At 74.1% G+C, this 226,141-nt stretch carries 226 protein-coding genes, 2 tRNA genes and 2 pseudogenes (2 of these 230 cut by a window edge); 93 read left to right on the top strand and 137 right to left on the bottom strand.

Going from position 1 to position 226,141, the window contains the following annotated elements; translation table 11 throughout:
* Window positions 1–453, bottom strand: partial view of a cysteine--tRNA ligase gene (cysS, locus tag AD017_RS15085; RefSeq protein ID WP_082399257.1) — the start only. Its footprint begins 939 nt before the window's first position; 453 of the gene's 1,392 nt are visible here — the first part of the coding sequence; it begins with the start codon at window positions 451–453; its stop codon lies beyond the left edge, outside the window.
* Between the two features lie 67 nt (window positions 454–520).
* Here cysS and AD017_RS15080 point away from each other — a divergent pair, with 67 nt between their 5' ends.
* Window positions 521–946: a glyoxalase/bleomycin resistance/extradiol dioxygenase family protein gene (locus AD017_RS15080; RefSeq protein ID WP_060574607.1), complete on the top strand. Its 426-nt coding sequence runs from the start codon at window positions 521–523 to the stop codon at window positions 944–946.
* Here the strand turns inward: AD017_RS15080 and ispF are convergent.
* Genes ispF through AD017_RS15065 form a run of 3 tightly spaced genes read right to left on the bottom strand, consistent with a single transcriptional unit; the run spans window position 937 to window position 2,652 of the window.
* Window positions 937–1,461, bottom strand: a complete 525-nt coding sequence (ispF, locus tag AD017_RS15075) for a 2-C-methyl-D-erythritol 2,4-cyclodiphosphate synthase (protein ID WP_060574606.1) — start codon at window positions 1,459–1,461, stop codon at window positions 937–939. The genes AD017_RS15080 and ispF overlap by 10 nt on opposite strands.
* Window positions 1,458–2,159: a 2-C-methyl-D-erythritol 4-phosphate cytidylyltransferase gene (gene ispD, locus AD017_RS15070; protein WP_060574605.1), complete on the bottom strand. Its 702-nt coding sequence runs from the start codon at window positions 2,157–2,159 to the stop codon at window positions 1,458–1,460. Before ispD ends, ispF begins: the two co-directional genes overlap by 4 nt.
* A gap of 1 nt (window position 2,160) precedes the next feature.
* Window positions 2,161–2,652, bottom strand: a complete 492-nt coding sequence (locus tag AD017_RS15065; RefSeq protein ID WP_010231423.1) for a CarD family transcriptional regulator — start codon at window positions 2,650–2,652, stop codon at window positions 2,161–2,163.
* Window positions 2,653–3,026: 374 nt separating this feature from the next.
* Here AD017_RS15065 and AD017_RS15060 point away from each other — a divergent pair, with 374 nt between their 5' ends.
* Window positions 3,027–3,764, top strand: coding sequence for a copper chaperone PCu(A)C (locus tag AD017_RS15060; RefSeq protein WP_060574604.1), 738 nt, complete (start codon window positions 3,027–3,029; stop codon window positions 3,762–3,764).
* A gap of 71 nt (window positions 3,765–3,835) precedes the next feature.
* Window positions 3,836–5,137 (top strand): DNA repair protein RadA, encoded by a 1,302-nt coding sequence (radA, locus tag AD017_RS15055; protein ID WP_083832157.1) that lies wholly within the window; start codon window positions 3,836–3,838, stop codon window positions 5,135–5,137.
* 9 nt (window positions 5,138–5,146) lie between these two features.
* On the opposite strand, the gene AD017_RS15050 is transcribed toward radA, so the two are convergent.
* Entirely contained in the window at window positions 5,147–5,941 is a 795-nt protein-coding gene (locus AD017_RS15050) for a hypothetical protein (RefSeq protein ID WP_010224964.1), read from the bottom strand.
* A 373-nt stretch (window positions 5,942–6,314) separates the two neighbouring features.
* Between AD017_RS15050 and AD017_RS15045 the strand changes: the two genes are divergently transcribed.
* Entirely contained in the window at window positions 6,315–7,178 is an 864-nt protein-coding gene (locus AD017_RS15045; protein WP_010224965.1) for an A/G-specific adenine glycosylase, read from the top strand.
* Window positions 7,178–7,675, top strand: a complete 498-nt coding sequence (locus AD017_RS15040) for a 2'-5' RNA ligase family protein (RefSeq protein ID WP_060574602.1) — start codon at window positions 7,178–7,180, stop codon at window positions 7,673–7,675. The genes AD017_RS15045 and AD017_RS15040 overlap by 1 nt, the downstream gene beginning before the upstream one ends.
* Window positions 7,676–7,682: 7 nt before the next feature.
* Here AD017_RS15040 and AD017_RS15035 read toward each other — a convergent pair whose 3' ends face one another.
* Window positions 7,683–8,504 (bottom strand): alpha/beta fold hydrolase, encoded by an 822-nt coding sequence (locus tag AD017_RS15035; RefSeq protein WP_227012753.1) that lies wholly within the window; start codon window positions 8,502–8,504, stop codon window positions 7,683–7,685.
* Between the two features lie 23 nt (window positions 8,505–8,527).
* Here AD017_RS15035 and AD017_RS15030 point away from each other — a divergent pair, with 23 nt between their 5' ends.
* The 3 genes from AD017_RS15030 (at window position 8,528) to AD017_RS15020 (ending at window position 10,066) form a co-directional block, all read left to right on the top strand.
* Window positions 8,528–8,881, top strand: a complete 354-nt coding sequence (locus AD017_RS15030) for a hypothetical protein (RefSeq protein WP_010225690.1) — start codon at window positions 8,528–8,530, stop codon at window positions 8,879–8,881.
* 10 nt (window positions 8,882–8,891) lie between these two features.
* Entirely contained in the window at window positions 8,892–9,209 is a 318-nt protein-coding gene (locus tag AD017_RS15025; RefSeq protein ID WP_168170535.1) for an antibiotic biosynthesis monooxygenase, read from the top strand.
* Window positions 9,210–9,310: 101 nt separating this feature from the next.
* Window positions 9,311–10,066, top strand: coding sequence for a Sir2 family NAD-dependent protein deacetylase (locus AD017_RS15020; protein ID WP_227012752.1), 756 nt, complete (start codon window positions 9,311–9,313; stop codon window positions 10,064–10,066).
* Between the two features lie 30 nt (window positions 10,067–10,096).
* Here the strand turns inward: AD017_RS15020 and AD017_RS15015 are convergent, their stop codons facing one another.
* The 3 genes from AD017_RS15015 to AD017_RS15005 form a co-directional block, all read right to left on the bottom strand.
* A complete protein-coding gene (locus AD017_RS15015) occupies window positions 10,097–10,687 on the bottom strand; it encodes a cysteine hydrolase family protein (RefSeq protein WP_010225687.1) in 591 nt (196 codons plus the stop codon).
* Window positions 10,688–10,760: 73 nt separating this feature from the next.
* Window positions 10,761–11,198, bottom strand: coding sequence for a DUF779 domain-containing protein (locus tag AD017_RS15010; RefSeq protein ID WP_010225686.1), 438 nt, complete (start codon window positions 11,196–11,198; stop codon window positions 10,761–10,763).
* On the bottom strand, window positions 11,198–12,721 hold the full coding sequence (locus AD017_RS15005; RefSeq protein WP_010225684.1) for an aldehyde dehydrogenase family protein: 1,524 nt from the start codon (window positions 12,719–12,721) through the stop codon (window positions 11,198–11,200). Before AD017_RS15005 ends, AD017_RS15010 begins: the two co-directional genes overlap by 1 nt.
* Window positions 12,722–12,914: 193 nt before the next feature.
* On the opposite strand from AD017_RS15005, the gene AD017_RS15000 reads away from it, so the two are divergent.
* Window positions 12,915–14,324, top strand: a complete 1,410-nt coding sequence (locus AD017_RS15000; protein ID WP_060574599.1) for a GAF domain-containing protein — start codon at window positions 12,915–12,917, stop codon at window positions 14,322–14,324.
* A 78-nt stretch (window positions 14,325–14,402) separates the two neighbouring features.
* Here the strand turns inward: AD017_RS15000 and AD017_RS14995 are convergent, their stop codons facing one another.
* From AD017_RS14995 to ftsH, 15 genes and pseudogenes are all read right to left on the bottom strand, one after another.
* Entirely contained in the window at window positions 14,403–16,949 is a 2,547-nt protein-coding gene (locus AD017_RS14995) for an ATP-dependent Clp protease ATP-binding subunit (RefSeq protein ID WP_010225679.1), read from the bottom strand.
* Between the two features lie 231 nt (window positions 16,950–17,180).
* Window positions 17,181–18,007 (bottom strand): annotated as a pseudogene (locus tag AD017_RS14990) (siderophore-interacting protein).
* A 79-nt stretch (window positions 18,008–18,086) separates the two neighbouring features.
* Window positions 18,087–18,431 carry an Lsr2 family protein gene (locus AD017_RS14985; RefSeq protein WP_010225674.1) on the bottom strand — a complete coding sequence of 115 codons (345 nt, stop codon included), beginning with the start codon at window positions 18,429–18,431 and terminating at the stop codon, window positions 18,087–18,089.
* A 275-nt stretch (window positions 18,432–18,706) separates the two neighbouring features.
* Window positions 18,707–20,164, bottom strand: coding sequence for a lysine--tRNA ligase (gene lysS / locus AD017_RS14980; RefSeq protein ID WP_060576408.1), 1,458 nt, complete (start codon window positions 20,162–20,164; stop codon window positions 18,707–18,709).
* Window positions 20,165–20,281: 117 nt separating this feature from the next.
* Entirely contained in the window at window positions 20,282–21,091 is an 810-nt protein-coding gene (locus AD017_RS14975) for a type III pantothenate kinase (RefSeq protein WP_060574598.1), read from the bottom strand.
* Window positions 21,091–21,501 (bottom strand): aspartate 1-decarboxylase, encoded by a 411-nt coding sequence (gene panD, locus AD017_RS14970; protein ID WP_060574597.1) that lies wholly within the window; start codon window positions 21,499–21,501, stop codon window positions 21,091–21,093. The genes AD017_RS14975 and panD overlap by 1 nt, the downstream gene beginning before the upstream one ends.
* Window positions 21,502–21,518: 17 nt before the next feature.
* Entirely contained in the window at window positions 21,519–22,412 is an 894-nt protein-coding gene (gene panC, locus AD017_RS14965) for a pantoate--beta-alanine ligase (RefSeq protein ID WP_369821676.1), read from the bottom strand.
* Window positions 22,409–23,332, bottom strand: coding sequence for a Rossmann-like and DUF2520 domain-containing protein (locus AD017_RS14960; RefSeq protein ID WP_060576406.1), 924 nt, complete (start codon window positions 23,330–23,332; stop codon window positions 22,409–22,411). Before AD017_RS14960 ends, panC begins: the two co-directional genes overlap by 4 nt.
* Before the next feature lie 379 nt (window positions 23,333–23,711).
* A complete protein-coding gene (locus AD017_RS36285) occupies window positions 23,712–25,592 on the bottom strand; it encodes a PrsW family intramembrane metalloprotease (protein ID WP_202968856.1) in 1,881 nt (626 codons plus the stop codon).
* 84 nt (window positions 25,593–25,676) lie between these two features.
* Window positions 25,677–26,207, bottom strand: coding sequence for a DUF3180 domain-containing protein (locus AD017_RS14950; RefSeq protein ID WP_029239594.1), 531 nt, complete (start codon window positions 26,205–26,207; stop codon window positions 25,677–25,679).
* The gene (gene folK / locus AD017_RS14945; RefSeq protein ID WP_060574596.1) at window positions 26,204–26,728 is read right to left on the bottom strand and encodes a 2-amino-4-hydroxy-6-hydroxymethyldihydropteridine diphosphokinase; all 525 of its coding nucleotides are present in this window, start codon (window positions 26,726–26,728) and stop codon (window positions 26,204–26,206) included. The genes AD017_RS14950 and folK overlap by 4 nt, the downstream gene beginning before the upstream one ends.
* Window positions 26,725–27,093 carry a dihydroneopterin aldolase gene (gene folB / locus AD017_RS14940; protein WP_010231321.1) on the bottom strand — a complete coding sequence of 123 codons (369 nt, stop codon included), beginning with the start codon at window positions 27,091–27,093 and terminating at the stop codon, window positions 26,725–26,727. Before folB ends, folK begins: the two co-directional genes overlap by 4 nt.
* On the bottom strand, window positions 27,090–27,920 hold the full coding sequence (folP, locus tag AD017_RS14935; protein WP_050802375.1) for a dihydropteroate synthase: 831 nt from the start codon (window positions 27,918–27,920) through the stop codon (window positions 27,090–27,092). Before folP ends, folB begins: the two co-directional genes overlap by 4 nt.
* Before the next feature lie 49 nt (window positions 27,921–27,969).
* Window positions 27,970–28,545 carry a GTP cyclohydrolase I FolE gene (folE, locus tag AD017_RS14930; RefSeq protein ID WP_029239597.1) on the bottom strand — a complete coding sequence of 192 codons (576 nt, stop codon included), beginning with the start codon at window positions 28,543–28,545 and terminating at the stop codon, window positions 27,970–27,972.
* A 71-nt stretch (window positions 28,546–28,616) separates the two neighbouring features.
* On the bottom strand, window positions 28,617–31,157 hold the full coding sequence (ftsH, locus tag AD017_RS14925) for an ATP-dependent zinc metalloprotease FtsH (RefSeq protein WP_060574595.1): 2,541 nt from the start codon (window positions 31,155–31,157) through the stop codon (window positions 28,617–28,619).
* A gap of 298 nt (window positions 31,158–31,455) precedes the next feature.
* On the opposite strand from ftsH, the gene AD017_RS14920 reads away from it, so the two are divergent.
* The gene (locus AD017_RS14920) at window positions 31,456–32,430 is read left to right on the top strand and encodes a hypothetical protein (protein WP_060574594.1); all 975 of its coding nucleotides are present in this window, start codon (window positions 31,456–31,458) and stop codon (window positions 32,428–32,430) included.
* Between the two features lie 9 nt (window positions 32,431–32,439).
* On the opposite strand, the gene hpt is transcribed toward AD017_RS14920, so the two are convergent.
* From hpt to dacB, 4 genes are read right to left on the bottom strand one after another with little or no spacing between them, the layout of a single operon-like run.
* The gene (gene hpt / locus AD017_RS14915; RefSeq protein WP_060574593.1) at window positions 32,440–33,000 is read right to left on the bottom strand and encodes a hypoxanthine phosphoribosyltransferase; all 561 of its coding nucleotides are present in this window, start codon (window positions 32,998–33,000) and stop codon (window positions 32,440–32,442) included.
* Between the two features lie 56 nt (window positions 33,001–33,056).
* On the bottom strand, window positions 33,057–34,172 hold the full coding sequence (tilS, locus tag AD017_RS14910; protein WP_060574592.1) for a tRNA lysidine(34) synthetase TilS: 1,116 nt from the start codon (window positions 34,170–34,172) through the stop codon (window positions 33,057–33,059).
* Window positions 34,169–35,242, bottom strand: coding sequence for a zinc-dependent metalloprotease (locus AD017_RS14905; protein WP_060576405.1), 1,074 nt, complete (start codon window positions 35,240–35,242; stop codon window positions 34,169–34,171). Before AD017_RS14905 ends, tilS begins: the two co-directional genes overlap by 4 nt.
* A gap of 27 nt (window positions 35,243–35,269) precedes the next feature.
* Window positions 35,270–36,679: a D-alanyl-D-alanine carboxypeptidase/D-alanyl-D-alanine-endopeptidase gene (gene dacB / locus AD017_RS14900; RefSeq protein WP_060574591.1), complete on the bottom strand. Its 1,410-nt coding sequence runs from the start codon at window positions 36,677–36,679 to the stop codon at window positions 35,270–35,272.
* 217 nt (window positions 36,680–36,896) lie between these two features.
* Here dacB and AD017_RS14895 point away from each other — a divergent pair, with 217 nt between their 5' ends.
* Entirely contained in the window at window positions 36,897–37,385 is a 489-nt protein-coding gene (locus tag AD017_RS14895; RefSeq protein ID WP_010242619.1) for an inorganic diphosphatase, read from the top strand.
* Between the two features lie 60 nt (window positions 37,386–37,445).
* Here AD017_RS14895 and AD017_RS14890 read toward each other — a convergent pair whose 3' ends face one another.
* Together AD017_RS14890 and AD017_RS14885 are read right to left on the bottom strand one after the other, a co-directional pair.
* Window positions 37,446–38,657 carry an acetyl-CoA C-acetyltransferase gene (locus AD017_RS14890; RefSeq protein WP_060574590.1) on the bottom strand — a complete coding sequence of 404 codons (1,212 nt, stop codon included), beginning with the start codon at window positions 38,655–38,657 and terminating at the stop codon, window positions 37,446–37,448.
* Between the two features lie 13 nt (window positions 38,658–38,670).
* Complete coding sequence (locus AD017_RS14885; RefSeq protein ID WP_060574589.1) at window positions 38,671–39,123, bottom strand: MaoC family dehydratase; 453 nt, start codon at window positions 39,121–39,123, stop codon at window positions 38,671–38,673.
* 256 nt (window positions 39,124–39,379) lie between these two features.
* Between AD017_RS14885 and AD017_RS14880 the strand changes: the two genes are divergently transcribed.
* Window positions 39,380–40,339, top strand: coding sequence for an ATP-binding protein (locus AD017_RS14880; RefSeq protein ID WP_010242614.1), 960 nt, complete (start codon window positions 39,380–39,382; stop codon window positions 40,337–40,339).
* Window positions 40,336–41,145: a SirB1 family protein gene (locus AD017_RS14875; RefSeq protein WP_010242612.1), complete on the top strand. Its 810-nt coding sequence runs from the start codon at window positions 40,336–40,338 to the stop codon at window positions 41,143–41,145. Before AD017_RS14880 ends, AD017_RS14875 begins: the two co-directional genes overlap by 4 nt.
* A 9-nt stretch (window positions 41,146–41,154) precedes the next feature.
* On the opposite strand, the gene AD017_RS14870 is transcribed toward AD017_RS14875, so the two are convergent.
* Entirely contained in the window at window positions 41,155–42,531 is a 1,377-nt protein-coding gene (locus AD017_RS14870; RefSeq protein WP_060574588.1) for an ATP-dependent 6-phosphofructokinase, read from the bottom strand.
* 134 nt (window positions 42,532–42,665) lie between these two features.
* On the opposite strand from AD017_RS14870, the gene surE reads away from it, so the two are divergent.
* Entirely contained in the window at window positions 42,666–43,454 is a 789-nt protein-coding gene (surE, locus tag AD017_RS14865) for a 5'/3'-nucleotidase SurE (RefSeq protein ID WP_060574587.1), read from the top strand.
* A 21-nt stretch (window positions 43,455–43,475) separates the two neighbouring features.
* On the opposite strand, the gene AD017_RS14860 is transcribed toward surE, so the two are convergent.
* The 7 genes from AD017_RS14860 to AD017_RS14830 form a co-directional block, all read right to left on the bottom strand.
* Complete coding sequence (locus AD017_RS14860; protein WP_060574586.1) at window positions 43,476–44,075, bottom strand: superoxide dismutase; 600 nt, start codon at window positions 44,073–44,075, stop codon at window positions 43,476–43,478.
* Between the two features lie 44 nt (window positions 44,076–44,119).
* Window positions 44,120–44,560, bottom strand: a complete 441-nt coding sequence (locus tag AD017_RS14855; RefSeq protein WP_060574585.1) for a hypothetical protein — start codon at window positions 44,558–44,560, stop codon at window positions 44,120–44,122.
* A gap of 81 nt (window positions 44,561–44,641) precedes the next feature.
* Window positions 44,642–46,105, bottom strand: coding sequence for a fused MFS/spermidine synthase (locus AD017_RS14850; RefSeq protein WP_060574584.1), 1,464 nt, complete (start codon window positions 46,103–46,105; stop codon window positions 44,642–44,644).
* A 45-nt stretch (window positions 46,106–46,150) separates the two neighbouring features.
* Entirely contained in the window at window positions 46,151–47,170 is a 1,020-nt protein-coding gene (locus tag AD017_RS14845; RefSeq protein ID WP_060574583.1) for an NADP-dependent oxidoreductase, read from the bottom strand.
* 161 nt (window positions 47,171–47,331) lie between these two features.
* Window positions 47,332–48,492, bottom strand: a complete 1,161-nt coding sequence (locus AD017_RS14840) for an acyl-CoA dehydrogenase family protein (RefSeq protein ID WP_060574582.1) — start codon at window positions 48,490–48,492, stop codon at window positions 47,332–47,334.
* A complete protein-coding gene (locus tag AD017_RS14835) occupies window positions 48,489–50,570 on the bottom strand; it encodes a biotin carboxylase N-terminal domain-containing protein (RefSeq protein ID WP_174521821.1) in 2,082 nt (693 codons plus the stop codon). The genes AD017_RS14840 and AD017_RS14835 overlap by 4 nt, the downstream gene beginning before the upstream one ends.
* 14 nt (window positions 50,571–50,584) lie before the next feature.
* Window positions 50,585–52,171, bottom strand: coding sequence for a carboxyl transferase domain-containing protein (locus AD017_RS14830; protein WP_060574580.1), 1,587 nt, complete (start codon window positions 52,169–52,171; stop codon window positions 50,585–50,587).
* Window positions 52,172–52,386: 215 nt separating this feature from the next.
* Between AD017_RS14830 and AD017_RS14825 the strand changes: the two genes are divergently transcribed.
* On the top strand, window positions 52,387–53,076 hold the full coding sequence (locus AD017_RS14825) for a response regulator transcription factor (protein ID WP_060574579.1): 690 nt from the start codon (window positions 52,387–52,389) through the stop codon (window positions 53,074–53,076).
* Window positions 53,077–53,094: 18 nt separating this feature from the next.
* On the opposite strand, the gene AD017_RS14820 is transcribed toward AD017_RS14825, so the two are convergent.
* Window positions 53,095–55,227, bottom strand: a complete 2,133-nt coding sequence (locus AD017_RS14820) for an ATP-binding protein (RefSeq protein WP_145982765.1) — start codon at window positions 55,225–55,227, stop codon at window positions 53,095–53,097.
* 95 nt (window positions 55,228–55,322) lie between these two features.
* Between AD017_RS14820 and AD017_RS14815 the strand changes: the two genes are divergently transcribed.
* Window positions 55,323–55,916 carry a TetR/AcrR family transcriptional regulator gene (locus AD017_RS14815; protein WP_060574577.1) on the top strand — a complete coding sequence of 198 codons (594 nt, stop codon included), beginning with the start codon at window positions 55,323–55,325 and terminating at the stop codon, window positions 55,914–55,916.
* Between the two features lie 7 nt (window positions 55,917–55,923).
* On the opposite strand, the gene AD017_RS14810 is transcribed toward AD017_RS14815, so the two are convergent.
* Window positions 55,924–57,852 (bottom strand): heavy metal translocating P-type ATPase, encoded by a 1,929-nt coding sequence (locus tag AD017_RS14810; RefSeq protein ID WP_082399253.1) that lies wholly within the window; start codon window positions 57,850–57,852, stop codon window positions 55,924–55,926.
* A gap of 100 nt (window positions 57,853–57,952) precedes the next feature.
* Between AD017_RS14810 and AD017_RS14805 the strand changes: the two genes are divergently transcribed.
* Both AD017_RS14805 and AD017_RS14800 read left to right on the top strand, forming a co-directional pair.
* Complete coding sequence (locus AD017_RS14805) at window positions 57,953–58,270, top strand: metalloregulator ArsR/SmtB family transcription factor (protein ID WP_010223576.1); 318 nt, start codon at window positions 57,953–57,955, stop codon at window positions 58,268–58,270.
* A 77-nt stretch (window positions 58,271–58,347) separates the two neighbouring features.
* A complete protein-coding gene (locus tag AD017_RS14800; protein ID WP_060574576.1) occupies window positions 58,348–59,193 on the top strand; it encodes an alpha/beta fold hydrolase in 846 nt (281 codons plus the stop codon).
* Between the two features lie 26 nt (window positions 59,194–59,219).
* Here AD017_RS14800 and AD017_RS14795 read toward each other — a convergent pair whose 3' ends face one another.
* Window positions 59,220–61,145 (bottom strand): DICT sensory domain-containing protein, encoded by a 1,926-nt coding sequence (locus AD017_RS14795; protein ID WP_060574575.1) that lies wholly within the window; start codon window positions 61,143–61,145, stop codon window positions 59,220–59,222.
* A 304-nt stretch (window positions 61,146–61,449) separates the two neighbouring features.
* On the bottom strand, window positions 61,450–63,105 hold the full coding sequence (locus AD017_RS14790; protein ID WP_060574574.1) for a putative PEP-binding protein: 1,656 nt from the start codon (window positions 63,103–63,105) through the stop codon (window positions 61,450–61,452).
* 97 nt (window positions 63,106–63,202) lie between these two features.
* Here AD017_RS14790 and AD017_RS14785 point away from each other — a divergent pair, with 97 nt between their 5' ends.
* The 5 genes from AD017_RS14785 to AD017_RS14765 are packed head-to-tail and all read left to right on the top strand — an operon-like array spanning window position 63,203 to window position 67,192.
* Window positions 63,203–63,964, top strand: coding sequence for a DeoR/GlpR family DNA-binding transcription regulator (locus tag AD017_RS14785; protein WP_010230841.1), 762 nt, complete (start codon window positions 63,203–63,205; stop codon window positions 63,962–63,964).
* Between the two features lie 14 nt (window positions 63,965–63,978).
* Window positions 63,979–64,926, top strand: a complete 948-nt coding sequence (gene pfkB / locus AD017_RS14780) for a 1-phosphofructokinase (RefSeq protein WP_010230845.1) — start codon at window positions 63,979–63,981, stop codon at window positions 64,924–64,926.
* Complete coding sequence (locus AD017_RS14775) at window positions 64,923–65,372, top strand: PTS sugar transporter subunit IIA (RefSeq protein WP_060574573.1); 450 nt, start codon at window positions 64,923–64,925, stop codon at window positions 65,370–65,372. The genes pfkB and AD017_RS14775 overlap by 4 nt, the downstream gene beginning before the upstream one ends.
* Complete coding sequence (locus AD017_RS14770; RefSeq protein ID WP_060574572.1) at window positions 65,369–66,880, top strand: PTS fructose transporter subunit IIC; 1,512 nt, start codon at window positions 65,369–65,371, stop codon at window positions 66,878–66,880. The genes AD017_RS14775 and AD017_RS14770 overlap by 4 nt, the downstream gene beginning before the upstream one ends.
* 27 nt (window positions 66,881–66,907) lie before the next feature.
* Window positions 66,908–67,192: an HPr family phosphocarrier protein gene (locus AD017_RS14765; protein WP_010230853.1), complete on the top strand. Its 285-nt coding sequence runs from the start codon at window positions 66,908–66,910 to the stop codon at window positions 67,190–67,192.
* A 112-nt stretch (window positions 67,193–67,304) separates the two neighbouring features.
* Here AD017_RS14765 and AD017_RS14760 read toward each other — a convergent pair whose 3' ends face one another.
* Window positions 67,305–69,326 carry a beta-galactosidase gene (locus AD017_RS14760; protein WP_060574571.1) on the bottom strand — a complete coding sequence of 674 codons (2,022 nt, stop codon included), beginning with the start codon at window positions 69,324–69,326 and terminating at the stop codon, window positions 67,305–67,307.
* A 215-nt stretch (window positions 69,327–69,541) separates the two neighbouring features.
* On the opposite strand from AD017_RS14760, the gene ppc reads away from it, so the two are divergent.
* Genes ppc through AD017_RS14745 form a run of 3 tightly spaced genes read left to right on the top strand, consistent with a single transcriptional unit; the run spans window position 69,542 to window position 73,366 of the window.
* Window positions 69,542–72,352, top strand: a complete 2,811-nt coding sequence (gene ppc / locus AD017_RS14755) for a phosphoenolpyruvate carboxylase (protein WP_227012751.1) — start codon at window positions 69,542–69,544, stop codon at window positions 72,350–72,352.
* 43 nt (window positions 72,353–72,395) lie between these two features.
* Window positions 72,396–72,614, top strand: coding sequence for a hypothetical protein (locus AD017_RS14750; protein ID WP_060574570.1), 219 nt, complete (start codon window positions 72,396–72,398; stop codon window positions 72,612–72,614).
* Between the two features lie 32 nt (window positions 72,615–72,646).
* Window positions 72,647–73,366 carry a hypothetical protein gene (locus tag AD017_RS14745; RefSeq protein WP_060574569.1) on the top strand — a complete coding sequence of 240 codons (720 nt, stop codon included), beginning with the start codon at window positions 72,647–72,649 and terminating at the stop codon, window positions 73,364–73,366.
* Window positions 73,367–73,381: 15 nt separating this feature from the next.
* Here AD017_RS14745 and AD017_RS14740 read toward each other — a convergent pair whose 3' ends face one another.
* Entirely contained in the window at window positions 73,382–74,107 is a 726-nt protein-coding gene (locus tag AD017_RS14740) for a GntR family transcriptional regulator (protein ID WP_060574568.1), read from the bottom strand.
* A gap of 105 nt (window positions 74,108–74,212) precedes the next feature.
* Here AD017_RS14740 and AD017_RS14735 point away from each other — a divergent pair, with 105 nt between their 5' ends.
* From AD017_RS14735 to AD017_RS14720, 4 genes are read left to right on the top strand one after another with little or no spacing between them, the layout of a single operon-like run.
* Complete coding sequence (locus AD017_RS14735; RefSeq protein WP_010230869.1) at window positions 74,213–75,433, top strand: NRAMP family divalent metal transporter; 1,221 nt, start codon at window positions 74,213–74,215, stop codon at window positions 75,431–75,433.
* A 29-nt stretch (window positions 75,434–75,462) separates the two neighbouring features.
* The gene (locus AD017_RS14730; protein ID WP_010230872.1) at window positions 75,463–76,221 is read left to right on the top strand and encodes a LamB/YcsF family protein; all 759 of its coding nucleotides are present in this window, start codon (window positions 75,463–75,465) and stop codon (window positions 76,219–76,221) included.
* 5 nt (window positions 76,222–76,226) lie between these two features.
* On the top strand, window positions 76,227–77,015 hold the full coding sequence (locus AD017_RS14725) for a putative hydro-lyase (protein ID WP_010230875.1): 789 nt from the start codon (window positions 76,227–76,229) through the stop codon (window positions 77,013–77,015).
* Window positions 77,016–77,029: 14 nt separating this feature from the next.
* Window positions 77,030–79,036 (top strand): prolyl oligopeptidase family protein, encoded by a 2,007-nt coding sequence (locus AD017_RS14720; RefSeq protein WP_145982763.1) that lies wholly within the window; start codon window positions 77,030–77,032, stop codon window positions 79,034–79,036.
* Between the two features lie 32 nt (window positions 79,037–79,068).
* Here the strand turns inward: AD017_RS14720 and AD017_RS14715 are convergent, their stop codons facing one another.
* Together AD017_RS14715 and AD017_RS14710 are read right to left on the bottom strand one after the other, a co-directional pair.
* A complete protein-coding gene (locus AD017_RS14715; protein WP_060574567.1) occupies window positions 79,069–79,881 on the bottom strand; it encodes an alpha/beta fold hydrolase in 813 nt (270 codons plus the stop codon).
* A gap of 43 nt (window positions 79,882–79,924) precedes the next feature.
* Window positions 79,925–81,433, bottom strand: coding sequence for an NAD(P)/FAD-dependent oxidoreductase (locus AD017_RS14710; RefSeq protein WP_060574566.1), 1,509 nt, complete (start codon window positions 81,431–81,433; stop codon window positions 79,925–79,927).
* A gap of 146 nt (window positions 81,434–81,579) precedes the next feature.
* On the opposite strand from AD017_RS14710, the gene AD017_RS14705 reads away from it, so the two are divergent.
* Window positions 81,580–83,334: a sigma-54-dependent Fis family transcriptional regulator gene (locus tag AD017_RS14705; RefSeq protein ID WP_060574565.1), complete on the top strand. Its 1,755-nt coding sequence runs from the start codon at window positions 81,580–81,582 to the stop codon at window positions 83,332–83,334.
* A gap of 39 nt (window positions 83,335–83,373) precedes the next feature.
* Here the strand turns inward: AD017_RS14705 and AD017_RS14700 are convergent, their stop codons facing one another.
* The 8 genes from AD017_RS14700 to AD017_RS14670 form a co-directional block, all read right to left on the bottom strand.
* Window positions 83,374–84,990, bottom strand: a complete 1,617-nt coding sequence (locus AD017_RS14700; protein ID WP_060574564.1) for an acyl-CoA synthetase — start codon at window positions 84,988–84,990, stop codon at window positions 83,374–83,376.
* A gap of 73 nt (window positions 84,991–85,063) precedes the next feature.
* Window positions 85,064–86,620 (bottom strand): adenylate/guanylate cyclase domain-containing protein, encoded by a 1,557-nt coding sequence (locus AD017_RS14695; protein ID WP_060574563.1) that lies wholly within the window; start codon window positions 86,618–86,620, stop codon window positions 85,064–85,066.
* Window positions 86,621–86,680: 60 nt separating this feature from the next.
* A complete protein-coding gene (locus AD017_RS14690; RefSeq protein WP_060574562.1) occupies window positions 86,681–87,097 on the bottom strand; it encodes an SRPBCC family protein in 417 nt (138 codons plus the stop codon).
* Window positions 87,094–88,263 carry a pyridoxal phosphate-dependent aminotransferase gene (locus tag AD017_RS14685; RefSeq protein ID WP_010243619.1) on the bottom strand — a complete coding sequence of 390 codons (1,170 nt, stop codon included), beginning with the start codon at window positions 88,261–88,263 and terminating at the stop codon, window positions 87,094–87,096. The genes AD017_RS14690 and AD017_RS14685 overlap by 4 nt, the downstream gene beginning before the upstream one ends.
* Window positions 88,264–88,413: 150 nt before the next feature.
* Window positions 88,414–88,578 (bottom strand): hypothetical protein, encoded by a 165-nt coding sequence (locus AD017_RS35335; protein WP_010243620.1) that lies wholly within the window; start codon window positions 88,576–88,578, stop codon window positions 88,414–88,416.
* 65 nt (window positions 88,579–88,643) lie between these two features.
* On the bottom strand, window positions 88,644–89,543 hold the full coding sequence (locus AD017_RS14680; protein WP_060574561.1) for a MaoC/PaaZ C-terminal domain-containing protein: 900 nt from the start codon (window positions 89,541–89,543) through the stop codon (window positions 88,644–88,646).
* A gap of 1 nt (window position 89,544) precedes the next feature.
* The gene (locus tag AD017_RS14675; RefSeq protein WP_060574560.1) at window positions 89,545–90,900 is read right to left on the bottom strand and encodes a 3-oxoacyl-ACP reductase; all 1,356 of its coding nucleotides are present in this window, start codon (window positions 90,898–90,900) and stop codon (window positions 89,545–89,547) included.
* Window positions 90,897–92,204, bottom strand: coding sequence for an acetyl-CoA C-acetyltransferase (locus AD017_RS14670; RefSeq protein WP_060574559.1), 1,308 nt, complete (start codon window positions 92,202–92,204; stop codon window positions 90,897–90,899). The genes AD017_RS14675 and AD017_RS14670 overlap by 4 nt, the downstream gene beginning before the upstream one ends.
* A gap of 89 nt (window positions 92,205–92,293) precedes the next feature.
* Between AD017_RS14670 and AD017_RS14665 the strand changes: the two genes are divergently transcribed.
* The 4 genes and pseudogenes from AD017_RS14665 to AD017_RS14650 all read left to right on the top strand — a co-directional run bounded on the left by AD017_RS14665 (window position 92,294) and on the right by AD017_RS14650 (window position 98,120).
* A complete protein-coding gene (locus AD017_RS14665; protein WP_227013379.1) occupies window positions 92,294–92,974 on the top strand; it encodes a TetR family transcriptional regulator in 681 nt (226 codons plus the stop codon).
* Entirely contained in the window at window positions 92,971–94,869 is a 1,899-nt protein-coding gene (locus tag AD017_RS14660) for an acyl-CoA dehydrogenase family protein (protein ID WP_168172280.1), read from the top strand. The genes AD017_RS14665 and AD017_RS14660 overlap by 4 nt, the downstream gene beginning before the upstream one ends.
* Before the next feature lie 110 nt (window positions 94,870–94,979).
* The gene (locus tag AD017_RS14655; RefSeq protein WP_010243629.1) at window positions 94,980–96,218 is read left to right on the top strand and encodes a multidrug effflux MFS transporter; all 1,239 of its coding nucleotides are present in this window, start codon (window positions 94,980–94,982) and stop codon (window positions 96,216–96,218) included.
* 58 nt (window positions 96,219–96,276) lie between these two features.
* Window positions 96,277–98,120: pseudogene (locus AD017_RS14650) on the top strand (ABC transporter ATP-binding protein).
* Between the two features lie 5 nt (window positions 98,121–98,125).
* On the opposite strand, the gene AD017_RS14645 reads toward AD017_RS14650, so the two are convergent.
* Window positions 98,126–98,665: a bifunctional nuclease family protein gene (locus tag AD017_RS14645; RefSeq protein WP_010243631.1), complete on the bottom strand. Its 540-nt coding sequence runs from the start codon at window positions 98,663–98,665 to the stop codon at window positions 98,126–98,128.
* Between the two features lie 52 nt (window positions 98,666–98,717).
* On the bottom strand, window positions 98,718–99,455 hold the full coding sequence (locus tag AD017_RS14640) for an SDR family oxidoreductase (RefSeq protein ID WP_060574557.1): 738 nt from the start codon (window positions 99,453–99,455) through the stop codon (window positions 98,718–98,720).
* A gap of 125 nt (window positions 99,456–99,580) precedes the next feature.
* Between AD017_RS14640 and AD017_RS14635 the strand changes: the two genes are divergently transcribed.
* Together AD017_RS14635 and sigJ are read left to right on the top strand one after the other, a co-directional pair.
* Window positions 99,581–100,627, top strand: coding sequence for an FAD-dependent oxidoreductase (locus AD017_RS14635; RefSeq protein WP_060574556.1), 1,047 nt, complete (start codon window positions 99,581–99,583; stop codon window positions 100,625–100,627).
* Complete coding sequence (sigJ, locus tag AD017_RS14630) at window positions 100,624–101,505, top strand: RNA polymerase sigma factor SigJ (protein WP_060574555.1); 882 nt, start codon at window positions 100,624–100,626, stop codon at window positions 101,503–101,505. Before AD017_RS14635 ends, sigJ begins: the two co-directional genes overlap by 4 nt.
* Before the next feature lie 322 nt (window positions 101,506–101,827).
* Here the strand turns inward: sigJ and AD017_RS14625 are convergent, their stop codons facing one another.
* A complete protein-coding gene (locus AD017_RS14625) occupies window positions 101,828–102,817 on the bottom strand; it encodes an AraC family transcriptional regulator (RefSeq protein ID WP_145982848.1) in 990 nt (329 codons plus the stop codon).
* Window positions 102,818–102,950: 133 nt separating this feature from the next.
* On the opposite strand from AD017_RS14625, the gene AD017_RS14620 reads away from it, so the two are divergent.
* The 3 genes from AD017_RS14620 (at window position 102,951) to AD017_RS14610 (ending at window position 104,612) form a co-directional block, all read left to right on the top strand.
* Window positions 102,951–103,790 carry an NmrA family NAD(P)-binding protein gene (locus tag AD017_RS14620; RefSeq protein ID WP_145982762.1) on the top strand — a complete coding sequence of 280 codons (840 nt, stop codon included), beginning with the start codon at window positions 102,951–102,953 and terminating at the stop codon, window positions 103,788–103,790.
* Window positions 103,787–104,203, top strand: a complete 417-nt coding sequence (locus AD017_RS14615) for an anthrone oxygenase family protein (protein ID WP_060574552.1) — start codon at window positions 103,787–103,789, stop codon at window positions 104,201–104,203. Before AD017_RS14620 ends, AD017_RS14615 begins: the two co-directional genes overlap by 4 nt.
* 130 nt (window positions 104,204–104,333) lie before the next feature.
* A complete protein-coding gene (locus AD017_RS14610; protein WP_060574551.1) occupies window positions 104,334–104,612 on the top strand; it encodes a hypothetical protein in 279 nt (92 codons plus the stop codon).
* 85 nt (window positions 104,613–104,697) lie between these two features.
* On the opposite strand, the gene AD017_RS14605 is transcribed toward AD017_RS14610, so the two are convergent.
* Together AD017_RS14605 and AD017_RS14600 are read right to left on the bottom strand one after the other, a co-directional pair.
* Entirely contained in the window at window positions 104,698–106,077 is a 1,380-nt protein-coding gene (locus tag AD017_RS14605; RefSeq protein WP_010243639.1) for an oligopeptide:H+ symporter, read from the bottom strand.
* Window positions 106,078–106,251: 174 nt separating this feature from the next.
* Window positions 106,252–107,274, bottom strand: a complete 1,023-nt coding sequence (locus AD017_RS14600; protein ID WP_060574550.1) for a Gfo/Idh/MocA family protein — start codon at window positions 107,272–107,274, stop codon at window positions 106,252–106,254.
* Window positions 107,275–107,401: 127 nt separating this feature from the next.
* Between AD017_RS14600 and AD017_RS14595 the strand changes: the two genes are divergently transcribed.
* On the top strand, window positions 107,402–107,809 hold the full coding sequence (locus AD017_RS14595) for a VOC family protein (protein ID WP_060574549.1): 408 nt from the start codon (window positions 107,402–107,404) through the stop codon (window positions 107,807–107,809).
* A gap of 75 nt (window positions 107,810–107,884) precedes the next feature.
* Here AD017_RS14595 and aroQ read toward each other — a convergent pair whose 3' ends face one another.
* Genes aroQ through AD017_RS14580 form a run of 3 tightly spaced genes read right to left on the bottom strand, consistent with a single transcriptional unit; the run spans window position 107,885 to window position 110,269 of the window.
* Window positions 107,885–108,358 (bottom strand): type II 3-dehydroquinate dehydratase, encoded by a 474-nt coding sequence (gene aroQ, locus AD017_RS14590; RefSeq protein WP_010243642.1) that lies wholly within the window; start codon window positions 108,356–108,358, stop codon window positions 107,885–107,887.
* A gap of 19 nt (window positions 108,359–108,377) precedes the next feature.
* Window positions 108,378–109,046, bottom strand: a complete 669-nt coding sequence (locus AD017_RS14585; RefSeq protein ID WP_060574548.1) for a response regulator transcription factor — start codon at window positions 109,044–109,046, stop codon at window positions 108,378–108,380.
* Window positions 109,043–110,269, bottom strand: coding sequence for a sensor histidine kinase (locus tag AD017_RS14580; RefSeq protein ID WP_145982761.1), 1,227 nt, complete (start codon window positions 110,267–110,269; stop codon window positions 109,043–109,045). The genes AD017_RS14585 and AD017_RS14580 overlap by 4 nt, the downstream gene beginning before the upstream one ends.
* Before the next feature lie 167 nt (window positions 110,270–110,436).
* On the opposite strand from AD017_RS14580, the gene AD017_RS14575 reads away from it, so the two are divergent.
* Genes AD017_RS14575 through AD017_RS14560 form a run of 4 tightly spaced genes read left to right on the top strand, consistent with a single transcriptional unit; the run spans window position 110,437 to window position 112,270 of the window.
* Window positions 110,437–110,937, top strand: coding sequence for a DUF1707 domain-containing protein (locus tag AD017_RS14575; protein WP_060574546.1), 501 nt, complete (start codon window positions 110,437–110,439; stop codon window positions 110,935–110,937).
* Complete coding sequence (locus tag AD017_RS14570; RefSeq protein WP_060574545.1) at window positions 110,934–111,434, top strand: hypothetical protein; 501 nt, start codon at window positions 110,934–110,936, stop codon at window positions 111,432–111,434. The genes AD017_RS14575 and AD017_RS14570 overlap by 4 nt, the downstream gene beginning before the upstream one ends.
* Before the next feature lie 31 nt (window positions 111,435–111,465).
* Window positions 111,466–111,798 (top strand): helix-turn-helix transcriptional regulator, encoded by a 333-nt coding sequence (locus tag AD017_RS14565; RefSeq protein WP_060574544.1) that lies wholly within the window; start codon window positions 111,466–111,468, stop codon window positions 111,796–111,798.
* Window positions 111,782–112,270, top strand: coding sequence for an SRPBCC family protein (locus AD017_RS14560; RefSeq protein WP_010235556.1), 489 nt, complete (start codon window positions 111,782–111,784; stop codon window positions 112,268–112,270). The genes AD017_RS14565 and AD017_RS14560 overlap by 17 nt, the downstream gene beginning before the upstream one ends.
* A gap of 19 nt (window positions 112,271–112,289) precedes the next feature.
* Here the strand turns inward: AD017_RS14560 and AD017_RS14555 are convergent, their stop codons facing one another.
* Window positions 112,290–112,784: a DUF1992 domain-containing protein gene (locus AD017_RS14555; RefSeq protein ID WP_227012750.1), complete on the bottom strand. Its 495-nt coding sequence runs from the start codon at window positions 112,782–112,784 to the stop codon at window positions 112,290–112,292.
* A gap of 81 nt (window positions 112,785–112,865) precedes the next feature.
* Here AD017_RS14555 and AD017_RS14550 point away from each other — a divergent pair, with 81 nt between their 5' ends.
* The 4 genes from AD017_RS14550 (at window position 112,866) to AD017_RS14535 (ending at window position 116,534) form a co-directional block, all read left to right on the top strand.
* A complete protein-coding gene (locus AD017_RS14550; RefSeq protein WP_010241465.1) occupies window positions 112,866–113,531 on the top strand; it encodes a nuclease-related domain-containing protein in 666 nt (221 codons plus the stop codon).
* 93 nt (window positions 113,532–113,624) lie between these two features.
* Window positions 113,625–114,569, top strand: coding sequence for an alpha/beta hydrolase (locus AD017_RS14545; RefSeq protein WP_060574543.1), 945 nt, complete (start codon window positions 113,625–113,627; stop codon window positions 114,567–114,569).
* A gap of 64 nt (window positions 114,570–114,633) precedes the next feature.
* Window positions 114,634–115,524, top strand: coding sequence for an alpha/beta fold hydrolase (locus AD017_RS14540; protein WP_060576401.1), 891 nt, complete (start codon window positions 114,634–114,636; stop codon window positions 115,522–115,524).
* The gene (locus tag AD017_RS14535) at window positions 115,524–116,534 is read left to right on the top strand and encodes a TIGR03617 family F420-dependent LLM class oxidoreductase (RefSeq protein WP_060574542.1); all 1,011 of its coding nucleotides are present in this window, start codon (window positions 115,524–115,526) and stop codon (window positions 116,532–116,534) included. Before AD017_RS14540 ends, AD017_RS14535 begins: the two co-directional genes overlap by 1 nt.
* Before the next feature lie 67 nt (window positions 116,535–116,601).
* Here AD017_RS14535 and AD017_RS14530 read toward each other — a convergent pair whose 3' ends face one another.
* From AD017_RS14530 to AD017_RS14505, 6 genes are all read right to left on the bottom strand, one after another.
* Complete coding sequence (locus tag AD017_RS14530) at window positions 116,602–117,006, bottom strand: transglycosylase family protein (RefSeq protein ID WP_369821675.1); 405 nt, start codon at window positions 117,004–117,006, stop codon at window positions 116,602–116,604.
* 404 nt (window positions 117,007–117,410) lie between these two features.
* Window positions 117,411–117,803, bottom strand: a complete 393-nt coding sequence (locus AD017_RS14525; protein ID WP_010241473.1) for a hypothetical protein — start codon at window positions 117,801–117,803, stop codon at window positions 117,411–117,413.
* Window positions 117,804–117,817: 14 nt separating this feature from the next.
* Complete coding sequence (locus tag AD017_RS14520; RefSeq protein WP_010241474.1) at window positions 117,818–118,450, bottom strand: class I SAM-dependent methyltransferase; 633 nt, start codon at window positions 118,448–118,450, stop codon at window positions 117,818–117,820.
* Between the two features lie 37 nt (window positions 118,451–118,487).
* The gene (locus tag AD017_RS14515) at window positions 118,488–118,877 is read right to left on the bottom strand and encodes a hypothetical protein (protein WP_010241475.1); all 390 of its coding nucleotides are present in this window, start codon (window positions 118,875–118,877) and stop codon (window positions 118,488–118,490) included.
* A gap of 9 nt (window positions 118,878–118,886) precedes the next feature.
* Window positions 118,887–119,297: a DUF1707 domain-containing protein gene (locus AD017_RS14510; protein ID WP_060574541.1), complete on the bottom strand. Its 411-nt coding sequence runs from the start codon at window positions 119,295–119,297 to the stop codon at window positions 118,887–118,889.
* A gap of 60 nt (window positions 119,298–119,357) precedes the next feature.
* Window positions 119,358–119,885, bottom strand: a complete 528-nt coding sequence (locus tag AD017_RS14505; RefSeq protein ID WP_010241477.1) for a PadR family transcriptional regulator — start codon at window positions 119,883–119,885, stop codon at window positions 119,358–119,360.
* A 196-nt stretch (window positions 119,886–120,081) separates the two neighbouring features.
* On the opposite strand from AD017_RS14505, the gene AD017_RS14500 reads away from it, so the two are divergent.
* The gene (locus tag AD017_RS14500) at window positions 120,082–121,107 is read left to right on the top strand and encodes an NAD(P)-dependent alcohol dehydrogenase (RefSeq protein ID WP_033200538.1); all 1,026 of its coding nucleotides are present in this window, start codon (window positions 120,082–120,084) and stop codon (window positions 121,105–121,107) included.
* Between the two features lie 96 nt (window positions 121,108–121,203).
* Window positions 121,204–121,530 (top strand): putative quinol monooxygenase, encoded by a 327-nt coding sequence (locus AD017_RS14495; RefSeq protein ID WP_010241481.1) that lies wholly within the window; start codon window positions 121,204–121,206, stop codon window positions 121,528–121,530.
* Window positions 121,531–121,599: 69 nt separating this feature from the next.
* Here the strand turns inward: AD017_RS14495 and AD017_RS14490 are convergent, their stop codons facing one another.
* On the bottom strand, window positions 121,600–122,106 hold the full coding sequence (locus AD017_RS14490) for a hypothetical protein (protein ID WP_145982760.1): 507 nt from the start codon (window positions 122,104–122,106) through the stop codon (window positions 121,600–121,602).
* A gap of 367 nt (window positions 122,107–122,473) precedes the next feature.
* Between AD017_RS14490 and AD017_RS14485 the strand changes: the two genes are divergently transcribed.
* From AD017_RS14485 to AD017_RS14465, 5 genes are all read left to right on the top strand, one after another.
* Entirely contained in the window at window positions 122,474–123,022 is a 549-nt protein-coding gene (locus tag AD017_RS14485) for a L,D-transpeptidase (protein ID WP_010223891.1), read from the top strand.
* Window positions 123,023–123,134: 112 nt separating this feature from the next.
* Entirely contained in the window at window positions 123,135–123,971 is an 837-nt protein-coding gene (locus AD017_RS14480) for a class I SAM-dependent methyltransferase (protein WP_060574539.1), read from the top strand.
* 109 nt (window positions 123,972–124,080) lie between these two features.
* Complete coding sequence (locus tag AD017_RS14475) at window positions 124,081–124,554, top strand: hypothetical protein (protein ID WP_060574538.1); 474 nt, start codon at window positions 124,081–124,083, stop codon at window positions 124,552–124,554.
* A 168-nt stretch (window positions 124,555–124,722) separates the two neighbouring features.
* On the top strand, window positions 124,723–125,202 hold the full coding sequence (locus AD017_RS14470) for an Asp23/Gls24 family envelope stress response protein (RefSeq protein WP_010223897.1): 480 nt from the start codon (window positions 124,723–124,725) through the stop codon (window positions 125,200–125,202).
* Window positions 125,199–125,423: a hypothetical protein gene (locus AD017_RS14465; RefSeq protein WP_227012749.1), complete on the top strand. Its 225-nt coding sequence runs from the start codon at window positions 125,199–125,201 to the stop codon at window positions 125,421–125,423. Before AD017_RS14470 ends, AD017_RS14465 begins: the two co-directional genes overlap by 4 nt.
* 75 nt (window positions 125,424–125,498) lie before the next feature.
* Here the strand turns inward: AD017_RS14465 and AD017_RS14460 are convergent, their stop codons facing one another.
* Both AD017_RS14460 and AD017_RS14455 read right to left on the bottom strand, forming a co-directional pair.
* Entirely contained in the window at window positions 125,499–126,344 is an 846-nt protein-coding gene (locus tag AD017_RS14460; protein WP_060574537.1) for a hypothetical protein, read from the bottom strand.
* 181 nt (window positions 126,345–126,525) lie between these two features.
* The gene (locus AD017_RS14455) at window positions 126,526–127,086 is read right to left on the bottom strand and encodes a hypothetical protein (RefSeq protein WP_060574536.1); all 561 of its coding nucleotides are present in this window, start codon (window positions 127,084–127,086) and stop codon (window positions 126,526–126,528) included.
* A 121-nt stretch (window positions 127,087–127,207) separates the two neighbouring features.
* On the opposite strand from AD017_RS14455, the gene AD017_RS14450 reads away from it, so the two are divergent.
* Window positions 127,208–128,230: a GlxA family transcriptional regulator gene (locus AD017_RS14450; RefSeq protein ID WP_060574535.1), complete on the top strand. Its 1,023-nt coding sequence runs from the start codon at window positions 127,208–127,210 to the stop codon at window positions 128,228–128,230.
* On the opposite strand, the gene AD017_RS14445 is transcribed toward AD017_RS14450, so the two are convergent.
* On the bottom strand, window positions 128,194–129,156 hold the full coding sequence (locus tag AD017_RS14445) for an aldo/keto reductase (protein ID WP_060574534.1): 963 nt from the start codon (window positions 129,154–129,156) through the stop codon (window positions 128,194–128,196). The genes AD017_RS14450 and AD017_RS14445 overlap by 37 nt on opposite strands.
* Before the next feature lie 102 nt (window positions 129,157–129,258).
* Between AD017_RS14445 and AD017_RS14440 the strand changes: the two genes are divergently transcribed.
* Window positions 129,259–129,813 (top strand): Chromate resistance protein ChrB, encoded by a 555-nt coding sequence (locus tag AD017_RS14440; protein WP_010223908.1) that lies wholly within the window; start codon window positions 129,259–129,261, stop codon window positions 129,811–129,813.
* Window positions 129,810–132,323, top strand: a complete 2,514-nt coding sequence (locus tag AD017_RS14435; protein WP_060574533.1) for a cation-transporting P-type ATPase — start codon at window positions 129,810–129,812, stop codon at window positions 132,321–132,323. The genes AD017_RS14440 and AD017_RS14435 overlap by 4 nt, the downstream gene beginning before the upstream one ends.
* 87 nt (window positions 132,324–132,410) lie before the next feature.
* Here AD017_RS14435 and AD017_RS14430 read toward each other — a convergent pair whose 3' ends face one another.
* The 3 genes from AD017_RS14430 to AD017_RS14420 form a co-directional block, all read right to left on the bottom strand.
* Window positions 132,411–132,800: a hypothetical protein gene (locus AD017_RS14430; protein WP_060574532.1), complete on the bottom strand. Its 390-nt coding sequence runs from the start codon at window positions 132,798–132,800 to the stop codon at window positions 132,411–132,413.
* Between the two features lie 317 nt (window positions 132,801–133,117).
* Complete coding sequence (locus AD017_RS14425; RefSeq protein ID WP_010225344.1) at window positions 133,118–133,462, bottom strand: hypothetical protein; 345 nt, start codon at window positions 133,460–133,462, stop codon at window positions 133,118–133,120.
* A 234-nt stretch (window positions 133,463–133,696) separates the two neighbouring features.
* On the bottom strand, window positions 133,697–134,368 hold the full coding sequence (locus tag AD017_RS14420) for a hypothetical protein (RefSeq protein WP_060574531.1): 672 nt from the start codon (window positions 134,366–134,368) through the stop codon (window positions 133,697–133,699).
* Window positions 134,369–134,576: 208 nt separating this feature from the next.
* Here AD017_RS14420 and AD017_RS14415 point away from each other — a divergent pair, with 208 nt between their 5' ends.
* Entirely contained in the window at window positions 134,577–134,951 is a 375-nt protein-coding gene (locus AD017_RS14415; protein WP_010225347.1) for an ATP-binding protein, read from the top strand.
* Window positions 134,952–134,973: 22 nt separating this feature from the next.
* Here the strand turns inward: AD017_RS14415 and AD017_RS14410 are convergent, their stop codons facing one another.
* The gene (locus tag AD017_RS14410; RefSeq protein ID WP_060574530.1) at window positions 134,974–135,363 is read right to left on the bottom strand and encodes an ATP-binding protein; all 390 of its coding nucleotides are present in this window, start codon (window positions 135,361–135,363) and stop codon (window positions 134,974–134,976) included.
* A 227-nt stretch (window positions 135,364–135,590) separates the two neighbouring features.
* Between AD017_RS14410 and AD017_RS14405 the strand changes: the two genes are divergently transcribed.
* Window positions 135,591–136,637 carry an alcohol dehydrogenase catalytic domain-containing protein gene (locus AD017_RS14405; protein ID WP_010225351.1) on the top strand — a complete coding sequence of 349 codons (1,047 nt, stop codon included), beginning with the start codon at window positions 135,591–135,593 and terminating at the stop codon, window positions 136,635–136,637.
* Window positions 136,638–136,683: 46 nt separating this feature from the next.
* Here the strand turns inward: AD017_RS14405 and AD017_RS14400 are convergent, their stop codons facing one another.
* Window positions 136,684–137,391: a thioredoxin domain-containing protein gene (locus AD017_RS14400; protein WP_082399250.1), complete on the bottom strand. Its 708-nt coding sequence runs from the start codon at window positions 137,389–137,391 to the stop codon at window positions 136,684–136,686.
* Between the two features lie 74 nt (window positions 137,392–137,465).
* The gene (locus AD017_RS14395; protein ID WP_139323993.1) at window positions 137,466–137,843 is read right to left on the bottom strand and encodes a hypothetical protein; all 378 of its coding nucleotides are present in this window, start codon (window positions 137,841–137,843) and stop codon (window positions 137,466–137,468) included.
* A gap of 112 nt (window positions 137,844–137,955) precedes the next feature.
* Between AD017_RS14395 and AD017_RS14390 the strand changes: the two genes are divergently transcribed.
* The 3 genes from AD017_RS14390 (at window position 137,956) to AD017_RS14380 (ending at window position 141,517) form a co-directional block, all read left to right on the top strand.
* A complete protein-coding gene (locus AD017_RS14390) occupies window positions 137,956–138,357 on the top strand; it encodes a metalloregulator ArsR/SmtB family transcription factor (RefSeq protein WP_082399249.1) in 402 nt (133 codons plus the stop codon).
* Window positions 138,350–140,380, top strand: a complete 2,031-nt coding sequence (locus tag AD017_RS14385; RefSeq protein WP_060576398.1) for a cation-translocating P-type ATPase — start codon at window positions 138,350–138,352, stop codon at window positions 140,378–140,380. The genes AD017_RS14390 and AD017_RS14385 overlap by 8 nt, the downstream gene beginning before the upstream one ends.
* Window positions 140,381–140,461: 81 nt before the next feature.
* Window positions 140,462–141,517 carry a substrate-binding domain-containing protein gene (locus AD017_RS14380; RefSeq protein ID WP_060574529.1) on the top strand — a complete coding sequence of 352 codons (1,056 nt, stop codon included), beginning with the start codon at window positions 140,462–140,464 and terminating at the stop codon, window positions 141,515–141,517.
* A gap of 61 nt (window positions 141,518–141,578) precedes the next feature.
* Here AD017_RS14380 and AD017_RS14375 read toward each other — a convergent pair.
* The 6 genes from AD017_RS14375 to AD017_RS14350 form a co-directional block, all read right to left on the bottom strand.
* A tRNA-Thr gene (locus AD017_RS14375) sits at window positions 141,579–141,655 on the bottom strand.
* A 68-nt stretch (window positions 141,656–141,723) separates the two neighbouring features.
* Window positions 141,724–142,239 (bottom strand): 2'-5' RNA ligase family protein, encoded by a 516-nt coding sequence (locus AD017_RS14370; RefSeq protein WP_010225394.1) that lies wholly within the window; start codon window positions 142,237–142,239, stop codon window positions 141,724–141,726.
* Window positions 142,232–143,383 carry a DNA polymerase III subunit delta' gene (locus AD017_RS14365; RefSeq protein ID WP_010225396.1) on the bottom strand — a complete coding sequence of 384 codons (1,152 nt, stop codon included), beginning with the start codon at window positions 143,381–143,383 and terminating at the stop codon, window positions 142,232–142,234. The genes AD017_RS14370 and AD017_RS14365 overlap by 8 nt, the downstream gene beginning before the upstream one ends.
* A complete protein-coding gene (locus tag AD017_RS14360; protein ID WP_060574528.1) occupies window positions 143,380–145,341 on the bottom strand; it encodes an MFS transporter in 1,962 nt (653 codons plus the stop codon). Before AD017_RS14360 ends, AD017_RS14365 begins: the two co-directional genes overlap by 4 nt.
* Before the next feature lie 152 nt (window positions 145,342–145,493).
* Entirely contained in the window at window positions 145,494–146,075 is a 582-nt protein-coding gene (locus AD017_RS14355) for a hypothetical protein (protein WP_139316931.1), read from the bottom strand.
* A gap of 103 nt (window positions 146,076–146,178) precedes the next feature.
* Window positions 146,179–148,593: a penicillin-binding protein gene (locus AD017_RS14350; protein WP_060574527.1), complete on the bottom strand. Its 2,415-nt coding sequence runs from the start codon at window positions 148,591–148,593 to the stop codon at window positions 146,179–146,181.
* Window positions 148,594–148,756: 163 nt separating this feature from the next.
* Here AD017_RS14350 and AD017_RS14345 point away from each other — a divergent pair, with 163 nt between their 5' ends.
* Both AD017_RS14345 and AD017_RS14340 read left to right on the top strand, forming a co-directional pair.
* Window positions 148,757–149,131, top strand: coding sequence for a WhiB family transcriptional regulator (locus AD017_RS14345; protein WP_010241696.1), 375 nt, complete (start codon window positions 148,757–148,759; stop codon window positions 149,129–149,131).
* A gap of 24 nt (window positions 149,132–149,155) precedes the next feature.
* Window positions 149,156–149,851, top strand: a complete 696-nt coding sequence (locus tag AD017_RS14340) for a class I SAM-dependent methyltransferase (protein WP_060574526.1) — start codon at window positions 149,156–149,158, stop codon at window positions 149,849–149,851.
* A 6-nt stretch (window positions 149,852–149,857) separates the two neighbouring features.
* Here AD017_RS14340 and AD017_RS14335 read toward each other — a convergent pair whose 3' ends face one another.
* Together AD017_RS14335 and AD017_RS14330 are read right to left on the bottom strand one after the other, a co-directional pair.
* Window positions 149,858–150,994 carry an ArsA family ATPase gene (locus tag AD017_RS14335; protein WP_010241693.1) on the bottom strand — a complete coding sequence of 379 codons (1,137 nt, stop codon included), beginning with the start codon at window positions 150,992–150,994 and terminating at the stop codon, window positions 149,858–149,860.
* Complete coding sequence (locus AD017_RS14330; protein ID WP_060574525.1) at window positions 150,991–152,043, bottom strand: ArsA-related P-loop ATPase; 1,053 nt, start codon at window positions 152,041–152,043, stop codon at window positions 150,991–150,993. The genes AD017_RS14335 and AD017_RS14330 overlap by 4 nt, the downstream gene beginning before the upstream one ends.
* Before the next feature lie 158 nt (window positions 152,044–152,201).
* Between AD017_RS14330 and AD017_RS34535 the strand changes: the two genes are divergently transcribed.
* Genes AD017_RS34535 through AD017_RS14315 form a run of 4 tightly spaced genes read left to right on the top strand, consistent with a single transcriptional unit; the run spans window position 152,202 to window position 156,037 of the window.
* A complete protein-coding gene (locus AD017_RS34535; protein WP_010241690.1) occupies window positions 152,202–152,372 on the top strand; it encodes a DUF4177 domain-containing protein in 171 nt (56 codons plus the stop codon).
* Complete coding sequence (locus AD017_RS14325; protein WP_060574524.1) at window positions 152,369–152,824, top strand: RidA family protein; 456 nt, start codon at window positions 152,369–152,371, stop codon at window positions 152,822–152,824. The genes AD017_RS34535 and AD017_RS14325 overlap by 4 nt, the downstream gene beginning before the upstream one ends.
* A gap of 4 nt (window positions 152,825–152,828) precedes the next feature.
* The gene (locus AD017_RS14320; protein WP_060574523.1) at window positions 152,829–153,395 is read left to right on the top strand and encodes a hypothetical protein; all 567 of its coding nucleotides are present in this window, start codon (window positions 152,829–152,831) and stop codon (window positions 153,393–153,395) included.
* Window positions 153,396–153,448: 53 nt separating this feature from the next.
* The gene (locus AD017_RS14315; RefSeq protein WP_060574522.1) at window positions 153,449–156,037 is read left to right on the top strand and encodes a hypothetical protein; all 2,589 of its coding nucleotides are present in this window, start codon (window positions 153,449–153,451) and stop codon (window positions 156,035–156,037) included.
* On the opposite strand, the gene AD017_RS14310 is transcribed toward AD017_RS14315, so the two are convergent.
* On the bottom strand, window positions 156,038–156,934 hold the full coding sequence (locus AD017_RS14310; RefSeq protein ID WP_060574521.1) for a Gfo/Idh/MocA family protein: 897 nt from the start codon (window positions 156,932–156,934) through the stop codon (window positions 156,038–156,040).
* A gap of 52 nt (window positions 156,935–156,986) precedes the next feature.
* Here AD017_RS14310 and AD017_RS14305 point away from each other — a divergent pair, with 52 nt between their 5' ends.
* Entirely contained in the window at window positions 156,987–157,796 is an 810-nt protein-coding gene (locus AD017_RS14305; protein ID WP_060574520.1) for an NUDIX domain-containing protein, read from the top strand.
* Complete coding sequence (locus tag AD017_RS14300; protein WP_060574519.1) at window positions 157,793–158,581, top strand: MBL fold metallo-hydrolase; 789 nt, start codon at window positions 157,793–157,795, stop codon at window positions 158,579–158,581. Before AD017_RS14305 ends, AD017_RS14300 begins: the two co-directional genes overlap by 4 nt.
* A 16-nt stretch (window positions 158,582–158,597) precedes the next feature.
* Here AD017_RS14300 and AD017_RS14295 read toward each other — a convergent pair whose 3' ends face one another.
* From AD017_RS14295 to AD017_RS14280, 4 genes are all read right to left on the bottom strand, one after another.
* Window positions 158,598–159,302: an HD domain-containing protein gene (locus AD017_RS14295; RefSeq protein WP_145984054.1), complete on the bottom strand. Its 705-nt coding sequence runs from the start codon at window positions 159,300–159,302 to the stop codon at window positions 158,598–158,600.
* Window positions 159,299–160,561: an MFS transporter gene (locus tag AD017_RS14290; RefSeq protein ID WP_060576397.1), complete on the bottom strand. Its 1,263-nt coding sequence runs from the start codon at window positions 160,559–160,561 to the stop codon at window positions 159,299–159,301. The genes AD017_RS14295 and AD017_RS14290 overlap by 4 nt, the downstream gene beginning before the upstream one ends.
* A 64-nt stretch (window positions 160,562–160,625) precedes the next feature.
* Window positions 160,626–161,300, bottom strand: a complete 675-nt coding sequence (locus AD017_RS14285) for a Crp/Fnr family transcriptional regulator (protein WP_010236840.1) — start codon at window positions 161,298–161,300, stop codon at window positions 160,626–160,628.
* A gap of 171 nt (window positions 161,301–161,471) precedes the next feature.
* The gene (locus AD017_RS14280) at window positions 161,472–161,720 is read right to left on the bottom strand and encodes a hypothetical protein (RefSeq protein WP_010236842.1); all 249 of its coding nucleotides are present in this window, start codon (window positions 161,718–161,720) and stop codon (window positions 161,472–161,474) included.
* 227 nt (window positions 161,721–161,947) lie between these two features.
* Between AD017_RS14280 and nth the strand changes: the two genes are divergently transcribed.
* From nth to AD017_RS14255, 5 genes are read left to right on the top strand one after another with little or no spacing between them, the layout of a single operon-like run.
* Window positions 161,948–162,748: an endonuclease III gene (gene nth, locus AD017_RS14275; protein ID WP_010236844.1), complete on the top strand. Its 801-nt coding sequence runs from the start codon at window positions 161,948–161,950 to the stop codon at window positions 162,746–162,748.
* The gene (locus tag AD017_RS14270) at window positions 162,745–163,401 is read left to right on the top strand and encodes a TlpA disulfide reductase family protein (RefSeq protein ID WP_060574517.1); all 657 of its coding nucleotides are present in this window, start codon (window positions 162,745–162,747) and stop codon (window positions 163,399–163,401) included. Before nth ends, AD017_RS14270 begins: the two co-directional genes overlap by 4 nt.
* Window positions 163,398–164,165 carry a CoA pyrophosphatase gene (locus AD017_RS14265; protein WP_060574516.1) on the top strand — a complete coding sequence of 256 codons (768 nt, stop codon included), beginning with the start codon at window positions 163,398–163,400 and terminating at the stop codon, window positions 164,163–164,165. The genes AD017_RS14270 and AD017_RS14265 overlap by 4 nt, the downstream gene beginning before the upstream one ends.
* 2 nt (window positions 164,166–164,167) lie before the next feature.
* Window positions 164,168–165,367, top strand: coding sequence for a MarP family serine protease (locus AD017_RS14260; protein WP_060576396.1), 1,200 nt, complete (start codon window positions 164,168–164,170; stop codon window positions 165,365–165,367).
* A 60-nt stretch (window positions 165,368–165,427) separates the two neighbouring features.
* Entirely contained in the window at window positions 165,428–166,624 is a 1,197-nt protein-coding gene (locus AD017_RS14255; protein WP_060574515.1) for an MFS transporter, read from the top strand.
* Window positions 166,625–166,634: 10 nt separating this feature from the next.
* Here AD017_RS14255 and AD017_RS14250 read toward each other — a convergent pair whose 3' ends face one another.
* Complete coding sequence (locus tag AD017_RS14250; RefSeq protein WP_029239235.1) at window positions 166,635–167,909, bottom strand: adenylosuccinate synthase; 1,275 nt, start codon at window positions 167,907–167,909, stop codon at window positions 166,635–166,637.
* Between the two features lie 219 nt (window positions 167,910–168,128).
* Between AD017_RS14250 and AD017_RS14245 the strand changes: the two genes are divergently transcribed.
* Entirely contained in the window at window positions 168,129–168,704 is a 576-nt protein-coding gene (locus AD017_RS14245) for a hypothetical protein (RefSeq protein WP_060574514.1), read from the top strand.
* 10 nt (window positions 168,705–168,714) lie between these two features.
* Here AD017_RS14245 and AD017_RS14240 read toward each other — a convergent pair whose 3' ends face one another.
* From AD017_RS14240 to fbaA, 4 genes are all read right to left on the bottom strand, one after another.
* Window positions 168,715–169,395 (bottom strand): 1-acyl-sn-glycerol-3-phosphate acyltransferase, encoded by a 681-nt coding sequence (locus AD017_RS14240; RefSeq protein ID WP_060576395.1) that lies wholly within the window; start codon window positions 169,393–169,395, stop codon window positions 168,715–168,717.
* A 131-nt stretch (window positions 169,396–169,526) separates the two neighbouring features.
* Window positions 169,527–170,699: an aromatic acid exporter family protein gene (locus tag AD017_RS14235; protein ID WP_010225290.1), complete on the bottom strand. Its 1,173-nt coding sequence runs from the start codon at window positions 170,697–170,699 to the stop codon at window positions 169,527–169,529.
* A gap of 4 nt (window positions 170,700–170,703) precedes the next feature.
* Complete coding sequence (locus tag AD017_RS14230; protein WP_060574513.1) at window positions 170,704–171,117, bottom strand: DUF3151 domain-containing protein; 414 nt, start codon at window positions 171,115–171,117, stop codon at window positions 170,704–170,706.
* 97 nt (window positions 171,118–171,214) lie between these two features.
* The gene (gene fbaA, locus AD017_RS14225) at window positions 171,215–172,243 is read right to left on the bottom strand and encodes a class II fructose-bisphosphate aldolase (RefSeq protein ID WP_060574512.1); all 1,029 of its coding nucleotides are present in this window, start codon (window positions 172,241–172,243) and stop codon (window positions 171,215–171,217) included.
* Between the two features lie 147 nt (window positions 172,244–172,390).
* Here fbaA and AD017_RS14220 point away from each other — a divergent pair, with 147 nt between their 5' ends.
* The 3 genes from AD017_RS14220 (at window position 172,391) to AD017_RS14210 (ending at window position 174,484) form a co-directional block, all read left to right on the top strand.
* A complete protein-coding gene (locus tag AD017_RS14220; protein ID WP_369821689.1) occupies window positions 172,391–173,089 on the top strand; it encodes an RNA polymerase sigma factor in 699 nt (232 codons plus the stop codon).
* The gene (locus AD017_RS35330; RefSeq protein WP_060574510.1) at window positions 173,086–173,439 is read left to right on the top strand and encodes a hypothetical protein; all 354 of its coding nucleotides are present in this window, start codon (window positions 173,086–173,088) and stop codon (window positions 173,437–173,439) included. Before AD017_RS14220 ends, AD017_RS35330 begins: the two co-directional genes overlap by 4 nt.
* A 79-nt stretch (window positions 173,440–173,518) precedes the next feature.
* A complete protein-coding gene (locus AD017_RS14210) occupies window positions 173,519–174,484 on the top strand; it encodes a DedA family protein (RefSeq protein WP_082399248.1) in 966 nt (321 codons plus the stop codon).
* Between the two features lie 18 nt (window positions 174,485–174,502).
* Here the strand turns inward: AD017_RS14210 and AD017_RS14205 are convergent, their stop codons facing one another.
* The 3 genes from AD017_RS14205 to AD017_RS14195 are packed head-to-tail and all read right to left on the bottom strand — an operon-like array spanning window position 174,503 to window position 176,501.
* Complete coding sequence (locus AD017_RS14205) at window positions 174,503–175,189, bottom strand: RNA methyltransferase (protein ID WP_060574509.1); 687 nt, start codon at window positions 175,187–175,189, stop codon at window positions 174,503–174,505.
* Window positions 175,186–175,743, bottom strand: a complete 558-nt coding sequence (pyrE, locus tag AD017_RS14200) for an orotate phosphoribosyltransferase (protein ID WP_010235184.1) — start codon at window positions 175,741–175,743, stop codon at window positions 175,186–175,188. Before pyrE ends, AD017_RS14205 begins: the two co-directional genes overlap by 4 nt.
* Complete coding sequence (locus tag AD017_RS14195; protein WP_060576394.1) at window positions 175,740–176,501, bottom strand: SDR family oxidoreductase; 762 nt, start codon at window positions 176,499–176,501, stop codon at window positions 175,740–175,742. The genes pyrE and AD017_RS14195 overlap by 4 nt, the downstream gene beginning before the upstream one ends.
* Before the next feature lie 161 nt (window positions 176,502–176,662).
* On the opposite strand from AD017_RS14195, the gene AD017_RS14190 reads away from it, so the two are divergent.
* Window positions 176,663–178,252 carry an NAD(P)/FAD-dependent oxidoreductase gene (locus AD017_RS14190; protein ID WP_060574508.1) on the top strand — a complete coding sequence of 530 codons (1,590 nt, stop codon included), beginning with the start codon at window positions 176,663–176,665 and terminating at the stop codon, window positions 178,250–178,252.
* Window positions 178,253–178,256: 4 nt separating this feature from the next.
* Here AD017_RS14190 and AD017_RS14185 read toward each other — a convergent pair whose 3' ends face one another.
* The 10 genes from AD017_RS14185 to AD017_RS14140 form a co-directional block, all read right to left on the bottom strand.
* On the bottom strand, window positions 178,257–178,628 hold the full coding sequence (locus AD017_RS14185; protein WP_082399247.1) for a DUF4345 domain-containing protein: 372 nt from the start codon (window positions 178,626–178,628) through the stop codon (window positions 178,257–178,259).
* A 33-nt stretch (window positions 178,629–178,661) separates the two neighbouring features.
* A complete protein-coding gene (locus AD017_RS14180; protein ID WP_145982757.1) occupies window positions 178,662–179,468 on the bottom strand; it encodes an AraC family transcriptional regulator in 807 nt (268 codons plus the stop codon).
* A 13-nt stretch (window positions 179,469–179,481) separates the two neighbouring features.
* Complete coding sequence (locus AD017_RS14175) at window positions 179,482–180,501, bottom strand: adenosine deaminase (protein ID WP_060574506.1); 1,020 nt, start codon at window positions 180,499–180,501, stop codon at window positions 179,482–179,484.
* Between the two features lie 54 nt (window positions 180,502–180,555).
* Complete coding sequence (locus AD017_RS14170) at window positions 180,556–181,599, bottom strand: SDR family oxidoreductase (RefSeq protein ID WP_082399246.1); 1,044 nt, start codon at window positions 181,597–181,599, stop codon at window positions 180,556–180,558.
* Between the two features lie 89 nt (window positions 181,600–181,688).
* Entirely contained in the window at window positions 181,689–182,336 is a 648-nt protein-coding gene (locus AD017_RS14165; RefSeq protein ID WP_010226297.1) for a hypothetical protein, read from the bottom strand.
* 82 nt (window positions 182,337–182,418) lie between these two features.
* A complete protein-coding gene (locus tag AD017_RS14160) occupies window positions 182,419–183,255 on the bottom strand; it encodes a hypothetical protein (RefSeq protein WP_060574504.1) in 837 nt (278 codons plus the stop codon).
* Entirely contained in the window at window positions 183,252–183,587 is a 336-nt protein-coding gene (locus tag AD017_RS14155; RefSeq protein ID WP_060574503.1) for a type VII secretion target, read from the bottom strand. Before AD017_RS14155 ends, AD017_RS14160 begins: the two co-directional genes overlap by 4 nt.
* A complete protein-coding gene (locus tag AD017_RS14150; RefSeq protein ID WP_060574502.1) occupies window positions 183,584–183,913 on the bottom strand; it encodes a YbaB/EbfC family nucleoid-associated protein in 330 nt (109 codons plus the stop codon). The genes AD017_RS14155 and AD017_RS14150 overlap by 4 nt, the downstream gene beginning before the upstream one ends.
* 50 nt (window positions 183,914–183,963) lie before the next feature.
* Window positions 183,964–186,585 carry an ATP-dependent chaperone ClpB gene (gene clpB / locus AD017_RS14145; RefSeq protein WP_010241393.1) on the bottom strand — a complete coding sequence of 874 codons (2,622 nt, stop codon included), beginning with the start codon at window positions 186,583–186,585 and terminating at the stop codon, window positions 183,964–183,966.
* Window positions 186,586–186,964: 379 nt separating this feature from the next.
* Window positions 186,965–187,738, bottom strand: coding sequence for a pyridoxamine 5'-phosphate oxidase family protein (locus AD017_RS14140; protein ID WP_369821674.1), 774 nt, complete (start codon window positions 187,736–187,738; stop codon window positions 186,965–186,967).
* 313 nt (window positions 187,739–188,051) lie between these two features.
* Between AD017_RS14140 and AD017_RS14135 the strand changes: the two genes are divergently transcribed.
* On the top strand, window positions 188,052–189,224 hold the full coding sequence (locus AD017_RS14135) for a globin domain-containing protein (protein ID WP_010241398.1): 1,173 nt from the start codon (window positions 188,052–188,054) through the stop codon (window positions 189,222–189,224).
* 60 nt (window positions 189,225–189,284) lie between these two features.
* Here the strand turns inward: AD017_RS14135 and AD017_RS14130 are convergent, their stop codons facing one another.
* The 4 genes from AD017_RS14130 to AD017_RS14115 are packed head-to-tail and all read right to left on the bottom strand — an operon-like array spanning window position 189,285 to window position 193,506.
* The gene (locus AD017_RS14130; protein ID WP_010241399.1) at window positions 189,285–190,094 is read right to left on the bottom strand and encodes a TauD/TfdA family dioxygenase; all 810 of its coding nucleotides are present in this window, start codon (window positions 190,092–190,094) and stop codon (window positions 189,285–189,287) included.
* Between the two features lie 57 nt (window positions 190,095–190,151).
* Window positions 190,152–191,012 carry an ABC transporter permease gene (locus tag AD017_RS14125; protein WP_010241400.1) on the bottom strand — a complete coding sequence of 287 codons (861 nt, stop codon included), beginning with the start codon at window positions 191,010–191,012 and terminating at the stop codon, window positions 190,152–190,154.
* The gene (locus AD017_RS14120; RefSeq protein ID WP_060574501.1) at window positions 191,009–191,950 is read right to left on the bottom strand and encodes an ABC transporter permease; all 942 of its coding nucleotides are present in this window, start codon (window positions 191,948–191,950) and stop codon (window positions 191,009–191,011) included. The genes AD017_RS14125 and AD017_RS14120 overlap by 4 nt, the downstream gene beginning before the upstream one ends.
* Entirely contained in the window at window positions 191,947–193,506 is a 1,560-nt protein-coding gene (locus AD017_RS14115) for an ABC transporter substrate-binding protein (RefSeq protein ID WP_060574500.1), read from the bottom strand. The genes AD017_RS14120 and AD017_RS14115 overlap by 4 nt, the downstream gene beginning before the upstream one ends.
* A gap of 158 nt (window positions 193,507–193,664) precedes the next feature.
* Here AD017_RS14115 and AD017_RS14110 point away from each other — a divergent pair, with 158 nt between their 5' ends.
* The gene (locus tag AD017_RS14110; RefSeq protein WP_227012748.1) at window positions 193,665–194,969 is read left to right on the top strand and encodes an MFS transporter; all 1,305 of its coding nucleotides are present in this window, start codon (window positions 193,665–193,667) and stop codon (window positions 194,967–194,969) included.
* A gap of 89 nt (window positions 194,970–195,058) precedes the next feature.
* Here the strand turns inward: AD017_RS14110 and AD017_RS14105 are convergent, their stop codons facing one another.
* From AD017_RS14105 to dnaK, 4 genes are all read right to left on the bottom strand, one after another.
* On the bottom strand, window positions 195,059–195,445 hold the full coding sequence (locus AD017_RS14105; protein ID WP_050802538.1) for a heat shock protein transcriptional repressor HspR: 387 nt from the start codon (window positions 195,443–195,445) through the stop codon (window positions 195,059–195,061).
* A 92-nt stretch (window positions 195,446–195,537) separates the two neighbouring features.
* Window positions 195,538–196,764 (bottom strand): molecular chaperone DnaJ, encoded by a 1,227-nt coding sequence (gene dnaJ, locus AD017_RS14100; RefSeq protein WP_010241406.1) that lies wholly within the window; start codon window positions 196,762–196,764, stop codon window positions 195,538–195,540.
* A gap of 97 nt (window positions 196,765–196,861) precedes the next feature.
* Window positions 196,862–197,584: a nucleotide exchange factor GrpE gene (grpE, locus tag AD017_RS14095; protein ID WP_010241408.1), complete on the bottom strand. Its 723-nt coding sequence runs from the start codon at window positions 197,582–197,584 to the stop codon at window positions 196,862–196,864.
* Between the two features lie 35 nt (window positions 197,585–197,619).
* Window positions 197,620–199,494 (bottom strand): molecular chaperone DnaK, encoded by a 1,875-nt coding sequence (gene dnaK, locus AD017_RS14090; RefSeq protein WP_010241410.1) that lies wholly within the window; start codon window positions 199,492–199,494, stop codon window positions 197,620–197,622.
* Window positions 199,495–200,442: 948 nt separating this feature from the next.
* Between dnaK and AD017_RS14085 the strand changes: the two genes are divergently transcribed.
* The 6 genes from AD017_RS14085 to AD017_RS14060 all read left to right on the top strand — a co-directional run bounded on the left by AD017_RS14085 (window position 200,443) and on the right by AD017_RS14060 (window position 204,825).
* Window positions 200,443–200,973 carry a DUF3558 domain-containing protein gene (locus AD017_RS14085; protein ID WP_060574498.1) on the top strand — a complete coding sequence of 177 codons (531 nt, stop codon included), beginning with the start codon at window positions 200,443–200,445 and terminating at the stop codon, window positions 200,971–200,973.
* 72 nt (window positions 200,974–201,045) lie between these two features.
* Window positions 201,046–201,429 (top strand): PE domain-containing protein, encoded by a 384-nt coding sequence (locus AD017_RS14080; RefSeq protein ID WP_227012747.1) that lies wholly within the window; start codon window positions 201,046–201,048, stop codon window positions 201,427–201,429.
* Window positions 201,430–201,560: 131 nt separating this feature from the next.
* A complete protein-coding gene (locus AD017_RS14075; protein WP_060574496.1) occupies window positions 201,561–202,115 on the top strand; it encodes a DUF3558 family protein in 555 nt (184 codons plus the stop codon).
* Between the two features lie 77 nt (window positions 202,116–202,192).
* Window positions 202,193–202,576, top strand: coding sequence for a PE domain-containing protein (locus AD017_RS14070; protein ID WP_060574495.1), 384 nt, complete (start codon window positions 202,193–202,195; stop codon window positions 202,574–202,576).
* A gap of 9 nt (window positions 202,577–202,585) precedes the next feature.
* Window positions 202,586–204,010, top strand: coding sequence for a hypothetical protein (locus AD017_RS14065; RefSeq protein WP_145984052.1), 1,425 nt, complete (start codon window positions 202,586–202,588; stop codon window positions 204,008–204,010).
* Window positions 204,007–204,825 carry an ESX secretion-associated protein EspG gene (locus tag AD017_RS14060; RefSeq protein ID WP_060574493.1) on the top strand — a complete coding sequence of 273 codons (819 nt, stop codon included), beginning with the start codon at window positions 204,007–204,009 and terminating at the stop codon, window positions 204,823–204,825. Before AD017_RS14065 ends, AD017_RS14060 begins: the two co-directional genes overlap by 4 nt.
* A gap of 6 nt (window positions 204,826–204,831) precedes the next feature.
* Here AD017_RS14060 and AD017_RS14055 read toward each other — a convergent pair whose 3' ends face one another.
* The 6 genes from AD017_RS14055 to AD017_RS14030 are packed head-to-tail and all read right to left on the bottom strand — an operon-like array spanning window position 204,832 to window position 212,406.
* The gene (locus tag AD017_RS14055; RefSeq protein ID WP_060574492.1) at window positions 204,832–205,860 is read right to left on the bottom strand and encodes a C40 family peptidase; all 1,029 of its coding nucleotides are present in this window, start codon (window positions 205,858–205,860) and stop codon (window positions 204,832–204,834) included.
* A complete protein-coding gene (locus tag AD017_RS14050) occupies window positions 205,857–206,459 on the bottom strand; it encodes a hypothetical protein (RefSeq protein ID WP_082399245.1) in 603 nt (200 codons plus the stop codon). The genes AD017_RS14055 and AD017_RS14050 overlap by 4 nt, the downstream gene beginning before the upstream one ends.
* The gene (locus AD017_RS14045) at window positions 206,443–208,356 is read right to left on the bottom strand and encodes a hypothetical protein (protein ID WP_060574491.1); all 1,914 of its coding nucleotides are present in this window, start codon (window positions 208,354–208,356) and stop codon (window positions 206,443–206,445) included. The genes AD017_RS14050 and AD017_RS14045 overlap by 17 nt, the downstream gene beginning before the upstream one ends.
* Window positions 208,353–211,367 (bottom strand): ATP-binding protein, encoded by a 3,015-nt coding sequence (locus AD017_RS14040; protein ID WP_227012746.1) that lies wholly within the window; start codon window positions 211,365–211,367, stop codon window positions 208,353–208,355. Before AD017_RS14040 ends, AD017_RS14045 begins: the two co-directional genes overlap by 4 nt.
* Entirely contained in the window at window positions 211,354–212,130 is a 777-nt protein-coding gene (locus AD017_RS35810) for a hypothetical protein (RefSeq protein WP_060574489.1), read from the bottom strand. Before AD017_RS35810 ends, AD017_RS14040 begins: the two co-directional genes overlap by 14 nt.
* A gap of 3 nt (window positions 212,131–212,133) precedes the next feature.
* Window positions 212,134–212,406: a hypothetical protein gene (locus AD017_RS14030; protein ID WP_010244125.1), complete on the bottom strand. Its 273-nt coding sequence runs from the start codon at window positions 212,404–212,406 to the stop codon at window positions 212,134–212,136.
* 618 nt (window positions 212,407–213,024) lie between these two features.
* On the opposite strand from AD017_RS14030, the gene AD017_RS14025 reads away from it, so the two are divergent.
* On the top strand, window positions 213,025–215,616 hold the full coding sequence (locus AD017_RS14025; protein ID WP_082538254.1) for a heterodisulfide reductase-related iron-sulfur binding cluster: 2,592 nt from the start codon (window positions 213,025–213,027) through the stop codon (window positions 215,614–215,616).
* A 72-nt stretch (window positions 215,617–215,688) separates the two neighbouring features.
* On the opposite strand, the gene AD017_RS14020 is transcribed toward AD017_RS14025, so the two are convergent.
* The 3 genes from AD017_RS14020 to AD017_RS14010 are packed head-to-tail and all read right to left on the bottom strand — an operon-like array spanning window position 215,689 to window position 218,693.
* Complete coding sequence (locus AD017_RS14020; RefSeq protein WP_060574488.1) at window positions 215,689–216,858, bottom strand: hypothetical protein; 1,170 nt, start codon at window positions 216,856–216,858, stop codon at window positions 215,689–215,691.
* Between the two features lie 52 nt (window positions 216,859–216,910).
* Window positions 216,911–217,495, bottom strand: coding sequence for a dCTP deaminase (gene dcd / locus AD017_RS14015; protein WP_010226059.1), 585 nt, complete (start codon window positions 217,493–217,495; stop codon window positions 216,911–216,913).
* Between the two features lie 25 nt (window positions 217,496–217,520).
* Window positions 217,521–218,693 (bottom strand): UDP-N-acetylglucosamine 2-epimerase, encoded by a 1,173-nt coding sequence (locus tag AD017_RS14010; protein ID WP_060574487.1) that lies wholly within the window; start codon window positions 218,691–218,693, stop codon window positions 217,521–217,523.
* A 163-nt stretch (window positions 218,694–218,856) separates the two neighbouring features.
* Between AD017_RS14010 and AD017_RS14005 the strand changes: the two genes are divergently transcribed.
* Window positions 218,857–218,927 (top strand) — tRNA-Gly (locus tag AD017_RS14005).
* A gap of 103 nt (window positions 218,928–219,030) precedes the next feature.
* Here the strand turns inward: AD017_RS14005 and AD017_RS14000 are convergent.
* The 10 genes from AD017_RS14000 to AD017_RS13960 all read right to left on the bottom strand — a co-directional run bounded on the left by AD017_RS14000 (window position 219,031) and on the right by AD017_RS13960 (window position 225,736).
* The gene (locus AD017_RS14000) at window positions 219,031–220,203 is read right to left on the bottom strand and encodes a tyrosine-type recombinase/integrase (RefSeq protein ID WP_082399241.1); all 1,173 of its coding nucleotides are present in this window, start codon (window positions 220,201–220,203) and stop codon (window positions 219,031–219,033) included.
* Window positions 220,203–220,430 (bottom strand): helix-turn-helix domain-containing protein, encoded by a 228-nt coding sequence (locus AD017_RS13995; protein ID WP_060574486.1) that lies wholly within the window; start codon window positions 220,428–220,430, stop codon window positions 220,203–220,205. Before AD017_RS13995 ends, AD017_RS14000 begins: the two co-directional genes overlap by 1 nt.
* A complete protein-coding gene (locus tag AD017_RS13990) occupies window positions 220,423–221,778 on the bottom strand; it encodes a replication initiator (protein ID WP_060574485.1) in 1,356 nt (451 codons plus the stop codon). The genes AD017_RS13995 and AD017_RS13990 overlap by 8 nt, the downstream gene beginning before the upstream one ends.
* Window positions 221,779–221,872: 94 nt before the next feature.
* Window positions 221,873–222,538 (bottom strand): hypothetical protein, encoded by a 666-nt coding sequence (locus AD017_RS13985; protein ID WP_227013374.1) that lies wholly within the window; start codon window positions 222,536–222,538, stop codon window positions 221,873–221,875.
* Complete coding sequence (locus AD017_RS13980) at window positions 222,535–222,750, bottom strand: hypothetical protein (RefSeq protein WP_060574483.1); 216 nt, start codon at window positions 222,748–222,750, stop codon at window positions 222,535–222,537. The genes AD017_RS13985 and AD017_RS13980 overlap by 4 nt, the downstream gene beginning before the upstream one ends.
* Window positions 222,750–224,126, bottom strand: a complete 1,377-nt coding sequence (locus AD017_RS13975; RefSeq protein ID WP_227012744.1) for an FtsK/SpoIIIE domain-containing protein — start codon at window positions 224,124–224,126, stop codon at window positions 222,750–222,752. The genes AD017_RS13980 and AD017_RS13975 overlap by 1 nt, the downstream gene beginning before the upstream one ends.
* Before the next feature lie 154 nt (window positions 224,127–224,280).
* On the bottom strand, window positions 224,281–224,487 hold the full coding sequence (locus AD017_RS13970) for a hypothetical protein (protein WP_227013373.1): 207 nt from the start codon (window positions 224,485–224,487) through the stop codon (window positions 224,281–224,283).
* Window positions 224,475–224,813, bottom strand: a complete 339-nt coding sequence (locus AD017_RS13965; protein ID WP_060574481.1) for a hypothetical protein — start codon at window positions 224,811–224,813, stop codon at window positions 224,475–224,477. Before AD017_RS13965 ends, AD017_RS13970 begins: the two co-directional genes overlap by 13 nt.
* Window positions 224,814–224,818: 5 nt before the next feature.
* Complete coding sequence (locus tag AD017_RS33430) at window positions 224,819–225,007, bottom strand: hypothetical protein (protein WP_082399240.1); 189 nt, start codon at window positions 225,005–225,007, stop codon at window positions 224,819–224,821.
* Window positions 225,008–225,334: 327 nt separating this feature from the next.
* Window positions 225,335–225,736: a hypothetical protein gene (locus AD017_RS13960; protein WP_060574480.1), complete on the bottom strand. Its 402-nt coding sequence runs from the start codon at window positions 225,734–225,736 to the stop codon at window positions 225,335–225,337.
* Between the two features lie 128 nt (window positions 225,737–225,864).
* Between AD017_RS13960 and AD017_RS13955 the strand changes: the two genes are divergently transcribed.
* A protein-coding gene (locus AD017_RS13955) for a winged helix-turn-helix domain-containing protein (RefSeq protein ID WP_060574479.1) crosses the window boundary here: on the top strand, window positions 225,865–226,141 show its start. It continues 593 nt past the right edge of the window; the window shows 277 of its 870 coding nt (coding positions 1–277); its start codon is at window positions 225,865–225,867; its stop codon lies beyond the right edge, outside the window.

The raw sequence follows: 226,141 nt of genomic DNA, 5'->3' as shown, positions 1-226,141 counted from the left end.
CTCGGGCATCGTCCGGACGGCGAAGTAGACGTCGCCGTTCGCCGCGTAGGCGTGACCGCGCTCGATCAGCCGCTCGATCAGCTCGACCATCTGCGTGATGTGCCCGGTCGCGCGCGGCTCGACCGACGGCGGGAGGCAGCCCAGGGCGTCGTAGGCGGCGGTGAAGGCCCGCTCGTGCGTGGCCGCCCACTCCCACCACGGACGCCCGGCGGCCTCCGACTTGCGGAGGATCTTGTCGTCGATGTCGGTGACGTTGCGGACCAGGGTGACGTCGTACCCGCTGCGGCCGAGCCAGCGGCGGAGCACGTCGTAGTTGAGACCGGAGCGGACGTGACCGATGTGCGGCAGCCCCTGCACGGTGGCACCACAGACGTACATCGACACGGCTCCGGCCCGCAGCGGCGTGAACGCACGCTGCTCCCTGGTCGCGCTGTCGAGAAGTCTGAGGCTCACATCACCAGGGTACGGCTCTCCGATTCGTCCACTACACGGGCGGTGCCTCCGCGGCAAGCTGTCCGTCATGAGTGTTCAGCAGCTGTACCCCAGGCTCGTCGTGTCCGACGCCGACGCGGCCATCGCCTTCTACACCGCCGCGTTCGGCGCGGAGCTGGTCGAGCGCTACACCGACGGCTCCGGCCACGTCGTGCACGCCCTGCTGCGGGCGGGCGACGCGGTCTGGGCGGTGAAGGACGGCGACGAGGTCGACCCGGCGCCCACCGGACCGGGCGCGGTGATCCTCGCGCTGTACGTGGACGACCCGGACGCGGTCGCCACCGCGATCCTCGACGGCGGCGGACAGGTGATCTTCGAGGTGTCGGACCACCCGTACGGCGAACGCGGCGGCCGGCTGGCCGACCCGTTCGGTCACGCGTGGATGGTCGCGTCCCGCACCGGTGACCTCACCGCGGAGGAGATCCAGCAGCGGACCGCGGAGGCCTACCCCTGACCGGGGCCCATCCCTGACCCGGGGGCCTGTCCCTGACGGAGGGCCTGTCCCTGGCCGGGGAGGAGCAGGGCCGTCGCGACGGCGGCACGGCCCTCGCCGCGCCCGGTGAGTCCGAGACCGTCGGTGGTGGTGCCCGAGACCGACACCGGGCCGCCGACCACGTCGGACAGCACCCGTTCGGCCTCGGCACGCCGCTTCCCGATCTTGGGATCGTTGCCGACCACCTGGACGGCCGCGTTGCCGACGGTCCAGCCGTCGCGGACGAGCAGCCTGCCGACCTCGGCGAGCAGCGCCACGCCGGACGCGCCGGACCACTCCGGGCGCCCGGTGCCGAACACGGCCCCGAGGTCGCCGAGCCCGGCGGCGGACAGCAGCGCGTCGCAGAGCGCGTGCGCCGCGACGTCGCCGTCGGAGTGCCCGGCGCAGCCGTCGGCGCCGTCCCACAGCAGGCCCGCGACCCAGCAGTCGCGGCCCGCCTCGACGGGGTGGACGTCGGTCCCGATCCCGACCCTCATCCGATCCTCTCCGCGGCCCCCGCGAGCAGCAGGCCGGCGATGCGCAGGTCCCACGCCGTGGTCACCTTGAACGCCAGCGGGTCGCCGGCGACGGTCGACACCGGGTCGCCGGCGGCCTCGACCAGCCCGGCGTCGTCGGTGCGCGGGTCGGGCGACCCCGCGTAGGCGCGGCGCAGGACGCCGGGCAGGAAACCCTGCGGGGTCTGCACCGCACGCAGCGCCGACCTGTCCACCGTGGACACGACGACGCCGTCGGCGTCCACCTGCTTGACGGTGTCGGAGACGGGAAGCACGGGGATCACCGCGGGGGCACCCGCGCGCACCGCGGTCACGACCCGTCGCACGACGTCCGGCGGCGTCAGCGGACGCGCGGCGTCGTGCACGAGCACGACCTCGGTGTCCGGCCCCGTCACGGCGAGCCCGGCCGCGACCGACGCGGTGCGGTCCGCACCACCCGGCACGACCGTCACCGGACGCCCCGGAAGCAGCGCGGCGGCGCCGCTCACCTGATCGACGGGCACGACGACCACGACGTGCCCGACCACGTCCGACGCGAGCAGGCCGTCGACGGCGCGCACCAGCATCGGCACGCCGCCGAGTTCGACGAACGCCTTGGGCACACCGGCACCCAGGCGCTCGCCGGAACCGGCGGCGGGCAGTACGGCGACGACGTCCGCCCCGGAGGACGGCTCGCCCACGTCAGGCGGTCGCGGTCGCGAGCACCTCGTCGAGCAGGACCTCGGCCCGCTCCTCGTCGGTGCCCTCGGCCAGTGCGAGCTCGCTGACCAGGATCTGCCGCGCCTTGCCGAGCATCCGCTTCTCGCCTGCGGACAGACCGCGGTCCTTCTCACGGCGCCACAGGTCGCGGACGACCTCCGCCACCTTGTTCACGTCACCGGAGGTCAACTTCTCCCAGTTGGCCTTGTACCGGCGGGACCAGTTGGTCGGCTCCTCGGTGTGCGGCGCACGCAACACCTCGAAGACCCGATCCAGGCCCTCCTGACCCACTACGTCCCGGACGCCGACGACCTCGACATTGTCGGCGGGGATTCGAACCGTCAGATCACCCTGCTGGACTTTGAGGACGAGGTACTGAACTTCCTCACCCTTGATCGTCCGAGTCTCGATCGCCTCGATGAGAGCGGCACCGTGGTGCGGGTAGACGACGGTCTCTCCGACCTTGAAAACCATGTGTCCTCTGGCCCCTTTCGCTGGGTCCAGATTAACACGCCGCCCGGGGTGGCCGGTGGCCGGTCGGCGCCGTCGTCGCAGGTCAGGGGGTTGACAATGCCGCAAAAACATGTTCCCCGCGGGTGCGTCGGCCGCACGGGGAGGCGGCGGGAGGACTGCACCGGCGCACCGCCGCGCGACGGACGACCCGGTGGGGCCGCCCGACCGCGCACCCGGTGGCCGTACGAGACTAGGCTCTACGCCGGATCGCACGGCTCCCGTGCCCGGACGGCTCCGGCCGGCCCGGAACACACCTCCGGGGCGCCGCGCCTCCACGAGATCCGTCGTCAGCGCGCCGGGAGCCGTTCCCGGCCGGCAGGAAGGACACGCCGACCGTGAGCCGCAACCGCCGCCCCCTCCGGACCCTGGCCGGGGTAGCCGGGGCCGTCGCCCTGTCCGGCCTCCTGCTGAGCGGTTGCGGGACGGGCCAGCTCTCGCAGACCGCGCAGCAGGTCGCCGCCACCAACGGTCTCAACGCCTCGGTCGGCGACGTCGACCTGCGCGACGTCCAGATCGGCTACCCGCAGGCCCCCGCGAGCGAGGCCGCGCTCTACGCCCGCGGCACCGCGGCGCCGGTGCGCGCCACCCTGATCAACACCGGAGCCACCGCCGACCGCCTGGTCTCGGTCAGCAGCCCGGCGGCCGGCTCGGTCGCCGTCGGCGGCGACCGGGTCCTGGCCCAGGACGTCGCGCTCGTCGCGGTGGGCACCAGCGAGCTGCAGCCGACCGCGAGCCGCCCCCTCCAGCTCACCCTCGAGGGGCTGCGGCAGCCGATCGCCGCCGGCGGCGACGTGCCGATGACGTTCGTCTTCGAGCGTGCCGGACCGATCACCGTCACGGTCCCGACCGGGATCCCGGGCGAGGGCAGGCCCGGCGCCGAGCCGGAGCGCGTCGAGGCCGAGGGCGGCCACGGCGGTGGCGCGAACGGCGCCGAGACCGGGGTCGGCGGCGAGACCGGCGGCGAGGCCGAGGCCCCGCCGGTCGACCAGGCGAACCCGGTCCCGAGCGGTGAGGGAGCCGAGTCCGCGCCCGGCAACGAGGGCAGCGGCTCGGGCGGCGCCGCCGGGAGCTGACGCCGCGGTCGCGCGCGGCCCGCTCGGGCGGCTACCGCTGCACGGAGTGCGACCAGCGCACCGCGCAGTGGGTGGGGCGGTGCCCCGGTTGTCAGGCGTGGGGCTCGCTCGAGCAGGTCGAGGCCCCGCGGGCGGGCGGTCAGCGCACCGTCGTCGCGGGCGCTCCGAGCACGCCGGCCCGGCGGATCGCCGACGTCGAGCTGGACTCGTCGCGGGCCCGGCCGACCGGGGTCGAGGAGCTAGACCGGGTGCTGGGCGGCGGGCTCGTCCCCGGCGCCGTGGTGCTGCTGGCCGGTGAGCCCGGCGTCGGCAAGTCCACGCTGCTGCTGGAGGTCGCCGCACAGGCCGCGGCACGCTCGCGGGTCCTCTACGTCTCCGGCGAGGAGTCCGCGGGCCAGGTGCGGCTGCGCGCCGAGCGGACCGGCGGCGTGCACGACGAGCTCTACCTCGCCGCCGAGTCGGACCTCGAGTCGGTGCTCGGGCACGTCGACCAGCTGAAGCCGTCGCTGCTCGTCGTCGACTCGATCCAGACCATGTCGACGGCGAGCGTCGACGGGACCCCGGGCGGGGTCACCCAGACCCGCGCGGTGACGGTCGGCCTGACCGCGCTCGCGAAGGAACGCGGCCTGGCCGTGCTGCTGGTCGGCCACGTCACCAAGGACGGCGGCATCGCGGGCCCCCGGGTGCTGGAGCACGTCGTCGACGTCGTCCTGCACTTCGAGGGCGACAAGCACTCGGCCCTGCGGATGGTGCGCGGTGTGAAGAACCGGTTCGGACCGGCCGACGAGGTCGGCTGCTTCGAGCTGCGCGATTCCGGCATCGTCGGGCTCCCCGACCCGTCGGGCCTGTTCGTGGGCCGGTTCGGGCAGGGAGCCGAGGGCGTGCAGCCGGGGACGGCCGTCACCGTCGTGATGGACGGCAGGCGTCCGCTGCTCGCCGAGGTGCAGGCCCTCGTGGCCGGCGCCAACATCCCCAGCCCGCGGCGCGCGGTGACGGGTCTGGACGCGTCACGGGTGCCGATGCTGCTCGCCGTCGTCGAGCGGCGGGGCGGGCTGAAGCTGCACGACGCGGAGGTCTACACCGCGACCGTCGGCGGCATGAAGATCACCGAGCCGGCGGCCGACCTCGCGGTCGCGCTCGCCGTCGTCTCCGCGCGGCGGGACGTGACACTGCCCGCCGACCTGGTCGTCCTCGGCGAGCTCGGCCTGGCCGGTGAGCTGCGCCGGGTGCACGGCGTCGGACGGCGGCTGGCCGAGGCGGCCCGGCTGGGCTTCACCAACGCGATCGTCCCGGCCGGCTCCGAGGTCGGCTCGACCGGTATGCGGATCACCGAGGCGACCTCGCTGAAGGAGATCATGCAGCGGATGCGCTGAGCCGCCCGCTCAGCCCATCAGCAGCGGCGCGGGCTCGCTGACGACCGTGCCGAGGCGGGCGAGCACCCGGTACCCGCCGGGCGTCACCCGGTCCCGCTCCGCACCGCAGCCCGGCTCGGAACCGAGCCCGCTCCAGGTCACCGCGAACGCCACCGGCTGGCCCGGGACCAGCGTGCGCAGGTCGTCGGTGGCGGGGTTGACGCAGTCGTTCGACGACCACAGCTTCTGCGCGCCGTCGCCGCTCCAGACGGCGATCTCCTGCTCCGCGCCGTCGAGGTCGCGCACGCAGGGCTGGCCGGACGTGTTCGTCACGACCAGCCGCAGCTCGGGCCGGGCCCCGGCCGGGTAGTTCGGCTGCCCGGTCTCGGACCGGACCTCGATCATCCCGTCGGAGCAGGGCACCGGGCCGGTCGGCGGCGACGGTCCGGCCTGGGGGACGAGCACCGACGGCCGGGGAGTGTCGTCCGGCCGGACCGTCTCGTCCCCCGGGCCCGCGTCCGGGGTCGCGGGCCCGGGGGACGCCCCCGCCGTGTCCCCGGGGGGAGCTCCGGGAGTGGCGGGTGCGGGGAGCGGCGTCTGCGGGGCGCCCGGGGCCGGGGATGCCGGGGCCGCCGTTCCGGGGAGTGCCGCTCGGGTGTCCGGTGTGGACTGCGCTGCGGGGTCGGTGGGAGCGTCGGAGCCGCCGGGGAGCAGCAGCCACGTCGACAGCCACAGCAGCGCGAAGAGCGCGACCAGGGCCGCGCCGACCGCGACAGCGCGCCGACGCCAGTACACCGACGCCGGCAGGGGTCCCACCGGGTCCATCACGTCACTGACGGTAGATCGGCGACTACTCGATGTCGTCGGCGCCGCGCCGGATCCGGACACACCGGCGCAGTTCCACCCGCCAGAGGGAGCACTCACACCCCCACCGGAGTGATCGGCTCCTGATCTGCCGACACGATGTCGCGATCCCGCGGTGCTCCACTCCGGACGGTCGACCCGCGGTGGGCCCCGTCCGTGGCCGCCGTCGACCGACCGTGATCGGCCGGCCGTCCACGGGTACCGCGCCGGCCCACGCCTCCCCCGGACGCGACCCGGTCGTGACGGGCGCGCGCGCCGTCCCCGCGGTAGTGACCGGACGCCACGCACCAGGGGCCGCCCGGGGCCGTCCGGCGGGTCGCGCGACACTGGTGCGGTGCTGGCCGAGCTGATCTCCCCGTGGTTCCGGGCACACGCCCGCGACCTGCCGTGGCGGCGCCCCGAGACGACCCCGTGGGGGGTGCTGGTCAGCGAGTTCATGCTCCAGCAGACCCCGGTGGCCCGGGTGGAGCCGATCTGGCTGGACTGGATGGAGCGCTGGCCGCTGCCGTCGTCGCTGGCCGCCGCGCCGCGCTCGGAGGTCCTGCGGGCCTGGGGCAAGCTCGGCTACCCGCGGCGGGCGATCCGGCTGCACGACGCCGCGGCGGCGATCGCCGGGCAGCACGGCGACGCCGTGCCCGACGACGTCGAGGCGCTCGAGGCACTCCCCGGGATCGGCTCCTACACCGCGCGGGCGGTCGTCGCGTTCGGCTACGGGCTGCGCGCCCCGGTGGTCGACACCAACGTCCGGCGCGTGGTCGCCCGGGCCGTGCACGGGCAGGGCGACGCCGGCCCGGCGCGCACCAGGGCCGACCTCGCCGACGTCGACGCGCTCCTGCCCGGCGGGCACGCCGAGGCCGCCGTCGTCTCGGCCGGGTTGATGGAGCTGGGCGCGGTCGTCTGCACCGCGCGGTCGCCGCGCTGCGCGGACTGCCCGGTCGCGCACACCTGCGCCTGGGTCGCCGCGGGGAAGCCCGCCTACGACGGCCCGCGCAAGCCGGTGCAGGGCTTCGCCGGGACCGACCGGCAGGTCCGCGGCAAGCTCATGGACGTCCTGCGGACCGCACCCGGCCCGGTCGAGCGGGCCGCCCTGGACGCGGTCTGGACCGACGCGGGACAGCGCGACCGCTGCCTGCACTCGCTGCTGGTGGACGGCCTGGCCGAGCAGACCGACGACGGCCGCTTCGCCCTCCCCGTCTGATGCCCGCGGTCGTCCGGTTCCGGCTCGACCCGGCCGCCGTCACCGCCCTGACCGCGCTGCGCGAGCGGCTCGCCGCGGCCGGGGTACCGGCGGCCTCCGGGACCCCGCACGTGACGGTCGCCGCGGCGGGGACACTCGGCCGCCCGGCACGCGACGCGCTCGCGGCCGAGCTGCGGGCGGTCGCCCTCCCGGCGCTGTGGCTGGCCACGCTCGGCTCCGTCACCGGCGACGACGACGCGCTGGTGTTCGCCGCCGTCACCGATCCGGAGGTGCTCGCCGTGCACACCGCGGTGCACGACGCGCTGGCCGGCCGAGTCCGGGGGGCGCACGCGGCACACCTGCCCGGGTCGTGGCTGCCGCACGTCGTGCTGGCGGCCGGGCGGCCGGCGGAGGCGTTCCGCCTGCTCCACCCGGCCGCTCCGGTGCGGGCGCGGATCGTCGCGGTGGAGCTGCACGACACCCGCACCGGGGAGACCGCGGTGCTCGCCGAGGCCTGAGCGCACCTCACCCGGTCGCGCCGAGGAGCGCCGTGACCTCTCGGCTCCAGCGTTCCGGTGCCGTGTCGTGCACGAGGTGCCCGGTCCCCGGGAGCCGGACGTGCCGGGCACCCGCCACCCGGGTCGCCAGGAGCTCCAGCTGCCCCGGCGGCGCTACCGACTCCCCCGCCTCGACGACCAGCAGCGGCACCCGGACGGCGGACACCGCGTCGAGCAGCGGTTCCCGGGTCCAGTGCGCGGCGATCTCCATGGCGTCGGCGACGTCGCAGGCGAGCCACCAGCCGTCGTGGCGGCGGACGGCGCACCGTCCCATGTGCACGCCGACCTCCGGGCTCGGCCCGCCGAGCACCCGCTCCAGCTCCGCCCGCGACGGGTGCGGCCCCGCGACCGCGGTGAACCAGGTGCGCATGTCGTCGAGCAGGCCCGGCGGCACACCGGTCAGGTCCAGCGGCGGGTCCTCGGCGACGACGGCCGTCACCAGGTCCGGCCTGCTCAGCGAGGCCAGCAGCGCGGAGATCCCGCCCATCGAGTGGCCGACCAGCGCCGCCGGTCCGGTGCGTTCGAGCAGGTGGACGACGTCGCCGGCCAGCCGCCGCGGGGACCAGGCCGGATCGGCGCCGGCCGGTCCGGCGGCCACGGGGCGTCCGGAGCGGCCGTGGCCGCGGGCGTCGGGGGCCAGCACCCGGCCGTACGGGATCAGGGCCGCGACCCGCGGCTCCCAGCTCGCGGCGCAGCTCATCAGCCCGTGCAGCAGCACGACCGGGCGCCCGGCACCACCGAAGCCGGTGACGGCGAGATCGACACCGTCCGAGGAGGTCACTGTCGGCACGGGATCGACCGTAGGCTCTCGCCATGGCCGACTCCGACGACGTCCGCCGGATCGCACTCGGTCTGGACGGCGCCGTCGAGAACCCCAGCGACGGGTTCGACTTCCGGGTGGGCGGCAAGGGCTTCGTGTGGTCCTACCCGCAGCGGGTCCCCGGACGCCGCCGGGTGCTGCGGACCGACATCGCCGTGCTCTACGTCGGGGACGAGGCGGAGAAGCAGGCCCTGCTGCTCGGCGAGCCCGAGCTGTTCTCCGCCGAGCCCGCCTACCGGACGTTCCCCCTGGTGCTGCTGCATCTGGAGCGGGTCGACGTCCACCGGCTGGCCGAGCTGGTCGGTGACGCCTGGCGCATGCGCGTCGACGAGGCCGGTGGGGGCTAGCGTGGACGGCATGGCCGTTGTGAAGATCAATGCGATCGAGGTTCCCGAGAACGCCGGGCCGGAGCTGGAGAAGCGGTTCGCGAACCGCCTGCACGCCGTCGACGGGCAGCCGGGCTTCATCTCGTTCCAGCTGCTGCGCCCGACCGCCGGGGACGACCGGTACTTCGTCGTCACCCACTGGGAGACCGAGGAGGCGTTCCAGGCCTGGCGCGAGGGACCGGCCGCCGAGGCGCACGCCGGACAGCGCTCGCCGCAGCCCGTCGCGAAGGGCGCGTCCCTGCTGGAGTTCGAGGTCGTCGACCTCGAGAAGATCGCGGCAGAGTCCTGATCGAGGCCCACGAGGTCGCCGCGGCCTTCCCCGAGGAGATCGCCGCGGCGGCCGCCGCCGTCGCCTCGGCCGGCGCACTGCTGATCACGGCGGGCGCCGGGATGGGCGTCGACTCGGGGCTGCCGGACTTCCGTGGCGGCGAGGGTTTCTGGCGGGCCTACCCGCCCTACGCCCGGCTGGGCCTGCGCTTCGAGGAGCTCGCCGATCCCGAGCACTTCGCCGAGGACCCCGCCCTCGCCTGGGGGTTCTACGGGCACCGGCTGAACCTGTACCGGGCCACCGTCCCGCACGCCGGGTTCGCGGTGCTCCGCCGCTGGTCGGAGCGCGTCCCGGCGAACGTGTTCACGTCCAACGTGGACGGCCAGTTCCAGCGGGCGGGGTTCCGGCCCGGCGACGTCGCCGAGGTGCACGGCTCCATCCACCACCTGCAGTGCCTGCGTCTGTGCGGGTACGGGGTGTGGCCGGCCGGCGGCGCGGCCGTCGAGGTCGACGAGGTCGACGAGGACACGATGCGGGCGGTCGGCGAGCTGCCCCGCTGTCCCGGCTGCGGCGGGCTCGCCCGGCCGGCGATCCTGATGTTCGGCGACGGCGGGTGGGACGACTCGCACGCGGCGCCGTCCCTGCAGCGCCACGTGGACTGGCTGGCCGCGCACCGGTCCGGGGTCGTCGTCGTCGAACTCGGTGCGGGGACGGCCCTGCCCACGGTGCGCCGGCGCTCGGAGCTCGCCTCGGCCGCGACGGGTGCGCTGGTCCGGATCAACGTCCGGGAGCCGGAGGTGCGGCACGGGCGCGGGACCGGCATCCCCGCCCCCGCCGCGGCCACGCTCACCGCGATCGACGAGGCGCTCCGGCCCTGACCCCCGCCCCGGGGGGCGGGGGCGTCGAGGTCAGTCCGGGACGGACTTGTTGTCCGGGACGACGATGCTCGGCAGGTCCGAGAGCCCGGCCAGTGCCGCGTCGTGCACCTGGGCGGCCGGGACGGTCCCGTCCACCCCCGGCAGGTCGCGGGTCGCGGTCGCGGCGGCCACCACGGTCGGGACGTACCCACTGCTGAACGCGCTGCGGGCGGTGGAGTTGACGCACATGTGCGTCATGAACCCGGCGAGCACCAGGTCCTGGTAACCCTCCAGCAGGTCGGCCAGGCCGGTGTGCACGAACGCGCTCGGGAAGTTCTTCGTCACGACCGCCTCGCCGTCGCGCGGCGCGACCGACGAGTGGATCGCGCCGATCGGGGCGGTGACGTCGTACGGGCTGCCCTCACCGGCGTCGTGCCGGATGTGGATCACCTTCGCCCCGGCCGACCGGGCCCGGTCGAGCAGGGTCGCGGCCTCGGTGAGCGCCGGCTCGACGTTCTCCAGCCGCATCACGCCCTCGGTGTAGGTGTTCTGCAGGTCGATCATGATCAGCGCGGACCGGGACAGCGGGGCCGGCTCGGCCGGCAGCCCCATCAGCCCGCGCAGGGTGTGCGGATCGGACATCGGTGTCCTCCCTGGTGACGACACGGTGCCGACACACCACGGGCCCGGGAACGCGTCCCCGGGCCCGTGATGGTCAGCTCTGGTTCTCGAGTGCCCGCCATTCGTCGTCGCTGAACAGCCGGGAGCGGATCAGGAACCGGACGCCCTCCGGCGCCTCGACCGAGAACCCGCTGCCCCGTCCCTTCACGACGTCGACGGTCAGGTGGGTGTGCTTCCAGTACTGGAACTGCGACTCCGACATGTGGAAGCCGATGGGCCGCTCGAGGCCCTCCACCCGGAGATCCCCCAGGTGGACGTCCGAGTTGCCCAGCTTGAAGTCCCCGTCCGGGTAGCACATCGGGGCGCTACCGTCGCAGCAGCCGCCGGACTGATGGAACATCAGCGGCCCGTGCAGGTCGGTGAGCTTCACCAGCAGCTCGGCGGCCGCCGGGGTCAGCGCCACCCGCTCCGTCCCCGACCCCGCGACCTCCGGGGCCTGGTCGGGAGTGGTGGCGCCGTCCGGCCGACCCATCAGAAGAAGCCCTGGGCGTTCTGCGAGTAGCTCTGCAGGACGTTCTTCGTCTGCTGGTAGTGGTCCAGCATCATCTTGTGGTTCTCACGGCCGACGCCGGACTGCTTGTAGCCACCGAAGGCCGCGTGCGCCGGGTAGGCGTGGTAGTTGTTCACCCACACCCGGCCGGCCTGGATGTCGCGGCCGGCGCGGTAGGCGGTACCCGCGTCGCGGCTCCACACGCCGGCGCCGAGGCCGTACAGCGTGTCGTTGGCGATCTTCATGGCGTCGTCGTAGTCGGTGAACTTCGCGACCGACACGACCGGCCCGAAGATCTCCTCCTGGAAGATCCGCATGGCGTTGTTGCCCTCGAACACGGTCGGCTTGATGTAGTAGCCGCCGGAGAGGTCGCCGCCCAGGTCCGCCTTCTCGCCACCGGTGAGGACCTTGGCGCCCTCCTGCCGGCCGATGTCGATGTAGGACAGGATCTTCTCGAACTGGTCGTTCGACGCCTGCGCACCGATCATCGTGTCGGTGTCGAGCGGGTTGCCCTGCTTGACCTGCTCGGTCCGCTTGACGGCCTGCTCCAGGAAGTCCTGGTAGATGCCACCCTGGATCAGCGCACGCGACGGGCAGGTGCAGACCTCGCCCTGGTTGAGGGCGAACATGGTGAAGCCCTCGAGCGCCTTGTCGTAGAACGCGTCCTGCTGCGCCGCGACGTCGTCGAAGAAGACGTTGGGGCTCTTGCCACCCAGCTCCAGGGTGACGGGGATCAGGTTCTCCGACGCGTACTGCATGATCAGCCGGCCGGTGGTGGTCTCACCGGTGAAGGCGATCTTCGAGATGCGCTTGTTCGACGCCAGCGGCTTGCCGGCCTCGACGCCGAAGCCGTTGACGATGTTCAGGACGCCCGGCGGGAGCAGGTCGGCGACCAGCTCGAGCAGCACGTGGATCGACGCCGGGGTCTGCTCGGCCGGCTTCAGGACGACCGCGTTGCCGGCGGCCAGTGCCGGGGCCAGCTTCCAGATCGCCATGAGGATCGGGAAGTTCCACGGGATGATCTGGCCGACCACGCCCAGCGGCTCGTGGAAGTGGTAGGCGACCGTGTCCTCGTCGATCTGGGAGAGCGAGCCCTCCTGCGCGCGGATCGCACCGGCGAAGTAGCGCAGGTGGTCGATCGCGAGCGGGATGTCGGCGGCGAGGGTCTCGCGGCAGGCCTTGCCGTTCTCCCACGACTCGGCGATGGCGACCTTCTCGAGGTTGGCCTCGATGCGGTCGGCCATCTTGTTCAGGATGTTGGCCCGCTCGGTGACCGAGGTCTTGCCCCAGGCCGGTGCCGCACCGTGCGCGGCGTCGAGAGCCTTCTCGACGTCCTCGGCGGTGCCGCGGGCGACCTCGGTGAAGTTCTGCCCCGTGATCGGGGTCGGGTTCTCGAAGTACTGGCCCTTCGCCGGCGCGACGTACTCGCCCCCGATGAAGTGGTCGTAGCGAGGCTTGAACGAGACGACGCTGTCCGGCTGACCCGGGGCGGCGTAGATGGCCATCGTTGGTCCTTCCCGTATGGGGTGCTTCGTCGAACCGAGCGCTGTGCGTGACGCACGTTGCGCGTGACGCCCGACACTAGGAAGGTGGGGGTTGCACGAGAGTTGCACGCAGATGCGGAACCTGACCCGAGGGTCAGTGCCGATCCAGCGGTTTCGATTCAGGTAAGCCTGGGCTAACCGTAAGGTGAGTACCGTGACCACACTGCGAGCCGGCCTGGAGCGCGCGCGGGACGCCGCGCTCAGCGGCGCGCCCGGCCCCGGGGTGCGCCCGGAGATCCGCGAGTCGTGGTCACGGTCGCTCGCCGCCGCCGTCGACCCGGAACGGGCGCGGCCCCGGCACACCTACGACCCCGGCGAGATCGCCGAGCTGCGCGCCGGGCACCCGCTCGCACCGACGCTGCCGGTGCTGCGGGACACGCTCGTCGAGGCGGCCGAGCAGTCCCGGCACATGATGATCGTGACCGACGAGCGCGGCCACATCCTCTGGCGGGAGGGCGCACGCGACGTGCTGCGCCGCGCCGAGCGGGTCGAGCTCGTCGAGGGCACCCGGTGGAGCGAGGACACGATCGGCACCAACGCGATGGGGACCGCGCTGTCCGACGACCGGCCGGTCCGGATCCACTCGGCCGAGCACCTGGTCAGCGCCTACCACCCGTGGACGTGTGCGGCCGCGCCCGTGCACGACCCGGAGACCGGGCGGCAGATCGGCGTCGTCGACGTCACGGGGCCGGAGGAGACCTTCCACCCGATGACGCTGTCCCTGGTCACCGCGGCCGCCCGGCTCGCGGAGCACCGGCTCGCGGCACTGACCGAGCGTCGTGACCGACGGCTGCGCGACACCAACCTGCCCCATCTCGCCCGGCTCGGGGCCACCCCGGGCGCGCTGCTCTCACCGCACGGACGGGTGCTGGCGGCGACGCCGTCGGCCCGCGTCCCGGAACGGATCGCGCTGCCCGAACGGGGCGACCGGGTGCTGCTCGACGGCGGCGTGGAGGGATTCGTCGAACCGCTCGGCGAGGGCTGGCTGCTGCGGGTCCCCTCCGCGGAGGAGCCCGTGCGGCCGGCGCTGACCCTGCCGTTCCTCGGGGCCCGCACCCCGGTGGTGCACCGCGACGGCCGTCCCGTCCGGCTCGGCCTGCGGCATGCCGAGGTCCTCACCCTGCTGGCCCTCCGTCCGGAGGGGATGACCGCCGAGCAGCTCGCCGTCGCACTCTACGGCGACGACGGGCGCCCGATCACGGTCCGCGCCGAGATGCACCGGCTGCGCAGGCAGGTCGGGGAGGATCTCGTCCGGACCCAGCCGTACCGGCTCGCCGCGCGGGTCGACGCCGACTTCCTGCGGTTGCAGGAGGCGTTGCGGGACGGGCTCGTCCGGGACGCCGCCGCCGAGGCCGCCCGCGGCCCCCTCCTGCCGACCTCGGAGTCGCCCGCCGTCCGGGCCGAGCGCGAGCACCTGCTCGTCTCGACGCGGTCCGCGGTGCTGCGCTCGGGCGACCCGGACGCGCTGTGGGCACTGCTGCGCTCCGGCGAGGGGGACGACGAGGTGCGCCGGCGCCTGCGCATCGCCCTCCCGGCCGACGACCCGCGGCACGACGAGCTCTGACCCCGGGAACGCCGAACGCCCGGCCGGGAGTCCCGGCCGGGCGTTCGGTGAGGGTACGACGCCTAGGTCACCCGTCGGTCACTCGTCGCCACCCGTGAGGGCGGCCGGCGGGGTGTCCGGCACCGGCTCGGCGGGCTTGCGCTCGCCGCGGAAGGTGAAGTGCGCCTTGTCGTCGTAGGCCTTCGAGTCCTCCGGAGCGTCCTCGTCGAGCCCTTCGACGTCGACCAGCACGATCTGGCCGCCCTCGAGCTCGCCGAAGAGGATCTTCTCCGACAGCTGGTCCTCGATCTCCCGCTGGATCGTCCGGCGCAGCGGCCGGGCGCCGAGGACCGGGTCGAACCCGCGGCGGGCCAGGAGCTTCTTGGACCGCTCGGTGAGCTCGATGGCCATGTCCTTGTTGGCCAGCTGCTTCTCCACGCGCCCGATCATCAGGTCGACCATCTCGATGATCTGGTCCTGGTTGAGCTGGTGGAAGACGATGATGTCGTCGATGCGGTTGAGGAACTCCGGGCGGAAGTGCTTCTTCAGCTCGTCGTTGACCTTCGTCTTCATCCGCTCGTAGTTCGACGCCTCGTCGTTCCCGGACGAGAAGCCCAGACCCACGGCCTTCGAGATGTCCTGGGTACCCAGGTTCGAGGTGAAGATCAGCACGGTGTTCTTGAAGTCGACCACGCGACCCTGGCCGTCGGTGAGACGGCCGTCCTCGAGCACCTGCAGGAGGGTGTTGTAGATCTCCTGGTGCGCCTTCTCGATCTCGTCGAACAGCACGACCGAGAACGGCTTGCGCCGCACCTTCTCGGTGAGCTGGCCGCCCTCCTCGTAGCCGACGTACCCGGGAGGGGCACCGAACAGCCGCGAGGCGGTGTAGCGGTCGTGGAACTCACCCATGTCGATCTGGATGAGCGCGTCGTCCTCGCCGAACAGGAAGTTCGCGAGCGCCTTGGACAGCTCCGTCTTACCGACACCGGACGGGCCGGCGAAGATGAACGAGCCGGACGGGCGCTTCGGGTCCTTCAGGCCGGCCCGGGTACGCCGGATGGCCTGCGAGACCGACTTGACCGCGTCCTCCTGGCCGATGATGCGCTTGTGGAGCTCGTCCTCCATGCGCAGCAGCCGGGTGGTCTCCTCCTCGGTCAGCTTGAAGACCGGGATGCCGGTCCAGTTGCCCAGGACCTCGGCGATCTGCTCCGAGTCGACCTCGGCGACGACGTCGAGGTCGCCCGACTTCCACTGCTTCTCGCGCTCGGCCTTCTCGCCGAGCAGGGTCTTCTCCTGGTCGCGCAGGTGCGCGGCCCGCTCGAAGTCCTGCGCGTCGATCGCCGACTCCTTGTCCCGGCGGACGTTCGCGATCTTCTCGTCGAACTCCCGCAGGTCCGGCGGAGCGGTCATCCGGCGGATGCGCATCCGGGCGCCGGCCTCGTCGATCAGGTCGATCGCCTTGTCCGGCAGGAAGCGGTCGTTGATGTAGCGGTCGGCCAGCGTCGCGGCCGAGGACAGCGCGTCGTCGGTGATCGTGACGCGGTGGTGTGCCTCGTACCGGTCGCGCAGGCCCTTGAGGATCTCGATGGTGTGCGTGACCGACGGCTCGGACACCTGGATCGGCTGGAAGCGGCGCTCCAGGGCCGGGTCCTTCTCGACGTACTTGCGGTACTCGTCGAGCGTGGTCGCCCCGATCGTCTGCAGCTCACCACGGGCCAGCATCGGCTTCAGGATCGACGCGGCGTCGATCGCGCCCTCGGCCGCACCCGCACCGACCAGGGTGTGGATCTCGTCGATGAACAGGATGATGTCGCCGCGGGTGCGGATCTCCTTGAGCACCTTCTTGAGGCGCTCCTCGAAGTCACCGCGGTAGCGGGAGCCGGCGACCAGCGAGCCGAGGTCGAGGGTGTAGAGCTGCTTGTCCTTCAGCGTCTCCGGGACCTCGCCCTTGACGATCGCCTGGCCCAGGCCCTCGACGGCGGCGGTCTTGCCGACGCCGGCCTCACCGATCAGGACCGGGTTGTTCTTGGTCCTCCGGGAGAGGACCTGCATGATCCGCTCGATCTCCTTCTCCCGGCCGATGACCGGGTCCAGCTTGCCCTCGCGGGCCTGCTGGGTGAGGTTGCGACCGAACTGGTCCAGCACCAGCGACGACGACGGCGTGCCCTCGCCGCGACCGCCCGTGCCGGACTCCTGGGGCTCCTTGCCCTGGTAGCCGGAGAGCAGCTGCAGCACCTGCTGGCGCACCCGGTTCAGGTCGGCACCCAGCTTGACGAGGACCTGGGCGGCGACGCCCTCGCCCTCGCGGATCAGGCCGAGCAGGATGTGCTCGGTCCCGATGTAGTTGTGGCCGAGCTGCAGCGCCTCGCGCAACGACAGCTCGAGGACCTTCTTCGCCCGCGGGGTGAAGGGGATGTGACCCGACGGGGCCTGCTGGCCCTGGCCGATGATCTCCTCGACCTGCTGGCGCACGCCCTCCAGAGCGATACCGAGGGACTCGAGTGCCTTCGCGGCGACACCCTCACCCTCGTGGATCAGGCCAAGGAGGATGTGCTCGGTCCCGATGTAGTTGTGGTTGAGCATCCGGGCCTCTTCTTGGGCCAGGACGACAACACGTCGTGCTCGGTCGGTGAACCTCTCGAACAATTCGCACTCCTTGCCTGCTGCGCCTCACGTACGGCGCGACCAGCATCTCCGTCCGTTCCCGGCGGACCGGGTCCGACACTGCGCCTCGCGTGACACTGCGCCGGACCGCCCCTCGCGGGGCGGACCTCATACCACTGTATCGGTCCGAGGGGGCCCGGCGCCTCCACCTGACGGCCACCGTGGGACGTTCCGTCCGTAACGCGGCCTACACCGGAGGTGTTCCCCGCCGGCTCAGCCGGTCTGCTGCTCGGACTCCTCGCGCACGCGTTCGGCCTGCTTGAACTCGCGGAAGCCCTCCTCGTCGCGGCCACGGCGCCAGTACCCGGAGACCGAGAGGTCCTCCTTCGCGACGCCACGCTCGCGGCCGAGGTGCCTGCGGAGTTCGCGGACGGCGATCGCCTCGCCGTGCACGAACGCGTGTACCCGCCCCTCCCGGAAGCCGAGCGCGCGGACGGCGTCGGGGAGCTGGGTGCTGTCGGGGTCGCCGCCGGCGTCGGACCGGTACAGCCAGTGCACCGTGAGATCGCCATCGCCGGGCAGCTTCAGCTCGTCCTCGGGCCCGTCGACCTGGAGCACGGCGACGACGGGCCGGCCGCGGGGACGCGCTCGAGCGCGGCACACACCGCGGGCAGCGCGGCCTCGTCCCCGACCAGCAGGTGCCAATCGGCCTCCGGGTCGGGCACGTAGGCGCCGCCGGGTCCGACCATCCGCAACCGGTCGCCGGGACGGGCGGCGGCGGCCCACGGCCCCGCGAGGCCGGTGTCGCCGTGGTGCACGAAGTCGATGACGAGCTCGCCGGCACCGTGGTCGAGCGAGCGGACCGTGTAGGTGCGCTGGACCGGCCACTGGTCGCGGGGGTACTCGGCGTGCACCCGGTCCATGTCGAACGGATCCGGGTACTCGACACCGGGCAGCGGGAACAGGAGCTTGACGTAGCGGTCGGTGTGCTCGGTGTCCGGGAACCCGGCCAGCCCGTCGCCACCGGCGACGACACGCACCATGTGCGGGCTCAGGCGTTCGGTGCGGAGAACCTCGAGTTCGGTGACACGGCGGGCCATGACGGCACCTCCCGGGAGCGGATGGGGGAAGGGGCCCCGGCCACGCTACCCCTCCACCGCCTCCCGGGTGAGGTGACCCTTAGTTCTCCTGGTGGTAGGCCTCGAGGACCTCGGCCGGGATGCGGCCGCGGTCGGAGACCTTCATCCCGCGCTTGCGGGCCCACTCGCGGATCGCCTGGTTCTGCTCACGGTCCACCGACGGACGGCGGGCGGCCGCGTTCGACGCACCACGGCGACGGGCGGCCGGACCGGCCGCGCGGCGGGCCGCGGCGACGTAGTCGGCGAGCACGTCCCGCAGCTTCTTCGCGTTGTCGTCCGTCAGGTCGATCTCGTAGTTGCGGCCGTCGAGCCCGAACTCGATCGTTTCGTCCGCGGCGTCGCCGGACAGATCGTCGACGAGCCGGACCTCCTTGATCTGCGCCATCGTCGCAGCCTCCCTGAATCACCGGATACGTTTGCTGGCGAACCGGTCCGGCAGGCAGCTGCTCGAAAGGGAGCAATACCCGGACGCAATGGTGAGGCCACGCGGATCACCGGAACCGACTCGATTCGAAGACTAACCGAGAAATGTTCGCCGCGTCGAGCGAGGGCGGCCACGAATGAGAGAAAGGTACCCGAATACCACTCGTTCGGGCCCGGATACACGTCGGCCCCCCTGGTCGCGGTCCGCGACCAGGGGGGCCGGTGCATTTCGGGCGGCTACGACTCCCCGCGCACGAGCGGGAACAGGATCGTCTCCCGGATGCCGAGCCCGGTGAGCGTCATCAACAGGCGGTCGACACCCATCCCCATCCCGCCGGTGGGCGGCATCCCGTACTCCATCGCCCGGAGGAAGTCCTCGTCGAGCTGCATGGCCTCCGGGTCGCCCGCCGCGGCCTTCACGGACTGCGCGTGGAGGCGTTCCCGCTGCTCCACGGGGTCGACGAGCTCCGAGTAGGCGGTCGCGAGCTCCACCCCGAACACGATGAGGTCCCAGGACTCCGACAGTCGCGGGTCGTCCCGGTGGGCCCGGGTCAGCGGCCGCACCTCGACCGGGAAGTCACGGACGAAGGTCGGCTCGATCAAGGTGTGCTCGACGAGCTTCTCGAACAGCTCCAGCACGATCTGGGCCAGCGTCGGGTATTCGGTGACGTCGACATCGTGCTTCGCCGCGATCTCCTGCACAACGCCGAGATCGGTGTCGGGTGTCACATCCTGCCCGACGGCCTCGGACACCGACCCGTAGATCGTGACCGACCGCCACTCCCCGCCGAGATCGTGCTCCGTGCCGTCCTGGTGCCGGACGGTGGTCGAGCCGAACAGCGACCGCGCCGCGGACTGGATCAGGTCGCGGGTCAGGACGGCCATGTCGTCATAGGTCGCGTACGCCTGGTAGGCCTCGAGCATCGCGAACTCGGGCGAATGCGTGGAGTCGATGCCCTCGTTCCGGAACACCCGGTTCAGCTCGAAGACCCTCTCGATGCCGCCCACCACGCAACGCTTCAGGAACAGCTCGGGGGCGATCCGCAGGTACAGATCGGAGCCGAGCGCGTTCGCGTGCGTGACGAACGGGCGCGCGGTGGCCCCGCCGTGCAGCAGCTGCAGCATCGGCGTCTCGACCTCGACGAAGTCGAGGTCGGTCAGGGCCTCGCGCACGGTGCGCAGCACCGTGGAGCGGGCGCGGACGGTCTCACGGGCCTGCGGGCGCAGGATCAGGTCCACGTAGCGCTGCCGGACCCGGTTCTCCTCGGAGAGCTCCTTGTGCGCGGTCGGCAGCGGCCGGACCGACTTGGACGCGATCGACCACTCGTCGGCCTGGACGGAGAGCTCGCCCCGCCGCGAGGTGATCACTTCACCGCGCACGAGGACGAAGTCCCCGAGATCGACCACGGACTTCCAGCGCGCCAGCTCCTCGGCGCCGACCCGGTCCAGCGAGAGCATCGCCTGCAGCTCGGTGCCGTCGCCCTCGCGCAGCGTGGCGAAGCAGAGCTTGCCGGTGTTCCGCACGAAGATCACCCGGCCGGCGACGGCGACCTTCTCGCCGGTCGCGGTGTCCGGGGGCAGGTCCGGGTGGGCGTCACGGACCTGGCGCAGGGTGTGCGTGCGGGCGACCTCGACCGGGTACGGCTCGGTGCCGGCGGCCAGCAGCTCCGCGCGCTTGGCCCGGCGCACCCGCATCTGCTCGGGCAGGTCTGCCTCGGGTCCGGGGTCGGTGGGCGTGCCGGGAGTGTTCACGGCAGGTCAGGCTATCGACGCGGCCCCGGGCCGGACGCCGGTGGGTCGGTCGTGGCGGCCTCAGCGCGGCCGGTGGTGGCGCAGGTGGGTCAGACGGAGCCCGTGCAGCGTCAGGTCCGGCACGTGGTGGGTGACCGTGTCCGCCCGGCCGTACACGAGCTCCGCGAGCCCCCCGGTGACGGCGACGGTGACCGGCCCGACGTCGGCGCCGAGCTCGGCGAGGATCCGCCGCACCAGGCCGTCGACCTGGCCGGCGGCGCCGTAGAGCACCCCCGCCTGGACGGCCTCGACCGTCGTCCGGCCGATCACCGACCGCGGCTCGACGAGATCCACCGGCCGCAGCGACGACGCCCGCTCGGCGAGCGCCTGCATCGCGATGTCGATCCCCGGTGCGAGCGCCCCGCCGAGGAACTCCCCGCGCGCGGAGACGACGTCGACGTTGGTGCAGGTGCCCAGGTCGACGCAGATGCACGCGGTACCGAACAGGTGGTGCGCCGCCAGACTGTTCACCACCCGGTCCGCACCGACCTCGCGCGGGTGGTCGACCAGCAGCGGCACCCCGGTGCGCACCCCCGGCCCGACGACGAGCGCCCGCATCCGGTCCGACCAGCGGGCCAGCAGGGTGCGCAGCTCGCGGGACGGGCCGGGCACGGTGGACAGGGCCACGACGGCGTCGACCCCGGCGAAGTGCTTGCCGAGCATCCCGGTGATCATCAGGTCGAGCTCGTCGGCGGTGGCGCGGGTGTCGGTGCGCATCCGCCACCGCCGTTCCGGCTCCGGCGACAGCGACGACGGGTCCGTCCCCGGCTCCGGCTCGGGGTAGAGCCCGAGCGAGACGTCGGTGTTCCCGACGTCGATGCAGAGCAGCACTAGCGGGCGGCGCTCGTCAGCAGACCCGATCCGTCCGGCGCGTGTCCGGGGTCGGCACCCAGCTCGGCGACGGCGTTGTCGGCGTCGACGAAGACCACCCGCGGGCGGTAGTCGCGCAGCTCGGCCTCGTCGTAGGAGCCGTACGAGATCAGGATGACCAGGTCACCGGGGTGCACCAGGTGCGCGGCGGCGCCGTTGATCCCGATGATCCCGGAACCGGGCTCCCCGGTGATCGCGTAGGTCTCCAGCCGGGCGCCGTTGGTGATGTCGACGATCGTGACCTGCTCACCCTCGAGCAGGTCGGCGGCGGCCATCAGGTCGGCGTCGATCGTCACGGAGCCCACGTAGTGCAGGTCGGCCTGGGTGACGGTCGCGCGGTGGATCTTGGACTTCATCATGGTGCGGTACACGGCGGTCTCCTCGTGACTCAGAACGCGACGGGGACGTTGTCGATCAGGCGGGTGGCTCCGAACCGGGCGGCGACGAGCAGTCGTCCCTCACCGCCGTCGGGGGCGGGGCCGAGGTCGGTGCCGCGCAGCTCCAGGTAGTCGAGCTCGACGCCCGGCTCGGAGTCGAGCTCGGCCCGGGCGGCGGCCAGGACGGCGTCCTTCCCGCGGGCCGAGACCCCCGCACCGGCGGCGAGCGCCCGGGACAGCACGGCGGCCGCCCGGCGCTGCTCCGGGTCGAGGTAGGCGTTGCGGGAGGAGAGCGCCGTGCCGTCGTCCTCACGGACGGTGGGGACGCCGACGATCTGCAGCGGGAAGTCCAGGTCGCGCACCATCCTGCGGACCAGGGTCAGCTGCTGGTAGTCCTTCTCCCCGAACATCGCCAGGTCCGGGCCGACGATGTGGAACAGCTTGGCGACGACGGTGAGCACGCCGTCGAAGTGCCCCTTCCGGCTCCCGCCCTCCAGGTCGTCGCCGAGCGCCCCGGCGGCGATGCGGGTGTCCGAGCCCGGCGGGTACATGTGCTCGGCCTGCGGGGTGAACACGAGCTCGACGCCCTCCTCCCGGCAGACCTCGAGATCGGCCTCCAGCGGGCGCGGGTAGCGGTCGAGGTCCTCGCCCGCACCGAACTGCAGCGGGTTCACGAAGATCGACACGACCGGGACGACGGTGCCCGGCAGGCGACGGGCGTGCCGGATCAGCTCCCGGTGCCCCTCGTGCAGGGCGCCCATGGTCGGGATCAGGACGATCTTCCGCCCGGCACCGCGCAGGGCCCGGGTGACGGGCGCCAGCTTCGCCGGGTCGGAGTGCACGGTCAGCCGGCCGGCCGCGTAGCCGTTCCGGGTGGAGCCGGGCGAGGTCGAGCTGCCGCTCACGTGTCCTCCAGTGTCTTCTCGACGTCGTCCAGTCCGGCCTGGTCCAGCAGGCCGGCGGCCGCGGCGCGGCGGGCGGTCCGCCCCGCCAGGGCGCGGTAGGCGGCCGCCAGGCCGGGGTCCGCGGCGGTGATGCGGTCCAGATGGGTGCGGAGCGTGCCGGCGTCGCCGCGCGCCACCGGCCCCGTCAGAGCCCGGTCGCCGTGCCGCAGCGCGTTGTCCAGCGCCGCGGAGAGCAGCGGGGCGACGAGCCGGTCGGCCGGCCGGATGCCCGCGGTCTCCAGCAGCTCGATGCAGTCACCGACCAGGGTCATCAGGTGGTTGGCGCCGTGGGCGAGCGCAGCGTGGTAGAGCGGGCGCATCGCCTCCGGGACGCGCACCGGCTCGGCCGACATCTCCAGGACGAGCGCCTCGGCGACGCTCCAGCCGACGGCGTCGCGGGGGTCGGCGCCGGGGTCGTCCTCGCCCGCCTCACCGGGGGCGGTGACGCCGATGCAGCACGACGCGAGGCGCTCGACGTCCTCGGGGCGGCCGGTGAAGGTCATCGCCGGGTGCAGCGCCAGCGGCAGGACCCCCTGGGCGGCGGCCGGTTCCAGCACGGCCGTGCCCTGCGAGCCCGCGGTGTGGACGACGATCTGGCCGGGCCGGAAGCACCCGGCGGCGGCGAGCCCGCGCACCAGGCCGGGCAGGACGTCGTCGGGGACGGCGAGCAGCACCAGGTCGGCCTGCGTGCAGACCTCGTCCGGGGGCAGCAGCGGGGTGTCCGGGAGCAGTTCCGCGGCCCGCCGCACCGAGGCCTTCGAGACCCCGGAGGCGGCCACGACGTGGTGGCCCGCCCGCTCGAGCGCGGCTCCCAGCACCGAACCGACTCGTCCGGCGGAGACCACGCCGACGGCGAGCCGCGCGGGGCGGCCGGCATCGATCACAGTCAGTTCCGTTTCCTCCCGCTCCGGTCCACGTGGGTACCGGTCGGGCAATCCGCGGTCGCACACGACCTCCGTCGGTCGTGCGCCGGACGCGAGGGTAGACGCGCACCCGGCCCCGGAGACCCTCGTATGACAGGCCTCACCCGGTCCGGCGGCCCGCCGGTCCGGGGCCTGGCGGCCCGGCCGATCCGGGATTCTGCGGCCAAGCCGATCCGGAGCCCAGTGGCACGTCATGCACGTACGGGCGGGCCACGGGGGTGCATGGCGTGCCATTCGGCCGGCGGGACCGGGGATCGGCTGCCCGCTGCCCGCTGCCCGCGACGGACGGTCGGCCCAGGACCCGTCGCGCCCCATGCGGTCGCTGTGGGGCGCCGGGTCAGTCCTGTTCGTGCCGGCTGCGGGGCGCGGGGTCCTGGGGTGCGGCGGGGTCCCCGGGGCGACGCATCGGGCGGGTCGGGCCCGGGTTCCCGGGATTGTCGTGGTGACGGCCGCGGGCCGGGTCGGCTGCCGGGTCCTCCGGACGCCCGACCGGGCGGGTCGCCCCCTCGGCCGGAGCCGGCGGACCCTGGCCCGCAGCTCCACCAGCCGGAGCCGGCGAGCCCTGGCGCACGGCTCCCCCGGCCGGAGCCGGTGGGCCCTGGCGCGGCACGCCCTCCGCGGCACTGGACGTTCCCGGACGCGGCGGCCCCTCGGCGGGAGCCCCGGGCCACGGTGCGGCGCCCGGCGGTGGCCCGCCCGGCCCCGGGGAACCACCACCGGCCCCCGTGAGCTCCGGCCGCCCACCCGGACCTGCGGATTCCCGTCGCCCACTCGGACCTGCGGGTTCCGACCGTCCACCGGGACCTGCGGGACCGCGGCTCGCACCACCGCCCGGCGGCGCCGGCGCCGGGCCACCCGGGCTCCCGGACGCCGGACCCGGAGGCCCGCCGCGCAGCCCGGGCACGGCGGGGCCGGCCGATCCGGGCGTCGTCCCGGGGACCTGCCCCTCCGGGAAGGTGGGGATCCGGAACGCCCCGGAGAAGCTGCCGTCCGGCGCGGCCGGGGGCGGTGGCTGCCACCCCGACGGACGCTGCCGGGCCCAGGCCGCGACCAGCGCCTCCGGCACCCCGACGGCGATCGCCCGGGTCCGCAGCACGGCGGCCAGCTTCTCGTCGTGCAGCGCCCCGGCGCTCTCCCGGACGGCGCCGCGGGCGATCCGGTTCCGCATGAACGCCAGCTCGGTGACGGCCGCCTGGTACTCCGCGACGGCCTTCGCGGCGGCCTTCCCGGAGCGCCGCTGGACCAGCGCCCGCCAGCCGCGGCGCCGCGACATCCGGGCCAGCAGCGGGACCTCGCTCGGCGCGATCCACCCCGCCGCCGCGAACCCGGGCAGCTGGGCGGCGACGATCCGCGCCTCGCGGCGGCGGGCGAACACGACGAGCGTGATCATCCCGGCGAAGATCGGGACCATCACGAAGATGTAGACCTCGTAGAACGCCCCCGGCGAGGCGGCCAGCACCGACGCGCCGTTCCACAGCGCGTGCAGCACCACCGCGGCGACGTAGCCGGCGATCATCGCCAGCACCCGGACGCCGACACTGCGGCTGGCGACCGCGAACCCCGCCGCGATCCCGATCATGCAGGTGAACAGCGGGTGCGCGAACGGCGAGGCGATCCCGCGGACGAACAGCGTCGCGAGCACCCCGGCCGTCTCCGGGTCGGAGACCGCCCGGCCGAGGTAGAGGATGTTCTCCGAGAAGGCGAACCCGGCGGCGACGATGCCGGCGTAGACGATGCCGTCGACGATCCCGTCGAACTCGCGCCGCCGGAACGCCAGCAGCCCGACGACGAACAGGCCCTTGGCGAACTCCTCGATCACCGGCGCGACGACGACCGGACCGAACAGGTCCCCGGCGCCGCGCCCGGCGGCGGCGTCGAGCACCGTCGACGCACTCGTGTTGATCAGCAGCGACATCAGGGCGGCGAACCCGGCGCCCCAGAGGAACGCGCCCATCAGCATCCGCGGCGGTTCCGGCTCCCACCGGTCCACCCACAGGAAGGCGGCGACCACCGGTACGACGGGCAGCAGCGCGGCGAGCGTCCCGATGACGACGCCGCCGGTCCCGATCGCGCGCTGCAGGACCCCGATCGTGATCACGGTCAGCAGCGCGAGGACGACGAGCCCGACGACCGGGAGCAGCACCCCGCGCCGCTTCGCCGACGGTGCCGGCACCGGGGCGTACGGGTGGCGGCCGGACGGCGCCGTGGGGGAGGCCATGGCCCGGCAGCGTAGAGAACTCCGGGCCGCTCCACCGTCCGTGCGCGCCGCGGGAGGCACGGACCACACCCGGCCGGGTGCGGATCAGGTCGAGCGGACCCCGCTGTCGGAGTCGTCGGGATCGTCCGGGGCTCGGCAGCAGTACTCCAGCCAGAGCGCGGCGCCGACCAGCAGCAGCGCGCAGACCAGACCGATCCCGGCGGAGACGCTGTCGGCGAACGCGGCGACGACGACGTCGGCACGCCGCAGCGTGTGCGCGAGCATCCCGATCCACAGGCCGGCGATCACCGCTCCGCCGACCGACGAGGCCTTCGCCACGAGCACGGCCCGGGCGGCGACCAGCGGCGGGACCGGGAGCGCGTCGCCGCGCCGCTGGATCCGGCGGCGCAGCACGAACGCCCCGGCGAGCTCGGCGGCCGCGAGCACCCCGATGGAGAGGCCCGCGGCGACCGGTACGCCCGGCAGCAGCGGATACGTCAGCTGGACGAGAATGTTGCCGAGCAGGGCCGCGACCACCGTGATCGCGGCGAGGTCCCGGTAGCGGGTGGGCCGGACCGTCGGCCGGGGGTCCTCCCCCGAGCCGGGCCGACGGTCGCCGGGGCCCGGCGCGCTCACGGCGCCGCCCCGGCCGGCAGCAGCGGCAGGTCGTCGCGCCGGTGGATGCCGGAGCGCGCGTCCGGGCCGAGCCGGGTGAGCAGGTCCGCGACCGGCCCGTGCCCCTGCAGGACCGCGTCGGGCTCGGCGAGCAGCCAGGGCAGCAGCACCGTCGCGCGCTCGGGGGTGCCGGGGTGCGGCAGCAGCAGCTCCGGGTCGTCGGAGATCACCGGCTCGTCCCCGTCGCGGACCTGGACGACGTCGACGTCGAGCGTCCGCGGGCCCCACCGCTGCTCCCGGACCCGGCCCGACGCGTCCTCCAGGGCCTGGCCGCGGCGCAGCCAGCCCCACGCGTCCAGCGCCGGGTCGTCGGCGACGACGACGGCGTTGAGGAAGTCGGGCTGGTCGGTGACGCCCCACGGTGCCGTCTCGAACACCGGCGAGACCACGACGAGTGCGGGTCCGAGATCGGCGACGACCGCGCGCAGGTGCCCGATCCGGTCCCCCATGTTGGAACCGAGGGAGAGCACCGCGCGGGTCACGACCGGCCCCGGTGCACGACGACGGCGACGTCGTCGAACGCCAGCGGGATCGGCGCGGACGGCTTGTGCAGGGTCACCTCGACCGCACGGATCCGCTCGTCGGACGCGAGCACGTCGTCGGCGACCGCGCCGGCCACGGACTCGATCAGGTCGCGCGGCGGGCCGCCGACGATCGCCGCCGCCCGCTGGGCCAGCGCGCCGTAGTCCAGGGTGTCGGCCAGGTCGTCGGACGCGGCCGCGGCAGCGAGGTCGGCGTGCACGACGAGATCGCAGACGAACTCCTGGCCGTCGCGCCGCTCGTGCCCGAACACCCCGTGGTGGCCGCGGACCCGCAGCCCGCGCAGCTCGATCCGGTCGCCGCTCACCTCTCCCCCTCGCGGGAGGTACGGGCCCGCGACGCACCGAGCCGGCACGCCGCGGCGACCGCGACGGCGTCCATCGTGGACTCGACGTCGTGCACCCGGACGCCCCAGGCCCCGGCGTTCGCGGCGAGCGCGCTGATCGCGGCGGTGGCGGTGTCCCGGCCCGCGGGCGGGCGGGGTGTCCCGTCGCCGGTGGCGAGCAGGTCCCCGAGGAACCTCTTGCGCGAGGCCCCCACCAGGACCGGGAACCCGAGATCGATCAGCACGTCGATCCGGCGCAGGAGCGCCCAGTTGTGGGCGGCCGTCTTCGCGAAGCCCAGGCCCGGGTCCAGCAGGATCCGGTCCGGATCCACCCCGGCCATCACGGCGTGGTCCACCCGGGCGACGAGCTCGGCCCGGACCTCGCCGATCACGTCCTCGTACCCGGCGAGCTGCTGCATCCCGGCGCTGTGCCCGCGCCAGTGCATGAGCACCCACGGCACCCGGGTCTCGGCGACGACCGCGGCCATCCGCGGGTCGGCGAGCCCGCCGGAGACGTCGTTGACCATCACCGCGCCGGCGTCGACACAGGCGGCGGCCACCTCGGACCGGGTGGTGTCGACGCTGACCCGGACACCGGCCCCGGTCAGCTCGCGGACGACCGGCACCACGCGGTCCCGCTCGGTGACGGCGTCGACCCGCTCGGCGCCGGGCCGGGTCGACTCGCCACCGACGTCGACGAGATCGGCGCCCGCGTCGCGCATCGCCACACCGTGCGCGATCGCGTGCGAACGGTCCAGGTAGCGCCCGCCGTCGGAGAACGAGTCGGGGGTGACGTTGAGGATCCCCATCACCGCGCAGCGACCGAGCTCCGGCAGACCACCGTCCGGGGCGACCACGTCACGCCCCCCTGATCAGCGACAGCGCCTCCGCGCGGGAGGAGGCGGAGCTCTTGAACAGTCCACGGACCGCCGAGGTCGTGGTGCGCGAACCCGGCTTGCGGATGCCGCGCATGGCCATGCACAGGTGCTCGGCCTCCATCACGACGATCACCGCGCGCGGGTTCAGCTTGCGCACCAGGGCGTCCGCGACCTGCGCGGTGAGTCGCTCCTGCACCTGCGGGCGCTTCGCGTACAGGTCGACCACCCTGGCGATCTTGGACAGGCCGGTGACCTGGCCGTCGACCGCCGGGATGTAGCCGACGTGCGCGACGCCGTGGAAGGGCACGAGGTGGTGCTCGCAGGTCGAGAACATCGGGATGTCCTTGACCAGGACGAGCTCGCCGTGCCCCTCGTCGAACGTCTTCTCCAGCACCGAGTCCGGGTCGACGAACAGCCCGGCGAAGATCTCGCCGTAGGCGCGCGCCACCCGGGCGGGCGTCTCCTTGAGACCCTCGCGGTCGGGGTTCTCCCCGACCGCGATCAGGAGCTCGCGGACCGCCCGCTCGGCGCGGTCGAGATCGATCTCGGCGGGCACGGCCTGGGTGGCCCCGGCCGCGACCGCGGCGGACCTGACCGGTTCGGGCCAGTCGTCCGTGGTCGACGTGCTCAGTGTCCTGCCTCCGGGTCGTCGCCCCGACGGTCGCCGGTCCGGGGGCCGTCGGTCGTGCCCGACGAACCGGTCCACGGTCCGTTCCGGACCGGGCCCTGCTGCGGGGCGCCGCCCTGCTGGGGGCCCTGCTGCTGGGGGCCCTGCTGCCGCGGGTCCTGCTGCTGCGGGTCCTGCTGCTGGTTCTGTGGCGACGGCTGCTGCGGAGCCTGGCCCTGCTGCCCACCCCAGTTGGCCGGCGGCCAGCTCTGCCCGTGCGGTGTGGTCGCGGGCCGCCAGTCCGGCGGCGCGCCGTAGTTCGGCGCCACCGCGGGCGGGGGCGGCGCGTAGCCGCTGCCGCGTCCGGGCTGCTGCCTGCCGTCGGCGCCGGCCGGACGGCCGTTGCCGTTCGGAGTGGCGCCGTGGACGCCGTTGCCGTTCCCGGCGGGTGCGGGTGCCGGGACGGGGTCGGGACCGTAGCCGCCGTCGTTCGGGGCGTCCGGACGGGCAGGGGCGGACCCGCCCGCGGGGAACGGCGACGCACCGGGCAGGCCGGGGGCCTCGCCGTGGCCGTTCGCGGCACCGGACCCGACCGGGGCCGGGGTCCGCTCCGGCTCGGGCCAGGGCTCGCCACGCTCGTGCGCGAGCTCGCGCGGGGTCTTGATCGGCGGCTTCTCCGACGGCGTCCGGTCACCGAAGTCGTTGAACGCGGTGATCCGCGGCCGCTTCTCCACCGACCCGAAGATCCGCTCGAGGTCCCGGCGGTTCAGCGTCTCCTTCTCGAGGAGCTCGAGCACCAGGTCGTCGAGGACGTCGCGGTAGGTGTTGAGGATCTGCCACGCCTCGGTGTGCGCCGCCTCGATGAGCTTGCGCACCTCCTCGTCGATCTCGTGGGCGACCTCCAGCGAGTAGTCCGCCTGGTTGCCCATCGAGCGTCCGAGGAACGGGTCGCCCTGCTCGCGTCCGTAGCGCACCGCGCCCAGCTTCGCGCTCATGCCGTACTCGGTGACCATCGCGCGGGCGATCTTGGTGGCCTGGTCGATGTCCGACGACGCACCCGTCGTCGGCTCGTGGAACACCAGCTCCTCGGCCGAACGGCCGCCCATCGCGAACACGAGGCGGGCGATCATCTCGGCGCGCGTCATGAGGCCCTTGTCGTCCTCCGGGACGACGAGTGCGTGCCCGCCGGTACGCCCGCGCGGCAGGATCGTGAGCTTGTAGACCGGCTCGAGGTCCGGCATCGCCCACGCCGCCAGCGCGTGCCCGCCCTCGTGGTAGGCGGTGATCTTCTTCTCGCGCTCGGAGACGATCTTCGACTTGCGCTTCGGGCCGCCGACGACGCGGTCGACCGACTCCTCCAGCGCCGCGCCGGTGATCTGCGAGTCGTTCTCCCGGGCGGTGAGCAGTGCCGCCTCGTTGATCACGTTCGCGAGGTCGGCACCGGACATGCCGACGGTGCGCTTCGCGAGGCTCTCGAAGTCGACGTCCTGGGCGAACGGCTTGCCCTTGGAGTGCACGGAGAGGATGGCGCGACGGCCGGCGAGGTCGGGCGCGGCGACCGGGATCTGGCGGTCGAACCGGCCCGGGCGCAGCAGCGCCGGGTCCAGGATGTCCGGACGGTTGGTGGCCGCGATCAGGATGATCCCGCCGCGGGCGTCGAACCCGTCCATCTCGACCAGGAGCTGGTTCAGCGTCTGCTCGCGCTCGTCGTGACCGCCGCCGAGGCCCGCGCCGCGCTGGCGGCCGACCGCGTCGATCTCGTCGACGAAGATGATGCAGGGCGCGTTCTGCTTGGCCTGCTCGAACAGGTCACGCACCCGGGAGGCACCGACACCGACGAACATCTCGACGAAGTCGGAGCCGGAGATCGTGTAGAACGGCACGCCCGCCTCGCCGGCGACCGCGCGCGCCAGCAGTGTCTTGCCGGTGCCGGGCGGGCCGTACAGCAGCACGCCCTTGGGGATCTTCGCGCCCAGCGCCTGGTAGCGGCCCGGGTTCTGCAGGAAGTCCTTGATCTCGTACAGCTCTTCGACGGCCTCGTCGGCCCCCGCCACGTCCGAGAACGTGTTCTTCGGCATGTCCTTGTTGAGCTGCTTGGCCTTGGACTTGCCGAAGCTCATCACCCGGTTCCCGCCGCCCTGGGCGTTGTTCAGGAACCAGAACAGGACGATCAGCACCAGCGCCAGCGGGATCATCGTGATGAGCAGCGTGGACAGGAACGAGTCCTGCCGGACGAGGGTGTCGTACTCGGCGATCCCCGGGACCTGGCGCACCTGGTCGAAGATCTGCCCGGAGAGCTGGGCCGGGTACTGCGCGAGGACCTGGGTGGTCTCGTTGCCGTCGACCTCGATCGGGCGGTCCAGGGTCAGCCGGAGCTGCTGCTCCCGGTCCTCGACGAGCGCGTCACGGACGTTGCCGTCCTGGATCTGGGTCAGCGCGACCGACGTCGTCACCTCGGAGTACCCGCGGGTGTCGTCGAACAGCTGGCTGAACCCGAGATAGATCAGGAGCGCGAGGAGGATCCAGATCAGCGGGTTGCGGAGCAGGCGCTTGCGGTCCATGCAACGTCGGCCGGGGTGGCCTTCACCTTCCCGAGAGTGGTTCGCGGCAGCGGCGGCGGACGGAACACCGCCCCGCCGGACGGCCCTGACCCGCCAGGATAGCCGCACGCAGGAGCGAGCGCGCCGGGCGGACCGGGCCCGGACGGTCGCACGCGACCGTCCGCCGGATCAACGTGTGGGCGACCTGGCCGGTTCCCCCGTCGGGGTGTCCCGCCGCACACTCCCGCAGGCCGGTGTGGGAGAACTGTGGGGCACGCACGGTGGGTGATCGGGCGTGCACGTCGGGAGGGGCGATCGGATGGCGCTGCGCGCGGGGCTCGGGCCTCGTCGGACGGTGTCCGCACTGGCCGTCGGGCTGGCCGCCTCCACCGCGCTGACGCTGTTCACCGCCCCGGCCGGCACGCGCACGGAGGCCCCCGCCGTCCCGGCGGTGACGACCACCGCGCGGGCCGAGGCCCCCGCCGTGATCCCGTCCCCGGCCGTCGCCGCGGGGCCGTCGTCGATCGGGCCGGGCGTCGTCACGGAGACCGCCGGTGCGGGACTGTGCACCGCGGGCCTCGTCCTCACCGCGGGCGACCGCACCTTCCTGGCGCAGGCCGCGCACTGCGGCGGCACCGGCGACGAGACCGAGACCGACGGCTGCACCTCGGCCGCCGTCCCGCTGGGCACCCCGGTGACCGTGCGCGGCACCGACCGGACCGTCACCGGCACGCTCGCCTGGAGCTCCTGGAACACCATGCAGGCGCGCGGCGAGACCGACCCGGACACCTGCGCCTACAACGACCTCGCGCTGGTCGAGCTGCCCGCGGACGCCGCGCCCGCGGTCGGGGCGGCGGTGCCGTTCTTCGGCGGCCCCACCGGCGTCCGCACCGAGCCGCTGCCGGCGGGCGCCCCGGTGTTCGGCCTGGCCAACCCACCCGACGCCACGGGCGCCCGCGCCGTGGCGGCCCGTGGCGGCGTCGTGGCGGGCGACGTCGGCGGCGGCTGGGGACACGCGGTGTACACCATGGAGCCGGGCGTGGCCGGCGAGTCCGGCAGCCCGCTGCTCGACGCCGGGGGCCGGGCCGTCGGGGTGCTGTCCAGCCTGTCGTCGACGGCGGACCGCCCCAGCATCGAGTACACCGACCTGGGCCGGGCGCTGGACTACGCCGCGCGCACCGACGGCCCGCCCGGGCTCGCACCGGCGTCGGGACCGGGCTTCACGGCGACCCCGCCCGGCGTCGACCCGCGGTCGCTCGCGACGCCCGCGGGCCCCGGCATCGCCGCTGGCTGACCGGGTCGGTCAGGCGTAGACCGTCGGGTCCAGCGTCCCGATGTAGGGCAGGTCGCGGTACCGCTCGGCGTAGTCGAGGCCGTAGCCGACGACGAACTCGTTCGGGATGTCGAAACCGACGTAGCGGACCGGGACGTCGACCTTCACCGCGTCGGGCTTCCGGAGCAGCGTGATGACGTCGAGCGACGCCGGGCCGCGGGAGTTCAGGTTGTTCAGCAGCCAGTTCAGGGTGAGACCGGAGTCGATGATGTCCTCGACGATCAGCACGTGCCGGCCGGCGATGTCGCGGTCGAGGTCCTTCAGGATCCGCACCACGCCCGACGACGACGTCGACGAGCCGTAGGAGCTGACCGCCATGAACTCCAGCTGGGTGGGCACCGGCAGCGCGCGGGCGAAGTCGGTCATGAACATGACCGCGCCCTTCAGCACCCCGATCAGCAGCAGGTCGCCGTTCCGGCCGTCCTGCACGACGTCGGCGTAGTCCTCGGCGACCTTGCGGGCCAGCTCCTCGGTCTTCTCCCGCACCTGCTCCTCGGTGACCAGCACCGACGAGATGTCCCCGTCGTACACCCGACCCCCTCGCGCGGGCCGCGGTGGCGGCCCGGTCGTCCGGCACCGGGCGATCGTCACGCCCGGTCACGCCCCCACCGTCGGCGGCGCAGCACGAGCCTGCCACGCGTGCGGGTCAGCTCCAAGCCACCACCGAGCGTCGGCCCGCCCTGCCCGCGCCACCGCCCGACGAGATCGTCGGCGGCGCGCAGCTGGGCGTCGGTGAGTGCCCGGACGCCGTGCGCGGCGAGCCATTCCCGCAGTACGCGGCGCCGGACGGCCGCCGGTGCCGTCGCGAGCACCGTCGCGTCGAGGGCCGGGGCGGCGGTGCCGGCGGAGGCGTCGCGGGCTGGTTCCGGGAGCCGTTGCGGCACTCCGGCTCCGGGGTCGCTGTCGCCGGAATCACGCGGGACGGGGACATCCCCGACGGCGTCGTCGTCACGGTCCGTACCCGGGACGGCACACCCCGGCTCTCCGGCGGCCTCCCGGAGCCGGGCGGCCTGCTCGTCGAGGGCGGTGTCGTCGTCGCGGAGCTGGTCGGCGGTCCGCGCCAGCGCCTCGGTGACGCCGCCGCCGAGCACCTCCTCGAGCAGCGGGAGCACCTCGTGCCGCACCCGGGCGCGGGTGAAGCGGGGATCGGTGTTGTGCGGGTCGGCCCAGACCGGGACGCCGGCCTCCGCGCAGGCGTCGGCGGTGTCGGCGCGGCGCAGGCCCAGCAGCGGGCGCAGCCAGGGCGCGCTCCAGGCCCGCATCCCGGCGAGCGAGCGGGCCCCGGAACCCCGGCCGAGCCCGAGCAGCACGGTCTCGGCCTGGTCGTCGAGGGTGTGGCCGAGCAGCACCGCCGACGACGGGTGCGGCCGCGCCGCGAGCAGCGCCGCCCGGCGGGCCCGCCGGGCCGCCGCCTCGGTACCGCCGGGACCGGTGACCTGCACAGGGTGCACGGCGGCCTCGATCCCGGCCGCACGCAGCCGGACCGCCAGCTCGGCCGACCGCTCCGCCGAGCCGTCCTGCAGACCGTGGTCGACGACGGCCGCGTGCACCGGCCCCTCGACCACCTCCCGCACGGCGAGCACGAGCGCGGTCGAGTCGGCGCCGCCGGAGCAGCCGACGAGCGGCGGGGCCTCGCGCACCGGGCCGGGCAGCTCCGCCAGCGCGTCGCGCACCGCGGCCCGCACCCGCCGCCGGGCGGTCATGCCACGCGGCGCAGCCAGGCCCCGGCGTCGGACAGCTCGGCGCGGGTCGGCAGCGTGTCCGGGGACTCCCAGACCCGGTTGAGACCGGCCATGCCGACCTCCCGCTCGACCTCGCGGCAGAACGCGGCGCCGACGGCGTACTGCTTCATCTTCGCGTCGACGCCCAGCAACGCCCGTAGCAGCCGGTCGACGATCCCGCCGCCACGGCGGCGCTCGGTGAACCGGGCGCGGATGACGGCGACGTCCGGCACGACCTCCGGCCCGACGGCGTCCATCACGTGGTCGGCGTGGCCCTCCAGCAGGGTGGACAGCGCGAGCAGCCGGTCGAGCACCGCCCGCTGCTCGGGCCCCTGCAGCAGCTCCACCAGTGCGAGCACGTCGGTCCCGCCCTCACCGCGCAGCGAGCGGATCGCCTCGGGCAGCCGGGCGAGCTTCGCGGTGTCCGGCTCCTGCAGCGACAGCAGCGCGGTGACCAGCCCCGCGAAGTGGTCGCGCAGCCACGGCACCGCGGTGAACTGCAGCCGGTGGGTGGCCTCGTGCAGGCAGACCCAGAGCCCGAACTGGGCACCGTCGACGTCGAGCGACCGGGTCACCGCGTGCACGTTGGGCGCCACCACGATCAGCCGGCCCGCGCCGTCCGGCCCGCCGAACGGGTCGTACTGGCCGAGCACCCGCGCACCCATGTACGCGAGCAGCGCGCCGAGCTGCGCACCGGACCCCGCCGCGGTGACCGACCGGAGCGGCCACGGCGACGCCGGCAGCTCCGCCCCGGAGGTCAGCGCGTCCATCCCGGCGACCGCGGCGCGGGCCCACGCCGGGCGGTCCAGGACGTCGGCGGGCAGCAGCGGGAGCCCGGCCCCGAGCCCGGTCACCTCGCGGACGTGCCCCTCGGCGCGGGCCGAGTCCTCCCGCAGCCGTCCGACCAGCTCGCGGGCCGCCTCCGGCGTCGTGCGGGGGCCGGCGGGCATCAGCCGGGCCGCCGTCGCCGCCGCCAGGGACCAGTTCACCGGCAGGCCGCGGTCGGCCTGCCGCGCGGTCGCCGGTGCCGGGTCGGTCACGTCGGGCTGCATGCCGGCCACGCTACCCGCGGTCGGGCGTCAGCCGCGGCAGCCGCAACGGCTCAGGGTGGCCGCCACCCGGTCCAGCGCGGGGCGCGCGTCGGCGGGCGAGGTGCCGTTGGAGAGCAGCGCGAACACGAGCAGCCTGCCGTCGACGTCGGTGACCACCCCGGCCAGGCTGGACGCCCCGCTCAGCGTGCCGGTCTTGGCGCGCACGACGCCGCGTCCGGCGACCGACGGGCCGTCGCCGAAGCGCTCGGTGAGCGTGCCCCCGCCACCGGCGACCGGGAGCCCGGTGAGGATCGGCCGCAGGAACTGGACGTCGTTCGGGCTGTCCGACTGGGCCGCCGCGGACGCCAGCACCGCGCCGAGGAGCCGCGCCGGGATCCGGTTGTCCCGGGACAGCCCGCTGCCGTCGGCGAGCTGCAGGCCGCCGACGTCGTACCCGGCCTGGACCAGCGACTCGGTGACGGCGCGGGAACCGCCGTCGAAGGAGGCGTCGGCGTCGCGGGCGACGGCGACCTGCCGGGCGAGCGCCTCGGCGGAGACGTTGTCCGACGCGGTGAGCATGTACTCGACGAGGCTCGCGATCGGCGGCGAGGAGACGCTGCCCAGCACCGGGGCGTTCGCCGCGGCGGTGCCGTCCTGCACGTCGGTGGCACCGAGCGCGTCGGCCAGTGCCTGGCCCGCGGCCTGCGCGGGATCGGTCGAGCGCGGGCCGTCCTGCTCGGTGGGGGCGGTGCGGCCGCCGTCGAGCATCAGCGGGGACATGGGCGCGACGTAGCCGTCGGCGACGTCGCTCGCGCCCCAGCCCGGCGACTGCGCGGGGCCCTTCCACAGCCCGGTGTCGACGTACACCGTGCGCACCGGGGTGGGGTGCGCGTTCTTCACCTCGGCGGCCAGGTCGTCGATCCGGGCCGGCTCGGGGTAGAGCCCGTCCTGCCCGGCGGGCAGCGCGGTCAGCGACGGGTCACCGCCCCCGACGAGCACGACCGAGTCCTCGCTGGGGCCCGGGACGACCCGGGTGGCGAGCCGGTCGGTGGGGTTCATGGTGAGCAGCGCGGCGGCCGCGGTGAGCAGCTTGGTCGTGGAACCCGGGACCATGGCCCGGCCCCCGTCGCGTTCCCACAGCGGTGCGACACCGCGCGGGGACGACGAGTCCATCACCACACCGGTGACCTCGCCCAACGCCGGCGAGCTCAGCTGCTCGGACAGCACCTGGGTGATCCCGGCGGCGGTCGGGACCGGCGCCGTGGGGGTGAGCGGCCGCAGCGCGGGCATCGGGACCGGCGGGTAGGCGGCGGCCGCCTGGCCGAACCCGATCCGCTCCCGCGCGTCCGGCCCGGCGAGCGCGACGGCGCCGAACAGCGAGGCCAGGGCCATGACCGCGACGGCGACGACCGCGAACCGCCGCGTGTTGCGGTCCGTCCGCCGATGCCTGCGTCCCACTCCGCCTCCTGCTCGCTGTCCGGTCCGCGGACCGGCCGACCTGTCCGGGTGGTGGTGCGACGACCGCCACACCGCACCCGCAGAGGGTCACCGGCCTGCACCCACGCGGTCCGGTTCCCTCACACTAGGGGGAAGCACCGACGCCGCCGGAGCGGGCGGGCCACCCGGCCCGCCCCGGGCCCGGTGGTACGTGACCCTCTTCAAGGAGCAACGAACCGTGGACTTCGACGTCACCATCGAAATCCCCAAGGGCGGCCGGAACAAGTACGAGGTCGATCACGAGACCGGCCGTATCCGGCTGGACCGGACCCTCTTCACCGCCACCCAGTACCCCGCCGACTACGGGTTCATCGAGGACACCCTCGGCGAGGACGGGGACCCGCTGGACGCGCTCGTCCTGGTGCAGGAGCCCACCTTCCCGGGCTGCATCATCCGGTCCCGCGCGATCGGGATGTTCCGCATGAAGGACGAGAAGGGCGGCGACGACAAGGTCCTCTGCGTTCCCAGCGACGACCCGCGCCAGGAGCACCTGCGCGACATCCACCACCTGGCCGAGTTCGACCGGGCGGAGATCCAGCACTTCTTCGAGATCTACAAGACGCTGGAGCCGGGCAAGAGCGTCGAGGGCGCCGCCTGGGTCGGCCGCGCCGACGCCGAGCGCGAGATCAAGGCGTCCTACGAGCGGGCCAAGACCGAAGGGCACTGAGGCGCTTCGCGCTCGTGAGTGGTTATCGCGGCTCCAGCCGCGATAACCACTCACGAGCCGTCAGGCCCGCTCGAACACCGCCGCGAGGCCCTGCCCGCCGCCGATGCACATCGTCTCGAGCCCGTAGCGGGCGTCGCGGCGCTGCATCTCCCGGGTCAGGGTGGCCAGGATCCGGCCGCCGGTCGCGCCGACCGGGTGGCCCAGCGAGATCCCCGAGCCGTTGACGTTGGTCCGCTCGAAGTCGGCGTCGGTGAACTTCCACTCCCGGGTGCAGGCCAGGACCTGCGCCGCGAACGCCTCGTTCAGCTCGATCAGGTCGATGTCGGCCAGCGTCAGACCGGCCGCGTCGAGGGCCTTGGCCGTGGCCGGGACCGGGCCGATGCCCATCGTCTTCGGCGGGACCCCGCCCAGGCCCCAGGACACCAGCCGGGCCAGCGGCCGCAGCCCCAGCTCGGCGGCCTTCTCCGGGCTGGTCACCACGCACGCCGAGGCACCGTCGTTCTGCCCGGAGGCGTTGCCGGCGGTCACCGTGGCCGCGTCGTCGTCACGACCCAGGATCGGGCGCAGCTTCGCCAGGGTCTCCATCGACGAGTCGGGCCGGATGTGCTCGTCGGCCTCGACCACGGTGTCGCCCTTGCGGCCCTTGACCGTGACCGGCACCAGCTCGTCGGCGAACCGGCCCTCGGCCTGCGCCGCGGCGGCCCGGTGGTGCGAGCGCACCGAGAACTCGTCCTGCTCCTCGCGGCCGATCGAGTACTCACGGCGCAGGTTCTCCGCGGTCTCCAGCATCCCGCCCGGCACCGGGAAGTTCACGCCACCGGCGGTGACCCGGCCCCGGGCCAGCGAGTCGTTGAGCATGACCCCGGGGCCGCCCTTGACCCCCCACCGCATCCCGGTCGAGTAGAACGACGCCGACGACATCGACTCCGCCCCACCGGCCAGCACCACCTCGGCCGCACCGGTCTGCACCTGCATCGCCGCGTAGAGCACGGCCTGCAGACCCGACCCGCACCGGCGGTCCACCTGGATGCCGCCCGCGGTCACCGGGAGCCCGGCGTCCAGCGCCGCGACCCGGCCGATCGCCGGGGCGTCCATCGACGGGTAGCAGTGCCCGAGCACCACGTCGTCCACCACCGCGCCGTCCAGCCCGGTCCGCTCCACCAGCGCCGCGATCACCGTCGCGGCCAAGGAGTGGGCGGGCACGTCGCGCAACGAGCCGCCGAACCCACCCACCGGGGTCCGCAACGGCTCACAGATCACCGCATCACGCATCTGTCCGGTCCTCTCAGACGTACTGCCGGGTCAGCCACTCGGCGACCACGGCGGGCTTCTCGGAGTTCTCGATCTCGACGGTCACCTTCGAGGCGATCTGGACCCCGCCGGAGATGTCGGTGACGTCGATGATCTCGACGCGGCCGCGCACCCGGCTGCCGACCGGGAGCGGGCTGGTGAAGCGCACCTTGTTGAGGCCGTAGTTGACGCCCATCTTCACGCCCTCGATCCGGTACACCCCCTGCACCAGCTTCGGCAGCAGGGACAGCGTGAGGAAGCCGTGGGCGATCGTCGTGCCGAAGGGGCCGTCCTTCGCGCGCTCGGCGTCCACGTGGATCCACTGGTGGTCCCCGGTCGCCTCGGCGAACCCGTCGATCTGCTCCTGCCCGACCTCGACCCAGTCCGAGGCGCCGACCTCGCTCCCCTTCGCCTCCCGCAGCTCGTCGACCCCGTTGAAGACGCGCATCTCCCACCACTTCCGTTCGCTCGGCTCGTCGCTCGCCGGCGACCGCCCACCGTCCCGGCGGCGTCGCCGATGGTCCTTCCCTACCGCACGCGGCGACGCGGGTCGGGGGAACGTCGGGAAACCCACACGCCCCGCCCCGCGGGAACGCCCCGTGTTGACTATGGTCGGTCCGGGAGGAGCCGCCCGCAGGAGATCCGGGCACCGCCTCGACGTGGAAGGCCGCCCACCACATGGACCCGACCGTGACCGACCGCCGATGAGCACTCCGACGACGACGGCGCCCGACCGTCGCCTGGTGCACCGTGCCGTCCCGTACCGGGACCCCGAGCACCAGGCCGAGGTGCTGGCCGGCCCGGTCGGCGACGCCCTCGACCAGAACCGGCGCGCGCTGGTCGTCGTGGAGCAGCGGTGCCGGTCCGAGCTGCAGCGGTCGCTGGGCAGCGACGCGGGGGTCAGATACTGCCGCCCGGAGCGGATGCACTCCGCGCCGCCCTTCACCGTCGCCGGGCGCTGGAGCCGCGCCGTGCGCGACGCGATCGTCGAGGGCGCCCCCGGGGTGTGCACGGTCGGGCAGCCGCTCGACCTGCCCGGCACCGACCCGGCGTACTGGACTCGGCTGGACCTGGCGCTCGACCACGCGATGCACGGCCTGCCCGTCGAGATGCTGTGCTGCTTCGCCGACGACCGAGGCGCCCGCGCGGAGGCCGGCGCGCTGCACGACGAGTTCCTCGTCGACGGCGACCCGGTACCCAGCGAGTACCGCCGCGACCACCGCACGCTGCTCGCGGAGAACCCGCAGGCGGCGCCCGCTGACCTGGGTGTGCCGCTGCTCGTGCTGCCCGTCGGGCTGGACCGCCTGTCCACGATGCGCCGCGTCGTCCACCGCCAGGCGGTGCTGACCGGGTTCGGCCCGGAGCGCGCCGAGGACCTGGTGCTGGCCGTCAACGAACTCGTCAGCAACGGCATCGAGCACGGCTCGGGCGGCCCGGTGCTGCGGATGTGGCGGACACCGGAGGGCCTGGTCGCCGAGATGACCGACCCGTCGGCCTTCCACCTGCCGTTCCCCGGACTGGCCGCGCCGTCGCCGTCCGGGCGCCGCGGGCGCGGCATGTGGATGGCCTCCGAGCTGACCGACGTGCTGCAGGTGTGGACCGCCGAGGACGACCCGGGCCGGGTGCACGGCACCGTCGTACGGGTGACGGCGGGCCCGCCGTGACCGCCGCCGCCGATCCGGTCGTCCGTTTCCTGCGGATGGTCAGCGGACCGGAACCCGACCTCGACCGTGCCGCCTGTGCGATCGCCGCGGGCGCCGGCGGGGACGGCGGTGCGACCGCCCGCGCGCTGGCCACCCTCGACGAGCTCGCCGACGGGGTGACCGGCCTGGAGTCGTTGCTGCACCGGCTGTTCACCGAGGCGGGCTTCGCCGGCAACACCGCCGAGTACGGCGACCCGCGCAACTCGTTCCTGCCCGACGTCCTGGAGCGCCGCACCGGCATCCCGATCACGCTGTCGGTGGTCGCGATCGAGGTGGGCCGCCGGGCCGGGGTGCCGCTGGAGGGCGTCGGGATGCCCGGGCACTTCCTGGTGCGGGTGCCCGGCAGCGACCGCTACCTCGACGTGTTCGACCGCGGCCGCCGGCTGGACCTCGCCGGGTGCGAGGCGCTGTTCCGCGCGACGACCGGCGCGGGGCCGGAGGCGCCGTTCGGGGCGAACCTGCTGCCGCGGGTGTCGACCCGGCAGATCCTGGCCCGGATGCTCGACAACCTGCGCGCGGTCTACGCGCGGCAGAAGAGCCACACCGACCTGGAGTGGGTGCTGCGGATGCGGCTCGGGCTGCGCCACCGCGGCCCCGAGCTGATCCGCGAGCTCGGCGACGTCCTAGCCGCGCAGGCGCGGTGGGACGAGGCCGCCCGGCTCATGGAGTCCTGGGTGGACGGCCCGGGGCGCGGGTCGCGATCGGGTGCCGAGGTCCTCGACGAGGTCCGGACCGAGGCACGCAAGCACCGCGCGCACCTCAACTGACCGGGCGGCTCAGGTGTGCGGCGCCCGCGTCGGCGCCCCGGAGTCCTCCCCGAACCGCCACGGCTGCCCGGTCGACTCCAGCACCGCCATCCACAGGTCGCCGTGCGGGTCGACCTGGTTGCGCCGGCTCACGGCGAGGGCCATCGGGATGTGCACGAACCGGCGCCGGACCCGCCCCACCACCATCGACGTCCGGCCGGACATCGCCGCGTGCACCGCGGCCTGCGACAGCCGGACCGTGTAGACGCTGTCGTACGGGTTCGCCGGCACGCTGCGGATCAGGTAGCTGGGGTCGACGTAGCGGACGGTCGTCTCCATCCCGGCGTCGGCGAACGCGTCGCTGATCTGCTCCCGCAGCCACGGCCCGACGTCGGCGAGCTTGGCGTTGCCGGAGGCGTCGGTGCGGCCGATCGGCGGCAGCAGCTCCTGCCCCGCCCCCTCCGCCACGACGACGACGGCGTGCCCGCGCTGCTCCACCCGTCGTCGCAGGTGGTGCAGCAGGCCGGTCTCGCCGTCGAGCTCGAACGGGACCTCCGGGATCAGCACGGCGTCGGCGTCGGACCGGACCAGCGACGCGTAGCAGGCGATGAAGCCGGAGTGCCGGCCCATCAGCTTGACCAGGCCGACCCCGCCGGGGGTCGACTTCGCCTCCACCGTCACCGATCGGATGGCCTCGCTGGCCTGGGAGAACGCCGTCTGGAAGCCGAAGCTCTGGTCGATGAAGGGGATGTCGTTGTCGATCGTCTTCGGGATGCCGACGACGGCGATCCGCAGGCCCCGCTCGGCCACCACCCTGGCGATCTCCATCGCGCCGCGCATCGTGCCGTCGCCGCCGATCACGAACAGCACGTTGAGGTGCATCTGCTCGAGGCAGTCGACGATCTCCTCGGGGTCCTGCGGGCCGCGGGAGGTGCCGAGGAAGGTGCCGCCGTCGACCGGGATGTCGCGCACCGACTCCGGGGTCAGCTCGACGACGTCGTGCCCGTAGGAGGAGACGAAGCCGCGGTAGCCGTTGCGGAACCCGACGACCCGCCGGACGCCGTAGTGGTAGGTCAGCGTGCGCACCAGACCGGCGATCACGTCGTTGAGGCCGGGGCACAGGCCACCGCAGGTGACGATGCCCGCCCGCGTCTTGGACGGGTCGAAGTAGATCTGCCGGCGCGGGCCGCACGGTTCGAGGCCGGGCAGCTCCTCGACGTCGACCCCGCGGGCCTTGAGCCCGGCGGCGGTGTCGTCGAGCAGGACGCGGTCACCGGCGTCGACGTAGTGCTCGGTGGTGCGGCGGGCGTCGAGCAGGGGAGCGAGCGGTGAGGTGATGCGGGCGGGCCCGAGAGCGTCGATCGCCAGGTCGCCCGGCGTGATGCTGCTGTACTCCCAGGTCGTCACGCGCTGTCCCACTCCCTGTCGGTGTATCGATCCCGTAGCGGGGTCAATCGTGGCCTACCGGGACGGGGCCGTCGATCGGGGCCCCGGTGGGTGTGACCGCGCTCGCCCGGCCGGGACGCGCCTAGGCTGGGCCGGTGCCCCTCGCCCTGATCACGAACGACGACGGCATCGACTCCCCCGGGCTGTACGCACTGGCCAGGGGGGCGCGCGACGCCGGGTACGACGTCGTCGTCGCCGCCCCCGCCGCGGACGCGAGCGGTGCGGGCGGCTCCGTCCGGTCCGTCACCGACGACGGCCACACCGCCGTGCACGCCCGCGACGACATCGGCCAGCTCGACGGGATCGAGGCGTGGGCGGTCGCGGCCGACCCGGCGTACATCGTGCACGCGGCCGGGCAGGGCTGGTTCGCCCGCGAGCCGGACGTCGTGCTGTCCGGGATCAACGTCGGCGCGAACACCGGCGCCCAGGTGTTGCACTCGGGCACGGTCGGGGCGGTGCTCACCGGGACGCTGCACGGCTGGTCGGGCATCGCCCTGTCGCTGGCCTGCGGCCTGTCGACGCCGGCCGAGCCGAACTGGGCCACGGTGACCGGGCTGCTGCCCGAGCTGCTGGAGCGGCTGCGGTCCCGCCCCGCCGGGACGCCGTGGACGGTGAACGTCCCCGACGTCCCGGCGGCCGGGCTGCCGCCGCTGCGGGAGGCCGCGCTCTGTGCGACCGGCGCGGTGCGGGTGCGGGTGGCGCACCGGGCGCCGGAACGCGGTCCCGACGGGGTGCGGCCGGGCGGCTTGCGGACGTTCGTCTCGGAGGACCACTCCGAGGCGCTGCCCGGCACCGACGTGGCCCTGCTCGCCGCCGGCCACCCCACGGTCACCGAGCTCGCCCCCATCGGCTCGCACGCCGGGGGCACCGGCTACCCGGCCTGAGCCGGGCCGCCCCGCCCCCCGTCAGCCGCGGGCGGCGGCGAAGCGCTCGGCGGCGTCCGCCCAGTCGACGACGTTCCACCAGGCCTTGACGTAGTCCGGCTTCACGTTCTTGTACTGCAGGTAGAACGCGTGCTCCCACATGTCGAGCAGCACGATCGGGGTCTGCCCGGCGGGGAGCTGGGACTGCTGGTCGTAGAGCTGGTGGATCAGCAGCTTCTGCCCGAGCCGGTCGAAGCCCAGGACGGCCCAGCCGGAGCCCTGGATGGTGGTGGCGGCGGCGGTGAAGTGCGCCTGGAACGCGTCGAACGACCCGAAGTCGTCGTCGATCGCGGAGGCGAGGTCACCGGTGGGCTTGTCGCCGCCGTCCGGGGAGAGGTTCTTCCAGAAGGCGGAGTGGTTGACGTGCCCGCCGAGGTTGAACGCGAGGGTCTTCTCCAGGCCGACGACGGCGCCGAAGTCGTTCGTCGAACGGGCCTCGGCGAGCTTGTCGATGGTGGCGTTGAGGCCCTGGACGTAGGTGTTGTGGTGCTTGGAGTGGTGCAGCTCCATGATCTCCGGCGCGATGTGCGGAGCGAGTGCGCCGTAGTCGTAGGGCAGGTCCGGAAGCGTGTACTCAGCCATGAACGAAGCCTCGGACCTCTACCCGGCTTCAGGTCAAGTGTGACCTAGTTCTCGTCGCGCCCGGTCAGCGCCTGCTCGAGCTCGTCGGCCAGGTGCACGACCTGCCGGAACGGGAACTCGAAACCGTCGAGCGCCGCGGGGCCCAGCGGGATCGAGTGCCGGTACACGATCACGCCCTCCTCGGCCGCGAGCCCGCCCACAACCGACGGACCGGCCAGCTCCAGCGCCTTCGCGAGGTCGACGTCGCCGAGCCGGGCGACCGGCGACTCGATCTGCACCCACACCTGGTCCGGGTCGGCGACGGCCGCGGCGGCGTCGGTCACCTCGACGCCCGGCCGCGCGGCGGTCTCCCGGATCCGCTTCACGACGACCAGCTGGGTCCGGTCCCCGGTCGTCGGGAGCCGGAACCGGAGCTCGTCGGCGGTCTGCCGGACGATCTCGTACCGCACCACCACGTAGGAGTGCAGGTCTTCCCAGGTCGCCACAGCGGATTCCCCTCGTGAGTCACGTGCCTCCGGCGAACGCGACCCTAGCGTGATCCGGCCCGCGGCCACCCGGGACCGGGCTCAGCCCTCCAGGCCGGTGGTGATGAGCTGGTCGACCGGGGCACGGTCGTCGGTCAGCACCGGCGCCCCGGCGGTGAACGCGGCGGTGCGGGCCGGGTCGAGCACCGCGCCGGGCTCGCCGCTGCGGGCGACCGCGGCCTCCAGCGCCGCCGGGTCGACCGGCCGGTCGGACGCGACGACCACGACGTTCCCGCCGCCGCCCGGTGCGAGCTCGTCGGGCCGGGCCACCAGCATCGTCGTGCCGAAGCTGCCGTCGACCGTCGCCGTCGCGGCGCGCAGCAGGTCCAGCGGGTCGCGGTCGATCACGTTGAGCACGTAGAGCCCGCCGGGACGCAGCACCCGCTGCACCTCGGCGAGGAACTCGCGGGTCGACAGGTGCCACGGCACCGAGCGGGCGCCGAACGCGTCGCCGACGACGACATCGGCCGAGTCGTCGGGTCGCTCGGCGAGCCCCACCCGGGCGTCGCCGGTGCGGACGGTCGTCGCCGGGATCGCACCGGCGTCCAGCTCGCGCACGCCCAGGTCGACCACCCCGCGGTCGAGCTCCAGCACGGCCGAGGTGCTCCCCGGACGGGTCGCGGCCAGCCACCGCGGCACGGTGAGCGCCCCACCGCCGACGTGCACGGCGTCCAGCGGCCGTCCCGGCGGGAACGCGGTGTCGACCGCGGCCGCGAACCGTTTCGTGTAGGCGAACTCCAGGTGCGCGGGATCGCCGAGCCGGACGTAGGAGTGCCGGAGGTCGTCGAGCACCAGGTAGCGCCCGGCCGGGTCGTCCGGGTCGGGCTGCACGGACGCGCAGTAGTAGGTGGTGTCGGCGTCGCACCGGCCCGGGACGGCGACGAGCGCGACGGCGAGCAGGACCGCCGCCGTGCCGCCCCGCAGCAGGTCCCGGCGCCGGCGCCACGGCGCGACGACGAGCCCGAGCACCAGGCACGCGGCGGCGGTGACCAGCAGGATCGCGCTCACCGGAAGCAACGCCACCAGCACGAAACCGGTCAGGAAGGTGCCGGCGAGGGAGCCGACGGTCCCGGCCGCGGACAGCCCGCCGACGACCTCACCGGAGCGGTCGAGACCCGTCAGCCGCGCCTTCGTGACGGCCGGGGTGACCGCCGACAGCGCGGTCACCGAGACCAGTGTGGACGCCGCGACGAGCAGGACCGCCGCGTACGGCCCGGCACCCAGCAGCGGGCCGAGGAGCCGGACGATCGGGCGCACGGCGAGCGTGCCGAGCCCGCCGATCACGAGCATCAGCGCCGCGACGGCCACCGGGTCGCGCTCGTCGGCCCACTTCCCGCCGAGCGCGGCGCCGGCGGCGATCCCGGCCAGCGCCACCCCGATCACCGCGGTGGTGGACTCCAGGGTCAGCCCGACGTAGGGGGCCACCAGCCGCGTCGCGAGGGTCTCGACGACGAGGATCGCCGCTCCGGAGACGACGACGGCGGTCCGGGCGAGGGCGAGGCGCACCCCGTCATCGTGCCCGGCCCGCGCGCCGCACCCCGGTGGCGGGGTTCAGTCCCGGCGCAGGCGCAGCACCAGCTTGCCGGTGTTCTCGCCGCGGAACAGGCGCAGCAGGACCTCGGGGAAGTCGTCCACGGTGCCGTCGACGACGTCCTCCCGGCTGTGGATGCGGCCCTCGGCCAGCCACCCGGCGAGCTCGGTGCCGGCCTCGCCCCACCGGTCGACGTAGTCGCCGACCAGGAAGCCCTCCATCCGGGCCCGGTACACGAGCAGGTTCATGTAGTTGCGCGGGCCCTGCATGCCGCTGTCGGAGTTGTACTGGCTGATGGCGCCGCAGATGACGACGCGGGCGTGCATCGCGAGCCTGCCGAGCACGGCGTCGAGGATCTCCCCGCCGACGTTGTCGAAGTAGACGTCGACGCCGTCGGGGGCGAGCTCGCGCAGCCGCTGCGACACGTTCTCGGTGCGGTAGTCGATCGCGGCGTCGAAGCCGAGCTCGCCGGTGACCCAGGAACACTTCTCCGGCCCGCCGGCGATGCCGACCACCCGGGCACCCCGGATCTTCGCGAGCTGCCCCACGACGCTGCCGACCGCGCCCGCGGCACCGGAGACGACGACGGTCTCCCCCTCGTTCAGCGCACCGACGTCGAAGAGCCCGAACCAGGCGGTCATGCCGGTCATCCCGAGCAGCGCGAGGTAGCGCTCCGGCGGGACCTCGGCGGTGGGCCGCACCTTCTGCAGGCCGGAGCCGTCGGTCTCGACGTAGTCCTGCACGCCGAGCACGCCGGTGACGGTGTCGCCGACGGCGAACCCCGGGTGGTTCGACGCCACGACCTCGCCGAGGCCCAGCGCCCGCATGACGGAGCCGATCCCGACCGGCGGGGCGTAGGACTTCCCCTCGTTCATCCAGCCGCGCATCGCCGGGTCCAGGGAGACGTGGCTGACGCGGACGACGAACCGCCCCTCGCCGGGCTCCGGGACCGGCTCGGAGGTGTGCTCCCACACCTCGGGGCCGGGGAGCCCGGTCGGGCGGGCGGCGAGGCGTACCTGGTGGTTGAGGTCGTTACCCATGGGTACCGGTCTACCCGCGCAGCGCGCCCCGCACCCCATCACAGTCATCACCCGGCCCCCGGGAATGTCGTTCACCCACCGAACGAACCCCGCCCCGCTCACCGGTTCCGCCGGTGCTCACGCGATCGGGCGAGCGCCGACGGAACCCGTGAGCGTCTGCGCTACAGGCCCAGGTGGCGGGCTATCAGGAGTTTCTGGACCTCGGAGGTGCCTTCGCCTATCTCCAGGATCTTCGCGTCGCGGTAGAAGCGGCCGACGGGGTACTCGTTCATGAAGCCGTAGCCGCCGAAGACCTGCGTGGCGTCGCGGGCGTTGTCCATCGCCGCGTTCGAGGCGACGAGCTTCGCGATCGCCGCCTCCTTCTTGAACGGCTCCCCGTCGACGAGGAGCCGGGCGGCGTGCTGCCACGCGAGCCGGGCGGTGTGCACCCGGGCCTCCATCTCGGCGATCTTGAACTGGATCGCCTGGTAGCCACCGATCGTCCGGCCGAACGCCTCCCGCTCACCGGCGTAGCGCACCGACTCGTCGACGCAGCCCTGGGCCAGCCCGACCGAGAGCGCGGCGATCGCGACCCGGCCCTCGTCCAGGATGGACAGGAACTGGGCGTAGCCGCGGCCGCGCTCCCCGAGCAGGTTCGCCTCGGGGACGCGGACGTCGTCGAAGAACAGCTCGCGGGTGTCCGAGCAGTTCCAGCCGACCTTGGAGTACTTCCCGCCGACGGTGAACCCGGGCGTCCCGGCGGGGACGAGGATCGCCGAGATCTCCTTGCCGCCGTCGGGCTTCTCGCCGGTCACGGCGGTGACGGTGACGACCGAGGTGATGTCGGTGCCGGAGTTGGTGATGAAGCACTTCGACCCGTTGATCACCCACTCGCCGCCCTCGAGACGGGCGGTGGTGCGGGTGGCACCGGCGTCGGACCCGCCGCCGGGCTCGGTGAGGCCGAACGCGCCGAGTGCCCGCCCGGCGGCGAGGTCGGGCAGCCAGCGGGCCTTCTGCTCCTCGGTGCCGAAGCGGAGGATCGGCATGGCACCGAGCCCGACACCGGCCTCGACGGTGATCGAGACCGACGAGTCGACCCGGGCGAGCTCCTCCAGGGCCAGGCAGAGCGCGTAGTAGTCGCCGCCCATGCCGCCGTAGGACTCGGGGACGGGCAGGCCGAACAGGCCCATCGCGCCCATCTTCGCGGTGATGTCGTACGGGAACTCCTCGCGGATGTAGAGGTCCCCGATGACCGGGGCGACCTCCCTGCGCGCGAACTCCTCGACCGAGACCCGCAGTGCCTCGTACTCCTCGGCGGAGGTCCGTCCGGTGGCGGTGGTCATGCCGACTCCTCCTTCTCGGGAGCCGCCTCGACGACCAGCAGCACCGCGTCCTTCGCGACGGTGGCTCCGGGGCGGGCCCTCAGCTCGCGCACCGTCCCGTCGACGGGGGCAGTGAGCACGTGTTCCATCTTCATGGCCTCGACGACCACCAGCGTCGCGCCGGCGGTCACGGTGTCGCCCTCGGCGACCTCGACGACGGTCACGGTGCCCGGCATCGGCGAGACGACCGGGCCGCCGTCGTCCTCGGCGGCGGTGCGGGCTGCCTCCAGTGGCTCCTGCTCGCGGACGCCCCAGGCGTGGCCGTCGCGCCCGATCCAGAGCACCCCGTCGGACGCCTGGGCGACCGCGTAGCGGCGGGTGCGGCCGTCGTGGGTGTGCTCGACCGCCCCCGGCCCGACGGCGGCGGTGCGGCAGCGGTGCACCGGCGCGGCCCCGGTCGCGGACGCGGGGGTCGCCCCGTCCTCGCCGTCCCGGCCGGGCAGTGCCAGGTCGAACCCGGCGGCGCGGCCGCGGACCCGCACCTCGGCGGCGTCCGCCCCGGCGGCGACCAGCCGCCGCACGGTCCAGGCCGGCTCGCCGACCCGCCAGCCGCCCGGGACGTCGAACGGGTCGACGACCCGCGGTGCCTCGGACGGCGACACCGGCTCCAGCCGCAGCAGCGCCTGCCCGGCGACCGCGCCGAGCACGTCCTCGGGGACGCCGGTGTCCACCAGCGCCGCCCCGCGCCGCGCGATCAGGCCGGTGTCGAGCCGGCCGGCGCGGACGTCGTCGTCGGCGAGCAGTGCCCGCAGGAACGCCACGTTGGAGTCGAGCCCGAGCAGGACCGTGTCGCGCAGGGCGCCGTCGAGCCGGCGCAGCGCCTCGTCGCGGGTGGCGCCGTGGGCGATCACCTTGGCGAGCATCGGGTCGTAGTCCGAGCCGACGACCGTGCCGGTCGCGATGCCCGAGTCGACCCGCACCCCGGCGGCCGGGCTCCAGTCGAGCACCGGCCCGCCGCTCGGGAGGAAGGTCAGCGCTCCGTCGTGCACCGCGGTCGACTCGGCGTAGACCCGGGCCTCGACGGCGTGGCCGGTCAGCACGACGTCGTCCTGACCGATCGGCAGCGGCTCCCCGGCGGCGACCCGCAGCTGGAGCTCGACCAGGTCCAGGCCGGTGACCTCCTCGGTGACCGGGTGCTCGACCTGCAGCCGGGTGTTCATCTCCAGGAAGAAGGACTCGAGATCGGACGCCGCCCGGTCACCGCTCACGATGAACTCGACGGTCCCGGCGCCGGTGTAGCCCACCGCGCGGGCCGCCTCGCAGGCCGCACGGCCCATCTCGGCACGCTGCGCGTCGGTGAGCAGCGCCGACGGCGCCTCCTCGATGATCTTCTGGTGCCTGCGCTGCAGTGAGCACTCGCGCTCGCCGAGGTGGACGACGCCGCCGTGGGCGTCGGCCATCACCTGGATCTCGATGTGGCGCGGGGTGGTGACCAGGCGCTCGACGAGCAGGGTGTCGTCGCCGAACGAGCCGCGGGCCTCGCGCCGGGCCCCGGCGATGGCGTCGGCGAGGCCCTCCGGGGAGTGCACCTCGCGCATGCCCTTGCCGCCCCCGCCGGCGCTCGGCTTGAGCAGGACCGGGTAGCCGATGTCGGCGACGACGGCGGTGAGCTCGTCGTCGGACAGGCCCGCCCCGTCGGAGCCGGGCACGACCGGCACCCCGGCCTTGGCGACGGTCTGCTTGGCGCGGATCTTGTCGCCCATCGCCTCGATCGCCGACGACGGCGGCCCGACGAACGCGATCCCGGCCTGCTCGCAGGCGGTGGCGAACGCGGTGTTCTCGGACAGGAAGCCGTAGCCGGGGTGGATCGCCTGCGCGCCGGTGGCCCGGGCCGCGGCGATCACGTTCTCGATCGACAGGTAGGACTCGGCGGCCGCGGCGGGCCCGATCCGGACCGCCTCGTCGGCGGCGCGGACGTGCGGGGCGGAGGAGTCGGCGTCGGAGTACACGGCGACGCTGCGCACGCCGAGCGCGCGCAGGGTGCGGACGACCCGGACGGCGATCTCGCCGCGGTTGGCGACCAGGACGGTGTCGAACATGCGGCTCACGGCCCTCACATCCGGAAGACGCCGAAGGCCGGGTCGGCCAGGGGCGCGTTGGCGGCGACGGACAGGGACAGGCCCAGCACCGTGCGGGTGTCGGCGGGGTCGATGACGCCGTCGTCCCACAGCCGGGCGGTGGAGTAGTAGGGGTGGCCCTGCGCCTCGTACTGGGCGCGGATCGCGTCCGGATCGGCGTTGCCGACGGTGCCGAGCACGGTCGCGGCCTGCTCCCCGCCCATGACGGAGACGCGGGCGTTGGGCCACATGAACAGGAACCGCGGCGAGTACGCCCGCCCGCACATGGCGTAGTTCCCGGCGCCGAACGACCCGCCGATGACGACGGTCAGCTTCGGCACCCGCGTCGAGGCGACGGCGGTGACCATCTTGGCGCCGTTCTTCGCGATCCCGCCGGCCTCGTAGTCGCGGCCGACCATGAACCCGGAGATGTTCTGCAGGAACACCAGCGGGATCCCGCGCTGGTCGCACAGCTCGACGAAGTGCGCGCCCTTGACCGCGGACTCGGAGAACAGGATCCCGTTGTTCGCCACGATCCCGACCGGGTGGCCGTGGATCCGGGCGAAACCGGTGACCAGCGTCGTGCCGTACTCGGACTTGAACTCGCCGAACCGGGAGCCGTCGACGACGCGGGCGATCACCTCGCGCACGTCGTAGGGGGTCCGCGAGTCGGCCGGGACCGCGCCGTAGAGCTCCGCCGGGTCGACGGCCGGGGCCTCGGTCGGCGCGACGTCCCACGGCCGCGGGGCGCGCGGGCCGAGCGTGCCGACGATGGCCCGGACCCGCTGGAGGGCGTCGGCGTCGTCGGCGGCCAGGTGGTCGGTCACCCCGGAGGTCTTCGAGTGCAGGTCCCCGCCGCCCAGCTCCTCGGCGGTGACGACCTCACCGGTCGCCGCCTTCACCAGCGGGGGGCCGCCGAGGAAGATCGTGCCCTGGTTGCGGACGATCACCGCCTCGTCCGACATCGCCGGCACGTAGGCGCCACCCGCGGTGCAGGAGCCCAGCACGGCGGCGATCTGCGGGATGCCCTGCCCGGACATCTGCGCCTGGTTGTAGAAGATCCGGCCGAAGTGCTCGCGGTCCGGGAAGACCTGGTCCTGCTCGGGCAGGTAGGCGCCGCCGGAGTCGACCAGGTAGACGCAGGGCAGCCTGTTCTGCAGCGCCACCTCCTGCGCCCGGAGGTGCTTCTTGACCGTCATCGGGTAGTAGGTGCCGCCCTTGACCGTCGCGTCGTTGGCGACGATCACGCACTCGCGACCGGCCACCCGGCCGACACCGGTGATCATCCCGGCGCCGGGGGCCTGGTCGTCGTACATGCCGTGCGCCGCCATCGGCGACAGCTCCAGGAACGGCGACGACGGGTCGACCAGCGAGTCCACCCGGTCCCGTGGCAGCAGTTTGCCGCGCTCCACGTGGCGGGTCCGCGACCGCTCGGGTCCGCCCAGCCGGGCCGAGGCGAGCTGCGCGTTCAGGTCCGCCACCAGGTCGCGGTGCGCGGCGGCGTTCGCCGCGAACCCGTCGCCGGACGGGTCGACCGCCGTGCCGAGCCTGGGCGCTCCCTGCGCCGCTTCCGGGACCACCATCCGTACCTCCTGTTAACGACCGTTAACAGGTTAGCGCTCGTTAACGTGGTTCGTCCAGCACCGGTCCCCGTCTCAGGCCCGTCACAGCGTCGGCGGAGCACACTCGTCGTACGACCGATGGGGAGGAGCGCCGATGAGGGTCGTCGGGCGTCCGGCACCGCTGTTCCTGCAGGCCACCGTCCGTCACGGGCGGGCGCGGACACTACGGTAGAAGCGTGCGCCTGCTACTGGTCGAGGACGAGAAACCGCTCGCCGAGCTCGTCCGGCGGGGCCTGGCCGCCGAGGGGCACGAGATCGAGCTCGCCCACGACGGCAACACCGGCCTGCAGTACGCGTTGTCCGGCCGGCACGACGTGATCGTCCTGGACATCATGCTCCCGGGCCTGTCCGGCTACCGGATCCTGCAGCACCTGCGCGACCGCGGCGTGTGGACCCCGGTGCTGATGCTGACCGCGAAGGACGGCGAGTACGACGAGGCCGACGCGTTCGACCTCGGCGCCGACGACTACCTGACCAAGCCCTTCTCGTTCGTCGTGCTGCTGGCCCGGCTGCGGGCACTGCTGCGGCGCGCCGGGGAGTCGGCACCGACCGTCCTGCGCGTCGGGGACCTGTCGCTGGACCCTGCGACCCACCGGGTGCACCGCGGCGACGTCGAGATCTCCCTGACCCCACGCGAGTTCGGGGTGCTGGAGCACCTGATGGCGCACCCGGGGCAGGTCGTGACCAAGACCGACATCCTGCGGTCGGTGTGGGACGCCCACTACGACGGCGAGGTCAACGTCGTCGAGGTCTACGTCGGCTACCTGCGCCGGAAGATCGACGCGCCGTTCGGGACGCACAGCATCGAGACCCTGCGCGGCGTGGGCTACCGGATGTCCGAGCCCGCCGCCGCACCCCCGGCCTGACCTCCGGGGGCCGCCGGATCAGCTCCGGCGGTCGTCCGGGCGGCGCGGGGCCGGGGCCCGCGACTCCCCGGACCGTGCCGCCTCGCCCTGGGCCGCCTCGGCGCGGGCGGCACCGGTCCGCGTCCCGCCGTTCCGGGTCGCCACGGCGGTGCCGCCGCGCGGGCCGGTGCCGGCTCGGACCACCGGGAGCGGACGGGTCTCGTTCTCGTCGGCGGGGCTGCCGACGGTGTCCGGACGGATCGGCAGCGGACCGGTCGGCGGGTCGTTCCGGCGCTGCGCCCGGCCGGCGTCCTGCTCCGGGCGGGGAGCCCCGGGCGACGGACGCATGGCGCCGCCGCCGGCGGACGTCACCTCGGGGGTGACCCCGTTCCCCCCGGCCGGGGTGGCCGTCCGGTTCGCCTCCACACCGGCTGCACCGGCTGCACCGGCTGAACCGGTGGCACCGGCCGCCCCGGCCGCACCGGCCAGGTCGACCGCACCGGACGCGCCGCCGGAGGGCGCCGGACCGGAGGGTGCCCGACCGGGGTGGGCGGGACCGGAGTGCGCCCCGGCCGGGATCTCCAGGATCCGGGGCAACGGGCCCGACGGGCGGTCGTCACGCAGGTCGGGGTCCGGCTCGGACGCCCCGGACGGCTCGGACTCGTCGTCCGGCTCGGGGACCGGAGCCGCGACGACCGCCGGGAGGGTCACCCGGAACCGGGCACCGCCCAGCTCCGGCGACTCCAGGGCCGCCACCGTGCCGCCGTGCGCGGCGACCAGCTCGGACACGATCGACAGGCCCAGGCCGGAGCCGCCGTCGCCGCGCGAACGGGCCTCGTCGAGGCGGACGAACCGCTCGAACACCCGGGCCCGGTCGGCCTCGGGGACACCGCAGCCGTCGTCCTCGACGTCGATCACCGCGGTGGCGCCGTCGGTCCCGACCGACACCGTCACCGTCGACGTGGCGTGCCGCTTGGCGTTGTCGACGAGGTTGCGCACCACCCGGACCAGCTGGCCGCGGTCGCCGACCACCCGGGCCGGCTCGGTCGTCACCCGGACGGCGACGGCCGTCGCCCCGGACGGCCGGACCCGCTCGGCGTCGGCGATCTCGTCGAGATCGACCTCCTCGCGGCGGGGCGCGAGCCCGCGCTCGTCGGCCCTGGCCAGGAACAGCAGTCCCTCGACCAGGCCGGTCAGCCGGGCGGTCTCGCCGCGGAGCGTCTCGACGGTGGCCCGGTCCGCCGACTCCTCCGCCATCCCGGTGCCGAGCAGCTCCAGGCCGGTGGAGACCGTCGCGAGCGGGCTGCGCAGCTCGTGGCTGGCGTCGGCGACGAACCGCCGCTGGGTGGCCTGTGACGACTCGATCCGGCCGAGCATCTGGTTCATCGTGCGGGCGAGCCTGCCGACCTCGTCCCGCGACGCCGGCTCGGGCACCCGTTCGGACAGGTCCTTCTCACCCATCCCGGCGACCCGCGACCGCATCTCCTCCACCGGGCGGAGCGCGCGGCCTGCGAACAGGTAGGTGAAGAACCCGGCGACCAGCACCAGGACCGGGATCCCGCCGGCGGCCAGCAGCCCGACGGTCTCGACGGCCTGGTGCACCGGCTTGAGGTCCTGCGCGGCGTAGACGGTGATCGGTCGCCCCTGGGCACGCGCCCCGAGGCCGACGACCATCATGTTCTCGGTCGCCGTCTCGTCGTCCCCGACCTGGTCGGCGCCGTTGCGGTAGGTGATCGGGACATCGGCCTCGGACCGCGTCTCGCCCGGCGCCAGCAGCCACGGCACGATGGGGTCGGCCTCGTCGAGCGGATCGGACGAGCCGATGATCTGGACGTCCTTCTGGGCGCCGTTCGAGCCGACCATCCAGTCCGGGGCGTTGGTCTCGTCGCTGTAGGCGGTGGCGATCTGGACGATGTCGGTGCGCTTGCCGGTCGCGTCGATGGCGTTGCGCTTGGGATCGCTGCTGCCGGAGAAGTTCGCCTCGACCCGGGTGGCGAGCTGCTGGGCAGTCTGCTGGAGGGCGTCGCGGGTGTTGGCCTTCAGCGTCTGGTCGAGCACCAGGACCAGCGACACCCCGGCGACGACGAGCACGAGCGCGACCGCCGCCGCGGCGGCGAGCGCGGACGCCGCGCGCACGCCGGTGCGCTCGCGCAGCCGGCGCAGGGTGCTCATCACACCGACGAGGGTATCGCCGACGACCTGTGCGGATCCTGAGACGATCCGCACGGCGGTTAACAACCGTTAACCCGGAGCGGTACGCTCGTGCGATGGCCGCCCCGGAGTCCGCCGGCCCCAGCCGGCGCGAGCAGATCCTCGCCGAGGCGGCACGCCTCTTCGCCCGGCACGGCTTCCACGGCGTGAGCATCGCCGACCTGGGAGCGGCCGTCGGGGTCAGCGGGCCCGCCCTCTACCGGCACTTCCCGGGCAAGGAGGCGCTGCTCGCCGAGATGCTGATCGACATCAGCGAGCGGCTGCTGGAGGGCGGCCGCGCCCGGGTCCGGCACGACGATCCGCGGGCGGCGCTGGCGGACCTCGTGGACTTCCACGTCGAGTTCGCCACCCGCGAGCCGGAGCTGATCGTCGTGCAGGACCGGGACCTGGCGAACCTGCCCGACGAGGCACGCCGCACCGTCCGCCGGCTGCAGCGCACCTACGTCGAGCTCTGGGTGGACACCCTGCGCCGGGTCCACCCGGGCGTCCCGCCGTCCGAGGCACGGACCGTCGCGCACGGCGTGTTCGGGCTGCTCAACTCGACGCCGTACGCGCCACGGGTGGACCAGCCTGCCCCCCGGGGCGCCGACGCCCGGGTCGCCGTCCTGCGCCGGATGGCGCTGGCCGCCCTGGACGCCGCACCCGCCTGACCGCCCGTCAGACCCCGGCACCGACCCGGTCCTCGACCGGCGCCGCGGCCGTCCGCCCGCGCCGGTCGTCGTGGCGCGCGCCGACGAGCAGCCGCAGCCCGTTCAGGCACACCAGCACCGTCGAGAGCTCGTGCCCGGCGACGCCGACGACCAGCGGCAGCGTGCCCACCAGGTCCCACCCGACCAGGACGACGATCACCGCGGCGGCGAACGCCAGGTTGGCGCGCGCGATCCGCCGGGCCCGGCGCGCGAGGGCGACCAGCGGGGCGAGCGAGCCGAGCGGGTCGCGGGTCAGCACGCCGTCGGCCGCCTCCAGCGAGAGCGCCCCGGCGCCGTCCGAGACGACCAGCCCGACGTCGGCGGACGCCAGCAGCGGCGCGTCGTTGATGCCGTCGCCGGCGGCCAGCACCCGGCGCCCGGCGTCCTGCCGCTCCCGCACGACGTCGACCTTGTCCGCGGGCAGCAACCCGGCACGCACACCGGTCAGGCCGAGCCGGTCGGCGAGCACCCGGGCCGGGCGCAACGCGTCACCGGTGAGGACCTCGGGCTCCCCGCCGACCACGCGTCGCACGTCGGCGAGGGCCTCCGCCGCGCCCGGGCGGGGCTCGTCGGCGAGCCCGAGCACGCCCACCGGCGCCCCGCCCACCAGCACGACGACGGCGGTCCGCCCGGCCTCCTGCACCTCCGCGACCAGCGCGCCGGCCGGCCCGTCCGGGGCGTCGAGCAGCTCGGGCCTGCCGACGAGCACCTCGTGCCCGCCGACCGACGCCCGCACCCCCTCGCCGGGGACCGCCGCGAACCCCGTCGCGACGGGCAGGTCGAGGCCACGGTCGAGGGCGTGCCGGCGCACCGCGCGGCCGAGCACGTGCTCGCTGCCCACCTCGGCCGCCGCCGCCAGGGCGAGCACGTCGTCGGTGGAGCGGCCGCCGAGCGCGGTGGCCGCGACGACCTGCGGCCGGCCGGAGGTGAGGGTGCCGGTCTTGTCGAGCACGACGGAGTCGACGTCGGCGAGCGCCTCGAGCACGGTGACGTCCTTGACCAGTGTGCCGCGACGGCCGGCCACCGCGACGGCCGCGAGCAGCGGCGGCATCGTCGCCAGGACGATCGCGCACGGCGACGCGACGATCATGAACACGATCGCGCGGAGCAGGGTCTCCTCGAACGCGGCACCGAGCAGCAGTGGCACCGCGAGCAGCAGCACGGTCGCCACGACGACGATCACCGAGTACCGCTGCTCGACCTTCTCGATGAACAGCTGACGGTTCGCCTTCGTCCCGGCGGCGCGCTCGACCTGCGCCGCCACCCCCGCGACGACGGTGTCCGCGGCGTCGCGCAGCACCCGCACCCGCAGCACGCCGGTGCCGTTGACGGTGCCGGCGAGCACGTCGTCGCCGGCCTCACGGCGGACCGGCACCGGCTCGCCGGTGAGCGCCGCGGTGTCCACCTCGGACACGCCGTCGAGCACCCGGCCGTCGCCGGGGATCCGCTCGCCGGGCCGTACGACGACGGTCTGGCCGGCGACCAGCCCGGCCGCGGGGACCCGCCGCTCGGTCCCGTCCTCGACCAGCGTGGCGGTCTCCGGCGCGAGATCGAGCAACGAGTCGATATCGGCCCGGGTCCGCGCCGTCATCACCGCCTCGAGCGCACCGGACGTCGCGAAGATGACGATGAGCAGGCCGCCGTCGAACCACTGGCCGATCGAGGCCGCGGCGGCGGCCGCCACGACCATCAGCAGGTCGACGTCGAGCCGCTTCTCGGCCAGCGCCTTCACTCCCTCCACCGCGGGTTCCCAGCCGCCCAGGACGTAACAGGCCAGGTAGAGGGCCACCACCACGGACCAGGGTGCCCCCGCGAGCGACAGCCCGGTGGCGGCGAGGAAGGCCAGCAGGGCCGCCCCGGCCCAGCGGACCTCGGGCAGTGCGAGTGCGGTGCGCATGCGAACGACAGTACCTGCGTATGCATGAAGATAAGCAAGCAGACATCCAGCTGGTGAGACGACGGACCATCCGCGCAGCTCCGCAGGTATCCTCGGCGTCGTGCACGAGTCCATCCCCGGCTTCGCGATGCCGCCCGAGGACGACGTCCGCCGCGCCGCGGACGCGCTGCGCATGCTGTCCGACCCGACCCGGATCAAGATCCTCTGGGCGCTGCTGCAGGGCGAGACCTCGGTCGCCTGCCTCGCCGAGCTGGTCGGGGCCGCCCCCACCGCGGTGAGCCAGCACCTCGCCAAGCTGCGGCTGGCCGGGCTGGTCGAGAACCGGCGGGAGGGGACGTTCGTCTACTACACCGTCGAGGACCCGACGATCCGCGCCGTGCTGGAGCGCGTCCTGCAGCGCGAGCCCGCCGGGCACTAGGGGAATACACCCGCCCGCGTCCGGGTATCACCTTCCGAAGAGTTGCGCACGATCGATCTTCAGGAGGAGTCCGCTCCATGCCCCAGCTCAGCGTCGGCAACCAGAACGGCACCCCGGTCGAACTCCACTACACCGACCAGGGCTCCGGCGCCCCGGTCGTCCTGGTCCACGGCTGGCCGCTGTCCGGCCGGTCCTGGGAGAAGCAGGTCCCGGCACTGGTCGAGGCCGGTCACCGGGTCGTCACCTACGACCGCCGCGGCTTCGGTGGGTCCTCCCAGCCGTGGGACGGCTACGACTACGACACCTTCGCCGACGACCTGCACGCCCTGCTCGTCCACCTGGACCTGCGCGAGGCGACGCTGGTCGGCTTCTCGATGGGCGGCGGCGAGGTCGTCCGCTACATCGCGAGGCACGGCACCGACCGGGTCGCGAAGGCGGTGCTCGCCGCCGCCGTGCCGCCCTACCTGTACAAGTCCGACGACAAGCCGGACGGCGGGCTCGACGACGCCACCATCGAGCAGTTCCAGGCCGGCGTGACCGGCGACCGGATCGCGTTCCTCGAGGAGTTCACGACGGGCTTCTTCGCGGCCGGGGACCGGACCGACCTGATCAGCGAGCCGAACCGGCTGTACCACCGGGCGATCGCCGAGTTCGCCTCGCCGAAGGGCACGCTGGACTGCATCACCGCGTTCGGCCGGACCGACCTGCGCGGCGACGTGCAGAAGGTGTCCGACGCGGGCGTACCCACCCTGGTGATCCACGGCGACTCGGACGGGATCGTGCCGTTCGAGGTCTCCGGCAAGCGGTCCCACGAGTCGATCAAGGGCGCGCAGCTCGCGCTGATCGAGGGCGGGCCGCACGGCCTCAACGCCACGCACGCCGAGGAGTTCAACCGGGCGCTGCTCGACTTCCTCGCGGGCTGATCACCACCCGGCACGGTCGCCCCGGGTCACCACCCGGGGTGACCGGTGCCGTTGCGGCCGCCCGTGTCGGACAGGTCGGTGAACACGTCGTCGCGCGCCCGGTCGTCGCCGTTGCCGGTGGAGCCGGGCGCGAGACGCCGGAGCGCCTGCTGCGCGGCGTTCCGCGGGTCGTCGTCGGTCCTGCCGGCGCCGGACCCGGCGTCGAGGTAGGGCCGGGGGCGGGACACCGGCGGCGCCTGCTGCGGCTCCGGTGCGTGCGCGTGCGCCGGCGGGCCGACGGAGTCGTGACCGGTGCCGCCGGGCCGGCCCGCGGTGCCGACGCGCGTGGGCGGCCAGGAGCGGTACGGGGCGCCGCCGTCGTCGACCGGCGGGGCCCGGTGCGTCCCCTCGGCCGAGGCCCGGTGCTCCGGTGCGGACGGGCGCTCGTACGGGGTGGGACGGCCCGCCTCCGGGCGCCGGCCCGCGCCGGGGACGTCCCACGCGCCGATCCGGTCGTCCTGCACGCCGGAGCCCTCTCCCGTGGCCCCCGCGTCCGGGGATCCGGTCGTGGCGTCGTGCCCCCGCGCGGCGGCGCCCCCCGCGCGGTCCGGTCCGTCGCTCTCCTCCGTCGTGGCGACGGGGAGCTCCGACCGGCCCCCGGACTCCGCGAGGCCCGTCGCGGACTCCGCGAGGCCCGCCGCCGCGACCACGATGCGGTCGCCCGCGGGGGTCTCGCCGGCGTCGACGGGGCCGTGGCCCGCCGGGTCCTCCGGGAGGTGCCCCAGCGCGGCACGCAGGTCGTCGACCGGCAGCGGCCGCGTCCGGGTGCACATCAGCGCCACCCGGCCGTGCAGCGGCACACCCGGGTACCCGTGCGAGGCCAGCTCCAGCTGCTCACCGACCCGGTCGCACACCCCCGCCAGGTGCCGCTCCGACGCCCCGGGCAGGACCAGCGCGAACCGCCGCTCCGACAGCCGGACCGCGGTGTCGACCGGCCCGAGCGGCTGGGTCAGCGCGGCCGCGACCTGGTGCGCCGCGAAGTAGGAGGCCCGGTCGTCGTCGCGGACCCGGTCGCCGCTCAGCCCGGGCAGGTCGAACAGCGCGACCCCGACCGGGAGCGCCTCCGGCCCCGCGGTGTCCGTCCAGCGGTTCAGGACGTCGGCGGTCGGCAGCCCGCTGGCGGGATCCACGACGGCGGCGGTGCGGGCGGCCGCGGCCTGCTGCGCGTCGGCCAGCTGGGCACGGAGCTCGCGGGTACCCGCCCGGACCGACAGCAAGCGGTCGATCATGTGGTTCAGCGAGGTGGTCGCCCAGGCCTCGCCCGGCGTGCCGGACGAGGCGGCCGGGTCGCCGCCGGCCGGCATCGACCGGGCGAGGAGCTCGTCGATCGTGCGCCGGATCGTCGGGTCGAGCCGGTCGCCGAGGGCGAACCGCAGCCGGGCCAGCTCGCTGCCGGCCTGCGCGCGGGAGTAGCCCCACCGGCCGAGGAACACCCGGCCCGCCTCGGGACCGCTCTCCTGCGGGTCACGGGCGTGCTGGTCGGTCGCGACCAGGAATGCACCCGCCTCGGGACCCGCGGCGACGACCGTCCACTCGTCGGCCAGCGGCTCGTCCGGGTCGAGGGTGACGAGATGGATCCCCTCCGGCACGTCGTGCGCGCTGCCGTCGACGAACCCGACGACGACGTGGATGCCCGCCTCGGCCATCCGCGCGTAGACCTCGCGCTCGCGGTCGAAGAACGGCAGCCGCTGGAACAGCGCCACGACGACGGTCGGGTCGATCCGCGGCCCGGACATCACCGCACGCTCGATCGAGTGCGACAGGTGCACGAGCAGCCGCTTCGACGACGGCTCGGGCGTCGCGCCGGACGCGCGCTCCCACGCCTCCCGGCGCCCCTCGGACAGACCGTCGACGTAGGCCTGTTCGGCAGCCACCCGGACGGCGTACGCGAGCGGTCCCTCGGTGCCGGACATGGGCGGGCCCCCTGATCGTCTCCGTCGACGGACCCGAGCGGTGGATCACGCCGTGTGCCGACCCAACAACCGCGAGTGGCGTGCGGCAACCTGGGGACGCCCCGCTGGGGTGGACCCGCACCGGCCTGCGACCAGCGGCTCCACCCGTCGGCGGCCGGGCTTACGGCCGATCAGCGGCCACTCCCGCGCGACGAGCGGAGGCTCCGCCCCGGACAGCGCATCCCAAACCTGCTCCGATCGCTCCAGTGCGTCACAGAGAGCGATCCATGATGCCGAAGCATCATCCGTAAGGAGGTGTCGCCGTTCAGTCACCCAGCTCCGACACCGCACGCCGCGCCCCGATCGGGTCGGCCGCCGCGCATGCGGCGCGGGCCCGGTCCCGGCACTGCTCCAGATCCACCGAGCCGAGCGCCGCACCGACGGCGGCCAGCGCGCCGGATCCCATCGACAGGCTCGCCACCCCCAGCCCGACGAGCACCGGCGCGAGCGCCGCGTCGGCCGCGGCCTCGCCACAGACGCCGACCGGCGTGCCGGTGCGGGCCGAGGCCTCGCCGAGCAGGCCGATCAGGCGCAGCAGCGCGGGCTGCCACGGGTCGTTGAGTGCCGCGACCGGCCCGGACTGGCGATCCGCCGCGAACAGGTACTGGGCCAGGTCGTTGGTGCCGACCGAGACGAAGTCGACCTCGGCCATGATCTCGTCGGCGGTCAGCACCGCAGCCGGGATCTCGATCATGACGCCGGCCTGCGCGATGCCGTGCGCGCGACAGCGCTCGACGAACCAGCGGGCCTCCTCGGCGGTGGCCACCATCGGCGCCATCACCTTCAGCTCGGCACCCGTCTCCTTCGCCGCCGCGGCGAGTGCCGCGAGCTGGCGGTCGAGGACGCCGTCGCCGTTGCCCGGGACCCGGGCGATCCGCAGGCCACGGACGCCGAGCGCGGGGTTGGGCTCGCCGTCGAGCGACAGGAACGGCAACGGCTTGTCGGCACCGGCGTCGAGGGTCCGGGCGGTGACCGGCCTCCCGGCGAACGCGGAGAGCACCGCGGCGTAGACCTCCCGCTGCCGCGCCTCGGCAGGCTCCTCGGCCGCGGCGAGGAAGGCGAGCTCGGTGCGGAACAGGCCGACGCCCTCGGCGCCGTCGGCGGCACCCTTCGCCGCGCCCGGGCCGTCACCGACGTTCGCCAGCAGCGGGACGACGTGACCGTCGGCCGTGCGGCCCGTCCCGTCCCAGTCGGCCTCGACCGAGGCGACGGAGGCGAAGGCGGTCGCCTCGTCGAGGGTCGCGACCTCGGCGACCTCACCGGTGCCGCCGTCGACGGTCACGGCGGTGCCCTCGGCCAGCGCCCGCGCACCCGCGCACCCGACGACGGCGGGGATCCCCAGGGAGCGGGCGAGGATCGCGGTGTGGCTGGTCGGTCCGCCCTGCTCGGTGACGAGGGCCAGCGCGACACCGGGCCGCAGGCCCGCGGTGTCGGCCGGGGCGAGGTCGCCGGCGACGAGCACGGCGGGCGCGTCGAGCTCGGCGACGCCCGGGGCGGGCAGGCCGAGCAGCTCGGCCACGATCCGGTCCCGGACGTCGTGGATGTCGCGGGCGCGCTCGGCCATGTAGCCGCCCATCGACGACATCAGCTCGGCGAACTGCCCTGCCGCCTCCCACACCGCACGCGCGGCCGGGCGGCCCTCGCCGGTGACCAGGTTCTGCGCGTTCTCCAGCAGGGCGGGATCGCCGACCATCGTCACGGTCGCCTCCAGCACCTCCCGCGCGTCCCCGGAGACGGTGGCCGCGCGCGCGGTGAGGCGTTCCGACACCAGCTCGACGGCGGGCGCGATCCGCGCCGCCTCGGCGGCGGGGTCCGCGGGTGCGGGTCCCGCGGCCGGCTCGCCCGGCGGCTCGGCGACCCGGACGACGCGGCCGCCGGCCCGGCCCGGGCTCGCGGGGATTCCGTTCAACGTGCTCGGCATGGGGGCTCCCTGGGTTACTCCGACGTGACCCGTTGACAAACACAGTAAAACCCACATACTCAGACACACGCAAGCATCGAAGCGGGAGCGAACAAAGATGTACGCAGCGGAGCGTCAGCAGTGGCTGCTCGACCGGACCCGGGACCGGGGCCGGGTCGACGTGGCCGCCGTCGCCGAGGAGCTCGATGTCACCCCCGAGACGATCCGCCGCGACCTCGGTGGGCTGGAGCGGCAGGGCCTGGTGCGCCGGGTGCACGGCGGCGCCATCCCGTCCGACCTGCTGAACTTCGAGCCGGGCGTCGGCCAGCGCGACAGCCAGTACGGCGCGGAGAAGGAGCGGATCGCGAAGGCCGCGGTCGCCGAGCTCGGCACCGCCGCGACGATCCTGCTCGACGCCGGCACCACCACCTCCCGCCTGGCCGGGGCGCTGCCGCGGGAGCGGGACCTCACCGTCGTCACCAACTCGCTCCCGATCGCGTCGTCGCTCGCCGGACGCCCGAACGTGCACCTGAGGCTGCTCGGCGGCCGGGTCCGCGGGACCACCCTCGCGACCGTCGACGACTGGGCGAACAGCGTGCTCGCCGATCTCGTCGTCGACGTCGCGTTCCTCGGCACCAACGGCTTCTCCCCCACCCGGGGCCTCACCACCCCGGACCCGGACGAGGGCGCGACCAAGCGGGCGATGCTCCGCGCCGCCCGCCGGTCGGTCGTCCTGGCCGACGCGAGCAAGTTCGGCGCCGACCAGTTCGTCCGCTTCGGGACGCCCGCCGAGATCGACACCCTGATCACCGACACCGGCCTCGACCCGGCGGACGCCGCCGCGCTGGAGGCCGCCGGACCGAAGGTGGTGCGCGCATGACGGGAACACCCCCGATGTTCGTCACGGTCACGCCGAACCCGAGCCTGGACCGCACGGTCGAGCTGCCGCACCTGGTCCGCGGGGCGGTGCACCGCGCCACGTCCGTCCGGGTCGATCCGGGCGGGAAGGGCGTCAACGTCGCCCGCGCGCTCGCCGCGGCCGGGCACCGGGTGGTGGCGCTGATGCCGTCCGGCGCCGCGCCGGGCGAGCGGCTCGCCGCCCTCCTGGAGCCCACCGACGTCACCACCGTCGCGGTGCCCGTCGGCGAGGCCACCCGGGTCAACATCACCCTGGTCGAGCCGGACGGCGTCACCACCAAGATCAACGAGGCGGGCCCGCGGCTGACCCCGGACGAGGCCGAGGCACTCCTCGACCGGGCACAGACCCTCGGCGCGGGCGCCACGTGGCTGGTCGGCTGCGGGTCGCTGCCCCGCGGGGTCGGCGACGACGCGTACGCCGAGCTGGTGCGGCGCTGCCGCCGGCCCGGCCTTCGGATCGCCGTCGACACCTCGGGTGCCCCGCTGCACCACGCGGTGGCGGCCGGGCCCGATCTCGTGAAGCCCAACCACGCCGAGCTGGCCGAGCTCGTCGGGCGCCCGCTGGGCAGCCTCGGCGACGTGCTGGTGGCGGCCCGCGAGCTGCGTGCCCGCGGGATCGGCGCGGTCCTGGTCAGCCTGGGTGCCGGAGGCGCCCTGCTGGTCGACCGGTCCGGCGAGTACCACGCCCGGACCCCTCCGATCGCCGTGCGCAGCACGGTCGGCGCCGGCGACTCCACCCTGGCCGGGTTCCTGGCCGCGGGCGGGGAGGGTCCGGACGCCCTGCGACAGGCCGTCGCCCACGGCGCCGCCGCCTGCCGCCTGCCCGGATCCGTCACGCCGGGCCCGGCCGACATCCGTATCGACGACGTCGAACTGGCACCCACGCCGGACGTCACCCTCGCCCTCACCGGAGATGCCGCATGACCGCACTGATCACCGCTGATCTGGTCGACCTCGACGTGCCGTCGGCCGACCGCACCGCCACCGTCACCGCGCTCGCGCAGCGCCTCGTCGACGCCGGACGGGTCACCGACCTGGACCGGTTCCTCGCCGACATCGAGGCCCGCGAGGCCCAGATGCCGACCGGCCTGGAGGGCGGGATCGGCATCCCGCACTGCCGCTCGTCGGCCGTCACCGAGCCCAGCCTGGCGTTCGGCCGCAGCAGCAGCGGCGTCGACTTCGGCGCCGAGGACGGCCCGGCCACCCTGATCTTCATGATCGCCGCCCCGGAGGGCGGGAACACCGACCACATGACGGTGCTGGCCGCGCTGGCCCGCCGCCTCGTCCGGGCCTCGTTCAAGAACGAGCTGCTCGGTGCCACCGACGACGCCGCCGTCGCGGCCTTCATCCAGCAGGAGGTGGGAGCGTGAAGCTCCTCGCCGTGACCGCGTGCCCGACCGGCATCGCGCACACCTACATGGCCGCCGAGGCCCTCGAGGTCGCCGCCGAGGAGGCCGGCCACGAGATCGTCGTCGAGACCCAGGGCTCGGCCGGGTCCACCCCCTTCACCGCGGAGCAGCTCGCCGAGGCCGAGGCGATCATCCTGGCCGCCGACGTCGAGGTCCGGGACAAGGAGCGCTTCGCGCACCTGCCGACGGTGACCAGCCCGGTCAAGAAGGCCATCGGCGGCGCGCCGGGACTGATCGAGCAGGCCGTCGCGAAGGCGGGCGAGCAGCCGGCCGGTGCGCCGGTCGCGTCGGCCCCCGCCGCAGGCGGCGGGGAGATGGAGACCAAGCACTTCGGTTCGGGGTTCGGTTCGAAGCTGCGCGGCTGGCTGATGACGGGTGTCTCCTACGTCATCCCGTTCGTCGCCGCGGGCGGCCTGCTGATCGCGCTGGGCTTCGCCCTCGGCGGCTACCAGATCACCGACTACCCGGACATCGTCTCCATCGACGACAGCAACGTCGCCTCGATCAACTTCGACGCGGGGTCGCTGGCCGCGTGGGCCGCGCTGTCGTTCCAGATCGGCTCGCTGGCCTTCGGGTTCCTGGTGCCGGTGCTCGCGGGCTTCATCGCCTACGCCATCGCCGACCGGCCCGCACTGGTGCCCGGCTTCGTCGGCGGCATGATCGCCGTCAACACCCAGGCCGGGTTCCTCGGCGGCCTGGTCGCCGGCCTGCTCGCCGGTGCGGTGATCTACGGCCTGAAGCTCTGGCAGCCACCCCGCGCGCTCGCCGGGATCATGCCGGTGCTGGTGCTGCCGCTGATCGGCACGGCCGTGGTCGGCGCGATCATGTTCCTGGTCGTCGGCCAGCCGCTCGCGGCCGCCACGACCGGCCTGACCGGCTGGCTCAACGGGCTGTCCGGCACGAACGCGGTGCTGCTCGGCGCCCTGCTCGGCCTGATGATGGCCTTCGACATGGGCGGCCCGGTGAACAAGGCCGCGTACGCCTTCGCCGTCGCCGGGCTCTCGACCGGCTCCGAGACCGCGCTGCTGATCATGGCAGCCGTGATGGCGGCCGGCATGACGCCGCCGCTGGCGCTGGCGCTGGCCAGCACCGTCCGGAAGAACCTGTTCACCCGGGCCGAGCAGGAGAACGGCCGCGCGGCCTGGCTGCTCGGCGCCTCCTTCATCACCGAGGGCGCGATCCCGTTCGCCGCGGGCGACCCGCTGCGGGTCATCCCGTCGCTGATGGCGGGCTCCGCGGTCACCGGTGCGCTGTCGATGGCCTTCGGGTCGACGCTGCGTGCCCCGCACGGCGGCATCTTCGTGGTCCCGCTGATCGGCAACCCGTTCGCGTACCTGCTGGCGATCGTCGCCGGGACGCTGGTCTCCGCCGCACTCGTCGTGGCGCTGAAGTCGGCCCGGCGCACCCCGGCCGAGCCCGCCCCGGCCGCCGTCGCCGACACCCCGTCCGCCGCCCCGGTCGCGGGCTGACCCACCACCACCGAGAGGAGCACCGACATGGCCGAGCGCCGCGTGAAGGTCGGTTCGTCCGTAGGGCTGCACGCCCGCCCCGCCAACCTGTTCTGCACCGCCGCCAAGCAGCAGCCCGCGAAGGTCACCATCGCGACCGCGGACGGCACCCGCGGGCCGGTGGACGCCGCGTCCATCCTGTCCGTGATGGGCCTCGGGGTGCAGTCCGGTGAGGAGGTCGTCCTCACGGCCGCCGACGACGCCGACGGCGAGGCCGCCGTCGCCGCCCTGGCGGAGCTGCTGGAGCAGGACATGGACGCCGCCCCCGCCTGACCCGCCGCACCCACGGGAACGCCCCGCCGCACCTCGTGCGGCGGGGCGTTCGCCTCGGTGTCACGGAGTCGACCAGCACGCTCCGGCCCCGGCGGGGGCAGAACCGTACAGGTCAGTCGCGCAGGACCGTCGCCCCGCGTGGGGGCAGCACGGTCGGCGGCAGGCCGGCCAGGGTCTCGGCCTCTCCGAGCGGGGTCAGGTCGACGGGGGTGTCGCCCCGGTTCACCAGGAACCGGAAGCCCTCGCGGCGGACCAGCTCCACCCGGCCGCACAGCTCCCCCGGCAGCTCCGGCACGATCCCGGCCCGGCGCAGCAGCCGTCCGAGCAGCGGGGCGCGGTCGGCGAGCCGGGTCGAGACGTAGCTCGCCGAGCCCCGTCCGGCCGGGCGCCGGGTCACCGCGGGCAGCCCGGCCAGGTCCGGCGCACCCGGGTCGGTGCCCGCGCCGGTGTAGCGGGCGAGCACCTCCACCGACGGGTCGACGACCTGCACCGGCTCGCTCCACAGGTCGCCGGTGCCGCCGTCGTCGAGCAGGACCGTGGCGCCCGGGTCGAGCGGGGCGAACTCCTCGACCCGGACGCCCAGCAGGTCGCGCAGCGCACCGGGGTACCCGCCCGGCACGGCGTGCGCCGACTCGTCGACGGTGCCGGAGAAGTAGGTGGTGACCAGGTGCCCGCCGCCGTCGACGAACGCGGCGAGCTCGGCCGCCCGGTCCGGCCCGACGACGTGCAGCACCGGCGCGACGACGAGCTCGTACCCGGCGAGCCCGGCCCCGGCGGGGACGACGTCGGCGCGCACCCCGGCGTCGAGGAACGCCCGGTACCAGCCGAGCGCCTCGGCCTTGTAGCGCAGCTCCGTCGTCGGGGTGAAGGGCTGCTCGGCGGCCCACCACGACGGCTGGTCCCACAGGATCGCCGCCCGGGCGGGCACCCGGTGGGCCCCGGCGACCGGGGCGAGCTCCGCGAGGGTCGCGCCCAGGGCCGTGACGTCGCGGAACACCGCGGAGTCCGGCCCGGCGTGCGGGACCATCGCCGAGTGGAACTTCTCGGCACCCGCCGTGGACTGGCGCCACTGGAAGTAGCAGATCGCGTCGGCCCCGTGCGCGAGGTGGGTGAGGGAGTCCCGGGCGAGCTCGCCGGGCCGCTTGGCCCGGTTCACCGGCTGCCAGTTCACCGCCGACGTCGAGTGCTCCATCTGCCACCACGGCTCCCCGCCGGCCAGGTTGCCGGTGAGGTTCGACGAGAACGACAGCTCGTCGCGGGCGTCCGGCCCCGGGACGACGTAGTGGTCGTTGGACACGATGTCGATCTCCGGGACCCAGCTCGCGTAGTCCATCCCGCTGGTCTCGCCCATCACCATGAAGTTCGTGGTGACGGGGACGTCCGGGGTCACCTCCCGCAGCACCGCCACCTCGGCCCGCAGGTGGTCGCGCAGCGCGTCGGAGGAGAAGCGGGCGAAGTCGAGGAGCTGGGTGGGGTTCGGGAACGTCCCGGGCCCGACGGTGCGCGGGGTGCGGATCTCGGCCCAGTCGCCGTAGTGCTGGGACCAGAACGAGGTGCCCCAGGCGTGGTTGAGCGCGTCCAGGTCGCCGTAGCGCTCGCGCAGCCAGGACCGGAAGGCGGTCTCGGCGTCGGACGAGTGGTCGTGGACGTTGTGGCAGCCCAGCTCGTTGGACACGTGCCACGCGGCCAGCGCCGGGTGTCCGCCGTAGCGGTCGGCCATCCGCCGGACCAGGTCGAGGGCGTACCGGCGGAACACCGGCGACGTGGGCCGGTAGTGCTGGCGTCCGCCCGGCCACACGGTCCGGCCGTCGGCGTCGACCGGGAGGATCTCGGGGTGCCGGTGGTGCAGCCACGGCGGCGGGGACGCCGTTGCGGTCGCCAGGTCGACCGCGATCCCGCCGTCGCCCAGCAGGTCGAGCACCTCGTCGAGCCAGCCGAAGTCCCACCGGTCCGGCGCGGGCTGCAACCGGGCCCAGGAGAAGACGCCGACGGTCGCGACCGTCACCCCGGCCTCGCGCATGAGGGCGATGTCGGACCCCCAGGTCTCCCGCGGCCACTGCTCGGGGTTGTAGTCGGCCCCGAACTCGGTCCGGGGACGGGTGACGCCGGGTGTGCGGCGCAGCCAGCGGGCCATGGCGTTCCTCCACGAGACGCGTGCGTTCGTGTTCGATGATGCGCGAGACTGTGCGATCCGGGCCACCCGAGCCGCCGTGTTGCGCGGGAGTAACGGGGAGGCCCAGGAATGGCCGCGGGTCCGCGTCCCGGGGGACGATGCGCGCTGATCCCGTTCCCGACGACGCGAGCGGCCCGCCACCACCCGCGTCCGCACGCGGAGAACGGAGCACAGCCGTGACCCGGACCGTGAACGGTGCCGACCCCACCGAGAACTCCGAGAACTCCGGGACCGCCGAGCTCGCCCCGGACTCGCTGTCCGCGCACTCCGGCGTCGTGAGCGAGTCCGAGCACCAGGCGCTGCGCGCGGACATCCGGCGGCTCTCCACGCTGCTCGGGCAGACGCTGTCCGACGAGGCCGGCCCGGAGGTCCTGGAGCTGGTCGAGCGGGTGCGCCACGCGGCCCGCGACTCCGCCCGCGGGGAGGCGGGACCGGACGTCGTCGCCGCCCTGCTCGACGGCATCGACACCGGGACCGCGGTGCTGCTGGCCCGGGCGTTCTCCCAGTACTTCCAGCTGACCAACGTCGCCGAGCAGCTGCACCGCTCCCGCGAGCTGCGTGCGCTGCGCCCCGCCGACGCCCGCCCACTGCGCACCGTGCTGCGCAGGCTCGCGTCCGAGGCGGACCCGGACGAGGTCGCCGAGGTCCTCGCCCGCACCCAGCTGCGCCCGGTCTTCACCGCCCACCCCACCGAGTCCACCCGGCAGTCCGTGCTGGGGATCCTGCGCCGGGTCGTGGACGCCCTCGAACGCGGGGCCCCCGATCCCGAGCTCGCCGCGCTGGTGGACCTGCTGTGGCAGACCGACGACATCCGCCCGGGCAAGCCGATGGTGATCGACGAGGCCCGCAACATCGCCTGGTTCGCCGCCCGGCTCGGCGAGCGCACGGTCCCCGACCTGCTGGACGAGTTCGCCCACGAGGCCGCCGAGGCGGGCCTGGAGATCCCCGACGACACCCGGCCGCTCGTGCTGGGCTCCTGGGTCGGCGGCGACCGCGACGGCAACCCGAACGTCACCCCCGCCGTGACGCGCGAGGTGCTCGAGCTGAACGCCGACCGGGCGCTGCGCATCCACGCGAAGCTCGTCGAGCAGCTGGTCTTCGAGCTGTCGGTGTCCACCCGGGTCATGGGCGTCTCCGAGGAGCTGCGCGGCTCGCTCACCCGTGACCGGCGCGCCCTGCCGGACGTCCACGACCGGTTCATCCGCCTCAACGCGCACGAGCCGTACCGCCTGAAGCTGTCCTACGTGGCGGCCCGGCTGGAGAACACCCGCCGCCGGATCGCCGCCCGCGGCCCGCACGAGCCGGGCGTCGACTACCTGGGCAGCGCCGGCTACCTGGACGACCTGCTCGTCGTCGACCGGTCGCTGCGCGGCCACCACGGCGCACGGATCGCCGGCGGCACCCTGGCCCGGGCGATCCGCTCGGCCCGGGCGCTCGGCCTGCACCTGGTCGAGCTGGACGTGCGGGAGCACTCGCAGAAGCACCACGACGCCCTCGGCGCGATCTACGACGAGCTCGGCGAGCTGGAGAAGCCCTACGCCGAGCTGACCCGCGACGAGCGCCGCGAACTGCTGTCGGCGGAGCTGCGCCGCAAGCGTCCGCTGGTCCGGCGGCACTACGGCGTCCCCGAGGCGACCGCCCCGGTGCTCGACACCTTCGACACCGTGCACGCGCTGCAGCACGAGTTCGGGCCGGACGTCGTGCGGACCTACATCGTGTCGATGGCCCGCGACGTCGACGACCTGCTCGCCGTCGCCGTCCTGGCCCGCGAGTCGTACATGGTGGAGATCGGGGGCGAGAACCCCCGGTCGTCGATCGACCTGGTCCCGCTGTTCGAGACGGTCGACGAGCTGTCGAAGGCGGGCGAGCTGCTGGAGGGCCTGCTCGCCGACCCCGGCTACCGGCAGCAGGTCCGCAACCGCGGTGACCTGCAGGAGATCATGCTCGGCTACTCCGACTCCAACAAGGGAGCCGGGATCACCGCGTCGCAGTGGCAGATCCACCGGGCCCAGCGCCAGCTGCGCGACGTCGCCGCGGAGCACGGCGTCCGGCTGCGGCTGTTCCACGGCCGCGGCGGCTCGGTCGGCCGCGGTGGCGGGCCCGCCGGGGAGGCGATCGCGTCGGCGCCGTTCGGGTCGGTGGACGCGACGATGAAGCTCACCGAGCAGGGCGAGGTCATCTCCGACAAGTACTCGCTGCCGAGCCTGGCGCACGACAACCTGGAGATCCTGCTCGCGTCCATGCTGGACGCGACGCTGCTGCACCAGGCGTCGCGCTGGCCCGCCGACGTCCTGGCGCGGTGGGACGAGGTGATGGAGTGCGTGTCCACCGCCGCCACCGAGACCTACCTGCGGCTGGTCGGCGACGACGGCCTCCCGGTCTTCTTCACCGCCGCCACCCCGGTGGAGGAGCTGGGCAGGCTCAACGTCGGGTCGCGGCCGTCGAAGCGGCCCGGGCAGGGCACCCCCACCCTGGACGACCTGCGCGCGATCCCGTGGGTGTTCGGCTGGACGCAGACCCGGATGGTCGTGCCGGGCTGGTACGGGCTGGGCTCCGGCCTGCGCGCCGCGCGGGAGGCCGGCTACGCCGAGGACCTCGCCGAGATGCGGCAGTGGGCGTTCTTCCGGAACCTGATCGGCAACGTCGAGATGACACTGGCGAAGACCGACCTGCGGATCGCGTCCAACTACGTCGCGACCCTCGTCGAGCCGGAGCAGCAGGGCCTGTTCTCCCAGATCCGCGCCGAGCACGAGCTGACCTGCCGGGAGCTCCTCGCGGTGACGGGCGAGTCGCAGCTGCTGGCCCGGCACCCGGTGCTGCGCAACACGCTGTCGGTGCGCAACGCCTACCTGGAGCCGCTGCACCACCTGCAGGTGGAGCTGCTGGCACAGCGCCGGGCCGCGGGCGACGAACCGGACCCGGACCTGGAGCGCGCCCTGCTGCTGACGATCAACGGCATCGCGGCCGGGATGAAGAACACCGGGTGAGGCCGGACGGTGCGGATCACCGGACACCGGGTACACATCGGGCGTGGAGCACGAACGGAACACCCCCGGCCCCTCCGGTCCCGCGACCCGGCGGATCGTCGCCTGGATCCTGATCCTGGCGCTCGTCCTCGGCCTCCCGCTGAGCTACCTCATCGGGATGGCGCAGATGCCCGGCGGAGCGGAGATCCTGATCGCCCTGCTCGTCGTCGGACTGCTGGTCGGCGGCGTCACCGTGTGGTTGCACCGGCGCACCCGGGACTGATCGCGACCGGCGCGCCGCGGGAGACTGGGCCGGTGCAGTACCGCCACGCCCCGGCCGCGAACCACGCCGCACTCGACGCGGTCCTGGTCTCCGCGCCGGGACGGCCGACGTTGCCGGTCCGGCTGACCGTCGAGCTGGCCGGACGGGCCCGGGAGCGGCTCGGACCGGGACCGGTGACGGTGTGGGACCCGTGCTGCGGCGCCGGTGTGTCGCTGGCGGTGCTCGGGCTGCTCTGTCCCGGCATCGCCGTCCTCGCCGGCACCGACGCCGATCCCGCACCGCTCGGTCTGGCCCGGCGCAACCTCGGCCTGCTCGCACCGGGCGGGCTCGACGACCGGGCGTCCACCCTGGACGGTCTGGCCGCGCGGCACGGCAAGGAGTCCTGCGCCGTCGCCGCCGCGGCGGCGCGGGCGACGATCCCGGCGAGCCGCCCGGAGTGGCGGGTCGGGGTCGCCGACGCGGGTGACCCGGAGGCGGTGCGGACCGCGCTCGGCGGCATCGAGCCGGACCTGGTGCTGGCGGACCTGCCGCACGGGCGACAGACCTCGTGGGCGGGGGAGCCGGGGACCGGTCCCCCACCGGAGGCCGGGTTCCTCGTCGCGGTCGCCGAGCCCCTGCATGCCGAGGCGGTGGTCGTCGCCGTCGGGCGCGGGCGGTCGGTGCCGCTGCCCCCGGGCGTGCGTCCGCTCGAACGGATCCGGGCCGGGCACCGGGCCGCCGTGCTCCTCCGGGCCGGTGACCTGCACACCTGACCGGGACATTCCGGGTCAGTGCGGGACGGCGGCCCCGCCCGGCAGCAGCGCGTAGGCGTCGAGCAGCTGGTCCCGGGCGGTCGCGAGGTACCGGGCCAGCTCGTCGGCGGCCCGCTCGGTCTCCCCCGCGAGGAGCAGCTCGGCGATCTCGCCGTTGCGGGCCAGGTAGGGCTCGTGGAACTCCCGCACCCCCGGCATCCGCTGGAAGATCAGCCGCATCTCGGCCAGCAGGCGCCCCATCTCGCGTTCCAGGCGCGGGCTCCCCGCCAGTGCGACGATCTCGCGATGGAAGTGCTGGTTGGCGTCGGCCACGCCGGCCCAGTCGCCGGCGTCCGCGGCGGCGCGCCCGCCCCGGTAGGCCACCCGGACGGCGGTCAGGGCGGCCGGGTCACCGGCGTGCGCACCGAACCGGACCGCGCCCGGCTCGATCACCAGGCGGGCCGCGTAGACGTCCCGGACGTCGTCGATCTCGGGACGGGCGACGAACACGCCCCGGTTCGGGATGCGGACCAGCACGCGCTCGGCGATGAGCTGGGACAGTGCCTCCCGCAGCGTGTTCCGGGAGACCTGCAGCGCCTCGCCGAGCGCCTGCTCGGGCAGCCGGGCCCCGACCCGCAGGCGGGCCTCGGCGACCTCGATCCGGATCCGGTCGGCGACCCGCTCGGAGGCCGGGACGACGACCGAGCTGGACGCGGCGAGCGAGGCCAGCGCGTCCTGGACGGACAGGTTCGGGGCGGTCACGACACACGATCCTAACGAGGAATGTTCCCTCGTAGGATTGCAGGATCGTTGAACAATCCGACACACTCCACCGATCCACCGCGCAGACGGCCCCGGGAGGCGGCGATGAGCGAGGACACGGAACGCACGACGGGGACGTCCGGCAGGACGACCCGGAGCGCGCTGCTCGGGGCGATGTTCCTGATGGCCACCAGCGCCATCGGGCCCGGCTTCATCACCCAGACCACCCAGTTCACCGCCCAGCTCGGTGCCGCGTTCGCGTTCGCGATCCTGGTGTCGATCCTGGTCGACATCGCGATCCAGATGAACGTCTGGCGGATCGTCGGCGTCTCCGGGATGCGCGCCCACGAGCTCGCGAACCGGGTCGCACCCGGCGCGGGCTGGGTGCTGACCGCGCTGGTCGTCGTCGGCGGGTTGGTGTTCAACATCGCCAACGTCGCCGGCGCAGGGCTCGGCCTGAACGCCCTGTTCGGGCTGGACGCCGCGGTCGGCGGCGCGATCTCCGCCGTCCTCGCGATCGCGATCTTCACGATCCGCCGGGCCGGCGCGGCGCTGGACCGGATCGTCGTCGTCCTCGGTGTGCTGATGATCGGGCTGACCGCCTACGTCGCCGTCGTGTCGGACCCACCGGTCGGCGACGCGCTGCGCCAGACCGTCCTTCCCGACGAGGTCAGCTGGCTGGTCGTCACCACCCTCATCGGCGGCACCGTCGGCGGCTACATCACCTACGCCGGCGCGCACCGGATGCTCGACTCCGGGCTGTCCGGCCCGGAGCACGCCGGCCGGGTCGCCCGCAGCTCGGTGCAGGGGATCGTCGTCACCGCCGTCATGCGGGTGCTGCTGTTCCTCGCGATCCTCGGCGTCGTCTCGGGCGGGGTGGACCTCGCCGGCGCGGAGAACCCGACCGCCGCCGCGTTCGGGGCCGCCGCCGGTGAGATCGGCGTGCGGCTGTTCGGCCTGATCCTCTGGGCCGCGGCGATCACCTCGGTGATCGGCGCCGCGTACACCTCGGTCTCCTTCCTGACCACGAAGTCGACGCCGCAGCGCACGACGAACCTGCTGACCATCGGGTTCATCGTGCTGAGCACGGCGGTGTTCCTGCTCGCCGGTGCCGCGCCGGTCACCCTGCTGATCTTCGCGGGTGCCTTCAACGGGCTGATCCTGCCGATCGGGTTCACCGTCCTGCTGTGGGTGGCGTGGCGGCGGCGCGACCTGCTCGGTGGCTACCGGTACCCGCGGTGGCTGCTGGGGATCGGCGTCGCCGGCTGGCTCGTGACACTGTTCATCGGGTACCAGTTCGTCGCGCAGAACCTGGGGCAGCTGTGAGAGAAGCCGGCGGAACGAACCTCGGCGCTGTGACCGTCGACCTGAACGCCGACCTCGGCGAGTCCTACGGCCAGTGGACCCTCGGCGACGACGACGCCATGCTCGGGCTGGTCAGCTCGGCCAACGTCGCGTGTGGCTTCCACGCCGGCGACCCCTCGACGCTGCGGGCGACCACCGCGCGGGCGGCGGAGGCCGGCGTCGTGATCGGGGCCCAGGTGTCCTACCCCGACCTGCGCGGGTTCGGACGCCGGTTCGTCGACGTCGAGCCGTCCGCCCTGACCGACGACGTGCTCTACCAGATCGGCGCCCTGGAGGCGCTGAGCCGCGTCGCCGGCTCCCGGGTGCGCTACGTCAAGCCGCACGGGGCGCTCTACAACGCGACCCGCACCCACACCGCGCAGGCACGTGCCGTCGCCGAGGCCGTCCGCGCCTACGACCCGTCGCTGCCGGTCCTGGGCCTGCCCGGCTCCGAGCTGCTGCGGGCGGCCGAGGAGGCGGGGCTGCGGGCGGTGCCGGAGTTCTTCGTCGACCGCGGGTACACCCCCGAGGGCGGGCTGGTGCCGCGCCGCGAGCCCGGCGCACTGCTCTCCGACGCCGGGGAGGCCGCCGACCGGCTCGTCCGGATGCTCGACGAGGGCGTGGTGCGCGCGGTCGACGGCACCGACGTCGCCGTGCGGGCCGAGTCCGCCTGCGTGCACGGGGACTCGCCGGGTGCCGTCGCGATGGCGGAACGGGTGCGGGACGCGCTGGCCCGGGCCGGCGTCGGGATCCGGGCGTTCGCGCCGTGACTCCTGTGACCGCCGGGCTCACCCCGGCCCGGGCCCGGGAGCGGTTCCGCGCCGGGCTGTCCACGCCGACGTCGGGCTGGTGCGCCGGCTGGACCCAGGCCAACCTGATCGCCGTCCCGCGCGAGTTCGCCTGGGACGTGCTGCTGTTCGCACAGCGCAACCCGAAGCCGTGCCCGGTGCTCGACGTCCTGGAGCCGGGTGAGCTCGGCGGCGCCCTCCTCGACGGCGACATCCGGACCGACCTGCCCGGCTACCGGGTCTACGCCGACGGCGAGCTGGTGGACCAGCCGTCGGACGTCGTGGACCGCTGGCGGGACGACCTCGTCGGGTTCCTGATCGGGTGCAGCTTCACCTTCGAGAACGCGCTGCTCGCCGAGGGCGTGCCGGTGCGGCACCTGGCGCGGGGCACCAACGTCCCGATGTACCGGACCACCCGGCGCTGCCGGTCCGCCGGGCGGATGTCCGGGCCGCTCGTGGTGTCGATGCGGCCGGTGCCGGCGCACCTCGTCGACACGGCGGTGTCGGTGACCGCCCGCTACCCCGAGGTGCACGGCGCACCCGTCCACATCGGCTCGGGCGGGCGGGACGGCGGCAGGGCACTCGGGATCACCGACCTCGACGCGCCCGACTACGGGGACCCGGTCCCGATCGCCGACGGCGAGGTGCCGGTGTTCTGGGCGTGCGGCGTCACCCCGCAGGCCGCCGTGCTGGAGTCGCGGCTGCCGCTGGCGATCACCCACGAGCCCGGCCGGATGCTGATCACGGACGCGCGGGACACCGACTACCTGATCTGAGCCATGATCGGGGCATGACGAACGACCCCCACGCCTGGCTCGAGGACGTCACCGGCGGCGAGGCCCTGGAGTGGGTGGCCGCCCGCAACGCCCGTACCGAGGAGCAGCTGGCCGGCAGCACGCTGTTCGGCGAGCTCGAGTCCGGTGTCCGCGAGGTGCTCGACTCCCGCGACCGGATCCCGTGGGTCACCCGGCGCGGCGGGTACTACTACAACTTCTGGACCGACGAGCGGAACCCGCGCGGGCTGTGGCGGCGCACGACGCCGGAGGAGTACCGCAAGCCCGAGCCGGACTGGGAGATCCTCCTCGACGTCGACGCCCTCAACGAGGCCGAGGGCGAGAACTGGGTCTGGCACGGCGCCCGGTTCCTGCGGCCGGGCCTCGACCGCGCGCTGGTCGACCTCTCCCGCGGCGGCGCCGACGCCGACGTCACCCGCGAGTTCGACGTCGAGGCGAAGGACTGGGTGCCCGGCGGCTTCGTCCGGCCCGAGGCGAAGGGCGGGGTCAGCTGGATCGACCGGGACACGATCTGGGTCTCCACCGAGCTGGGCGAGGGCACGACGACGAGCTCCGGCTACCCGCGGATCGCGCGGCGCTGGACCCGGGGCACCCCGCTCGCCGAGGCGCCGGTCGTCTTCGAGGGCACGGTCGAGGACCTGTCGGTCTCGGCGTTCCACGACCAGACCCCCGGTCACGAGCGGGACTTCGTCCGGCGGGCGATCGACTTCTACTCCGACGAGCTGTTCCTCGTCGACGGCGACGTACTGCGCAAGATCCCCGTCCCGGACTCCGCGGTCGCCGACGTCGAGCGCGAGTGGCTCGTCCTGGAGCTGCGCGAGGACTGGGGCACGTTCCCGGCCGGGTCGCTGCTCGCCGCCCGGTTCGACGACGTCATGGCCGGAACGCCGGCCTGGGAGGTGCTGTTCGCGCCGACCGACGAGTCGTCGCTGGCCGGGTACACCTGGACCCGTCACCACCTCGTGCTGAACGTGCTGGAGAACGTCGTCAACCGGCTGTCGGTCCTCACCCCGGGCGACGACGGCTGGGCCCGGTCCCCCTTCACCGGTGCGCCCGAGTTCGGCAGCGTCGGGGTGTCCGCGGTCGACCCCGACGAGTGCGACGACGTCTGGCTCACCGTCACCGACTACCTCACCCCGTCGACGCTGGCGATCGCGACGGTCGGCGAGCAGCCCGAGACGCTGAAGAGCTCGCCGTCGTTCTTCGACGCGTCGACGCACGTCATCGAGCAGCACTTCGTGACCAGCGACGACGGCACCCGCGTCCCGTACTTCCTGGTCCGCCCGGAGGACCTGCCCTTCGACGGGACCGCACCGACCCTGCTCTACGGCTACGGCGGCTTCGAGATCGCGCTGACGCCCGGCTACTCCGGTGCGATCGGCCGGTCCTGGCTGGCCCGCGGCGGGGTCTACGCCGTCGCGAACATCCGCGGCGGCGGCGAGTACGGCCCCCGCTGGCACCGCGCCGCGCTGCGCGAGAACCGGCCGCGCGCCTACGAGGACATGGCCGCCGTCGCCCGCGACCTGATCGACCGGCGGATCACCGCGCCGGCGCACCTGGGCGTGCAGGGCGGCAGCAACGGCGGGCTCCTGACCGGGAACATGCTGGTCCGCTACCCGGAGCTGTTCGGGGCGGTCGTCATCCAGGTGCCGCTGCTGGACATGAAGCGCTACAGCCACCTGCTCGCCGGGGCGTCGTGGACCGCCGAGTACGGCGACCCGGACACCGACGACTGGGAGTTCATCCGGACCTTCTCGCCCTACCACCTGATCGACCCCGCCGCGGCCTACCCGCCGGTGATCCTCTTGACCTCGACCCGCGACGACCGGGTGCACCCCGGGCACGCGCGGAAGTTCGCCGCGGCGCTCGACGAGGCCGGCCACGACGTCACCTACTACGAGAACATCGAGGGCGGCCACGGCGGCGCCGCGGACAACGCGCAGGCGGCGCGGATGTCGGCGCTCGCCTCGGCCTTCCTTCATGGGCGGCTGCGCCGCTCGTGAGTGGTTGTCGCGGTCAGGACCGTCTCAACCACTCACGAGCGCGTAGCGCTCGCCAGGAAGCCGATGACGATCTTCGTCAGCTCCTCGGGGCGCTCGATGTGCATGCCGTGGCTCGACCCGGGGCCGGTGACGAGCTCGTAGCGGGCCCCGGGGACGGCGTCGGCGACCTTCTTCGCCTGCCACGGCGGGGTGAGCAGGTCCTGCTCGCCCACCAGGACGAGCGTCGGCGCGGTGATCCCGCCGAGGCGGTCGAGCGAGTCGTGGGCGAGGTCGGCGTCCCACTGCTCGACGGTGACCTGCATCTGCGCCTCGTTCTGCGGGAACGCGGGCAGCATCGGCTCCATCATCGACCCGAAGTCGGGGTGGTCGAGCAGCTGCGGGGAGAACGCGAGTCCCGCCGTGGCCAGCGCCGACTCCATGTCCCGGTGCACGTAGGGCAGCCGCAGGGCGCTGAGCACGGAGCGCTGGAACCCGTCGCAGCGACCCCAGGTCGCGTACATCACCGCCGAGGCGACCTGCTCGGGGTGGGCGAGCGCGAGCTCCTGCACGACCGCCGACCCGAGCGACCAGCCGAGCACGTGCGCCCGGGGGATCCCGAGCGCCTCCAGCAGGCCCGAGGCGTCCTCGGCCAGTGTGGCGACGTCGATCGGGCCCGCCCCGCGGTCACTGCCGCCGAGGCCACGGTTGTCGAACGCGATCACCTGGTGGGTCTGCGCCAGGCGGCCGGACAGCTCGCCCCACAGCGGGATCGAGCCGGACGTTCCCATGATCAGCAGCAACGGGTCGCCGCTGCCGCTGATCTCGTAGTTCAGCGTGACGCCGGTGCGCACGGTCGTCTGGGGCACGGGGATCTCCTCGGATGCGGATGCGGATGCGGGAGCGGAGGGGTCAGCGGTAGGTGAGGCCGTCGTCGAGGTCGGCCTCGGGCAGCGTCGTGCGGTCGTGCTCGTGTTCGTGCTGGTGGATCCACGGCTCCCGGTCGCCCTGGCGGAACATCCTGTCCTGCGAGCGCAGGACGTAGCCGGGGTTGAAGTTCTGCGGGTCCGTCCAGGGCAGCAGCGGCATGTCCGCGTCGCCGGGGCGCAGCTCGGGGACGACGGTGGCGGCGCCCCGCTCGGCCATCAGGTCGAAGATCCGCGCGACGACGTCGTTGTTCAGGTCCACCCGCAACGTCCAGCTGTGCCGGAAGTAGCCGAACGAGTACGCCATGTTCGGCACCCCGCTGATCATCAGCCCGCGCCAGGTGACCCGGCGCGTGAAGTCGACCGGCTCGCCGTCCACCCGGAACGGGATGTCGCCGAACACCGACAGGTCGAACCCCGTGGCGGTGACGACGACGTCGGCCTCCAGCACCTCGCCCGACGAGATCTGCACGCCCTTCTCGGTGAACTCGGTGATCGTGTCGGTGACGATCGAGGCCTGCCCCTCCCGCATGGCGGTGAACATGTCGCCGTCCGGGACGAACGCGATCCGCTGCTGCCAGGGCCGGTAGGCCGGGGTGAAGTGCCTGCCGACGTCGGTGCCCTCGGGCAGCAGCGGGCGGATCGTCTCGACCAGGAACTCGTGCAACTGGTCGGGATCGTCGCGGCCGGTCGTCGCGAGCCAGTCGAGCTGCTGGACGTAGGTGCGGCGCAGGATCTCGTGGGTCCACTCGTCGGGGAGGTCCAGCGGTTCCAGCATCGTGGCGAGCTCGTGCACCGTCGGCGCGGGGAACCAGTACGACGGCGAGCGCTGCAGCATCGTCACGTGCTCGGCGTCGCCGGCGACCGCGGGGACGACGGTCGCCGCCGTCGCACCGGAGCCGATGACGAGCACCCGCTTCCCGCTGGTGTCGAGGTCGTCCGGCCAGGCCTGCGGGTGCACGATCCGGCCCTCGAACCGGTCGGTGCCCGGCCACTCGGGGGTGTGCGGCTCGTCGTGGTTGTAGTAGCCCTGGCACATCCACAGGAACGACGCGGTGATCCGGAGCTGCTCGCCGGTGTCGGTCCGGGTGACCTCGGCCGTCCACCGGGCGTCCTCCGAGGACCAGCTCAGCGCGGTGACCCGGTGCCGGTAGCGGATCCGGCCCGCGAGGTCGTCCTCGTCGATCACCTCGTCGAGGTAGGACAGGATCTCGTCGCCCGCGGCGATCGACGGGCCCCGCCACGGCTTGTGCCGGTACCCGTAGGTGAACAGGTCGCTGTCCGAGCGCGCACCGGGGTAACGGTGCGTCCACCAGGTCCCGCCGCGGTCGTCCTGGGCCTCCAGGAGCAGGAAGGTCCGGTCGGGGAACCGCTCCCGCAGGTGGTGCGCGGCACCGATGCCGGACACACCGGCCCCCACGACGAGGACGTCGACGTGGCCGGCGTCGTCGCTGCCTGCGTCCTGGTCGCGTGCGGTCGTGGCGGCACCGGTCATGGCGGAGACCTCCCTGGTCGGCACTGAGCGGGGACGCGGCCGACGCTAGGTCCCGGCACCGGCACGGAGGGTGTCCCAATCTCGGACACGGGCCGGGCTTGACCGTGCCCGCATGATGTGAGGGACCCCACAGAGAGGTGCGGCGCATGGCTGACGTCCAGGCCGATCGCAGGCTGCTCACCTCCGCCCGCGCCGGTCTGCTGGACGGCGGCGGCGTACTGCCCGGCGTCCGCGGACGGGTGGCGGCGTCGTGGCGGCGCAGCGTCGCGCGCGGCGTCGACCCGGCCGCGATCGCGAACCGCTACCACCCGGACCTCGACTTCGGGTCCCGGCTCGTCCGATGTGCCCTGCCGGTGATCGAGCATCTCGTCGAGCAGCTCGCCGACGTCCCCGTCTGCGTGGCCCTCACCGACGACCGGGCCCGGCTGCTCGTGCGCCGCGACACCGCGCCGTCGATCGGGCGGCTCGCCGACGGCAACCACTTCGCCCAGGGCTTCGGCTACGGGGAGGAGACCGTCGGCACCAACGGGGTCGGGACGGTGCTGGAGTCCGGGGAGTCCGTCCACATCGTCGGCGCCGAGCACTTCGTGGAGCGGCTGCACGAGTACGCCTGCGCGGGCGCGCCCGTGCGGGATCCGCTGACCGGGCGGATCGAGGGCGTGCTCGACATCAGCTGCCGGTCCGACCACTCGTCGCCGGTGCTGCACTCGCTGGTCCGCTCGTCCGCGGCGCGGATCCAGGAGGGGCTGCTCCGCGACCGCGACCCCGCCCAGCAGGCCCTGTTCGACGCCTACTCCCGGATCGACGCCCGCGGCCGCCGGGCGGTCCTCGCGGTCGGCGACCGCACGGTGCTGACCAACGTGCGGGTCCAGACCCTCCTCGACCCCGGCGACCTGATCGCGCTGCAGGACCACATGCGGTTCGTGATGCGGCGGACCCCGTCCACCGACGCCTGGGTGGACCTGCCCTCCGGTACCCGGGTGCGGCTGCGCGGGACGACCATCGCCGCCGGCCCGGCCGACGCCGGCATGGTCGGGACCGTCTCGGTCCCCCGCGACGACGACGCTGCGGCCGGGCGCCGCCCGGGTGGCGGGCCCGGGCGCGGTTCCCCCGCGTGGCGCGCGGCCTGGACGACCGTCACCGGCGCGCTGCGGGAGGAGCCGTGCGCCGTCCTCGTCCTCGGCGAGGCGGGGTCCGGCCGGACCCGGATGCTCACCGACGCCGACCGGTCCGTGCACGGTCCGGGACAGGTCGTGACGCTGGACCCGGAGCAGGTGGCCGCCGCACCCGGGGCCGTCGTGACCGGCCTGCGCGGGCCCGGCGACGGCCGGTTGCTAGTGCTGCGGGACGTCGACCGCCTCCCCGACGGCGTGCTCGGCCCGCTCACCACCGCGCTCGACGACGCCCGGCTCCGTCCCGGGCTGCGGATCGCCGCGACCGCGGGCGACGACACCGGCCGCGGGCCCGCCTACGACGCCCTCCTCGCACGGTTCCGGCGTTCGGCGAGCGTGCCACCGCTGCGCAACCGCTCCGGCGACCTGCCCGTGCTGGCCGCCGGGTTGCTCGCCGAGCTCGCCCCGCACCGCGAGGTCCGGCTCGCCCCCGCGGCGCTGCGGACGCTCGCCCGGCACGGGTGGCCCGGCAACGTGACCGAGCTGCGCGCGGCGCTCGACGCGGCGCTGCGCCGGCGCCCGGTCGGCAGCATCGAGCCCACCGACCTGCCCGGTTCGTGCCAGAGCGCGCCGCGCAGCACGCTGCGGGCCGTCGACCAGGCCGAGCGGGACACGATCGTCGCGGCGCTGCGCGACGCCGCCGGCAACCGGAAGGCTGCCGCCACCGCGCTCGGCCTGGCCCGCTCCACGCTCTACCGCAAGATCCGGCAGTACGGGATCACCGACTGACCCGTGAGTGGTTAGTGCGGTCCAGACCGCACTAACCACTCACGAGCGCGCAGCGCCCAGGTCCCCGTGCGCCGTCCGCAGCTCCCGCTTGAGGATCTTCCCGCTGGGGTTCTTGGGCAGCCCGTCGGCGAACACGACGTACTTGGGTCGCTTGTAGCCGGCGAGCTTCTCCCGGGCGTGCGCGTTCACCTGGTCCTCGGTGAGGGTCACGCCCTCCTTCGGCACGACGACCGCGGTCACCGCCTCGATCCAGTGCGGGTGGGACACCCCGAAGACCGCCACCTCGGCGACGCCGTCGAGCAGGTAGAGCGCCTCCTCCACCTCCCGGGAGGCGACGTTCTCCCCACCGGTCTTGATCATGTCCTTCTTGCGGTCGACGACGCTCAGGTAGCCCTCGGCGTCCATCACGCCGAGGTCGCCGGAGTGGAACCAGCCGCCCGCGAACGCCTCGGCGGTCTTGGCCTCGTCGCCGTAGTAGCCCAGGGCGGCGTGCGGGGACCGGTGCACGATCTCGCCGACCTCACCGACCGGCAGCTCCTCGCCGTCCTCGCCGACGACGCGGGTCTCGGCGTTCAGCGACGCCCGGCCCGCCGACCCGGCCCGCTCCAGCTGCTCCTCCGGGCGCAGGATCGTGGCCAGCGGCGACATCTCGGTCTGGCCGTAGAAGTTCCACAGCCGCACGTCGGGCAGCCGCCGGGACAGCTCGTGCAGCACCTCGACGGGCATCGCCGCGGCACCGTAGTAGCCCTTGCGCAGGCTGGACAGGTCGCGGGAGTCGAAGTCCGGGTGCCGCAGCAGCGAGATCCACACCGTCGGCGGGCAGAACAGCTTGGTGACCCGCTCCCGCTCGATCGTCTCGAGCAGCCGGGCCGGGTCCGGCGCGGGCAGGATGATGCTGGTCGCGCCCAGGTAGACGTCGACCGACAGGAAGCAGTCCAGCTGCGCGCAGTGGTAGAGCGGCAGCGAGTGCAGCTCGACGTCGCCGTGCTCCATGCCGCCGTCGACCACGCAGGACACGTACTGGGTGATCAGCGACCGGCTGGGCAGCATGACGCCCTTGGGCCGGGACTCGGTGCCCGAGGTGTACATCAGGCGCAGCGGGTCGTCGTCGCCGACGTGGACGTCGGGCTGACCCGGGTCGCCCTCACCGTCGATCCACGAGTCGAGATCCACCCACTCCCCGGTCGCCACCTGGCCGGACAACCCGATCCAGGCCCGCACCGACGCCGGCTCCGCGGCCTGCGCGAGCGCCTTCTCCGCGGTGGCCGCGAGCGCGTCCTCGACGACGAACGCCCTGGCCCCGGAGTGGTCGAGGATGAAGGCGATCTCCTCCGCGTTCAGCATGAAGTTGATCGGGACGAGCACGACGCCGAGCCGGGCGGTGGCGAACACCAGGACGGCGAACTGGTAGCAGTTGTGCGACAGCAGCGCGAGCCGGTCGCCCTTCGTGAGGCCCTGCTCGGTGAGCGCGGCGGCGCAGCGGTTCACCGCCGCGTCGAACTCGGTGAACGTCCAGCGGGTCTCCCCGTCGACGACGGCGAGCTTGTCCGGGTAGCGGATCGCCGTGCGGTGCAGCAGGTCGCCCACCGAGTGCCGGCGGGCCCGAGTGATCGCGGCGGTGGTCTGGTCGCTGAAGCCCGAGGCAGCGCTGCTCATGGCGGCATCGTGCCCGACTCGACGGGTCCAGTCACGCATGACCGTTCCGGTCGGGCAGGGGCACGGCGGCCGGTCAGTCCGTGTCGCCGGCGGGCACCGGCTCCTCCTGCGGGGCCTCGGTGTGCTCGACGGGCACCCAGATCCCGGTCGGCTCGTCCCGCCCGCGCAGGGTCACCGTCTCCACCGAGCGCCACCGGCGCGCCTCGGCGCCGGTCGCGTCGACCGCGCGGGACGACGCCGCGACCCGGCCCGGGACCGACTTGGCCAGCTCCGTCAGCCGGGCGGCCTCGTTCACCGGGTCGCCGATCACCGTGTACTCGTAGCGGCGCGGGTCGCCCAGGTTGCCCGCGACGGCATCGCCGGCGGAGACACCGATCCCCGCCTCGACGTCGGGCATCTCGTCGGCGAGCCGGTCGCTCAGGCAGCGGGCCGCGGCCAGCGCGGCGCCGGGGGCGTCGTCCAGGTCGATCGGCGCCCCGAAGATGGCCAGCGCGGCGTCGCCCTCGAACTTGTTGATCCACCCGCCGGAGCTCTCCACGCACTCGACGACCACGCCGAAGAACCGGTTGAGCAGGGCGACGACCTCCTCGGGCGGGCGCCGCGCGGCCATGCTCGTCGATCCGACGAGATCGACGAACAGCACCGCGACCGGCCGGACCTCGCCGCCGAGACGGACCCCGCCGTCGGTCGCGGCGGCGGCCTCGGCGACGTCGCGGCCGACGTGCCTGCCGAACAGGTCGCGGATCCGCTCGCGCTCCCGCAGGCCCTCCACCATCTGGTTGGCGCCGGCCTGGAGCTGGCCGAGCTCGGTGTTGTCGTAGACGGGGACGCGGACGTCGAGATCGCCGTCCTGCACCCGGGCGAGCGCCCGCCGGACGGTGAGGACCGGGTCGGCGATGGCGCGGGCCGCACCGATCGTCGTCAGCAGCCCGGTGCCGATCGCGGTCCCGCCCAGCGCCAGCATCGTGACGGCCAGCTGGGTCGGCGAGGCGTCGCCGAACACGAGCGCGACCAGGCCGGCGAGCATCACACCGGCCAGCGGGACCGCGGTCCCGAGCGCCCAGAACCCGACCGACCGCAGCATCACGCCGGTGACGAGCCGGCGCCGCCGCGGCGGGCGCCCGGACAGCACCCGGGCCGCTGCGCGGCGCAGCATCCGCTCGACGAGCAGGAACGACAGCGCGCAGGTGGTCACGCCACCGATCGCGACCGCCGACGTCACCGAGAACGCGAGCCGGCCCGAGTACCGCAGGTTGAGCAGGCAGAACAGCACGGCGGCGAGGAACCACAGCAGCGCGATCGCCGAGGTGATCCGGGCGGGGCCGTGCAGCACCAGCCGTCGTTCGGTGCGTTCCGGGTCCGACGCCCGCCGGCGCACGGTCAGCGCGCGGCGGCCGAAGAAGATCCCGATCGGGATCGCGACCAGCAGGTAGCCGCCGAGCACGGCCAGGTTCACCAGACGGATCCCGGCGGCGTCGAGCAGCTGCTCGCGGGGCAGCACGAACGCCGCGATCACCAGCACGACGGCGGCGCCACCGACGTTCGCCGTGACGACGACGAGCGCGATCAGCGCCCGCACCGACAGGCCGACGACGGGGCGTCCGGGCCGGGTCGGCCGCTCATTCGTCATGGCCGCGGATTCTAGGCCGAAAGGGTGAGCGGTCGTCGTCGCTCTCCACCCGGGGCCCGGTCAGGTGGTCGGTCCGGGCCGGGGCGTGGCCTCCAGCAGGTCGCGCAGCCGCTCCAGGTCCGCGACGACGGCGGCGACGTCCCGCTCGACGTCCGCGTCCGTCGCCGACGGGGCGCGCCGCACACTGAAGACGATCTCCGAGCCGTCCGGGTGCGGCGCGACCCGCAGCGGGTTGTGGGCGACCTCGCCCGACGGCAGGACCACCTCGTGGTCGAGCACGCCCCAGTCGTTCTCCGGCACGAACCGGAACTCGACCTCCCCCAGCGGGCCGCCCGGGACGATCCAGCGCCCGTCGCGCTCCTCGACCCGGTCGCCGACGCCGGCCGCCCAGCGCGGCAGGTTCCGGGGGTCGCGCACCCAGGCGTACACGGTCTCCGGCGGAGCGGCGATCACGACGCCGACGTGGCGGGAGCTCACGAGCGGGCCTCCTTCAGCGTGGCGAGCCGGGTGACGGCCTCGGTGAGCACCTCGTCGCGCTTGCAGAACGCGAACCGCACGAGCGGCCGGGTCGCCGCCGCGCCCGCCTCGGACTGGCAGAACACCGAGACCGGGACGGCCGCGACCCCGCACAGCTCGGGCAGCTTCCAGGCGAGGTCGACGCCGTCGTCGTAGCCGAGCGGGGTCGGGTCGGCGACGACGAAGTAGGTGCCCTGCGGGGTGAGGACGTCGAACCCGGCATCGGCCAGCCCCGCCGAGAGCAGGTCCCGCTTGCGGGTCAGCTCGGTACCGATCGAGACATAGAAGTCGTCGCCGAGCGCCAGCGCGTCCGCGACGGCCGGCTGCAGCGGCGCGCCGCCGTGGAAGGTCAGGAACTGCTTGACCGCCCGCGGCGCGGCGACCAGCCCGGGCGGGCCGTGCACCCAGCCGACCTTCCAGCCGGTGACGGAGAACGTCTTCCCGGCCGAGGAGATCGTCAGGGTCCGGTCGGCGAGGCCGGGCAGCGACGCCATCGGGACGTGCCGGGCGCCGTCGAAGGTCATGTGCTCGTAGACCTCGTCGGTGACGATCACGGCGTCGTGCGCGACGGCGAGCTCCCCGATCCGGGTCAGCTGCTCGGCGGTGAACACGGTGCCGGTCGGGTTGTGCGGGGTGTTGACCAGCACGACCCTCGTGCGGTCGGAGAAGGCGGCGGCGAGCTCGTCGTCGTCGAACCCGAAGTGCGGGGGCCGGAGCGGGACCGGGCGCAGCGTGGCGCCCGCCAGCGCGACGGACGCGGCGTAGGAGTCGTAGGTCGGCTCGAACGCGACGACCTCGTCACCCGGCTCGCACAACCCGAGCAGCGTCGAGGCGATCGCCTCGGTGGCCCCGGTGGTGACGACGACGTCCGCCGGGTCGACGTCGAGGCCGTGGAAGCGGCGCTGGTGGTCGGCGACCGCCTGCCGGAGTGCCGGGACGCCCGGGCCGGGCGGGTACTGGTTGGCGCCGCGCTCGGTGATGTTCGCGGCGGCGTCGGCGAGCAGGGAGGCGGGGCCGTCGGTGTCGGGGAAACCCTGACCGAGGTTGATCGCACCGGTCTCGACCGCGAGGCGGGAGATCTCGGTGAAGATCGTGGAGGTGAACGGGCGCATGCGCTCGACCAGCATGGCCCGACCCTAGAGGGGCCGGCCCGGGGCGGGCGCACGGTCCGGGCGGCGCAGCTCCTGATCGAGGTTCTGCGCGCACCCCGTGCAGGCCCGTGCCCACGGTGGGTTCCACCGCCGCCGGGCGAGCTACCGGTACTGCGTGGTTCCGCCTCAGTCGAGTCCGCGGACGATGTGCGTCTCGTCGTCGTGCTGCTCGTCGGTCTCGGTGGTGGTGCCGTCCTCGTTCATCGTGGCCTCCTCGCGGGTGTCAGGTGACGAATGGTGGGCATAGAGATGGACGTCCGTCACCGGGGTGACGTTGCTGAACCGGCTCATGGACCGATCCAGAACCACCCGACCGGGGGAGCGGTACCTGCCCACCCGGCCGGGTCGTGTCCTGCCTACCCGGAGATCCGGCCGATCAGGTGCAGCTTTTCCGCCTTCTTCGCGCTGCGGACCGCGAGTCCCCACGCGCCGTTCGCGTCCCGCTCGGTGACGAGCTCGGCCGTCGCCGGGAGCAGCACCGGCTTGCGGAAGACGACGTCGTAGGTGCACGCGTCGGGGATCCGGCCCTCCAGCGACGCGGCGGCGTGCGCGGCCGTCCACATGCCGTGCGCGATCGCCCTCGGGAAGCCCATGGCCTTCGTGGTGAGCGGGTGCAGGTGGATCGGGTTCACGTCGCCGGAGACGGCGGCGTACCGGCGTCCGGTGTCGCCCGGGATGCGCCACAGCGCGCTCGCGGTGCCGGTCGGGGCGGCCGGCTCGGCGATGTCCTCGCCCGCGGCTCCCGCGGGGGCCTTCGCCCCGCGGGCCAGGTAGGTGCTGCGCCCCTCCCAGACGACCTCGCCGCCCGCGGAGACGACGCCGATCAGGTCGACCTGGGCGCCCTTGGCGTGCGCGGTGAACCGGTCGGCGTACACCCGGACGTCGAGGGTCTCCGACGGCGCGACCGCCCGGTGCACCGTGATCCGGTTGGCGACGTGCACCATCCCGGGCAGGGCGAGCGGGAACGACCGCTCGGCCATCAGCACGACCTGCAGCGGGAAGGTCAGCATGTGCGGGTAGGTGACGGGGAGGGCGTCGCCGACCCGGAACCCGCAGACGCGGGCGTAGTCGGCGAGGTGCCCGGGGTCCACCGTGATCCCGCGCCGGACGATCTCCCGTGCGGGGAGCTCACCGCCGCCGCCACCCGGCAGCACCGCCCCGGCGGCGGCCGAGGCGTAGAGCGGGCCGAGCGCGGGCGGGCCGGAGAGCTCGGTGACCGTCCGGCCGGTCCCTGCCGTCGTCGGGGAGACGGTCATCTCAGGCCCCCAGCATCGACTGGCCGCAGACCCGCACGACCTGGCCGTTCAGCCCGCCGGACTCGGCCCGGCCGAACCAGCCGATGGCCTCGGCGACATCGACCGGCAGCCCGCCCTGCTTGAGCGAGTTGATGCGGCGGCCGCCCTCGCGGGTGGCGACGGGCATCTTCGCCGTCATGTCGGTCTCGATGAACCCGGGTGCGACGGCGTTGATCGTCGCGCCGCGCTCGGCGAACCGCGGGGCGAGCGCGTGGACCATCCCGATCACGCCGGCCTTGGAGGCGGCGTAGTTGGTCTGGCCCCGGTTGCCCGCGATGCCCGACTGCGACGACACGCAGACGACGCGGCCCGACTCGTGCAGCGGGGAGCCCGGCGCCAGCAGCGCCTCGTTGATCGTCAGCTGGGCGCCCAGGTTGACCCCGAGCACCGAGTTCCAGCGGTCGGAGGTCATGTTCGCGAGCAGCTTGTCGCGGGTGATGCCCGCGTTGTGCACGACGAGGTCGACGCCGCCGTGCCGGTCGGCCAGGTGCGAGAGCAGCCGGTCGGCCGCGTCGGCGGCGGTGATGTCGAGCTGCAGTGCCGTGCCGCCGGTGCGGTTCGCGGTCCGGGCGAGGCCCTCCCCGGCCGCCGGGACGTCGACGGCGACGATCCGCGCGCCGTCCCGGGCGAGGGTGTCGGCGATGGCCGCGCCGATGCCCCGGGCGGCCCCGGTGACGACGGCGATCCGCCCGGCGAGTGGCTGCTCCTCGGCGCGCGGGTCGTCGACCTCGGCCGGCTCCCGCGGGGTGCCGACCTGCTCGCCCACGTGCACGACCTGGCCGTCGACGTAGGCCGAGCGGGCGGAGAGGAAGAACCGCACCGACGAGTCGACCGCCGCGGGCGACGCGATCGCGCCCGCCACGATCAGGTTGGCCGTGGCGCCGGACCGGAGCTCCTTGCCGATCGAGCGGACGAGCCCGTCGAGCGACTGCGCGACGGCCGCCGCCTCGGCTCCGGTCGCCTCGCCCGGCTCGGCACCGATCAGCAGCAGCCGGCCGGACGGGCCGAGCTTCCGCACCGCCGGGGTGAGGAGCTGCTGGGCCGCCGCGAGGTCGGCGAGCGTGCTCGCCCCCGACAGGTCGACGACGACGCCGTGCAGCTTCTCGTCCCCGGGCTCGGTGACGGCCTGCTGCCCGTTCTCCTCCACGAACGCGGCGACCGGCTCCGCGAACCGGCCGGCTCCGACGGACGTGACGAGCACCGGCCCGGCCGGCAGCGGGTCGCCGGGGCGGTGCCGGCGCAGGGTCGGCACCGTGGGCAGACCCAGCTGCTTGGCGATCGGGGTGTTCGACAGGGTCGCCAGGAGATCGTTGCTCATGCCTTCTTCGCCTCCAGGATCGCGACGACGCCCTGGCCGCCCGCGGCGCAGATCGAGATGAGTCCGCGCTGGTCCTTCTTCTCGGTGTCGGCCTTCTCCCGCAGGAGCTTCGCCAGGGTCGCGACGATCCGGCCGCCGGTCGCGGCGAACGGGTGCCCGGCCGCGAGCGAGGAGCCCGCGACGTTGAGCTTCGCCTCGTCGACCGCGCCGAGCGGGGCGTCGAGCCCGAGCCGCTCCTTGCAGAACCGGGCGTCCTCCCAGGCCTTGCGCTGGACCTGGACCACCGAGGCGAACGCCTCGTGGATCTCGTAGAGGTCGAAGTCCTGCAGGGACAGGCCGTTGCGGGCCAGCAGCCGCGGGACGGCGAACACCGGCGCGGTGAGCAGGCCGTCCGGGCCGTGCACGTAGTCGACGCCCGCCGTCTCGGCGTCGACGACGTGGGCCAGTACCGGCAGCCTGTGCTCGGCGGCCCACTCGTCGGACCCGAGGAGCACCAGCGCGGAGCCGTCGGTCAGCGGGGTGGAGTTGCCGGCCGTCATCGTCGCGTCCGGGCTGCCCTTGCCGAAGACCGGCTTGAGCTTCGCGAGCTTCTCCACCGAGGAGCCGGGCCGCAGGTTGTCGTCGCGGGTCAGCTTCAGGTACGGGGTGACGAGGTCGTCGAAGAACCCGCGGTCGTAGGCGGCGGCCAGGTTCGTGTGGCTGCGCACGGTGAGCTCGTCCTGCTCGGTGCGGCCGATGCCCCACTCGAGCGCGGTGCGGGCCGCGTGCTCGCCCATCGACAGGCCGGTGCGCGGCTCGGAGTTCTCCGGGATGTCCGGGACGATCTGCCCCGGCCGCAGCTGCCCGACGAGCTTGATCCGGTCCGCCGCCGACTTCGCGGCGTTGACCTTGACCAGGATCCGGCGCAGGTCGTCGTTGAGGGCGATCGGGGCGTCGGACGCGGTGTCCACCCCGCCGGCGACGCCGGAGTCGATCTGCCCGAGGGCGATCTTGTTCGCGACGGCGATCGTCGCCTCGAGGCCGGTGCCGCAGGCCTGCTGGACGTCGTACGCGGCGGTCGCCGGGTTCAGGCGGGACCCGAGGACGGCCTCGCGGGTGAGGTTGAAGTCGCGCGAGTGCTTGAGGACCGCACCCGCCACGACCTCGCCGAGCCGCTCGCCGGCCAGCCCGAAGCGGGCCACCAGGCCGTCCAGCGTCGTGGTGAGCATGTCGAGGTTCGAGGCGCTCGCGTAGGCGCCGTTGGCGCGGGCGAACGGGATCCGGTTGCCGCCGATGACGGCGGCGCGCCGGGTGCTGGCTGGCATGGGGGTCGTCCTTCCTGGTGGTAGTGGTAGTCGTCGCTACCACCGGGTAGCCGGTACTCAAGGTACACGGTACTATGGGTTCCGTGAAGATGGCACGGGACAAGCGGGACAGCAGGTGGGACGCGCATCGCGAGGAGCGGCGCGTCCAGCTCGTCGGGTCCGCCATCGCCGCCATCCGCCGGACCGGCGCGGGCATCGGCATGGACGAGATCGCCGCCGCGGCCGGCACCAGCAAGACCGTGATCTACCGGCACTTCGGCGACCGGGCAGGCCTGTACACCGCGATCTGCGAGTCGGTGGCCGGAGTACTGCTCGCCGAGGTGCGGCGCGCCACGGGCGAGGCGCTGTCCGACGACCGGCTCGGTCCGCGGGCCGCGGTCGCCGCCGGCGTCGACGCGTACCTGCGCCTCATCGAGATCGACCCCGAGCTCTACCGGTTCGTCGTCCACCGGCCACTGCTCGTCCAGGGCAACGGCAACCGGCGCAGCGCCGACACCGAGACCCCCGATCCGGTGAACGACCTGGTGACGGTGATCGGTGACGAGATCGCCGTGGTGATCGGTGACAACCTGCGTACCGAGGGCTCCGACGGGCATGCGGCCGCCCGGTTCTGGGGGCACGCGATCGTCGGGCTCGTCCGCGGCGCGGCCGACGACTGGCTGGCCCGCCCGGACGGCACCACCCGCGAACGGCTCACCGCACACCTCACCGACCTGGCCTGGTCCGGACTCTCCGGCCTGGCATCGCACGTGCAGGAGGTTCAGCAATGACCCGGAGCACCATCCCCGCACCGGACCGGATCCCGGCCGGCACGCTGCGCACCGTCGTCGACGGGCGGTGGGCGCAGGTCCGCGAGGAGACCCGGGCGCAGCTCGCCGCGAGCGGCGACATGCGTGCCGACCCGGACCTCTCCTCGGCCGAGTACCGCGCGCACATCACCGACGCGCTCAAGTTCCTGACCTCGTCGGGCCGCCCGCACACCGGGTTCGACCCGGCCGTCGGCGGCGAGGGCGACGTCGGCGGCGTCGTGACCGCGTTCGCGATGCTCGCGTACGGCGACCTGTCGCTGCTGGTCAAGGCCGGCGTGCAGTGGGGACTCTTCGGCGGCGCGGTGCAGGTCCTGGGCACCGAGCGGCACCACGAGCGGTACCTGCGCGCGATCATCGAGGGCGAGCTGCTGGGCTGCTTCGCGATGACCGAGACCGGCCACGGCTCGGACGTGCAGCACCTGCACACCACCGCGACCTACGACCGGGAGACCCGGGAGTTCGTCGTCGACACGCCCTACCCGCAGGCACGCAAAGAGTACATCGGCAACGCGGCGCGCGACGGCCGCATGGCGGTCGTCTTCGCGCAGCTGGTCACGGGCGACGAGAAGCCCGGCGTGCACGCGTTCCTGGTCCCGCTGCGCGACGCCGACGGCAACGCGCTGCCCGGCGTCACCATCGGCGACGACGGCCGCAAGGCGGGCCTGAACGGCGTCGACAACGGGCGGCTGAGCTTCGACGGGGTCCGGATCCCGCGCGAGAACCTGCTCAACCGGTTCGGCGACGTCACCGAGGACGGGACGTACTCGTCGTCGATCGGGAACGAGACCGCCCGGTTCTTCACCATGCTCGGCACGCTCGTCCGCGGCCGGATCTCGGTCGCCGGCGGTGCCGGCGGTGCGGCGCAGAAGGCGCTCACCCTCGCCGTGCGGTTCGGTGAGCGCCGGCGCCAGTTCGCGAACCCGGCCACCGGCGAGGAGATCGCCGTCCTCGACTACCTCGCCCACCAGCGGAAGCTACTGCCCGCCCTCGCGACGACGTTCGCGCTGCACTTCACCCAGGACGACCTGGTGAAGCGGATGCACGACATCCAGGCGCCCGGCGCGAGCCCGGTCGGCGCCCGCGAGCAGCGGACCCTGGAGCAGTCCGCGGCCGGGATCAAGGCGATCGCGACCTGGCACGCCACGCACACCATCCAGACCTGCCGCGAGGCCTGCGGTGGCGCGGGCTACCTGGAGGAGAACCTGCTGCCCGCCCTGAAGGCGGACACCGACGTGTTCACCACCTTCGAGGGTGACAACACCGTGCTGCTGCAGCTGCTGGCCAAGGAGCTGCTCTCCGACTACGGCCGGACGATCAAGAAGGGGAACCCGCTCGAGATCGCACCGCTGCTGGGGCGCCAGCTGGCCGGGGTGCTCGCCGAGCACACCGGCGCGGCGTCGCTGACCCGGCGGCTGCTGTTCCGCGGGATCGACCTGACCGACCGGGAGCGCCGCCGCGAGCTGCTCCGGGTGCGCCGCGACGACACCCTGGCCACCGCCATCCGGAACCTGGCGCCGGCGCTGCGGAAGGGCAACGACGAGTTCGCCGTCTTCAACTCCGCGCAGGACCTGCTGCTCCTCGCGGCCCGGGCGCACGTCGACACGCTCGTGGAGCAGTCCTTCGCCGACAAGCTGGGGACGGTCACGGAGCGGGCCGCGCTCGCGCTGACCGAGGAGATGACCCGGCTGGCCGACCGGGCCGACGCCGTTCCGGACGACGTCTGGGAGGAGGCCGCCGCGGTGTTCGACGAGCGCGCGCTGGCGCTGCTCGTCACCACGGTCGCGACGATCAACGCCTGGAACCGGATCAGCGTCGCCACCCGGCAGATCGCCGGCAGCCACCGGCGCGCGGCGTAGGAGCGACCCCGTCCGCGTGACACCGCTCACCGGATCGACGAGTCCGGGACGGAATCCCGGTCACCCCTCGTGAGGTTGCACCGTGTCGTGGCCACACGAGGGGGAGACCGGTGAGCGCTGGCGTCATCACACCGAGCCGGGTACGGCTGGCGCTCATCCTGGGCGCGCTGATCGCACTCGGCCCGCTGACCATCGACACCTACCTGCCCGCGCTGCCCGAGGTCGGACGGGACCTGGCCGCCTCCGGGACGACGGTCCAGCTGACCCTGACCGGGACGCTCGCCGGGCTCGCACTCGGCCAGATCCTGATCGGGCCGCTGTCCGACGCCTACGGACGCCGGCTGCCGCTGCTGGCCGGGACGGCGCTGCACGTGCTCGCCTCGGCCCTGGTCGCGGTCGCACCGACGGTCGAGCTGCTCACCGTGCTGCGGGTGCTGCAGGGCGTCGGCGCCTCCGCGGGGGCGGTCGTCGGGCTCGCGATCGTCCGGGACCTGTTCACCGGGCGGGCCGCGGCGACCATGCTGTCCCGGCTGATGCTCGTGATGGGCGCGGCGCCGGTGCTGGCCCCCACCCTCGGTGCGGGCCTGCTCACCTGGGTGTCCTGGCGCGGGGTGTTCCTGTTCCTCGCCGGGTACGGGCTGGTCATGCTGGCGGTGGTGACCGCGGGCCTGCCCGAGACGCTGCCGGTGTCCCGCCGTCGTCCCGCCCGGTTCGGCAGCACCGTGCGGACCTACGGGATGCTCCTGCGGGACCGGACGTTCGTCGGGCTCGTGCTCGTGGCGGGCCTCGCGATGGGTGCGCTGTTCAGCTACGTCTCGGGTGCGTCGTACGTCTTCCAGCAGCAGTTCGGGGTGGACCAGCAGACGTTCGGGCTGCTGTTCGGCGCCGGCGCGGTCTGGCTCGTCGTCGGCACCCAGCTGAACCCGGTGCTGCTGCGGTACCTGGAGCCGCGCCGGGTGCTGTCCGGCGGGATCGCCGCCGGCGTGCTGGCCGGGATCGCCCTGCTCGTGCTGACGGCGACCGGGACCGGCGGCCTGCCCGCCGTCCTGGCCGGGGTGTGGATCCTGCTGCTCGCCTGCGGCTTCGTGATGCCGAACGCGCCCGCACTGGCACTGGCCCGGCACGGCGAGACGGCCGGGACCGCCGCGGCGCTGCTCGGCGCGCTGCAGTTCGGCATCGGGGCGGCGACGTCGCCCGTCGTCGGCCTGCTCGGCAACGACGCGGCCGCGATGGGCGCCTCGATGTTCGGGGCGGTCGCGCTGGCGGGCCTCTCGCTCGTGCTCGTCGTCCGGCCGTGGACGCTCCCCGACCTGAACGAGGAGCCCGTCCCCGCGGGGGCTTCTTCTTGACCTGAAGTGAACTCCAGGTCCTAGCGTCCGGCGCATGGACGCGAGCATCTACATGGCCATGCGCAACGCCGGCTCCGAGCCGGGGCGGCAGAACCGGCCGGCAGGCGAGACCCTGCGCCGGATCGTCCGCCTCGCCCGGCCGCACCGGCGGCGGATGGGCTGGTTCCTCGTCGCGAGCATGGTGGGCGCGGCGCTGACCGTCGCCACGCCGCTGCTGGCGGGGCGCGCCACCGACGCGATCAACCGGGGCGAGGCGCTGTCGGTGCTGGCCCTCGTCGCCGGGCTGATCGCGGTCGCCGCCGTCGCCGAGGCCGGGCTCGGTCTGGTCACCCGGTGGCTGTCGGCGAACCTCGGTGAGGGCCTGATCCACCAGCTGCGCACGACGGTGTTCGACCACGTGCAGCGGATGCCGGTCGCGTTCTTCACCCGCACCCGCACCGGGGCCCTGGTGTCCCGGCTGAACTCCGACGTCCTCGGCGCGCAGCGGGCGTTCTCCGACACGCTGTCCGGGATCGTGTCGAACCTGGTCGTCCTGCTGCTGACGCTCGGCGCGATGGTCACCATCTCCTGGCAGGTCACCCTGCTCGCCGCGGTGCTGCTGCCGGTGTTCCTGGTCCCGGCCCGGCTGATGGGACGCCGGCTGGCCACCCTCGAGCGGGAGGCCGCCGACCACAACGCCGCCATGAGCACCCGGATGACCGAGCGCTTCTCCGCACCGGGTGCCACGCTGATCACGCTGTTCGGGCGGCCGTCGCAGGAGTCGGCGGAGTTCGCCGAGCGGGCCGACCGGGTCCGGGCGATCGGGGTCCGTTCGGCGATGCTGCAGTGGATCTTCGTGACCGCGCTGACCCTGGCGTCGTCGCTGGCGGTGGCGCTGGTCTACGGCGTCGGCGGCGGGCTCGCGCTGTCCGGGGCGCTGTCGGCAGGCGACGTCGTCGCGCTCGCGCTGCTGCTGACCCGGCTCTACCAGCCGCTGACGGCGCTGGCCGGCGCCCGGATCGAGATCATGACCGTGCTGGTCAGCTTCGAGCGCGTCTTCGAGGTCCTCGACCTGCAGCCGATGATCGCCGACGCCCCCGGTGCGCGCCCCGTGCCCGACGGTCCGGTCGGCGTCGCGTTCGACCACGTCTCGTTCGCCTACCCCACCGCCGACCAGGTCTCGCTGGCCTCGCTGGAGGAGGTCGCGACGCTGGACACCCGTGGCGGCGAGCAGGTCCTGCACGACGTCTCCTTCGCCGTCCCGCCCGGGCGGATGGTCGCGCTGGTCGGGTCGTCCGGGGCCGGGAAGTCCACGGTCGCGCAGCTGGTGGCCCGGCTCTACGACACCGGCTCCGGCGCCGTCCGGATCGGCGGGGCCGACGTCCGCGGGCTGACCGGCGAGTCGGTGCACCGCGCCGTCGGCTTCGTACCCAGGACGGGCACCTGCTGCACGACACGGTCGCCGCGAACCTGCGGATCGGGGCGCCGGACGCCACCGACGCACAGTTGTGGGACGCGCTGCGCCGGGCCCGGCTCGAGGAGCTGGTCGCCTCGCTGCCGGACGGGCTCGGCACGGTCGTCGGCGAGCGGGGGTACCGGCTCTCCGGCGGCGAGCGGCAGCGGATGACGATCGCCCGGGTGCTGCTGGCCCGGCCGCGCATCGTGGTCCTGGACGAGGCCACCGCCAGCCTGGACTCGACGTCCGAGGCAGCGGTGCAGGCGGCGCTGGGCGAGGCGCTGGAGGGCCGGACGGCGATCGTGATCGCGCACCGGCTGTCCACCGTCCGCGACGCCGACGAGATCCTGGTCCTGGAGCGCGGGCGGATCGTCGAGCGCGGTGACCACGCCTCGCTGCTGGCCCGGGACGGGCGCTACGCCGAGCTGCACCACACCCAGTTCGGTACCGCGGCGGCCGCCGCGTAGCGGGCCTACTTGAAGTCGTCCGGGGAGACCTCGTCGATGAAGTCCCGGAACTGCTGCATCTGCTGCTCCGGCGGATCGGACGGCTCGCCGCCGGTCGCCGCCCGGGTCTGGGCGGCGAGCCCGCTCGCGTCCTCGGACTCCGGCGGCAGCACGTCCTCGACCGGCTGGCCGACCTCCTCGAGCACGTGCTCGGCCATGCCGATCGGCAGGCCCTCGCGGACCGCGATCGCCAGCGCGTCGGACGGCTTCACGTCCAGCCGGGTGCCGCCGTCGAAGACGAGCTCGGCGGAGTAGACGCCGTCGGTGAGGTCGCTGATCTCCACCGAGTCCAGGGTGCGGCCGAGCGCCGCGACGACCGGGAGCAGGACGTCCTGGGTGAGGGCGGTCGCGGCGTCGTCGCGGCGGCCCGCGGCGATCACCTCGGCCTGCGGAGGGCGCAGGAAGACCGGGACGCAGCGGTCCCCACCGGCCTCGCCGAGCAGCAGGACCGGCTGCCGCGAGCGAGCGTGCACGATGAGTCGCAGGACGTGCATCGTCCGGGTCATCGCCGCATTGTCCCCGCGCGGGGCGTCGTGCAGCGTCTCACTACGAGACGCCTCAGCCGCGGGCCAGCCAGGGCATCGCCGTCGCGGCGATCGTGAGGAACTGGACGTTCGCCCCGAGCGGCAGGCCCGCCATGTAGGTCACGGCCTCGGCGACGTGTGCGACGTCGAAGGTCGGCTCCGGCCGCGTCGTGCCGTCGGCCTGCCTCGCCCCGGTCGCGATGCCCGCGGTCATGTCGGTCGCCGCGTTGCCGATGTCGATCTGCCCGCAGGCGATCCCGAACTCCCGGCCGTCGAGCGACAGCGACTTCGTGAGCCCGGTGATCGCGTGCTTGGTGGCGGTGTAGGCGGCGCTGCCCGGGCGCGGGACGTGCGCCGAGATCGACCCGTTGTTGATGATCCGGCCGCCCTGCGGGTCCTGGGCCCGCATCGCGGCGAAGGCCTCCCGGGCGCACAGGAACGAGCCGGTCAGGTTCACCGCGACGGTGTCCCGCCAGGCGTCGACGGCGATCTCGTCGACGGTGCCACCGGGCCCGAACGTGCCCGCGTTGTTGACCAGCAGGTCCACCCGCCCCCAGCGCTCGCGGACCGCCGCGAACAGCGCGGCGACGGAGTCCGGGTCGGCGACGTCGGTGGCGACGGCGAGGGCGCCGGTATGGCCGGCGGCGACGGCGTCGAGCCGGTCGGCGCGACGCCCGGCGAGCGCGACCCGCCATCCCGCGTCGAGCAGCCCGCGCGCCACCGCCTCGCCGATGCCCGATCCGGCCCCGGTCACCACCGCCACACCGCTCATGCGACCCACCCTGGCACGGACCGCGGGTGTGACGCCCCGCACAGCGCGTCACGGGCGGGGGTCCGGCCGGTGTCCCGTTCCCGACCGGCCGCACGGCCGGTCCGACGAGCGCGAAGGGGACGGTCATGGGACACGCGGTTCTGGTGGTCGGGGCGGGCTACGCCGGTGTGACGGCGGCGAACCGGCTGGCGGGTGCGGCCGAGGTGACGGTGGTGGACCCGCGGGAGGAGTTCGTCGAGCGGATCCGGCTGCACCGGCTCGTCGCCGGGAGCGGCCCGGCGACGGTGCCGTTGTCCCGGGTCCTCGACCCGCGGGTCCGGACGCGGACGGCCCGGGTGACCCGGATCGGTGACGGCGTCGCGACCCTCGACGACGGCGGCGAGCTGCGGTTCGATCGCCTGGTGTACGCGGTGGGCAGCGGCGGTGCGACCGGGCCCGCCGGCGCGGGGTACCGGGTGGACACCCTGGAGGCGGCCGCCCGGCTGCGCGACGCCGTCGCCGGGCTCGGCGCGGGTGCGGTCGTGACCGTCGTCGGTGGCGGCCTGACCGGGATCGAGACGGCGACGGAGCTGGCCGCCGCCCGCCCCGACCTGGTCGTGCGGCTCGTGACCGACGGCGAGGTCGCCACCGGGATGGGCGCGCCGGGCCAGGAGCGGGTGCGGGCGCGGCTGCGTGAGCTGGGGATCGGCCTGCGGGAGCACGCCGCCGTCGGCGACCCGGCGGGGCTCGGCGCGGACGTGGTGGCGTGGGCGACCGCGCCGGGCGTCCCGGACCTGGCGCGGCGCAGCGGTCTCCCGGTGGACGACAGCGGCCGCCTCCGCGTGGACGCGACGCTGACCAGCGTCGGGGACCCGCGCGTCGTCGGGGCCGGGGACGCCGTCGCCGCGCCCCCGGAGGTCGGCTTCGTCCGGGCGAGCTGCCAGGCGGCCATCCCGCTCGGCACGGCGGTGGCGCGGACCGTCCGGGCGGGCCTGCGCGGCCGGCCCGCACCGGTCGCGTCGATCGGCTACCAGGCGCAGTGCCTCGCGCTCGGTCCGGGCGCGGGCCTCGTCCAGCTGGTCGACCGCCGGGACGCACCGCGGCGGCTCGCGATCGGCGGGCGGGCCGGCGCCGTCGTGAAGGAGCAGGTCTGCCGGTACACGCTGCGCGCGATCCGGGGGCGGGTGGCGTGACCGGGCCCGACGACGATCCGCTCGCCGCGTTCCACCGGCACCGCGGGCTGCTGTTCCGGCTGGCCTACGAGATCCTCGGGAGCGTCGCCGACGTCGAGGACGTCCTGCAGGACACCTGGCTGCGCTGGACCGCCGTCGACCACGACACGGTGCAGAATCCCCGGGCCTATCTGGCCCGGATCGTCACCCGGCAGGCGCTGAACCGGCTGCGCAGCACCGCCAGGACCCGCGAGACCTATCCCGGTCCGTGGCTGCCCGAACCGCTGCCCACCGATCCTGCGGGTGCGGACGACCAGGTCCTGCGCACCGACGACGTGACGGTCGCGATGCTGCTGGTCCTGGAGACACTGTCCCCCGACGAGCGGGCGGTGTTCGTGCTGCGGGAGGCGTTCGGCCTCGACCACGCCGAGATCGCCGAGACCCTCGGCCGGCCGGAGGGCACCGTCCGGCAGATCGCGCACCGGGCCCGCGAGCACGTGCGGGCGCGCCGGCCGCGGTTCACCGTCCCGCCGGACCGGGCCCGGCGGGTGGCGGAGGCGTTCGTCGGGGCGGCGCTCGGCGGCGACCTGACCGGGGTCACGGCGCTGCTGGCCCCGGACGCCGTCTCGGTCGCCGACGGTGGCGGGAAGGTCTCGGCGGCGCGCCGCCCGGTGCACGGCCGGGAGCGGGTGGCCCGGCTGCTGGTCGGGCTCACCCGGTACCCGCTGCCGGGTGCCGGACCGGAGTTCGGGGTGTTCAACGGCCTCCCGGGGATCCTGCTGCGCGACGGCGACACGGTCGACACCGCGTTCCTGATCGAGGTCTCCGAGGTCGACGGCGCGGACCTGGTCACCGCGGTCTACGCGGTGCGGAACCCGGAGAAGCTGGCCCACCTCTGATCGCGCTGTATCCGCATCTCTACCCGAGCCGCTAGAGCGCAGCAGAGAACCCGGCGCTCGCGCTCTCTCCGGCACTCTCGCGTCAGCGCTAGAAAACGGCATACGACGACATCGACGGCTCCATCGAGCTGTCTACCGTTTTCTAGCGCTGCACCGAGATATGCGCAGACAACGACATCGACAGCCTTCGATGTCGCGCCATACCGCTCTCTACGATCGCTCCGATACGACGGAATGCGGGGCGATCGATCCCGTTCCCCTCTGCGTCGCCGCAGCGTAGCACCCCTGCATCGAACATGTGTACGACACCCCCGGTGTGGCATCAGACCGGGCCGGCGAGGAGCTCGAGCCCCGCGGGACCGCGGGTCGCCGCCCGGCGCCGCACCTGCCCGGCCGGTTCCCCGACCACCCGCGCGAAGGCCCGGGTGAACGCCGCCTCGGAGCGGTAGCCGAACCGGTGCGCGGTCTGGGCCACTGTGGCATCACCCCCTGACAGCACGTCGACGGCGGCCTGCATCCGCCACCGGGTCACGTACGCCATCACGGGTTCGCCGACCAGCTCGGTGAACCGGGCCGCGAACGCCGAGCGGGACATCGCCGCCGTCGCCGCGAGGGACGCGACCGTCCAGTCCCGCTCGGGCTCGCGGTGCACGGCGGCGAGCGCGCGGCCGATCCGGTCGTCGGCGAGCGCGCCGAGCCAGCCCGTGCGCGCCGCCGGGTCGCGCTCCAGCCGGCCACGCACCGCCTGGAGGACGAGCACGTCGGCCAGCCGCGTGATCACCGCGTCGCTGCCGGGGCCACCGTCCTCGACCTCGGCGGCGAGCAGCCGCAGCGTGTCCTGCACCCGGTCACCGAGTGGCGACGGTTCGATCCGGAACAGCTCCGGGAGCCGGTCGACGAGATCGCGGGCGGCGGGATGCCCGAACCGCAGCGCCCCGCACACCATCCGCGTCACCGGGCCGTCGCCGCCGTGCCGGAGCAGCCCGTAGCGGCCGCCGATCACCGGGTGCGGGATGGACCGGATGTCCGGGGCGAGGACGCCGGGGGCGCTCCGCAGCGCGTGCCCCGTCCCGTGCGGGACGACGACCAGCTCCCCCGGCCGCAGCGCCTGCTCCGCGCCGTCGCCGGCGACCGTCAGCCGTCCGCCGCCGGAGGTGACGACGTGGAACCAGAGGCAGCCCGGCGTCGCGGGCAGCGTCATGCCCCACGGCTCGCCCAGCTCGGAGCGGCAGTAGAAGACGCCGTCCATGCGCAGGACGTGCAGCGCCTCGCCGAGCGGGTCGGCGACCGGGAACGGCGGCGCGGCGGACACCGGGACAGCATGACAGTTCATCCACAATCCGTCCCCAGGTGTGGACGTTCGAGCAACGATTGTGGACAGCTGGGGATTCTGCGTCCGGAAGATCGCGGTGATCGTGGACGGACACCGACGAGAGGAGCACGTCATGATCACCGTTCTGGGCGCGACCGGGAACGTGGGCTCGCAGGTCGTCCGGGAGCTGTCCGCGGCCGGGGTGGAGGTCCGCGCGGTCTCCCGCGGCGCGGGTTTCCGCGGCGACATGGGCGACCCGGCGTTCCTGCGCCGCGCGTTCGACGGGGCGGCCGCCGCCTTCGTCCTGCTCCCGCTGGACGTCACCGAGCCCGGCTACGCGGCGCACCAGGCACGGCTCGGGGAGTCCGTCGTCGCCGGGCTGCGCGACAGCGGGGTGCCGCGGGTGGTCGCGCTGAGCTCGCTCGGCGCGGAGGTCCCCGGCGGGCCGGACCTCTCCGCGACCGGGTACCTCGGCACCCTGCACGACCAGGAGGCCCGGCTCGCGACGCTCGGCGCCCGCGTCACCCGGATTCGGCCCGGCCTCTTCCTCGAGACGTTCCTCGCCGCGGCCGGCGCGATGCGGGCGCACGGAGTGCACGCCGACACGATCGACCCGGGCGTCGCGCTGCCGATGGTGGCGACCCGCGACGTCGGCCGGGCCGCTGCGGCGGCGCTGCTCGACGCGGACGCCCCGGAGATCGTGGAGGTGCAGGGCGCGGCGGACCGGACGGTGCCCGAGGTCGTCGCCGCGCTCGGCCCGGCACTGGGGATGCCGGACCTGTCCTACGTCCGCCTCCCCGACGACGAGATGGAGCAGGTCCTGCGGCAGGCCGGGTTCCCGGCGGACTCCGCCCGGCTGCACGTGGCGATGCACCGCGCGTTCAACGAGGGCCGGGTGCGTGCGCACGGCCCCCGCCCCGGCGCCGGGGACGCCCTGACCGTGGAGGAGTGGGCGAAGGGGATCGCGTCGTGAGCCCGCTCGACGCCGTCGCCGCGACCGGCGCGGGCCTGCTCGGTGGCGTCTACCTGGCGTTCTCGGTCGCGGTGCTGCCCGCGCTGCGCCGCAGGCCGGAGCAGGAGGCGGCCGCGGTGATGCGCGCGGTGAACCGGGCGATCGTCAACCCGGTCTTCCTCGTGCTGTTCCTGGGCACCGCGGTCGCGGCGGCGGCCGTGCTGGTGACGGGGGTGCTCACCGGGGCGCCGCTGCGGATCGGGGCCGGGATCGCCGTCCTCGCCGGGTTCGTCGTGACGGCGGCGGTGAACATCCCGCTCAACGACGCCCTGGAACGTGGCGGGGAGTGGGCGGCGTTCGTCCCGCGGTGGACCCGCGCGAACCACGTCCGGGGCACCCTGTCGGTACTCGGCGTGGTGCTGTCGTACCTCTGAGTCGAACATGTGTGCGACATCTCGGGGACACCCCTGGCCGCGGGACGGGCGCGGGAGGCAGGCTGGTCCCGCGCCCGCTCCCCCGGGCGGACCGGCTGCTCCGGCAGCGCCAGCCCGACCCCGGGGGAGCATGAACGCCCACGAACGACGCCGGCTCGCGGCCCTGCGCACCGACCGCGAGACCGTGCTCGCGGCCGCCGCGCGGCTGCGGCACGAGGCGGTGCAGGCGCACTACGCCGGGCTGGCCCGCCCGGAGATGGCCTTCGGTCTCGCGTCGGTCCTCGAACTGCTCGCGATGCGGATCGCCGACCAGCAACCGGACGTCCGGGCGCACGTCGTACGGGTCGCCCGGGAGATGACCGGCGACGGGATGGACCGGCCCTCGGTCCGTCGTACCCGCCGCCGGTGATCCCGGTCCGTCCACAGGCAGGCCGAGTTGCCCACAGGTGTGCACACAGCTGGGGACAGCTCGAACCGGCGTTCGAGAAGGGTGCTCAGCGCACGCCTTCCATGAGCACCTTGAGCTTCGGGACGGTGGCCATGACGACGATCCCGACGACGATCGCGGCCACACCGGTGATCCCGAAGTAGGCCACCTCGTTGTCCGCGGTGTAGAGCTCGGCGAGCAGGCCGGACATCACGGTGCCCATCGAGACCGAGAGGAAGAACAGGGCCACCATCTGGGTCTGGAACGCCTGCGGAGCGAGCTTCGTCGACAGCGACTGGCCGACGGGCGAGGTGAACAGCTCCGCCAGGCAGAAGACCAGCAGGATGACCACGAGGGCGAGCAGCGGGGTCCCGTTCGGCCCTGTCCCGGCGAACGGCACGAACAGCAGGAAGGCGAGTCCGACGACCACGGTGCCGATCGCCATCTTCATCGGGGAGGACGGCTGTCGCGGCCCGAGCTTCGTCCAGACCGTCGCGTAGACGCCTGCCAGCAGGATCACGAAGACCGGCTCGATGGACTGGCTCCAGGCCGGGGGCATCTCGAAGATCCCGAAGATCGACCGGTCGAGCCGCTCCTCCGAGTAGATCGCCAGCACCGTGAAGATCTGCTGGAAGATCGCCCAGAACACCGCACTGGCGATCCACATCGGCAGGAACGCCAGGACGCGTCGCCGCTCGATCCGCTCCACCCTGGGGCTCGAGAGCATCAGCGTGAAGTAGCTGATCGTCGCGACCACCACGATGCCGAACACGATCCACTTCAGCCGGTCCGCGGTGATGACGTCGGTCGCGACGAGGACCGCGATCGCAGCCAGCACCAGGACGGCGCCGACCAGGACCCGGCTGCGGGCGGCCGCCGGGAGCGGGTTGGGGACCACCCAGCCCGTGGCGGGGAGCTTGCGTCGGTTGAACCAGTACTGGACCAGGCCGAGCGCCATACCGATGGCGGCCAGACCGAAACCGAGGTGGAAACCCCAGACCACGCGGAGGCCGTCGGTCAGCAGCGGACCGGTGAAGGCACCGATGTTCACGCCGAGGTAGAAGATCGAGAAGCCGGCGTCGCGGCGGTCGTCGCCCGGGCCGTAGAGGGTGGCGAGGATCGTGGAGGCGTTGGCCTTGACCCCGCCGCTGCCGAAGGCGACCAGGACGAGGCCGATGGCGAGCCCGGTGGCGCCGGGGACCAGGGCCAGGGCGATGTGCCCGGCCATCACCGAGAGCGCGCTTCCGAAGAGGACCCGCTCGGGTCCGAACATCCGGTCCGCGACCCAGGCAGCGACGATCGTGGAGAGGTAGACCGTCCCGCCGTAGGCGCCGACGATCCCGGCCGCCGTGCCCTGGTCGATCCCGAGTCCGCCCTCGGTCACGGCGAAGTACATGTAGTACAGCAGGATCCCCTGCATGCCGTAGAAGGAGAAGCGCTCCCACATCTCGACGCCGAACAGCGTCCCGAGTTGTGTGGGGTGGCCGAGAAAGGTCTTCTCCCGGCCCTCTGGTGGTGTGGTGAGGTCGGTCACCGGGCCCGGTTTACTCGCTGGTTTGCACGAGGTAAAGGTCTTGCACCCGACTGTTAGCTCACAGCAACGAGCTGCGACGGCACGGCCTCACAGCGTGGCCGGCCCCTCCTCCGGCACCATCCCGATCCGGTCGGCCACGGCGGCCATCACGTCCTGCACGGCGACGGTGTCCGCCAGCGGCATCACCGGGCTCTCCGTCTCGCCGGCGGCGACCCGGCGGGTCACCTCCTCGATCTCGTGCGCGTACCCGCGCCCGGTGGCGGGCAGCACGATCTCCTCCGGGTCGGCCCCGTGCCGGTGCACGACGATCCGGTCCGGGTGGTGGAACCGCGGCGGCACCTCGATCCAGCCCTCGGTCCCGATGACCCGGGCCGAGCCGGGCATCGCGCACTGCAGGCTGACCTGCAGTGCGGCGCTGCGGCCGTCCGGCCAGCCCAGCAGGATCGACTCCTCGAGGTCGACGCCCGTCGGGGCGAGCGCACCGCTCGCGGCGATCTCGGAGGGGCTGCCGAGCAGCATCTGGGCGAACGAGATCACGTAGACACCCAGGTCGAACAGCGCACCGCCGCCCAGCTCGGGCGAGAAGAACCGGTCGTCGGCGGCGGTCCGGTTCCGGACGCCGAGGTCGGCCTGCACCGAGCGGACCTCACCGATCGCGCCCTCCGCGACCAGCTCCCGCAGCCGGACGACGGCCGGGAAGAACCGGGTCCACATCGCCTCCATCGCGAAGACGCCGTGGTTGCGGGCCGCCGCGGCGACCTCACGGGTGCCCACGGAGCTGACCGTGAAGGCCTTCTCCACCATGATCGCCTTCCCGGCCTCCAGCGCCGCCAGCGCCATCGCCCGGTGCTGCGGGTGCGGGGTGGCGACGTAGAGGACGTCGACGCCGGGGTCGTCGAGGATCGCCCGGTATCCGGTGTGGACGCGCTCGATCCCGTGCCTGCGGGCGAACGCCTCGCCGCGTTCGGCCGACCGGGACGCGACCGCCACCAGCTCGGCGCCGGGGACGTGCGCGAAGTCCGGTGCGACGCTGTCGGCGATCCGGCCGGGCCCGACGATCCCCCACTTCACGGTGCCGGTGCTCGCTCCGCCTGCGTTCCGATCGGTCATGCCCCCGATCCTGCCGGACCGCCCGGAAAAATCCTGAGGCCGCCCGATGAGTTCCCGGGAGCGACCCGGTCTCCCCTTTCGAACGGCACCGGAACCCCGGCGCCACAGCACATCCCAGGAGCCCCCGATGCCGAACATGATCTTCGTCAACCTGCCGGCGAGCGACCTGGACGCCTCGAAGGCGTTCTACGCCGCGCTCGGGTTCACGCTCAACGAACAGTTCTCCGACGAGCAGACCGCCTCGTTCGTGATCAGCGACGCGATCGTCGCGATGGTCATGACCGAGAAGCGGTTCGCGGAGTTCACCAAGCAGTCGTCGGTGGCCGACGCGGGCACCGCCCGCGAGGTGATCAACGCCCTCGGGGCGGAGAGCCGCGAGGAGGTCGACCGCATCGCCGACGCCGGCCTGGCCGCCGGCGGGACGCAGGGCGGCGAGACCCAGGACCACGGGTTCATGTACGGCCGCAGCGTCGACGACCCGGACGGTCACCGCTGGGAGTTCGTCTGGATGGACCCGTCGGCCATGGAGGGCTGAGCCGGGCGTCCGGGCCGTCGCACACGAGGGGGTGCGGCGGCCCGGTCCCGCGTCCGGACCGTGGGCGCGCCCGCCTCAGACCGACCGCAGCGGCCGGGCCTTCCGGACCAGGCCGTCGATGGCCAGTGCGTACCCGTCGATGCCGAAGCCGACGACGATCCCGGTCGCGACGGGCGAGACGTACGAGTGGTGCCGGAAGGTCTCCCGGCCGTGCACGTTCGAGATGTGCACCTCGACGGTCGGGAGCTCGGTGCCCTCGATCGCGTCGTGCAGCGCGACCGACGTGTGGGTGTAGGCGGCCGCGTTCAGCACCAGCCCGAGCGCCTCACCACGCTTGACCGCGCTCCCGGCCTCGTGGATCCAGTCGACGAGGGTGCCCTCGTGGTTGGTCTGCCGGAAGTCCAGCGCGAGGCCGTGGTCGCCGGCGCTGCGGCGGCACAGCGCCTCGACGTCGGCGAGCACGGTGGTGCCGTACACCTCGGGCTTGCGGGTGCCGAGGAGGTTCAGGTTCGGGCCGTTGAACACGAACACCGTCGTCGTGGAGGTCACCCCCGGGATCCTCGCACCCTCACCCGGTCCAGCCCGGCCGGACCAGCCCCGACTCGTAGGCCACCACCACGAGCTGGGCGCGGTCCCGCGCACCGAGCTTCGTCATCGTGCGGCTGACGTGCGTCTTCGCCGTCGTCGGGCTCATGTGCAGGCGGCCGGCGATCTCGTCGTTGGACAGTCCGGCGGCGACCTCGGCGAGCACCTCGCGCTCCCGTTCGGTGAGCGCGTCCAGCCGGGGCGACGCGGCCGGGCCGCCGCGGCTCCGGGCGGCGAACTCGGCGATCAGGGTGCGGGTCACGGCCGGCGCGAGCAGCGCCTCGCCGCCGTGCACGATCCGGATCGCGTGGATCAGGTCGGCCGGTTCGGAGTCCTTCACCAGGAACCCGCTGGCGCCGCCACGGATCGCCTCGAACACGTACGAGTCGTCGGTGAAGGTCGTCAGGACGATCACCCTCGTCCCGCTCAGGCCCGGGTCGCCGGTGATCTCCCGGGTGGCGGTGAGGCCGTCGGTGCCGGGCATCCGGATGTCCATCAGCACGACGTCGGGCGCCTGGGCCCGGGCGGCGGCGAGTGCCTCCGCGCCGTCCCCGGCCTCGGCGACGACCTCGAGATCGGGCTGGGAGCCGAGCAGCGCCCGGAACCCGGAGCGGACGAGGGCCTGGTCGTCGGCCAGCAGCACGCGGATCACGCGTCCACCCTCCCGGCTCCGACGGCGCCGTCGCCGTCCGGCTCGCCGAGCGGCGCGGCGGGGAGCCGGGCGTGCACCCGGAACCCGCGCTCCGGCCCGGGGCCCGCGTCGAGCGTGCCGCCGACCGACCGGGCCCGTTCCCGCATGCCGGTCAGTCCGGTCCCCTCGACCGCGTCCCCGGCGGGGCCGGTGCCGTCGTCGTCGACGGTCAGCTCCAGCTCGCCGGCCGGGAACCGCAGCGTGACGACGGCGGCCGCGGCCCCCGCGTGCCGGCGGGTGTTGGTCAGCGACTCCTGCACGATCCGGTAGGCGGCCAGGTCGACGCCGGTCGGCAGCGGCCGGGGCTCGCCCTCGGTGCGCCGGTCGACCGGCAGCCCGGCGGCGCGGACCTCGTCGAGCAGCGCGTCCAGCCGGTCCAGGCCCGGGGTCGGCAGCCGGGGTGCCTCCTCGTCGACGGCGCGCAGCACGCCCAGCGTCGAGCGCATCTCGCGGAGCAGGTCGCGGCTGGCCCGCTTGATCTCGGTGAGCGCGGTCCGGGCCTGCTCCGGGTCGTCGTCCATCAGGAACAGCGCCACCCCGGCCTGCACGTTGATCAGCGAGACGTGGTGACCGAGCACGTCGTGCAGTTCCTGCGCGATCCGCAGCCGCTCCTCGCCCGCCCGGCGGCGGCGCTGCTCCTCGGCCGCGCGGCGGGCCTGCTCCATGCGCTCCCGGCGGACCCGCCACAGCGCGCCCACCGCGAACAGCGCCAGCAGCCAGGCGAGGACCGGACCACCCGCGGTCCACGGCACCGGCCGTCCGCTCAGCAGCACCCAGCCGACCAGCACGACGGCGGCCGCGACGACCACCACGAGCGCCCGGTGGTGCAGCCCGGCGGCGACCGCGGAGACGATCGCGACCCCGAGCGCCAGCCCGGTCGGGCCGGCCGGCGGGTACCCCAGCCCCAGGTAGGCGACGACGGCCCCGGCCGCAACGGCCAGCGCCACGATCCGGTCGGCCCGCCGGAACACCAGCGCGAGCGGCCCGATCGCCAGCAGGACGACGGCCAGCCCGTCGATCGACGGCCCGCCACCGGGGAGCACCGGGCCGCCGTACCACTCCCAGCCGCCCCGCCGGGCCGCGCCGAACGCCGTCCCACCGGCGGTGAGCAGCGCGACGACGGCGGGCAGGACGAGGGTCCGCACGACCCCGCCCCACCAGCGCGGACGGCGATCGGCGGGCACGGCGACACGGTAGACCGCGACACCGGCGGTGGGCGTCGTCCGGGCGGTGACCGGCCAGGTACCCCGTGGGGAGTACACCCGCCCGCCGCCCTGCCACCCGGGCAGCAGCCGGATCGGCGACCGCGGACGGACGCGTGCGGGCACGTCCCGCAGCCAGGCTTGCCGCCATGACGACCACACCGGACACCACCGACGAGGTCCCGGCGGTCACCACGACCGACGCGGTCCCCGCACCCACGACCAGCACCCGCGACGACGCCGTCCTCGCCTCCGACGCCGAACGCGAGCACGTCACCGACCGGCTCCGGCACGCGGCGGCCGAGGGCCGCCTGACCCTCGCCGAGGCCGACGAGCGCCAGGCCGCCGCCTACGCCGCCCGGACCCGCGCCCAGCTCGTCCCGCTGCTGGCCGGCCTGCCGCCGACGCCGCAGCCCCGCAGACCCCGGCGCGGGCCGCTCACCCCGCGCGCCCGCCGGATCCTCGGCGTGCACGCCGGGATCACCGTCGCCGTGCTGCTGTTCCTGGTGGTCGCGGCCGTGTTCGGCCCGGCTCCGCTGTTCATGCCGATCGGGCCCGCGTTCTGGCTCGGGCTGATCCTGTTCGTGCACTCGCGGCGGGCCGAGCGCGAGCCGTCGCCGGACGAGGCCGTCCCCGCGGAGCTCCGGTGACCGCCACGGCCGTCCCCTCCGCCCGCGCCGCACCGGCCCGGCGGCTGCCCCGCCGGGCACGGAGCGGTCTGCGCACCGGGCACGTCGTGCTCGCCGCCGGCTGGACCGGCCTGTCCCTGGTGATGCTCGTGCTGCCCGCGTCGGTGCTGGTGCAGGGGGCCGGGGCGGGCTTCGCGGTCCCGGCGATGGCGCTGGTCGGCAACGGGATCATCCCGTTCTTCGCGGTCGGCACCGTCCTGACCGGGGCCGCCCTCGGCATCGGGACGCCGTGGGGGCTGGTCCGGTACCGCTGGGTGGTCGCGAAGACCGTGCTGGCGCTGACGGTGATCGTCGGTTCGGTCGTGCTGAACACCGGATGGATCGAGGCCGCCGCGACGGGGGACGACCGGTCGCTGCTCTGGTCGCTCGTCCTGAGCTCGGCGGTGCACCAGGTGATGCTGCTGACCGCGACGGTGCTGTCGGTGGAGAAACCCTGGGGCCGGTGGCGCCGCGCTTGACACGCAACCTTTTGGTTGCATAATTGGCCGCGTGACCGACGTCGACGCCGTCTTCCGGGCCCTCGCGGACCCGACCCGGCGGCAGATCCTCGACCGGTTGCACGAACGGGGCGGGCAGACGCTCGGCGAGCTGTGCGATGGCCTGGAGATGAGCCGGCAGGCGGTCTCCAAGCACCTCGGACTGCTGGAGTCCGCCGGGCTGGTGTCCGCCGTCCGCCGCGGCCGGGAGAAGCTCCACCATCTCGACCCGGTGCCCATCCAGGAGATCCACGACCGGTGGATCGGGAAGTTCGAGCGCAGCCGGGTGCAGGCGATCACGTCCCTGCGCGCCGCGCTGGAGGACGACGATGACCGAGGCACCTGACCGCACCTACGTCTACACGACCTACATCCGCAGCACGCCCGAGCAGGTCTTCCGGGCGCTGACCACGCCCGAGTTCACGATGCAGTACTGGGGCGGCGCCGAGCTGACCTCGGACTGGCAGGTCGGCAGCCCGCTCGAGGCCGTACACCCCGACCGCGACGACTTCATCGGGAGGATCCTCGCCGTCGAGCCGCCGCACCGGCTCTCGTACACCTTCACCGGGCGGGCGGAGGAGGCCGCGGGACGGCCGCCGACGGTCGTCGAGTTCGGGATCTCGGCGTTCGGCGAGGAGGCGGTGAAACTGCAGGTCACCCACACCGGCTTCACCCCGGACGAGCAGGGCACCCAGGACATGCGCGACGTCGGCGAGGGCTGGCCCGCGATCCTCGCGGCACTCAAGACGTTGCTGGAGACCGAGCGTCCGCTGGCCTCGCCCGGCCACTTCGCACCCCGGGTCCCGGCACGCAGCTGAGGCCGCTGCACCGCCCCGGTCAGTGGCGCCGCAGCAGGCGGCGCCACCACCCGCGGCCGGGCGGCGGGGCGCCGGCGGCGCGTGCCGGCGACGGTGCCCCGGCCGCCGGTCCGGTACAGCGCGGCGCGCGGCCGGCCCGCCAGCGGGCCACCACCTCGTCGGCGTCGAGCTTCCGGATCGGCACCCGCGGCCCCATCGGGTGTCGCATGAAGTCGACGACCCGGGAGTTGACCTCGTCGACGTGCTCGCGGACCCGGCGTTCGTCGACGAAGCGCACGACCGCCGCGTCGATCCCGTCGAGCTCCTTGCGGAGCTGGACCGACGGCGGGAGCAGCGCGTCGCCGGAGAGTCCCTCGCGCCGCAGGTAGCCGCGGACCCACCAGTTCTCGTCGACCGGGCCGGTGGTCCCGGCGCCCGGCAGCGGGCGGCCCCTGCCGGGCAGGTCGTCGAACTCGCCCCGCTCGGCCGCCTCCCGGACGGCCCGGTCGACCGGCGACTCGAATCGCGGATCCACGGCCACCACCCCCTCGCGACGGTACCGGCGCCACCACCGCGCGGCCCGGTTCCTGTCGGGGGTCGGGTCCACACTCCGCCCATGACGGACACGACAGGCAGGACCGGGACCCACGACACCGTCGACCGTTCCCGCACACTCGACCTCGCCCAGCACTACCCGGGGCGCCGGGCGGGCCACGTGGCCGCCCACGTCCGCAGCGCCGGCCGGCCCGACCGGAACTGGCGCCTCGGTGCCGACGGTGAGGTGCGCACCGCGCACCTGCTGGAGCGGCTGACCGGGCGGACCCGGCGCGACCGGCTGCTGGGCAGGCCACCGCGCTGGCGGGTGCTCCACTCGGTCCCGCTCGACGGCGGCGCGGCCGACCTCGACCACGTCCTGATCGGCCCGCCCGGGATCTGCGTGATCAACACCCGGCACCACCGGCACCGCACGGTCCTCCTCGACGGCGACCGCCTGGTGGTCTCGGGTGTCGCGACGGACGCGATCCCACGGGCCCGTGCGGAGGCCCGGCGGGTCCGGGAGCTGCTGCTCCCGCGGCTGGGGCCCGGTGCCGCCGACGTGCGGGTCCGGCCGGTCGTCGCGGTGGTCGGCACCCCGATGCGGGTCCGGCGCTGGCCCGACGACGTCGTCGTCGCGACCGAGGGGGCGCTCGTGTTCGCGCTGCGCGGGATGGCACCGGCCCTCGGCGCCGCCGAGGTCGACCACATCCACACGGTCGCCCGCCGCCCGGACAGCTGGAGCTGAGCCCCCGGTCCCGGTGCACGGCCGGGCACGACGACGGGGGCTCGGCCATGATCGGACGGGCGACGGACGGGCCGTCGCGGGGGAGGTACACGGGTGGGCACCGACCGGACCGCAGCGACCGACCGGATCGCCCGGGAGCTCCGGCGCCCCGTGCGCCGGGTCCCGCCGCTGCCGCTGCACCTCCCGTGGCTGCTGCGGCTCGGGCAGCGCCTGTCCCGGCGCGGCCGCCCGGTCGCCGTCGACGGCGTCCGCACGACGACCGAGCCGGGCCCGCCACCGGTCCGGATCTACGTGCCCGACCACCGGGCGTCCGGCGGCGCGCTCCTGTGGATCCACGGCGGTGGCCTGGTCCTCGGCTCACCGATGATCGACGAGAAGCGCTGCGGCACGCTCGCGGCCGAGCTCGGCGTGGTCGTGGTCTCGGTCGACTACCGGCTCGCCCCCGGTGACCCGTTCCCCGCCGCGGTGGACGACTGCCACGCCGCCTGGACCCGGCTGCGTGACGACACCGCCCACCTCGGGATCGACCCGGGCCGGATCGTCGTCGGAGGGGCGAGCGCCGGGGCCGGCCTGGCCGCGGCCCTCGCGCAGCGGCTGCACGACGAGCAGGGACCGCAACCGCTCGCGCAGTGGCTCTACTACCCGATGCTCGACGACCGCACCGCCGCCCGCCGGGAGCTCGACCTGCCCCGGCACCGCGTGTGGAGCAACCGCAACAACGAGGTCGGCTGGCGCAGCTACCTCGGGCACGCGCCCGGCACCGTGACCCCGCCGCCGTACGCCGCCCCGGCCCGGCGCGAGGACCTCGCGGGTCTCCCACCGGCCTGGATCGGGGTCGGCGACGTCGACCTGTTCCACGACGAGGACGTCGACTACGCCGACCGGCTCCGCGCCGCGGGCGTGCCGGTGACCCTCGACGTCGTGCCCGGCGCACCGCACGGTTTCGACGGCTGGGGCACCGGCACCACGATCGCCGACGGGTTCAGCGCCCGCGCGGTCGACTGGCTGCGCAGCACGTTCGAACCCGGTGAGCATTGACCGTCCGTCACGCCGTGACGGACGATCCGGCGAGATCGATCCGACGCACGAGGCGGTGCGCTACATGAGCGGGACCGAGACCTTCACCTTCTCCGGCCGGGACGGCACCGCCGTCACCGCCTACCGGTGGCTCCCCCACGACCGGGAGGAGGTGCGGGGGATCGTCCAGCTGACGCACGGGATGGGCGAGCACGCGCTGCGCTACGTCGCGCTCGCCGCGGCGCTCACCGGTCGCGGCTTCGCCGTGTACGCCCAGGACCACCGCGGTCACGGCGCCACCGCGGGCGGGCCGGAGGGCTACGGCGTGCTCGGTGACGACGGCTGGGACCAGCTCGTCGCCGACATCGGCGTGCTGTCCGCGCAGGCCCGCGAGGAGCAGCCCGGGGTGCCGCTGGTGCTGCTGGGGCACAGCATGGGTTCGTTCGCGGTGCAGCAGTACCTGGTCGCCGACGCGCCACCGCCGGACGCCGTGGTGCTGTCCGGCACCGCCGTGCTGGACCTGATGGAGCAGGGGCTCGACCTCTCGGTCCCGATGGACCTGTCGTCGTTCAACGCGCCGTTCGAGCAGCGCACCGGCTACGAGTGGCTGTCCCGCGACACCGCCCAGGTGGACGCCTACGTCGGCGACGCGCGCTGTGGCTTCGGCATCGACCTGCCCGGCACCCGCGCGATGTTCGAGCGCGCGCGGCCGCTCGCCGACGCCGGAACGCTCCGGCGGATCCCGGGCGGGCTGCCGGTGCACGTCGTCGTCGGCGACGAGGACCCGGTGAACGGGGGCCTCGCGCTGGTCCGCCCGCTCACCGAGCGCTACGCCGCGGCCGGGATGCACGACGTGACGCTGCGGATCTGGCCGGGCGCCCGGCACGAGGTGTTCAACGAGACGAACCGCGACGAGATCGTCGCCGAGCTGCTGACCTGGCTCGACCGCGTCGTCCCCGACACGAGGAGCCACTAGTGCGCGTGGACACCACCGGCGGGTTCTCCGCCGGTCCGCTCGAGACCGAGACGACCGCCGTCGAGGCGGAGAAGGAGGGCTACGACACCCTCTCGGTGCCGGAGACCTCGCACGACGCGTTCGTCGCGCTCGGCCTCGCCGCGCGGGCGACCAGCCGGATCCGGTTGCAGTCGGCGATCGCGGTCGCGTTCGCCCGCAACCCGATGACGCTCGCGTACCAGGCCAACGACGTGCAGCTGGTCTCCGGCGGGCGGTTCGACCTCGGCCTCGGCTCGCAGGTGCGTCCGCACATCGAGCGCCGGTTCGGGATGCCGTGGAGCAGGCCCGCGGCCCGGATGGAGGACTTCGTCCGTGCCCTGCGGACGATCTGGGACGCGTGGGCGACCGGCGACCGGCTCCGCTACGAGGGCGAGTTCTACTCGCACACCCTGATGACGGAGTTCTTCTCCCCGGGCCCGAACCCGCACGGCCCGCCGCCGGTGATGCTCGCGGCGGTCGGGGAACGGATGACGGAGGTGGCCGGCCGGGTCACCGACGGGCTGCTCGCGCACTCGCTGACCTCGCCGTCGTACCTGGCGGAGGTGACGCTGCCCGCGCTGCGCCGCGGCCGCGGGACCGACGACCTGACGGGGTTCGACGTCTGCCTGCCGGTGTTCGTGGTGCTCGGCGCGGACGCCGACGCCCGGGCCGCCGCGGAGGCGGGGGTGCGCCGGCAGATCGCGTTCTACGCGTCGACGCCGCCGTACCGTCCGGTGCTGGAGCACCACGGTCGCGGCGAGCTGGCCGACCGGCTCAACAGGCTCTCCCGGCAGCAGGCCTGGGACGAGATGGCCGGGCTGGTCGACGACGACGTGCTGGACCTGTTCGCGGTCTCCGGCCCACCGGACGCGGTCGCCGCGGGTGTGGTCTCCGGCTACGGGGACCTGGTGGACCGGATCTCGCTGAACACGCCGTACGACGCCGATCCCGCGCTGGTCCTCGACGTCGTCACCCGGCTGCGCGCGGCCTGACCACACGGTCCTGCCGCACGACGACGGGCGGCGACCGTGGAGGTCACCGCCCGTCGCAGCAGGGGTCTTACGCCAGGCCCAGCTTCTTGGAGCAGGCCGGCCAGGCACCCCAGCCCTGGCCGTCGAGCACCTTCTCCACGACGCGGATCTGCTCGGACTTGCTGGCGTTCTGCGGCTTGCCCTTGCCGCCGTAGGCCTTCCAGGTCGACGGCGTGAACTGCAGGCCGCCGGAGAAGCCGTCGCCGGTGTTGGTGGTCCAGTCGCCACCGGACTCGCACTTGGCGAGCTTGTCCCACGTGGAAGTGGAGACGGACTGGGTCGGGGCGGTCGCGGCGGCCGGGGTGACCGCGGCGGTGGTCTCGGGGGCGGCGTTCGCGGTCCCGGCCAGGGCGAGCGGAGCCCCGAACGCCAGGATGCCGGCCGTCAGAGTTCCGACAAAACGCCCAACGATGGACATGCGCGTGCTGCTCATCTGATTCACCTGGTTCCGGACCCACGACTTTCCGGGCGGGCCGGCCGCGCGGGGAGCGCCGTCCGGTTTCACGCGAGAGATCGCTCGCGGCCCGCGGCCCCGTCCCGCCCGAAGCAGGTCGACTACCCGGAAACCGTGGGACGGGGCCGTCCTGGCGTGGCGGTTCCGGCGTTGTGGTGTTCGCTCCGACCTCGGGACGGCCGAGAGCGACATCGAAGGTCGCCGAAAGTGCGAGATCGGGTCAAGCCGGGCCCTCGTGACCTATCACACGGAAATAACGGAAGTTGCCATATCCGCTGGTCACGACCACATCTCAATGGTTACGAACGATCAACGCAGACCGCTGTTGCTTTCGATACGGAGATGTTCCGGCGGTTCCGGTGCCGTGGCTTACACCACGGTGACTAGGTGCGGGTGGGGGTCCCGTCGACCTTTCGGAGCGTGAAGACGGCGATCCGCACGACCATCGCGTCCAGCAGCAGCGCGCCGAACGCCCACGGGTCCAGCCACGCGGTCCAGGTCTGCCCCTGGGCGAGCACGACCAACCCCGGCACGAGGAACAGCGCGACCCCGAGCCCACCGGCGACGGCGGACGCCAGCAGTGCCGGTCCGTCCGCCCGCCGGATCACCAGCACCAGTGCCGCGATCGCGGCGATCGCCACCACGCCGTCGAGCACGGCGATCAGGGGCGCGGCGGAGCCCACCACGGCCACCAGCCGCGCGTGCACCAGGACGGCCAGCGCGAGCAGCGCGATCAGGATCCGGCGCCCGACGACGGGGCCGCGGTCGGAACTCATACCGGACAGTGTGGCTACCGCACCCGCAGCACCAGCAGCCGGCAGTCCACCTGCTGGCCGGAGCGGTACGGGGCGATCTCGATCGAGACCGCCTCGAAGACGTCGGCGGCGGCCAGCCGGTCCACCTCGGCCCGGTAGCCACCGTCCTCCCAGACGTCGTCGAGCACGGTGGCGACCAGGTACCCGCCGGGCCGCACGACCCGGGTGAACTCGCCGATGGCGGACGGGCCCACGTGGGCGTGGGTGAGGGTCCCCACGCAGACGACGACGTCGTACCGGTCGTCGGGCAGCTCCAGCGCGGCGGTGAGATCGGCCTCACGCAGGTCGCGGTAGGCGCCGGTCGCGCGGGCCCGCTCCAGCATCCCGGGCGAGAGGTCGAGCCCGTCGACGGTGCCGACCCCGCGCTCGCGCAGCGCGACACCGACCAGGCCGGTGCCGCAGCCGGCGTCCAGCATCTCGCCGCCGGTGCCCGCGGCGGCGACCACCGCGTCGGCGGTGACCGAGGGGGCGACGTAGCCCTGGGCGTCGCCGGTGAGGTCGGCGTCGTAGGTGGCGGCCCAGTCGTCGTAGAGGGCGCGCGCGTCGTCCGGGCCGGTCAGTGTGTAGGCGCGTTCCAGATGGGGGTCGCCCCCGGTGCTCGTGGCCATCCACCGATCATCGTCGATGGGCGGCGTCGCTGTCAGGTCACCGGCGCGGCCGGTCGGCGGCGAGGATCGACAACGCGCACAGCGCACCCCAGCCCGCGGCGACCATCGTCGCCTTCTCCCGGGCGTCGCGGTCGGGCAGCTGCGAACCGAGAACCGCGAGGTCGGCGACGTCCGCGCCGACCCGGACCGCGACGGCCGTCTTCAGCGGGGTTCCGGCCGGGGCGAACAGCATCGCGAGCCCGGACGCCAGGTCGCGGCCGCCGATCGCCATCGTGAGGGCCCGCTGCCCGGCGTCGGGCTGCTCGCCGTCGCCGAGCAGCTTCGTCGGGCGCAGGAACAGCTCCGGCTTGGCGGTGATCGCCACGCTGTAGGCGGCGGTGGCCGCGCCGAGCAGGCGCGGGATCCAGGTCAGGTCGCGTCGGGCCATGGACCCGGTCTACCCGGTCCGGCCGTGCCGCACCCCTCCGCACGGGAACACCCGGGCACCGGTCAGCGTGCCGAGCGCCAGGAGCGCGCCCCACGGGCCGATCACCCAGACCGGCCAGAAGTACCCACCACCACCCGCGACGGCGACGGCCGTCCAGATCAGGAGGCAGACCACCGCCGTCACCGCCCACGGCCCCCAGGTCGCGGCGAGCACCGTCCGGCGGACGCGCGCCGCCCGCTCCGGGTCGGGCAGGTGCGGCAGGTCCGCCCGCACCGCGTCGAGCTCCGAGCGGGTCCGCGCGGCGGCCATCCGCTCGCTGCGCTCGGTGAACTCGGCCAGGTCGAGCCTGCCCGCTCCGACGTGCCTGCCGAGCTGGGCGATGGCGCGCTCCCGCTCGTCGTCCCCGATCCGGATCTCCACCACGACTCCGCCTCCCGTTTGGATAGCAGAACTATCCGCTATCCGACGTCGGAGCACACGTCAGAGTTCGTCCAGGAACCTCAGCGCGGCCTCCGCCGAGACCCGCCGCCACGCGACGAGCGCGCGGTCGAAGTCGTCGGCACCCGCCTGCTCCTCCCGCAGCGCGACGACGATCGGCTCCAGCGCCTCCCGCTGGGCGGCGACGAGCGGGGCCGGGTCGGCGCCGCGCCGGTGCCGGATCGCGAGCTTGAGCAGGAACTCCGACCGCAGGTCCCGCACGTGCGGGACCGGGGAGAGCAGCCAGGCGTCGACGAGCCCGCGCCCCTCGGCGGTCGAGGCGTAGAGCGTGCGGGGCGGCCCGCCACCGGTCTCGACGGCCTCGGCGGTGATCAGCCCGGCATCGACCAGGCGTCCGATCGCGCGGTAGACGACCGGGCGGGGGATCTGCCAGACCCGGCCCAGCTCGCCGTCGGACGCGGTGAGCGCGGCGACCGCGAACCCGTGGACGGGCCGCTCGGCGGCCACGGCGAGGACCGTCCACTCCGGAAGCCCGAGCCGGTGTCGGCCCTGGTCCGCGGCGTGTCGCATGGGGTCAGCCTAGGACCCCGCGGGAGCGCCGGGTGACCTGTGCCGCAGAACGATTGCGCACAACCATTCCCGGGTAGCCATGTGACGATGCGGCCCCTCGCGAGCCGCCACCGACATCACCGCGGCGATGACGCCCGGTCGTACGCCAGCACCCGATCCCCGTGTGGAGGAAACCGTGCCCACCACCGTGCCCGCCATGACGACCGCAGGCCCGAACGAGCCCTTCGAGCGCGGCACCGTCGAGCGCCGCGACCCGAAGCCGCACGACGTCGTCATCGACATCGCCTACGCCGGCATCTGCCACTCCGACATCCACCAGGCCCGCGACGAGTGGGGCGAGGGCATCTACCCGATGGTCCCGGGTCACGAGATCGCCGGAACCGTCTCCGCGGTCGGCAGCGACGTCTCCCGCTACTCGGTCGGCGACCGGGTCGGCGTCGGCTGTTTCGTCGACTCCTGCCGTGAGTGCGAGAACTGCCTGGCGGGCGAGGAGCAGTACTGCCTCAAGGGCGAGGTGCAGACCTACAACTCGCAGCACTACGACGGCGAGCTCACCTACGGCGGCTACTCGACGCAGATCGTCGTCGACGAGAACTACGTGCTCGGCATCCCCGAGGGCGTCTCGCTCGACGTCGCCGCACCGCTGCTCTGCGCCGGCATCACGCTCTACTCGCCCCTCAACCACTGGAACGCCGGCCCCGGGAAGAAGGTCGCCGTCGTCGGGATGGGCGGCCTCGGCCACATGGGCGTCAAGATCGCCAAGGCGATGGGCGCCGAGGTGACCGTCCTCAGCCGGTCACTGTCGAAGGAGGAGGACGGCAAGCGCTTCGGTGCGGACGCCTACTTCGCCACCGAGGACGAGGCGACCTTCGAGACGCTGGCCGGCACGTTCGACCTGATCGTCAACACCGTCGCGGCACAGATCCCGGTCGACGCCTACCTGGGCCTGCTCAAGCTCGACGGCTCGATGGTCAACGTCGGCGTCCCGGAGGGGAAGCTCGAGTACCACGGCTTCTCGCTGGTCGCGGGCCGCAAGAGCCTGTCCGGCTCGAAGATCGGCGGTATCCGCGAGACCCAGGAGATGCTGGACTTCTGCGCGGAGCACGGCCTCGGCGCCGAGATCGAGACGATCTCCTGCGACGACGTGGACGACGCCTGGGAGCGGGTCGTGAAGGGCGACGTCCGGTACCGCTTCGTGATCGACACGAAGACCTTCTCCTGATCAAGGGCCGGGCGTCCACGATTGAGACGCCCGCCCGCGGCCGGTCCGTGGAAGGATTCCGGCGACGTTCCCGACGACCGTGAGCCGGAGGCCACAATGATCCTCATCGTCCTCAAGGCGCAGATCCGGCCGGACAAGCGCGCCGAATGGCTGTCCGGGATCTCCGAGTACAAGAAGAACGTGAACTCGGAGCCGGGCAACATCTCCTTCGACTACCACGAGAACTTCGAGAAGGAGAACGAGTTCGTCATCGTGGAGGTCTTCCGCGACAGCAAGGCGGGGGACGAGCACGTCAAGACCGACCACGCGCAGAAGTTCTTCGACTTCATGGGGACCGTCGTCCCCGAGAAGCCGCTGATCAACTTCCAGAGCGAGGACGGCAAGGACGCGTGGGTCGAGATGGGTGAGGTCACCCCGCACTAGACCCGGCCGCACGCACACGACGACGCCGGTCGTCCCCACCGCGGGACGGCCGGCGTCGTCGTGTGCGGGTCAGGTGCCCGAGGTGGCCCCGGAGTCCGTCGCCGCGCCCGCGCCACCGGTGCCGGAGCCGCCGGTGCCCGAACCGCCCGTGCCCGAACCGCCCGTGCCGGAGTCCGCGCCCGAGCCCGTGCCGGAGCCCCGGGAGCCCGAGCCGCCGTCCTGCGGGGCGGACGTCCCGGGCGGGCCGCCGGCCGCGCCACCCGGCCCACCGCCCGGGCCGCCGGGTCCGCCGAACAGCGACCCGGCCAGTGCGCCGAGCGCCACGCCGGCCACCAGCGCGATGCCCGCGATCAGCGCCGTGATCCGGACGCCGACGGTGCGCCGCGCCCGGCCGGCCCTCCCCGACCCGGCCGCGGCCGGGGCCGTGCCGCCGTCCTGCGGTGCGCCGGGGCCGGACTCCGCCGCCTCCCCCGGCCCGGGCTGCCCACCGGCGGGCGCGGACCGGTCCGGCCGCTGCAGGACGGCGGTCTCCTCCGTGGCCGGCGTGGCCTGGTCGTCGCGGGTGGTCGGGCTCATCGTGTCCTCCGTGGATCCGGGCCGGGTGTCCCGGCCGCTCGTGATCCAGGTTCCGGGCACATCCCGCGGATCCGGTGTGCACCGGCTGTGCGCCGGGTGTGCATCCCGGGCTGCTCCGGACGGCGGGCACCGGACGGGACCGGACGGGACCGAACAGGACCGGACAGGACCGGCCCACCGGGCGATCCGGATGATCGGGACGGGAGCGCACCGCCGCCGGGACGCCGTCCGCGGACCGGCAGACTGGGCACGCACGCCGATCTTTACGTCACGCAACCCCGGGGCGGCCCACGCGTCTCCTCCTGTGACGGATCGACCACGCGGCGTCGCCACCCCCGGGCGACGCGGACGAACAGGAGCACCATCCATGGACACCGACCGGCAGCGACCGCGCCGTCTCGCCGCGCTGGCGCTCGGCGTCGCCACCGTCGCCGGCGTCGCACTGGCGGGCAGCGCCGCAGCGGGCTCCCCGGCCGCCGACGACGCCCGCGCGCAGCCCCTCGTCCCCGGGACCCCGTGCTCCGTCGCGGCGAAGGCCTGCGTGGACCTCGAGTCCCAGAAGTCGTGGCTGATCCAGGACGGCAAGGTGATCCGCGGGCCGATCGGCATCTCCTCCGGCGGGAACGGGCAGGAGACCCCGGTGGGGCACTCGCTGCGCGTCTACCGCAAGGAGGCCGAGCACAAGAGCCAGGAGTCCCGCACGGCCGACGGGCGCCCGGCGCCGATGCCGTGGTCGGTCTTCTTCAACGACGGCGGCATCGCCTTCCACAGCGGCGACCCCGACCGCTCCTCGGCCGGCTGCATCCACCTCCCGGACGCCGACGCGAAGGCGTACTTCGACTACCTGCAGATCGGCGACCAGGTGCAGGTCGTGAAGGCCTCGGAGGAGACGGCGGCCCGCAAGGGCACGCCCTGACCGCGGTCACCCGATCACCGCATCGGGGGTTGCTCCGGCGAGTGGAGTAACGAACGGACCGGTCACCGGCGACACACCGGGCGTCACCGCTCCCCAGACCCCGGAGTGCCCGATGGCAGACAGCCAGTCCACCCGCCCGTCGCCGGTCGATCTCGCCCGCCGCGTCGTCCGCATGACGCTCAGCGGGTGCGCCCGCGCCGCCGCCGCGCCGGTGCGCCGGATCGCCCGGGCCGGCCGCCCGGAGACCGACCCCCGCTGGGCGGACCTGACCTGGATCTGGCAGCCCGGCTGGGGCCGGCGCACGCACGACCGGCTCTACAGCCGTCCCGACCCGTACGCGATCGGCGTCAACCCGTACGAGCAGCAGAAGTACGGCACGGTGATGGACACCCTGAGCGGGCGCCGGTTCGAGCGGGTGCTCGAGGTCGGCTGCGGCGAGGGCGACCTGTCGGTGCGGCTCGCCTCGCACGCCGACGCGCTGCTCGGCGTGGACATCTGCGACGCCGCCGTCGAACGCGCCGCCGTCCGGGTGCCCTCCGCCGAGTTCGCCCGGCGGACGATGCCGCGGGAGATGCCCGAGGGCACCTTCGATCTCATCGTCTGCACCGACGTCCTCTACTACTGGGAGCCGGTGACCCTGCGGGTCGGCACGACCGCGCTGCTCGACCGGCTGCGTCCGGGCGGCACGCTGCTGGCGTACCACTACCGCGGCGACTTCGGGCAGGCCGGCACCGCCGACCGGGTGCACGACGCCCTGCGGACGGCGGCCCTGCAGCGCGGCTTCGACGTGCCGGTGCACGAGCACCGTTCCGGCGTCGGCCCCGGCGGAGCCGGCGTGCGGTTCGACGTGATCACCGCGCCGGTCCCGGTGGCGGACGACGCCCTGCGGAACGTGCCCGCCCCGCGCCGCGCCGAGACCGACGCCCCGACCGGCACGCCACTTTCCTGAGCATCGGGTTACCCCGTCCGCCGGAGCGTGCACTCCGCCGGGCGGGGGTTCTCGTCAGGGCGACGCGGACCTGTCCGGAGCAGCCCGTCCCCCGTTAGCGTCAGCGGGCATGACGGTCAACGCCGACGGTCCCGCCGACATGTCGGACGCGCAACGGGTGGTGACGATCCCCGAGCTCAGCGCGCCGAGCTACCTGCAGGCCGTGCTGTCGGTCGCCTACCGGGACGAGCGCAACAGCGTGCCGCTGACGGTCGCCACCTCGGCCGGCCTCGTCTTCGGCAACGCCGTGCACCCCGCCAGCTGGCTGCGACGGCTCGGCGAGCAGTTGCGGCACCTCACCCAGGGCCACGCGCGCAACGAGTCCGCCGAGGCGATGGTGCAGATGTTCCTCGACATGGCCGAGGGCCGGGACGGCGACCGGCCCGGCGCCCCCATCCCGGTCAAGGACATCCGGTGGATCTACTTCACCGACGCGCTGATCGTGCCGACGTCGGCGGCCGCACCGAACTACACCGAGCCCGCCTGCTGGCAGATCGCGATGCGCGACGTCACCGGCTGGACCATCGGCCTCCCCCCGGAGTAGAAGGTGTGACGACCGTCACGCAGCTTTCCGCGTGAGGATCCCGCCCCCCGGTGCCTCCCACAGGTGTCGAACGGATCGGCGGGGCAGGACGGCGCGACCCCGGCCCCGCTCCGTCAGTCCACACCGGCCCGGCGGATCCCGGGCCCACGAAATGCGGAGGCGCACCCCATGAGCACCGGCACCGACACGAAGGCTCCCGCCACGACCGGCACCACCGGCACCCCGTCGGCGCTGCAGTCCGAGCACGGCAGCACCCGGATCGCCGAGACCGTCGTCTCGAAGATCGCCGGGCTGGCCGCGCGCGAGGTCAACGGCGTCCACGCCCTCGGCGGCGGCGCCGCACGCGCGTTCGGCGCGCTGCGTGAGCGCATCCCGGGCGGTACGACCAACGCCTCGCAGGGCGTGGCCGTCGAGGTCGGCGAGAAGCAGGCGGCCGTCGACATCAACATCGTCGTCGAGTACGGCGTCTCGATCGCCGACCTGGCGAAGGCCATCCGCCGCAACGTCATCACCGCCCTGGAGCGGATGACCGGCCTGGAGGTCGTCGAGGTCAACATCTCGGTCGACGACGTCCACCTGCCGACCGACGAGCCGGCCGAGGAGACCCAGCCGCCCAAGAAGATCGAGAACCCCGCCCGGGTGTCGTGAGCGGACCGGTGACACTCGGCGCCAACGCCCGGATCGGCCTGTTCGCGGGCCTGCTGCTCGCCATCGCCGGGATCGCCGGCGGGTTCGAGGGGTTCGTCGTCGCGCTGCTGCTCGGGGCGGCCGGGCTGCTCACCGGGCGCTGGCTCGACGGTGAGCGGGACCTCGCCGGACTCGTCGAGCGCTCCGGCCTCACCGGCCGCGGCTCCGACCGGGGGCGCTGACCCCGCACGACGACGGGCCCGGCCCCGGAGCGGCACATCGCCTCCTCCGGGGCCGGGCCCGTCGTGTGGGGTCGCTCAGCGGGAGCGGTCGACGAACGCGGTGCCCGCGATGCGCAGGCCGCTGCCCCCCGCCATCCGCATCAGCCCGGCCATCGCGATCACCAGACCGAACATCTCGCAGCTCTCCTCGGCCCCGGCGAGCACGGAGTAGCCGAAGGCCTGGACGTCACCGGTCTGCTCGAACAGCGCGCCACCGGCCGACTCGAGGCCGACCGAACCGAACAGGAACAGCGCCGCTCCCGCGATCACGATCCAGGCACCGGGGCGCCGCAGGATCATCGGCAGGCACAGCGCCGCGACGACCGCGACGGCCACCACGGCCGGGATGATCCAGGCGTAGGTCAGGAAACCGCTGGTGCCGAAGGTGGTGTGGATGATCCAGCCGACCTGCTCGTGGTTCGCGGCGGTCTCGTCCATCGCGACCACCGCGCAGCACACGCTGAGCAGGATCCACTTCCACCGCTCGCGGCGCACCGAGTTCGCGGCGATCAGCGCGAGGATGCCCGCGTTCACCAGGTGCATCGCCGAGCTGAGCCAGGTCGAGATGTTCAGCTCGTTGCCCAGCCGGATCGCCGCCGGGATCTCGAAGCCGGGCCGGCCGATCCCGTAGACCGCGGCCGCGAAGTGCGCGAACACGAGCACGACGGTGAGCCCACCGGCGACCTTCACGACGCTCGACGGGCGCAGCAGCGCCAGGTGCGGTGCCGCGGCCGGCGCCTCGGGTGCGGGTGACGGCTCGACCGGTGCGGGTGCCGCCGCGGACGCCGAGCCGGACCGCCCGACCCGCGGGATCACCTCGGTGGCCGGGTCGTCGTCGGCATTGCGTGACTGCTGACGGTCCAGGTGGTGCTGGGCGGTCATGTCCCCTCCTCTGCGCGGCCGGACCCCCCGATCCGGACGGATGCCCCGGCGGTCCTGGTCGGCCCCGACGAGAAGCAGAAGGCTACGGGTGGTCGTCGGGAGACCGACCGCCAGGTGGCTGGAAGGTAAACGATCGAACACCCCGTCGGAAACGGCCGCGCCGCTCGGCGTGTGCCACGGCTCAGCCGAAGGTCGCCCAGAGGACCAGTGCGGCGAGGACCGCGTCGAGCACCCCGCAGAACTCCGCCAGGGAGCGCGAGACCACCCGGCCGGTGCGGTGGTGCCACAGGTCCCACCCGGCGTGCCCGAGCAGTCCCGCCGCGACGATCAGGCCCGCGACCTGCGGCGACGCCGTCGACGCGGCGAACGCGAGCCCGCCGACCGCCGCCAGCACCCCGACCTGCAGCGGCATCCCGCCGGCGGGCCGGAGCGCACCCCGCACGAGCCCTGCGACGAGGAGGACCCCCGCCACCACGAGCATCGCCGGCACCGGTTCGACGCCCGGGACGAACCGGGACACCGCGATCACGACGAACGCGAGCCAGAACATCGGCCAGGCCGCGCCGGGCCGGCCGAGCGCCGCCGCGCCGAGATAGACGAACCCGGCCGCGACGAGGACCGGGGCCGCACCGTCGGCGGCGGCCGCACTCAGGACGGCGACGACGATCCCCGCCACGGCGGGCCAGCGATTCAGGAACCGCCGCGCGACGGAGCGGCCGGTGGACGTGGTCGTGGCACTCATGGGGACCTCCTCGGGTCGGATACCCCCAGGGGTAGCGCGGCCGGCGAGCTGGCGGCGGCGGCCCGGGCGATCCCGTCCGTTCCCCTGGGGTTCCGGTCCGGAACGACCTACTCTGCGCACCGTGGAGGAGCGTGCCGTGCTGGTCGTCGTCTACGACGGCGTCGAGCCGCTCGACGTCACCTCGGTGACGAGCACCCTGACCATGGCGAACCGGCACCGGGCGCGACCGCCGTACCGGGTCACGGTCGTCGGCCTCGACGGTCCGGCCGTGCCGTGCGACGGCGGGATCGAGCTCGTCGCACGGACCCGGCTGGCGGACTGGGACGGGCCGGTGGACACGGTCGTCGTCTCGGGCGGCACGGGACACACCGTCGCCGCCGGGGACCGGGCGGCCCTGCACCACCTGCGCCGGGTCGCCGGGACCGCGCGGCGGACGGCCAGCGTCTGCACCGGCGCGACACTGCTGGCCGCGGCGGGACTGCTGGACGACCGGACGGCCACGACCCACTGGCGGTTCGCCGCCGAGCTCGCCGCGCGGTTCCCGCGGGTCACCGTGGACCCCGACCCGATCTTCCTGCGCGACGGCGACGTCGCCACCTCCGGCGGGGTGACGTCGGCGCTGGACCTGACGCTGTCGTTCGTCGAGGAGGACCACGGGTCCGAGCTGGCTCGGCGGGTGTCCCGCGAGCTGGTCACCTACCTGCAACGCCCCGGCGACCAGGCCCAGGCGAGCATGTTCACCTCGGCCCCGCGGACCGACGACGCGCTGGTCCGCGGCCTCCTGGAGCACGCCACCGCACACCCCGCCGACGACCTCGGCGCCGGAGCGCTCGCCGATCGCGCCGGGGTGAGCACCCGCCAGCTGAACCGGCTGTTCGCCGCCGGGCTCGGCGACTCCCCGGCCCGGGTCGTCCGCCGGATCCGGGTCGAGGCGGCGGCCCAGCTGCTCGCCACCACCGACCTGCCGCTGTCACAGGTCGCCCGTCGCTCGGGGCTCGGGTCGGCCGAGACCCTGCGGACCGCCTTCACCGACCGGTACGGACTCTCCCCGTCACGGTTCCGGGCGACCCGGCGGCGGCAGGCACCGCCCGGTCAGGCACCGTCCGATCAGGACCAGGGGCGCGCGGAGCGGGTCGCCCAGTAGCTCTCCGGCTCCTCGGCGAGCGCGGCCAGCTCCTCCTCCGCGCCGGGTGGCAGCGTCGCGAGTGCACCGGCCACGTTGGACTCCAGCTGGGCCGTCCCGACCGGTCCGAGCAGCACCCGGGTCGCCCACGGGTTCGCCAGCGCCGCGGCCACGGCGAGCCGGTCCAGCGGGACGCCGGCGCGGTCGGCGAGCGCCGCGGCCGCCCGTGCGCCCGGAGTGCCGTCGTCCCCCCCGGGGGCCAGGCGTCCGTTCGCGAAGACCTCCTTGAGCAGCACGACCGCGCCGGCGTCGGCGGCCTCGGCGAGCGCGGGCCCGGCCGACGGCTCGAGCGGGTTCCAGGTCGACTGGAACGAGGTGAACAGCGGCTCCCCGTCGACCCGGACGTCGAGGGCCCGCCGGACCGCCTCGCCCTGCGCCGGTCCCGAGGTGGAGATCCCGACCCGGACGCCCGCGTCGCGCAGGTGCGCGAGCGCGCGGTGCACGCGGGTGTCGTCGAGGACGCCGGTGTCCAGCGTCGCCGAGTGCACGTGGTAGACGCCGAGCCGGTCGCCGAGCAGCTCGTGGGTCTGCGCGTACTGCTCGGTGAACGCGTCGAGCGAGTGGTCCTTGATCTCGTGCTTCTCCGCGTCCATCCGCCAGCCGCCGACGTAGCGGTACCCCCATTTCGACCCGATCTCGACGTCGTCGATCTCCGGGTGGCCGGCGAGCCAGCCGGCCAGGAACTCCTCACCGAGGCCGTAGGAGCGCGCGACGTCGAGGTAGCGGATGCCCGCGGCGTACCCCGCGTCGAGCAGCTCGTGGGTGCGGGCGCGCAGGGTGGCGACGTCGCGGTCGTCGCCGAGACCGGACGCGCGGCCGGACGTGATGTAGGCGGGGCGGGCGATCGCGGCGAGGCCCAGGCCGAGCCGGGACACGGGTCGGGACATGGGGACAGCGTGCCCGCCCGCGCGTCCGGGCGCGCACACGGGAGCCGGCCCGGACGAAACACCTGTTGCATTGATCTTGACGTGGTCCGTAGCGTCTCGGACATGCCGACCGAGGGCTGGGTCCTCCTGCTCGCCCAGTTGCCAGCGTCCCCGTCGAGCCCACGGGTGACGCTCTGGCGGCGGGCCCGGGCCGCGGGCGCCGTCGGCCTGCAGAACGGCGCGTGGGTGCTGCCCGCCACCGACGAGCACCGCGAGTTCGTGGAGCGGCTCGCCGGTTACGTGCGCGAGCACGGGGGCACGGCCTACACCCTGCACGCCGCGGCCCACGAGGACGACGGCATCGTCGCCCGGTTCCGGGCCGAGCGCGCCAAGGAGTTCGCCGAGTTCGCCGAGCGCGGGAACGCGCTGCTGGCCGAGCTCGAGAAGGAGACCCGCAAGGACAACTTCTCCTTCGCCGAGCTGGAGGAGAACGAGCAGGACCTCGACCGGCTCACCGGGTGGATCGCCAAGATCGGCGCCCGCGACTTCTTCCCGGACGAGCACCTCAAGGAGGCCGAGTCCCTCCTCGACCGCTGCCGCCGGGCGCTCGACGCCTTCACCGCGGGCGTCTACCGGGCCGAGGGTGTCGCGCCCGACCTGCCGCCGCGGCCGGAATGAACCCGCACACCGCGACCGGGGCGACGGTCGCGGGCGACCTCGGCACCGACCCCGCCTCCGGACTGACCGCGGCGGAGGCCGCCGCCCGGCTCGTCCGGCACGGCCCGAACCGGCGGGTCGCCCCGCGCCGGGTGACGTTCCTGAACGTCCTCGCGGACGAGATCACCGAGCCGATGATGCTGCTCCTGGCCACCGTCGCCGTGCTCTACGGCGTCTGGGGCCGGGTCGAGGACACGGTCGCGATCGTCGTGATCATCTCCGCGGTCGTTCTGGTCGAGGTGTTCGCCGAGTTCCGCGCGAAGTCGGTGATCGCCGCGCTGGGCACGCTGACCGCGCCGACCACGCCGGTCGTGCGGGACGGGCGGACGGTGTCGGTCCCCACCGAGGAGGTCGTGCCCGGCGACGTCGTCCCGCTGGCCACCGGCGCCCGGGTGCCCGCCGACCTGCGGCTCACCGAGACCTGGGGCCTGCGGATCGACGAGTCCGCACTGACCGGCGAGTCCGTCACCGCGACGAAGGACGCGACCCGGATCGTCGACGGCGACGCCGATCTCGGCGACCGGGCGAACCTCGCCTTCGCCGGGACGACCGTCGCCGCCGGCCGTGGCCGTGGCGTCGTCGTCGCCACCGGGACCGGGACCGAGCTGGGCCGGATCACCGGCCTCGTGGTCGCCGCGAAACCACCCCGCACCGCGCTGCAGCAGGCCATGCGGGAGCTGTCGAAGGCCCTCGCCACGCTCGCGATCGGGTTCAGCGTCCTCGTCCCGCTCGTCGGGGTGCTCACCGGGCAGCCCTGGCGGGAGATGGTGCTCACCGGGCTGACGCTCGCGTTCGCGACCGTCCCCGAGGAACTGCCGATCATCATCAGCCTGGTCCTGGGTCTCGGCGCCTACCGCCTGTCCCGCCGGCGTGGGCTCGTCCGGCGGCTGCGGGCGGCCGAGGCGCTGGGCACGGTCACGGTGATCGCGACCGACAAGACGGGGACGCTGACCGAGAACCGGATGACGGTCGCGCGGACCGTGCCGGTCGACGTCTCCTCCGACGAGCTCGTCGCCCTCGGCGCCGTCTGCACCGATGCCGTGCCCGAGCGGGGCGGCGGCTGGTCCGGCGACCCGACCGACGTCGCGTTCCTGGTCGCCGCCGAGGCCCGCGGCCTCGAACTGCCCGGCGACCCGGTCCGGCGGTTCGCGTTCGACGCGGCCCGGGAGTCGATGACGGTCGTGCTCCCCGACGGCCTGGTGGTCACCACCGGGTCACCGGAGTCGGTGCTCGCCCGGTGCCTCCCGGAGTACTCGGCGCTGCTCGACCGGGCGGAGCGGATGGCCGCCGGCGGCCTCCGGGTGATCGCGGTGGCGACCCGGCGGGTGTCGACGCTCCCGGACGACGCCGAGGAGGCGGAACGCGATCTCGTCCCGGCCGGGCTCGTCGGGCTGGCCGACCCGCCGCGGGCCGGCGCCGCCGGCTCCGTCGCCGCCGCCCGGCGCGCCGGGATCCGGGTCGTGATGGTGACCGGCGACCATCCGGCGTGCGCCCGCGCCGTCGCCGCCGAGGTCGGCATCGACACCGCGACGCTGCTGACCGGGCGCGACCTCGACCGGCTCGACGACGAGGCCCTCGCCGACGCCGCCGCCCGGACCTCGATCTACGCCCGGGTGACGCCCTCCCACAAGCTGCGCCTGGTCGAGGCACTGCAGGCCCGTGACCAGGTCGTCGCCGTGACCGGCGACGGCGTCAACGACGCCCCGGCGCTGGCCCGCGCGGACGTCGGGGTCGCGATGGGCGCCTCCGGTACCGACGTCGCCCGCGACGCCGCGGACCTCGTCCTGGCCGACGACGACGCGGCCACCCTCACCCGGGCGCTGCGCGAGGGCCGCACGCTGCACGACAACCTGCGCAAGGGCGTGCGGTACTACCTGGCCTGCAAGGCCGGCCTGGTGGCGACGGCGGCCGCGGGGGTGGCTGCGGGGTTCGCGGTCCCCTTCGCCCCGATCCAGATCGTGGTGCTCGAGATGTTCATGGACATCGCGGGCAGCGCCACGTTCGCCGCGGAACCCGCGGAACGCGACTCGATGGACCGGAAGCCGCGCGACCCGGCCGCACGCTTCCTCGACCGGCCGCTGGTCACCGACCTCCTGACCGGCGGGGCCTCGCTGTTCGTCGCCGTCGGCGGGCTGTACCTGGTGGCCTCGTTCGCCGGTGCGGCGACGGCGACCGCGCAGACCCTGGCCTTCGTCGGCTGGCTCTCCGGCTACCTCGCGCTGGCCTGGGTGATGCGGACCGAACGCACCCCGCTGCTGCGGGCCGGGCTGCTGTCCAACCGGTTCCTCCCGGTGTGGACGGTGGTCACGGCCGTCGCCGCCGTCGTGATCATGACGGTGCCCCTGCTGCGCGACACGCTCCGGCTGGTTCCCCTCACCGGCCCGCAGTGGACGGCCGCGGTGCTGGTGCCGGTCGTCGCGGTGTCCTGGATCGAGGTACGCAAGACGTTCCGGGCGCGCGCAGCGGCGTGACCACCCGGGCGACCGGCCCGGGACATGCGAGTGCCCCCGGGACCGCACTGTCCCGGGGGCACGTCGGCGAAGCTCGCCGGGGCGTGATCAGCCGATCGAGTCGCCCGAGCCGGAGGCCTGGCCGCAGCTGTCGGACTGGTCGGTCGCCGAGTCGCCGGACTTGGTCTTGGCGTCGCCCGCGATGCCCAGGGCACCGGTCAGGCCGTTCAGCAGCGCGCCGTCCTCGACCGGCACCTGCGCGCCCAGGACGTTGACCGGGATGTTGTTGTTGCAGATCTGGATCGGCACGTTGACGTTGTTGCCGCTCAGACCCGAGACGAGACCCTTCGAGTCCTTGTCGATCACACCGCCGTCGTGGCCTTGGTGCTTGGCGTCCTTGCTGCTGTCACCGGCGTAGTCACCGGCGAAGGCCAGCGGGGAGACGGCGAGCAGGGAGGCGGCGGACGCCGCGACGATGATTCCGGCCTTCTTCAGCACAGTTCTTCTCCTGATGAGTCTCGGAGTCCGTGCGAAGACGGCCCCGGCTACCTGCCGGCACGCTGACAAAAGGGGGGAGCCCGTACCGGCTACGAGTGAATCTAGCTACCGCCAATGATCAGCACAATTTGTCTGCCACCATCGTGCGAGCACTATTACTTTCCGTCCGGTTACTGCGACGATCGGGTCGTCCTGCTCCGGACGAAACACCCCGGGCTCGCCCGGGAACTACACAGGGTCACAGGGCCGGAGTGACCCCCGGCACACGTACGCCCCCGGGACCGAGGTCCCGGGGGCGTACGAGAGATCCGGGAGGATCAGCCGCCGATGGCGTCGCCGGCGCCCGACTCCTGCCCGCAGGTGTCGGACTGGTCGGTGGCCGAGTCGCCCGACTTGGCCTCGCCCTCGCCCGCGATGCCGGCGCCGCCGGTGAGGCCGTTGCCGCCGGCCGCGTCCTCGACCGGGACCTGGACGCCCAGCACGTTGACCGGCACGTTGTTGTTGCAGGCCTCGACCGGCACGTTGCCGTTGTTGCCGTTGGCGCCCGAGACGAGGCCCTTGGCGTCCTTGTCGATCTCGCCGCCGGCGAAGGCCAGCGGGGACAGCGCGAGCAGGCCCGCGACGGAGGACGCGGCGAGGATGCCAGCCTTCTTCTTCAGCACAGTTCTTCTCCTGATGATTGCAGGGCCGTTCGACCCCAGGCTCCTGCCGGCACGCTGACAAATGGGGGAGCCCGTACCGGCTGCAAAGAACGTAACCGTCGGAAACGTGCTGTTCAAACCGTGCAACACCATCGAGGGTGCACATTACTTTCCGTATGGTTACTCACCTTTTCGGTGCGGATCGCCGAACCCCGCACCTGCACGCGACGGGCGGCAGCCGTCGCGGAGCCGTCATCAGAAGTTCGTCCACAGTGTCTCGACATCGAGCACCCGGTTCCGGCGCAGGGTGAGCGTCCGTTCCACCGCGGCGAGCGCGCCAGCGAGGAGAAGCCCGGTGTTGAGCCAGTACGGGAGGTGCACCGGCGAGGTGAAGGTCCCGACCAGCTCGGCGACCCGGTCGATGCCGGTCACCAGCTCCAGCGCCTGCGGGACGGCGAGGACGAGGTTGACGACGAGGACGGCGATCGCCACCCGCCCGATACCCCGGCTGAGCCGCGGGTTGCGGTGGTGCAGGCGGCCGCGCAGGTGCTCGAGGGTGCCGGGCACCGGCGCGAGCCGCTGTTCCGTCCCGTCGTGGCCGACGAAATGGACGCGTCCCATCCCGTAGAGCGAGACCTCGACCTCGACCACCCCGCCGTGGACGGGGAACGACGCCGGCGACTCGGCCTCCGCCGCGCGCCGGCCGTCGACGTACAGCACCGGGGACCCGTCGCCCTCGCCGGCGTCGACCTCGACGGTGTACCGGACCGTGCCGCCGTACGGGCCGGGCCGGGCGATCTCGTACAGCATCCGGTGCAGCACGTCGCGCCGACGGACCGGACGCAGTCCCTCCCCGCGCGCGGGGCCGGCGCCCCAGCCGTCGCCGGCCGGGTGCAGCGGACGGTCGTACGGCTCGAACGCGGTCATCGCGCCTCCCGGGTGCGGCTCGCAGGGTCGGTCACGCTCCAGGAAAGACCGTGCCGTCGCGGCACGGTCAAGCCCTTCACCACGAGGACCGGTCCTCCCCGCTCCGCGCTGCCGATCGGTGCCGGGGCGGGGAGACTGGTCCCGTCGGCGCACGACGAACGGACGGGCGGCATCGTCCTGCGCCCGAGCCGACGGACAGAGGAGCGACGTGGCCGAACCGGGCGCCTCGGCGGCCTCGCTCCGCAGGCAGGGGTGCGAGGTCACCGAGCTGCCCGCCGTCCGGCGCTGGCTGCGCCGGCGGCTCCCGGACCGCGGGCGTGCGACCGACGCCGAGCTCGTCGTCACCGAGCTGGTCGCGAACGCGGCCGACCACGGCGGCGGCGCCAGCGGTCTGCGCATCACCGTGTCCGAACAGGACGGTGTCCACATCGAGGTCGACGACGGCGACCCGTCGGCGATGCTCACCGTCGGGCACTCCCGGCTGGGCGGCTACCGCGGCAAGGGCCTCGCCATCATCGACGCCGTCGCCTCCTGGGGCGTCGTCCGGACCCGGACGGGGAAGACCGTCTGGGCCGAACTCTGAACGCCGTCACCGCGGACGGCGCTCAGGCGGCGAGGCGGGCCCAGACCGTCTTGCCGTCGGGGTGCGGCGCACAGCCCCAGCTCTCCGACAGGCCGTCGACCAGTTGCAGTCCCCGTCCGCGAGGTGCCGTGGTGTCCACCGCGCGGATCACCGGGGCCCCGGCGGACCGGTCCCGGACGGCGACGGACAGGACGTGCCCGATCAGTTCCACGACCAGGTCACAGCGCGTACGGGCGTGGTCGACGACGTTCGCGACGAGCTCCTCGACGACGACGAGCGCGTCGTCGACGACGTCGGGGCCGAGGTCCCATCGGGACAGCGCCCCGCGCAGCTCGCGGCGCACCAGGCAGGTGCTCTCCTCGGACGGCACGCACACCCTCCGGCGCAGCCGCTGTTCCACGCTCCGGGTCATCCCCGCACCCCCTCCGACGACCTCGGAACCCGGGTTCCCCACCGCCGCGACACGGAAACGCCGGGGCGGTACCCACAGGCGGACGTGCCGGCCGGGTCCGATCCGCCGATCGACGGGTCGCCGGGCCGGGCCCGCGGAGCGGTACCGGTGACCGTCGCGCCCCGGGACCCTCGGGTGGGCCGACGCGGTCGGCCGTCACGCGAGCCTGCGAACAACGGAGTGAGCAGATGAAGGCACTCGTCTACCACGGTCCCGGCAAGAAGTCCTGGGAGGACGTCCCGGACCCGACCGTCCAGGACCCCACCGACGTCGTCGTGAAGGTCGACACCACCACGATCTGCGGGACCGACCTGCACATCCTGCAGGGCGACGTCCCGGCCGTCACCGACGGTCGCGTCCTCGGCCACGAGGCCGTCGGGACCGTCACCGCGGTCGGCGACGCGGTCTCCGGGTTCGCGGTCGGCGACCGCGTCCTCGTCCCCGCGATCACCCAGTGCGGACGCTGCGAGTACTGCCGGCGCAGCATGCCCTCGCACTGCCGGACCGTCGGCGGCATCGGCTGGATCTTCGGCCATCTCATCGACGGCACCCAGGCCGAGTACGTCCGCGTCCCCTTCGCCGACACCTCCCTGCACGCCGTGCCGGAGGGTGTCACCGACGAGCAGGCGATCTTCCTCGCCGACTCGCTCCCGACCGGCTACGAGGTCGGCGTGCTCGCGGGCCGGGTCCGGCCCGGGCACACCGTCGCGGTCGTCGGCGCCGGCGCGGTGGGGCTGTCGGCGGTCCTGACCACCGGCCTGTGGGGCGCGTCGAAGGTCATCGCCGTCGACTCGGACAAGTTCCGGCTGGAGAAGGCGCTCGAGTTCGGCGCGACCGACGCCGTCGACGTCGGCCCGGGGACCGTCGGCGACGTCACCGCGCTGACCGACGGGCTCGGTGTCGACGTCGCGATCGAGGCCGTCGGCTACCCGGAGACCCTGCTGACCGCGGCGTCGCTCGTCCGTCCCGGCGGGACGATCGCCAACATCGGCGTGCACGGCGCCCCGGTCGAGCTGCCGATGCAGGACATGTGGATCTCGAACGTCACCCTCACCATGGGCCTGGTCGACACCGTGTCGATCCCGACGCTCCTGACGATGGTGGCGAGCGGCCGGATCCCGGCCGAGAAGATGGGGACGCACTCGTTCACGTTCGACCGGATGGACGAGGCGTACGACGTGTTCGCGAACGCGGCCGCCCACCAGGCGCTCAAGGTCGTGATCACGCCGGGCTGAGCCGGCCGGGCCCGGCAGCGTCGTCGCGGCTGCCGGGCCCGCACCGTCAGCCGGCCAGTGCCTCGTCGAGCGCCGTCCGGAGGTCGTCGAGCGACCGCGGTTCGAGCATCCGGCCGTTCACGAAGAACGTCGGCGTGCCGCGGACGCCGAGGGCGAGACCGTCCCGGCGGTCCGCCTCGACCCGCTCCGCGGTGGCCGGGTCGGTGTAGTCGGCGTCGTAGCGGCCCATGTCCAGACCGATCCGCTCGGCGTAGCCGCGGAACCGGTCGTCCATCGGCACCTGCTGCTCGCCCCACTCGGTCTGGGTCTCGAACATGAGCGCGTACATCGCCTCGTGCCTGCCCTGCCGGGCCGCGGCCTCCACGGCCCGGGCGGCGCGCTCGGCGTTGGCGTGACTCGGCACCGGGAAGTACCGGAGGACGACGTCGACCCGGTCGCCGTACTCGGCGCGCAGCTGCTCGACCGCCGGGTACGCGGCGCGGCAGGCCTCGCACTCGAAGTCGAGGAACTCGACGAGATCGACGGTGGAACCGGGCGCGGTCGACAGCCGGAGGCTGTCCTCCCGGGTGGCGACGGCGGCCGCCTCGGCCTCGGCCTCGGCCTCGGTGCCGGCCGAGCTGCCGCGGGTCACGGCGAGCAGGACGCCGACCGCGACGACGAAGACGGCGACGAGGACCAGCGAGAACCTCAGGTTGGACGGCCCGCCGGGCCTCGGCGCGGCAGGGGTGGATCGGGTGCGGATGGTCGGAGACACGGAATGCCCTTTCGGGGCTCGGCGGCGCGCGGGCCGCGGACGATCGGACGACACGGACGGGACGCTCGGTCCGGTCAGTTCCGATCGACGCAGAGCACCGTCACGGGTTCGCGCACCGCGAGGAGCTCGACCGGCCCGGACGGCCGGACGGGCACCACGGGGGGTTCCGCACGCGCGGGGGCGGGGCACAGCGGCAGCACGGCCGCCGGCGCCCGCGGGGTGTCGAGGGCCCGGACCGTGGAGTCGTCGGTGCCGTGGTCACCGGTCGGGCCGTGCTGGCAGGGATGGTCCTCCGTGCACCCGGCGTGCCCGGCCGGGTGTTGCTCCACGACCGCCACCGGGACCGCACCGGTCCCGTGACAGGCCACGAGCGGGCCGAGCACGACGTGGGCGAACAGGGCCGGCAGGACGACGACGAGGGCCGGTCCGGGGCGGTACGTGGGTCGACGCACGGTGCCCGTCACCCTCCCGCGGTCGCGTCCTGTGCGGGCCGACCCTGGCGACCGCCGCTCCACCACCGCGGCATGCCTGTAGAAACATCCGTACGAGTATTAGTATGTCCGCGTGACCGAGGTCGACACCTGCGAGCTCCTGTGCCTGGACCTGCCGCACGCCGAGCGGATCCGGACCGCGCTGCCCGGGCTCGCCGCGCTCGAACCCGTCGCCGGGCTGGCCCGCGGGCTCGGTGACCCGACCCGGCTCCGTGTGGCGCGGGCCCTGCTGGCCGGCGACGAGCTCTGCGTGTGCGACACCGCGTGGATCGTCGGGTCCTCGCAGGCCCTGGTCTCGCACCACCTGCGTCGGCTCCGCACGGCCGGGATCGTCACCTCCCGCAAGGACGGCCGCATGGTCATGTACCGGCTCACCGGCCGCGGCCGGGCCCTGCTGTCGGTCCTGTTCGACACCGACGCCGGCACCGACGCCGGCACGGGCACCGGGCTGCCGTCCGGAGCGGGTCATGGCTGACGCGTGCTGCGACCCCGGGCCGGACGACGAGGCGCCCGCCCGCCTCCGGGACGTCCGGGAGCTGCGACCGGCCGCGGTGGCGGCGGCGCTGCTGGTCGTCGCGCTGCTCGTGGGCCCGGTCCTCGACGGCCCTGCGCCCCTGGTCACCGGCATCGAGCTCCTCGCCGCCGTGGTCGCCGCGTCGACGTTCGTCCCCGGCGCGCTGGGCGCCCTGCGCCACGGCCGGATCGGCGTCGGCACCCTGATGACGATCGCGGCGGTCGGCGCCGTCCTCCTCGGCCGGATCACCGAGGCCGCGCTGCTCGGGATCCTGTTCTCGATCGCCGAGGGCCTCGAGCACCACGCCGTGGCGCGGACCCGGCGCGGGCTGCGCGCGCTGCTCGCACTCGTCCCGCCGACCGCGTCCGTGCTGCGGGACGGACGCGAGGTCACCGTCGCGCCCGGCGACCTCGTCGTCGGCGACGTCCTGGTCCTGCGCCCTGGCGAGCGGGCCGCGACCGACGGCGTCGTCCGGGCCGGGCGCACCAGCCTCGACACCTCGGCCGTCACCGGCGAGTCCGTGCCGGTCGAGGCCGGGCCCGGCGACGTCCTGCACGCCGGGACGATCAACGGTGGCGGCGCGGTCGAGGTCGACGTGACCGCGCCGGCGTCGGACAGCTCGCTGGCCCGGATCGTGCACGTCGTCGAGGAGGCACAGGAGCGCCGCGGCTCCGGCCAGCGCCTCGCCGACCGGATCGCCCGGCCCCTCGTGCCGGGCATCATGGTGCTCGCCGCCCTGGTCGCGGCGGCCGGTTCACTGCTGGGGGACCCGGCGCTGTGGATCGAGCGGGCGCTGGTGGTGCTCGTCGCCGCGTCGCCGTGCGCGCTGGCGATCTCGGTGCCGATGACCGTCGTCGCCGCGATCGGCGCCGCCGGCAGGCAGGGCGCACTGGTCAAGGGCGGCGCCGCGCTGGAGGAGCTCGGCCGGATCCGCGCGATCGCCCTCGACAAGACCGGCACGCTGACCCGGAACGAGCCCGAGGTCGTCGACGTCCTCGCCGTGCCCGGCGGGGACCGCGCCGACGTGCTCGCCTGCGCCGCCGCGCTGGAGTCCCGCAGCGAGCACCCGCTGGCCCGCGCGATCCTCGGCGCCGCGGGCGGACCGGACCGGCCGGTCACCGTGCGCCCCGCCGATGACGTCACCGCCGTCGCCGGTCACGGACTCACCGGCACCCGGGACGGGATCGCACTGCGGCTCGGCAGGCCCGGCTGGATCGGACCGGGCCCGCTGGCCGACGACGTCGACCGCCTGGAGGGCGAGGGCGCCACCGTCGTGCTGGTGGAACGCGGCGGGACGCTGCTCGGCGCCGTCGCGGTCCGCGACGAGCTCCGCGACGAGGCACCCGAGGCCGTCCGCCGGCTCCGTGACCTCGGCATCGAGGTCGCGATGCTCACCGGCGACAACCGGCGCACCGCGGACACCCTCGCCCGGCGGGCCGGCATCAGTACCGTGCACGCCGAGCTGCGGCCGGAGGACAAGGCCGCCCTGCTGCCCGTCCTCGCGGGCGGGCGGCGCATCGCGATGGTCGGCGACGGCGTCAACGACGCCCCGGCACTCGCCACCGCGGACGTCGGCATCGCGATGGGCGCGATGGGGACCGACGTCGCGATCGAGACCGCCGACGTCGCGCTCATGGGGGAGGACCTGCGGCACCTCCCGCAGAACCTCGCGCACGCCCGGCGGGCCCGCCGGATCATGCTGCAGAACGTCGGCCTCTCGTTGCTGATCATCGGCGGGCTCGTCCCGCTCGCGGCCGTCGGCGTGCTCGGCCTGGCCGCCGTCGTCGTCGTGCACGAGGCCGCCGAGGTCCTGGTGATCCTCAACGCCGTCCGGGCCACCCGGACGACCGCGCTGCCCGGGCTCACCGTGACGCCGCGCGTCGACGGCCCGCACCACGTCACGGTCGCGCCGGGACCCGGCCCGGCCGACCCCTGCTGCTCCCCGGAGCCGGGGTCCCGCCGTGAGGGACCGGCCCGTCACTGACCCTCCGGGGAATGCCCACTCGCACGAGCAGGTTGATGTGACCGTGCACACGTCGAACCGGCGCGCGGTCACGGACACACCGTGAACCGCGAGAGCCTCCGGGTGGCCGTCGTGGTCCCGCTGCGGGGACCGTCGGCGATCTACGGACCGTCGTGCGTCCTGTGTGCCCGGCTGGCCGCCGAGGAGCTGAACGCCGGACGCGGCGTGCTCGGCCGGCAGGTGGAGCTCCGCATCGTCGACGGCGGCGGCCCGCCGCGGCAGGTGGCGGCCGAGATCGACCGCCTCGTCGTGGCAGGCGAGGTGGACGCGGTGGTCGGCTGGCACCTCTCGGTGGTCCGGCAGCACCTCACCCGGGCGACGGAGGGGCGCGTGCCCTACGTCTACACCGCCCTCTACGAGGGCGGCGAGACGACGCCCGGGGTGTTCGCCATCGGTGAGACACCCGCGATCCAGCTCCTGCCCGCCCTCGACTGGATGGCCGGCGAGATCGACGTCCGCCGCTGGTTCGTCGTCGGCGACGACTACGTGTGGCCCCGCCGGTCGACCGCCCTCGTCCGGCGGTTCCTCGAACATCGCCGCGACCTCGGCATCGACGGTGAGCGGTTCGTCGCGCTGGGGACCTCGGACTACGGGGAGGTCCTGCGGGAGATCGAGAGCAGCGGCTGCGACGGGGTGCTGCTCTTCCTGGTCGGCGACGACGCCGTCCACTTCCACCGGCAGTTCGCCGCACGTGGCCTCGAGGACCAGTGCGCCCGTTTCTCCACGCTCATGGACGAGTCGATGCTCCGGGCGATCGGCTCGCCCGCCACCCGGGACGTCTTCGCCTCGGCCGGCTACTTCGAGGCCCTCCCCACCGCCGAGAGCCTCCGGTTCGGCGCGCGCTACGTCGGCCGCTTCGGCCCGGAGGCGCCGGCCCCGGGTGCACCCGGCGAGTCCTGCTACGAGGGCGTGCGGATGCTGGCCGCGCTGGTCGAGGAGACCGGCACCTGCGACGTCGGCGCACTCTGCGCGACGGCGGAGGCCTTCACCTACCACGGCCCGCGGGGAACCGTGGCGGTCGAGCGGTCGCGCGCCCGGCAACGCATCTACCTGGCGACGACCGACGGCACCGACTACGACGTCCTCGCCGCCCTCTGATCCCGGCGGGCGTGCACCCGGCATGCGAAAGCCCCCGGTAGCGGCGCTACCAGGGGCTTCGTGGAGCCGCCTGCGGGAATCGAACCCGCGACCTACGCATTACGAGTGCGTCGCTCTGGCCGTCTGAGCTAAGGCGGCGTGGTGCGGAACCAGTGTAGCGATCGCCCCGAGCCCCTCGTGCAGCACCCACCGGCGCCCGCGGACGGTCACCGGCCGAACGCGAACCGCGGTCCCGGCTCCCAGGGGCCCCCGTCGTAGCGCCACAGCGCGAGCCCGGTGACCGTCGCCTCCCACGGGACGAACCCGGCGGCGAGGTCGTCGTGCAGCGCGCGGGCGACGGCCGGATCGACCTTGTTCTGGACGGTCACGTGGAGGTCGGACTTCCCGGCGTCCTGCCGGGTCAGCCGCTCCGCCCAGCGCGACGCCAGGTCGCGCCGCAGGGCGAGCAGCTCCGGACTGTCCACCGTGTACGCGACACCGCGGCCGAGCAGGCGCAGGCCGGACACCCGGGCGGTGACGGGCTCCCGCTGCGCGGCGGCGGCGACGTCGTCGGTCACGGCGGTGGCCGTGTCGGCGGGCAGCGCGTGGAACAGCGTCAGGTGCGCGGCGAGGTGGTTGCGCTCCGGCGGGAAGTGCCGGGCCCGCAGGTCGTCGAGGTGACGCCGGCTGGGCTCGTCGAGCAGGGCGGTCAGGACGAGCGGCCGGTCGTCGCGGTCAGCCACGGTGCAGGGCCGTCATCATCGCCTCGACCGCGATCCGCGGTTTCACGTTCTGCTCGAGCGCGTCCCGGCAGGCCAGCACCGCCTCCAGCCTGCGCAGCGACGACTCCGGCCCCCACTCGGCGGCCGCGACACGGATCTCGCGGTCGCGGTCGGGGTTCGCCAGCGGGACCTGCGCGCCGGACGCGGCCACGATCGCGTCCCGGTAGAACCCGGCGAGGTCCACCAGCGCCCGGTCGAGGGCGTCGCGCTGCGTCCGGGTGGCCCGGCTCTTCTGCCGCTTCTCCAGGTCGCGCTCCGCGGCCTTCGCCGACCGGGCGGCCGACGCGGCGCCCTTCCCGGTGCCGCCGGCGCCCATCGCGACGGCGAGCTCCTCCCGCTCGGCCTCGTCGCGCGAGGCACGCAGCTCCTCGGCCTCGCCCTCGGCCGACCGGATCAGCACGTCGGCGTGGAAGAACGCGTCGCCCAGCCGCCGCAGCCGGGTCGGCACGGCGAGGATCTCCTCCCGCCGGGACCTGGCCTGGGGGTCGCGGGCGAGGCGGCGGGCGCGGCCGACGTGCCCGCCGCACACCGACGCCGCCCACTGCGCCTGCTCGGGCTCGATCCCGTCGCGGTCCCGCAGGACACCGGCGACCGCCTCGGCGGACGGGCTGCGCAGCTGCACCGGGCGGCAGCGGGAGCGGATCGTGACCGGGACGTCCTCGGGGTGGTCGGACGGCGCGCAGAGCAGCCACACCGTCTCGGGAGCCGGTTCCTCGACCGCCTTGAGCAGCGCGTTCGACGCGCCCTCGGTGAGCCGGTCGGCGTCGGCGATGATCACGATCTGCCAGGTGCCGGTGGCCGGGCGGCGGGCCGCGAGCTGGACCAGGGCCCGCATCTCGTCGACCTTGATCGACAAGCCCTCGGGGTTGATCTCCCGCACGTCGGAGTGGGTCCCGGCCAGCGTCGTCCGGCAGGCCGCGCACTCGCCGCAGCCGTCGTAGGGGCACTGCAGGGCGGCCGCGAACGCCCGCGCCGCGTTCGACCGGCCGGACCCGGGCGGGCCGGTGAACAGCCAGGCGTGCGTCATCGCCGACGGGTCGGCGGCCGCCGCACCCAGCTCGGCGACGGCGGCGGGCTGGCCCACGACGTCGGCCCAGACGCTCACGGCGCCCCCTCCGTGATCCCCGCCTCCGGCAGCAACGGCAGCACCCCGTCGAGGACGCGGGCGGCCACGTCGTCCTCGGTACCCGCGGCGTCGACGACGACCGAGCGCTGGGGTCCGTGGGCGGTCACCGTCCTCGCGAGCAGGCGCTGCACGCGGGCGTGCTCGGCACCCGCCACACCGGGCTCCGGCCCGGTCTCGGGCGCGCGGTCCAGCAGCACCGAGACGTCCGGGCGCAGCCCACCGGTGGCCCAGCGCGCCAGGTCCTCGAGCTCGCCGTCGTCCGGGCCGGCGCCGATCTGCTCGGCCGCGACGCCGAACCGGGCCAGCGGGCTGGCCATGAACCGGTCCACGACGACGACGGCGCCCCCGTCGAGCGCCGGCCGGACGACGCGCTCCACCAGGTCCGCCCGGACGGCCGCGGCCGCGAGCGCCCGGGCACGCAGTCCCTCGAGATCGGCCTCGCGGGTCGCGGCGGCCCAGCGCGTCGCGTCCTGCTCGCCGGGGCCGGGATCGACGACCCGGTGCCCGCGCTCGCGCAACGCGTCGGCGAGCCGGCGGGCCTGGGTGACCGTCTCCTCGGGCGTCGCACCCTCGACGGCGACGAGCAGCCCCGTCCCGGTCCGCCGGTCGCCGGACCGCAGGGCCGCGACCAGGTCCCGGACCAGCGGCTCGAACCCGCGGTCGTCCATCTGCCGGTAGGCGACGGTGCCGACGACCGCGGCGACGATCCCGCCGCCCGCCAGCACGAACCGCGTGCCGTCGACGACGAACGCGGCGCCACCGATCTCGACCGTCCGGGTCGCGACGACCCCGACCACGATCGGCACGAGCGACATCGACCCGAGCAGCACCAGCCGCACCAGGGACTGGACGAAGGCGTTGATCCGGCCGCGGACCGCGTCGGCGACCTGGGTGCCGATGATCGTGAGGCCGGTGAGGAAGGCGATCCCGGCGAACCCCCCGACGAGCATCACCGCGGCGATCGCCATGAACAGGTGCACCGCGACGGCGACGACGACCAGCGACGCCCCGGCCGCGACGATCGCGGTGCCGAACAGCCGGTTGTGCGGCAGGCGACGGGCCAGCCGCGGCCCGATCCCCATGCCGATCGCGAGCCCGCCGAAGACGGCGACGAACAGCACCGAGTACGCGGCGTCGCCACCGCCGAGGCTGGCCGCGTAGAGCTTCGCGGTCGCGATCACGGCGCCGCCCGCGGTGAAGGCGCCGACGATGCCGATCACCAGCCCGCGGACCAGCGGGGTGTCGACGACGAAGCGGAACCCGTCGCGCAGCAGGAACAGCATCGACGGCGGCGCAGCGCGGCGGTCCGCGGCGGACGGCCGCCCGGAGATCTCCCGGACCCGGAAGAACACGACCAGCGCCGAGATCAGGAAGGCGAACGAGTTGACGAACAGCGCGACGTGGACGGCCGCTACCGGGTCCGCGTCGATCAGCGGGGCGACCTTGCTGACCAGCGCGAACAGCCCGGCACCGCCGACGACCGCGACCCCGTAGGTCACGATCAGCCCCAGCTGCGCGGCCGCCTCCATCTGGTCGGGGCGGCGCAGGAGGTTCGGGACCGCGGCGTCCTTCGCGGGGATCCAGAACATCGTGCACAGCTCGATGAGCAGGGTGACCAGCAGCAGCCACCACAGCGACCCGACGAACGGGATCGACGCCAGCAGCGCGAACTTCAGCAGGTCGCAGGTGACCATCACCTTGCGCCGGTCGAAGCGGTCGGCGAGCACGCCGGCGAGCGGCCCGAACAGCAGCGACGGGACCAGCTTCGTCGCGACGACGCCGCCGAGCGCGAAGCTCTGCGCCGTGTACCCGGCCTGCGCGGTGAGGTGGGTCGCGAGCGACGTGAGCGCGAGCAGCGACATCCACTCGCCGGTCGAGGTCAGGATCGTGACCGACCAGAGGCGGCGGAACGCGGGGATCGCCAGCACCGACGACACGCGGTGCGCGGTGGAGGCCGGCTGCGGCGACTCGGGGGACGCGATCGCGGCTCACCTCCTGACGTGCCCGGCCGGACGGCGTGCACCGGACGGCCCGTCCGGGTCCCAGGGTAGTCGGGCGGTCCGACATCCCTCGGACGGGAGCGACGGCCTCAGACGATCGTCGACAGCGTCTGGACGAGGATCACCAGGAAGACGGCCACGAAGAACAGCGTGAACACCCGCGCGCCGGTGCGGCCACGGGTGAGCCGGGAGAAGCCGATCAGGCCGGGGTCCAGGTCCACCGGGGGACGCGCGGAGACCGCGGGCGGCCGGTACACCGGGCCGTCGATCCTGCTCGTGGACGGGCGCGGGCGCCGCGGGGCGGGGAGTCCCGGGACCGGGCCGGCCGGGGCGCGGCGGGGTGCGGGCGGGGACGGTGTCCGGGACGGCGGGGGATCGGGCGGGCCCGCCGGGCGACGCGGGCCGGGGACGGGATCCCGGGCGGTCGCCCCGGACCCCGCGGTGCCCGTCCCGGTCTCCTCCGGTTCCGCGGTCTCCGCCGGCTCTCCGGCGGTTCCGGGCTCTGCCGCATCCGCTCCCCCCTCGGGGGCCACGGCCTCCGGCACCGCCGTCCCGGCGCGCTCCCGGGCGAGCCGGGACGCCTCCCGTTCCGCGACGAGCCGCGCCACGCCCCAGCGCCCGTCGTCGGCGGGGCCGGGCGCGGTACGCCTGCTCCTCCACCGCACGGCCATGCCCGCATGCTAGGCCCGGACCAGCGCATTCGTCTCGGTACGACACCGGACACGGCCCGGCACACCTCGGCCGGGTGACGGACCGGACCGCCCGGATCCGGGGTCAGCCGCCGTCGGGCGGCGGGCCGCCCTCACCGCCACCGTCGCCGCCGTTCGGGTCGCCGTTCGGCGGCTGCCCCTCGTTCGGGGGCGGCGGCCCGCTCGGCCGGCCCGGCGGCGGAGGCGGCGCCGGCACGCTGCCGCTGCTGACCTGCAGCGTCACCTGTTCACCCGGCAGCGCCGCGCCCCGCGGCTCCTGCCCGACGACGGTCCCCTCCGGCGCCCGGTTGTCCACGGTGCGGCTCGTGACCTGCCAGCCCTGGCCCTCCAGCTCGCCCCGGGCCCCGTCGATCGACCGCCCGACGACGTCCGGGATCCGCGACTCGGCCCCGCCGTCGAGGTAGCGCGGGTCGGTCGGGGGCAACGGCGTCGGCGGTGTCCCCGCCAGGAGTGGCGTCACGGCGCCGTACCAGGTCCGGGCGGGCGTCTTGCCACCGAAGATGTTGCCGTTGCCGCAGGCGAACGGGGCGCCGCCGCCGTCGCACAGCGGTCGCGGCGAGTTCGAGTTGTCGAAGGTGATGACCGCGCCGGCCATCTCCGGCACCGCGCCCATGAACGCCGCCGACTTGTGCTGCTGGGTCGTCCCGGTCTTGCCCGCCATCGGCCGGTTCCAGCCCGCCGCGCGGGCGGCCGCGGCCGAGGTGCCGCTGATGTCGTCCTTGCTCATCCCCGTCACCAAAGTGTTGGCCAGGGCGGGATCGACGGCCTGCTGGCACGGCTCCTCGGTGATCGGCACGTTCTCGCCGTTCGCGTCGGTGATCGTGTCGATCGGCGTCGGCGGGCACCACTTGCCCTGCGAGAACAGGGTGGCGCCGACGTTCGCCAGCTCCAGCACCGACGTCGGCGTCACGCCGAGCGTGAACGACGCCAGCTTCTGTTCCTTGATCACCTCGGCGATCGAGCGGTCGGTGCGCTCACCGCTGCCCGGGTCGACGAACGGCGTCGTCGCCAGCGACTTCATCCCGAGCCGGACCGCCATGTCCACGACGTCCGGGACGCCGGTGAACTCCTCCAGCTTGATGAACGCGGTGTTCGGCGACTGCGCCAGCGCGTCGGTCATGCTCATCCGCGGGGGCAGTCCCTCGCTGGCGTTGCCGACCGGGATCGGGCGCCCGCTGCCGTCGACGTAGATCGGCGACGCGTAGCCCGACGGCGGCACCTGCATCGAGTAGTTGATGCCGAGGCCCTTCTCCAGGGCCGTGGCCGCCGTGAACATCTTGTACGTCGATCCGGCACCCAGGTTGACCGGCTGGTACGGCAGGCCGTAGCTGGTCTCCTCGGCGTCGGCGTCCAGCCCGAACGTCCGGCTCGATCCCATCGCCAGCACGCGGTGCTGGTCCTGGCCGGGCTGCACCAGCGACATCACGTTGGCGACGTTCGGGGTGTCCGGGGCGACCTCCTTGTCCAGCGAGCGCTTGACCTCCGTCATGGCGCGCCGGTCCAGGGTGGTCTTGATCGTGTAGCCGCCCCGGGTGATCTGCTCCTCGGAGAAGCCGGCCTCGGTGAGGTACTGGACGACGTACTTGCAGAAGAAGCCCATGTCACCGGCACCGTTGCAGCCGTTCGGCACCCGGACCAGCGGGTTCGCGACGCCGAGCGGCGAGGCCGTTGCCTGCTTCGCCTGGGCGTCGTCGATCATCCCCTGCTGGCGCATCTGCTCGATGACCAGGTTGCGCCGCTGGAGCGCGGTGTCCGGGTTCCGGACCGGGTCGAACCGGGTGGTCGACTGGACCATGCCGGCGAGCATCGCCGCCTGCGGGACCGTCAGCTTGTCCGGTGTGGTGTTGAAGTACGTCCGCGCGCCGGCCGCGACCCCGTAGGAGCCGTTCCCGTAGAAGACGATGTTGAGGTAGCGGTTGAGGATGTCGTCCTTGGACAGCTGGCGCTCCAGCTGCAGCGCGACCCGGGCCTCCTTCAGCTTCCGGGCCGCCGTCTGCTCGGTCGCCTTCAGCCGCTCCGCCTCGGTCCGGGCGTCCACGTAGAGCATGTAGTTCTTCACGTACTGCTGGGTCAGCGTCGAGGCACCCTGCACGACGTCGCCCGAGGTCGAGTTCGCCACGACCGCGCGCAACGTGCCCTGCCAGTCCACGCCCTGGTGGTCGTAGAACCGGCGGTCCTCGATCGCCAGCGTCGCCGCCTTCATGGCCGGCGAGATCTGCTCGTTCCCGACCTCGGTGCGGTTCTGGTCGAAGAGGTACGCGAGCGGGCGGCCCTCGGAGTCGGTGACGGTCGTCGTCAGCGGGGCCGGGTTGTTCACCAGGTCCACCGAACTGGACGTGACGCTGTCCCCGGCCGCGTTGGACAGCACGCCGATGCCGCCGGCCAGCGGGAACGCCATTCCCGCAGTGACCACACCGAGCAGGACGCACAGGCCCGCGAGGACGCCGAGCGGGCGGAGCAGGCGGCGGGGGAACCTCACGAGGACCAACCCTACGACGCCGGAGGTCAGGAATCCGTCAGGTCGGCGTCCCCCGGGTTGCGTAGTTTTGCGCGCTGCCCCGTGCACCCTCCGTTTCCGAGAATCGACGGGAGTCCACCGCGGGCCCCGCAGGCGCCCGCCCGTACCCGCCGAGGTGCCGACGATGACCGAGCAGAACGTCACCCCGATCGACGCCCGCCGCGCCGGCAGGCCCCGGCTGCGCCCCGCGGGACGGCGCCCGGCCGGTCCGGTCTGGAACTGGCGGGTCGCCGCGCGCTGCCGGACCGGGGACGCCGAGGACCTCTTCGTCACCGGCGCCCGCCAGCGCGAGGCCCGCGGGTTCTGTCACTCCTGCCCGGTCCGCACCGAGTGCCTGGCCCACGCCCTCGACCAGCAGGTCGAGTTCGGGGTGTGGGGCGGGATGACCGAGCGGGAGCGGCGGGCGGTACTGCGCAGGCGTCCGGACGTCGCCGACTGGGCGGGGCTGCTCGGCCGGGCGCGCAGCGACCACTACTCCGGACGCACACGCGGGGCATGATCGGCTGCTCGCTACGGTCGTCCCGTGCAGACCACCGAACGGCTCGGGTTCCTGTCCGATCTGTACCGGGCCCACGCCGGCGACCTGTCGGCCGTGATCACCCGGCAGCGGGCGTTCCTCGCGGAATCGCCGTCGGTGACCCCGCAGCTCGACGACGTCGAGGCCGAGCTGACCTACCTGCTGCTGCGGCACCACCGGCCGTCGCACGTGGTGGAGATCGGCACGTTCTTCGGCTGGTCGACCACCTGGATCCTGTCCGCGCTGCAGGACAACGACCACGGGCACCTGCACTCGTTCGACCTCGTCGACCACGTGCGCCGCACCGTGCCGCCCGCGCTGGCCGGCGACCGCTGGACGTTCCACCAGGGAGACCTGCGGGACACCGTCGGCGAGCTGCCGGACGACACCGGCTACCTGTTCGTCGACGCCGACCACGGGCGCCGGTTCGGCCGCTGGTACCTGGAGAACCTGTTCCCGCGGATCGCGCCGGGCACCCCGGCGAGCGTGCACGACGTCTTCCACCTGCGGTGGGCCCGTCCCTTCACCGAGGGCGCCGAGGTCCTGCACTGGCTGCGCGAGCGCGACACCGGCTGGTTCACCGCCGCGCGGACCGCGGCGCGGGAGAACCTGCGGGAGCTCGACGCGGTGCGCGCGGAGGTGGGGATCACCGGGGCCCGGGGGACGACCCGGAACCCGATGATCTTCTTCGAGATGCCCTGACCCGGGTCAGCTCCCGGTCGCGGCGGTCCCCGCCGGGGCCTCCCCGGCCAGCAGGCCACCGACCCGCCGCAACCCGTCCAGGTCGGCGATGTCCCCGGCCAGCGACGGCACCCGCACGACCGGCACCGACGGGTGCGCGGCCGAGAACCGGGTGAGCAGGTGCTCCTCCCGCTCGTGCAGGTCCGCCCGGTCGGCGTGCAGCCGCAGCACGGCCGCCGCGATCTGCGAGCCGGGCCCGCCGACCTGCTCGGCGGCGGCCCGGGAGCGCGCCGCCGACACCGGCGCGAGCACCGGGTGGGTCCGGTTCAGCACCAGACCGGCGAGCGGCATGCCCTCCGACGACAGCCGGTCGGTGAAGTAGGCGGCCTCCCGCAGCGCGTCCGGCTCGGGCGCGGCGACGACGAGGAACGCCGTCCCCGGCGAGCGCAGCAGCGCGTAGGTCTTGTCGGCCCGCTCGGCGAACCCGCCGAACAGGGTGTCGAAGGCCTGCACGAACGCCGACGCGTCCTGCAGCATCTGCCCGCCGATGATCGTCCCGACGGCCTTGGCGAACAGCCCGAACCCGGCCTCGACGATCCGGCGCAGGCCCCGCCCGCCGGCCTTCGCAGGCGCCGCGAGCAGCTTGATCATCCGGCCGTCCAGGAACCGGGACATGCGCTGCGGCGCGTCGAGGAAGTCGAGCGCCGAGCGCGACGGCGGCGTGTCGACGACGACCAGGTCCCACGTCCCGGCGGCGACGAGCTGACCCAGCTTCTCCATCGCCATGTACTCCTGCGTGCCGGAGAACGACGAGGAGACGACCTGGTAGAAGGGGTTCTCGATGATCTTCTGCGCCTTCTCGGGCGGCGCGTGCCCCTGCACCATCTCGTCGAAGGTGCGGCGCATGTCCAGCATCATCGCCGCGAGCTCGCCGGTCGCCACCGGGACGGGCGCCGGGTCGTTGGAGAGCTCGTCGAGCCCGAGCGCCTGCGCCAGCCGGCGGGCGGGGTCGATGGTGAGGACCACGACCTGACGGCCCCGCTCGGCCGCGCGGAGCGCCAGTGCCGCCGACGTCGTCGTCTTGCCCACGCCGCCCGACCCGCAGCACACGACGACACGGGTGTCCGGGTCGTCGATCAGCGCGTCGATCTCCAGCTCGCTCATCGCCGGGCCTCCAGGTGCACGCCCTGTGCGGTCATCGACTCCGCCAGCTCGTAGAGCGACCCCAGGTCGACGCCGCCGAGCAGGGCGGGCAGCGTCAGCCGGGGCAGCGGCGGGTCGGGTTCGGTGTCCAGCCGGCGCAGTGCCGCGGTCTCCCCCGCGACGGCGACGGCGTGCTCGACGGTCTCGGCGACCAGCCCGTCGATCTCGTCGGGCGCCAGCTCGATCCCGGCGCTCTGCAGGCCGTTGCGGATCCGGCCGGCGTCGACCCGGCCCCCGGCGGCGGCGGTGACCGACCGGTCCGGCAGCCACTGCTCCCGCATCCGGTTCACCACGACGGAGCCGAGCGGGATACCGGCCCGGTCCAGCTCGGCGACGGTGTCGAGGGTCTCGGTGACGGGCAGGTCGGACAGCAGCGTGACCAGGTGCACCGCGGTGAGCGGGGAGTGGATCAGCTGGTCGACGCCCTTGGCCTGACCATGGATCGGGCCGACCTTGGCGAGGTCGGCCATCGCCTTGGTGACGTCGAGGAACGTCACCAGGCGACCGGTCGGCGGCGCGTCGAGGACGACGGCGTCGTAGGCGGGCCGCCCGTCGGCCTCGGTGCGGGTGACGCACTCCTTCGCCTTGCCGGTGAGCAGGACGTCGCGCAGGCCGGGGGCCAGCGTCGTCGCGAACTCGATGGCGCCCATCCGGCGCAGCGTCCGGCCTGCCATCCCGAGCCGGTAGAACATCTCGAAGTACTCGAGCAGCGCGGCCTCGGTGTCGACGGCCAGCGCACGCACCTCGCCACCGCCCGCGGCGACCGCGATGCGGCGTTCCTCGTACGGCAGCGGGGCGGTGTCGAAGACCTGGGCGATGCCCTGCCGGCCCTCGACCTCGACCAGCAGCACCCGCTTCCCGCCGGTGGCCAGTGCGAGCGCCAGGGCAGCCGCCACCGTGGTCTTGCCGGTGCCGCCCTTGCCGGAGACGACGTGCAGCCGCGCGTGCGACAGCTCGTCGGGCCAGGGCGCGGGACGGGCCGTGGATTCGGGGTGGACGGTCGACGTCACGCGATCAAGCGTACGGAGTGGGCGCGCGAGCGGCCCGGTGGCGAGGCGGGCCCCACACGCGCGCCCCGTTGGGCCGCCACACGGACGTCCGTCGCAGCGGGACGGCCATCCGCCGTCCGGGGCGGCCCGGCGCGGTCCGGACGGGTTAGAGTCCGCGCATGAGCTCCCCGGTCGTGAAGTGGGAATACCTGACCGCCCCCCTGCTGATCCACAACACCAAGGCGATCCTGGACAACTTCGGCCAGGACGGTTGGGAGCTGGTCACGGTGACGGCGGGCGCCAACGCCGAGCAGCTCGTCGCGTTCTTCAAGCGGCCGGTGCAGCAGTGAGTGCACTCGCCCGCCTGAAGGACCTGGGGCACGCCCTGCCCCCGGTCGCGGCGCCGGCCGGTGCCTACATCCCGGCCCGGCGCAGCGGGAACCTCGTGTTCACCGCGGGCCAGGTGCCGTTCGTGGACGGCGTGGTCGCGGCGACCGGCAAGGTCGGCGCCGAGGTGTCGGCCGAGCAGGCCTACGACCTGGCCCGGATCTGCACGCTGAACGCGCTCGCCGCCGTCGACGCCCTGGTCGGGCTGGACTCCGTCACCGGCGTCGTGAAGGTGGTCGGTTTCGTCGCATCGGACCCGTCCTTCACCGGGCAGCCCGGTGTGGTCAACGGCGCCTCCGACCTGCTCGGCGAGGTGTTCGGCGAGTCCGGCGCGCACGCCCGGTCCGCGGTCGGCGTGGCGGTCCTGCCGCTGGACGTGCCGGTCGAGGTGGAACTGGTCGTCGAGGTCGGCTGAGGCCATGACCACCGTCGCCGCCGCGCCGGCCGCGCACGAGCTGCTCCTGCGGCTCGCCGGCCGGGTGCCCGACGAGCTGCTGTGGCGGCTGCGTGACTGGGTCGCCGCCGGCGACGACGAGGCGATCGGCGCCGTCCTCCCGCGGACCCTGCTGCGGCACCGGATCGGCCTGACCGACGACGAGCGCGAGCTGCTGTCCGCGGTCGTCCCGTCCGGCTCGGCGTCGCACCGGCTGGTCGGTGCGGTGCTGGCCGGGGCGGAGCCGGTGCCGCCGTCGTTCGGTCCGGGTGAGCCGGACCTGGCCGCATGGTCGGCCCTGTCGGTGCTCCGCGACGACGCCCGCGAGCTGCTGCTCGCCGTCCGCGGCGACGGCGCCCGGGTCGTCCTGGTCCGTGGTGCGGAACGGCCGCACCTGCTGACCGCCGGTCTGCAGCGGCTGCTGCGGGTGCACGGCGAGCGCGTCCCGAAGGTCGATGTGTGGGCCGGCGACCGGCCCCCGAGCCCGTACCACGAGGCGGCGTGTGCGGCCGCCACGTCGCTGTGGAACCGGCCGCCGGTGCCCACCGGCTGAGCCGACCGCCCGCGGTCCGTCCGCGCTCACGGCCCGCCCGCGAAGGAGGCCCCATGTCCGACCCCACGTACCGGCTGCTGCTCGAGCTGGCCGGCCGGGTGGACGACGACCTGCTGGCCACCGGGCGGGAGCTCGTCACCGTCGGCGAGGAGGGCCACGCGCTGGAACTGCTGGTGGCCGAGCTGGTCGCCGGGCGGGTGGTGCTGCCGTCCGCGGTGCGCCGCGAGCTGGTCGCCGAGGCCGGCACCCGGCGCATCCAGCCGGACGCCGACCGGTTCCTGCCCCGCGGCGGACCGGGAGCGGACACCCCGCACCGGTTCACCGGCGACGGCCCCACCGACGAGATCGCCCGGGCCCTCGCGGGGGTCACCGCCCCCGACGACGGCTGGATGCTGGCGTGGCGGGTCACCCCGGCCGGGTCGGCGCCCGGGCCGCTCCCGCATCCCGTGCTGCTGGGCCGCACCCACGGCGACGGGTCCGCCGAGGTGCTGACCTACCGGGCACAGTCGGCGCTGGCCGGGGCCGGGATCGCGGCCTCGGTCGAGGTGCGCGGCGACGGCGACCCGGACACGCCCTACCACCGGGCCGCCCGTGAGGTGGCCGTGCCGGTGCACGCCGGGCCGGGTCCGGTCCCGGACGGGCCCGCTCCGGTGGTGGCCGGTGGATCCGGCGCCGCCACCGTGGCGACGGCCGAGCCGGCGTCCGAGGCGGTGGCCGAGCCGGTGGCCGAGTCGGTGGCCGAGCCGGTGGCCGGGTCGGAGGCCGGGTCGGAGGCCGAGTCGGTGGCCGGCCCGGCGATCGCGTCCGCGTCCGAGGACGTGGCCGATCGCCCCGGACCGGTCGCTCCGTCCACTCCGTCCCTTCCGCCGGTTCCGTCCATGACGGACGGGCTCGTCCGTCGACGATCCGGCCGGTCCGTCGAGGACGCCGAGGACGGTCCCTTCGCCACGCCCGCCGCCGTCCCGGCCGACGACAGGTCGGACGACGACGTGGCCGACCATCCCGCCGACCATCCCGCCGACGATCTGGCCGACGACCTGGCCGGCAGGCATGCCGCCGAGTTCACCGACGACCTCGCCGATGCCGATCACGACGCGAGCTCCGGGTACGGCGGTGCCGGTCCCCGCCGGAGCACGGGTGGGTTCCCCCGCGGCCGGGCCGACACCCCGGCCCTTCCGGTCGACGACGCTGCCCCGGGCGGACGCACCGGCCCGGCCGGCCGGATCGACACCACCGGCGACCTCCCGTCCGGCACCGGGACCCCACCCGGCGCGGGCACCTTCGACACCGGCCACACCCCTCCGCCCCCGGAGGAGCACCGCCCGGTCACGTCCCCGCTGCCCGAGCCCGCGGCGGCCGACGAGCCGCTGCACCCGGCACCGCGGCCGTCGCCGCCGATCCGCGCGCTGCGGGAGGCGACGTCCGGCGACTGGTTCGACGCCGACGACGTCGACGCCGACGACCACCAGGAGCCCGCCGCCCCGTCCGGTGCGGACCACGGCACGGAGCCCGGGGACACCACCGCGGACCCACCCGCACACCGCGCGGCACCGGACGACGTCCCCGACGACGGGACGCCCACGCCGGTCTCCGGGTCCCCTGCCACCGGTCCCGTGACCGCATTCGCGGCCGCGACCACCACGGACGACCGGGACGACGTACCCCCGCAGCCGGAGTCGTCGGGACACCGGGACGGATCCCGGGTGAACGGTGCGCCCGTGGCGCTCCCGGCACGCCCGGCCGGCACCGGACCGGACGGCACCGGCGACCGGTCCGACGCCGGCCCGTCCGGCGGGACGGTCGCGCCGGACGGCGCCACCCCGGACGTCCCGGCGGATGCCGGCCCGACCGCCCGGCCGGCGCCGGCACCCGCACCGGCACCCGTGCCGCCGGTCCCCCCGGCACCCGTTCCGCAGTCGCCCGACGCGCCGCCGTCACCGGTCCAGCAGGAGCCGGCCGTCCAGGAGCCGGCCCTCCAGGCGGGAGTCCCGCAGGCTCCGGCCCCGCACCCGCCGACCGTGCAGGAACCGGCCGTGCAGGAACCGGCCGTGCAGGCGCCCGCCGTCCACACCCCGGCCCCACCGATCGGCCGGGCGGCCCAGGGCCAGGGCCAGGCCCAAGGCCCGGCACCGTCGAACGGCGCCGTCGCGCCGCTGCGGCCCCGGTCGAACGGCCGGCCGGCGAACGTCCCCGCGGCCGACGAGGACGCCTGGATGCGGGACTGGGCCTCCGGCGCCTGGGTCGGGGAGACGGCTCCCGCCGACGCGGGTTCCGACCCGCGTCCGGCCCCGGCCGCGGAGGGCGCCGAGATCGACGCCCCGACCCCGCCGCCCGGGACGCCGATCGTGCAGGCTCCCGCCGTGCCGCCGTCCACCGGTACGGACGGATCGCACCGGCCCCGGCACCTGCTCCTGACCGAGGACACCGACGGCTCGGCCGGCGGGTCGCCCGCCGACGACGATCCGCGACCGAGCCCGCAGCCGCGCCCCGCGCCGGATCCCGCCGCGGCCGGAGCCCTCGCGGAACGGCTCAGCCCGACCGAGCAGGACCTGCTGCAACGCCTCCACGAGGAGCTCGCCGCCCGGGAGAGCGGTGGCGAGCCGACCCCGCGGAACGGGACCGCCCGGACCGACCGGAACTGATCAGCCGGCGGCCCGCACGATCTCGTCGACGATCCGCTGCAGGTGCAGGGCCCGGGCGGCGTCGACGGGCAGCCGCGGGTCCCCGGCGTCGACCGCGGCGGCGAGGTCGTCGAGCAGGTTCGCGTAGCAGGCGACGGCGTCGGCCGGGCGGGAGTCGAGCGCTGTCCGGCCCCGGCCGTCCGGGCCGAGACCTCCGGTGATCGCGATCTCGAAGTCGGTCGGCTCGACCGGCGTGCGCAGCGACAGGACGAGCGAGCTGCGGGCACCACCGGAGTGCAGCAGCCCGATCCGCCACAGGTCCGGCTCGTCCCGCCGGGCCTGCTCGACGCCGGTGACCGGGCCGAGTGCCGCATCGAGCAGGTCGATCACGTGCGGCCCGACGTCGAGCAGCGCGCCGTGCTCGGCCCGCCACTGCGACGACGCGAACGGCCCGCCCAGCAGCGCCCCGGACAGCCAGCGCGCCGTCCCGACCGTCCCCGGACCGTGCGGGCCCTCGGGGACCGCATCGAGCCAGGCGCGGATCGCCGGGTCGAACCGCAGCGTCAGCACGGTCGCGGAACAGACACCGGCGTCGGCGATCGCGGTGGCGGCCCGCTCGGCGGCCGCCAGGTCCGCGGCGAGGGGTTTCTCCAGCACGAGATGCCGTCCCGCGGCCGCGGCGACGGGCACCAGCTCGCCCTGGGCCTGCGGCGGGACGGCGAACGCGACGGCGTCGCACGCGTCGACCAGGTCGTCGAACGTCGCGTGCACCGGCCCGCCGGTGATCGCCGCGACCTCGGCCGCGGCCTCCGGGCGCCGGGCCCACACCCCGGCGGGTGTCCACCGCCGGTGCCCGGCGATCGCGGGTGCGTGCACGGTGCGGGCCCACGGCCCGGCCCCGACGAGTCCGATGCGCATGCGGGCATTCTCACCATCGGACCGGCGTGATCGTGACCTAGGGTCGGCGGTCATGAGCACCGCAGCTCCGACGCCGGCGCAGCCGGTCGAGCCGAAACCCGCCGCGACGGTCCTGCTCGTCCGCGACGCGCCGGACGGCGGACTGGAGGTGTTCCTCCAGCGCAGGGTGGCCGGGATGGCCTTCGCCGGCGGCATGACCGTGTTCCCCGGCGGCGGTGTCTCGCCCGACGACGTCCCGGACCCCGCCCGCTGGCGCGGCCCGGAGCCCGCCCGGTTCGGCACCGCGTTCGGGCTCCCCGAACCGCAGGCCGCCGCGCTGGTCACCGCCGCCGTGCGGGAGACCTTCGAGGAGTGCGGGGTGCTGCTGGCGTCCCGGCCCGGGGCCGAGCCCGGCCCCGACGGGCTCGCGGCCCACCGTCGCGACGACCTCGTCGGACGGCACGCGACGCTGCCCGCCCTGCTCGCCGAGCACGACCTGGAGCTGCGCGCCGACCTGCTGGTGCCGTGGGCCCGCTGGATCACCCCGCCGCGGAACCCGAAGCGCTACGACACCGCGTTCCTGGTCGCACGCCTGCCCGAGGGCCAGGTCGCCGACGACGCCACGACCGAGGCCGTCGAGGCGCGCTGGTGGACCCCCGCCGCGGCACTCGCCGGGTACGGGGCCGGCGACGTCGCGCTCATGCCCCCGACCCTGCACACGCTGCAGGACCTGGGCCGGCACGGATCGGCCGCCGCGGTGCTCGACGCCGCCGTCCACCGCGAGATCGAGCCGATCACCCCCGAGGTGCGCCGGGAGGGCAAGGTCGTGACGATCACGCTGCCCGGCGACCCGGACTGGCGATACGAGGAGGCACGCACGTGAGCCACCCGCTCTACGGCAGCCTGCGCGCGGTGCACCCGCTCGCGTCGGTGCTGCTGCAGGACAACCCCGGCCCGATGACGCTGGACGGCACCAACACCTGGGTGGTCGCGGTGCCCGACTCCGGGCAGCGGATCGTCGTCGACCCCGGGGAGGACGACGGCACCCACCTGGAGGCGCTCGCCGACGGTGCCCCGGTCGCCGCCGTCGTCCTCACCCACCGGCACCACGACCACGCCGGCGGGGCCGGTCGCTTCGTCGAGCTGACCGGCGCCCCGGTCTACGCCGCGGACCCGTCCCTCGCGGTCGGCACCGACCCCCTCACCGACGGCACGGTCATCGCCGGGGCGGGCGTGGAGCTGACCGTCATGACGACGCCGGGACACACGTCCGACTCGGTGTCGCTGCTGCTCGACGGGCCCGGATCGGACGGGCCGGCGCTGCTGGCCGGCGACACCGTCCTGGGCCGCGGGACGACCGTGATCGCGCACCCGGACGGCGCGCTGGGCCCCTACCTGGAGTCGTTGCGCCGCATCGCCGAGCTGCCCGCGGGGACTCCGCTGTTCCCCGGGCACGGGCCGGAGCTCCCGGACGCCGCGGAGATCGCGAACGCCTACCTCGCGCACCGCGAGCAGCGGCTGGACCAGGTGCGCGCGGCCCTGGAGGAGCTGGGGCCGGAGTCGACGGCGCGGGACGTCGTCGAGGTCGTCTACGCCGACGTCGACACCTCGTTGTGGGACGCCGCCGAGCTCTCGGTGCGCGCCCAGCTGGACCACCTGCGCGCCTGACCCGGCCCGTCGGCGGTCACGGCGCGGGCGGCGCCGTCCCCGCGTCGTCGTGCGCGTCGATCCACTCCTCGCGGAAGCGGTGCAGGAACTGCTCCAGGGCCGCGTGCCTGCGTCCGCCCATCTCCCGGCCGGCCGCGGTGCGGAGCTCCCCGCGCAGCCGGAGCAGCTTCTCGTGGAAGTGCGCGATCACCGAGCCGGTGGGCCCGGAGCGGTACCCGTCCGACGACGGCGGCGCCGCCGGGTCCCACAGCGGCTCACCGATCGCCCCGCCGTAGGCGAAGGCACGCGCGATCCCGGTGGCGCCCATGGCGTCGAGCATGTCGGCGTCGTGCAGGCAGGCCGCGATCGCGGCGGCCGCGGCCGGTGGTGCGGGGCCCCGGTCGCCCGCCGAGAAGGAGTAGCGGCCGGTCGCCTCGACGGCGTCGAGCACCGGCTCCCACAGCTCCGCGGGGATCCCGCCGCGGCGCAACGCGTCCCGGGCCTCGTCCCGGCACTCGGCGGGGGCGACGACCCGGTCCAGCCGGGCCTCCGCGGCCCGGTGGTGGTCGTGCACGTAGGCGGCGACGGCGGCGACGAACCCGTCGTGCCCCTCCCGCACCGCGAGCCGCGCCGCCAGCCCGGCGACCCGGTCGAGGTGCCCCAGGTCGTGGGCGACGTCGGCGCCCGCCATGTCCGCGGCGACGGCGTCCCGCAGCCGTCGCAGGTCCGCGGCGCCCCTCACGCGGTGCTCCCGGCCGGCTCGCGCCGGTCGCCCGCGGCCGCGACCGAGCCGCGGCGCAGCCACAGCAGCAGCGCGACCAGCATCCCGAGCGCCCCGCCGGTGGCGTACCCGGCGGGGCCGAGCAGGTCGATCATCGTCCCGGCCAGCGCCTGCCCGGCGGAGACGCCCAGCACCGCCGCCATCACCATCCAGTTGAACGCCTCGGTGGCCGACTCCGCCGGTGCGGTCAGCTCCACCCCGAGCGAGTGCCCGGTGACCTGCGGGGTGATCAGGGCTCCGGCCGCCATCATCGGGACGGCGAGCAGCACCAGCGAGCCGAGCGGGGAGACCAGTCCCATCACCGTCACCAGCAGGGCGAACCCGGCCAGCAGCACCGGCAGCCGCAGGTGCAGCGGGCGCGGCCACGGCCGCATCCCGTAGGCGACGCCGGCCAGCACCGACACGACCGACCACGCGGACAGCAGGATCCCGCCGGCCGCGGGGGAGCCGGCGAACTCGGCCGCGGCGAACACCCCGACCTCGGCGGTGCCCGCCACCAGGCCGAACCCGAGCGACGCGAGCGCCACGGTCCGCAGTCCCGGCCGGCGGAAGACACCGAGCAGCCCGGTCTCGCGGGCGAGCGCCCCGGTCGCGCGCTCGGCGCGGATCCGCTCCGAACGACGGCGCACCGATCGGGTGAGTGCGAACCAGGTCGTCCCGACCAGCTCGGCCGACGCGGCGACGACGAGTGCCGTCCCCGGCCACGGGGTGGCCACCACCAGCACCGCGGCGAGCGCGGGCCCGAGGACGAAGAACGTCTCGAGGCTGATCGCCTCGTAGGTGTAGGCCGCCTCGCGGCGCGGCCCGGACGGCACCAGGTCGGTCCACAGGGCGCGCGAGGAGCCCTCGATCGCGGGTGTCGCGAGGCCCGCGAGCACCGCGACCGCGGCGGTCACCACGACCGGCGACGCGGCCTCGATGCAGACCACCAGACCGGTGACGGCGACGGCGTAGACCGCGACCAGGACGAGCATCGGCCGGGTCGGGCCGAGCCGGTCGAGCACCCGGCCCTGGACGACGGTCCCGGCGGCCGTCCCGACCAGCAGCGCCGCCGAGATCGCACCCGCGACGGCGTAGGACCCCTGGACCTCGCGGACGTAGAGCAGCGTCGCGAGGCTGTGCATCGCGATCGGGAACCGCCCGATCACGGACGCGCAGACCGGCGCGGCGGCCCCGGGCGCACCGAGCGCGGCCCGGTAGTCGGAGAGGGAGGCGGCCACGCCGCCCAGGATCACATGGTCTGGTACGGACGTACCAGCGGTATTCCGGGGGGTGGGACGCCGCTCAGCGGGCCCGGCGGGCCAGGCGCTCCGGCTCCAGGATCAGCACGCTCTTGCCCTCGAGCCGCAGCCAGCCGCGGTGCGCGAAGTCGGCGAGCGCCTTGTTGACGGTCTCCCGGGAGGCACCGACCAGCTGGGCGATCTCCTCCTGCGTGAGGTCGTGCGTGACCCGCAGCAGACCGGACTCCTGCGACCCGAACTGACGGGCGAGCTGCAGCAGCGACTTCGCGACGCGCCCGGGCACGTCGGTGAAGATCAGGTCCGCGAGCATGTTGTTGGTGCGGCGCAGGCGGCGCGCCAGCACGCGCAGCAGCTGCTCCGCGATCTCGGGGCGCTTGCCGATCCACTCCCGCAGCGCGGTGCGGTCCATCGTGTAGGTCCGCACCTCGGTCACCGCGGTCGCCGAGGACGTGCGCGGGCCCGGGTCGAAGATGGACAGCTCGCCGAACATGTCGGACGGGCCGGCCACCATCAGCAGGTTCTCCCGGCCGTCGGGGGACTTGCGGCCGAGCTTCACCTTCCCGCCGGCCACGATGTAGAGGCGGTCACCGGGCTCGCCCTCGGAGAAGATGACCTGCCCACGGGAGAACTCGACGGTCTCCAGCGCCTCGGCCAGCGCCTCGGCGGCCTGGGGCTCCACACCCTGGAAGATCCCGGCCCGGATCAGAACCTCGTCCACTGCAACTCCTCGTTCACCGGCCGCGATCGTCACGGCGGGTCGTCGGCGCGCCAGTGTAGAGGCCTTCGCCACACACGTGCGCACCAGTGACCCGATCGGCTCTCGTCCGATCGGGCCCGCTTCCTGCCTCGGCCGCTCCCGCAGCCCCGATTTCGATCTTGTCAGTTCCCGTCAGGCCGACGGAACCTGGCTACGGCGACCGGTCCTGCGCCGGCGGTTGCGGAGCCGGAACAGCTCCAGCGCCCGGCTGGTACCGGACCGGAACAGGGCCCGCACCTCGTCGGGCCGGGGCTGCTCGAGCATCTCGTCCAGCTCGTCCTGCCGCACCGTGGACTCCCGCAGGCGGGACTCGACGCGCTCCATACCGAGCGCGAAGAACATCACGAGCAGCGGGACGAGGACGCTCAACCAGGCAGTCATGGCACCTCCGATCCTCTCTCACTGCTTCGCACCGCAGCCCGCCGGGGGTAGCCGGTCCGCGTGCTTCGTGATGCGTTCGTGATCTCCGCGACCGGTGATCGGACGTTCGGCGGCCGGAACGGGCCGCTCGGCGCCGTGCACACGCCGCCGTCGGGCCCGGGCACGGCGGCGGCCGGCCGCGCGACACGGTGCCACGGCTGTCGGAGGGCACCCGTACGCTCGGTGACGTGAGCACCTCCGTCCGGCGGCCCACCCGGCGCGCCGCGGCCGGTCTCGCCGCGCGGGTCGCAGCCGGGGAGAACCCGATCGGACGAGCGCGACGGGTGAACCGGATCCTGCGCGCACTGGCCGAGGCCTACCCGCACGCGCACTGCGAGCTCGACTTCTCGACGCCGCTGGACCTCGCGGTGGCCACGATCCTGTCGGCCCAGTGCACCGACGAGCGCGTCAACCAGGTGACCCCGGCGCTGTTCGCCCGCTACCCCACGGCAGCGGGCTACGCCGGCGCCGACCGGACCGAGCTGGAGGAGCTGATCCGGCCGACCGGCTTCTACCGGAACAAGGCGAACTCGCTGACCGGGCTGGGTGCGGCGGTGGTCGAGAAGCACGGCGGAGAGCTGCCCGCCACCCTCGACGAGCTGGTGGCGCTGCCCGGGATCGGCCGCAAGACCGCGAACGTGATCCTCGGCAACGCGTTCGACGTCCCCGGCATCACCGTCGACACCCACTTCGGACGGCTGGTGCGCCGCTGGGGCTGGACGACCGAGGAGGACCCGGTCAAGGTCGAGCACGCGGTCGGCGAGCTCGTCCCGCGCCGCGACTGGACGATCGTCTCGCACCACGTGATCTTCCACGGCCGCCGCGTGTGCCACTCGCGCAAGCCCGCCTGCGGAGCCTGCACCCTGGCGCCGGACTGCCCGTCCTACGGCCTGGGCCCCACCGATCCCGGCGAGGCCGCCGCGCTGGTCAAGGGCGTGGAGCGGGAGCACCTGCTGGCACTGGCGGGGATCTCCGGGGCCGGTCCGTGAGCCGGGCCGGCGCGACCCGGTCCGAGATCGTCTCGACGGTGGTCGTCGCCCTGCTGGTCGCGCTCGCGGTGTGGGCGCTCTGGCCGTCGCAGGGCGGCACGCCGGACCCCGCCGTGCCGCCGGCCGCCGCGGGCCGGCCGGACTCCGATCCGGCGGCCGCCGACCCGGCGGCACTGGCCGCGGCGCGTGCCTCCGCGGCGCTGCGGCCCTGCCCGGTCCCGTCCGGTACACCCGCCGCCGGGCCGCTGGCGGGCGTCTCCGTCCCGTGCCTCGGCGCGGACGGCACCGTCGACGTCGGCGCCGCCCTCGCCGGGAGCCCGGCGCTGGTCAACTTCTGGGCGTCGTGGTGTGTGCCGTGCCGCGACGAGCTGCCGGCGCTCCAGGAGTACGCCGGGCGCCCGGGATCGGTCCCCGTCCTGACCGTCGACGTGCAGGACGATCCCGTCGCCGCCCTGGACCTGGCCGCCCGGCTCGGCATCACGCTGCCGGCGGTCACCGATCCGCGCGGCGAGCTGCGTGCCGCGCTCGGCACGCCGCCGGTGCTGCCGTTCACCTACGTCGTCCGGGCCGACGGCACGCCGGCGATGGTCGATCCGCCGGTCCCGTTCCGCGACGCGGACGACGTCGCTGCCGCCGTGGAGCGGCTGCGGTGACCGCCGTCGTCGTGCCGGAGCCCGATCCCGGTGCCGCACCGGACGCGCTGAAGCCACTGGTCGAGGGCGCGCTGGGGCTCGACCCGGGCTGGTTCGGCCCGCGCCGCGACCCGGCGGGGCGCGCCGAGGGCCGCCGCGCCGCCGTCCTGATGCTGTTCGGCACGGGCGACGACGGGGGACCCGACGTCCTGCTCACCGAGCGGGCCGCGACCCTGCGCTCGCACGCCGGTCAGGTCGCCTTCCCCGGCGGCCGCCTGGACCCCGGCGACACCGGACCGGTGGACGCCGCGCTGCGCGAGGCCGAGGAGGAGACCGGGCTCGATCCGGCCGGCGTCGTCCCGCTCGCGGTGCTGCCGGAGCTGTTCATCCCGCCGACCGGCTTCCTGGTGACACCGGTGCTCGCGCACTGGGCCGCCCCGGTCCCGGTGCGCGCGGTCGACCCGGCCGAGGTGGCGAGCGTGGCGCGGGTCCCCGTGCCGGTGCTGACCGATCCGGCCAACCGGTTCACCGTCCGCGGCCCGAGCGGGCACACCGGGCCCGCGTTCCGGACATCCGGGCTGCTGGTCTGGGGGTTCACCGCGGGCCTGCTCTCGGCGCTGCTGCAACGGTCCGGCTGGGAGCATCCCTGGGACCGCTCCCGGATCGAGGATCTCGACGACGCCTGGGCCGTCGCCCGGGCGGGACACCACGACCGGCGCCCCGACGACCTGCGAGGAGTGCGCGTGACCGACCCCGTCGACCGTGATGACGAGGTGGGCCGGTGAGCATCAGCTGGGTCGACGTGGTGGTCGTCGTGCTGGCGCTGCTGGCGGCGGCGTCCGGATGGCGGCACGGGGTGGCGGTCGCGCTGCTCTCGTTCCTCGGGGTGCTGACCGGCGCGGTGCTGGGCCTGCGGCTCGCGCCGCTGCTGGCGGCGCAGGTGGAGTCCCAGCAGGCCAAGGTGCTGCTCGGCATCGGCGCGGTGGTGCTCCTGGTCGCGCTCGGCGAGGCCACGGGGGTGTACCTCGGCCGGTTCATCCGGGACCGGATCCGCGGCGAGGGCACGCTGAAGGTCGACTCGACCCTCGGGGCCGGGGTGCAGGCCGTCGCGGTGGTGGTCGCCGCCTGGCTGATCGCCCTGCCGCTGGCCTCGACCAGCTTCGCGACGCTGACCAGCGGGCTGCGCGACTCGCGGGTGCTCGGTGCGGTCGACGGCGTCATGCCCGACGCGGCCCGCCAGCTCCCGTCCGAGCTGCGCCAGATCCTCGACGACTCCGGGTTCCCGGACGTGGTCAGCCCGTTCTCCCGCACACCGGTCGCCGCGGTCGGCCCGCCGGACGCGAACCTCGTGCAGAACCCGGTGGTCACGGAGGTCCGGGACCGGGTGCTCAAGGTGCGCGGGCGGGCGCCGTCCTGCCGGCGGGCACTGGAGGGCACCGGGTTCGTCGTCGCCCCGCAGCGGGTCATGACGAACGCGCACGTCGTCGCGGGCACGTCCAGCACGACCGTCGAGGTGACCACCGCGAGCGGGCGGACCCGCCAGCTCGACGCCGAGGTCGTCTTCTACGACCCGCAGGTCGACGTGGCCGTCATGGACGTGCCTGCCCTGGAGGAGGAGCCGCTGCAGTTCAGCCCGGACCCCGCCCGGGTCGGCGACGACGTCGTCATCCTCGGCTACCCGCTGGACGGCCCGTACACGGTGACGCCGGGCAAGGTCCGCGAGCGGATCCGGCTGCGCGGCCCGGACATCTACGAGCAGGGCAGCGTGGTCCGCGACGTCTACACCGTCCGCGCGGTCGTCCGCTCCGGGAACTCCGGCGGTCCGATGATCGCCCCGGACGGCCGGGTGGTCGGCGTGGTGTTCGGCGCCGCGCTGGACGACTCGGAGACCGGCTTCGTGCTGACCGCCGAGCAGGCCGCACAGGCGCTGAACGTGGCCGCGAACGAGTCGGCGTCGCCGGTGGACACGGGGGAGTGCGCCTCCTGACGCGTCCCACCCGGTGGGACGGAATCGTCATCTGGTGAGACGTCGGCCTAGCGTGGGCGGGTGCCCACCACGACCGACGTCACCCGCAGCGCCCGTCGATGGGTGGTCCTCGGCACCGGCGTGCTCGCCCAGACGGCGGCCTGCTCGTTCGTCTACGGGGTGCCGTTCCTGGTCCCGTTGCTGCGCGACGCCGGTGGTCTCTCGCTCGCGCGGGTCGGCACCTACGTCGGCGCCCCGACCGCCGGGCTGCTGCTGACCCTGATCGCCTGGGGCGCGCTGGCCGACCGCACCGGCGAGCGCCGGGTGATCGCCGCCGGGCTGACCGTGTGCGCGGCCGGGGTGACGGGCGCGGCCCTGCTGCCGGGACCGGGCACGCTCGCGTTCCTGCTGCTCGGCGGCGCCGGCGCGGCGTCGGTGTTCGCGGCCAGCGGCCGGATGGTCATGGGCTGGTTCGGCGCGCACGAGCGCGGCACGGCGATGGGCATCCGGCAGACGGCCCAGCCGCTCGGTGTCGCGCTGGCCGGGCTCACGCTGCCGTCGCTGGGGGCGGCGGTCGGCCCGTGGCCCGCGCTGCTGCTGCCCGCCGTGCTGTGCCTGCTCTCCGCCGTCCTGGTGCTGCTGCTGGCCCCGGACCCGCCCCGGGTCCCCCGGCCAGCCGGGGCGGCGCCGGAGGGTTCGCCGTACCGGACGCCGCTGCTGTGGCGGGTGCACAGCGCGTCCGCCCTGCTCGTCGTCCCGCAGTTCGCGGTGGCCTCGTTCGGCACCGAGTACCTGGTGCGCGAGCAGGGCTGGGGTGCGGCGGCGGCCGGGGCGTTCGTCGCGGCGGGCCAGGTCGCAGGCGCACTCGGCCGGATCGGGTCCGGCTGGTGGTCGGACCGGGTCGGGTCACGGATGCGGCCGATGCGCCAGATCGCGGTCGCCGCCGTCGTCGTCCTCCTGCTGTTCGCCCTCGGCGACACCGTCGCCGCCTGGCTGGCGGTGGCGATGCTGGCGGTCGGTGCCGTCGTCACCGTCGCCGACAACGGATTGGCCTACACCAGCACCGCCGAGCTCGCCGGCCGCGCCTGGTCGGGGCGGGCGCTCGGGATCCAGAACACCGGGCAGAACGCCCTCGGGTCGGTGGTCCCGGTCGCGCTCGGCGCCCTGGTCGGCGTCGCCGGCTACGGCGTCGGCTTCGCGGTCGCAGCGCTGGCACCGCTGGCCGCGGTCGCGGTGACCCCGGTGCGCGACGAACCGGCCGTCCGCGCCGACACCTGACCCGCGCCGGTCAGCGGGTGATCGTCTGGTCCCGGCCGGGTCCGACGCCGATCGCGGACACCCGCGCCCCGGTGAGCTCCTCGATCCGCCCGACGTACGCGCGGGCGTTCGCCGGCAGGTCCTCCCAGGTCCGGGCGCCGGAGAGGTCCTCGAACCAGCCCGGCATCTCCTCGTACACCGGGACGGCGTGGTGGAAACCGGTCTGGGTCATCGGCATCTCGTCGACCCGGTGGCCGTCGACCTCGTAGCCGACGCAGATCGGGACCGACTGGAGGCCGGAGAGCACGTCGAGCTTGGTCAGGAAGAAGTCGGTGATGCCGTTGACACGGGCGGCGTACCGGCCGATGACGGCGTCGAACCAGCCGCAGCGCCGGGCGCGGCCGGTGTTGACGCCGACCTCGCCGCCGGTCTTGCGCAGGAACTCGCCCATCTCGTCGTGCAGCTCGGTCGGGAACGGGCCGGACCCCACGCGGGTGGTGTAGGCCTTCAGGATCCCGATCACCCGGGTGATCTTGTTCGGGCCGATGCCGGAGCCGACGGAGGCACCGCCCGCGGTCGGGTTCGACGAGGTCACGAACGGGTAGGTGCCGTGGTCGACGTCGAGCAGCGTGCCCTGCGACCCCTCCAGCAGCAGCGTCTCGCCGCGCTCCAGGGCCTCGTTCAGCATCAGCCGGGTGTCGACGATCTTCTCGGCGAACTCCTTGGACTGCTCCAGGACGGTGTCGACCACCTCGTGGAAGTCCAGCGCACGCCGGTTGTAGACCTTGACCAGGATCTGGTTCTTCAGCTCGAGCGCGGCCTCCACCTTCTGGTGCAGGATCTTCTCGTCGAGCAGGTCCGCGGCACGGACGCCGACCCGGGCCACCTTGTCCTGGTAGGCGGGGCCGATGCCGCGGCCGGTGGTGCCGATCTTGGCCTTGCCGAGGTAGCGCTCGGTGACCCGGTCGATCGCCACGTGGTACGGCATGATCAGGTGGGAGTCGGCCGAGATCAGCAGGCCGGAGGTGTCGACGCCGCGCTTCTCCAGCCCGGCCTTCTCCTCGATCAGCGCCTCGGGGTTGACCACCACACCGTTGCCGATGACGTTCTTGACGCCCGGCGAGAGGATGCCGGACGGGATGAGCTTGAGTGCGAAGTCGCGGCCGTCCGGGGTGACGACGGTGTGCCCGGCGTTGTTGCCGCCCTGGTAGCGGACGACCCAGCCGTACTCGCCGCCGAGCAGGTCGGTCGCCTTGCCCTTGCCCTCGTCGCCCCACTGGGCGCCGATCAACACGATTGCGGGCATGTAAGAGACTCCAGTTCACACACGCTCGTCACGGCCGCGGATCCGGGCGTGGTTACCGGATTCCGCGGCGGGGAGGGTACTCGATCAGTGGATTCGACCGATCCCGAAGCGGTGCTGCTCGCCTGTGTGCCGCAGCGGCGACACCGTCTTCCGTTCCACGGTATCCGGCCCGGTGCCCGGCGGGAACGCCCACCGGCGTCCCTGGAGTCCGATCCTGAGGTGCGGTCGGTCACCGTTCCGCCGCGTCCCGGCAAGGACGTCGTCGACCCGCTGCTGGCCGAGCACCCCGGAGCCCGGCTGATCGTGCACGGCGACGACGCCGACCTGGCCGCCGTCGTCCTGCGTCTGCTGCGGCGCTCGGCGCTGGCCACCGAGGTCGCGTACCTGCCGGTCGACCGCCGTTCGGCCGCGGCCGCGAACTGGGGGGTGCCGGTGTCCCCCGCGGCGGCGGCCCGGCTCGCACGGACCGGCGCCGCGCGGCCGGAGCCGCTGGTGCGCGACGACAACGGCGGCGTCCTCGTCGGCCGTGGCGAGATCCCCGACCTGTACGGCGAGGCGTACTGCGACGCGACCCGGGTGTTCCGCGGCCGGGTCCCGCGGCTCGTCGTCGACGCGGGACCGGACGGTGTGCGGATCCGTGGCGGGCGCGGCGTCACCGCCGCGCAGGGGCGGGCGATCCAGATCGGGACGACCGGCGCCACCCCGGTCCGCGACGGCGAGCCGCATCCCCGCGAGATCCGGCGCTGGGCCTGGTACCGGCACACCGAGCCCTGGAACCCGGTCCTGCCGGGCTGATCGGGCCTCCTCAGGCGGCCGCGGGCAGCTGCTCGTCCGGGCGCCGGTGGTAGGAGTCGACGTAGGTCTGGCCGGACAGGTCGGCGATCACGTCCATGATCTCGTCGGTGACCGCGCGGCGGATCGCCGGCGCGCCCTCCAGGCCGTCGTACCGGCTGAACTCCAGCGGGGCGCCGAACCGGATCTGCACCCGGGCCAGCCGCGGGAACAGCCGGCCGATCGGCTGCCCCCGCTCGGTCCCGATCAGGCCGACCGGCACGACGACCGCACCGGTCGACAGCGCCAGGCTCGCCACCCCGGTGTGCCCGCGGTGCAGCCTGCCGTCGAGCGAGCGCGTGCCCTCCGGGTAGATCCCGAACACGCCACCGGTCTCCAGCACCCTGCGGCCCGCGTCGAGCGCGGCGAGCCCGGCGCGGGCGTTGCCCCGGTCGACCGGGATGTAGCCGAGCGCGCGCACGAACGCGGCCATCAGCCGCCCGCGCAGACCGCGGCCGGTGAAGTACTCGGACTTGCCGAGGAACGCGACCCGGCGCGACGCGACCAGCGGGATGAAGGCCGTGTCGACCGCGGCCCGGTGGTTCGCGGCCAGGATCACCGGGCCGGTGGCGGGGATGTGGTCGGCGCCCTGCACGCGGGGGCGCCAGATCAGCCGGACGAGGGGAGCGAGGACGTAGCGGATGAACAGCTGCACTGGTGGGACCCCGTTCGCGGTCGACGGCGTCGGCCACACCACACCGTGCAGGGGGACGCGGTCGGTCCCGGCGCCGAACAGCGCCCGATTCTGCTCCGTGACCGGACGGTCACGGAACCCCACTCCCCCGATCAGCCCAGGTCCGGGGCGGGGAGCCGGTCACGCAGCGCGTGCATCGCCTCGGTGCGGGACAGGCCGGTGGCCTGCAGCAGGTCGACGGCGATCGAGCGGGTCTGGGCGACCAGCACCGGGACCGACACGGCCGGTCCGGCCGGGTGGCCGCCGTCCGGGGCGGGGGCCGGGGCGACGGGCGGTTCCGCGAGTACCGGCGCGCCCTGCACCGCCTCCAGCAGCGGTCCGCGGGCGCGCTCGCGGTCGCCGTCCTGCCCGAGCTCGCGGATCAGCGCACCGACCGCGGTCGCGAGATCGGCGATCGCGTCGGCCAGCTCCGGCGGGATCCGCTCGCCGTCCTCGATCGCGGTGAGGGCCCGCCGGGCCAGCACCCGTGCGTTGCGGTGCGCGTAGTCGGCGCGCTCGGCGAGCTCGCGGTAGCGACGCAGCATCCGCCGCCGGGGCCGGTGCAGCGGGGACACCGCGGCGACCTCGCCGGCGGACCCGACCGCGGTGCGGAGCCCGTCGATCACGGCCTGGGTGTCACGGGCCCGGCGGAGCGCCCGCGAGGCGCTCTCCCGGTCGTCGTCGCGCAGTGCCGAGGCGACCTCGGTGAGGACGGTGACCAGGTCGTCGAGCACCCGGCGGGCCTCCCGGCGCACGATCCGGACCGGGTGCACCGGGATCGCCGCCGCGACCAGGATCCCGGCCACGCCGCCGATCAGCGCGTCCACGCAGCGGTCGATCCCGCCGGTCTCACCGGGGGGCAGGAGCGTCGTGACCAGCACGGCGGACGCGCCCGCCTGGGCGACGATCAGGTTGCCGCCGTCGAAGAACGTCGCGAGCGTGATGGCCAGCGCGACCACGAGGATCAGCTGCCAGACGCCGCTGCCGATCTGCGCGATCAGCAGGTCGCCGACCAGCACGCCGAGGCTGACGCCGACGACGAGCTCGGCGGCCCGGCGCAGCCGCGAGTTCAGCGAGAGGCCCAGGCTGATCACCGCGGCGATCGGGGCGAAGAACGGGCGGGTGTGCCCGACCAGGTCGCCGGCCACCCACAGCGCGAGGCCCGCCGCGAACGCGCACTGCAGGATCGGCAGCCACGACGCCCGCACCCGCCGGACGCCGAGCCGGAGGCGGGCCCGGACACGGTCCCCGGCCCGCCGCCAGCCGGCCGGCGTCACGGACGGCACCGGCTCAGCCGAGGCCCAGAGCGGTGATCGCCTCCGGGTCCGAGTCCGCGATCAGGGTGCGCAGGCGCTCGACCTCGGGGGCCTCGCCGACGCCGTCGGCGGCCCGGAGCAGGGCACCGCAGGAGCGCAGGAAGCCGCGGTTCGGCTCGTGCGACCACGGCACCGGGCCGAAGCCCTTCCAGCCGTTGCGACGGAGCTGGTCGAGACCGCGGTGGTAGCCGGTACGGGCGTAGGCGTACGCGGCGACCGTCTCACCGGACTCCAGCGCACGCTCGGCCAGGACCGCCCAGGCGATCGACGACGACGGGTTGCCCGCCGCCAGCTCGGCCGGGTCCCTCCCGGCGGCCAGCTCCGCCGCGGCCGGGTCCACCGGCAGGCGGGTGTCGTCGGGTTCGAGCAGGTTGCCGTGCAGACTCATGCGCCCATCCTGGCCCCTCGGGCGCGTGCGTGGTCGGGCCGGGCCCGGCCCGGCCCGGGCGACCACGCACGTGCCCGACGTGCTCCCGGGGGACCGCTCAGAGCGCCTTGCCGGCGGACTTCAGCGACTCGCACGCCTCGATGACGCGGTCGCCCATCGCGACCTCGGCCTTCTTGAGGTACGAGCGGGGGTCGTAGACCTTCTTGTTGCCGACCTCGCCGTCGATCTTCAGGACGCCGTCGTAGTTCTCGAACATGTGCGACGCGATCGGCCGGGTGAAGGCGTACTGGGTGTCGGTGTCGACGTTCATCTTCACCACGCCGTAGCTCAGCGACTCGTGGATCTCCTCGAGCAGCGAGCCGGAGCCGCCGTGGAAGACCAGGTCGAAGGGCTTGCTGCCGGCGTCGAGCCCCAGCTTCTGCACGGCCACGTCCTGGCCCTGCTTGAGGATCTCCGGGCGCAGCTTCACGTTGCCCGGCTTGTAGACGCCGTGCACGTTGCCGAAGGTCGCGGCGAGCAGGTACCGGCCCTTCTCGCCGCCGCCGAGCACCTCGACGGTGCGCTCGTAGTCGCCGGGCGCGGTGTAGAGCTTCTCGTTGATGTCGTGGGCGACGCCGTCCTCCTCGCCGCCGACGACGCCGATCTCCACCTCGAGGATGATCTTCGCCTTGACCGCCTCGTCGAGCAGCTCGGCCGCGATGGAGAGGTTCTCCTCGAGCTCGGTGGCCGAGCCGTCCCACATGTGCGACTGGAACAGCGGGTTCAGGCCGCGGTCCACCCGCTCCTGGGACACCGCGATCAGCGGCCGGACGAAGCCGTCGAGCTTGTCCTTGGGGCAGTGGTCGGTGTGCAGCGCGATGTTGACCGGGTACTTGTCCGCGACGACGTGGGCGAACTCGGCCAGGCCGACGGAGCCGGTGACCATGTCCTTGACCCGGGTGCCGGAGAGGAACTCCGCGCCACCGGTCGAGATCTGGACGATGCCGTCCGAACCCGCCTCGGCGAACCCGCGCAGCGCCGCGTTCAGGGTCTCGGTGCTGGTCACGTTGATCGCCGGGTAGGCGAACTCGCCGCTCTTGGCGTTGTCCAGCATCTGGTTGTAGATCTCGGGCGTGGCGATCGGCACGGCCGGCCTCCTCGTCTTCGGCGGTCGCTGCTCGTCGCAGCGCTCTTTCCTCCGGTGAGTATCACGTACCCGCTGTGGGGCGGGAGTCATCGTGCGGATGGGTCTGGTCACCTCGGCCGGACGGCGGAACGGGCGACGCCGCGACGACTGTCGGAGGCGGTCGCTACGCTGGGGCACGTGGAGGAGGACCAGGCCGAGAACGCCGTAGACCGGACGCTGGGCCGGCTGCGCGCCATCGACAGCCGACCGGCGCCGGAGGGGCCCGGTCCCTTCCCGGCCGATCCCGTCCCGGACGGGCCGGGCGTACCCGGCCCGCAGGCGGAGCACCCGCTCACCCTCGCCGACCTCTACCGCGACCACCGGTTGCGGCTGATGCGGCTCGCGATGCTGCTGGTCGACATCCCGGCCACCGCCGAGGACGTCGTGCAGGAGGCCTTCACCGGGCTGCACCGGCACTGGACCGGCCTGCGCGACGAGACCGCCGCGGTCGCCTACCTCCGCGCCGCCGTCGTGAACGGCTCGCGGTCGGTCCTGCGCCGCCGCCGGACGGCGCGGGAGTACGTGCCGCCGCACTCCGCCAACGCGCGCTCCGCGGAGTCGCTGGCGATGCTGTCGGCCGAGCACCAGTCCGTCGTCGACGCGCTGTCGGCGCTGCCGCCGCGCCAGCGCGAGGTCCTGGTGCTGCGCTACTACGGCGGCCTGACCGAGTCCGAGATCTCCGAGGCGGCCGGGATGAGCCGCGGGACGGTGAAGTCCACCGCCAGCCGCGCGCTCGACTCCGTCGCCCGGATCATGGAGGAGCGGGCGGGTGCGGCGACCGGCCGCCGTCCGGGGGAGCCACGATGACCGGCCCGCAGAACCCGCACCGCGACGACGCCGCCCGCCGGGTCGGTGAGGCGCTGCAGGCGCAGGCGCGCGGGCGTCCGATGCCGCCGCCGCGCCCCGGCGGTCCGCCGCCCGCGCCGCCCCGCGTCCCGGGCCGGGTCCCGCCGCCGGCGCCGCGCCCGGCCCCGCAGGTCCACCACCGTCCCGCTCCCGTCGCGGCCGCACCCCGCGCGACGGCGGCCCCGGCCGGGTCGCCCGTCCCGCAGATCCTGTGGGCCGCGCTGATCACGCTGCTCGTCGGCGCGCTCCTCGGCGGCGGGATCGCCCTGGTCTCGGTGCTGCTGCCCGGCGCGCTGCCCGCACTGGGCTGACCGTCCCGGCCCCGGCCGCGCACGGCCGGGCCGACGGCGCCCGGCCGGGCCCGTCACCCGGCCGGTACCGTTTCTCCGCGTGACGGTTCTCGCCGCGACCCAGACGCTCGCCCTCGGCCCCTCGTGGCTCGACCCGGCGGTGATCATCGAGTCCCTCGGCCCGTGGGCCCTGGTCGGGGTGGCCGCGATCATCTTCGCCGAGTGCGGCCTGCTGCTGGGTTTCTTCCTGCCCGGTGACTCGCTGCTGTTCACCGCGGGCCTGTTCGTCGCCCAGGGCGCGATCGGCGTTCCCCTGTGGCTGGTGTGCCTGGTGCTGGTGGTGTCCGCGTTCGCCGGGAACGCGGTCGGCTACGGCATCGGCTACCGCGCCGGACCGGCGATCTTCGACAAGCCACGGTCGAAACTGTTCAACCCGAAGCACGTGGACAAGACCCACGAGTTCTTCGAGCGCTACGGCAACCGCGCCATCGTCCTGGCCCGGTTCGTGCCGATCGTGCGCACCTTCATCACGGTCAGCGCCGGCGTGGCCCGGATGGACCCGCGGCGGTACCTGACGTACTCGCTGATCGGCGGCGTCGCGTGGGCGGCCGGCGTCACGGTGCTGGGGTACTTCCTGGGCCAGTTCGCCTTCGTCCGCGAGCACATCGACCTGATCCTGATCGCCATCGTGCTCGTGTCGGTGCTGCCGATCGTGTTCGAGGTGCTCCGGGCCCGGTCGAAGCGCGGTGCCGACGCGGGCGGGGCGGCCGCCGTCGGCGCCACCGCAGCGGGTGCCGCCGCCGCGACCGTCACCGGCCGGGCGGCCGACGACGACCCGGCCACCGTGCAGATGCCGGCCGTCGGACGGCCCGGCCCGGCGGCGCAGGACGGCGCGCCCCGTTCGCACCCCGCACCGCGGCCGGACGCGGCCCCGCAGGCCCACCGCGCGCCGCAGCCGGGGGTGCAGCCCGGTCCCGGGGCGCAGCCGCCGCGGAACGGGACGGGCGAGCCGCCGTACCGGCACAGCACCGGGCGTCCGCCGATGGCCCCCCGCCACGAGCGCTGAGCCCGGCCGGGCGCCGGGTCACCAGGCGCCGGACAGGTCCGCGTGCTCCCGGACCCACGCGTGCATGACGATCCCGGCCGCCACGCCCGCGTTGATCGACCGGGTGGAACCGAACTGGGCGATCGAGACCGCGAGATCGGCGGCCTCCCGCAGTTCCGGTGACAGCCCGGGACCCTCCGCGCCGAAGACCAGCACGCAGTCCCGCGGCAGCGCCGTCTCCTCCAGCCGGACGGCGCCGGGCAGGTTGTCCACCGCGACCAGCGCGAGCCCGGCGGCACGGGCGTGCGCGACGAGCCCGGCGGCGCCGGGGTGGTGGTGCAGCGACAGGTAGCGGTCGGTCACCATCGCGCCGCGCCGGTTCCAGCGCCGCCGTCCGACGATGTGCACCCCGCCCGCGCCGAACGCGTTCGCCGTGCGCACCACGGTGCCGATGTTGTGGTCGTGGCCGAGGTTCTCGATCGCGACGTGGAACGGGTGGGCCCGGCGCGCCAGGTCCTCCGCGACGGCCTCGCGCCGCCAGTAGCGGTACGCGTCGACGACGTTGCGGCGGTCGCCCTCCGCCAGCAGCTCCGGATCCCAGTGCCCGCCGGCCGGCGGGGGCCCGGTCCACGGACCGACCCCGACCTGGCCGGGCACCTGCCACTCGCTCGGCCCCGCCTCGTCGGCGGGCCCGGGCCCACCGGACGGGCCGTCCGGGTCGCTCACCCCAGCTGCAGGTCGGCCAGCCCCAGCACCGCCCGGTAGGGCACGCCCTCGGCCTCGACGGCCTGCCGGGCCCCGGTGTCCCGGTCGACGACGGTGCACACCCCGACGACCTGCGCACCGGCTGCGAGAACCGACCGCACCGCCGTCAGTGCCGACCCACCGGTGGTGGAGGTGTCCTCGACGACGAGCACCGGTCGCCCGGCCACGTCCGGCCCCTCGATCAACCGCTGCATGCCGTGCTTCTTCGTCTCCTTGCGCACGACGAACGCGTCGACCGGTTCGGTCCCGTCCTCCTGCCGCGCGGCGTGCAGCACCGCGGTCGCGACCGGGTCCGCGCCCAGTGTGAGGCCGCCGACCGACCGGTACGTCCAGTCCGCGGTCAGCTCGCGGAGCAGGCGCCCGATCAGCGGCGACGCCTCGTGGTGCAGCGTGATCCGGCGCAGGTCGACGTAGTAGTCGGCCTCGGCACCCGACGACAGGGTCACCTTCTCGTGGACGACCGCCAGCTCGCGCACCAGCGCGGCCAGCCGGGCCCGGTCCGCGTGGGCGTTCACGTGCGGTCCCGGTCGAACGCCGCGGTGAGCCGCCTCAGTGCGCCGCGGGGGAGCACCCCGACCAGCCCGACGATCGCCTTGTACTGCCTCGAGGGCACCGACACCACCCGTCCCCTGTCCAGGTCGGCCAGGGCCTCGTCCACGACCTGCGAGGCCTCCAGCCAGAGCGGGCCGCGCCGGCCGCCGACGTCGATGCCGGCCCGCTCGTGGAATTCCGTCCGTACGTACCCGGGGCACAGCACCATCGCGCGCACCCCGGTCCCCTGCAGCGACGCGGCCACGCCCTCGGTGAAGGAGATGACCCACGCCTTGTCCGCCGGGTAGGTCGACCCGCGCCCGGCGAGGAAGCCCGCCACGCTCGCCACGTTGACCACCGCACCAGTGCCGCGGTCGACCATCCCGGGCAGCGCGGCCCGGGTCAGCTCGAGCACGCTCGCGACGTTCACCTGGAGCTGCCGGGCGAGGTCCGCCGGGTCGTTCTCCAGGAACGCCGCCCCGAGCGCGAGGCCGGCGTTGTTGACCAGCAGGTCGACCGGCGCCAGGTCCGGGTCCGCCAGGCGCGCGGTCACCCGCGCGCGCTCGCCGGCCTCGGACAGGTCCGCGGGCAGCACCTCGACGGCGACGCCGAGGTCGCGGTACCGGTTCGCGGCCGCCTGCAGGCGGTCCGCGTCGCGCGCCACGAGCACGAGGTCGCGGCCGTCGGCAGCGAGCCGGTCGGCGAACGCGGCCCCGATTCCCGACGACGCGCCCGTGATCATGACGGAGAGCACGCGGCGAGCCTAGTCCGTCGGGCCGTGCCCGCACCCCGGACGCCGCCGCGGGCGCCGGGGTGTGATCCCGGCGACACTCGGGTCCGGTGACATCGTGAGACGGACCGCTCTCGCGTGCCCCGTCGTTATGAACCCTTTACCGTCGAGGCATGACGTCCGAGGCGCTGCGGATCCGGCGACCGGCCGAACCCCTTGCCGGCGAGCGAGTCACCGGTCCCTCCCCGCGGCACTCCCGGGTCGCCGTCGTGGGCGCGGGCTTCACCGGCCTGGCCGTCGGTCTCGCCCTGCTGCGCCGTGGTGTGCACGACTTCGTCCTGCTGGAGCGCGCCGACGACGTCGGCGGCGTGTGGCGGGACAACACCTACCCGGGCGTCGGCGTCGACACCCCCTCCCCGCTCTACCAGCTGCGGGCGATGACGAACCCGGACTGGTCCGACCTGTACGCGCCCGGGCACGAGGTCCAGGACTACGCGCGGCGGCTGGCCGACTCGACCGGTCTGCTGGCGCACATCCGCTTCGGCGCCGCCGTCGACTCCGCCCGGTGGGACGCCGCGGCGGCACGCTGGCGGATCGCGACACCGCTGGGCGCCTTCACCGCGGACGTCCTGGTCAGCGCGGCCGGGCTCGTCGCCGACCCGAAGCAGCCCGACGTCGACGGCCTCGCCGACTTCCCCGGGCCGGTGTTCCACTCCGCCCGCTGGGACCACTCGGCCGACCTGACCGGGAAGCGGGTCGCGGTCGTCGGCACCGGCGCGACGGCGATCCAGCTCATCCCCGAGCTGCAGCCGCAGGTCGCCGAGCTGCACGTCCTGCAGCGCACCCCGGCGTGGATCCTGCCGAAGCCGGAGCGGCCGGTCGGTGACCTGACCCGGCGGGCGCTGGCGGCGAACCCGATCCTCTCCCGGATGCAGTTCGACCTGATCTACGTCGGGGCGGAGCTGCTCGCCGCGACCCGGCGGTCGAAGCTTCTGCGGGAGACGCTCAGCCGGGTCGGCCGCAGGCACCTCGGGACGCAGGTACCCGACCCCGAGCTGCGGGACCGGCTCACCCCGGACTTCGACTACGCCTGCAAGCGCCCGCTGGTCTCGAACCACTACCTGCCGGCGATGTGCGCGTCCAACACGACGTTGCACACCGGCGGGCTGTCCCACGTGGACGGCCGCACCGTCGTCTCCGGCGACGGGACGGCGGCCGAGGTGGACGCGATCGTCCTCACCACCGGGTTCGAGGTCGGCGCCACCGCGCCGATCGCTCGGCGCATCCAGGACTCGTCCGGCCGGTCGCTGCACGACCACTGGGGTTCCTACCCGCGCGCCTACCTGGGGATGAACTACCCCGGCTTCCCCAACCTGTTCCTCATGCAGGGCCCCAACGCGACCAGCGGCGCCAGCTCGACGCTGCTGTTCTCCGAGGCGCAGGCCCGCTACGTCGCCGACGCGGTCTGCCGGATGGCCGGCGAGGGGATCCGCGCCCTCGACGTGCGGCCCGAGGTCGAGGAGCGGTGGACCCGGCGGATCCGCAGGCGTTCGGCCCGCACCGTCTACGAGACGGGTGGCTGTACCAGCTACTACCAGAACGGCGAGGGCCACAACGTCGTCATGTGGCCGGCGAACACCGCCGAGTACCAGCTGCGCACCCGCCGGTTCCGGCTCGCGCCGTTCCACGCCGAGCACGGCCGGACCGGCGCCGGACGGCCGCTGGAGCCGCTGCGCCCTGTCCGGCTCGCCGCGACCGCCTGACCCCTCAGGCCGGCAGCACCGCGAGCACCAGCAGCAGCGCCGCGACGATCTCGACCCCGCAGTAGAACCAGACCGGGTAGAGCCCGACCGGCCGGTCCACCAGCCGCGACACGACCCGCCCGGCCGCCATCCCGCCGAGCATGACGGCCACCGCGGTCACGACGCCGTCGTGCAGGTCCGGGAGCGTGAGCGCGGCACCGAGCACGGCCGCCGTCGCGACGCCGAACCCGCCGTAGACCGCGCGGACCTCGGAGCGGCTCTCCGGGCGGTCGGCGACCAGCCCGAAGGGCCGCACCAGGGCCGCCGGGGCGGCCAGCCCGTACATCCCCATGCCCAGGAAGAACACACCCACCACGACGATCACGACCGCGCTCACACCGGACCTCCGCTCCGCCGGTGGCCGGTCCGGTCACCGTGCGGGCGTGAGTCTCGCCCGGCCGTCGACGGCGGCGCTGTCACGAACGTGCCGGTCGTCGGGTGCCCGGACCCGGATCCGGCCGCCGGCGTCGAGGACCTGGCTCGGCCGCAGGCCGAACATCTGCCGGAACGCGTGGCTCAGGTGCGACGGCGTCGCGAAGCCGGCGTCGGCCGCCGCCCGGGTCAGGTCCCCACCCGCCGCGACGACCTGCGCGACGACGATCATCCGGGCCCACCGCCGGTACCCGCGGATCCCGATGCCCGCCTCCGCCGCGAACGACCGGCGGAACCGGGCCGGGGACAGGCCGGCGCGGCGGGCCAGCTCGTCGGTCGGGAGGTCGGCGCCGCCGGGCCGCCGGACGTCACGAAGGGCGTCGAGGATGCGCGGATCGGCAGGCCCGGCCGCATTGCCCGCGCCCGCCGCGGTCCTGCGGAGCGCGATGGCGTCCCCGGACACCGCGGACGCGACGACGGAGGTCTCGTCGGCGTGGTCGTGGGCGAGCGGTCCGGTGGCACCGGTCATCCGGTCCCGGCAGCCGTGCCGGGCGGCGGTGCCGGGATCGAGGTACAGGAACGCCGTCCGCTCGCCCGCGGACCGGACGCGGTGCCGCAGCCCGGCCGGGACGAGCACGGTGCGGGCCACGAGCACGGTCCCGTCGGCCTCGACGGTGAGCGGCCCGTCGACACCGACCGCGAGGCAGGTGACGGCCCCGCGGTGGGGCGCGAGCCCGAGCGACGGTCCGATGTAGGCCGCCCACCCGGGGCCGATCGAGATCGTCGCCGGACCGGCACCGTCCACCGGGAGCGCCCGGTCAGGCCGGGCGCCCGCCGGCGGGGTCACCGCCCCAGGCGCGGACCTCCCCGGCGAACGCCTGCCGGGCGGCGTCGTCGAGGAACGAGGCCTCGAACGAGTTCGCCGCGAGCGTCCGCAGCTGGTCCGCGGTGAGGCCGAGCCCGTCGCGGGCGGCGACGTAGTTCGCGTCGGCGTACCCACCGAAGTAGGCCGGGTCGTCGGAGTGCACCGACACGTGCAGGCCGGCCGCGAGCATCTCCGGGAGCGGGTGCAGCCCGATCCCGGGGACGCAGCCGAGGCGCACGTTCGACAGCGGGCAGACGGTCAGCGGCGTCCGGTCGCGGCGCAGCCGGGCGACCAGCTCCTCGTCCTCGATCGCACGGATGCCGTGGTCGACGCGGTGCACTCCCAGCTCGTCGAGTGCCTCGCGGACGTAGCCGGCGGGGCCCTCCTCACCGGCGTGCGCGACCGGGCGCAGGCCCAGGCCGCGGGCCCGCTCGAACACCGCCGTGAACTTCGACGGCGGATGGCCGACCTCCGCGGAGTCGAGCCCGACCCCCACGATCCGGTCGAGGTGGGGCTCCGCGGCGCGGAGGGTGGCCTCCGCCTCGTCGGCGGGCCGGTCCCGGAGGAAGCAGAGGATCAGCCCGGCCGAGACGGTGCCGGCGTGCTCGTCGATCGCGTCGGTCAGACCGCCGACCACGTCGGCGATCGGGACACCGCGGGTGGTGTGCGCCTGCGGGTCGAAGAACATCTCGACGTGCCGGACGCCCTGCTCCGGGCAGCGCCGCAGGTACGCCGACGCGAGCTCGGCGAAGTCGTCGCGGGTGCGCAGGACGGCCATGTTGGCGTAGTAGACGTCCAGGAAGGACTGCAGGTCGGTGAAGTCGTACCGGGCCCGCAGGTCCTCGACCCCGGCGTAGGGCAGCTCGACGTCGTTCCGGCGGGCCAGCTCGAAGACCGTCTCGGGTTCGAGCGTGCCCTCGATGTGCAGGTGCAGCTCGGCCTTCGGCAGCGGCGGGGTCCCGGTCGTCGTCATCGGTTCATCATCCCGTCCGGGGTGCCGGATCCCGCGCGGCGCCCCGGTACCGGGTCAGGCTCCGCTGACGACGGCGCTGCCGTGCGGCGAGACGTGCCGGGTGCGGGCGCGGTCGCGGGCGGCGGCCGTCGCCCGGGAGCGCTGCTCGGCCGTCCGCAGCGACCCGGCGACGAAGTGCGTCGAGCGGCCGCACCCGGAGGCGGCGGCCGTCGACCGGCCCGCACCCGGACGGGCCGGCAGGTCCGGCAGCCGGGACGGCGCCCGCACCGGGGCGGCCGGCGCGCCCGCACCGGCGAGGAGCTCCTCGGGCGCGTGGCCGCAGCCGGGGGCCGCCACGTCGCGGCGCGGGACGGACGGCCCGGACCCGGCGCGCGGAGCCGCCGCGGCCGGCATGAGCGGCTCGCGGGTGGCGTCGGAGAGGAGCTCGGCGCCGCGGCGGGCGGCACGCACCCCCGCGCCGACCGCGCGGCGCGGCAGGTCCCGCAGCACCGACGGACGATCCGGCGCGGCGGCCGGGTCCTCGGCGTCGAGCACGGCGAGCGCCCGCTCCGGACGGTCGTCGGCGCGCACGACGGCGGCGCGCACCCCGCTGCCGTCCAGCGTCGCGGCCAGCGAGGCGGTGAAGGCCGTGGCCCACACCGTGCCCGGCTCGCCACCGGTGTCGCCGGGGGCCGGTGCCGGCCCGACCGCGAGGACCGTGCCGGTGCCGCGGCGCAGCATCCCGGGCAGCGCGGCGTGGGTGAGGCGCATCGTGGCCGTCACCCCGAGGTCGACGAGCGCCTGCCGGTCGTCCACGGAGGGGACACCGCCCGCGGCCACGGTCACCTCGGACGCCGCGTCGTGGACGAGCACGTCCACCGCGGGGGCCTCGGGCCCGGTGAGCAGCGCCTCCAGGCGGAACAGGCCGCGCCGGGTCGCCAGGTCGGTCACCAGGACGTCGGCGCGGACGCCGTACCGGCCGGCGAGCGACCGGGCCGCGATGTGCGCCCGCGCGGCGTCCCGGGAGACGAGGAGGAGGTCATGTCCGCGGGAGGCGAGCCGCTCGGCCAGAACCGCGCCGAGCCCGGAGCCACCGCCGGTGATGAGTGCCACAGCCACTCGAACAGGGTATCCACCCCCGATCGGGCTAGCGCGATCGGGTGGTCACGTGTCGTGTCTGTTGATCAACGCAGCGCGATGTCCGCTGGTCAGGACTCGACAGCGGGACCCCGGACGTGGAGGCCCTCCTCCAGGGCGGTGGCGACCTCGGCGAGATCGGCGAGCAGGTCCTGCATCCGGTCGGCGGAGATGCCGACCGGGGCGGCGGCCAGCACCCAGGAGTCCTCCGCCCAGAGCAGCTCGACGTCCTCGCCGACCGCGTCGCTCGCGTCGGCCAGTCGCGGCGTCAGCAGCGGGCGGACGGCGTCGGCGTCGCTGACGAAGGCGTAGCGCTCGCCGACGGGCTCCAGGAGGTCCAGCCCGGCGTCGTCGGGCAACGGGGCCGACGGCAGCCGGAGCTCGACGGCGGCCGGCAGCGACTCCTGCACCTGGACCGCGCAGAGCACCGAGCTGACCCGTCCGGCCTGCTCGTGGTCGAACGCGTAGGCGCGGCGCGGGCCGTCCGGCGTCGGGACGTCCCCGGTGACCAGGCTGCGGGCCACGCCGGGGCCACCCTGGTGGATGGTCCCGTAGCGCCAGCGGCTGGGCAGGACGGGATCGGAGTCGAGGTACTCCCACTCGCGCAGCGAGGCCCAGCGCTTCCGGTCGCGGGTCGCGCCCCCGCGGAAGCGGTCGAAGACCAGCAGACCGACGCCGACGACGACCGCGACGAGGGCGATGACGAACCAGACCGACATGCCGCGGAGCGTAGTCCCGATCGGCGTGGCGACGTGGTAGCGCCACGACCCGGACGTGCACCTTTCCGGGTACGAGGTGCTCTCACTCCGGTGCCGGGTCGTCGCCTCCGGCGGCGGAGGCGCGGGCCGCGGCCTCCTGTTTGCCGTGCTCGACCGCGCGGTCCGGCCTGCCGATCGCGGCGTGCAACGCCGTCTCGGCCCGCCCCGCGAGCTCGGCGGACTCCCGGAGCGCGTCGACCAGCGTCTGCACGCGGTCGCCCAGCCGCCGGCCCAGCTGCACGGCGTCGAGCAGCGCGTTCGTGACGGTGACCGGTGCGGCGGCCCCGCCGCTGATCGCCGTGAGCACCCCCGACGTGGCCAGGCCCGCCAGGAAGTCCGCGACGGCGTCGCGGATCAGGGCGCGCTCCGCACCGACCATCGCTCCCGTGTGCAGGACCAGCTCGGCCGTCGCCCGTGCCTGCTCGGAGATCCGGTCGGCTCCGGCGGCGACGGCCGTGGTGGTGCCGGCGAACCCGGCGGCCGCCGCGCCCTCCCACGCGCGGCCCGCCTCCTCCACCGCCGTCCGCGCCGCCGTGCCCTGAGCCGTCAGCACGTGGGACAGGCGCTGCCAGCCCGCCGCGAGGTCGCCGACCTCCTGCGGGTCACCGGCGAGGGCGTCCAGCGGTTCGCGGAGGAACCACAGGTGCTCGATGGCCCAGCCGGCGAACGCCGAGGTCAGGGACCCGAACGGGTCGGCGACGAACCCCAGTGTGCCCAGGCCGGCGGCGGCCGCGGCCCAGGCGACGCCCGCGGCGTCCTGCTCGTCGACGGCCGTGCCCACGTCCCGGTACGACGAGACGATCCCGCTGCCCTCGAACCAGGCGTCCGCGCTCTCGCCGGCGTCGCCCTCCGGGGCGGGGGGAGCGGACGGCGCGGTCACCGCTCACCGGCCGGGACCGCCGGGACCCCGACCCCGGCGAAGGCCAGGGCCGCGCCGGCGTCGGCCAGCTCGTAGTCGCGCGCCGCGTGCCGCAGCTCCCCCGCGGTCCGGCGCAGGGACGCCGCGAGCGCGGACACGGCCTCGGCCCCGGTGTGCACCGCCGACGTCGCCGCCCCGGCGAACAGGCCGCCGACCAGCCCGAACGCGTCCCCGGAGACCTGGCCGGCGGTCGGCCGCGCCGCGTCGACGGCCGTGGCGACGTCGTCGAGCCGGGCCGCGACGGCCGCCATCCCGGCGGGATCGGCGCGGAAGCCGCCGTCCGCGGCCGTCACCGGCTGCCGCCGGACGTCAACGGCTCCATGATCTTCTCGACCTGGGATCGGGCGTCGGCCGCGGCCTCGCGGCACAGCCGCAGGACGGTCCCGGCCAGCCGCGCACGGGGAAGGTCGTCGGCCCGTACCCCGAACCGCAGGTCGGTGACGGCGCCGGACGCGTCGACGGTGACGGCGACCGCGCCGTCCCGGGTCTGCGCGGTCGCGGTCACCGCCGTCGCCCGGTCCCGGGCCTGCTCGACCCGTACCCGGATCTCGTCGAGCCGCTCGCGGTACTCGGCCAGCCAGGTCTCCGCCGACGGCGGAGACGATGTCGGTCGCTCCATGGACCGGGACGATGGCCTCCACCGCCCCGGCCCACGGCCGGGTCCGGGGATCAGTTCGCGATCGCGACCGGGCTCGTCGACCTGCCGACGACCAGCGCACCGGTCCCGCCGGACGCCGACGGGTCGAGATCGACCCGCACGGTGTCGCCCTCGCGCACCGATCCGGACAGCAGCTCGCGGGCGAGCTGATCACCGATCGAGCTCTGCACCAGCCGGCGCAGCGGCCGGGCGCCGAAGACCGGGTCGAACCCGTTCATCGCCAGCCACTCGCGGGCCGCGTCGGAGACCTCGAGCGTCAGCCGCCGCTTCGCGAGCCGGTCGCCCAGCACGCCGACCTGGATGTCGACGATGTGGGTCAGCTCGTCGGTGGACAGCGCGTGGAAGACCACGACGTCGTCGAGCCGGTTGAGGAACTCGGGCTTGAAGTGCGTCCGGACGACGGCCATGACGGCGTCCTCGCGCGCCTTCTCGTCGAGCGCCTGGTCGGCGATCGCCTGGCTGCCCAGGTTGGACGTCAGCACCAGGATGGTGTTGCGGAAGTCCACCGTGCGGCCCTGGCCGTCGGTGAGCCTGCCGTCGTCGAGCACCTGCAGCAGCGTGTCGAAGACGTCCGGGTGGGCCTTCTCCACCTCGTCGAGCAGCACGACGGTGTACGGCCGCCGCCGCACCGCCTCGGTGAGCTGGCCGCCCTGGTCGTAGCCGACGTAGCCGGGCGGGGCGCCGACCAGGCGGGCCACCGAGTGCTTCTCGGAGTACTCGCTCATGTCGACGCGGACCATCGCGCGCTCGTCGTCGAACAGGAACTCGGCGAGCGCCTTGGCCAGCTCGGTCTTGCCCACACCGGTCGGGCCGAGGAACAGGAACGAGCCGGTCGGCCGGTTCTCGTCGGCGATGCCCGCGCGGGCGCGGCGCACCGCGTCGGAGACGACGCGGACGGCCTCGGCCTGTCCGATCACCCGGCGGCCGAGCTCGTCCTCCATGCGCAGCAGCTTCGCGGTCTCGCCCTCCAGCATCCGGCCGGCCGGTACGCCGGTCCAGGAGCTGACGACGTCGGCCACGTCGTCCGGGCCGACCTCCTCCTTGAGCATGACGTCCTCGTGGGTCTCCACGACCGCCGTCTTCTCGGCCAGCTCCTTCTCCAGCTGCGGGATGCGCCCGTAGCGCAGTTCCGCGGCCCGGCCCAGGTCGCCGTCGCGCTCGGCGCGGTCGGACTCCCCGCGGAGCTGCTCCAGCTGCTCCTTCAGCTCGCGGGTCGACTCGATGGCGCCACGCTCGTTCTGCCAGCGTGCGGTCAGGGCCGTGAGCTCCTCGCGCTTCTCGGCCAGCTCGGCGCGCAGCGCGACGAGCCGGTCGGCCGAGGCGGCGTCGGACTCCTTCTCCAGCGCCATCTCCTCGATCTCCAGCCGGCGGACCGCCCGCTCCACGGTGTCGATCTCCACCGGCCGCGAGTCGATCTCCATGCGGAGCCGGGACGCGGCCTCGTCGACCAGGTCGATGGCCTTGTCGGGGAGGAACCGCGCGGTGATGTAGCGGTCCGACAGGGTGGAGGCGGCGACCAGGGCGGCGTCGGTGATCCGGACGCCGTGGTGCACCTCGTAGCGCTCCTTGAGCCCGCGCAGGATGCCGATCGTGTCCTCGACGCTCGGCTCGCCGACCAGCACCTGCTGGAACCGGCGCTCCAGCGCCGCGTCCTTCTCGATGTGCTGCCGGTACTCGTCGAGCGTGGTGGCGCCGACCATCCGCAGCTCACCGCGGGCGAGCATCGGCTTGATCATGTTGCCGGCGTCCATCGCGCCCTCGCCGGACGCGCCGGCCCCGACGATCGTGTGCAGCTCGTCGATGAAGGTGATGATCTCGCCGGCCGAGTCGGTGATCTCCTTGAGGACGGCCTTGAGCCGCTCCTCGAACTCGCCGCGGTACTTCGCACCGGCGACCATCGAGCCCAGGTCGAGCGCGACGACCCGCTTGCCCCGCAGGGACTCGGGCACGTCGCCGTCGACGATCCGCTGGGCGAGCCCCTCGACGATGGCGGTCTTGCCGACGCCCGGCTCGCCGATGAGCACCGGGTTGTTCTTGGTGCGGCGCGACAGCACCTGCACCACGCGGCGGATCTCGGTGTCCCGGCCGATGACCGGGTCGAGCCCGCCGTCGCGGGCGCGGGCGGTCAGGTCCTGGCCGTACTTCTCCAGCGCCTGGTAGCTGCTCTCCGGGTCCGGGCTGGACACCCGGGCCGACCCGCGGACCCTGCCGAACGCCTCGCGCAGCGCGTCGGGCGTGGCGCCGTAGCGCTGGAGCAGCTGGGCGACCGGGCCGCCGGACTGCGCGAGCCCGACGAGCAGGTGTTCGGTGGAGACGTACTCGTCGCCCATCTCGGTCGCGAGCTGCTGGGCCGCGGTGATCGCGGCGAGCGCGTCCCGGGACAGCTGCGGCGCGCTCACCGAGGAGCCCGACGCCGACGGCAGCCGGTTCCCGAGCGCGGTCACGTCCTTCCGGACGGCGCCGGCGTCCGCCCCGACCGCCTCCAGCAGCGGCGCGGCGATGCCGTCGCCCTGGGCGAGCAGCGCACCGAGGAGGTGGGTCGGCCCGACATCGGGGTTGCCGGCCAGCGTCGCGGCCTGGACGGCTGCGGAGATGGCCTGCTGAGTACGGGTGGTGGGGTTGAAGGAGTCCATGCTCCGCGTTCCTCCTGGTCCTTCTCTGTCGTCTGGTGGTCCGTGGTGGGGAGCGGCACCGCGGACCGCTGTCCGCACAGTCTGCCCGCCGGCGCACCTCTCGACAGTGACAACGGCAGGAAAGTTGAGTCTGTTCCGCTCAGGTCGATATTTCTCGAACCCTCTGTTCCCCAGGGGCGCGGGGGACCGGCTCGGCCGCCACCCCACGGGGCACCGGCGGATCCGACGCGGACCGCGGCCGTCGACATCGGACGGCGGCATGGGAGTACGGCGTCGGGGTGCGCGCGCGTCCTCGCCGGACGGCGCGCACGGCTCACGGCCCGGACGCCCTCGCCGGGCGCCGCCCGGGGAGTGCCGGGGGGGTGCGGAGTGGCGCCGCTCAGCGGGAGTGCGGACGGCGGCGCAGCGCGCGGGAGGCACCGGCACCCAGGTGCGTGGTGCTGGGGAACCGGCGGCGTGCCGGCCGCGGCACCCGCCGCGGGGTCCCCTTCGCACCGAAGAAGTCGCCGCCCTTGCGGGCCGGGTCGTCGGTCCCCCACGCCCGCCGCTGCGTCACCCGCTCCATCCGCGGGATGTGCTTGCGGCAGTGGATGTAGGCCTCCTCGACCTCCACGACCACCCAGCGCTCGGCGCGGCGGCCGGCCACCTGCTCGCCGCCGTGGCCGGGGAAGGCCGCGCGGAAGGCGGCGTCGTCCATGATCCGGGCGCGGCCGTTGACGTGCAGCCCGATCAGGGACTCGGTGAAGTCCACCATCAGCATCCCGACGTGCGGGTTCTCGACGAGGTTGCCGAGGCTGGCGTAGACGCCGTTCCCGCGGTACTCGGGGTAGGCCAGCGTGAACTCGTCGATCACCTGGACGAAGCCGGGCGGGCCCGCGCGCAGCGAGCTGTCGCACTCCCCGTGGCCGTCGGCGGTGGCGACGAACGCCATCTCCATCCGGCCGATGAACTCCACCATCGTGGGGAGCAGCCGGTCACGGAGCTGGTCGTCGTAGAAGCGGTCGGCACGGGCGGTGCTGCCGACCTCGTCCTGGAACACGTGCTCGCCCGCCGATCCCGGCCGGTGGGACTCCTCGGGGTGCGGGAGGGTCTCCGGAAGGCTCGCGGGACGCTCCCGGCCGGGGAGCACCGGGGCGGGGGTTCGCAGGGGCACGGACACCACCGTGCCATCCGGAGGGCCCAGGACCAAACGGACGCAGGATGCACACACCGCCCCCGCCACGTCGGCATTCTCCGGCGCGGGCGCTATCCTGACCGTGGCGCCACCCACGCCATGACGAGTGCCCACCGTCCCCGAACGGATGATTCGTGACCATGCGTACCCGCTCGCTGCCACCGAGTGAGCCGGCTGCTGCGCGTCGCACCGGCGGGCGGAGGAACTCGCGTACCCTGACCGGCGGTGCCGGGGCGTCGAGGCCCACCGGCACCGCGGCACGGAGCACGACCGAGGAGAGTGTCCGCCAGGCATGACTGCTGACCAGCTGATCGCCGGCGACGTCGCCCCGCCGCGACGCCCCGCCTCGGAGGCGGACCGGACCGTCGAGCTCATCCGGAACAGTTTCGCCCTCGTCGAGCCCCAGGCCGAGGAGCTCGGCAAGCACTTCTACGCGCGCCTGTTCAGCCGCGCCCCGGAGACGCGGGACCTGTTCCCGGTGAACATGGAGGTGCAGCGCAGCCGCCTGCTGCGCGCCCTCGTCCACGTCGTCCAGATGGTCGACCAGCCGGACGACCTCGTCCCCTTCCTGCAGCAGCTCGGCCGCGACCACCGCAAGTTCGGCGTGCTCTCCCAGCACTACGACGCGGTCGGCGACGCGCTGATCTCGGCGATCGCGACGTACTCCGGCGAGAACTGGACGCCCGACGTCGAGAAGGCCTGGACCGGCGCGTACGGGATCGTCGCCGACGCGATGCAGCAGGCCGCCGCCGCCGAGCGCGGGCCGGCGTCCTGGCTCGGCCGGGTCGTCGACCACCGCCGGATCGGCTGGGACCTGGCCGTCGTCACCGTCGCGACCGAGCAGCAGGTGCCCTACCAGGCCGGGCAGTACGTCTCGGTGGAGACGCCGCACCGCCCTCGGCTCTGGCGCTACCTGTCCCCGGCGAACGCGCCGCGGCACGACGGGACGATCGAGTTCCACGTCCGCGCCGTCGAGAACGGCTGGGTGAGCCGGGCGATCGTCGCGCACAGCCAGATCGGCGAGACCTGGCGGATCGGCCCGCCGATGGGCCGGATGGCCGTCCCGCAGAACACGGAGCGTGAGCTGCTGATGGTCGCCGGTGGCACCGGCGTCGCCCCGATGAAGGCCCTGCTCGACGAGGTGCGGCAGCGGCCGCGGCCGCCGCGCACCCAGGTGTTCGTCGGTGGCCGCACCTGGGACGACCTGTACGACTTCACCTCGCTGCGGAAGCTGTCCTACAGCTTCCCGTGGCTGGACGTGATCCCGGTCGTCGAGCACGAGGACGAGCCGTCCGGCGCCGAGACCGGCACCCTGGCCGACGTCGTGACCCGGTTCGGCGCCTGGAGCGACCACGACGTCCTCGTGTGCGGCTCGCCGGCGATGATCCGCTCGACGGTGTCCCGGATGCTGGTGGCGGGCACGCCGCTGGACCGGATCACCTACGACCCGTTCACGATGGACTGAGCGCCACCACGCACGACGCCGACGGCCGCCCTCCCGGTGTGGAGGGCGGCCGTCGGTGTCTCAGAAGGCCTCGGTCGTCCTGACCGACAGGACGTGCAGGGTGCGCGAGCCGCTGAAGGCGTCGCGACCGTGCAGGAACCGGTAGTTGTCGAGGATCAGCAGGTCACCGCTGTCCATCCGGAACCGCGGGGCCGCCTCGGACGCCGTCGCGAGCAGGTCGGCGTACTCCTCGATCCGGGCGAGGTGCTCGTCCCACTCGGGGACACGGGGCACCGGGAGCGCGTAGTCGCTGGCCCGCACCGCGCGGCGGCCACCCCGGGTGTACTCGACCATCCTGCGGAGCAGGGGTGTGGCCGGCACCCCGCGCGGCGGGTCCACCCGCGTCCCGAAGAAGTCGGTGTCGGCACCGGTGACGAACGCGTGCAGCTCCGGGTGGTCGGTGGCCAGCCGGTCGACCAGGGCGTAGCCGTCGACGAGCACCGAGTCCCCGCCGGACGGCGCCGGCGACGTGCAGTGCATCAGCAGGTAGTCCTCGTCGGGGTCGCGCAGGCGCACGGTGCGCCCGTGCACGTCGCCCTGGAGGTACGCGCCGTCGTTGTGCAGGCCCAGTGCGGGGGAGTCGGTCCCGCCCTGCGGGCGGATCCCGAACAGCTCGCGCAACCGGCCCCCGAGCACCCGGGCCGCGGTCACGACGAGGCACTCCGGGTCGAGCCCCGCCCCGGGGATCCGCACGACACCGTCTTCGGCGAGCACCGCGCGGGCGTCGTCGACCGAGGCGGTGCGCGGCACCACCCCGGTCTCGTCCACCAGGCACTTCAGCTCGGGCCGGGCCTCGCCCCGCCGCCGTCCGTCCGCTGCCGTCACCGCCACGTCGTGCCTCCTGCCGTTCGTGCGCTCTCGCACAAGTCTGGCAGGAACGACGCTCTTTCAGAACTGTCCGGAAGGTCCGGTGACGGTCCGTCGCTCGATCTCCCGGCCGATCCCGGTCACGATCAGCGCCGTGCCCACGACGGCCAGCGCGGGGAGGACGACGAGCTGCGGTGCGTTGAACAGGAACTGCCTCCCGTCGGCGAGCATCACCCCCCACTCCGGGGTCGGCGGCTGCGGCCCGAGCCCGAGGAACGACAGTCCGGCCACCGTGAGCAGGATGTTCGCGAACCGCAGGCACAGGTGCGACAGCAGCGGCCGGGTCAGGTTCGGCAGCACGTGCCGGAACGCGATGCGCCCGGGTCCGGCTCCGACGGCGACCGCGCCCTCGACGTACTCGCGGCTCCGCTCGCGTACGACGAGCTGGTAGGTCAACCGCGCGAACGGCGTCCACCCGGCGACGACGACCGCCACCAGCAGCGACCACACTCCCGGCGCGCCGCCCGACGCGGCCACGACGATCAGTCCGATCAGGACCGCCGGGATCGCGACGAGCACGTCGACGATCCGCTGGAACAGCTGGCCCACCACCCCGCCGGCCCAGGCGGCTACCACCCCGAGGAGCGTGCCGGTCACCGCGCAGACCGCGAGCGCCACCACCGTGAACCCGACCGAGATCCGCGCCCCGACCGCCAGCCGGGCGAGCATGTCCCGGCCGAGCTGGTCGGTCCCCAGCGGATGCTCCGGCGTGGGACCGGAGAACCGCTGCGAGAGGTCGTTGGTCGTCGGGTCGAGCGGCAGCAGGGCGAGCACGACGAGCACGCCCAGCAGCACGAGGCCGCCGATCTGTAGCGGGCGGCGCAGGCGCACCGACCGGCCGTCCGCGGCGTACCGGCGTCCGGCCATCACACCGGCGCTCACCGGACCGCGCTCCGGGCGACCGGGTCCAGCGCGAGCGCGAGCAGCTCGGCTGCGATCCCCGCCACCGAGGCCAGGACGATGATCGCCAGCAGCCCGGCCTGGGTGACCGGGAGGTCCTGCCCGAGCACCGCGTCGTAGAGCAGGCGGCCGACCCCGGGTACGGAGAAGAGCACCTCGACCACGACCGAGCCGCCCAGCAGGCCGCCCAGGAACAGCCCGGACATCGAGGCCACCGACGTCAGTGCGAGCCGCCCGCCGTGCCGCCACAGCACGACACGGTCCGGCAGCCCCTTCGCCCGCGCGACCGTCACGTGGGTGCGGCCGAGCACGTCGACGGTCTCGGCGCGCACCAGCTGCGCGGAGAGCGCGGCCGGGAACGCCGCCAGGGTGAGTACCGGCAGCACCGCCTGCGCGGGCGATCCCCAGCCGGTGGCCGGCAACAGGGGGATCACCACGGCGAACACCAGCACGAGCACCGTGCCGAGGACGAACTCGGGCACCGCGACGCCGAGCACCGATCCGGAGGTCAGCATCCGGTCGAAGCGCCCGCCGGGCCGGCGCGCGGCCCGCACGCCGGCCGGGACGCCGACGAGCCCCGCGACGACCAGCGCCGCGACCGTCAGCACCAGCGAGACGCCGAGCGCGGGCCAGAGCAGCCCGGACACCGGGGTCCGGCTGGCGTAGGAGATGCCGAGGTCGCCGCCGAGCAGCGCGCCGAACCAGGCGGTGAACTGGTCCCACCAGCCGCCGTCCAGCGCGTACTCCTCGCGCAGCGCGGCCAGCACCGCCGGATCGGGATCCGCCTCCCCCGTCCGGCTGCGCAGGATGCCCAGCGCGGTGTCCTGACCGGACAGCCGGGGCAGCAGGAACACCAGCACCGCCCCGGCCACGAACACCAGCGGCAGGGCCAGCAGCCGGCGGAGGAGGAGGGTCGTCACTCCGTCTTCGCCAGCCCGGGGACGACGAGGGTCTTCGCGAGCGGGTCGACGGTATAGCCGGCCACCCGGCTCCCGACGCCGTTGGCACTGGTGTGCACCAGCGGGACGCCGACGGCGTCGTCGTTCAGCTTCGCCGCGGCCTGCCGGAACACGTCCTGGCGGGCGGCCGGATCGGTCACGGTCGCCAGTGGCGCGAGCAGGGCGTCGAACTCCGGCGAGCAGTACCGGTTGATGTTGTACGAGCCCTCGCAGCCGTAGTCGCTGGTCAGGGTGGCTCCGGCGTCGGGGACGTCGAGCAGGTAGCTGCGGGAACCGAGATACATGTCGTAGTTCCCGGCGAGCAGGTCGGGCTCGCGGGCGTCGTAGTCACCGACGCGGATGGTCGCCTCGATGCCGGCCTCGCGCAGCATCTGCTGCACGGCCGTCGCCAGGGTGGGCAGCTCGGCCCGGGTGCTGTAGGTGCCGAGCTCGACGCGCAGCGGGTTGCCCGCGTCGTAGCCGGCCTCGGCGAGCAGCGCGCGGGCGCGGGCCGGGTCGGCGGGCGGCGGGGCCTCCTGCGAACCCCAGGCGACGGCCGGGCCGAACAGCTCGGACGCCGGGATCGCCGACCCCGCGAGGGCCTGCTCGCCGAGCGCGGTCCGGTCGATCGCGGCGGTGACGGCCTGCCGCACCCGCACGTCGGCGAACGGCGGACGGGACTGGTTCAGCATCAGCGACGCGGTCCGGGGAGCAGGCACCGTCTCGTTCGTGTACCCGTCGCCGGTGAACTCGAGGGCGCTGGACTCGGGCAGCTCCTGCGCGATGTCGGCGTCGCCGGCCCGCAGGGCGAGCGCCCGCGCGGCGGGGTCGGGTACGAAGTTCGCGGTGACCGTGGCGGCCTGCGGACGCTCACCCCAGTAGGTGTCGTTGCGCTGCAGCGTCACCGACTGGGTGCCGTTCAGCTCGGTGATCGTCATCGGCCCGGTGCCGGTGCCCTGCAGCGACGGCGGCGTCGCCCCGTACGCCGACGGGGCGAGGATCGCGGTGTTCGCGCTGCTCAGCCGCAGCGGGAGGATCGGGTCCGGAGCCGTGGTGGTGACCCGGACGGCGGCGCCGCCGTCGGCCGCGGCCTGCAGGCCGGTGCCCTTGACCGCGCGCGGGGGCGCCTCGACGCCGGCGACATGGTTCAGGGCGGTCGCGACGGCCTCCCCGGTGAGCGGCTCGCCGTTCTGGAAGGTCACGCCCGGCCGCAGCTCGAACCGCCAGGTCCGGGCGTCGGCCTGCTGTTCCCACGCGGTGGCCAGCGCGGGCCGCGGCTGCCCGTCGGGGCCGGAGGCGACCAGCGACTCGGTCACACCCAGTTGGGAGACCACGAACGCGTCGTCGGTGTCCACGGCGTAACCGGCCGCGGGGGCGAACGCCATCGCCAGGGTGAGCGTGCCGTCCGGGACGACCTGCCCCGTCCCGCCGCCGGGACCACCGCAGGCGGTGAGGATCGCGGTGCTCACCGCGAGCGCGGCGGCGACCCGGACGGGCGATCGACGGCGTGGTGGAACGACGGCCGGTTCGGCGGGCATGTCGGGATCGTCCTCTCCGGCGCCTCGACGGGATGTCACCCGGCGCCCGGAAGATCCTCGGAAAGTGTGTGCAGACGGTCAAGCATGTGCATCTGTGCGCATATGTGCCTGTTGCCATCGAGTCGCGATTGCGATCCGCGACCTGATACCACTGGGTGGTGCTCCGCAACACCCGCCGGCGGCCGACCGGGCCCGCACCGGCCGCCCTCCCCGGCCGCGCGCCCCGCTGGGCCGCGTTCCGGGCCCTCCCCCCGGTCGTACAGCTGCTCATCTCGACGCAGCTGGCGTTCAACGTGGGCTTCTACATGGTGCTGCCCTACCTGGCCACGCACCTGGCGGACGATCTCGGGCTGGCCGCAGCGGCCGTCGGGCTCGTGCTGGGGCTGCGGACGTTCAGCCAGCAGGGGCTGTTCGTCGTCGGCGGGGCGCTCACCGACCGCTACGGCGCGAAGCCGGTGGTGCTCGTCGGCTGCGCACTGCGTGTGATCGGCTTCATCCTCCTCGGCGCCGCCGGGACGCTGCCCGCCGTGATCGGCGGTGCCCTCCTCACCGGGTTCGCCGCCGCCCTGTTCTCGCCGGCGGTGGAGTCCTCACTGGCCCGCGCGGGCGGGGAGCTGGAGCGCTCCGGGGAGGGCCCGCCGCGGGCCGAGGTGTTCGCGATGTTCTCCGTCGCCGGTCAGGTCGGGACCGTCACCGGCCCGCTGGTCGGCACGGCGCTGCTGCTGGTCGACTTCCGGACCGCGTGCCTGGTGGCCGCGGCCGGGTTCGTGCTCGTCGGGCTCGCGCACTGGCGGTTGCTGCCGTGGAGCCCCGCCGAGCACGCCGGGCAGCCGATCCTGGCCGGGTGGGGCGAGGTGCTCGGCAACCGCCGGTTCATGGTGTTCGCCACCGGCTACTCCGGCTGGCTGCTCTCCTACAACCAGCTCTACCTGGCGCTGCCCGCAGAGCTGGAACGCGTCGACCGCACCGCCGCACTCGGCTTCCTGTTCGTGATGATGTCGGTGCTGGTGATCAGCCTGCAGCTGCGGGTCACCGGCTGGTCCCGACGACGGCTGGGGCCCGGCCGTTCGGTCGTGATCGGCTTCTGCCTGATCGCCACGTCCTTCGCCGTGGTCGCGGTGGCGCGGCTGCTGCCGGGGCTGCCCGGCTGGTGGGCGGTCACGCCGGCGGTGGCGATGGTGCTCCTGCTGACGGTCGGCGAGATGCTCGCCGTCCCGGTCGCGCAGGACCTGGTGCCCCGACTGGCCGGGGAACGCCGGCTCGGCGCCCACTTCGGGGTGCTCGCCTCGTTCGGAGGCCTGATGGTGCTGATCGGATCGACCGTCGTCGGCGCGCTGCTCGATCCGTCGGTTCCTGCCGCGGTGCCGTTCGTGGTGCTCGCGGCGATCCCGCTGGCGGGGGCGGCGGTCCTGGGCACGCTCGCGCGCCGCGGAGGGCTGGCACCCGCACCCGTGGCGGCCTGAAACCCACCCGACCGGCACGGTCCGCCCTGCCACGCGACCGGCCGCTCGGACCGGTCCGGTGCTCCACGCGACCGCCCGCTCGGACCGGCCTACTGCTCGGGGCGGCCCGGCCGCCACCGGACGACGGCCCGGCGGTCCACCGGGACGAGATCGCGCCGATAGGACCGGTGCACCGCCGCCGTCGCCTGGGCGGCGGCCGCGCGGACGGCGTCGAGCTCGGCGGTGGTCTCCTCGAGCCGCGCGTGCAGCTCGTCGACCAGCTGCTCCAGCTCGATGATCCGCTTGACCCCGGCCAGGTTGACGCCCTCCTCCTGGGAGAGGCGCTGGACCTCGCGGAGCAGGGCGATGTCGCGCTGCGAGTAGCGACGGCCGCCGCCGGAGGCCCGGCCCGGGCTGACGAGCCCGAGCCGGTCGTAGCTGCGCAGGGTCTGGGCGTGCAGGCCGGACAGCTGCGCGGCGACGGAGATGACGAACACCGGGCTGTCGTGCGCGACCGCGTCGGGACCCGTCGCGTCGGACGGGGCGCGGCCGCGGCCGTCGCCGTCCTGGGGCCGTCCGGCCACCGCACTCACCTCCTGGAGCTACCGAGCAGGTCCGCCCGCGGATCGATCGACTTCGTCGCCTCGGCGTACGCCTGCAGCGCGTCCGTCGCCGCCTGGTCCAGCTTCTGCGGCACCGCCACCTCGACGGTCACCAGCAGGTTGCCCTTCTTGCCGTTCTTCCGCTCGACACCGCGACCCGCGACCCGGAAGGTCCGGCCGCTGGAGGTCCCGGCCGGGATCTTCAGCGAGACCGTGCTGTCGAGTGTGGGCACCGTCAGGGTCGCACCCAGGACGAGCTCCTGGAAGGTCACCGGGACGGTGATCGTCAGATCGTCGGCGTTCTTCGGGGACCGCCCGAAGATCCTGTGCGGGGTGACGCTCACCGTCACGTACAGATCGCCTGCCGGCGCCCCGCCGCGGCCGGGCTCGCCCTGGCCCGCGAGCCGGACCTTCTGGCCGTTGTCGACGCCGGCGGGGACCCGCACGGACAGCGAGCGGGTCCGGGTGGACACGCCGTCGCCGCGGCACTCCGGGCACGGGTCGTCGATGATCCGGCCGGTCCCGCGGCAGTCGCGGCACGGCTCGGAGAACGAGAACGCGCCCTGGCTCCGGTTCACCAGGCCGGCGCCACCGCAGGTCACGCAGGTACGCGGGGTGCTGCCCGGACGGGAGCCGGTGCCGCCGCACCGCTCGCACCGGCCGGGCGAGGACAGCTGGATCGGCACGGTCGCGCCCCGGACCGCGTCGTCGAAGGAGATGGTCAGGCTGCTCTCGACGTCCTGGCCGCGGCGGGCACCGGCGGCGCCGAAGCCACCGGCACCGGCCCCACCGCTGTTGCGGGCGGTGCGGCCGAAGATGTCGCCGAGGATGTCGCTGAAGTCGCCGGAGCCGCCGCCGCCCCGTCCGGCCTGACCGAACAGGTCGTTGATGTCGAATCCACCGGGTCCGCCAGCACCGCCTGCGCCGCCGCCGGGGAAGCCGCCCCCGCTGCCGAAACCGCCGAAACCGCCGCCGCCCGCGAACATCGCGCGGGTCTCGTCGTACTCCTTGCGCTTGGCCTCGTCCCCGAGGACACCGTAGGCCTCGGACACCGCCTTGAAGCGGGCCTCGGCCTTCTCGTCGCCCGGGTTGGCGTCCGGGTGCAGCTCACGGGCGAGCTTCCGGTACGCCTTCTTGATCTCGTCCTGGGACGCCGTCGAGGAGACGCCCAGCTCGCGGTAGTAGTCCTTCTCGATCCAGTCGCGCTGGGTCACCCCGCCCCCTTCCCGGTCACGCCCGCGGTGCGGTGGAACACGCCCCTCCCGGGGCCCGTCCACCGCACCGCGTGCCGACGTCCACTGTGGTTTCCGGTCAGGCCGGGTTCTCCGGCTCGCCGGTGCCCGGCCCGGCGTCGCCGCCCGCCGGATCCGTGCCGCCCTCGGCGGCCTCGGCCCGGGCCTCCGGGGAGACCTCGGCCTCCGGCCGGTCCTGCACCGTGACCATCGCCGGCCGGAGCACCCGGTCGGAGATCCGGTAGCCGCGGCGCAGCACCGCCGACAGCACGGTGACCGTGGGGCCGGAGCCCTCGGCCGGTTCGTGCTGCACGGCCTCGTGCCGCTGCGGGTCGAACAGCTCGCCCTCGGCCCCGAAGGGCTCCAGGCCGAGCTTGGTGAGCACGCCGCCGACCTTGTCGGCCGCTGACTTGAAGGCCCCGGTCAGGTCCCCGTGCTGCTCGGCGCGCTCGAAGTCGTCGAGCACGGTGAGCAGGTCGGAGACGAACGAGACCTTCGCCGCGAGCTGGGTCTGCTCGCGGTCCCGGTCCGCCCGGCGCCGGTAGTTGGCGTACTCGGCGGTGACCCGCTGCAGGTCCGCGGTGCGCTCGGCGACCTCGGCCGTGAGCTTCTCGACCTCCGGGTCCACCCCGTCGGCCGGACCAGCGACCGGATCCACGATCTGGTCGGTGCCGTCCCCGGCCGGGGCCGCCTGCTCGGCGGCCCCGGTCTCCTGCGGGCGGGCCTCACCGGTCTCCGGGTCCACCTTGCGGCGGTCCCGGAAGGTCACCGGCTCGTCCTGCTGCTTCTCGTCGCCTGCCATGTCGACCGTCCTGTCCTCTGGATGGCCGCCGGCCGTCACTTGTCGCCCTTGGCGTCCTTGTCGTCGTCCACGATCTCGGCGTCGACGACGTCGTCCTGCTCCTGCTGCCCACCGGCAGCGCCACCGGCGGCGTCGCCGTCGGCCGCACCCGCGGCACCGTCGGCGCCCGGCTGCGAGTACAGGGCGGACCCCATCTTCTGGGACTCGGTCGCCAGCTTCTCCATCGAGGACTTGATCGCCTCGTGGTCGGTGCCCTTCAGCGCCTCCTGGACCTCGCCCAGGGACGCGTTCACCGACTCCTTGACGTCGGACGGCAGCTTCTCGTCGTTCTCCTTGACGAACTTCTCCGTCTGGTAGACGAGGGTCTCCGCCTGGTTGCGGGTCTCGGCCTCCTCGCGGCGCTTCGCGTCCTCCTCGGCGTGCGCCTCGGCCTCCTGCACCATGCGGTCGATGTCGTCCTTGGACAGCGCCGACCCGCCGGTGATCGTCATCTCCTGGCTCTTGCCGGTGCCCATGTCCTTCGCGGACACGTTGACGATGCCGTTGGCGTCGATGTCGAAGGACACCTCGATCTGCGGGACGCCGCGCGGGGCCGGCGCGATGCCGGTCAGCTCGAACATGCCGAGCTTCTTGTTGTACGCGGCGATCTCGCGCTCGCCCTGGAAGACCTGGATCTGCACCGACGGCTGGTTGTCGTCCGCGGTGGAGAAGACCTCCGAACGCTTGGTCGGGATCGTGGTGTTCTTCTCGATCAGCTTGGTCATGACGCCGCCCTTGGTCTCGATGCCGAGGGACAGCGGGGTGACGTCCAGCAGCAGGACGTCCTTGACCTCGCCGCGCAGCACGCCGGCCTGCAGGGCGGCGCCGGCGGCGACGACCTCGTCCGGGTTGACGCCCTTGTTGGGCTCCTTGCCGCCGGTCAGCTCCTTGACGAGCTCGGTGACGGCGGGCATCCGGGTGGAGCCACCGACGAGCACGACGTGGTCGATCTGGCTCACCGAGATGCCGGCGTCCTTGATGACCTGGTTGAACGGCTGGCGGGTGCGGTCCAGGAGGTCCTGGGTGATCCGCTGGAACTCCGCGCGGGACAGCGACTCGTCGAGGAACAGCGGGTTCTTGTCGGAGTCGACCGTGATGTAGGGCAGGTTGATGTTGGTCGAGGACGAGCTCGACAGCTCGATCTTCGCCTTCTCCGCGGCCTCACGGAGCCGCTGCATCGCCATCTTGTCCTTCGTCAGGTCGATGCCCTGGGAGGACTTGAACTTGTCGACGAGCCAGGTGACGATCCGCTCGTCCCAGTCGTCGCCACCGAGGTGGTTGTCGCCGTTGGTCGCCTTGACCTCGACGACGCCCTCGGCGATCTCCAGCAGGGACACGTCGAACGTGCCGCCACCCAGGTCGAAGACCAGGATGGTCTGCTCCTTCTCGCCCTTGTCGAGGCCGTAGGCCAGCGCGGCCGCGGTCGGCTCGTTGACGATGCGGAGCACGTTCAGGCCGGCGATCTGGCCGGCCTCCTTCGTCGCCTGCCGCTGCGCGTCCTCGAAGTAGGCGGGGACGGTGATGACCGCGTCGGTGACCTCGTCGCCCAGGTAGGACTCCGCGTCACGCTTCAGCTTCTGAAGGACGCGGGCGCTGATCTCCTGCGCGGCGTAGGTCTTGTCGTCGATCTCCGGGGTCTTCCAGTCGGTGCCAATGTGGCGCTTGACCGAGCGGAAGGTGCGGTCGGAGTTCGTGACGGCCTGGTTCTTCGCGGACTGACCGGTGAGAACCTCGCCGTTGCGGGCGAACGCGACGATGGACGGAGTGGTGCGTGCACCCTCCGAGTTCGCGATCACCGTCGGCTCGCCACCCTCGAGGACGGCGACGACGGAGTTGGTGGTCCCGAGGTCGATCCCGACCGTACGAGCCATGGTGGCTGCCTCCGTGTTGATGCGTGCGAGTCGATACTTGCGGGGTGTGAGTGCCTCCGGCTCAAGTTCTATCAGACCGGGGAGCGGTCCGGGGTAAGAGCTTGAGTGGGCGCTGCTCAACTTCTTGGTACCCGGTCCAACGGGCGACCATGCAGACTTGTTCCGACTAGACTCAACTTTTTCCGGAGACCCTCGTTCCTCCTGGTGAGCGGACCACTCCCCGGCGCCCGACGCCTGCACCCACGCCGCCGACCACGCCTCGCGACGCCGGAGCAGGCGCGGCGACGCGCCGGACCACGCGCCGCCCGGCGCGGCCGCGCCCCCGCCCGGGGCCCGCCGCGCACCGTCCGTGGCAACCGCACAGCCTGAACCGCGGCCGCACAGGATCCGGGGCAGCCGCACCGGTTCTGCCCGGGCCGAGGGTCCGCAATCTGCGCGGCTGTGAGGTGCGGGGGTTGGGGTGATGGGCGGGTGGGGCTGTGGTTTCCCGTCTCTTCCGGAGGGTCATGTGGCACTTCTTGCGCACCGACCTGTCAACTCGTCGTCGACGGCGGCGAGACCACTGCGCTGAGCATCCAGGTCCAGTTGGTCCACTACGGAGACGACGGCCGTCCTCGCCAGGTCGACCGCGTCTGCCGCCGGGCGAACGACTTCGCCGAGGGCTTCCTGCAGAACATGCCGACCCCATGAGCGATTCGCATCCGTGAACCACGGCATCGGATCCGCCCTTCCCTCGCCGGAACAGGCGCCGGCCGCAGCAACCGCACAACCTGAACCGCGACCGCACGGGATCCGGGACTGCCGCACCGATTCCAGCTTGTGCGAAGTTCCCGCAATCTATGCGACTGCGGGGTGCAGGAAAACGGGTCCGGTGAGTCGACGGGCGAGTTAGCCTGTGGTTTCCCGCCTGCTCCGGAGGATCACGTGACTGTCCCGGTCCGGTCTCGCATGTCCGTCTTTCTCATCGCACTCACCGTCGGCGCGGTCCTCAGCGGATGTGGCGAATCGGAACCCGCCGGCCCGTTCCCCGATCGACCGCAGGACATCGACATCGCACAGCTCGACCCGTGCGCCCTGCTGCCTGCCGGGGAACAGGCTCGACTCGACGTCGAGACGGGAGAGCCGAGCGAGAATCTTCTCGACGAAGGAGCCCGCGCCCGGAACTGCGGGTGGAACAATTTCGACACGGGGATCAGCTACAGCGTGCAGCTGGTCGGGATCGACGCCGGGAAGGCCGTCGGCGACGACCGGCTGATCACAGTCGTAGGCGGATTCGGAGCGGTCCGACACGTCGACAACGTGGACTCCGCCCCGCTCTGCGTACTTGTCATCGACATGAACGACGGCCAGATGGCTCGGGTCCTCGTCCGCTCGACTCACTATCAAGACGGTCGGCCGCGGCCCATCACCGACGTCTGCGACGACGCATCCCGAATGGCCGAAACCGTCATCCTCGAATCCCGGCATCTCGCGAGCTGAGGCTCGTTCGCGGAAGCGAATCGGACCGGTCGATACACGACGGCCGCGAACAGCGAGTCGGAGCATGTCCGGGTGGACAACAATCCTTTGCTTCCGCGCGGAACGGAATCAGACGCGCTCATGGTGCAGATCAGCAGGTCGAACGTCCTGGCGGTGCGGAACGAGTTGCGGTTCCAGGCCGAACAGATGCAGGCAGCGCTGATGCGCGCAGGCCACGATTGCCGGGTTCGGCCGTGCGGTCAGGACGTCGTCTCACTCGACGCAGCCTTGTCCTTCCGCAGGAAGATCCAACAGATCATCGCTGTGCACACGGCTCACCTCCACGAGATCACCGAAGCGGTCGACCGGCTGACCGAGGCGGCCCACCACTACGGATACACCGAGGAAGCGATCACGGCATCCCTGGACGCGGCACGCCCCCTACTGACCGCACGCCTCCAGGAATACCGCTCGTAGGAGGCGACCGCACCCGCTCCGGCCTGACCGTCTCGGAAAAGCGGGACCTGCACGGCTACGGAAGACGGGAAAGGGAGCGCTGGGTACGAGGGCGGTCTAATCTGTTGATTCCCCCCGTTCCGGAGGATCACGTGGCACGACCGACCCGGAGCTACGCGACCCCGTTCATGGTGTCGTTCCTCTGCGGAGCAGTGCTCGCCGGCTGCGCCGCGAACACTCCGGACAGTTCGTTTCCGGTGCGCCCGCACGATATCGACGTGGGCCGGATCGACCCGTGCGCACTGCTGACATCGGAGACCAGGACCGCACTCGGCGTGCGCGACGGAGAGTCGAGCCGGAACACGCTCGACGACGGCGTGGAGGCCCGGAACTGCGGATGGGACAACTTCGACACAGGAACGAGCTACAGCGTCCAGATCGTCGGGATCAGCGCCGAGGCCGCGGTCGGCAGCGGCCGATCGATCGAGAACGTCGCCGGTTACGGCGCCGTCCAGCAGATCGAGACCCCGGGTTCCGCGCCGTCGTGCGCGCTCGTCGTCGATGTCGACGACATGCAGATGATGCGCGTCCTGGTCCTCTCGACCCACTACGTGGACGGCCGGCCCCGGCCGATCGACGACGTGTGTGGCGAGGTGCTCCACGTGGCCACCGACGTGGTCGCACGTGCGCGGCGTCTCGCTCCCTGACCTCGTCACGATTCACTCCGGCAAACGCGGATCGTCGATCCGCCTCGGCCCCGCTCTCGCCGTCCTAGCGTCGCCGTGTGGACATCGATCCCCATTCCCCCCGCGGAACCGCGTCGGACAGCCTGATGACCCAGATCGATCGGACGAATGTCCTGGCGGTCCGGAACGAGCTCCAATTCCAGGCGGAGCAGATGCAGGTGGCGCTGCGGCGCGCCCGCGACGACTGTGTGGTGAGGCCTTGCGGTGGCGACCTCGTGTCGAGGGACGCAGCCTTGTCCTTCGGCCGGAAGGTCGAGCAGATCATCGCCGTGCACACCGCTCACCTCCACGAGATCATCGAAGCGGTCGGCCGACTGACCGAGACCGCCCACCACTACGGATACACCGAGGAAGCGATCACGGCATCCCTGGACGCGGCACGCCCCCGGCTGACCGCGCGCCTCCACGAATACCGCGCGTAGGAGGCGACCATGGCCGTATCTGACATGCCCGTCCTGGGTTGCTACAACTTCGCGGCGTTCGACATGGCGACGAAGTTCGCCTGGGTGAACGGTCAGCCCGGGATGACGGTGGCCCAGCAGACCTCGGACGGTCTCACCACCCTCGCGACCACTCTCGACACGACGCGGCAGTCCACCGACCGCGGGGTCGGGGATCTGGGGGTCTCGTGGACCGGCCGGGCGGGCGACGCCGCCCGGACCTCGCTCGCCACGACGGCCGGTGGGATCGCCGACACCGCCACCGTCGTACGGAACGGCGCGGATCGGATGGCCGACCACGGCCGATCGTTCGAGGCGATGCGTCGTCAGATCACCTACACGGATCCTGACGACCACACCTGGTTCGCACGAGCCGTCGACAACGGCAGCGAGGCGTGGCACTCCCTGTGGGGCAGGGGCGACGACCACGTCACGATCGCCGAGCACAACCAGGCCAACGACGAGGTCGCCAACCGCGCACTCGCCCGGTACCAGAGCGAGACGTTCGAGACCGACAGCCGTTTCACCACGGCGACGGCACCCGCGGGGGTCTCGCCCGGCCAGGGAGCGGGTCCCGGATCCGAAGGATCAGTGGCCGGTGGCGGGGACCGAGGCGGTGGGGTGTCCGGCGGTGTCGCAGGTGCGGGTGGTGGATCAGGCATCGGCGGCGCGGGCGGTGGCACGGTCGGTGGAGGCCCGAGCAGCCCCGGGCAAGTCCCCGGCCCCGGGACGTCCGGCGGACCCGCCCCGGTGGGCGTCACCCCCGTCCCCACACCTCCTGGACCGGGCCGCGAGACCCCCGGGGCGACCTCACGCGGGAGACCTGGCCCAGGCGGCGGCCCGGACCGGACCACCCCGTCGGGACACGTGCCCGGGGGCGGCCAGGACCTGACACGGCTGCCCGGAACGGGTGGCGACGCCATCGGTCCCGACAGGCCCACGTCCGACCGGGCGTTCCCCGCCCCGGTCCCCACCGTCAGCGCCCCCGACGCCGCGCGGGCCCGCGACGAGCGCGCCGCCCGGTTCACCGAGGAGGCACGGAGGCACCAGCTGCCGACCGGGCCCCGCGGCGGGGTGCCCGTCGCCGGCCGCGGCTCCGGCGGCGGGCTCGCCGAGCCGTACCCGCCGACCGCGGGCCGCCCGGGCGGCGGATCCGTCGGAGGGTGGGGCACGGAGCCCCGCGGCCCCGGCGCCCGCGGCGGGTTCGGCGAGGCCCACCCGCTCCGGACCGCCGATGCCGGAGCCGCCCGCGCCGCGACGGGTGCGGGCGGCTACGGCCCGATGGCCGGTGGCGTCGGCGGCGCCCGTGACGGGCAGGACCACCGCAACCGCTACGTCGTCCCCACCGACGAGGTCTTCGCCGTCGAGATCACCGCCACCGACGCCGTCCTCGGTCCCGACGAGGACCCGCGATGATCGACTGGAGCCGGGCCACCGTCCTCACCGCCACCGAGTTCGACGTCGCGCGCGACCTGCTCGACCTCGGCCGCAACCCTGCGGTCCTGGGGCTGGTCAGTCCCGGCCCCACCGACGTCGAACGGGCCCGGGTCGTCCGCGGGGGGATCGCGTCGCTCGCCGCACGTGGGCTCGTCACCGGCGGTGGGTTCCTGCCCGCACTGGCCGACGACCTCCGCACGGCGGTCGGGGCCGAGTTCCAGCACGACCTCGTCGTCGCCCCGCCGTCCCGGCAGCGCGCGGTCGTCGGGCACCGCGCCGGACGGGCCGTGCTGGCCACCCGCATCGGCGACGATGTGGCGCTGCTGCGGATCCGGCCGGAGGACGCCGCCGCGACCCTGGTGTCGCTGCTCGGCCCCGTCGTCGCGGCACCGGGACCGACCGTGCGGATCCCGGCCGGGGTGCTGGCCGACGCCGTCGCCGCTGCCGGGGGCGACGACGCGCGGTTCGTCCCGGAGCTGCTGCGGCGCGGGTGCACCGGCTCCGAGGTGGACGTCGTCCGGCGGATGGGGGAGATCGACGGGATGGCGCAGCTCGGCGCGGGCAGACGGGGGCCGGACCCGTGCCGGGCACCGGGTGTCCTGCTGGTCCACGCGACGGCGGAGGGCTGCTTCCACCAGCACCGCCCCACCCCGGCCGTCGTCGGCGGGGCGCTGCCGGACGGCGCGACGGTCCACGCCGGTCCGGCCGACGGGCCGCTCCTCGTCGGCGAGCTGGAGCGGCTCGCGGACGCGGCGCGGTGTCGCCGGGCGCGCGTCGGGCCCGTGCGGAGCTGACCGGCCCTACGCCGGGTTCGGCGTCGTCCCCGGGCGGGTGGCCAGCGGGACCAGGTCCTCGAAGTCCCACGGCACCGGCTGCACCCGCACCGGATGGTCCTTGTTCGGCGCCTCGACCATCTTGTCGTCGCCGATGAACATCGTGACGTGGTAGATCGTCGACGGGTCCGACGTGTCGTGGGCGTAGAACAGGAAGTCGCCCGGCTGCACGTCCCGGTTGGGCAGGTGCCCGCCGGAGTTGTACTGGTCGCGGGAGACCCGCGGGATGGTCATCCCGGCCGCCTCGTAGGCGCGCATCAGCAGCCCGGAGCAGTCGTAGGCGTTCGGGCCGGTCGCGCCCCACACGTAGGGCTTGCCGAGCTCGCGCAGCGCGAAGCCGATCGCGGCGCCTGCCGCGCCGGGGGGCAGCGCACCCGTCGTCCCGGGCTCGCACCCGGTCGGGTTCGCGACGTCACCGACCTGCTCGACGAGCGCTGCGGCGAGGGGCTCCCACTTGGCGTAGGCGTCGGGGAAGGCCGAGCGCTGCACGGTCTGCGCGGCGACCGTGATCGGCATGCTCTCCCAGCCGGGCACCTCGAGCAGCCGCTCGTAGAAGATCCGGCTGCTGTACGCCGGGTCGGTGACCTGCGCGGGCGTGCCCCAGCCCTGCGACGGCCGCTGCTGGAACAGGCCCAGCGAGTCACGGTCGCCGTAGTCGATGTTGCGGAGGGTGGACTCCTGCATCGCGGTGGCCAGCGCCACGAGCCACGCGCGCGGCGGCAGGTCCATGTCCTTGGCGACCGAGATGATCGACGAGGCGTTCTGGCGCTGGTCGTCGGCCAGCGTCTCGATGGTCGCGCCACCGCCCCCGCGTCCGACGGTCGCCGTCGAGATCCCGGTGTCGCACCATGCGGAACCGCCGGTCCGCCCGCCACCGATGTTCGGGCTGAACGCCAGGAACCCGACGGTCAGGAACAGGACCAGCGCCATCCCGATGGCGACGAACGGCAGCAGGAGCCGCAGCGGGCGCAGCGCCCGGGTGACCGGTGTGCTCATGCCCGGTCGTAGCGGGACACCTTCCAGCCCGCCTCGGTGTCCACGACCAGGATCGTCAGCCGGATGGAGTCGGTGGGGACCTCGACCTCGACGCTCTTGGGCGCGACCCGGACGGGCGTGGCCGCGCCGGTCACCCGGGAGGCCGGGACGTTGGCCGGGTCGACGCCCGCGAGCACACCGAGGAACTCGTCGGTCGTGTACGGGCGCAGGCCGGCCACCCACTGCTGCGCCGTCATGCCCTCGGGGTGGTTCACCCAGGCCGACGCCCAGACCCGCGCGACCTCGAGCGCCTGGGGCGGCGCCTGGTCGACCGGACGGGACTCCGGGGTCAGCGGGGACACCGGGGGCAGCATCGTCGGCGTCGGCGTGGCGGAGACACCGGAGCCCTGCTCCCACCGCTCGCCCTGACCGCCGCCGGCCAGGAGACCACCGCTCGACGCGCCGCCGCCGACCTGGCCGCCGACCAGGACCAGCCCGAACACGAGCCCGCCGAGCAGGACGACGGTCACGGCCAGCCGGGCGGGTGAGCGCAGCGGCCATTGCCAGATGATCCGGTAGGCGGCCGTCCGGCCGCGCGGGGACCTAATCGGCACGGCCACCGTCCCGGCCGTCGGCGGTCCGCGCGGCGCGCGGACGGTAGATCTTGTAGACGGGGACGCCGTCGACCAGCTCGGGCGTCACCGGCGACGGGTCGCCGGGGCGGCGGGCGGACGCCTCGTCGCGACGGTAGATCGACCGGTCGTCGATCTCGCCGGGGTCGGTCCGGCCGGGGACGCCCGGGCCGGTGCCGGGGCGTCCGGACGCGCCGACCGGCAGCTGCCCGCGACGCGGTTCGGCGATCCGATTGCTCTCCTGCCGGCCGGGGACCTCCGGCTGCGGCCTGCGGCGCCACGACCGGGCACCCGGCCCCGCGACCGTCTCCGCCTCCGGCCGGGCGGCGTCGGGATCACCGGCGCCGGGACCGGTGCCGCGCTCGGACCACCAGCGGGACTGACGCTCGTCGCCCGGCAGCGGACCGCGCATCCGGTTCCAGACCTTCGACATCGGCCCGTCGCCGACGCCCGGGACGATCCCGCCGAACTGCTCCCGGGTCAGCGACACCATCGACACCAGCCGCCGGAACGGCCGGGCGACCGCCCACATCACCAGGGTCACGACCCCGGTGACCAGCAGCGCCAGCCACAGGTCGATCCCGGAGCCGGGGGCGAACAGCGACACCACGAGCAACGCGTGCAGGCCCGCGAGCGCGCCCACGACGAGCGTGTTGACGACCGCCGCACCCGCGATGCGCAGGATCGCCGGGATGACGTCCGGTTTCAGCAGCGCGACCACCGCGACCGCCGGCGCACACACCACCAGCAGTCTGATGATCAGCAACGCGACCAGCACCAGGACCTTCGCCAGGAGCTGGAACAGCGCGATGCAGGCCGCCTGGACGAGGGCCAGCGTGCCGGCGCCGATCCGGCTGCCGGTCGCGCCCGTGAAGTAGGCGTAGCGGTCGCCCATCCGGTCGGCGATCGCCGAGTAGTCGGCCTTCTTCCGCTCGGCCGTCTCGGAGGTGTCCTGCCCCTGGTCGATCTCGTCGATGGTGAACGCCTGGGCACGCAGGAGGTCACGCCCGAGCTCCTGGGCCTGCGGGACGTCCGGCGCGCCGAAGGTCCCGCGCAGCCAGTTCTGGTAGGCGACCTGGTCCACGAGAATCGTCGGCAGGGTGTCCCGGGTGCCGAGCCCGATCTGGCCGAGGAAGCCCTCCTGCATCTGCGTGACGCCGTCGAGCAGCAGGTCGTCGGCGGCCCGCGACCAGTTCACCGGGGCGAGATAGGCCGCGGAACCGATCATCAGGGCGAGCACCGCGATCGCGGTGCGCTGGGCCTGGCGGGCGAGGTCGCCGCGCATCGCGAGGAGCAGGACGATGATCGCGAACCCGAGCAGGGCGAGCCCGACCCAGGTGGTGAAGACCGTCTCGTACATCGCGCGGGTCGCGGTGGAGATGACGGTGTCGAGCGGCTCGAACAGCGCGCCGCCGTCGGCGATCAGGTAGTGCGCCCAGTTGACGCCACCGACGCTGAGCTTGGCCAGGTTGAAGACCTGGTTGCCGAGCCAGGTGTCGGTGGTGACCGACGGGTTCAGCACCCCGGAGGCGGCGCAGCCCAGGTCGTAGTTGTGCCAGACGAGCCCGGCGTAGCCGACCTCCTCGTAGACGCTGCCGAGCTCACCGTGCAGCGCGGACGGCCGGTCGAGCGAGCCCACGAGACCGGTCCCGGGCCGGTCCGGTTCCGGCGGGGTCTTGCAGTCCAGGGCCTGGGCCATGGCGGGGGTGCCGACGAGGATCGTGCCGACCGCCAGCGCGGCGACCACCAGTGCCGCCCGGCGGCGCGGGCGGCGCGGCGGCCGCTCGGTGCGCGTCCGGCGGACCGCGACGACGACGGCCGCGAGCACGATGCCGAGGACGACCCAGACACCGGCGCCACCGGACGGATCCAGCCCGGCCGTCACCGCCCGTCCCCGCCGGGATCGGGCGGGTCGTGGGCGTCGGCGCGCGATGCGGCCGGTCGGTGCCCGTTGCCGGCGGGACCGTGCCCGCCGTCGTCGTCCGGGGGCGGGGGTTCGTCGACGATCCAGTCCTCGTCGTACTCGTCGAGCAGGTCGATCTGCTCGTCGTCGTAGATCTCGGTGGAGGACCCGGGGCCGGGCGAGACGACCTGCACCCCGCCGGCGCGGACCCGTCCGGCCAGCACCGGATCGGTCTCGCCGGGCCCGATCCGCGTGTCGACGTCGAGGTCGTCGCCGTCGAGATCGGGCAGCGCCGCGGGCGGCGGTGCCTGGCGGGCGGCGGGCAGCGGCGTCGGCTCGTCCGGGGCGTTGATCTCCGGGCCGGACGGTGGGCGGGGCGCGGTGGCACGGGCGGCGTCCGGGTTGGTGTCGAGTGCCTCCCGGATGTGCTCCAAGTGCGGCGCCTCCAGGTCGATCCGGATCTTCTCGACGCCACCGTGCCCGTCGGCGAAGACGAACTGGCGGGGTGTGTCGTCCGGCCGGTCGTCGTGCCGGGGGCGCGGCGAGAGCGTCCCGAGCATCTCCTCGTAGCCGACGTCGGTGGGCACCCGCAGCAGCCGCAGCGCCTCGGACTGGGCCTCCTCGTCGTCGGTGCGGCCGACGAACACGGCGTTGACCAGCGACGCGAACCCGGAGACCCGCAGCAGGTCGCCGGCCAGCTGGGACGCGAACAGCGCCCGGACGTTGAACTTCCGGGAGTCGCGGGCGAGCCGGTCGATCAGCACCTTGCCGGTGGGCACCTGGGACAGGAAGTGCGTCTCGTCGAGCGCGACGCCCTTGCGCAGGTTGCGGTCGGCGTCGTAGATCGTGCGCTGGGTCAGCCAGGACGCCAGGTTCAGCAGCTCCACGCCGAGCGACTCGTTGTCGGTCCACTCCTCGCGCGGGCTGCCCGGCCGCGGCAGTGACAGGCCCTGCATGGTCAGCACGGTGAGGCGGTAGTCGCGGTCGGCGTGCCACGGGTCGGCCCGGGTCTCGTCCGGGAAGAGCAGCGCGGCCTGCGGAAGCTCACGGCGCTCGTCGAGGAAGTCCGCGACGACGCCGGCGTGCTCCTCACCCTCGGACGCGTGCCGACGCAGGGTGTCGATGACCATGCCGGGGTGCCGGTCGGGCGCGCCGCCGACCTCGCGTACGGCACGCAGCAGCACGATCCGGGTGTGCGGCTGCCGGGAGATCTCGTAGGGCAGGAGACCGGACAGCACGTCCAGCACCAGACGACGACGGGTGGCCGCCGCCAGCGAACGTTCCCGCTTCCAGGCGCGCTCGGGGTCCTCGTCGTCGGCGAAGTGGTCCGGGCGGGGTTCGGCGACCACCCGGTACGGGTTCAGGATGCCCGGGTCGGCGCGCAGCAGGTTGATGTGCCGGGAGAACGGCGCCAGCTCCGGGAGCCGGGTCAGCTCGGCCAGCGGACCGGACGGGTCGAGCACCGTCCAGCGTGCCCCGCCGCGCAGCGTCTTGTAGACGACCAGCCCGGTCAGGAACGACTTCCCGGAGCCCAGGCCACCGACGATCGCGGTCAGGCCGGACGCGCGCCGCACCTCCTGCGCGAGCCACGGGTCCCAGGCCACCGGACGCCGGGTCGCGGTGCAGGTCTCGCCGAGCATGATCCCGCGCCGGTCACCGACGCTCGCGGTCGCCGCGGGGACCGCGGCCGCCGCCCACGTGACGGAGCCGCGCCGGCGGTAGGCCGTCGACGCCAGCGGCTCGCCGGGGATGAACTCACGGGCGTAGCGGTACTGGGCCTCGGGGTGCTCGATCTGCACCTTCGGCCGGTACATGTCGACGATCTGCTGGGCGCGGGTGGTCGCCTCGGCCTCGTCGCGGCCGGAGACGGCGATCCGCCACCAGCCGTACAACCGGGTGTTCATCTGGGTGAGCCCGGTGGTGAGCTCGTCCTCGACCTCGAGCACGCGGTCGGCCTGGCGGGCCAGCGACATCGGCGGGTCGAGATCGTGGTCGTGGGTGTAGTGCCGGATCTGGCTGCGCACCTTGCCCATCTGGCGCTGCAGCTCGCCCGTGACGTCCTCCGGGCGCCGGATGTAGATCCGCGCGGACCACTCGACCGGGAACGGCAGGCGGTCGGAGTGCTGCATCCACGGGTCGTCGATCTCGGGGATCCGCAGGCCCTCCATCAGGCCCACCGAGAGCACGGCGACGTTGCGGGACACGGCCTGCGACCGCATCCGTCCCACCACCTGGACGGTCGGGGCGTAGGGCTCCTGGTGCAGGTCGACACCCTCGGTGAAGGCGGCGAGGTCCTCGGCCTCCCAGGTGGAGACCCCGCGCGGGACCGACGACAGCCCGCGCGGCGCCGGCAGCCCCAGCGCGACGGAGCGGTGCATCAGCCAGGCCATGTCCTCGGAGCTAGCCGGTACGGCGTCGAGCCCGGAGCCGGCGACCAGGACGTCGAGGTGGCTGACCTCGGACTCCAGCGCGGCGAGCTCGGCCCGCACCGCCGACGGCGCGATCCGGTCCAGCACCGGCGCGGCGCGCTCCACCCAGCGGTCCAGCAGGCCGCGGCCGGACACCTCGATGCCGAGGAAGACCTCCTTGTCGGCCATCGACAGGCCCATCAGGTGGCGCTGCTCGCCCTCCAGGAAGCCGTCCCAGCCCAGCGCGCCGGGCACGTCGGGCATCCGGCCGAGCGCGTTCTGGTCGAACGACTCCGCCCACATGTGCACCGGGTACGGCCGCGTCGTGACGCGCAGGTGCACCCATCGGCCCTGCATCTCCCCGAGCTGCGCGGCGATCTGCCGGATCAGCACCTCGCGCTGGCCGTCACTGCGGAAGCTCCAGGCCTGCGCGGCGAGCCGGTACCAGGCCATGACCTGGGTACCGGTGCGCGTCAGGTGGCCGTCGATCGAGCGCAGCGCGATCGACGGCGTGTAGCCCGAACCGCCCTCGCCGGCACGGGCGCGGCCACGCCGCCGGCGGGACGTCCGCTCAGGTGCGGCCACGGTGGCCACCCTTGCGCCACGGCTCCGGACGGCTGACGCGGGCCGGGGTGGTCGCGCCGCGGCCACGGCCCCGCCCGCGGGCCCGGCGGAACCGGCCCTGCCGCGGGGCGCTGCCCGGCTCGGGCAGCGGCGGGACGACACGTTCCGGCTCGGCCTGTGCCGGGACGACCGGAACGGCGGGCTCGGTCTCGCCGGTCACGTCCACGACCGTGCCGCCGGCGGGGGACCGGCGCGGTGTCGTGGCGGGACCGGCCGCGGCACCTACGAGCGCGCCCTTCGTGGCGACCGGGCGTCCGAACTGCCCGCCGGTGGCGGGGGAGGTGTCGGGCAACGCCGGCGCGGCGGACCGGTCGGCGACCTTCCAGGGGCGCGGCCGGCCCCCGCGGGGCGGCTGCCCCGGGTGCGCGCGCGACGTGCGGACCCGGACGTGCCCGGCCCGCACCGACCCACCACCCGAACGACGACCCGCACGCGGCCCGGTGACCTCGGCCCAGAACTGGCCGAGCACCTGACCGAGCGGACGCTCGTAGTCGATCTTCTTGCCGAGGAAGCGGGTGATGGCGACGGTGCCCACGAGCGCCCACGCGACCGAGAAGAAGTCGAGCCCGATGCCCAGCCTGCGCTGCACCATCATGATCAGCATGATCACGAGCAGCCCGACGCCGTAGCTCACGTACCGGGCCCGCCAGGGGAAGGTGGCGCGCGGTGGGCCGAGCCAGACGGCGTCGACCCGGTAGACCTCGTCGTCCGTGCGAACGAGCACGGATCAGCCCGTGGAGACGAGGAGGTTGGCCAGCGCCTGGCCGACCGCGGGACCGTTGCCGGTCACGGCGATGCCGAGCGCGATGAGGCCGACCAGCAGGCCGACGCTGCGGCGGGCGACGCCCGCGTTGTCACCCCTGCCACCGATCCAGAGCAGGATCACGGCGATCGCGAGCAGGATCAGCGGAACGATGTTGTTCGTGATCCAGTCACGGAGGTTGACCGTCGTGAGCTCGCCCTGGGCCAGCACCAGCTGGATCGCCTCGTGCGAGGTCATCTCAGCTCCTCCTTGCGGAATCCACTCGTCCGAATCGCTCCCGCAGGCGAGTAGACCACGAGACCCGGCGGTGATAATAGACGAGTGGCCCGTACGCCCGGTGTGAACGCCACGCACCGCATCCGGGTGGACACGGTCGGCCGAACGGTCGAGCACGCTCCGGGGCGTGACTCGTACCTCATATCGGGCACCCCGGTGGGATCTCCCCACCCGCGAATGTCATGGTCACGGGTGGCTACTGTTCGGTAACAAAGCACCACCCGTCGGGAGGTGGGGCAGCGCGCGCCGCGTCCACGCGCACTACCCTTCGCCCGACCGCCGTCGCGTCCCACCACAGCAACGCGACGGCGACGTCCGAGGAGGCACTGCGATGGAGAGGCCCGCCCGGTCCCGGCGGCACGGTCCGCCGTGCCCGCGTGACCCCCGGCCCCGCGCGGTGACCTCCCGGACCGGCTCCTCGATTCCCGTCCCGTTCCGCCTCGACGTCAGTGCCGACGCGCGCCCCGTCATCGCTCTCTGCGGTGCGACGCGCCTCGGCGCCTCCCGTCACCGGCCGGCACGGCCCCGCACCGCTCTCGGGCCGGGACCACTGGGCGTTCTACAGGGAGGTTCCCCCGCATGACCTGGGTGCAGTACACGTTGGGCATCGTCACGGTGCTGTCGGCGATCGCCGCGGTGGCGCTGGTGTGGCGCACGGTCGCCTACATGGTGAGCGTCATCCGGCTCGGTGAGCAGGACGCGACGCGGATCGGGCCGTTCGGGCCGCGGTTCGCGACGATGCTCAAGGAGACCCTGGGTCACACCAGGATGCTCAAGTGGAGTCACGTCGGTGTCTTCCACTGGCTGGTGATGGTCGGGTTCGGCGGCCTGTTCCTGGCGCTGATCGAGGCGTTCGTCGAGGTCTGGAACCCGACGTTCCACCTGCCGCTGCTGGGTGAGTGGAGCGTCTACTCCCTGTTCGTCGAGATCCTCGGTGTCGGCACGGTGGTCGGCATCGGCGTGCTGATCGTGATCCGGCAGCTGAACAACCCGCGGACCAAGGGCCGCATGTCGCGGTTCTACGGCTCGAACCAGGGCCGGGCGTACTTCGTCGAGGCGATCGTGTTCCTCGAGGGCCTGGGCATCCTGGTGGTGCGTGGCGCGAAGGACGCGCTGGGCGTGTTCGACGTCCCGACCTGGTCGGCGCCGGTGTCCAAGGCGCTGGGCACGATCCTGCCCGCGTCGCCGACGCTGGTCACGGTGTTCGCCGCGGTCAAGGTCCTCTCGGCGACGATCTGGCTGATCGTGATCGCGGCCAAGCCGACGATGGGTGTGGCCTGGCACCGGTTCACCGCGTTCCCCAACATCTACTTCAAGCGCGACGACGACGGCCGCAAGGCACTCGGCGCGACCCGGCCGATGATGTCCAAGGGTCAGGTCCTGGAGCTGGAGGAGGCCGACCCGGACGAGGACACCTTCGGTGTCGGGCGGGTCGAGGACTTCACCTGGAAGGGCCTGCTCGACTTCACGACCTGCACCGAGTGCGGTCGTTGCCAGTCGCAGTGCCCGGCGTGGAACACCGAGAAGCCGCTCTCGCCGAAGCTGCTGGTCAACGCGCTGCGCGACCATGCCTACGACAAGGCGCCCTACCTGCTGGCCGGCGGTTCGACCGACATGGCCGGCGACGAGGTCGGCATCACCGGCGACGACGCCGAGGCCCGTCTGGCCGCGATCCCCGAGGCCGCCCGCAAGGAGGCCGAGCGCCCCCTGATCGGCGGCGAGGACGTCCTCGGTGTGATCGACCCGGACATCCTGTGGTCCTGCACCATGTGCGGCGCCTGCGTCGAGCAGTGCCCGGTCGACATCGAGCACGTCGACCACATCGTCGACATGCGCCGCTACCAGGTCCTGATCGAGTCCGAGTTCCCGACCGAGCTCAACTCGCTGTTCAAGAACCTGGAGAACAAGGGCAACCCCTGGGGCCAGAACGCCAAGGACCGCCTGGAGTGGACCAAGAGCCTCGACTTCGAGGTCCCGGTCGTGGAGAGCGAGCTGCCCGCCGAGACCGAGTACCTGTTCTGGGTCGGCTGCGCGGGCGCGTTCGACGACGGCCAGAAGAAGACCGTGCAGGCCACCGCGGAGCTGCTGCACCGCGCCGGGGTCGACTTCGCGGTGCTCGGTTCGGGCGAGACCTGCACCGGTGACCCGGCCCGTCGCTCGGGCAACGAGTTCGTGTTCCAGATGCTGGCCCAGCAGAACGTCGAGACCCTCAACGGCGTGTTCGAGAAGCGCGAGGCCGGGACCCGCAAGATCGTCACGACCTGCCCGCACTGCCTCAACACCCTGGGCCGGGAGTACCCCCAGCTCGACGGGCACTACGAGGTCGTGCACCACACCCAGCTGCTGAACAAGCTGGTCCGGGAGAAGAAGCTGGTCCCGGTCAACGCCCCCGCCGGCGAGGAGACCGGCCCGGTCACCTACCACGACCCCTGCTACCTGGGCCGGCACAACGAGGTCTACGAGGACCCCCGCGACCTCGTCGGCGCCGCCGGGGCGACGCTGTCGGAGATGCCGCGCCACGCCGACCGGTCGATGTGCTGCGGTGCCGGTGGCGCCCGGATGTGGATGGAGGAGCGCATCGGCAAGCGCATCAACTTCACCCGCGCCGAGGAGGCCGCCGAGACCCTCACCAAGGCCGGCGGCGGGGACGAGCCCTCCGGCACCCTCGCGGTGGGCTGCCCGTTCTGCCGCACGATGATGACCGACGGCGTCAACCAGACCGCCGGCGACTCGGTGCAGGTCAAGGACGTCTCCCAGATGCTGCTCGCCGCCGTGCGGCGCGGCGACCCCGCGCCGGAGCCGACGCCGGAGCCCGAGCCGACGCCGGAGCCGGTCGTGGCCGCCGAGGCCGGGGACACCGCCGACACCGACGCGCAGGCCGGGAGCGAGTCCGCCACCGAGCCGGGCGCGACCCCGGAGCAGGAGTCCGAGCCGACGGCCGAGCCGGTCGCCGCCGACACCACCGGTGAGGCCGCGCCGACCACCGAGACCCCGGCCGTCGCCACGCCCGAGCCGGAGGTCGCCGAGGAGGCCGCCCGGCAGGACCCCGCACCGGCCGGGTCCGACGGGGCGTCCAGCACCGGGACGGCGGCGCCGTCGTCGTCCGGGAACGGGTCGTCCAACGGCTCCACCCCGGAGCAGGCGACGCAGGAACGGTCCAGCGAGAACTGATCCACCGCATCGACGGCGACGGCCGGGCACCCCACGGGGTGCCCGGCCGTTCCGCGTCGGGAGGGGCTCCGCTCAGCAGGGGGCGAAGGAGCTGACCTGGAAGGTCGGCCGAGCGGCCCCGGTGCGGGTCAGCTCGACCCGCCCGAGCTGCGGGGCCGCCGCACCCCAGGCGGAGGCACAGGCGTCGACGGTCGTGGTGCCACCGGGCGGGACGTCCGGTTCGGACTTCCGGTCCGGACGCGTCGGCTCCGCCCCGGCCGGGAGCCGCGAATGCAGCACGGCGACGGCGTCCTCGCAGGTCGCAGCCCCCGTGGCGGCCCGGAGCTGCGCGACCGCCGGTTCCTGGGCGACCCGGCAGACCCGCGCCGGGTTCCCGTCCACGACGCCGGTGTCCAGCGTGACCAGTGCGAGCTGCGGCCGCTCCACCCCGAGCTCGGCGCGGAACTGCGCCCCTGCCTGGGCATCGACCCGCGCCTGGTCCTGCTGGATCTCGGCGGACCGGAACGTGTAGCCGATCCCGGCCAGCACCAGCAGCACCCCGCCGACGGCGAGGACCTTCCACCGGGGCAGCAGGAGCAGCCCGGCGACGACGACGCCCGTCGCCAGCGCCATGCCCCAGGCCCACGGGTTGCGCGCGGTGCCGTACACCAGCGCGGCGATCAGCACGACGCCCGCGACGTGCGGAGCCCACCCGAACAGCAGCCGATCGAGGCGCAGCAGGGCGAGCAGGACGAGGGTCCCGAACCCGAGCCCGGCCGGGACCCACCACCGGCCCGGCTCGTCCAGGAACGGGAACAGGAACAGGGCGGTCCCGGCGAGCCCGAGCGCGGTCGCGCCCCGGACGCTGCGGGGGCGGAGCCTGCGCCAGTGCCGCCAGGGGTCCTCGACGGGCTCCTCCGGGGCGGGACGGTCGCGCGGTGGCCCGGCGACCGAGCCGTCGACGGTCCGGGGCGGGTCGTCCCGTCCGGCGGGTGCGGGACGGCGCTCCAGCGCCCGGCCGGGCGGCTCAGCGGGGGCGGCGGTGCCGGGCGCGGCGGTGTCGGGCGAAGCGGTGCCGGGCGAAGCGGTGCCGGGCGAAGCGGTGCCGGACGAAGCGGTGCCGGACGAAGCGGTGCCGGACGAAGCGGTGCCGGACGTGCCGGTGGGTGCGGCAGGCCGTCGGCCCCGGTCGGGACGGCCCGGGCGGCGACGCCCAGTCGCCCACGGGTCGGGGTGCTCCGGGGAGCTGCGCTCGGCGTCCATCACCGGCCAGCGTAGCGATCCGGCGGCCCCTCCCGGGTTCCGCGGAACGGGATCAGGTGCGGCGGGTGTCGGTGCGGTGGAAGCTCCGGAAGGCGCGCGACGGCGTCGGGCCCCGCTGGCCCTGGTAGCGGGAGCCGACGCCCTCGCTGCCGTAGGGCCGCTCGGCGGGGCTGGACAGCCGGAACAGGCACAACTGGCCGATCTTCATCCCCGGCCACAGGGTGATCGGCAGGTTCGCCACGTTGGAGAGCTCCAGCGTGATGTGCCCGGTGAAACCGGGATCGATGAACCCGGCCGTCGAGTGGGTCAGCAGGCCCAGCCGTCCCAGCGAGCTCTTGCCCTCCAGCCGGCCCGCGAGGTCGTCGGGCAGCCCGACGCGCTCGAACGTCGAGCCGAGCACGAACTCGCCCGGGTGCAGCACGAACTGCTCCCCGTCGGGTGTCTCCACCGACGTGGTCAGCTCGTCCTGCTGCTGGGACGGGTCGATGTGGGTGTAGCGCGAGTTCTGGAACACCCGGAAGTACCGGTCCAGCCGGACGTCGATGCTGGACGGCTGGAGCATCTCGACGTCCCACGGATCGAGCACGAGCCGGTCGGACTCGATCTCCTTGCGCAGGTCGCCGTCGGAGAGCAGCACCGGGACACCCTAGCGAGCGCGCGGATCACGCCTCGGACGACTCCTCCTCCGAGGCGCTCCCGTCCGCGCTGTGCCGGCCCCCGCCGGTGCCGTCGGGCAGCTGTGGGGAGCGGCAGAGTCCGAACATCCACGCGACCGCCTGCTCGGCCCGGGCCGCCTCGAGCCCGTCCGACGGGGCCGGTCGGCGCCCGTGGTCCCCGTCCATCACCTGCGCGACGGCGGGGACGGCGTCGTGCGCGGCGATGCTGCGGATCGAGTCACCCGGCTGCGGCACGTTCGGGCCGTCCACCAGGACGGCGAGGGTGCCCAGACCGGGGGCGTCGGCGACCAGCTCGTGGTCGTCGCTGATCAGGACGGTCGCGGCGGCCATCACGGCCAGCTCGTCGGGCAGGGCCAGCTCGGGGACGACGGTCACCCGTGGGTGCCGGCCCAGTACCGGCACCGGGTCGGCGGTGGCCTGCGCACCGGTGACGACGAACTCGACCCGTGGGTAGCGCTCCAGCAGGTCCGCCAGCGCGCCGAGCACCGGCAGCGACGACGACCGCTCCAGGTCCACGAGCACCAGCCGCCGCTGCGCGTCGCGCACCCGTTCGAGGACGTCCACGCAGCCCTGGTCGGACGGCGCCGGCAGCGAGTTGACCGTGTCGCCGATGGTGAGCACGTTCGGGCCGAGGGGACTGCCGAGCGCGGACCCGCTCGTCGTCAGGAACAGCGACGCGAGCTGCCCGATCACCCGGCGGTGCGCCTCCTGCGGGAACGGGCAGAGCAGGTCGTCGGTGCCCATGCCGGCCTGCATGTGCACGATCGGGATCCGGCGCCAGAACGCGACCGTGGCGGCGACGGCGGCGGCCATCCCGCCTCCGTGCACGAGCACCGCGGACGGGTCCTGGTCGACCATCAGCCGGTCGAGCCGGACCAGCAGCGCCGCCGCGACGTCGGCGACGCCGGACACGACGTCGGTGGGCAGCAGGACCGTGATGTCGGTCGGGACACCGAGGGCCTCGAACGCCTCGTGCACCGCCATCGGGTCGGGTCCGGTCGCGACGGTGATGCCGCGGATCCGGTCCGCGGCGGCGACGGCCGCCGCGACGGGCGCCAGCCGGGCCACCTCGGGGCGGCTCCCCGCGATGAGGAGGATGTCGTGCTCGTGGTCCGTATCGTCGGACCCACCGCCCGGCAGCGGCTCGAACCCGCTCATCGTGGCCCCCTCCAGCCGGCTGACAGACCGACGTCGCGAGTGTGCGTGACGGCCGGTGGAGGGGTCGAGACAGCCGCGCCGGGTGGTCGGTTCGTGCGGCGACCGGGCCCGGGTGGCCCGTGACGGGCGGGGAGGGCGTGGTGCTAGGGTGATCTCACGCCGTGCGGATGTAGTTCAATGGTAGAACATCAGCTTCCCAAGCTGAATACGCGGGTTCGATTCCCGTCATCCGCTCAGAATACGAGGGCCCAGGTCAGCGGCAGGTTTCCCGCCGAGCCTGGGCCTTCGTCGTTTCCGGGGAACGGTCTCTCGTGCGATCCCCGTGCGATTCGGGATCTCATCCAGCGGCCGGCGGATCGTGCTCGTCGGCCTGCGGCGGTACGGACCCACGACGGTGGTCGTCGACCAGGCCGCTCAGCCCATCGGCGATCCGGCGGTCGGCCGAGCTGGTCGCGCGCTGGTAGATGAGGGCCGCTCGCATGTCGTCGTGGCCCATCCGCGACATCAGGTCCTTCGTGCTGGCCCCGGTCTGCGCCGCCCAGAGGTTGCCGGTGTGGCGCAGGTCGTGGAAGTGCAGGCCGGGCGCTCCGAGCTTCTTGACCGTCTCGACCCAGCGGACCAGGTTGTTGAAGTGTGCCCGGCGCAGGGCCCCGCCCTTGGGCCCGGTGAACAGCAACGCGTCGGGCTCCGGGCCGACGTACTCACGCAGGTGCTCCACCAGGTCCGGACGGACCGCCGTCGGGATGCTGATCGTCCGGACCCCGGCCCGGGACTTCGGCGGTCCGACGACGATCCCCCGCCCGACGACCTCGGTGTGGGCGACGCTGACCCGGATCCAGCTCCCGTCGGCGGCGACGTCCTGGCGCCGGAGAGCGGTCGCCTCGCCCCATCGCAGCGTCGCGAACGAGGTCACGATGATCAGCATCCGCAGTCTCCGGTAGCGCATCGCGTCGGCCAGCTCGAACACCTGCGGCACGGTGAGGACCGGGCGTTCCGCCGGGTTCTCCTGGTCGGCGCCGCGGACCCGGCACGGATTCCGCGGAAGGATGCGGTCCTCGTCGACGGCAGTGTTGAGCACCGCCCGCAGGAGCCGGTACGCCTTGGCCGCCATCGTCTGGGACACCCCGGCGGCGAGCAGGTCGGCCCGCCAGTGCCGGACGAGCGCCGTGGTCAGCTCGCCGAGCGCGACCCCACCGAGGGTGGGGACGATGTGCCGGGCCAGCAACCATCGGTACAGCTCGACGGTGCGCGGCCGGAGCCCCGCGCGCTGCTCGACCCAGCGTTCGGCGTAGTCGACAAGGCGGACCTTGGCCCGGGACGGATCCGTCCACTCGCCCTGACTGATCGTCGCCTCGACCCGGGACAGGTAGACGTCGGCATCGGTCTTGCGGGCGAACGTGGTCGGCGCGCTCCGCCGCTGCCCGTCCGGACCGAGGTAGCTCGCCTGGTAGCGGCCGGAGGGCAGCTTGCGCACGTGCCCGAACCGGCGGTGACCCCGCTTATTCGCCATCAGGCCACCCCGCCGAGGTCACGCCAGACGCTCGCGGCGGTCACCGGCTCGACCCGCCCGGCCTGAACGAAGGCGTCGAGGTCGGCGACGGCGAAGCGCACGTGTCGACCGACCCGGAAGAAGGTGACGCGGCGTTCGGCAATGAGCCGGCGGACGAAGCGCACCGACGTGTTCAGGTGCTCAGCCGCCTGCGGGACGGTCAAGTACTGCGCGGTCGAGTCAGCCATGACGGGCCTCCTTCCTGCTCGTGCGTTGTTCTCGTCGTCGTTCGGCGATGCCGAGTGCGATCTCTCGTTCCGCGTCGTTGCGGTGGCCGATGTGGACGACGGCCCAGTCGTTGACCACCAGCACGGACGCTGCGTCTGCCGGGGTGTCGAGAGCGGCAAGGGTCTCGCCGAGGCGGTAGGTGCGTCGGTCGCTGCGGATCGCGCCGAAGGTCGTGGAGTAGGCGCGGGATTTGGTGAGGAAGTGGCCGCGGAACCCGAGCATGTGTGCCCACCGGCGCAGGTTCAGCCCCTCGTACTCTTCGCGTCCGCCGAGCTCCCACGCGGTCTCGATCAGCCGTCGGTGGTGCGGGGTGATGTCGAGGTGGTCGAGGTGGGCGATGTCGCGGATCGGGCGGTCGGTGGCTTCGCTCTTGCCGGTGCCTTTGGTGGCGTACTTGGCGACGTAGGCGGCCAGGGCTGAGTCGGTGATCTCGCCGTCGTCGTTCTCCAGCGCGACCGCGGTCGTGCTGGTGATGGGGCGGATGTCGACCTGAGTGCCCCAGGTGAGCACCTGCCGGGTGCTGTCGGGCCGGTCGACGGTCAGCGACACGTCGTGGGCGGCGTCCCGGATCGCGGCGTGCAGCGCGTCGGCGGTGATCCCGGCGGGTGGCGCGGTCCAGGGCCCGTCGGGGCCGTCGAGGCGCACGATGGCGTGGAAGTGGACCAGCCCGCGGCGCTGGTACTCGGCCACCTTGGCGTAGGAGAGCCGGGCGTGGTCCCGGAAGTCGCGGACCCGGACCCCGAGCGCGTGGGCGAGCAGGCGCCGGAGCCGGATGGCGAACCGGTTCCACAGGACCCCGGAGTGCGCCTGCCAGAGCACGGCGCCCACGTAGTCGTGTGACTCAGGGTCGAGGGCGCAGCCGACGCGTGGGTCGTCGCGGTGGTGCTTGTCCCCGCAGCGGCAGGGGACGACGAGGCCGCGGGCGGTGGCCCGGCGGGTGTGGACCGGCCCGAACGAGGGCGCGGTCAGCGTGACGAACAGCCGCGGGTGCGCTGCCGCGGTGTCCGGGACGCCCTTGCCGCCGGCCATTCCGGAGCGGAGGAGGTGGTAGGCGTCGGAGGCGTAGCGGTCCGAGCAGGCCGGGCACACCGACGCTCGGCGGTTGCCGCAGGGGGCGAGGATCTCGCCTTCCCTCTCGGCAAGGACGGTGCCGGTGGCCCGGTCGTAGATCCGCGAGGAACCGGTCAGGTGGACGGGTGCGGCGCAGCCGCCGATGGCGGTGACCTCCCGCCGCCAGTCCTGAAAGCCCTTGGAACGGAGGAGGTGGGACAGGTCGTGGTCGTGCTGTGTGGTCGTGGCAGCCGTCATCACGGCATCCCTCCCGGGGATGGTTCGTGGCGGTGGGTTAGGGGTGGCGCCGACCCCGCTGGGAGCTGGACTCACGCGGCGGGACCGGGCCGGATCACCGGCGGTAGAGGCGGTGCTCGTGCTCGATCTCGACCGGCCCCGGAGTGAAGCCGTGGTAGCGGGCCAGGAGCCGGGCGGCGGCCCGGTAGGACGAGGCGTGGCCGACGAGTGCGCCGTGGTCGTTCTCGACCCGGTAGCGGCCGCTGTCGCGCAGCAGGGTCCCGCCCTGCCCGGTCGTGCCGAGGCAGACCAGCGCCTTACCGGGCTCGACCACGTCGACGCCGATCAGCCCGGTGGAGCGCTGCGGCGCCTTCGCGGACTCTGGTGCCCGGGTGGGTTCCGGGATGGGGCGGAGGTGGTCCCAGCGCGACACCATGTCCCGGGTCGCCTTGGGCACGAGCACCGAGTGGGCCGGGCCCTCAGCACCGGCGTGGTGGATGTGGTGGGTGCCGCCGAGGCGCAGGTGTCCGGTGTCGAGGAGCTGGGCCACGGTGTCCCCGTCGTGGCGGGCGAGTGCGTCGGCGCAGCCGGGGCGAGCCGGGTCCGCCCGCAGGACCAGGCCCGTGCGCTCGATGACGAACAGGCCCGGATCCTGGGCCAGGGCGACGACGCGAGCGACTTCCCGCGGGTCCTGCGTCGCGGCGGGCCCGTGGTCGCTGGTCTCGATGACGTCCGGGTCCCCGAACAGCGCGCCCTGCACCGTGCTCGTCTGGCCGGTCATGCCGACCACCACCAGGTAGCGCGGGCCTCCCACGACCACTCGCGGGCGAGCTGACGCACGACGTACCACTCGGCGACAACGGCCCCGGCGAGGACGACCCAGAACCATCCCGAGGCGGTGCCGAGGTAGAGCCAGGTCCCGGCCACGATGATGGCGAACAGCAGGGTGAACTTGGCCCAGGTGCGCAGGACCCATGCGGTGGTGGTGCCCATCAGGCGGCCCCCCGCCCTGTGTCGAGGTCGATCACGTCCGCATCCGCAGGCGGGGTGCAGCGCTGCACCAGCTCGGCGATGTCGTCATCTGAGACGAAGGCGGCCCGGAAGCGGACCGGGAGGCGGGAGCCCTTGTCGATGACGAAGCCGATCCCGGCGTGGCGGGCGTCGCCGGGGATCTCATCGGCCAGCGCCCCGCGTTCCCGGGCTCCTTCGCCGAGGACCATGTCGACGTGGGAGGCGGCGGTGACGCCGAGGCAGATCCGCTGGGTGAACAGCTCCCGCACGTCTACGACGTCCTTGGACGGCTCCTGTAGGTAGCCGTGGACGGCGAACAGCGACGCCCGACCCTGGGTCATCACCTCTGCCAGCAGACGGAGGGCGTCGCGGACGGAGGTGCGGTCGCCGTAGGCGGTGAGCATCGCCATCTCGTCGATGACCAGCAGCTCCACTGGCGTCCCCGTGCTGGGGGTGCAGGCGCGGATGTTCTGGTCGCGCATGTCGTCCTGCCGGTCCCGCATGGCGTCGCGGAACTCCGTGAGCAGCTCCAGCGCGGCGGGCATGGAGGTGGCGTAGCGGTGGAACAGCGGCGCGCCCTGCTCGGTCTCCACGCCGCCCTTGAGGTCCACCATCCACACGCGGACGATGCCGTCGCGGATGCACGGTCCGACCCCGCACAGGGTCGACCAGAGCACGGAGCCCTTCCCGGAGCCGGAGGCGCCGGCGACGAGGCGGTGTCCGCCGATGACGGGGGCGGTGAAGGGCTCGCCGCGCTCGTTGTCCCCGATCTCCACCGCGCCCAGGTCCACGTCGTCGGCCTGCTCGGGGATGTCCGGGGCGGGGATGGTGCGGGTGAACGGCAGCTCCCACTCGATGACGATCGCGACGACGCCGGGTCGGTGTCGGGTGATCGCGACTCGGTGCGCGATCAGGGCTTCCCAGAGGATCGAGGAGCGTTCCTGCCAGTAGGCGACGTCCTGTCCGCGGACCATGCGGACGTAGACGGTGTCGATCGACGCCGACGCCGACCGGACTCGCAGCACGCGGGGGACGAGCTGGTCGCCGGTGTGGCGGTGCTCCTTCGTGAGTCCGCAGTCGGACATGAGCTGCGCCCAGCGACGACCCCGGTAGACCGTCCAACGCCGCCACGTGGCCCGCAGAGCCGGTGCGGCGAACCGATCGAAGCTCGCCGGGTGAGCGCGGCCCCAGACCGCCACCGAGGCGACCAGGACGCCAAGCCCGAGACCGGTGACGAGCGGCCCGACCGTCAGGATCAGGCCCAGGACGACGAGCGGGACGGCGACGAACCCGGGGTGACGTGCGGTCCAGGCCAGCGCCTGGAACTCCCGCCCCGGCGGCCGAGACGCACGACCCACATGAGTGCGTGCCGGGCCGTTCATGCGTGTTGCAGAGCTACTACGCTTGTTCACTGCTACCAGTCCTCACGAGAGTTGTCGGGTAGCAGGGGCGCCCGCTGTGTGTTTCCGCCAAGAATCAGTGCAGCGGGCGACCCCACCACCCAGAGATGGGTTACTTCTGTTCGCGCAAAGCCCCACGTGCCGAATCGAGGTGCACGGTGAGGTGGGCGACGTCGCGGGCGAGGTTGTCGTGGGTGTTCTTGAACCCACCCGTCCGATACGGAATCCCATGCAACGAACGCTTGAGTTCGCGCATCGCGGCATCCAGCTCCTCGACGGTGCGATCGACAGCCTTCGACATGGCGTTCACTTCCTCCATTCGCGGGAGACCAGCTCGGCCTCCCACTTCTTCGCCGCCGAGGCCATGACCCGCAGGGAGGCGTGCGCGGTCTTCGCCGAGGCCCGGATCTCCTCCGGCGACGCGGTCGACCAGTGCTCACCACCCGCGCCCGCCTTCGCCGACATCCCCTTCCCGGAGCACTTGGTCTTGGAGTCGGTGGCCTTCGCGGCGACCTTGTCCGCCTCGGCGAGCGCGTCCCCGACGAGCTGCAACGCCCGCCAGAACTCCCCGTACTTGCGCAGCGCCCGCCGGTTGACCTTCGGCAGCGTCGTGACCCGGTCCCGGGCCCCGAGGTTGATCGCCACCGCTCTCAGACCCCCTTGCGGATCGCGAGCTGGGCCAGGCGCAGTCCCTCCGCGACCCCGGCCCGCCACGCCTGCTCTGTCGCCACCACCGGGTGCTCGGTGCGGGCCCAGCGGCGCCGCTCGATCTCCAACCGCCGCACCAGCCGACCCACACCAGTCGTCACCCGCGGCCGGGTGCTCGTCGTTGTGCTCATCGCGTCATCTCCATCTCCGCCAGCGCCGCCGTGGGGCTGCTGGTCTCGCCGTCTCCGAAGCAGCCCGGGCAGACCCCGGAACCACCACACGCCCCACACTCGACACCGCAGGTCGAGTCGCCGTAGCCGTCGCACACATCGCACGCCCCGCTACCGCTGCATTCGCCACACACCACCGCAGATCACCCCTGGTCGAGGACACAGGTGTCCCCGTCTCGGAATTACTGGGAATTGCCGGAACACCATTCCGGCGACAGAAAAAGGGCCGCTGCATCAGGCGGCCAGCCCGTACATCACCGCGGGCGTCACCGACGACTCAGAGGTCGGTCAGGAGTGGTTCTCGTCGTCCTTGCCTCGCCGTATCGGCGCAGGAGCGGGGTGGGCGTGCTTGAGGCCCATCGCCTTGAACGCGATCCCCGACACCGTCCGACCGTCGGGGGACTCGATCGAGTACGGGTTGATCTTCGGGTCGATCAGCTGGACCCGGGCGTCCTCCCCGAATCCGTCGCCGGGATCGGTCGTCAGGGTCACCTTGATCTCCTCGCCCTTCGGTGCCCGCTGGCCTGCCTGGACCTGGAGCTTTGCGAACAGTGAGACTACGAACTGTGTGACTCCGTCCCGGTCGGTCACCGGCACCTCGGCGCCGTTCGCGTCCTGGCGGGTCTTGGGTGCGGGCGGCTCCACCACCGTGAGCTTGTAGCCGTCGAGCACCACCGGAAGATCCCTCATCACTGTCTCCTTCGTTCACCTGACCAGCTTGGCTAGCCATCTCAGAATGACGGGCTTGGCTAGCCATGTCAAGCACTAATGAGGAAGCTGGCTAGCCGGGCTAGCCAGCCGACCGATACCGTGGGGTCATGAGCACGCCAGCCGAGTTCCTCGCGCACCTGGACCCGGAGGATCCGCGCACCCCGTCGCAGCAGATCTCCAACCAGATCCGCGCCGCGATCAAGCTCGGCAAGCTCAAGGCGGGGGAGAAGCTGCCGTCCCAGCCCGACCTGGCCGAGCGCTACGGCGTCGCCCGCGAGACAGTCAAGGCCGCCCTGCGCCCCCTCTACGCCGAGCGACTGCTCATCAGCCGCCAGGGGAGCGGGGTGTTCGTCCGCGCCCAGACCGAGCTACCGGTGGGGCTGC

Origin of the sequence: Pseudonocardia sp. EC080619-01, from assembly GCF_001420995.1 — a bacterium.
Lineage (GTDB): Bacteria > Actinomycetota > Actinomycetes > Mycobacteriales > Pseudonocardiaceae > Pseudonocardia.
Note: the sequence above shows the minus strand (reverse complement) of the source record. Positions and strands in the feature narration are given on the sequence as shown.

Excerpts from the sequence above, each read along its gene's own strand:
- AD017_RS15080 (WP_060574607.1), top strand. The coding sequence starts at position 521 with ATGAGTGTTCAGCAGCTGTACCCCAGGCTCGTCGTGTCCGACGCCGAC.
- ispF (WP_060574606.1), bottom strand. The coding sequence starts at position 1,461 with ATGAGGGTCGGGATCGGGACCGACGTCCACCCCGTCGAGGCGGGCCGC.
- AD017_RS15065 (WP_010231423.1), bottom strand. The coding sequence starts at position 2,652 with ATGGTTTTCAAGGTCGGAGAGACCGTCGTCTACCCGCACCACGGTGCC.
- AD017_RS15050 (WP_010224964.1), bottom strand. The coding sequence starts at position 5,941 with ATGGACCCGGTGGGACCCCTGCCGGCGTCGGTGTACTGGCGTCGGCGC.
- AD017_RS15040 (WP_060574602.1), top strand. The coding sequence starts at position 7,178 with ATGCCCGCGGTCGTCCGGTTCCGGCTCGACCCGGCCGCCGTCACCGCC.
- AD017_RS15030 (WP_010225690.1), top strand. The coding sequence starts at position 8,528 with ATGGCCGACTCCGACGACGTCCGCCGGATCGCACTCGGTCTGGACGGC.
- AD017_RS15025 (WP_168170535.1), top strand. The coding sequence starts at position 8,892 with ATGGCCGTTGTGAAGATCAATGCGATCGAGGTTCCCGAGAACGCCGGG.
- AD017_RS15020 (WP_227012752.1), top strand. The coding sequence starts at position 9,311 with ATGGGCGTCGACTCGGGGCTGCCGGACTTCCGTGGCGGCGAGGGTTTC.
- AD017_RS15015 (WP_010225687.1), bottom strand. The coding sequence starts at position 10,687 with ATGTCCGATCCGCACACCCTGCGCGGGCTGATGGGGCTGCCGGCCGAG.
- AD017_RS15010 (WP_010225686.1), bottom strand. The coding sequence starts at position 11,198 with ATGGGTCGGCCGGACGGCGCCACCACTCCCGACCAGGCCCCGGAGGTC.
- AD017_RS15005 (WP_010225684.1), bottom strand. The coding sequence starts at position 12,721 with ATGGCCATCTACGCCGCCCCGGGTCAGCCGGACAGCGTCGTCTCGTTC.
- AD017_RS14985 (WP_010225674.1), bottom strand. The coding sequence starts at position 18,431 with ATGGCGCAGATCAAGGAGGTCCGGCTCGTCGACGATCTGTCCGGCGAC.
- lysS (WP_060576408.1), bottom strand. The coding sequence starts at position 20,164 with ATGCGGGTGCGCCGGGCCAAGCGCGCGGAGCTGCTGGCCGCCGGCACC.
- AD017_RS36285 (WP_202968856.1), bottom strand. The coding sequence starts at position 25,592 with ATGGCCTCCCCCACGGCGCCGTCCGGCCGCCACCCGTACGCCCCGGTG.
- folP (WP_050802375.1), bottom strand. The coding sequence starts at position 27,920 with ATGGGGATCCTCAACGTCACCCCCGACTCGTTCTCCGACGGCGGGCGC.
- ftsH (WP_060574595.1), bottom strand. The coding sequence starts at position 31,157 with ATGGACCGCAAGCGCCTGCTCCGCAACCCGCTGATCTGGATCCTCCTC.
- AD017_RS14920 (WP_060574594.1), top strand. The coding sequence starts at position 31,456 with ATGGCGCTGCGCGCGGGGCTCGGGCCTCGTCGGACGGTGTCCGCACTG.
- tilS (WP_060574592.1), bottom strand. The coding sequence starts at position 34,172 with ATGACCGCCCGGCGGCGGGTGCGGGCCGCGGTGCGCGACGCGCTGGCG.
- AD017_RS14905 (WP_060576405.1), bottom strand. The coding sequence starts at position 35,242 with ATGCAGCCCGACGTGACCGACCCGGCACCGGCGACCGCGCGGCAGGCC.
- AD017_RS14890 (WP_060574590.1), bottom strand. The coding sequence starts at position 38,657 with ATGCGTGATGCGGTGATCTGTGAGCCGTTGCGGACCCCGGTGGGTGGG.
- AD017_RS14885 (WP_060574589.1), bottom strand. The coding sequence starts at position 39,123 with ATGCGCGTCTTCAACGGGGTCGACGAGCTGCGGGAGGCGAAGGGGAGC.
- AD017_RS14880 (WP_010242614.1), top strand. The coding sequence starts at position 39,380 with ATGAGCACTCCGACGACGACGGCGCCCGACCGTCGCCTGGTGCACCGT.
- AD017_RS14860 (WP_060574586.1), bottom strand. The coding sequence starts at position 44,075 with ATGGCTGAGTACACGCTTCCGGACCTGCCCTACGACTACGGCGCACTC.
- AD017_RS14845 (WP_060574583.1), bottom strand. The coding sequence starts at position 47,170 with ATGGGTAACGACCTCAACCACCAGGTACGCCTCGCCGCCCGCCCGACC.
- AD017_RS14840 (WP_060574582.1), bottom strand. The coding sequence starts at position 48,492 with ATGACCACCGCCACCGGACGGACCTCCGCCGAGGAGTACGAGGCACTG.
- AD017_RS14835 (WP_174521821.1), bottom strand. The coding sequence starts at position 50,570 with ATGTTCGACACCGTCCTGGTCGCCAACCGCGGCGAGATCGCCGTCCGG.
- AD017_RS14830 (WP_060574580.1), bottom strand. The coding sequence starts at position 52,171 with ATGGTGGTCCCGGAAGCGGCGCAGGGAGCGCCCAGGCTCGGCACGGCG.
- AD017_RS14820 (WP_145982765.1), bottom strand. The coding sequence starts at position 55,227 with ATGAGCACCCTGCGCCGGCTGCGCGAGCGCACCGGCGTGCGCGCGGCG.
- AD017_RS14815 (WP_060574577.1), top strand. The coding sequence starts at position 55,323 with ATGGCCGCCCCGGAGTCCGCCGGCCCCAGCCGGCGCGAGCAGATCCTC.
- AD017_RS14810 (WP_082399253.1), bottom strand. The coding sequence starts at position 57,852 with ATGCGCACCGCACTCGCACTGCCCGAGGTCCGCTGGGCCGGGGCGGCC.
- AD017_RS14800 (WP_060574576.1), top strand. The coding sequence starts at position 58,348 with ATGCCCCAGCTCAGCGTCGGCAACCAGAACGGCACCCCGGTCGAACTC.
- AD017_RS14795 (WP_060574575.1), bottom strand. The coding sequence starts at position 61,145 with ATGTCCGGCACCGAGGGACCGCTCGCGTACGCCGTCCGGGTGGCTGCC.
- AD017_RS14790 (WP_060574574.1), bottom strand. The coding sequence starts at position 63,105 with ATGCCGAGCACGTTGAACGGAATCCCCGCGAGCCCGGGCCGGGCCGGC.
- AD017_RS14785 (WP_010230841.1), top strand. The coding sequence starts at position 63,203 with ATGTACGCAGCGGAGCGTCAGCAGTGGCTGCTCGACCGGACCCGGGAC.
- pfkB (WP_010230845.1), top strand. The coding sequence starts at position 63,979 with ATGTTCGTCACGGTCACGCCGAACCCGAGCCTGGACCGCACGGTCGAG.
- AD017_RS14775 (WP_060574573.1), top strand. The coding sequence starts at position 64,923 with ATGACCGCACTGATCACCGCTGATCTGGTCGACCTCGACGTGCCGTCG.
- AD017_RS14765 (WP_010230853.1), top strand. The coding sequence starts at position 66,908 with ATGGCCGAGCGCCGCGTGAAGGTCGGTTCGTCCGTAGGGCTGCACGCC.
- AD017_RS14760 (WP_060574571.1), bottom strand. The coding sequence starts at position 69,326 with ATGGCCCGCTGGCTGCGCCGCACACCCGGCGTCACCCGTCCCCGGACC.
- AD017_RS14735 (WP_010230869.1), top strand. The coding sequence starts at position 74,213 with ATGAGCGAGGACACGGAACGCACGACGGGGACGTCCGGCAGGACGACC.
- AD017_RS14720 (WP_145982763.1), top strand. The coding sequence starts at position 77,030 with ATGACGAACGACCCCCACGCCTGGCTCGAGGACGTCACCGGCGGCGAG.
- AD017_RS14710 (WP_060574566.1), bottom strand. The coding sequence starts at position 81,433 with ATGACCGGTGCCGCCACGACCGCACGCGACCAGGACGCAGGCAGCGAC.
- AD017_RS14705 (WP_060574565.1), top strand. The coding sequence starts at position 81,580 with ATGGCTGACGTCCAGGCCGATCGCAGGCTGCTCACCTCCGCCCGCGCC.
- AD017_RS14700 (WP_060574564.1), bottom strand. The coding sequence starts at position 84,990 with ATGAGCAGCGCTGCCTCGGGCTTCAGCGACCAGACCACCGCCGCGATC.
- AD017_RS14695 (WP_060574563.1), bottom strand. The coding sequence starts at position 86,620 with ATGACGAATGAGCGGCCGACCCGGCCCGGACGCCCCGTCGTCGGCCTG.
- AD017_RS14685 (WP_010243619.1), bottom strand. The coding sequence starts at position 88,263 with ATGCTGGTCGAGCGCATGCGCCCGTTCACCTCCACGATCTTCACCGAG.
- AD017_RS35335 (WP_010243620.1), bottom strand. The coding sequence starts at position 88,578 with ATGAGCCGGTTCAGCAACGTCACCCCGGTGACGGACGTCCATCTCTAT.
- AD017_RS14680 (WP_060574561.1), bottom strand. The coding sequence starts at position 89,543 with ATGACCGTCTCCCCGACGACGGCAGGGACCGGCCGGACGGTCACCGAG.
- AD017_RS14675 (WP_060574560.1), bottom strand. The coding sequence starts at position 90,900 with ATGAGCAACGATCTCCTGGCGACCCTGTCGAACACCCCGATCGCCAAG.
- AD017_RS14670 (WP_060574559.1), bottom strand. The coding sequence starts at position 92,204 with ATGCCAGCCAGCACCCGGCGCGCCGCCGTCATCGGCGGCAACCGGATC.
- AD017_RS14665 (WP_227013379.1), top strand. The coding sequence starts at position 92,294 with ATGGCACGGGACAAGCGGGACAGCAGGTGGGACGCGCATCGCGAGGAG.
- AD017_RS14660 (WP_168172280.1), top strand. The coding sequence starts at position 92,971 with ATGACCCGGAGCACCATCCCCGCACCGGACCGGATCCCGGCCGGCACG.
- AD017_RS14645 (WP_010243631.1), bottom strand. The coding sequence starts at position 98,665 with ATGACCCGGACGATGCACGTCCTGCGACTCATCGTGCACGCTCGCTCG.
- AD017_RS14640 (WP_060574557.1), bottom strand. The coding sequence starts at position 99,455 with ATGAGCGGTGTGGCGGTGGTGACCGGGGCCGGATCGGGCATCGGCGAG.
- AD017_RS14635 (WP_060574556.1), top strand. The coding sequence starts at position 99,581 with ATGGGACACGCGGTTCTGGTGGTCGGGGCGGGCTACGCCGGTGTGACG.
- AD017_RS14620 (WP_145982762.1), top strand. The coding sequence starts at position 102,951 with ATGATCACCGTTCTGGGCGCGACCGGGAACGTGGGCTCGCAGGTCGTC.
- AD017_RS14610 (WP_060574551.1), top strand. The coding sequence starts at position 104,334 with ATGAACGCCCACGAACGACGCCGGCTCGCGGCCCTGCGCACCGACCGC.
- AD017_RS14605 (WP_010243639.1), bottom strand. The coding sequence starts at position 106,077 with ATGTGGGAGCGCTTCTCCTTCTACGGCATGCAGGGGATCCTGCTGTAC.
- AD017_RS14600 (WP_060574550.1), bottom strand. The coding sequence starts at position 107,274 with ATGACCGATCGGAACGCAGGCGGAGCGAGCACCGGCACCGTGAAGTGG.
- AD017_RS14595 (WP_060574549.1), top strand. The coding sequence starts at position 107,402 with ATGCCGAACATGATCTTCGTCAACCTGCCGGCGAGCGACCTGGACGCC.
- AD017_RS14575 (WP_060574546.1), top strand. The coding sequence starts at position 110,437 with ATGACGACCACACCGGACACCACCGACGAGGTCCCGGCGGTCACCACG.
- AD017_RS14560 (WP_010235556.1), top strand. The coding sequence starts at position 111,782 with ATGACCGAGGCACCTGACCGCACCTACGTCTACACGACCTACATCCGC.
- AD017_RS14550 (WP_010241465.1), top strand. The coding sequence starts at position 112,866 with ATGACGGACACGACAGGCAGGACCGGGACCCACGACACCGTCGACCGT.
- AD017_RS14540 (WP_060576401.1), top strand. The coding sequence starts at position 114,634 with ATGAGCGGGACCGAGACCTTCACCTTCTCCGGCCGGGACGGCACCGCC.
- AD017_RS14530 (WP_369821675.1), bottom strand. The coding sequence starts at position 117,006 with ATGAGCAGCACGCGCATGTCCATCGTTGGGCGTTTTGTCGGAACTCTG.
- AD017_RS14525 (WP_010241473.1), bottom strand. The coding sequence starts at position 117,803 with ATGAGTTCCGACCGCGGCCCCGTCGTCGGGCGCCGGATCCTGATCGCG.
- AD017_RS14520 (WP_010241474.1), bottom strand. The coding sequence starts at position 118,450 with ATGGCCACGAGCACCGGGGGCGACCCCCATCTGGAACGCGCCTACACA.
- AD017_RS14515 (WP_010241475.1), bottom strand. The coding sequence starts at position 118,877 with ATGGCCCGACGCGACCTGACCTGGATCCCGCGCCTGCTCGGCGCGGCC.
- AD017_RS14505 (WP_010241477.1), bottom strand. The coding sequence starts at position 119,885 with ATGCGACACGCCGCGGACCAGGGCCGACACCGGCTCGGGCTTCCGGAG.
- AD017_RS14500 (WP_033200538.1), top strand. The coding sequence starts at position 120,082 with ATGACGACCGCAGGCCCGAACGAGCCCTTCGAGCGCGGCACCGTCGAG.
- AD017_RS14495 (WP_010241481.1), top strand. The coding sequence starts at position 121,204 with ATGATCCTCATCGTCCTCAAGGCGCAGATCCGGCCGGACAAGCGCGCC.
- AD017_RS14490 (WP_145982760.1), bottom strand. The coding sequence starts at position 122,106 with ATGAGCCCGACCACCCGCGACGACCAGGCCACGCCGGCCACGGAGGAG.
- AD017_RS14485 (WP_010223891.1), top strand. The coding sequence starts at position 122,474 with ATGGACACCGACCGGCAGCGACCGCGCCGTCTCGCCGCGCTGGCGCTC.
- AD017_RS14480 (WP_060574539.1), top strand. The coding sequence starts at position 123,135 with ATGGCAGACAGCCAGTCCACCCGCCCGTCGCCGGTCGATCTCGCCCGC.
- AD017_RS14475 (WP_060574538.1), top strand. The coding sequence starts at position 124,081 with ATGACGGTCAACGCCGACGGTCCCGCCGACATGTCGGACGCGCAACGG.
- AD017_RS14470 (WP_010223897.1), top strand. The coding sequence starts at position 124,723 with ATGAGCACCGGCACCGACACGAAGGCTCCCGCCACGACCGGCACCACC.
- AD017_RS14460 (WP_060574537.1), bottom strand. The coding sequence starts at position 126,344 with ATGACCGCCCAGCACCACCTGGACCGTCAGCAGTCACGCAATGCCGAC.
- AD017_RS14455 (WP_060574536.1), bottom strand. The coding sequence starts at position 127,086 with ATGAGTGCCACGACCACGTCCACCGGCCGCTCCGTCGCGCGGCGGTTC.
- AD017_RS14445 (WP_060574534.1), bottom strand. The coding sequence starts at position 129,156 with ATGTCCCGACCCGTGTCCCGGCTCGGCCTGGGCCTCGCCGCGATCGCC.
- AD017_RS14440 (WP_010223908.1), top strand. The coding sequence starts at position 129,259 with ATGCCGACCGAGGGCTGGGTCCTCCTGCTCGCCCAGTTGCCAGCGTCC.
- AD017_RS14435 (WP_060574533.1), top strand. The coding sequence starts at position 129,810 with ATGAACCCGCACACCGCGACCGGGGCGACGGTCGCGGGCGACCTCGGC.
- AD017_RS14420 (WP_060574531.1), bottom strand. The coding sequence starts at position 134,368 with ATGACCGCGTTCGAGCCGTACGACCGTCCGCTGCACCCGGCCGGCGAC.
- AD017_RS14410 (WP_060574530.1), bottom strand. The coding sequence starts at position 135,363 with ATGACCCGGAGCGTGGAACAGCGGCTGCGCCGGAGGGTGTGCGTGCCG.
- AD017_RS14405 (WP_010225351.1), top strand. The coding sequence starts at position 135,591 with ATGAAGGCACTCGTCTACCACGGTCCCGGCAAGAAGTCCTGGGAGGAC.
- AD017_RS14385 (WP_060576398.1), top strand. The coding sequence starts at position 138,350 with ATGGCTGACGCGTGCTGCGACCCCGGGCCGGACGACGAGGCGCCCGCC.
- AD017_RS14355 (WP_139316931.1), bottom strand. The coding sequence starts at position 146,075 with ATGGCCGTGCGGTGGAGGAGCAGGCGTACCGCGCCCGGCCCCGCCGAC.
- AD017_RS14345 (WP_010241696.1), top strand. The coding sequence starts at position 148,757 with ATGACCGAGCAGAACGTCACCCCGATCGACGCCCGCCGCGCCGGCAGG.
- AD017_RS14335 (WP_010241693.1), bottom strand. The coding sequence starts at position 150,994 with ATGAGCGAGCTGGAGATCGACGCGCTGATCGACGACCCGGACACCCGT.
- AD017_RS34535 (WP_010241690.1), top strand. The coding sequence starts at position 152,202 with ATGAGCTCCCCGGTCGTGAAGTGGGAATACCTGACCGCCCCCCTGCTG.
- AD017_RS14320 (WP_060574523.1), top strand. The coding sequence starts at position 152,829 with ATGACCACCGTCGCCGCCGCGCCGGCCGCGCACGAGCTGCTCCTGCGG.
- AD017_RS14315 (WP_060574522.1), top strand. The coding sequence starts at position 153,449 with ATGTCCGACCCCACGTACCGGCTGCTGCTCGAGCTGGCCGGCCGGGTG.
- AD017_RS14310 (WP_060574521.1), bottom strand. The coding sequence starts at position 156,934 with ATGCGCATCGGACTCGTCGGGGCCGGGCCGTGGGCCCGCACCGTGCAC.
- AD017_RS14305 (WP_060574520.1), top strand. The coding sequence starts at position 156,987 with ATGAGCACCGCAGCTCCGACGCCGGCGCAGCCGGTCGAGCCGAAACCC.
- AD017_RS14280 (WP_010236842.1), bottom strand. The coding sequence starts at position 161,720 with ATGACTGCCTGGTTGAGCGTCCTCGTCCCGCTGCTCGTGATGTTCTTC.
- AD017_RS14250 (WP_029239235.1), bottom strand. The coding sequence starts at position 167,909 with ATGCCCGCAATCGTGTTGATCGGCGCCCAGTGGGGCGACGAGGGCAAG.
- AD017_RS14230 (WP_060574513.1), bottom strand. The coding sequence starts at position 171,117 with ATGAGTCTGCACGGCAACCTGCTCGAACCCGACGACACCCGCCTGCCG.
- AD017_RS35330 (WP_060574510.1), top strand. The coding sequence starts at position 173,086 with ATGACCGGCCCGCAGAACCCGCACCGCGACGACGCCGCCCGCCGGGTC.
- AD017_RS14195 (WP_060576394.1), bottom strand. The coding sequence starts at position 176,501 with ATGATCACGGGCGCGTCGTCGGGAATCGGGGCCGCGTTCGCCGACCGG.
- AD017_RS14190 (WP_060574508.1), top strand. The coding sequence starts at position 176,663 with ATGACGTCCGAGGCGCTGCGGATCCGGCGACCGGCCGAACCCCTTGCC.
- AD017_RS14175 (WP_060574506.1), bottom strand. The coding sequence starts at position 180,501 with ATGACGACGACCGGGACCCCGCCGCTGCCGAAGGCCGAGCTGCACCTG.
- AD017_RS14165 (WP_010226297.1), bottom strand. The coding sequence starts at position 182,336 with ATGTCGGTCTGGTTCGTCATCGCCCTCGTCGCGGTCGTCGTCGGCGTC.
- AD017_RS14150 (WP_060574502.1), bottom strand. The coding sequence starts at position 183,913 with ATGGAGCGACCGACATCGTCTCCGCCGTCGGCGGAGACCTGGCTGGCC.
- clpB (WP_010241393.1), bottom strand. The coding sequence starts at position 186,585 with ATGGACTCCTTCAACCCCACCACCCGTACTCAGCAGGCCATCTCCGCA.
- AD017_RS14135 (WP_010241398.1), top strand. The coding sequence starts at position 188,052 with ATGACTGCTGACCAGCTGATCGCCGGCGACGTCGCCCCGCCGCGACGC.
- AD017_RS14115 (WP_060574500.1), bottom strand. The coding sequence starts at position 193,506 with ATGCCCGCCGAACCGGCCGTCGTTCCACCACGCCGTCGATCGCCCGTC.
- grpE (WP_010241408.1), bottom strand. The coding sequence starts at position 197,584 with ATGGCAGGCGACGAGAAGCAGCAGGACGAGCCGGTGACCTTCCGGGAC.
- dnaK (WP_010241410.1), bottom strand. The coding sequence starts at position 199,494 with ATGGCTCGTACGGTCGGGATCGACCTCGGGACCACCAACTCCGTCGTC.
- AD017_RS14085 (WP_060574498.1), top strand. The coding sequence starts at position 200,443 with ATGTCCGTCTTTCTCATCGCACTCACCGTCGGCGCGGTCCTCAGCGGA.
- AD017_RS14065 (WP_145984052.1), top strand. The coding sequence starts at position 202,586 with ATGGCCGTATCTGACATGCCCGTCCTGGGTTGCTACAACTTCGCGGCG.
- AD017_RS14060 (WP_060574493.1), top strand. The coding sequence starts at position 204,007 with ATGATCGACTGGAGCCGGGCCACCGTCCTCACCGCCACCGAGTTCGAC.
- AD017_RS14055 (WP_060574492.1), bottom strand. The coding sequence starts at position 205,860 with ATGAGCACACCGGTCACCCGGGCGCTGCGCCCGCTGCGGCTCCTGCTG.
- AD017_RS14030 (WP_010244125.1), bottom strand. The coding sequence starts at position 212,406 with ATGACCTCGCACGAGGCGATCCAGCTGGTGCTGGCCCAGGGCGAGCTC.
- AD017_RS14025 (WP_082538254.1), top strand. The coding sequence starts at position 213,025 with ATGACCTGGGTGCAGTACACGTTGGGCATCGTCACGGTGCTGTCGGCG.
- AD017_RS14020 (WP_060574488.1), bottom strand. The coding sequence starts at position 216,858 with ATGGACGCCGAGCGCAGCTCCCCGGAGCACCCCGACCCGTGGGCGACT.
- AD017_RS14010 (WP_060574487.1), bottom strand. The coding sequence starts at position 218,693 with ATGAGCGGGTTCGAGCCGCTGCCGGGCGGTGGGTCCGACGATACGGAC.
- AD017_RS14000 (WP_082399241.1), bottom strand. The coding sequence starts at position 220,203 with ATGGCGAATAAGCGGGGTCACCGCCGGTTCGGGCACGTGCGCAAGCTG.
- AD017_RS13995 (WP_060574486.1), bottom strand. The coding sequence starts at position 220,430 with ATGGCTGACTCGACCGCGCAGTACTTGACCGTCCCGCAGGCGGCTGAG.
- AD017_RS13990 (WP_060574485.1), bottom strand. The coding sequence starts at position 221,778 with ATGACGGCTGCCACGACCACACAGCACGACCACGACCTGTCCCACCTC.
- AD017_RS13985 (WP_227013374.1), bottom strand. The coding sequence starts at position 222,538 with ATGACCGGCCAGACGAGCACGGTGCAGGGCGCGCTGTTCGGGGACCCG.
- AD017_RS13980 (WP_060574483.1), bottom strand. The coding sequence starts at position 222,750 with ATGGGCACCACCACCGCATGGGTCCTGCGCACCTGGGCCAAGTTCACC.
- AD017_RS13970 (WP_227013373.1), bottom strand. The coding sequence starts at position 224,487 with ATGGAGGAAGTGAACGCCATGTCGAAGGCTGTCGATCGCACCGTCGAG.
- AD017_RS33430 (WP_082399240.1), bottom strand. The coding sequence starts at position 225,007 with ATGAGCACAACGACGAGCACCCGGCCGCGGGTGACGACTGGTGTGGGT.
- AD017_RS13960 (WP_060574480.1), bottom strand. The coding sequence starts at position 225,736 with ATGAGGGATCTTCCGGTGGTGCTCGACGGCTACAAGCTCACGGTGGTG.